General features: G+C 73.1%; 194 protein-coding genes, 7 tRNA genes and 3 pseudogenes (1 of these 204 running past the window's edge). 134 read left to right on the top strand and 70 right to left on the bottom strand.

The window, feature by feature from the left end:
- Positions 1-80: 80 nt before the first annotated feature.
- Together ACIQKA_RS09750 and ACIQKA_RS09745 are read left to right on the top strand one after the other, a co-directional pair.
- On the top strand, positions 81-1,226 hold the full coding sequence (locus ACIQKA_RS09750; protein ID WP_383149748.1) for a PP2C family protein-serine/threonine phosphatase: 1,146 nt from the start codon (positions 81-83) through the stop codon (positions 1,224-1,226).
- A gap of 153 nt (positions 1,227-1,379) precedes the next feature.
- Positions 1,380-1,574 carry a hypothetical protein gene (locus ACIQKA_RS09745; RefSeq protein WP_030210679.1) on the top strand — a complete coding sequence of 65 codons (195 nt, stop codon included), beginning with the start codon at positions 1,380-1,382 and terminating at the stop codon, positions 1,572-1,574.
- 63 nt (positions 1,575-1,637) lie between these two features.
- Here ACIQKA_RS09745 and ACIQKA_RS09740 read toward each other — a convergent pair.
- Positions 1,638-1,711: transfer RNA gene (locus tag ACIQKA_RS09740), tRNA-Gly, on the bottom strand.
- Positions 1,712-1,844: 133 nt separating this feature from the next.
- Here ACIQKA_RS09740 and ACIQKA_RS09735 point away from each other — a divergent pair.
- The 5 genes from ACIQKA_RS09735 to clpX all read left to right on the top strand — a co-directional run bounded on the left by ACIQKA_RS09735 (position 1,845) and on the right by clpX (position 6,525).
- Positions 1,845-1,921, top strand: a tRNA-Pro gene (locus ACIQKA_RS09735).
- A 170-nt stretch (positions 1,922-2,091) separates the two neighbouring features.
- The gene (gene tig / locus ACIQKA_RS09730) at positions 2,092-3,468 is read left to right on the top strand and encodes a trigger factor (RefSeq protein WP_383428782.1); all 1,377 of its coding nucleotides are present in this window, start codon (positions 2,092-2,094) and stop codon (positions 3,466-3,468) included.
- Positions 3,469-3,744: 276 nt separating this feature from the next.
- Positions 3,745-4,362: an ATP-dependent Clp protease proteolytic subunit gene (locus ACIQKA_RS09725; protein ID WP_376244655.1), complete on the top strand. Its 618-nt coding sequence runs from the start codon at positions 3,745-3,747 to the stop codon at positions 4,360-4,362.
- 62 nt (positions 4,363-4,424) lie between these two features.
- Positions 4,425-5,084 carry an ATP-dependent Clp protease proteolytic subunit gene (locus tag ACIQKA_RS09720; protein WP_366374679.1) on the top strand — a complete coding sequence of 220 codons (660 nt, stop codon included), beginning with the start codon at positions 4,425-4,427 and terminating at the stop codon, positions 5,082-5,084.
- A 157-nt stretch (positions 5,085-5,241) separates the two neighbouring features.
- Positions 5,242-6,525, top strand: coding sequence for an ATP-dependent Clp protease ATP-binding subunit ClpX (gene clpX, locus ACIQKA_RS09715; RefSeq protein WP_030210686.1), 1,284 nt, complete (start codon positions 5,242-5,244; stop codon positions 6,523-6,525).
- Positions 6,526-6,596: 71 nt separating this feature from the next.
- Here the strand turns inward: clpX and ACIQKA_RS09710 are convergent, their stop codons facing one another.
- Complete coding sequence (locus tag ACIQKA_RS09710; RefSeq protein WP_383428780.1) at positions 6,597-7,553, bottom strand: hypothetical protein; 957 nt, start codon at positions 7,551-7,553, stop codon at positions 6,597-6,599.
- 138 nt (positions 7,554-7,691) lie between these two features.
- Between ACIQKA_RS09710 and ACIQKA_RS09705 the strand changes: the two genes are divergently transcribed.
- The 20 genes and pseudogenes from ACIQKA_RS09705 to galE all read left to right on the top strand — a co-directional run bounded on the left by ACIQKA_RS09705 (position 7,692) and on the right by galE (position 35,950).
- Complete coding sequence (locus ACIQKA_RS09705) at positions 7,692-10,313, top strand: valine--tRNA ligase (RefSeq protein ID WP_390105620.1); 2,622 nt, start codon at positions 7,692-7,694, stop codon at positions 10,311-10,313.
- Positions 10,314-10,457: 144 nt separating this feature from the next.
- Positions 10,458-11,594, top strand: a complete 1,137-nt coding sequence (locus ACIQKA_RS09700) for a sensor histidine kinase (RefSeq protein ID WP_402540563.1) — start codon at positions 10,458-10,460, stop codon at positions 11,592-11,594.
- Between the two features lie 108 nt (positions 11,595-11,702).
- Positions 11,703-13,232 (top strand): bifunctional folylpolyglutamate synthase/dihydrofolate synthase, encoded by a 1,530-nt coding sequence (locus ACIQKA_RS09695; protein WP_383428776.1) that lies wholly within the window; start codon positions 11,703-11,705, stop codon positions 13,230-13,232.
- Between the two features lie 5 nt (positions 13,233-13,237).
- Entirely contained in the window at positions 13,238-13,600 is a 363-nt protein-coding gene (locus ACIQKA_RS09690; RefSeq protein ID WP_383152459.1) for a DUF4233 domain-containing protein, read from the top strand.
- A gap of 66 nt (positions 13,601-13,666) precedes the next feature.
- Entirely contained in the window at positions 13,667-14,080 is a 414-nt protein-coding gene (ndk, locus tag ACIQKA_RS09685) for a nucleoside-diphosphate kinase (protein ID WP_383152458.1), read from the top strand.
- A gap of 244 nt (positions 14,081-14,324) precedes the next feature.
- Positions 14,325-15,344, top strand: coding sequence for a rod shape-determining protein (locus ACIQKA_RS09680; protein WP_125656626.1), 1,020 nt, complete (start codon positions 14,325-14,327; stop codon positions 15,342-15,344).
- 111 nt (positions 15,345-15,455) lie between these two features.
- Positions 15,456-16,451, top strand: coding sequence for a rod shape-determining protein MreC (gene mreC / locus ACIQKA_RS09675; protein ID WP_383152457.1), 996 nt, complete (start codon positions 15,456-15,458; stop codon positions 16,449-16,451).
- The gene (gene mreD / locus ACIQKA_RS09670) at positions 16,448-17,116 is read left to right on the top strand and encodes a rod shape-determining protein MreD (protein WP_383152456.1); all 669 of its coding nucleotides are present in this window, start codon (positions 16,448-16,450) and stop codon (positions 17,114-17,116) included. Before mreC ends, mreD begins: the two co-directional genes overlap by 4 nt.
- A 19-nt stretch (positions 17,117-17,135) precedes the next feature.
- A complete protein-coding gene (gene mrdA, locus ACIQKA_RS09665; RefSeq protein WP_383152455.1) occupies positions 17,136-19,376 on the top strand; it encodes a penicillin-binding protein 2 in 2,241 nt (746 codons plus the stop codon).
- A 4-nt stretch (positions 19,377-19,380) separates the two neighbouring features.
- Positions 19,381-20,580 carry a rod shape-determining protein RodA gene (rodA, locus tag ACIQKA_RS09660; protein WP_383152454.1) on the top strand — a complete coding sequence of 400 codons (1,200 nt, stop codon included), beginning with the start codon at positions 19,381-19,383 and terminating at the stop codon, positions 20,578-20,580.
- 76 nt (positions 20,581-20,656) lie between these two features.
- Positions 20,657-22,165, top strand: a complete 1,509-nt coding sequence (locus tag ACIQKA_RS09655) for a CHAD domain-containing protein (protein WP_402540562.1) — start codon at positions 20,657-20,659, stop codon at positions 22,163-22,165.
- Positions 22,166-22,251: 86 nt separating this feature from the next.
- Entirely contained in the window at positions 22,252-24,180 is a 1,929-nt protein-coding gene (locus tag ACIQKA_RS09650; RefSeq protein ID WP_383152452.1) for a TIGR03960 family B12-binding radical SAM protein, read from the top strand.
- Between the two features lie 65 nt (positions 24,181-24,245).
- Positions 24,246-25,718 carry a hypothetical protein gene (locus tag ACIQKA_RS09645; RefSeq protein WP_402540561.1) on the top strand — a complete coding sequence of 491 codons (1,473 nt, stop codon included), beginning with the start codon at positions 24,246-24,248 and terminating at the stop codon, positions 25,716-25,718.
- 123 nt (positions 25,719-25,841) lie between these two features.
- Positions 25,842-26,633, top strand: coding sequence for a TIGR03936 family radical SAM-associated protein (locus ACIQKA_RS09640; RefSeq protein ID WP_383152450.1), 792 nt, complete (start codon positions 25,842-25,844; stop codon positions 26,631-26,633).
- Between the two features lie 233 nt (positions 26,634-26,866).
- Positions 26,867-29,746: pseudogene (locus ACIQKA_RS09635) on the top strand (Rne/Rng family ribonuclease); the annotation flags it as partial.
- Positions 29,747-31,036: 1,290 nt separating this feature from the next.
- On the top strand, positions 31,037-31,357 hold the full coding sequence (gene rplU, locus ACIQKA_RS09630) for a 50S ribosomal protein L21 (RefSeq protein WP_018487143.1): 321 nt from the start codon (positions 31,037-31,039) through the stop codon (positions 31,355-31,357).
- 13 nt (positions 31,358-31,370) lie between these two features.
- Positions 31,371-31,625: a 50S ribosomal protein L27 gene (gene rpmA / locus ACIQKA_RS09625; RefSeq protein ID WP_010041940.1), complete on the top strand. Its 255-nt coding sequence runs from the start codon at positions 31,371-31,373 to the stop codon at positions 31,623-31,625.
- 106 nt (positions 31,626-31,731) lie between these two features.
- Positions 31,732-33,171 (top strand): GTPase ObgE, encoded by a 1,440-nt coding sequence (obgE, locus tag ACIQKA_RS09620; protein ID WP_383152449.1) that lies wholly within the window; start codon positions 31,732-31,734, stop codon positions 33,169-33,171.
- Between the two features lie 139 nt (positions 33,172-33,310).
- Complete coding sequence (locus tag ACIQKA_RS09615; RefSeq protein ID WP_383152448.1) at positions 33,311-34,948, top strand: glycosyltransferase family 2 protein; 1,638 nt, start codon at positions 33,311-33,313, stop codon at positions 34,946-34,948.
- A 15-nt stretch (positions 34,949-34,963) separates the two neighbouring features.
- Positions 34,964-35,950 carry a UDP-glucose 4-epimerase GalE gene (galE, locus tag ACIQKA_RS09610; protein WP_383152447.1) on the top strand — a complete coding sequence of 329 codons (987 nt, stop codon included), beginning with the start codon at positions 34,964-34,966 and terminating at the stop codon, positions 35,948-35,950.
- 113 nt (positions 35,951-36,063) lie between these two features.
- Here galE and ACIQKA_RS09605 read toward each other — a convergent pair whose 3' ends face one another.
- From ACIQKA_RS09605 to ACIQKA_RS09595, 3 genes are all read right to left on the bottom strand, one after another.
- Entirely contained in the window at positions 36,064-37,170 is a 1,107-nt protein-coding gene (locus ACIQKA_RS09605) for a glycosyltransferase (protein WP_383152467.1), read from the bottom strand.
- 62 nt (positions 37,171-37,232) lie between these two features.
- On the bottom strand, positions 37,233-40,103 hold the full coding sequence (locus ACIQKA_RS09600) for a CDP-glycerol glycerophosphotransferase family protein (RefSeq protein WP_383152446.1): 2,871 nt from the start codon (positions 40,101-40,103) through the stop codon (positions 37,233-37,235).
- Between the two features lie 332 nt (positions 40,104-40,435).
- On the bottom strand, positions 40,436-41,965 hold the full coding sequence (locus ACIQKA_RS09595; RefSeq protein WP_402540559.1) for a DUF6056 family protein: 1,530 nt from the start codon (positions 41,963-41,965) through the stop codon (positions 40,436-40,438).
- Positions 41,966-42,204: 239 nt separating this feature from the next.
- Between ACIQKA_RS09595 and ACIQKA_RS09590 the strand changes: the two genes are divergently transcribed.
- The 7 genes from ACIQKA_RS09590 (at position 42,205) to ACIQKA_RS09560 (ending at position 49,060) form a co-directional block, all read left to right on the top strand.
- Positions 42,205-43,197 (top strand): glycosyltransferase family 2 protein, encoded by a 993-nt coding sequence (locus ACIQKA_RS09590; protein WP_383152444.1) that lies wholly within the window; start codon positions 42,205-42,207, stop codon positions 43,195-43,197.
- A gap of 122 nt (positions 43,198-43,319) precedes the next feature.
- The gene (locus ACIQKA_RS09585) at positions 43,320-43,751 is read left to right on the top strand and encodes a GtrA family protein (RefSeq protein ID WP_383152466.1); all 432 of its coding nucleotides are present in this window, start codon (positions 43,320-43,322) and stop codon (positions 43,749-43,751) included.
- Positions 43,752-43,860: 109 nt separating this feature from the next.
- A complete protein-coding gene (gene proB / locus ACIQKA_RS09580; RefSeq protein ID WP_383152465.1) occupies positions 43,861-44,964 on the top strand; it encodes a glutamate 5-kinase in 1,104 nt (367 codons plus the stop codon).
- A 227-nt stretch (positions 44,965-45,191) separates the two neighbouring features.
- Entirely contained in the window at positions 45,192-45,713 is a 522-nt protein-coding gene (locus ACIQKA_RS09575; protein WP_383152443.1) for a hypothetical protein, read from the top strand.
- Positions 45,714-45,864: 151 nt separating this feature from the next.
- Positions 45,865-47,148: a glutamate-5-semialdehyde dehydrogenase gene (locus tag ACIQKA_RS09570; RefSeq protein WP_383428765.1), complete on the top strand. Its 1,284-nt coding sequence runs from the start codon at positions 45,865-45,867 to the stop codon at positions 47,146-47,148.
- A gap of 93 nt (positions 47,149-47,241) precedes the next feature.
- Positions 47,242-47,802 carry a hypothetical protein gene (locus ACIQKA_RS09565; protein WP_383152441.1) on the top strand — a complete coding sequence of 187 codons (561 nt, stop codon included), beginning with the start codon at positions 47,242-47,244 and terminating at the stop codon, positions 47,800-47,802.
- A 172-nt stretch (positions 47,803-47,974) separates the two neighbouring features.
- The gene (locus ACIQKA_RS09560) at positions 47,975-49,060 is read left to right on the top strand and encodes a hypothetical protein (RefSeq protein ID WP_383152440.1); all 1,086 of its coding nucleotides are present in this window, start codon (positions 47,975-47,977) and stop codon (positions 49,058-49,060) included.
- Here the strand turns inward: ACIQKA_RS09560 and ACIQKA_RS09555 are convergent.
- Positions 49,045-50,184: a M48 family metallopeptidase gene (locus ACIQKA_RS09555; protein ID WP_402540558.1), complete on the bottom strand. Its 1,140-nt coding sequence runs from the start codon at positions 50,182-50,184 to the stop codon at positions 49,045-49,047. The genes ACIQKA_RS09560 and ACIQKA_RS09555 overlap by 16 nt on opposite strands.
- A 128-nt stretch (positions 50,185-50,312) precedes the next feature.
- On the opposite strand from ACIQKA_RS09555, the gene ACIQKA_RS09550 reads away from it, so the two are divergent.
- The 8 genes from ACIQKA_RS09550 (at position 50,313) to ACIQKA_RS09515 (ending at position 55,217) form a co-directional block, all read left to right on the top strand.
- Entirely contained in the window at positions 50,313-50,666 is a 354-nt protein-coding gene (locus tag ACIQKA_RS09550) for a hypothetical protein (protein ID WP_402540623.1), read from the top strand.
- An 83-nt stretch (positions 50,667-50,749) separates the two neighbouring features.
- Positions 50,750-50,911: a hypothetical protein gene (locus ACIQKA_RS09545; RefSeq protein WP_366374631.1), complete on the top strand. Its 162-nt coding sequence runs from the start codon at positions 50,750-50,752 to the stop codon at positions 50,909-50,911.
- A 51-nt stretch (positions 50,912-50,962) separates the two neighbouring features.
- Positions 50,963-51,583: a nicotinate-nucleotide adenylyltransferase gene (gene nadD / locus ACIQKA_RS09540; RefSeq protein ID WP_383152438.1), complete on the top strand. Its 621-nt coding sequence runs from the start codon at positions 50,963-50,965 to the stop codon at positions 51,581-51,583.
- A gap of 19 nt (positions 51,584-51,602) precedes the next feature.
- The gene (locus ACIQKA_RS09535) at positions 51,603-53,375 is read left to right on the top strand and encodes an LCP family protein (protein WP_402540556.1); all 1,773 of its coding nucleotides are present in this window, start codon (positions 51,603-51,605) and stop codon (positions 53,373-53,375) included.
- A gap of 83 nt (positions 53,376-53,458) precedes the next feature.
- Complete coding sequence (gene rsfS, locus ACIQKA_RS09530) at positions 53,459-53,926, top strand: ribosome silencing factor (protein WP_125666974.1); 468 nt, start codon at positions 53,459-53,461, stop codon at positions 53,924-53,926.
- Positions 53,923-54,576 carry a histidine phosphatase family protein gene (locus ACIQKA_RS09525; protein ID WP_383152464.1) on the top strand — a complete coding sequence of 218 codons (654 nt, stop codon included), beginning with the start codon at positions 53,923-53,925 and terminating at the stop codon, positions 54,574-54,576. Before rsfS ends, ACIQKA_RS09525 begins: the two co-directional genes overlap by 4 nt.
- Positions 54,577-54,680: 104 nt before the next feature.
- Positions 54,681-54,753 (top strand) — tRNA-Ala (locus ACIQKA_RS09520).
- Positions 54,754-54,983: 230 nt separating this feature from the next.
- On the top strand, positions 54,984-55,217 hold the full coding sequence (locus ACIQKA_RS09515; protein ID WP_017239283.1) for a hypothetical protein: 234 nt from the start codon (positions 54,984-54,986) through the stop codon (positions 55,215-55,217).
- Here ACIQKA_RS09515 and ACIQKA_RS09510 read toward each other — a convergent pair.
- Complete coding sequence (locus ACIQKA_RS09510) at positions 55,196-56,539, bottom strand: glycosyltransferase 87 family protein (RefSeq protein ID WP_383440588.1); 1,344 nt, start codon at positions 56,537-56,539, stop codon at positions 55,196-55,198. The genes ACIQKA_RS09515 and ACIQKA_RS09510 overlap by 22 nt on opposite strands.
- Before the next feature lie 121 nt (positions 56,540-56,660).
- Between ACIQKA_RS09510 and ACIQKA_RS09505 the strand changes: the two genes are divergently transcribed.
- The 7 genes and pseudogenes from ACIQKA_RS09505 to ACIQKA_RS09475 all read left to right on the top strand — a co-directional run bounded on the left by ACIQKA_RS09505 (position 56,661) and on the right by ACIQKA_RS09475 (position 67,076).
- Positions 56,661-56,733 (top strand) — tRNA-Ala (locus ACIQKA_RS09505).
- Between the two features lie 288 nt (positions 56,734-57,021).
- Entirely contained in the window at positions 57,022-59,892 is a 2,871-nt protein-coding gene (gene leuS, locus ACIQKA_RS09500) for a leucine--tRNA ligase (RefSeq protein WP_383152435.1), read from the top strand.
- Positions 59,893-60,078: 186 nt separating this feature from the next.
- The gene (locus ACIQKA_RS09495) at positions 60,079-60,819 is read left to right on the top strand and encodes a hypothetical protein (protein ID WP_402540555.1); all 741 of its coding nucleotides are present in this window, start codon (positions 60,079-60,081) and stop codon (positions 60,817-60,819) included.
- A 233-nt stretch (positions 60,820-61,052) separates the two neighbouring features.
- Positions 61,053-61,898 (top strand): DegV family protein, encoded by an 846-nt coding sequence (locus ACIQKA_RS09490; protein ID WP_391092800.1) that lies wholly within the window; start codon positions 61,053-61,055, stop codon positions 61,896-61,898.
- 487 nt (positions 61,899-62,385) lie between these two features.
- Positions 62,386-63,288 (top strand): helix-hairpin-helix domain-containing protein, encoded by a 903-nt coding sequence (locus tag ACIQKA_RS09485; RefSeq protein ID WP_402540554.1) that lies wholly within the window; start codon positions 62,386-62,388, stop codon positions 63,286-63,288.
- A 98-nt stretch (positions 63,289-63,386) separates the two neighbouring features.
- Positions 63,387-65,947, top strand: a pseudogene (locus ACIQKA_RS09480) (ComEC/Rec2 family competence protein).
- A gap of 238 nt (positions 65,948-66,185) precedes the next feature.
- The gene (locus ACIQKA_RS09475) at positions 66,186-67,076 is read left to right on the top strand and encodes a YceI family protein (RefSeq protein ID WP_390105653.1); all 891 of its coding nucleotides are present in this window, start codon (positions 66,186-66,188) and stop codon (positions 67,074-67,076) included.
- A 31-nt stretch (positions 67,077-67,107) separates the two neighbouring features.
- Here the strand turns inward: ACIQKA_RS09475 and ACIQKA_RS09470 are convergent, their stop codons facing one another.
- Positions 67,108-67,368 (bottom strand): hypothetical protein, encoded by a 261-nt coding sequence (locus tag ACIQKA_RS09470; RefSeq protein ID WP_376238569.1) that lies wholly within the window; start codon positions 67,366-67,368, stop codon positions 67,108-67,110.
- Positions 67,369-67,455: 87 nt separating this feature from the next.
- Here ACIQKA_RS09470 and holA point away from each other — a divergent pair, with 87 nt between their 5' ends.
- A complete protein-coding gene (gene holA / locus ACIQKA_RS09465) occupies positions 67,456-68,448 on the top strand; it encodes a DNA polymerase III subunit delta (RefSeq protein ID WP_383152429.1) in 993 nt (330 codons plus the stop codon).
- Positions 68,449-68,856: 408 nt separating this feature from the next.
- On the opposite strand, the gene rpsT is transcribed toward holA, so the two are convergent.
- On the bottom strand, positions 68,857-69,123 hold the full coding sequence (gene rpsT, locus ACIQKA_RS09460) for a 30S ribosomal protein S20 (RefSeq protein ID WP_188270270.1): 267 nt from the start codon (positions 69,121-69,123) through the stop codon (positions 68,857-68,859).
- A 186-nt stretch (positions 69,124-69,309) separates the two neighbouring features.
- Here rpsT and lepA point away from each other — a divergent pair, with 186 nt between their 5' ends.
- The 3 genes from lepA to hemW all read left to right on the top strand — a co-directional run bounded on the left by lepA (position 69,310) and on the right by hemW (position 74,627).
- Entirely contained in the window at positions 69,310-71,178 is a 1,869-nt protein-coding gene (gene lepA, locus ACIQKA_RS09455) for a translation elongation factor 4 (protein ID WP_383152428.1), read from the top strand.
- Between the two features lie 249 nt (positions 71,179-71,427).
- Positions 71,428-73,305, top strand: coding sequence for an AMP-dependent synthetase/ligase (locus ACIQKA_RS09450; protein WP_383152427.1), 1,878 nt, complete (start codon positions 71,428-71,430; stop codon positions 73,303-73,305).
- 89 nt (positions 73,306-73,394) lie between these two features.
- On the top strand, positions 73,395-74,627 hold the full coding sequence (gene hemW / locus ACIQKA_RS09445; protein ID WP_402540553.1) for a radical SAM family heme chaperone HemW: 1,233 nt from the start codon (positions 73,395-73,397) through the stop codon (positions 74,625-74,627).
- Positions 74,628-74,671: 44 nt separating this feature from the next.
- Here the strand turns inward: hemW and ACIQKA_RS09440 are convergent, their stop codons facing one another.
- Complete coding sequence (locus tag ACIQKA_RS09440) at positions 74,672-75,472, bottom strand: DUF3097 domain-containing protein (protein WP_383152425.1); 801 nt, start codon at positions 75,470-75,472, stop codon at positions 74,672-74,674.
- 10 nt (positions 75,473-75,482) lie between these two features.
- Positions 75,483-76,211 carry an MBL fold metallo-hydrolase gene (locus ACIQKA_RS09435; protein ID WP_383152424.1) on the bottom strand — a complete coding sequence of 243 codons (729 nt, stop codon included), beginning with the start codon at positions 76,209-76,211 and terminating at the stop codon, positions 75,483-75,485.
- Between the two features lie 147 nt (positions 76,212-76,358).
- Here ACIQKA_RS09435 and hrcA point away from each other — a divergent pair, with 147 nt between their 5' ends.
- The 4 genes from hrcA (at position 76,359) to ACIQKA_RS09415 (ending at position 80,441) form a co-directional block, all read left to right on the top strand.
- Complete coding sequence (gene hrcA / locus ACIQKA_RS09430) at positions 76,359-77,378, top strand: heat-inducible transcriptional repressor HrcA (protein ID WP_383152423.1); 1,020 nt, start codon at positions 76,359-76,361, stop codon at positions 77,376-77,378.
- Positions 77,379-78,515 (top strand): molecular chaperone DnaJ, encoded by a 1,137-nt coding sequence (dnaJ, locus tag ACIQKA_RS09425; RefSeq protein WP_125664385.1) that lies wholly within the window; start codon positions 77,379-77,381, stop codon positions 78,513-78,515.
- 103 nt (positions 78,516-78,618) lie between these two features.
- Entirely contained in the window at positions 78,619-79,701 is a 1,083-nt protein-coding gene (locus ACIQKA_RS09420; RefSeq protein ID WP_383152422.1) for a nitronate monooxygenase, read from the top strand.
- Positions 79,698-80,441, top strand: coding sequence for a 16S rRNA (uracil(1498)-N(3))-methyltransferase (locus tag ACIQKA_RS09415; protein ID WP_391092809.1), 744 nt, complete (start codon positions 79,698-79,700; stop codon positions 80,439-80,441). Before ACIQKA_RS09420 ends, ACIQKA_RS09415 begins: the two co-directional genes overlap by 4 nt.
- A gap of 142 nt (positions 80,442-80,583) precedes the next feature.
- Here the strand turns inward: ACIQKA_RS09415 and ACIQKA_RS09410 are convergent, their stop codons facing one another.
- Entirely contained in the window at positions 80,584-80,958 is a 375-nt protein-coding gene (locus tag ACIQKA_RS09410; RefSeq protein ID WP_402540552.1) for a hypothetical protein, read from the bottom strand.
- Positions 80,959-81,032: 74 nt separating this feature from the next.
- Between ACIQKA_RS09410 and ACIQKA_RS09405 the strand changes: the two genes are divergently transcribed.
- From ACIQKA_RS09405 to ACIQKA_RS09385, 5 genes are all read left to right on the top strand, one after another.
- Positions 81,033-82,403, top strand: coding sequence for an AAA family ATPase (locus ACIQKA_RS09405; RefSeq protein WP_391092812.1), 1,371 nt, complete (start codon positions 81,033-81,035; stop codon positions 82,401-82,403).
- Complete coding sequence (locus ACIQKA_RS09400) at positions 82,400-83,533, top strand: tetratricopeptide repeat protein (RefSeq protein WP_402540551.1); 1,134 nt, start codon at positions 82,400-82,402, stop codon at positions 83,531-83,533. The genes ACIQKA_RS09405 and ACIQKA_RS09400 overlap by 4 nt, the downstream gene beginning before the upstream one ends.
- 81 nt (positions 83,534-83,614) lie before the next feature.
- Positions 83,615-83,974 carry a histidine triad nucleotide-binding protein gene (locus ACIQKA_RS09395; RefSeq protein ID WP_383152417.1) on the top strand — a complete coding sequence of 120 codons (360 nt, stop codon included), beginning with the start codon at positions 83,615-83,617 and terminating at the stop codon, positions 83,972-83,974.
- A gap of 3 nt (positions 83,975-83,977) precedes the next feature.
- Positions 83,978-84,883, top strand: coding sequence for a ribonuclease Z (locus tag ACIQKA_RS09390; RefSeq protein WP_402540550.1), 906 nt, complete (start codon positions 83,978-83,980; stop codon positions 84,881-84,883).
- A gap of 2 nt (positions 84,884-84,885) precedes the next feature.
- The gene (locus tag ACIQKA_RS09385; protein ID WP_402540549.1) at positions 84,886-85,914 is read left to right on the top strand and encodes an adenosine deaminase; all 1,029 of its coding nucleotides are present in this window, start codon (positions 84,886-84,888) and stop codon (positions 85,912-85,914) included.
- Between the two features lie 243 nt (positions 85,915-86,157).
- Here ACIQKA_RS09385 and ACIQKA_RS09380 read toward each other — a convergent pair whose 3' ends face one another.
- A complete protein-coding gene (locus ACIQKA_RS09380) occupies positions 86,158-87,519 on the bottom strand; it encodes an MFS transporter (protein WP_383440625.1) in 1,362 nt (453 codons plus the stop codon).
- 258 nt (positions 87,520-87,777) lie between these two features.
- Between ACIQKA_RS09380 and ACIQKA_RS09375 the strand changes: the two genes are divergently transcribed.
- The 7 genes from ACIQKA_RS09375 to era all read left to right on the top strand — a co-directional run bounded on the left by ACIQKA_RS09375 (position 87,778) and on the right by era (position 93,690).
- Positions 87,778-88,896 (top strand): carbohydrate kinase family protein, encoded by a 1,119-nt coding sequence (locus ACIQKA_RS09375; protein ID WP_383152413.1) that lies wholly within the window; start codon positions 87,778-87,780, stop codon positions 88,894-88,896.
- A gap of 146 nt (positions 88,897-89,042) precedes the next feature.
- Positions 89,043-90,089 carry a PhoH family protein gene (locus tag ACIQKA_RS09370; RefSeq protein ID WP_383152412.1) on the top strand — a complete coding sequence of 349 codons (1,047 nt, stop codon included), beginning with the start codon at positions 89,043-89,045 and terminating at the stop codon, positions 90,087-90,089.
- Between the two features lie 13 nt (positions 90,090-90,102).
- The gene (gene ybeY / locus ACIQKA_RS09365) at positions 90,103-90,600 is read left to right on the top strand and encodes an rRNA maturation RNase YbeY (RefSeq protein ID WP_030211030.1); all 498 of its coding nucleotides are present in this window, start codon (positions 90,103-90,105) and stop codon (positions 90,598-90,600) included.
- Positions 90,601-90,605: 5 nt separating this feature from the next.
- Positions 90,606-91,910 carry a hemolysin family protein gene (locus ACIQKA_RS09360; protein ID WP_383428727.1) on the top strand — a complete coding sequence of 435 codons (1,305 nt, stop codon included), beginning with the start codon at positions 90,606-90,608 and terminating at the stop codon, positions 91,908-91,910.
- Positions 91,911-91,926: 16 nt separating this feature from the next.
- Positions 91,927-92,280 (top strand): MmcQ/YjbR family DNA-binding protein, encoded by a 354-nt coding sequence (locus ACIQKA_RS09355; protein ID WP_383152410.1) that lies wholly within the window; start codon positions 91,927-91,929, stop codon positions 92,278-92,280.
- 36 nt (positions 92,281-92,316) lie between these two features.
- Positions 92,317-92,679 carry a cytidine deaminase gene (locus ACIQKA_RS09350; protein WP_383152409.1) on the top strand — a complete coding sequence of 121 codons (363 nt, stop codon included), beginning with the start codon at positions 92,317-92,319 and terminating at the stop codon, positions 92,677-92,679.
- A 60-nt stretch (positions 92,680-92,739) separates the two neighbouring features.
- Positions 92,740-93,690: a GTPase Era gene (gene era, locus ACIQKA_RS09345; RefSeq protein ID WP_376232578.1), complete on the top strand. Its 951-nt coding sequence runs from the start codon at positions 92,740-92,742 to the stop codon at positions 93,688-93,690.
- Between the two features lie 91 nt (positions 93,691-93,781).
- Here the strand turns inward: era and ACIQKA_RS09340 are convergent, their stop codons facing one another.
- The 3 genes from ACIQKA_RS09340 to ACIQKA_RS09330 all read right to left on the bottom strand — a co-directional run bounded on the left by ACIQKA_RS09340 (position 93,782) and on the right by ACIQKA_RS09330 (position 96,416).
- Complete coding sequence (locus ACIQKA_RS09340) at positions 93,782-94,954, bottom strand: teichoic acid biosynthesis protein C (RefSeq protein ID WP_402540548.1); 1,173 nt, start codon at positions 94,952-94,954, stop codon at positions 93,782-93,784.
- Between the two features lie 110 nt (positions 94,955-95,064).
- Positions 95,065-95,343: a protealysin inhibitor emfourin gene (locus ACIQKA_RS09335; RefSeq protein ID WP_383151038.1), complete on the bottom strand. Its 279-nt coding sequence runs from the start codon at positions 95,341-95,343 to the stop codon at positions 95,065-95,067.
- Positions 95,344-95,363: 20 nt separating this feature from the next.
- On the bottom strand, positions 95,364-96,416 hold the full coding sequence (locus tag ACIQKA_RS09330) for a M4 family metallopeptidase (protein ID WP_383428723.1): 1,053 nt from the start codon (positions 96,414-96,416) through the stop codon (positions 95,364-95,366).
- Between the two features lie 295 nt (positions 96,417-96,711).
- On the opposite strand from ACIQKA_RS09330, the gene leuA reads away from it, so the two are divergent.
- Entirely contained in the window at positions 96,712-98,484 is a 1,773-nt protein-coding gene (leuA, locus tag ACIQKA_RS09325) for a 2-isopropylmalate synthase (protein ID WP_383151040.1), read from the top strand.
- Positions 98,485-98,728: 244 nt separating this feature from the next.
- A complete protein-coding gene (locus ACIQKA_RS09320) occupies positions 98,729-99,421 on the top strand; it encodes a TerB family tellurite resistance protein (RefSeq protein WP_402540546.1) in 693 nt (230 codons plus the stop codon).
- An 82-nt stretch (positions 99,422-99,503) separates the two neighbouring features.
- Here ACIQKA_RS09320 and ACIQKA_RS09315 read toward each other — a convergent pair whose 3' ends face one another.
- From ACIQKA_RS09315 to ACIQKA_RS09305, 3 genes and pseudogenes are all read right to left on the bottom strand, one after another.
- Positions 99,504-100,874 (bottom strand): FAD-dependent oxidoreductase, encoded by a 1,371-nt coding sequence (locus tag ACIQKA_RS09315; protein WP_402540545.1) that lies wholly within the window; start codon positions 100,872-100,874, stop codon positions 99,504-99,506.
- A 144-nt stretch (positions 100,875-101,018) separates the two neighbouring features.
- Positions 101,019-101,285, bottom strand: a complete 267-nt coding sequence (locus ACIQKA_RS09310; protein WP_402540543.1) for a DUF397 domain-containing protein — start codon at positions 101,283-101,285, stop codon at positions 101,019-101,021.
- Positions 101,270-101,695 (bottom strand): annotated as a pseudogene (locus tag ACIQKA_RS09305) (Scr1 family TA system antitoxin-like transcriptional regulator); the annotation flags it as partial. The pseudogene ACIQKA_RS09305 and the gene ACIQKA_RS09310, both read right to left, overlap by 16 nt.
- Positions 101,696-101,787: 92 nt before the next feature.
- Here ACIQKA_RS09305 and ACIQKA_RS09300 point away from each other — a divergent pair.
- From ACIQKA_RS09300 to ACIQKA_RS09285, 4 genes are all read left to right on the top strand, one after another.
- Complete coding sequence (locus ACIQKA_RS09300; protein WP_402540542.1) at positions 101,788-102,048, top strand: hypothetical protein; 261 nt, start codon at positions 101,788-101,790, stop codon at positions 102,046-102,048.
- Positions 102,045-102,260: a hypothetical protein gene (locus tag ACIQKA_RS09295; RefSeq protein WP_062755819.1), complete on the top strand. Its 216-nt coding sequence runs from the start codon at positions 102,045-102,047 to the stop codon at positions 102,258-102,260. Before ACIQKA_RS09300 ends, ACIQKA_RS09295 begins: the two co-directional genes overlap by 4 nt.
- Before the next feature lie 88 nt (positions 102,261-102,348).
- Positions 102,349-103,098: a DNA repair protein RecO gene (gene recO / locus ACIQKA_RS09290; RefSeq protein ID WP_383151044.1), complete on the top strand. Its 750-nt coding sequence runs from the start codon at positions 102,349-102,351 to the stop codon at positions 103,096-103,098.
- Between the two features lie 23 nt (positions 103,099-103,121).
- Entirely contained in the window at positions 103,122-103,946 is an 825-nt protein-coding gene (locus ACIQKA_RS09285; RefSeq protein ID WP_376232724.1) for an isoprenyl transferase, read from the top strand.
- A 78-nt stretch (positions 103,947-104,024) separates the two neighbouring features.
- Here ACIQKA_RS09285 and ACIQKA_RS09280 read toward each other — a convergent pair whose 3' ends face one another.
- The 4 genes from ACIQKA_RS09280 to ACIQKA_RS09265 all read right to left on the bottom strand — a co-directional run bounded on the left by ACIQKA_RS09280 (position 104,025) and on the right by ACIQKA_RS09265 (position 107,204).
- Positions 104,025-104,435 (bottom strand): Fur family transcriptional regulator, encoded by a 411-nt coding sequence (locus tag ACIQKA_RS09280; RefSeq protein ID WP_383151045.1) that lies wholly within the window; start codon positions 104,433-104,435, stop codon positions 104,025-104,027.
- Between the two features lie 72 nt (positions 104,436-104,507).
- Positions 104,508-105,401 (bottom strand): metal ABC transporter permease, encoded by an 894-nt coding sequence (locus ACIQKA_RS09275; protein ID WP_402540541.1) that lies wholly within the window; start codon positions 105,399-105,401, stop codon positions 104,508-104,510.
- A 1-nt stretch (position 105,402) separates the two neighbouring features.
- Positions 105,403-106,188 carry a metal ABC transporter ATP-binding protein gene (locus ACIQKA_RS09270; protein WP_402540540.1) on the bottom strand — a complete coding sequence of 262 codons (786 nt, stop codon included), beginning with the start codon at positions 106,186-106,188 and terminating at the stop codon, positions 105,403-105,405.
- A 26-nt stretch (positions 106,189-106,214) separates the two neighbouring features.
- Positions 106,215-107,204, bottom strand: a complete 990-nt coding sequence (locus tag ACIQKA_RS09265) for a metal ABC transporter substrate-binding protein (RefSeq protein ID WP_402540539.1) — start codon at positions 107,202-107,204, stop codon at positions 106,215-106,217.
- 234 nt (positions 107,205-107,438) lie between these two features.
- On the opposite strand from ACIQKA_RS09265, the gene ACIQKA_RS09260 reads away from it, so the two are divergent.
- Positions 107,439-108,821, top strand: a complete 1,383-nt coding sequence (locus ACIQKA_RS09260) for a glycine--tRNA ligase (RefSeq protein WP_383151049.1) — start codon at positions 107,439-107,441, stop codon at positions 108,819-108,821.
- Positions 108,822-108,927: 106 nt separating this feature from the next.
- Here the strand turns inward: ACIQKA_RS09260 and ACIQKA_RS09255 are convergent, their stop codons facing one another.
- A complete protein-coding gene (locus ACIQKA_RS09255; RefSeq protein WP_376232604.1) occupies positions 108,928-109,515 on the bottom strand; it encodes a TetR family transcriptional regulator in 588 nt (195 codons plus the stop codon).
- 51 nt (positions 109,516-109,566) lie between these two features.
- Positions 109,567-110,622 carry an aldo/keto reductase gene (locus tag ACIQKA_RS09250; RefSeq protein WP_383440643.1) on the bottom strand — a complete coding sequence of 352 codons (1,056 nt, stop codon included), beginning with the start codon at positions 110,620-110,622 and terminating at the stop codon, positions 109,567-109,569.
- A 202-nt stretch (positions 110,623-110,824) separates the two neighbouring features.
- On the opposite strand from ACIQKA_RS09250, the gene ACIQKA_RS09245 reads away from it, so the two are divergent.
- The 4 genes from ACIQKA_RS09245 to ACIQKA_RS09230 all read left to right on the top strand — a co-directional run bounded on the left by ACIQKA_RS09245 (position 110,825) and on the right by ACIQKA_RS09230 (position 117,112).
- On the top strand, positions 110,825-111,055 hold the full coding sequence (locus ACIQKA_RS09245) for a DUF6243 family protein (protein ID WP_402540536.1): 231 nt from the start codon (positions 110,825-110,827) through the stop codon (positions 111,053-111,055).
- 156 nt (positions 111,056-111,211) lie between these two features.
- A complete protein-coding gene (dusB, locus tag ACIQKA_RS09240) occupies positions 111,212-112,348 on the top strand; it encodes a tRNA dihydrouridine synthase DusB (RefSeq protein WP_383151053.1) in 1,137 nt (378 codons plus the stop codon).
- Positions 112,349-112,704: 356 nt separating this feature from the next.
- Positions 112,705-115,416 carry a pyruvate, phosphate dikinase gene (gene ppdK / locus ACIQKA_RS09235; RefSeq protein WP_383151054.1) on the top strand — a complete coding sequence of 904 codons (2,712 nt, stop codon included), beginning with the start codon at positions 112,705-112,707 and terminating at the stop codon, positions 115,414-115,416.
- 670 nt (positions 115,417-116,086) lie between these two features.
- On the top strand, positions 116,087-117,112 hold the full coding sequence (locus ACIQKA_RS09230; protein WP_383151055.1) for a helix-turn-helix domain-containing protein: 1,026 nt from the start codon (positions 116,087-116,089) through the stop codon (positions 117,110-117,112).
- Here the strand turns inward: ACIQKA_RS09230 and ACIQKA_RS09225 are convergent.
- A complete protein-coding gene (locus ACIQKA_RS09225) occupies positions 117,082-118,236 on the bottom strand; it encodes an alkaline phosphatase PhoX (protein ID WP_383151056.1) in 1,155 nt (384 codons plus the stop codon). The two genes, ACIQKA_RS09230 and ACIQKA_RS09225, sit on opposite strands and share 31 nt — an antisense overlap.
- 249 nt (positions 118,237-118,485) lie before the next feature.
- Between ACIQKA_RS09225 and ACIQKA_RS09220 the strand changes: the two genes are divergently transcribed.
- The 3 genes from ACIQKA_RS09220 (at position 118,486) to ACIQKA_RS09210 (ending at position 120,793) form a co-directional block, all read left to right on the top strand.
- Positions 118,486-119,559 carry a hypothetical protein gene (locus ACIQKA_RS09220; protein ID WP_402540534.1) on the top strand — a complete coding sequence of 358 codons (1,074 nt, stop codon included), beginning with the start codon at positions 118,486-118,488 and terminating at the stop codon, positions 119,557-119,559.
- A gap of 73 nt (positions 119,560-119,632) precedes the next feature.
- Entirely contained in the window at positions 119,633-120,082 is a 450-nt protein-coding gene (locus ACIQKA_RS09215; RefSeq protein ID WP_383151058.1) for a group III truncated hemoglobin, read from the top strand.
- Positions 120,083-120,379: 297 nt separating this feature from the next.
- Entirely contained in the window at positions 120,380-120,793 is a 414-nt protein-coding gene (locus ACIQKA_RS09210; protein WP_383428697.1) for a VOC family protein, read from the top strand.
- Between the two features lie 52 nt (positions 120,794-120,845).
- Here ACIQKA_RS09210 and ACIQKA_RS09205 read toward each other — a convergent pair whose 3' ends face one another.
- From ACIQKA_RS09205 to ACIQKA_RS09185, 5 genes are all read right to left on the bottom strand, one after another.
- On the bottom strand, positions 120,846-121,613 hold the full coding sequence (locus ACIQKA_RS09205; RefSeq protein ID WP_383151060.1) for an SDR family NAD(P)-dependent oxidoreductase: 768 nt from the start codon (positions 121,611-121,613) through the stop codon (positions 120,846-120,848).
- A gap of 86 nt (positions 121,614-121,699) precedes the next feature.
- Positions 121,700-122,284 carry a TetR/AcrR family transcriptional regulator gene (locus ACIQKA_RS09200; RefSeq protein ID WP_383428692.1) on the bottom strand — a complete coding sequence of 195 codons (585 nt, stop codon included), beginning with the start codon at positions 122,282-122,284 and terminating at the stop codon, positions 121,700-121,702.
- A 41-nt stretch (positions 122,285-122,325) separates the two neighbouring features.
- On the bottom strand, positions 122,326-122,676 hold the full coding sequence (gene nirD, locus ACIQKA_RS09195; protein WP_383151062.1) for a nitrite reductase small subunit NirD: 351 nt from the start codon (positions 122,674-122,676) through the stop codon (positions 122,326-122,328).
- The gene (gene nirB, locus ACIQKA_RS09190) at positions 122,673-125,213 is read right to left on the bottom strand and encodes a nitrite reductase large subunit NirB (RefSeq protein WP_391092829.1); all 2,541 of its coding nucleotides are present in this window, start codon (positions 125,211-125,213) and stop codon (positions 122,673-122,675) included. The genes nirD and nirB overlap by 4 nt, the downstream gene beginning before the upstream one ends.
- 1 nt (position 125,214) lies before the next feature.
- The gene (locus ACIQKA_RS09185) at positions 125,215-126,438 is read right to left on the bottom strand and encodes an NAD(P)/FAD-dependent oxidoreductase (RefSeq protein WP_383440661.1); all 1,224 of its coding nucleotides are present in this window, start codon (positions 126,436-126,438) and stop codon (positions 125,215-125,217) included.
- A 300-nt stretch (positions 126,439-126,738) separates the two neighbouring features.
- Between ACIQKA_RS09185 and ACIQKA_RS09180 the strand changes: the two genes are divergently transcribed.
- Genes ACIQKA_RS09180 through ACIQKA_RS09170 form a run of 3 tightly spaced genes read left to right on the top strand, consistent with a single transcriptional unit; the run spans position 126,739 to position 129,473 of the window.
- Positions 126,739-128,193 (top strand): ferric reductase-like transmembrane domain-containing protein, encoded by a 1,455-nt coding sequence (locus tag ACIQKA_RS09180; RefSeq protein ID WP_402540533.1) that lies wholly within the window; start codon positions 126,739-126,741, stop codon positions 128,191-128,193.
- Entirely contained in the window at positions 128,186-128,650 is a 465-nt protein-coding gene (locus ACIQKA_RS09175) for a hypothetical protein (RefSeq protein ID WP_402540532.1), read from the top strand. The genes ACIQKA_RS09180 and ACIQKA_RS09175 overlap by 8 nt, the downstream gene beginning before the upstream one ends.
- A gap of 37 nt (positions 128,651-128,687) precedes the next feature.
- Positions 128,688-129,473 (top strand): sulfite exporter TauE/SafE family protein, encoded by a 786-nt coding sequence (locus ACIQKA_RS09170; RefSeq protein WP_383151066.1) that lies wholly within the window; start codon positions 128,688-128,690, stop codon positions 129,471-129,473.
- Between the two features lie 15 nt (positions 129,474-129,488).
- Here the strand turns inward: ACIQKA_RS09170 and ACIQKA_RS09165 are convergent, their stop codons facing one another.
- Together ACIQKA_RS09165 and ACIQKA_RS09160 are read right to left on the bottom strand one after the other, a co-directional pair.
- Positions 129,489-130,106, bottom strand: coding sequence for a class F sortase (locus ACIQKA_RS09165; RefSeq protein ID WP_383151067.1), 618 nt, complete (start codon positions 130,104-130,106; stop codon positions 129,489-129,491).
- A gap of 122 nt (positions 130,107-130,228) precedes the next feature.
- A complete protein-coding gene (locus ACIQKA_RS09160) occupies positions 130,229-130,759 on the bottom strand; it encodes a hypothetical protein (protein WP_383151068.1) in 531 nt (176 codons plus the stop codon).
- Between the two features lie 383 nt (positions 130,760-131,142).
- Here ACIQKA_RS09160 and ACIQKA_RS09155 point away from each other — a divergent pair, with 383 nt between their 5' ends.
- Genes ACIQKA_RS09155 through cutA form a run of 4 tightly spaced genes read left to right on the top strand, consistent with a single transcriptional unit; the run spans position 131,143 to position 136,147 of the window.
- Complete coding sequence (locus tag ACIQKA_RS09155) at positions 131,143-131,784, top strand: NADPH-dependent FMN reductase (protein WP_383151069.1); 642 nt, start codon at positions 131,143-131,145, stop codon at positions 131,782-131,784.
- 12 nt (positions 131,785-131,796) lie between these two features.
- The gene (locus ACIQKA_RS09150; RefSeq protein ID WP_383151070.1) at positions 131,797-133,530 is read left to right on the top strand and encodes an ABC transporter ATP-binding protein; all 1,734 of its coding nucleotides are present in this window, start codon (positions 131,797-131,799) and stop codon (positions 133,528-133,530) included.
- A complete protein-coding gene (locus ACIQKA_RS09145; RefSeq protein WP_402540531.1) occupies positions 133,527-135,428 on the top strand; it encodes an ABC transporter ATP-binding protein in 1,902 nt (633 codons plus the stop codon). Before ACIQKA_RS09150 ends, ACIQKA_RS09145 begins: the two co-directional genes overlap by 4 nt.
- On the top strand, positions 135,425-136,147 hold the full coding sequence (gene cutA / locus ACIQKA_RS09140) for a divalent cation tolerance protein CutA (protein ID WP_383428674.1): 723 nt from the start codon (positions 135,425-135,427) through the stop codon (positions 136,145-136,147). Before ACIQKA_RS09145 ends, cutA begins: the two co-directional genes overlap by 4 nt.
- Positions 136,148-136,184: 37 nt before the next feature.
- Here cutA and ACIQKA_RS09135 read toward each other — a convergent pair whose 3' ends face one another.
- From ACIQKA_RS09135 to ACIQKA_RS09125, 3 genes are all read right to left on the bottom strand, one after another.
- Positions 136,185-138,266: a molybdopterin oxidoreductase family protein gene (locus tag ACIQKA_RS09135; protein ID WP_383151074.1), complete on the bottom strand. Its 2,082-nt coding sequence runs from the start codon at positions 138,264-138,266 to the stop codon at positions 136,185-136,187.
- A 106-nt stretch (positions 138,267-138,372) separates the two neighbouring features.
- Positions 138,373-139,062: a vancomycin high temperature exclusion protein gene (locus ACIQKA_RS09130; RefSeq protein WP_402540529.1), complete on the bottom strand. Its 690-nt coding sequence runs from the start codon at positions 139,060-139,062 to the stop codon at positions 138,373-138,375.
- Between the two features lie 46 nt (positions 139,063-139,108).
- Positions 139,109-139,831 (bottom strand): aquaporin, encoded by a 723-nt coding sequence (locus ACIQKA_RS09125; protein ID WP_383151076.1) that lies wholly within the window; start codon positions 139,829-139,831, stop codon positions 139,109-139,111.
- Between the two features lie 85 nt (positions 139,832-139,916).
- Between ACIQKA_RS09125 and ACIQKA_RS09120 the strand changes: the two genes are divergently transcribed.
- From ACIQKA_RS09120 to ACIQKA_RS09095, 6 genes are all read left to right on the top strand, one after another.
- Positions 139,917-140,381, top strand: a complete 465-nt coding sequence (locus tag ACIQKA_RS09120) for a GNAT family N-acetyltransferase (protein WP_383151152.1) — start codon at positions 139,917-139,919, stop codon at positions 140,379-140,381.
- 623 nt (positions 140,382-141,004) lie between these two features.
- Positions 141,005-141,796, top strand: a complete 792-nt coding sequence (locus tag ACIQKA_RS09115) for a sirohydrochlorin chelatase (RefSeq protein ID WP_402540527.1) — start codon at positions 141,005-141,007, stop codon at positions 141,794-141,796.
- 34 nt (positions 141,797-141,830) lie between these two features.
- On the top strand, positions 141,831-143,141 hold the full coding sequence (locus tag ACIQKA_RS09110) for a deoxyguanosinetriphosphate triphosphohydrolase (protein WP_383151078.1): 1,311 nt from the start codon (positions 141,831-141,833) through the stop codon (positions 143,139-143,141).
- Between the two features lie 131 nt (positions 143,142-143,272).
- Positions 143,273-144,532 carry an NAD(P)/FAD-dependent oxidoreductase gene (locus ACIQKA_RS09105; protein ID WP_383151079.1) on the top strand — a complete coding sequence of 420 codons (1,260 nt, stop codon included), beginning with the start codon at positions 143,273-143,275 and terminating at the stop codon, positions 144,530-144,532.
- 29 nt (positions 144,533-144,561) lie between these two features.
- Entirely contained in the window at positions 144,562-146,451 is a 1,890-nt protein-coding gene (gene dnaG, locus ACIQKA_RS09100; protein WP_383151080.1) for a DNA primase, read from the top strand.
- 74 nt (positions 146,452-146,525) lie between these two features.
- Positions 146,526-147,626, top strand: coding sequence for an RNA polymerase sigma factor (locus ACIQKA_RS09095; protein WP_402540526.1), 1,101 nt, complete (start codon positions 146,526-146,528; stop codon positions 147,624-147,626).
- 29 nt (positions 147,627-147,655) lie between these two features.
- On the opposite strand, the gene ACIQKA_RS09090 is transcribed toward ACIQKA_RS09095, so the two are convergent.
- A complete protein-coding gene (locus ACIQKA_RS09090) occupies positions 147,656-147,799 on the bottom strand; it encodes a hypothetical protein (protein ID WP_391092841.1) in 144 nt (47 codons plus the stop codon).
- A 242-nt stretch (positions 147,800-148,041) separates the two neighbouring features.
- On the opposite strand from ACIQKA_RS09090, the gene ACIQKA_RS09085 reads away from it, so the two are divergent.
- Positions 148,042-150,381, top strand: coding sequence for a hypothetical protein (locus ACIQKA_RS09085; protein WP_402540524.1), 2,340 nt, complete (start codon positions 148,042-148,044; stop codon positions 150,379-150,381).
- Between the two features lie 107 nt (positions 150,382-150,488).
- Here ACIQKA_RS09085 and ACIQKA_RS09080 read toward each other — a convergent pair whose 3' ends face one another.
- From ACIQKA_RS09080 to ACIQKA_RS09065, 4 genes are all read right to left on the bottom strand, one after another.
- Positions 150,489-152,417 (bottom strand): ABC transporter ATP-binding protein, encoded by a 1,929-nt coding sequence (locus ACIQKA_RS09080; protein ID WP_402540522.1) that lies wholly within the window; start codon positions 152,415-152,417, stop codon positions 150,489-150,491.
- Positions 152,417-154,150, bottom strand: coding sequence for an ABC transporter ATP-binding protein (locus ACIQKA_RS09075; protein ID WP_402540521.1), 1,734 nt, complete (start codon positions 154,148-154,150; stop codon positions 152,417-152,419). Before ACIQKA_RS09075 ends, ACIQKA_RS09080 begins: the two co-directional genes overlap by 1 nt.
- A 232-nt stretch (positions 154,151-154,382) precedes the next feature.
- Complete coding sequence (locus ACIQKA_RS09070; protein ID WP_402540520.1) at positions 154,383-155,822, bottom strand: FGGY family carbohydrate kinase; 1,440 nt, start codon at positions 155,820-155,822, stop codon at positions 154,383-154,385.
- A gap of 27 nt (positions 155,823-155,849) precedes the next feature.
- The gene (locus ACIQKA_RS09065) at positions 155,850-156,161 is read right to left on the bottom strand and encodes a YtxH domain-containing protein (protein ID WP_383151085.1); all 312 of its coding nucleotides are present in this window, start codon (positions 156,159-156,161) and stop codon (positions 155,850-155,852) included.
- Between the two features lie 170 nt (positions 156,162-156,331).
- Between ACIQKA_RS09065 and ACIQKA_RS09060 the strand changes: the two genes are divergently transcribed.
- From ACIQKA_RS09060 to ACIQKA_RS08985, 16 genes are all read left to right on the top strand, one after another.
- Positions 156,332-156,404: transfer RNA gene (locus ACIQKA_RS09060), tRNA-Asn, on the top strand.
- 5 nt (positions 156,405-156,409) lie between these two features.
- A tRNA-Asn gene (locus ACIQKA_RS09055) sits at positions 156,410-156,482 on the top strand.
- A gap of 165 nt (positions 156,483-156,647) precedes the next feature.
- Positions 156,648-156,721, top strand: a tRNA-Ile gene (locus tag ACIQKA_RS09050).
- Between the two features lie 1,449 nt (positions 156,722-158,170).
- Entirely contained in the window at positions 158,171-159,454 is a 1,284-nt protein-coding gene (gene eno / locus ACIQKA_RS09045) for a phosphopyruvate hydratase (RefSeq protein ID WP_383151086.1), read from the top strand.
- A gap of 50 nt (positions 159,455-159,504) precedes the next feature.
- The gene (locus ACIQKA_RS09040; protein ID WP_383151087.1) at positions 159,505-160,767 is read left to right on the top strand and encodes an ATP-grasp domain-containing protein; all 1,263 of its coding nucleotides are present in this window, start codon (positions 159,505-159,507) and stop codon (positions 160,765-160,767) included.
- 43 nt (positions 160,768-160,810) lie between these two features.
- Positions 160,811-161,815: an SGNH/GDSL hydrolase family protein gene (locus ACIQKA_RS09035; protein WP_383151088.1), complete on the top strand. Its 1,005-nt coding sequence runs from the start codon at positions 160,811-160,813 to the stop codon at positions 161,813-161,815.
- Positions 161,816-161,945: 130 nt separating this feature from the next.
- Positions 161,946-164,099, top strand: a complete 2,154-nt coding sequence (locus ACIQKA_RS09030; RefSeq protein WP_402540518.1) for an iron-containing redox enzyme family protein — start codon at positions 161,946-161,948, stop codon at positions 164,097-164,099.
- Positions 164,099-165,937 (top strand): carbamoyltransferase, encoded by a 1,839-nt coding sequence (locus tag ACIQKA_RS09025; protein WP_402540516.1) that lies wholly within the window; start codon positions 164,099-164,101, stop codon positions 165,935-165,937. The genes ACIQKA_RS09030 and ACIQKA_RS09025 overlap by 1 nt, the downstream gene beginning before the upstream one ends.
- 15 nt (positions 165,938-165,952) lie before the next feature.
- The gene (locus tag ACIQKA_RS09020) at positions 165,953-166,099 is read left to right on the top strand and encodes a hypothetical protein (protein ID WP_383151092.1); all 147 of its coding nucleotides are present in this window, start codon (positions 165,953-165,955) and stop codon (positions 166,097-166,099) included.
- A 52-nt stretch (positions 166,100-166,151) separates the two neighbouring features.
- Entirely contained in the window at positions 166,152-166,559 is a 408-nt protein-coding gene (locus ACIQKA_RS09015; RefSeq protein WP_402540515.1) for a DUF6917 domain-containing protein, read from the top strand.
- A complete protein-coding gene (locus tag ACIQKA_RS09010; RefSeq protein WP_383151094.1) occupies positions 166,559-167,767 on the top strand; it encodes a pyridoxal-phosphate dependent enzyme in 1,209 nt (402 codons plus the stop codon). The genes ACIQKA_RS09015 and ACIQKA_RS09010 overlap by 1 nt, the downstream gene beginning before the upstream one ends.
- Positions 167,764-169,398, top strand: coding sequence for a thiamine pyrophosphate-binding protein (locus ACIQKA_RS09005; RefSeq protein WP_402540514.1), 1,635 nt, complete (start codon positions 167,764-167,766; stop codon positions 169,396-169,398). The genes ACIQKA_RS09010 and ACIQKA_RS09005 overlap by 4 nt, the downstream gene beginning before the upstream one ends.
- A 1-nt stretch (position 169,399) precedes the next feature.
- The gene (locus ACIQKA_RS09000) at positions 169,400-170,662 is read left to right on the top strand and encodes an ATP-grasp domain-containing protein (RefSeq protein WP_383151097.1); all 1,263 of its coding nucleotides are present in this window, start codon (positions 169,400-169,402) and stop codon (positions 170,660-170,662) included.
- A gap of 175 nt (positions 170,663-170,837) precedes the next feature.
- Entirely contained in the window at positions 170,838-172,637 is a 1,800-nt protein-coding gene (locus tag ACIQKA_RS08995; RefSeq protein WP_402540513.1) for an HAD-IA family hydrolase, read from the top strand.
- Positions 172,638-173,015: 378 nt separating this feature from the next.
- Entirely contained in the window at positions 173,016-174,275 is a 1,260-nt protein-coding gene (locus ACIQKA_RS08990; RefSeq protein WP_383151099.1) for an ATP-grasp domain-containing protein, read from the top strand.
- Entirely contained in the window at positions 174,272-175,513 is a 1,242-nt protein-coding gene (locus tag ACIQKA_RS08985; protein ID WP_383151100.1) for an MFS transporter, read from the top strand. Before ACIQKA_RS08990 ends, ACIQKA_RS08985 begins: the two co-directional genes overlap by 4 nt.
- Before the next feature lie 128 nt (positions 175,514-175,641).
- Here the strand turns inward: ACIQKA_RS08985 and ACIQKA_RS08980 are convergent, their stop codons facing one another.
- The 3 genes from ACIQKA_RS08980 to ACIQKA_RS08970 all read right to left on the bottom strand — a co-directional run bounded on the left by ACIQKA_RS08980 (position 175,642) and on the right by ACIQKA_RS08970 (position 179,732).
- A complete protein-coding gene (locus tag ACIQKA_RS08980; protein ID WP_383151101.1) occupies positions 175,642-176,973 on the bottom strand; it encodes an aminotransferase class I/II-fold pyridoxal phosphate-dependent enzyme in 1,332 nt (443 codons plus the stop codon).
- Positions 176,974-177,031: 58 nt separating this feature from the next.
- Positions 177,032-179,086, bottom strand: coding sequence for a phosphocholine-specific phospholipase C (locus tag ACIQKA_RS08975; RefSeq protein WP_402540511.1), 2,055 nt, complete (start codon positions 179,084-179,086; stop codon positions 177,032-177,034).
- A 229-nt stretch (positions 179,087-179,315) separates the two neighbouring features.
- Positions 179,316-179,732: an organic hydroperoxide resistance protein gene (locus tag ACIQKA_RS08970; RefSeq protein WP_402540510.1), complete on the bottom strand. Its 417-nt coding sequence runs from the start codon at positions 179,730-179,732 to the stop codon at positions 179,316-179,318.
- A gap of 110 nt (positions 179,733-179,842) precedes the next feature.
- Between ACIQKA_RS08970 and ACIQKA_RS08965 the strand changes: the two genes are divergently transcribed.
- On the top strand, positions 179,843-180,379 hold the full coding sequence (locus ACIQKA_RS08965; protein WP_383151104.1) for a MarR family winged helix-turn-helix transcriptional regulator: 537 nt from the start codon (positions 179,843-179,845) through the stop codon (positions 180,377-180,379).
- Between the two features lie 57 nt (positions 180,380-180,436).
- Here ACIQKA_RS08965 and ACIQKA_RS08960 read toward each other — a convergent pair whose 3' ends face one another.
- The gene (locus tag ACIQKA_RS08960) at positions 180,437-182,059 is read right to left on the bottom strand and encodes a prenyltransferase/squalene oxidase repeat-containing protein (RefSeq protein ID WP_402540508.1); all 1,623 of its coding nucleotides are present in this window, start codon (positions 182,057-182,059) and stop codon (positions 180,437-180,439) included.
- 224 nt (positions 182,060-182,283) lie between these two features.
- Positions 182,284-182,844, bottom strand: coding sequence for an NUDIX domain-containing protein (locus ACIQKA_RS08955; RefSeq protein ID WP_402540507.1), 561 nt, complete (start codon positions 182,842-182,844; stop codon positions 182,284-182,286).
- A gap of 358 nt (positions 182,845-183,202) precedes the next feature.
- On the opposite strand from ACIQKA_RS08955, the gene ACIQKA_RS08950 reads away from it, so the two are divergent.
- Both ACIQKA_RS08950 and ACIQKA_RS08945 read left to right on the top strand, forming a co-directional pair.
- Positions 183,203-183,649, top strand: coding sequence for a GNAT family N-acetyltransferase (locus ACIQKA_RS08950; protein ID WP_383151107.1), 447 nt, complete (start codon positions 183,203-183,205; stop codon positions 183,647-183,649).
- Positions 183,646-184,908 carry an MFS transporter gene (locus tag ACIQKA_RS08945; protein ID WP_402540506.1) on the top strand — a complete coding sequence of 421 codons (1,263 nt, stop codon included), beginning with the start codon at positions 183,646-183,648 and terminating at the stop codon, positions 184,906-184,908. The genes ACIQKA_RS08950 and ACIQKA_RS08945 overlap by 4 nt, the downstream gene beginning before the upstream one ends.
- 288 nt (positions 184,909-185,196) lie before the next feature.
- On the opposite strand, the gene ACIQKA_RS08940 is transcribed toward ACIQKA_RS08945, so the two are convergent.
- The 4 genes from ACIQKA_RS08940 to ACIQKA_RS08925 form a co-directional block, all read right to left on the bottom strand.
- Positions 185,197-186,651, bottom strand: a complete 1,455-nt coding sequence (locus ACIQKA_RS08940) for an acyl-CoA synthetase (RefSeq protein WP_402540504.1) — start codon at positions 186,649-186,651, stop codon at positions 185,197-185,199.
- Between the two features lie 176 nt (positions 186,652-186,827).
- Positions 186,828-188,012, bottom strand: a complete 1,185-nt coding sequence (locus ACIQKA_RS08935) for a nitrate/nitrite transporter (protein WP_402540619.1) — start codon at positions 188,010-188,012, stop codon at positions 186,828-186,830.
- Between the two features lie 243 nt (positions 188,013-188,255).
- Positions 188,256-189,926 carry a GAF domain-containing protein gene (locus ACIQKA_RS08930; RefSeq protein WP_402540502.1) on the bottom strand — a complete coding sequence of 557 codons (1,671 nt, stop codon included), beginning with the start codon at positions 189,924-189,926 and terminating at the stop codon, positions 188,256-188,258.
- Between the two features lie 63 nt (positions 189,927-189,989).
- The gene (locus ACIQKA_RS08925) at positions 189,990-191,066 is read right to left on the bottom strand and encodes a rod shape-determining protein (protein ID WP_383151110.1); all 1,077 of its coding nucleotides are present in this window, start codon (positions 191,064-191,066) and stop codon (positions 189,990-189,992) included.
- A 624-nt stretch (positions 191,067-191,690) separates the two neighbouring features.
- Between ACIQKA_RS08925 and ACIQKA_RS08920 the strand changes: the two genes are divergently transcribed.
- Entirely contained in the window at positions 191,691-192,614 is a 924-nt protein-coding gene (locus tag ACIQKA_RS08920; RefSeq protein WP_402540501.1) for a hypothetical protein, read from the top strand.
- Positions 192,615-192,642: 28 nt separating this feature from the next.
- On the opposite strand, the gene ACIQKA_RS08915 is transcribed toward ACIQKA_RS08920, so the two are convergent.
- The gene (locus ACIQKA_RS08915; protein WP_383151112.1) at positions 192,643-193,077 is read right to left on the bottom strand and encodes a MarR family winged helix-turn-helix transcriptional regulator; all 435 of its coding nucleotides are present in this window, start codon (positions 193,075-193,077) and stop codon (positions 192,643-192,645) included.
- Between the two features lie 105 nt (positions 193,078-193,182).
- Between ACIQKA_RS08915 and ACIQKA_RS08910 the strand changes: the two genes are divergently transcribed.
- From ACIQKA_RS08910 to ACIQKA_RS08895, 4 genes are all read left to right on the top strand, one after another.
- Positions 193,183-194,196, top strand: coding sequence for an NADP-dependent oxidoreductase (locus tag ACIQKA_RS08910; RefSeq protein ID WP_383151114.1), 1,014 nt, complete (start codon positions 193,183-193,185; stop codon positions 194,194-194,196).
- 72 nt (positions 194,197-194,268) lie between these two features.
- Entirely contained in the window at positions 194,269-194,691 is a 423-nt protein-coding gene (locus ACIQKA_RS08905) for an organic hydroperoxide resistance protein (RefSeq protein ID WP_383151116.1), read from the top strand.
- A gap of 177 nt (positions 194,692-194,868) precedes the next feature.
- On the top strand, positions 194,869-195,708 hold the full coding sequence (locus ACIQKA_RS08900; protein ID WP_383428618.1) for an EI24 domain-containing protein: 840 nt from the start codon (positions 194,869-194,871) through the stop codon (positions 195,706-195,708).
- 161 nt (positions 195,709-195,869) lie between these two features.
- Positions 195,870-195,992, top strand: coding sequence for a hypothetical protein (locus ACIQKA_RS08895; RefSeq protein WP_402540500.1), 123 nt, complete (start codon positions 195,870-195,872; stop codon positions 195,990-195,992).
- Positions 195,993-196,094: 102 nt separating this feature from the next.
- Here ACIQKA_RS08895 and ACIQKA_RS08890 read toward each other — a convergent pair whose 3' ends face one another.
- Entirely contained in the window at positions 196,095-197,078 is a 984-nt protein-coding gene (locus tag ACIQKA_RS08890; RefSeq protein WP_383151121.1) for a LysR family transcriptional regulator, read from the bottom strand.
- A 201-nt stretch (positions 197,079-197,279) separates the two neighbouring features.
- Between ACIQKA_RS08890 and ACIQKA_RS08885 the strand changes: the two genes are divergently transcribed.
- Positions 197,280-199,490 carry a M4 family metallopeptidase gene (locus tag ACIQKA_RS08885; RefSeq protein WP_383151122.1) on the top strand — a complete coding sequence of 737 codons (2,211 nt, stop codon included), beginning with the start codon at positions 197,280-197,282 and terminating at the stop codon, positions 199,488-199,490.
- An 80-nt stretch (positions 199,491-199,570) separates the two neighbouring features.
- Here ACIQKA_RS08885 and ACIQKA_RS08880 read toward each other — a convergent pair whose 3' ends face one another.
- Entirely contained in the window at positions 199,571-200,290 is a 720-nt protein-coding gene (locus tag ACIQKA_RS08880) for a carbon-nitrogen hydrolase family protein (protein WP_402540499.1), read from the bottom strand.
- 91 nt (positions 200,291-200,381) lie between these two features.
- Positions 200,382-200,957 carry a TetR/AcrR family transcriptional regulator gene (locus ACIQKA_RS08875; protein ID WP_383440732.1) on the bottom strand — a complete coding sequence of 192 codons (576 nt, stop codon included), beginning with the start codon at positions 200,955-200,957 and terminating at the stop codon, positions 200,382-200,384.
- A 141-nt stretch (positions 200,958-201,098) separates the two neighbouring features.
- Between ACIQKA_RS08875 and ACIQKA_RS08870 the strand changes: the two genes are divergently transcribed.
- Positions 201,099-203,678, top strand: a complete 2,580-nt coding sequence (locus ACIQKA_RS08870) for a glycoside hydrolase family 3 protein (RefSeq protein ID WP_402540498.1) — start codon at positions 201,099-201,101, stop codon at positions 203,676-203,678.
- A gap of 60 nt (positions 203,679-203,738) precedes the next feature.
- Here ACIQKA_RS08870 and ACIQKA_RS08865 read toward each other — a convergent pair whose 3' ends face one another.
- Positions 203,739-204,626 (bottom strand): SGNH/GDSL hydrolase family protein, encoded by an 888-nt coding sequence (locus tag ACIQKA_RS08865; RefSeq protein WP_383428608.1) that lies wholly within the window; start codon positions 204,624-204,626, stop codon positions 203,739-203,741.
- Between the two features lie 259 nt (positions 204,627-204,885).
- Between ACIQKA_RS08865 and ACIQKA_RS08860 the strand changes: the two genes are divergently transcribed.
- The gene (locus ACIQKA_RS08860) at positions 204,886-205,380 is read left to right on the top strand and encodes a DUF3145 domain-containing protein (RefSeq protein ID WP_383151128.1); all 495 of its coding nucleotides are present in this window, start codon (positions 204,886-204,888) and stop codon (positions 205,378-205,380) included.
- Between the two features lie 72 nt (positions 205,381-205,452).
- On the opposite strand, the gene ACIQKA_RS08855 is transcribed toward ACIQKA_RS08860, so the two are convergent.
- From ACIQKA_RS08855 to ACIQKA_RS08835, 5 genes are all read right to left on the bottom strand, one after another.
- Positions 205,453-206,739, bottom strand: a complete 1,287-nt coding sequence (locus tag ACIQKA_RS08855; RefSeq protein WP_383151129.1) for a beta-ketoacyl-[acyl-carrier-protein] synthase family protein — start codon at positions 206,737-206,739, stop codon at positions 205,453-205,455.
- 78 nt (positions 206,740-206,817) lie between these two features.
- Positions 206,818-207,066, bottom strand: coding sequence for an acyl carrier protein (locus ACIQKA_RS08850; RefSeq protein ID WP_366375737.1), 249 nt, complete (start codon positions 207,064-207,066; stop codon positions 206,818-206,820).
- A 55-nt stretch (positions 207,067-207,121) separates the two neighbouring features.
- On the bottom strand, positions 207,122-208,153 hold the full coding sequence (locus ACIQKA_RS08845) for a ketoacyl-ACP synthase III (protein ID WP_383151130.1): 1,032 nt from the start codon (positions 208,151-208,153) through the stop codon (positions 207,122-207,124).
- Between the two features lie 18 nt (positions 208,154-208,171).
- Complete coding sequence (locus ACIQKA_RS08840; RefSeq protein ID WP_383151131.1) at positions 208,172-209,092, bottom strand: ACP S-malonyltransferase; 921 nt, start codon at positions 209,090-209,092, stop codon at positions 208,172-208,174.
- Positions 209,093-209,181: 89 nt separating this feature from the next.
- Positions 209,182-210,363, bottom strand: coding sequence for a helix-turn-helix domain-containing protein (locus tag ACIQKA_RS08835; RefSeq protein ID WP_366375733.1), 1,182 nt, complete (start codon positions 210,361-210,363; stop codon positions 209,182-209,184).
- A 92-nt stretch (positions 210,364-210,455) separates the two neighbouring features.
- Here ACIQKA_RS08835 and ACIQKA_RS08830 point away from each other — a divergent pair, with 92 nt between their 5' ends.
- Positions 210,456-211,112: a pirin family protein gene (locus ACIQKA_RS08830; RefSeq protein ID WP_402540496.1), complete on the top strand. Its 657-nt coding sequence runs from the start codon at positions 210,456-210,458 to the stop codon at positions 211,110-211,112.
- A 197-nt stretch (positions 211,113-211,309) separates the two neighbouring features.
- Entirely contained in the window at positions 211,310-211,720 is a 411-nt protein-coding gene (locus ACIQKA_RS08825; RefSeq protein ID WP_402540494.1) for a hypothetical protein, read from the top strand.
- 66 nt (positions 211,721-211,786) lie between these two features.
- Here ACIQKA_RS08825 and ACIQKA_RS08820 read toward each other — a convergent pair whose 3' ends face one another.
- The gene (locus ACIQKA_RS08820) at positions 211,787-212,947 is read right to left on the bottom strand and encodes an Ig-like domain-containing protein (RefSeq protein ID WP_383151136.1); all 1,161 of its coding nucleotides are present in this window, start codon (positions 212,945-212,947) and stop codon (positions 211,787-211,789) included.
- A 205-nt stretch (positions 212,948-213,152) separates the two neighbouring features.
- Between ACIQKA_RS08820 and ACIQKA_RS08815 the strand changes: the two genes are divergently transcribed.
- Genes ACIQKA_RS08815 through ACIQKA_RS08795 form a run of 5 tightly spaced genes read left to right on the top strand, consistent with a single transcriptional unit; the run spans position 213,153 to position 218,946 of the window.
- Positions 213,153-214,331, top strand: a complete 1,179-nt coding sequence (locus ACIQKA_RS08815) for a lipid II:glycine glycyltransferase FemX (protein WP_383151137.1) — start codon at positions 213,153-213,155, stop codon at positions 214,329-214,331.
- Positions 214,328-216,151: a murein biosynthesis integral membrane protein MurJ gene (murJ, locus tag ACIQKA_RS08810; protein ID WP_402540493.1), complete on the top strand. Its 1,824-nt coding sequence runs from the start codon at positions 214,328-214,330 to the stop codon at positions 216,149-216,151. Before ACIQKA_RS08815 ends, murJ begins: the two co-directional genes overlap by 4 nt.
- A gap of 34 nt (positions 216,152-216,185) precedes the next feature.
- Positions 216,186-216,869 (top strand): response regulator, encoded by a 684-nt coding sequence (locus ACIQKA_RS08805; RefSeq protein ID WP_383151139.1) that lies wholly within the window; start codon positions 216,186-216,188, stop codon positions 216,867-216,869.
- Positions 216,866-218,356, top strand: a complete 1,491-nt coding sequence (locus ACIQKA_RS08800; protein ID WP_383440746.1) for an ATP-binding protein — start codon at positions 216,866-216,868, stop codon at positions 218,354-218,356. Before ACIQKA_RS08805 ends, ACIQKA_RS08800 begins: the two co-directional genes overlap by 4 nt.
- A complete protein-coding gene (locus ACIQKA_RS08795; protein ID WP_383431800.1) occupies positions 218,353-218,946 on the top strand; it encodes a hypothetical protein in 594 nt (197 codons plus the stop codon). Before ACIQKA_RS08800 ends, ACIQKA_RS08795 begins: the two co-directional genes overlap by 4 nt.
- 68 nt (positions 218,947-219,014) lie before the next feature.
- Here ACIQKA_RS08795 and ACIQKA_RS08790 read toward each other — a convergent pair whose 3' ends face one another.
- Positions 219,015-219,287, bottom strand: coding sequence for a hypothetical protein (locus ACIQKA_RS08790; protein ID WP_383151142.1), 273 nt, complete (start codon positions 219,285-219,287; stop codon positions 219,015-219,017).
- A gap of 50 nt (positions 219,288-219,337) precedes the next feature.
- A complete protein-coding gene (locus ACIQKA_RS08785; RefSeq protein ID WP_383151143.1) occupies positions 219,338-220,204 on the bottom strand; it encodes a serine hydrolase domain-containing protein in 867 nt (288 codons plus the stop codon).
- Positions 220,205-220,274: 70 nt separating this feature from the next.
- Between ACIQKA_RS08785 and ACIQKA_RS08780 the strand changes: the two genes are divergently transcribed.
- Positions 220,275-220,724, top strand: coding sequence for a MerR family transcriptional regulator (locus ACIQKA_RS08780; protein WP_402540492.1), 450 nt, complete (start codon positions 220,275-220,277; stop codon positions 220,722-220,724).
- Positions 220,721-221,746: an aldo/keto reductase gene (locus tag ACIQKA_RS08775; protein WP_383151145.1), complete on the top strand. Its 1,026-nt coding sequence runs from the start codon at positions 220,721-220,723 to the stop codon at positions 221,744-221,746. The genes ACIQKA_RS08780 and ACIQKA_RS08775 overlap by 4 nt, the downstream gene beginning before the upstream one ends.
- 17 nt (positions 221,747-221,763) lie before the next feature.
- Here the strand turns inward: ACIQKA_RS08775 and ACIQKA_RS08770 are convergent, their stop codons facing one another.
- The 7 genes from ACIQKA_RS08770 to ACIQKA_RS08740 all read right to left on the bottom strand — a co-directional run bounded on the left by ACIQKA_RS08770 (position 221,764) and on the right by ACIQKA_RS08740 (position 229,673).
- The gene (locus ACIQKA_RS08770) at positions 221,764-222,978 is read right to left on the bottom strand and encodes an acyltransferase (RefSeq protein WP_402540491.1); all 1,215 of its coding nucleotides are present in this window, start codon (positions 222,976-222,978) and stop codon (positions 221,764-221,766) included.
- Positions 222,975-223,955, bottom strand: coding sequence for an alpha/beta hydrolase (locus ACIQKA_RS08765; protein ID WP_383151147.1), 981 nt, complete (start codon positions 223,953-223,955; stop codon positions 222,975-222,977). Before ACIQKA_RS08765 ends, ACIQKA_RS08770 begins: the two co-directional genes overlap by 4 nt.
- A 349-nt stretch (positions 223,956-224,304) precedes the next feature.
- A complete protein-coding gene (locus ACIQKA_RS08760; RefSeq protein ID WP_383151148.1) occupies positions 224,305-224,985 on the bottom strand; it encodes a response regulator in 681 nt (226 codons plus the stop codon).
- Positions 224,982-226,355 carry a sensor histidine kinase gene (locus ACIQKA_RS08755; RefSeq protein ID WP_383151149.1) on the bottom strand — a complete coding sequence of 458 codons (1,374 nt, stop codon included), beginning with the start codon at positions 226,353-226,355 and terminating at the stop codon, positions 224,982-224,984. The genes ACIQKA_RS08760 and ACIQKA_RS08755 overlap by 4 nt, the downstream gene beginning before the upstream one ends.
- A gap of 224 nt (positions 226,356-226,579) precedes the next feature.
- Complete coding sequence (locus ACIQKA_RS08750; RefSeq protein WP_383440758.1) at positions 226,580-227,551, bottom strand: DUF4429 domain-containing protein; 972 nt, start codon at positions 227,549-227,551, stop codon at positions 226,580-226,582.
- 56 nt (positions 227,552-227,607) lie between these two features.
- Positions 227,608-228,828, bottom strand: a complete 1,221-nt coding sequence (locus tag ACIQKA_RS08745; protein WP_402540488.1) for an alpha/beta hydrolase — start codon at positions 228,826-228,828, stop codon at positions 227,608-227,610.
- A 191-nt stretch (positions 228,829-229,019) separates the two neighbouring features.
- Positions 229,020-229,673 carry a TetR/AcrR family transcriptional regulator gene (locus tag ACIQKA_RS08740; RefSeq protein WP_383440763.1) on the bottom strand — a complete coding sequence of 218 codons (654 nt, stop codon included), beginning with the start codon at positions 229,671-229,673 and terminating at the stop codon, positions 229,020-229,022.
- Positions 229,674-229,809: 136 nt separating this feature from the next.
- On the opposite strand from ACIQKA_RS08740, the gene ACIQKA_RS08735 reads away from it, so the two are divergent.
- Positions 229,810-230,686: the 5' portion of an MFS transporter gene (locus ACIQKA_RS08735; protein ID WP_383431808.1), read on the top strand. 746 nt of this gene lie beyond the right edge of the window; the window shows 877 of its 1,623 coding nt (coding positions 1-877); the start codon lies at positions 229,810-229,812; the stop codon falls past the right edge of the window.

Genomic DNA, 230,686 nt, shown 5'->3' with positions numbered 1-230,686 from the left:
CCGGGGCGACCCGATTTCGCGCACATTGTCACAGGGGTACCCCTGCACGGCGCCGGACGGGATGGATAGGGTCCAGGCCCATGGGACACCGCGACGGAGCGAGCGCGTACGTGGCCCGGACACGCAGGCGCGTGCGCCGGGCCCGCGTCGCGCTGCGCAAGTCCGGCGTGGACTACTTCCGCGGGGACGGCGCCGACTGGATCGCGCTCGCCGGACTCCTCCTGATGATCCCGGCCATCACCCTCGGCACCCTCGTCGACCCCGTCTGGTGCGCGCCCACCGCCCTCGCCCTGCCCATCGTGGCCGGCGGCCTGCTGCTGCGCCCCGCCAGCCTGCTCGGCCTGTACGCGGCCGCCGCGGGCGCCCTCATCGTCGAGTCCGTCGTCCTCGGCCCGTACACCCAGGGTCCCGCCCGGGTCACCCCCGGCACCGTCCTCGTCGTCGCCGCCTGCGGCCTCTTCGGACTCCTCATCGCCCAGTTCCGGGCCCGTGTCGGCGTCCCCTGGCGGCGCGGCGGCACCATGCTCTTCGACCTGCGCGAACGCATCCGGGTCCAGAGCGCCCTGCCCCGGCTCCCGCAGGGCTGGCACCGCGAGATGGCGCTGCGCCCGGCCGGCGGCCAGTCCTTCTCCGGGGACTTCGTCGTCGCCGCGCGCACCCACGGCGGGCGCACCCTGGAGGTCGTCCTCACCGACGTCTCCGGCAAGGGCATGGACGCGGCCTCCCGCTCCCTGCTGCTCTCCGGCGCCTTCGGCGGCCTCCTCGGCTCGCTCCCGCCGCACGGCTTCCTGCCCGCCGCCAACGGCTACCTGCTGCGCCAGAACTGGGACGAGGGCTTCGCCACCTCGATCCACCTCGTCCTCGACCTGGAGTCCGGCGACTACGAGCTCCACTCGGCCGGCCACCTGCCCGCCCTCCAGCTCCACGCGGGCAGCGGCCGCTGGGAGGAGAAGGACGCCGAGGGCCCCCTCCTCGGCGTCTACGACGGCGCCGAGTTCCACCCGGCCAAGGGCTCCCTGCGCCCCGGCGACGTCCTGATGCTCTTCACCGACGGCCTGGTCGAGGCCGCCGACCGGGACATCGCCGAGGGCATCGACCGGCTCACCGGCGAGGCCGACCGCTGCGTCACCGAGGGGTTCGACGGCGTCGCCTGGGACCTGATCGAGGCCGTCGCCAAGGACGTCAACGACGACCGGGCCCTGCTCCTGATCAGCCGCCGTCCCTGACGGGCCGTCGGCCCGGACGTGATCTTCTCCACGACGATTCGTCACCGGGCAGCGAGGGCATGGAGGTTGGTGGCACGATGGAGGCAGCGGGGGGCGTCCGGGACACGGGCTCCCTGGTGGGCAAGGCGGGACCGACCGAGGGTGTGATCAGTTGTGGCCATTTCGCTGTCTGTGGTGTTGCTCCTGGCAATCATCATGGTGGTGCTGATCCGCGGGGGGAGCCTCAAGGCGGGCCCGGCCGTCGTGGCGGTCCTCTTCGGTTTCTTCCTCGCGTCCACCGGCATGGCGGACGACATCCAGCGCTTCCTGGACTCGATAACGCAGACCGTGGCGTCCATCAAGTTCTGAGGACGCCCCCGGAGGACGACACGGGGCCCGGACCGCGAGAAGCGGTCCGGGCCCCGGGCCATGTGGAGCGGGTGACGGGAATCGAACCCGCGTAGCTAGTTTGGAAGACTAGTGCTCTACCATTGAGCTACACCCGCACAGCATCGCGCCGCAGGTCACGAGGACCGCGGCACGAAGAGCATGGTACCGGGTCCGCGGCCGTCTTCGCACACCCCCCGGAAGAGGGGGCGCCGCACAGTCCCCGTACATGTACCCTACGTGTCGCACCGACGGGGTGTGGCGCAGCTTGGTAGCGCGTCCGCTTTGGGAGCGGAAGGCCGTGGGTTCAAATCCCGCCACCCCGACCATGACCACCACGCGCCCGCCCCGGGCGTTCTTGATCATGTTGTGGGCGTCCTCCCGCTTGCGGTTACTATGCAAGCTGCGTGCCCGTGTGTCTCTCTGACCGGGCCGATCGGCCGGACCCGCCCCGCGCGGTCCGGCGGAATCCAGGAATCAGCCACAAGGAGACCGAACCGTGAAGAGCGCCGTGGAGACCCTGAACCCGACCCGGGTTCGGCTCACTGTCGAGGTGCCCTTCGAGGAGCTCAAGGACAGCCTCGACGCGGCGTACAAGAAGATCAACCAGCAGGTCACGGTCAAGGGCTTCCGCAAGGGCAAGATCCCGGCTCGCGTGATCGACCAGCGGTTCGGCCGCGGCGCCGTGCTGGAGGAGGCCGTCAACGACGCGCTCCCGAAGTTCTACACCGAGGCCGTCAACGAGGCCGAGGTCAACCCGCTCGGCCAGCCCGAGGTCGACATCACCGAGCTGAAGGACGGCGAGCTGCTGGCCTTCACCGCCGAGGTCGACATCCGCCCGACGATCGAGATCCCGGACTACTCCGGCATCGAGGTCACCGTCGACGCGGTCGAGGTCACCGACGAGGACGTCGAGAAGTCCGTGGAGCAGCTCCGCGAGCGCTTCGCCTCGACCTCCCCGGTCGAGCGCGCCGCCCAGGACGGCGACGTCGTCACCATCGACCTGGAGGCCAAGGTCGACGGCGAGGTGCTGCCCGACGGCGTCGCGAGCGACGTCTCGTACACCATCGGCTCCGGCGAGCTGCTCGACGGCATCGACGAGGCCGTCAAGGGCCTGGAGGCCGGCGGCGAGGCCACCTTCACCTCGCAGCTGAAGGGCGGCTCCGCCGAGGGCAAGGACGCGGAGGTCACCGTCAAGGTCACCGCCGTCGCCGCCCGCGAGCTCCCCGAGCTCGACGACGAGTTCGCCCAGCTCGCCTCGGAGTTCGACACCCTCGACGAGCTCAAGGCCGACAGCCGCAAGCGCCTCGAGAACATGAAGCAGTTCGACCAGGCCACCCAGGCCCAGGAGCGCGTCCTCGACGAGCTCCTCAAGCTGGTCGAGGTCCCGATGCCCGAGAAGCTCCTCGAGGACGAGATCAACACCCGCAAGCACAACCTGGAGCACCACCAGCTCGGCCAGATGGGCCTCGACCTCGGCAAGTACCTGGAGATCCAGGGCAAGACCGAGGAGGAGTTCCTGGCCGAGACCAAGGAGCAGGCCGAGAAGGGCATCAAGACCCAGTTCATCCTCGACGAGCTGGTCAACCGGGAGAAGCTCGACGTCTCCCGCGAGGAGCTCACCGAGCACCTGTTCCGCCGTGCCGCCTCCTCCGGCATGAGCCCCGACCAGTTCGCCCAGGCCGTGGCCCAGGGCGGCCAGGTGCCGATGCTCGTCGGCGAGGTCGCCCGCGGCAAGGCCCTCGCGGTCGTCGTCGAGGCCGCCAAGGTCACCGACTCCAACGGCGAGGTCGTCGACCTCTCCGACGACGAGGACGAGGCCGCCGAGACCGCCGCCGAGGCGGCCGAGGGCGCCGAGGCCTCCGAGGACAAGTAGGTCCGGAAGCGGCGGGAGGCCGGTCCTCCTCGCCGCACCGCTCCGCGGGCCCGTGCGCACAGCCGTGCGCACGGGCCCGCGGACGTACCGGGACCCGTTCACGCGCCCCCAACTACCTTGCGCTCCCAGCGAACAGTTCGGGAACCGGGATGGCGTTGTCCCACCTGCGCGTTAGGGTCCATGAATACGAGGGCAGTGCCTTCTGAACGAGACGCAGTGCCTTCCGAACAAGACGCGGAGACGGCCCGGGGCCGTCGGAGACGAGCAGGTGGATACGTGACGAATCTGAAGCCTTACGCCGCGGGTGAGCCGTCCATCGGTGGCGGCCTCGGCGACCATGTCTACAACCGGCTGCTCGGCGAGCGCATCGTCTTCCTCGGCCAGCAGGTCGACGACGACATCGCCAACAAGATCACCGCCCAGATGCTCCTCCTGGCCGCCGAGCCGGACAAGGACATCTACCTCTACATCAACAGCCCCGGTGGCTCGGTGACGGCCGGCATGGCCGTCTACGACACCATGCAGTACATCCCGAACGACGTCGTCACCATCGGCATGGGCATGGCGGCCTCCATGGGCCAGTTCCTGCTGACCGGCGGCGCCCCCGGCAAGCGCTTCGCGCTGCCGAACACCGACATCCTGATGCACCAGGGCTCCGCCGGCATCGGCGGCACCGCCTCGGACATCAAGATCCAGGCCGAGTACCTCCTGCGCACCAAGAAGCGCATGGCCGAGATCACCGCGCACCACTCCGGGCAGACCGTCGAGGCGATCATCCGCGACGGCGACCGCGACCGCTGGTTCACCGCGGAGGAGGCCAAGGAGTACGGCCTCATCGACGAGATCATCTCCGCCGCCTCGGGCGTTCCGGGCGGTGGCGGCACGGGCGCCTGAGCCCCGCCGGACCGCTCAAGAGCCCCAGCCCACCGAACGCCACCAGGACGGTGAACACCCAGATGCAGAACAACCTCTCCGCGAGCGGCCTCTACACCGGCGCGCCGATGGACAACCGCTACATCGTGCCGCGCTTCGTGGAGCGCACCTCGCAGGGCGTGCGCGAGTACGACCCGTACGCGAAGCTCTTCGAGGAGCGCGTGATCTTCCTCGGCGTGCAGATCGACGACGCCTCCGCCAACGACGTCATGGCGCAGCTCCTGTGCCTGGAGTCGATGGACCCGGACCGCGACATCTCGATCTACATCAACAGCCCCGGCGGCTCCTTCACCGCGCTGACGGCGATCTACGACACGATGCAGTTCGTGAAGCCGGACATCCAGACGGTCTGCATGGGCCAGGCGGCCTCCGCCGCGGCCGTGCTGCTCGCCGCCGGCACCCCCGGCAAGCGGATGGCCCTGCCGAACGCCCGCGTGCTGATCCACCAGCCCTCCGGCGGCACCGGCCGCGAGCAGCTCTCCGACCTGGAGATCGCGGCCAACGAGATCCTGCGGATGCGCGGCCAGCTGGAGGACATGCTGGCCAAGCACTCCTCGACCCCGATCGAGAAGATCCGCGACGACATCGAGCGCGACAAGATCCTGACCGCCGAGGACGCCCTCGCGTACGGTCTGGTCGACCAGATCGTCTCGACCCGCAAGAGCGCGGCCGCCGCGGTCTGACGCCCGACCTTCCCCTGGCACGGTTCGCGTGGCCGAATCACGACCGTGCGAACCGTGCCAAGGGGGGCCCGAACGGGGGGCCCGGCAAGGTACCGTCGAATATGAGGCACCAGGAGCCGCCGAACCACGCGGCTCCCAGGCGAAGGGGAAGCACCTCGTGGCACGCATCGGTGATGGCGGCGACCTGCTCAAGTGCTCGTTCTGCGGAAAGAGCCAGAAGCAGGTGAAGAAGCTCATCGCGGGACCCGGTGTGTACATCTGCGACGAGTGCATCGACCTCTGCAACGAGATCATCGAGGAAGAACTCGCGGAGACGAGCGAGGTGCGCTGGGAGGAACTCCCCAAGCCCCGCGAGATCTACGAGTTCCTCGAGGGGTACGTCGTCGGGCAGGAGCCCGCGAAGAAGGCACTCTCGGTAGCGGTGTACAACCACTACAAGCGCGTCCAGGCCGGCGAGAACGGCGGCGCGCAGGGCCGTGACGACGCCATCGAACTGGCGAAGTCCAACATTCTGCTGCTCGGCCCCACGGGCTCCGGGAAGACGCTGCTCGCGCAGACCCTGGCCCGCATGCTCAACGTCCCGTTCGCCATCGCCGACGCGACGGCGCTCACGGAGGCCGGCTACGTCGGCGAGGACGTCGAGAACATCCTGCTCAAGCTGATCCAGGCGGCCGACTACGACGTCAAGAAGGCCGAGACCGGGATCATCTACATCGACGAGATCGACAAGGTCGCCCGCAAGAGCGAGAACCCGTCGATCACCCGGGACGTCTCCGGCGAGGGCGTGCAGCAGGCCCTCCTGAAGATCCTGGAGGGCACCACCGCCTCCGTACCGCCGCAGGGCGGCCGGAAGCACCCCCACCAGGAGTTCATCCAGATCGACACGACGAACGTGCTCTTCATCGTGGGCGGCGCCTTCGCCGGCCTGGAGAAGATCATCGAGTCGCGGGCGGGCGCCAAGGGCATCGGCTTCGGGGCGACCATCCGCTCCAAGCGCGAGATCGAGGCGAGCGACCAGTTCCAGGAGGTCATGCCGGAGGACCTGGTGAAGTTCGGGATGATCCCCGAGTTCATCGGCCGTCTCCCCGTCCTCACCTCCGTCCACAACCTGGACCGCGAGGCGCTCCTCCAGATCCTGGTCGAGCCGCGCAACGCGCTGGTGAAGCAGTACCAGCGCCTCTTCGAACTCGACGGCGTGGAGCTGGACTTCGACCGCCCGGCCCTGGAGGCCATCGCCGACCAGGCGATCCTCCGCGGCACCGGCGCGCGCGGCCTGCGCGCCATCATGGAGGAGGTCCTCCAGTCGGTGATGTACGAGGTCCCGTCCCGCAAGGACGTGGCCCGGGTCGTCATCACGGCCGACGTGGTCCGCGACAACGTCAACCCGACGCTGGTCCCGCGGATCGTGAAGAACGACGGCAGGCACGAGAAGTCGGCCTGACGCCGGACGGACGACGACGAGGGGGTCCCGCCCGAAGGCGGGACCCCCTCACGTGTGCGCGGGCCGTCCGGTCAGAGCTTGACGCGAACTTCCTTGCGGAGCTTGGCGGTGGTGGCGGCGGCCTCCTCGGCGGAGCCGCCCGCGCCGGTCATCATGGAGGCCATGTCGGCCGGGACCACGAAGCCCACGGTGCTGTGGTCGGCCCAGACGCACATGGTGATGGTGAACGCGGGCGCGCCCTTGGCGGCGTCGGCCTTCGTCTTGGCCTGCTGGCACTTCAGGACCGCGCCGTCGAGCTCCGCCGGCTCGTACTGCTGCGGGCTGCCCTCCAGCTGGGGCGTGCCGGCCTTGCCCGCGTCCTTGGCGGACTCGGCCTTGGCGGCGGCGAAGATGGTGTCGACGACCTTCTCGGGGTCCTCGATCTCGCCGTAGAGGCCGTTGAAGGAGAGGAACTTGCCCGCCAGCGGGTTCGCCTTGTTCTCCACCTTGTACGAGGCGCTGACCTGCTGGGCGTTCTTGACGCCGTTCTGCTGGGCCTCCTTGAGGGAGTCCTCCCCGCTCGACTTGCCGCCGGCGGCGTCCTTCTTGTACTCGGTGAGCACCGTGTCCGGGGTGATCAGCTTGTGCGGGCCGTCGTCCGCGACCGAGGAACCGCCGCCGCCGATCACGAAGTACGCGCCCACGGCGATCGCCGCGACCACGGCCACCGCGCCGACGATCCAGCCCGCCTTCGACTTCCTGGGGGCCGGCGGGGGCGGCGGGAAGCCGCCGGGGCCCTGGGGGCCGCCGTACGGGGGCTGCTGGCCGTAGGGCGGCTGCTGGCCGTACGGGCCGGGCTGCTGCGGGTGGCCGTAGGGAGGCTGCTGCGGCGGAACGCCCTGCGGGGCCTGCTGGGGGTATCCGTAGCCCGGCTGGGCGCCGTACGGCCCCGGCTGCTGCGGCTGCTGGCCGTAGGGGCCCGGCTGGCCGTAGGGCCCGGGCTGCTGGGGCGGCTGGCCGCCGTACGGGCCCGGCTGGTTGTAGCTCATGGACAGGTTCCCCTCACAGGATGTTTATGCCTGCCGGACATCCTGGCGGAACCCTCGGACAGCTGGTGCGGCAGGGGCCACACCGTTACCGAACCAAAGCGTTTCGGGACAGGGGCGCGACACCCCTAAACTGGCCCCGTGACCGAGAACACTCAGCAGCAGACAGCGCCCACCACCGAACTGCCGACCCAGTACGCGCCGGCCGAGGTAGAGGGGCCGCTGTACGAGCGCTGGGTGGAGCGGGGGTACTTCGAGGCGGACGCGAAGAGCGAGAAGCCGCCGTACACCGTCGTCATCCCGCCGCCGAACGTCACCGGATCGCTCCACCTGGGCCACGCCTTCGAGCACACGCTGATCGACGCCCTCACCCGCCGCAAGCGGATGCAGGGCTACGAGACGCTGTGGCAGCCGGGCATGGACCACGCCGGCATCGCCACCCAGAACGTCGTCGAGCGCGAGCTCGCCAAGGAGGGCAAGTCCCGCCACGACCTGGGCCGCGAGGCGTTCGTCGAGCGCGTCTGGCAGTGGAAGGCCGAGTCCGGCGGCCAGATCTCCGGCCAGATGAAGCGCCTGGGCGACGGCGTCGCCTGGTCCCGCGAGCGGTTCACCATGGACGAGGGCCTGTCCCAGGCCGTCCAGACCATCTTCAAGAAGCTCTACGACGACGAGCTGATCTACCGCGCCGAGCGCATCATCAACTGGTGTCCGCGCTGCCTGACGGCCATCTCGGACATCGAGGTCGAGTACCAGGACGACGACGGCGAGCTCGTCTCCATCCGGTACGGCTCCGGTGACGCGGAGATCGTCGTCGCCACCACCCGCGCCGAGACGATGCTCGGCGACACCGCCGTCGCCGTCCACCCGGACGACGAGCGCTACAAGCACCTCGTCGGCACCGAGATCGAGCTGCCGCTGACCGGCCGCCGCATCCCGGTCGTCGCCGACGAGCACGTCGACCCCGAGTTCGGCACCGGCGCCGTCAAGGTGACCCCGGCGCACGACCCGAACGACTTCGAGATCGGCCAGCGCCACGGCCTGCCGAACCTCGCCGTCATGGACGAGCGCGCGGTCATCACCGCCCACGGCCCCTTCCAGGGCCTGGACCGCCTGGAGGCCCGCTCCGCCATCGTCGCCGCGCTGCGCGCCGAGGGCCGGATCGTCGCCGAGAAGCGCCCGTACACCCACTCCGTCGGCCACTGCTCGCGCTGCAAGACCACCATCGAGCCGCGCCTGTCGATGCAGTGGTGGGTCAAGGTCGGCCCGCTCGCGAAGGCCGCCGGCGACGCGGTCCGCGACGGCAGGGTCGCGATCCACCCGCAGGAGATGGAGAAGCGGTACTTCGACTGGGTCGACAACCTGCACGACTGGTGCATCTCGCGCCAGCTCTGGTGGGGCCACCGCATCCCCGTCTGGTACGGCCCGAACGGCGAGGTCGTCTGCGTCGGACCCGACGAGCAGCCGCCGTCCGGCGAGGGCTGGCACCAGGACACCGACGTCCTCGACACCTGGTTCTCCTCCGGCCTGTGGCCGTTCTCCACGCTCGGCTGGCCGGAGCGGACCGAGAGCCTGGAGAAGTTCTATCCGAACTCCGTCCTGGTCACCGGCTACGACATCCTCTTCTTCTGGGTCGCCCGGATGATGATGTTCGGTCTGTACGCGATGGACGGCACCCCGCCGTTCCACACCATCGCCCTGCACGGCATGGTCCGTGACCAGAACGGCAAGAAGATGTCGAAGTCCTTCGGCAACGTGGTCAACCCGCTGGACTGGATGGACGAGTACGGCTCCGACGCCGTCCGCTTCACCCTGGCCAACGGCGCCAACCCGGGCGTCGACGTCCCGATCGGCGAGGACTGGGTCAAGGCGTCCCGGAACTTCGCCAACAAGATCTGGAACGCGACCCGCTTCGCGCTCATGAACGGCGCGACGATCGAGGGCGAACTGCCCCCGGCCGAGCGGCTGTCCGCCACCGACCGCTGGATCCTGTCCCGCCTCAACGCGACGGTCGCGCAGGTCGACGCGTACTACGAGGACTACCAGTTCGCGAAGCTCAGCGACGCGCTCTACCACTTCGCGTGGGACGAGGTCTTCGACTGGTACGTCGAGCTGTCGAAGACGACGTTCTTCGCGGGCGGCGAGCAGGCCGAGGTCTCCGGCCGGGTCCTGGGCGAGGTCCTCGACGTCATGCTGCGGCTGCTGCACCCGATCGTCCCGTTCGTCACCGAGGCCCTGTGGACCACGCTGACCGGGCGCGAGTCCGTCGTGATCGCCGACTGGCCGGAGGACTCGGGCTTCCGGGACCCGGCCGCCGAGGCGGAGATCGAGAACCTCCAGCAGGTCGTCACCGAGGTCCGCCGCTTCCGCGCCGACCAGGGCCTCCAGCCCGGCCAGAAGGTCCCGGCCCGTCTGGAGCTCGGCGGCACCGCGCTCGCCGCGCACGAGGCCGCGATCCGTCAGCTGCTGCGCCTCCAGCCGGAGGGCGAGGGCTTCTCCGCCACCGCCTCCCTGCCGGTCGCCGGGGCGACCGTCGCGCTCGACCTGTCGGGCACGATCGACGTGGAGGCGGAGCGCAAGCGCCTCACGAAGGACCTCGCGGCGGCCGAGAAGGAGAAGGCCCAGGCGAACGGCAAGCTCGGCAACGAGGCGTTCCTGGCGAAGGCGCCGGACAACGTGGTCGAGAAGATCCGCACCCGCCTCGCCAAGGCGGACGAGGACATCGCCCGCATCCAGGCCCAGCTGGCGAACCTGCCGCAGGCCTAGTTCCGCGAGTCGTTCACGGAGGGGCCCGGAACCGAGCAGTCGGTTCCGGGCCCCTCCGCGTCCGCCAGTGGTTCAGACGTTCATTTCGGGCGAAGTGTCCGACTTCACGACGGGCGGGGTCCGGGACCCTGGATGATGGAAGGCATGCTCCGTCTCCCCGCCGTCCCCGCGCCGCGCCGTCGCGCGGACCGGTGGACGGGCTCGCCCCGCGCCCTCGACGCGGTCGCCGCGCTCGGCGCCTTCGGCCTGATGCTCCTGGACGTGCCGGGGCTCGCCCGCGAGGACAACTCCCTCACCGGCGTCACCGCGAGCCTGGCCCTGGCGGCCGGGGCGGCCACCCTGCTCCTCCGGCGCCGGCTGCCGTGGGTCCCGTACCTGGTGGCGCTCGCCCTGATGGGCTGGCTGCACGAGCTCACCATGATCCAGTTCGCGCTGTACTCGCTCGGCCGCTTCCGGGGCCGGCGGGCCGCCGTCGCCGCGACCGCGCTGTACATGGGCGTCGCGTACGCCTTCTTCCAGACGCCCGGCCGGCCCCTGCACGGCTACACCCTGAGCGACTTCCTGAGCGTCGTCGTCCCGATCGGGGTCCTCGCGGCGGGCGTCGGCGTCGCCGCGTACCGCCAGGACCTCGTCCGCGCCCTGGAGACCGAGCGGCGCGAGGCCGCCGCCCGGCAGGCCGTCCAGGAGGAGCGGATCTCCGTCGGCCGGGACGTCCACGACCTGGTCGGCCGCGAGCTCACCGTCCTCGCGGTACGGGCCGAGGTCCTCGCCGCGCGGGCCCGGGGCGGCACCCACCAGCAGGACTTCGAGGAGCTCGCGGACACCGCGCGGCGCGCCCACCTGATGCTCAACGAGACGATCGTGCGGCGCGCCGACCGGGACCCGGCCACCTCCGGCCTCGACGGGCTCGCCGCCCTCGTCCGGGAGAGCGGGCGGATGGGCGGCTCCGTGGAGCTGGCCGTCGCCGAGGAGGCGAAGGCGCTGTCGCCGCTCCGGCAGACGGCCGTCCACCGGGTCGTCCGGGAGTGCCTGACGAACGCGGCCAAGCACGCCCCCTGCCTGCCCGTGACGGTCACGATCGCGCTGGAGGGGACCGATCTGCGGATCGGGGTGCGCAACCCGCTGCCGGACGCGCCGCCGGAACGGGTCCCCGTCTCGACCGGCACCGGCCTGCTCTCCATGGAGGAACGGGTCACCAGCATGGGCGGCACGCTGACGGCGGGACCGGAGGCGGGGGAGTACGTGGTGCGGGCGACGCTTCCGGCGGGGTTGTCGCCCTAGTCGACCTCCGCAGCTCCGTCGGCCTTTCGCGGCGAGCCCCTCCCACCTGCCCGGAGCTCGACGGCAGGTCCGTAAAACGACTTTCGCGGCTCTCCGTAGACTGGCCCCGTGAGTGACCACCGCGACCCGTCCGAAACGCCCGGCGACCCGTCCGGCGCCCCCGACGCCTTCGACGAGATCGTCGACAACGAGACCACCCGCGATCCCGACCTGGCGGTGATCGAGGCCGGCAGCCGCACCCTGCGCGCCCAGGCCGGACCGCCCCAGGGCGACCCCGTGCCGAGCCGCCCCGAGGACCCGGAGCTGGACGCGGCGCTGCGCGAGGTCGAGACCGAGCTGTCCACCCGCTGGGGCGAGACCAAGCTGGAGCCCTCGGTCACCCGGATCGCGGCCCTGATGGACGTCCTGGGCGAGCCGCAGCGCGCGTACCCCACCATCCACATCACCGGCACCAACGGCAAGACGTCGACGGCCCGCATGGTCGAGGCCCTGCTCGGCGCCTTCGACCTGCGCACCGGCCGGTACACCTCGCCGCACGTGCAGACCATCACCGAGCGCATCAGCCTCGACGGCGCCCCGATCTCCGCCGAGCGGTTCGTCGAGACGTACCGGGACGTCGCGCCGTACGTGGAGCTCGTCGACGCCCGCGAGGAGTACCGGCTCTCCTTCTTCGAGGTCCTCACCGGAATGGCGTACGCGGCCTTCGCCGACGCCCCGGTCGACGTGGCCGTGATCGAGGTCGGGATGGGCGGCACCTGGGACGCCACGAACGTCATCGACGCCTCCGTCGCCGTCGTCACCCCCATCGACCTCGACCACACCGACCGGCTGGGGGAGACGCCCGCCGAGATCGCGGCCGAGAAGTCCGGGATCATCAAGCCGGGCGCGACCGTCGTCCTGGCCCAGCAGCCGGTCGACGCGGCCCAGGTCCTCCTGAAGAAGGCCGTCGAGGCGGACGCCACCGTGGCCCGCGAGGGCATGGAGTTCGGCGTCGCCTCCCGCGAGGTCGCGGTCGGCGGCCAGCTCCTCACCCTGCGCGGCCTCGGCGGCGAGTACGACGAGATCTTCCTGCCGCTGCACGGCGCCTACCAGGCGCACAACGCGGCCGTGGCGCTCGCGGCCGTCGAGGCCTTCTTCGGCATCGGCGCGCAGCACGCCCGCACCCTCGACGTGGACACGGTCCGCCGGGCGTTCGCCCGGGTGGCCTCGCCCGGCCGCCTGGAGATCGTCCGCTCCTCCCCGACGGTCGTCCTGGACGCCGCGCACAACCCGCACGGCGCGCGGGCGACCGCCGAGGGCATCAGCGAGGCCTTCGGCTTCTCCCGGCTCGTCGGCGTGGTCGCCACCAGCGCCGACAAGGACGCCAGGGGGGTCCTGGAGGCCTTCGAGCCGATCCTCGCGGAGGTCGTGGTCACCACGAACTCCAACCCCCGCTCCACCGACGTGGACGCGCTCGCCGCGCTCGCGGTCGAGGTCTTCGGCGAGGACCGGGTCGTCGTCGAGCCGCGGCTGCCCGACGCCATCGAGGCGGCGATCACCCTCGCGGAGGAAGAGGCCGAGTACGGCGGCGCGGGCGTCCTCGTGACCGGTTCGATCTTCACGGTCGGCGACGCCCGGCTGCTGCTCCGGAGGGGCTGAATCCCATGCGCACGCTCTGTTCCTCGACGCTCATCGGCGAGTTCTTCGTCATCGGCTTCGCCGGCCTCGTCGCCATGAAGGACGACACGCTGACGACGTCCACCGTCTGGTGGGTCTGCGGGATCGGGATGGTCTTCTCGGTCCTGCTCTGCGGGGTGGTCACCCGGCCCGGCGGCGTACAGCTCGGCTGGGCGCTCCAGCTCGGCCTGATCGCCAGCGGCTTCTTCGTCCCGGTCATGTTCTTCCTCGGGGCTGCCTTCGCCGCCCTGTGGTGGGCCTCGGTGCACTACGGGCGGAAGGTCGACGAGGTCAAGGCCCGCTGGGCCGCCCAGGCCGCCCAGGGCCCGGCAGAGCCTGACGCTGCGTAATCGGGGCACGTGCGGGCCCTGTAGCCTCGGAGGCCCGCACACCGCTTTTCCCGAAGGAGTTCCCCCGTGAGCCAGCGCACGCTCGTCCTGCTCAAGCCCGACGCCGTCCGCCGCGGCCTGGTCGGCGAGATCATCGGCCGCATCGAGCGCAAGGCCGGCTGGACGCTCGCGGCCCTGGAGCTGCGCGAGCTGGACCAGGAGACGCTGGAGCAGCACTACGGCGAGCACAAGGGCAAGCCCTTCTACGAGCCGCTGATGGGCTTCATGGCCTCCGGCCCCGTCGTCGCGCTCGTCGTCGAGGGCGAGCGGGTCGTCGAGGGCGTCCGGCAGCTCGCCGGCCCGACCGACCCGATCGCCGCCGCGCCGGGTTCCGTCCGGGGCGACTTCGGCACCATCGTCCGTGAGAACCTGATCCACGCCTCGGACTCCGAGGAGTCGGCGCTCCGCGAGCTGAAGCTCTTCTTCCCGGGCCTCGCCTGATCCGTACTCCGTCTGCTCCGGGTCCCGCCTGATCCGGTGTCAGCCGAACGCACCAGCGCGGTGGGGCGACCGAAGGAATTTCGGTCGCCCCCAGGCATATGAACGACAATCCCGGGAACGGATCGCCGCATCCTGCCGTCACCTGTACAGAGGTGGACCACCGCGCGGCATCCGGGCGGGCAGCACTACGATGGAAAACTCCACGCCGCACCACTCTCAGCCATGGGAAATCAAGGGGAACTCAATGTCGTTCATCGGCCGTGACATGGCTGTCGACCTCGGGACCGCCAACACGCTGGTGTACGTCAGGGGTCGAGGCATCGTTCTGAACGAGCCGTCCGTCGTCGCCATCAACACCAACACCGGCGGCATCCTCGCGGTCGGCGCCGAGGCGAAGAAGATGATCGGCCGGACCCCCGGCAACATCGTCGCCGTGCGCCCGCTCAAGGACGGCGTGATCGCCGACTTCGAGATCACCGAGCGGATGCTCCGCTACTTCATCCTCAAGATCCACAAGCGCCGCTACCTGGCCCGCCCCCGGGTCGTCGTCTGCGTGCCCTCCGGCATCACCGGAGTGGAGCGCCGCGCCGTCATCGAGGCCTCGACCCAGGCCGGCGCCCGCCAGGTGCACATCATCGAGGAGCCCATGGCGGCGGCCATCGGCTCGGGCCTCCCCGTCCACGAGGCCACCGGCAACATGGTCGTCGACATCGGCGGCGGCACCACCGAGGTCGCCGTCATCTCCCTCGGCGGAATCGTCACGGCACAGTCCATCCGGGTCGCCGGCGACGAGCTGGACAACGCGATCATCCAGCACATCAAGAAGGAGTACTCGCTCCTCCTCGGCGAGCGCACGGCCGAACAGATCAAGATCACCATCGGCTCCGCCTACGACCTGGAGAAGGACGAGCACACCGAGATCCGCGGCCGCGACCTCGTCTCCGGTCTGCCCAAGACCGTGGTCATCTCCGCCGCCGAGGTCCGCAAGGCCATCGAGGAGCCGGTCAACGCGATCGTCGACGCGGTGAAGACCACCCTCGACAAGTGCCCGCCGGAGCTCTCCGGTGACGTCATGGACCGCGGCATCGTTCTCACCGGTGGCGGCGCCCTGCTGCGCGGCCTCGACGAGCGGCTCCGCCGCGAGACCGGCATGCCGATCCACATCGCCGAGGACCCGCTGGACTCGGTGGCGCTCGGCTCCGGCAAGTGCGTGGAGGAGTTCGAGGCCCTCCAGCAGGTCCTCGACGCGCAGCCGCGCCGCTAGCACCGCGGACCGGGCCGGTGCGGTAGAACTACCGCACCGACCCCCCGCACACCCACTCGCACCACGCACAACGGAACAGACGAACCACGAGGAAAGGCACGGCCGCCGCACGTGAGGGACACACGAGAGAGCCGGCTGCTCCTGGTACTGCTGATCGCCATCGCGTTCGCGCTGATCACGGTGGACATCCGCGGCGGCCAGGAGTCACCCGTCGACGGTGCCCGGCGGGCCGCGGCGGCGGTCTTCGGGCCGGTCGAGAACGGTGTGGCCGCCGCCGTCGACCCCGTCGGCAACGCCATAGGGGCGGTACGGGACTCCGGCGAGCGGCACACCCGGATCGCCGCCCTGGAGAAGGAGAACGCCGAGCTCAAGGCGAAGCTCGGCAGCGACGACCGCAACCGCAACCGGCTGAACGAGCTCGACACCCTGCTCAAGACCGCCGGAGCCGGCCAGTACGGCATCAAGGGCGCCCAGGTCATCGCCATAGGAGCGGCCCAGGGCTTCTCCTGGACCGTCACCATCGACGTCGGCGCCCGCGACGGCATCCAGCGGGACATGACGGTGCTCAACGGCTCCGGACTCGTCGGCCGCGTCACCACCGTCGGCCCCTCCACCTCCACCGTCCTCCTCGCCAACGACCCCGACTTCACCGTCGGCACCCGCATGGAGAAGAGCGACGAACTCGGCTTCGCCACCGGCCAGGGCGACAGCCCGCTGCGCGTCCAGCTCCTCAACGGCAAGGCCAAGGTGAAGGCCGGCGACCGGCTCGTCACCTTCGGCTCGCGCGCCGACAAGCCCTTCGTGCCCGGCGTCCCGGTCGGCGAGATCGTCCGCGTCGACCCGGCGGGCGGCGGCCTGACCCGCAACGTCTACGTCCGCCCGTACGTCGGCTTCACCAAGCTCGACATCGTCGGCGTCGTCGTCCAGGCCCCGCGCTCCGACCCGCGCGACGCCGTCCTGCCGCAGAAGCCCAAGCCGGCGCCGACCGTCACCGTCACCGTCACGCCGAAACCGACGGGCAGCGGACAGCCGGAAGAGGCACAGAACCAGGACCAGAACCAGACCGGCCGGGACCAGGGCCGGGACCAGGGGGACGCGACACCGTGAAGATCAACCGCATCCTCCTCTCCGCCGCCCTGATCGTGGTGGCCCTGGTCGTCCAGGTCTCCGTGCTCGCCCGCCTCCAGCTCCCCGGCGCCGTCCCCGACCTCGTGCTCCTCACCGTCGTCGGCCTCGCCCTCGTCTACGGACACGTCAGCGGCGCCCTCATCGGCTTCACCGCCGGCCTCCTCGCCGACCTCGCCCCGCCCGCCGACCACGCCGCCGGCCGCTACGCCCTCGTGCTCTGCCTCGTCGGCTACCTCGTCGGCCTGGCCCGCCCGGAGAACGGCCGGCTCACCTCCGCGACCGGCCCCATGGCCGTCGTGGTCGCCGCGGCCGTCGGCTCCACGCTCCTCTACGCGGGCGTCGGCGCCCTCGTCGGCGACACCGCCGCCCGCCACGTCGGCCTGGTCTCCCTGCTGTTCACCGCGGCCCTGTACGACCTGCTCCTCGCGCCCTTCACGGTGCCGCTCATCATGGCCCTGGCCCGCCGGGCCGAGAACGATCCGCTCGCCGACGCCGGCGGGGGCGCCGGAACCGACGTCGCCTCCGGCTGGCTCTCCTCCGGCACCGGCCTCAGGATCGGCGCCCAGCGCGGCGGACTGCGCGTGAAGGCGGCGAGGAACCGGGCCTCACGGGCCGGACGCATCAAGGGAGTCAAGCGACTGTGACCGAGGGGGCAACGGCAGCATGAGCAACATCCCCGAGACCGGCCGGACCCCCCGGGTCCAGATCCGGCTCGTCGTCATCCAGATCCTCGTCTTCTCCCTGCTCCTCACCCTGGGGGGCCGGCTCTGGTACCTCCAGATCCGCAACGGCAAGGAGTACACGGACGAGGCCAAGAACAACCACGTCCAGCAGGTCGTCCAGCCCGCCGTCCGCGGCTCCCTCCTCGACGCCCGGGGCGTCCCGCTCGCCGACAACGAGACCCGGCTCGTGGTCTCCGCCTCGCGCACCGAGCTGATGAAGATGAAGGACAAGGGCAGGACCGTCCTCACCCGGCTCGCCGGCGTCCTCGACATGAAGCCCGAGGACGTCGTCAACAAGGTCCGGCTCTGCGACTCCAAGACGCCCAAGCCCTGCTGGAACGGCTCGCCCTACCAGCCGATCCCCGTCACCGACGAGGCCACCACCCAGCAGGCCCTCCAGATCCGCGAGCGCGCCGAGGACTTCCCCGGCATCACCGCCGAGCCCACCGCCGTCCGCCGCTACCCGGCCCCCGGCAAGGCCCGCACCTCCCAGGTGCTCGGCTACCTCTCGCCCGTCACCGACGCCGAGATCGAGAAGGCCAAGGACACCGACTCGCCGTTCCTCCGCTCCGACCAGGTCGGCCGCTCCGGCCTGGAGCGCACCTACGACAAGGAGCTGCGCGGCAAGGCCGGCGTCACCCGCTACGAGGTCGACAACCTCGGCCGCGTCATCGGCCAGGCCGAGAACGACCCGCCGATCCCCGGCTCCAACGTCGTCACCTCCATCGACGCCCGCGTCCAGGCGGTCGCCGAGTGGGAGCTGCACAACGCGATGGTCGAGGCCCGCAAGACCTTCGACAAGAACACCAACGAGAACTACAAGGCCGACGCCGGCGCCGTCGTCGTCATGGAGAACAAGACCGGCCGGATCGTCGCCATGGCCTCCCAGCCCGACTACGACCCCAACGCCTGGGTCGGCGGCATCTCCGCCAAGGACTACGCGGCCCTCACCGGCAAGAACTCCAACTTCCCGCTCCTCAACCGGGCCATCCAGGGCCAGGCCGCCCCCGGCTCCATCTTCAAGGTCATCCCGACCACCGCCGCCGTCAACGCCGGATACGACTTCAACGGGCGCTACCCCTGCCCCTCCTCGTACTCCATCGGCAACCAGGTCTTCAAGAACTTCGAGTCCCAGGGCCACGGCTCCATCACCCTCGGCCAGGCCCTCGAAGTCTCCTGCGACACCGTCTACTACGCCCTCTCCCACCAGCAGTGGCAGAAGGACGGCGGCATGAAGCCGAAGAAGAACGCCAACGACTGGTTCTACAAGACCGCCCACCAGTTCGGCCTCGGCGCCGAGACCGGCATCGACCTCCCCAACGAGGTCACCGGCCGCGTCCCCGACCGCAAGTGGAAGCAGGACTTCTGGGCGGCCAACAAGGACTACTGGTGCAAGATCGGCAAGAAGGGCGGCTCCTACGTCCAGCAGCTCTCCTACGAGAACTGCCTCGAAGGCAACCTGATGCGCGCCGGTGACTCCGTCAACTACTCCATCGGCCAGGGCGACACCCTCGTCACCCCCATCCAGATGGTCACCATCTACGCCGCCATCGCCAACGGCGGCACCCTCTGGAACCCCACCGTCGGCAAGGCGATCGTCAGCCCCGACGGCAAGAAGGTCACCGAGATCGAGCCCAAGTCCCACGGCAGGCTCCCCATGGACGCCAAGACGCAGGCCTTGATAGAGGACGCCCTCGCGGGAGTCGCCACCCGCGGCACCGCCGCCTGGAGGTTCGGCGGCTGGCCGCAGGACAGGATCCCGATGCACGCCAAGACGGGCACCGCCGAGGTCTACGGCAAGCAGACGACCTCCTGGTTCGCCACGTACACCAAGGACTACTCGATCGTCATGACGATCGCCCAGGGCGGTACGGGCTCCGGCGCCTCCGGCCCCGCCGTGCGCAACATCTACGACGCGATGTACGGACTCGACGACGCCGGCAACCAGGACCTCAAGCGGGCCCTGCTGCCGCAGCCGCAGAAGGACCTCCCGAAGATCCAGGCCGACGGCTCCATCGACGCGCCGAAGGTCAAGCCGTACGACCCCGAGGTCGGGAAGATCGACCCGAACGCGCCCCCGAAGACCCCGGACGGGACGCAGCCCGATCCGGACCGGGCCGATCCGACGCAGCCGGACCAGCAGGAACTCGCGGGCCCGCCCGCCGCCTGGCGGAGGGACTGACCCGATGAGCACACCCCACGGCTTCTCCGTCTCGCGCTACGCCCCCGAACGCGGCACCCTCGCCCGGCTCACCGCCCGCGACTCCGTGCTGCGCAGGCTCGACTGGCCGATGCTCCTGTCGGCCCTCGCGCTCTCCTTCATCGGGTCGCTGCTCGTGTGGTCCGCCACCCGCAACCGCACCGAGCTCAACCAGGGCGACCCGTACTACTTCCTCTTCCGGCACCTCCTCAACACCGGCATCGGCCTCGCCCTGATGGTCGGCACGGTCTGGCTCGGCCACCGCACCCTGCGCGGCGCGGTCCCGGTCCTCTACGGCATCTCCATCGTGCTGATCCTCGCCGTCCTCACCCCGCTCGGCGCCACCATCAACGGCGCCCACGCGTGGATCGTGATCGGCGGCGGCTTCTCGCTCCAGCCCAGCGAGTTCGTGAAGATCACGATCATCCTGATCATGGCGATGCTGCTGGCCGCCAAGGTCGACGCCGGCGACCAGCTCCACCCCGACCACCGCACGGTCGCCAAGGCCCTGGTCCTGGCCGCGCTCCCGATGGGCATCGTCATGCTGATGCCCGACCTCGGCTCGGTCATGGTGATGGCCGTCATCGTCCTCGGCGTGCTGCTCGCCTCCGGGGCGTCCAACCGCTGGGTCCTCGGCCTGATCGGCACGGGCGTCCTCGGCGCGGTCCTCGTCACCGCCCTCGGCATGCTCGACGAGTACCAGATCAACCGCTTCGCGGCCTTCGCCAACCCCGACCTCGACCCGGCCGGCGTCGGCTACAACACCAACCAGGCCCGCATCGCCATCGGTTCCGGCGGCCTCCTCGGCTCCGGACTCTTCAAGGGCTCCCAGACCACCGGCCAGTTCGTGCCCGAACAGCAGACCGACTTCGTGTTCACGGTGGCGGGGGAGGAGCTGGGCTTCGTCGGCGCCGGCCTCATCCTCGTCCTGCTCGGGATCGTCCTCTGGCGGGCCTGCCGGATCGCCCGCGAGACCACCGAGCTGTACGGCACGGTCGTCGCCGCCGGCATCATCGCCTGGTTCGCCTTCCAGTCCTTCGAGAACATCGGCATGACCCTCGGCATCATGCCGGTCGCGGGCCTGCCGTTGCCGTTCGTCTCGTACGGCGGCTCGTCGATGTTCGCGGTGTGGGTGGCGATCGGACTCCTCCAGTCGATCCGCGTCCAGCGCCCGATGACGGCCTGAGCCCGGACCGGTCCGAAACCGGCCTTTCCGCCCGTCCGGCCGAGTAAGCGGGCCCGCGGGCGGTTAGACGAGGGGTATGGCCGAGACGAAGCGCGAGATCGAGCGGAAGTACGAAGCCACGGCGGGAGCCGACGTCCCGGACCTCACCCGGGTCCGGGACGTCGCCACCGTCGTCGACGAGGGCGTCGTGGAACTCGACGCCGTCTACCACGACACCCCCGACCTCCGCCTGGCCGCCGACTCGATCACCCTGCGCCGCCGCACCGGCGGCCCGGACGCCGGCTGGCACCTGAAGTTCCCCGTCGCCGCCGGCGTCCGCGACGAGATCAGGGCCCCGCTCTCCGACACCCTCCCCGCCGACCTCGCGGCCCTCCTGCGCTCCCGCGTCCGCGGCGGCGAGGTCGTCCCCGTCGTCCGCCTCCGCTCCGCCCGCGACGTCCGCCGCCTCCTCGACGCCGACGACGGCCTCCTCGCCGAACTCTCCGTCGACACCGTCCGCGCCCGGCGCCTGCCCCGGGGCCCCCGGGCCTCCTGGACCGAGATCGAGGTCGAGGCCGCCGACGACGCGGACCCCGCCGTCCTCGACGCCGTCGAGAAGCGCCTGCGGAAGGCCGGCGTCCGACCCTCCCGCGCCCCCTCCAAACTGGCCAGGGCCCTCGCGGAGACCGCCCCGGACGACCATGGCCACGACGACCGCCCCGACGCCCCGCCGCCCGCCGCGCCCGGCACCGCCGGAGCCGCCGTCCTCGCCTACGTACGGAAGCAGGCCGAGGCGATCGTCGCGCTCGACCCGGCCGTCCGCCGCGACCTGCCCGACGCCGTGCACCAGCTCCGCGTCGCCTGCCGCCGCCTGCGCAGCGCCCTCAAGACGTACCGCTCCGTCCTCGACCGGAACGCCACCGACCCCCTCGGCGCCGAACTCAAGTGGCTCGCGGGCGAACTGGGCGCCGCCCGCGACCAGGAGGTGCTCGCCGAACGGCTGCGCGCCCGGCTCGGCGACGTGCCCCGGACCCTGCGCCGCGGCCCGGTGAAGGCCCGGCTGCGGGTCTGGGACACCGCCCGCACCGGCGACGCCCGCCGCAAGGCCGTCGCCGCCCTCGACTCCGACCGGTACCTCGCCCTGCTCGACCGGCTCGACGCCCTGCTCGCCGACCCGCCCCTGCGCGAGGCCGCCTCCCGCGACGCCGCGAAGGTCCTCGCCCGCGCCGTCCGCAAGGACCACGCCCGGCTCGCCGCCCGCGTCGACCACGCGCTCTCCCTCGCCCCCGGCCGTGAACGCGACCTCGCCCTCCACGAGGCCCGCAAGGCCGCCAAACGCGCCCGCTACGCCGCCGACGCGGCCCGCCCCACCCTCGGGAAGCCCGCGAAGAAGTTCTCCCGGCGGGTGAAGAAGGTGCAGTCCCTGCTCGGCGAGCACCAGGACAGCGTGGTCGCCCGCGCCACCCTCCGCGACCTCGCCGCCCGGGCCCACGCGGCCGGCGAGACCGCCTTCACCTGGGGACTCCTGTACGGCAGGGAGGAGGCGGCGGCGGACGCGGCCGAGCGCGGGCTGCCGGAGGCCTGGGCACGGGCCGTCCCCCTCTGAGCCCGGGGATTCCGGGGCGGCTCGGGGCCGCCGGGCACCGGGGTACGCTTGAGAGTCGCCCCCCTGCCCGCTCACGAAGGTTCGAGATGTCTGCTGCCGAGTCTGTCTTCCCGCAGCTCGAAGCCCTGCTCCCGCACGTGCAGAAGCCGATCCAGTACGTCGGCGGAGAGCTGAACTCCACGGTCAAGCCCTGGGACGAGTGCGACGTCCGCTGGGCGCTGATGTACCCGGACGCGTACGAGGTCGGCCTGCCCAACCAGGGCGTCATGATCCTCTACGAGGTGCTCAACGAACGCGAGGGCGTCCTCGCCGAGCGCACCTACAGCGTGTGGCCGGACCTCGAAGAGCTGATGCGCGAGCACGAGGTCCCGCAGTTCACGGTCGACAGCCACCGCCCCGTGGGCGCCTTCGACGTGTTCGGCCTGTCCTTCTCCACGGAGCTGGGCTACACCAACATGCTCACCGCGCTCGACCTCGCCGGCATCCCGCTGGAGGCGAAGGACCGGACCGTCGACCACCCCGTCGTGCTCGCCGGGGGCCACGCCGCCTTCAACCCCGAGCCGATCGCGGAGTTCATCGACGCGGCGGTCATCGGCGACGGCGAGCAGGCCGTCCTCGACATGACCGCGATCATCCGCGCCTGGAAGGCGGAGGGCAGGCCGGGCGGCCGCGAAGAGCTCCTCTTCCGCCTCGCGAGGACCGGCAACATCTACGTCCCGCGCTTCTACGACGTCGAGTACCTCCCGGACGGGCGCATCGGCCGCGTCGTGCCCAACCGGTCCGGCGTGCCGTGGCGGGTCTCCAAGCACACCGTCATGGACCTCGACGAGTGGCCCTACCCCAAGCAGCCCCTCGTCCCGCTCGCGGAGACCGTCCACGAGCGCATGTCCGTCGAGATCTTCCGCGGCTGCACCCGCGGCTGCCGCTTCTGCCAGGCCGGCATGATCACGCGCCCCGTGCGGGAGCGAAGCATCACCGGCATCGGCGAGATGGTCGAGAAGGGCCTCAAGGCGACGGGCTTCGAGGAGGTCGGCCTCCTCTCCCTCTCCTCCGCGGACCACACCGAGATCGGCGAGATCGCCAAGGGCCTCGCGGACCGCTACACCGAGGACAAGGTGGGCCTGTCCCTCCCCTCGACCCGCGTGGACGCCTTCAACGTCGACCTGGCCAACGAGCTGACCAGGAACGGACGCCGCTCCGGCCTCACCTTCGCCCCCGAGGGCGGCTCCGAGCGCATGCGCAAGGTCATCAACAAGATGGTCTCGGAGGAGGACCTGATCCGGACCGTCTCCACCGCGTACGGCAACGGCTGGCGCCAGGTGAAGCTGTACTTCATGTGCGGCCTGCCGACGGAGACCGACGAGGACGTCCTCCAGATCGCCGACATGGCGATGAACGTGATCGCCGAGGGCCGCAGGGTCTCCGGCCAGAACGACATCCGCTGCACGGTCTCCATCGGCGGCTTCGTGCCCAAGCCGCACACCCCCTTCCAGTGGGCTCCGCAGCTCTCGGCCGAGGAGACGGACGAGCGCCTGCGCAAGCTCCGCGACAAGATCCGCGGCGACAAGAAGTACGGGCGCTCGATCGGCTTCCGCTACCACGACGGCAAGCCCGGCATCGTCGAGGGCCTCCTCTCGCGCGGCGACCGCCGCATCGGCGCGGTCATCCGCGCGGTGTACGAGGACGGCGGCCGCTTCGACGGCTGGCGCGAGCACTTCTCGTACGACCGCTGGATGGCGTGCGCCGAGAAGACGCTGCCCGCGTACGGCGTGGACGTCGCCTGGTACACCACCCGCGAGCGCACCTACGAGGAGGTCCTGCCCTGGGACCACCTGGACTCCGGTCTCGACAAGGACTGGCTCTGGGAGGACTGGCAGGACGCCCTCGACGAGACCGAGGTCGAGGACTGCCGCTGGACGCCGTGCTTCGACTGCGGCGTGTGCCCCCAGATGGACACGCACATCCAGATCGGCCCCACCGGCAAGAAGCTGCTGCCGCTGACGGTCGTCAAGTAGGTCACCCGGGCGACGGCCCGGCGCGAGGGGTGAACCCTCCGCCGGGCCGTCGCGTCATGTTCGGCATGAGCACGGAACACCCGACGCCACCCGCGCTGATCCGCGTCCCGGTCCGGATCGTCGTGCTCGTGGCCGTCCTGCCGGTCCGCATGGCCTGGGACGTCCTCACCGCCACGGGCCGCCTCCTCGACCGCGCCCTGCTCCGCCCGGCGGGCCGCGGCCTGGCACGGCTCTTCGAGCACGCGGTGTCCCGCCCGGCGCGGCGGCTGTACCGCTCGTTCCTCGCCCCGGCGGGCCGGGCGCTCGCGACCGGGGCCGGACGGCTGCTCCGGGCGGTGTGCGTGTGGCCGTGGGTCGGGCTGTGGCGGTACGCGGTCGTGCCGGTCGCGCGGTACGGGATCGCCGTCCCGGCCGTGTGGCTGTGCCGCACGCTCCTGCGGCCGACCGGCCGGGGACTGTTCCGGGGCCTCGCGGCGGCGGGGGAGGGGCTCGGGTGGCTGCTGCCCCGGGCCGGCCGGGGTCTGGCGCGGCTGCTCCGGGCGGTGTGCGTGTGGCCGTGGGTCGGGCTGTGGCGGTACGCGGTCGTGCCGGTCGCCCGGTACGGGATCGCCGTTCCCGCCGTCTGGCTCCACCGCCGGGGCCTCGCCCCGCTCGGCACCGGCTGCTTCCTCCTCCTGGAGAAGCTCCTGTTCGTCCCCCTCGCCGCGCTCTTCCGGTACGTCCTGATCCCCTTCCTCCGGTACGGGATCGCCGTTCCCGCCGTCCTGCTGGACCGCCACGTGCTCACTCCCCTGGCCCAGCGCCTGGGGCGGGCGTTCCGGTGGCTCCTTCCCCGGCTCGGCCGGGCGGTGTTCGTGCGGCCGTGGGCCGGGCTCTGGCGGTACGCGGTCGTGCCCGTCGTCCGGTACGGGATCGCCGTCCCCGCCGTCTGGCTCTGGAGCCGGGTCCTCGTGCCCGTCGCCCGGGAGGCGCGGGACGCGCTCGCCCTGTGCTGGCGGGTCGCCGGGTTCGTGTCGCGGGCCGTCGGCCGGGGTCTGAAGCGGCTCGCGTGGAACCTGCTCGGACGCCCCCTGGTTCTGATCTGGCAGGGGCTCAAGTGGTGCGGTCGGAACCTGGTCGCACGGCCCTCGGTCCTGGCTTGGCAGGGGCTCAAGTGGTGCGGCCGGAACCTGGTCGCACGGCCCGCAGCACGGGCCTGGCACGGTCTTCGGCGGTGCGGGCGGAACCTCGTCGCGCGGCCCCTCGCCCACATGTGGGCGTCCCTCGTCCGGCCCGCCGGGCGGTGGGTCCGCGACGGCGTCCGGGCCCCGGCCCGCAGGATCGCCGCCGAGGCGGGACGCGCCGCGAAGGACGCGCTCGCCTCGGCCCGCGCCACCGTCCGGGAGGCCCGCCGGGACGCCTGGCGCGCCCTCGCCGGCGCGGCCCGGCCGGTCGAGCCCCGGGAACCGCAGGCCGCCCGTGCGCGTACTCTGGGTAGTACAACGAACGTCTCCGGCGCGGTGCCCGCCCCCGAGATCTCCCCGCGGAAGCGGGGGTGAACCGGGCGGACCCCCCGAAGCGACCCGCACATCTCGTGGACGGCGCACGCCCGCGCCGCCCCGCAACGAGGAGAAGAACCACTGGGCAAGCGACAGCCCGAAGGCCCGCCGCCCGCACCGGCGGTGCAGCGCATCCGACTGCGCTACACCAAGCGCGGCCGCCTCCGGTTCACCAGCCACCGCGACTTCCAGCGCGCCTTCGAGCGCGCCCTGCGCCGCGCCGAGGTGCCCATGGCGTACTCGGCCGGCTTCACCCCCCACCCCAAGGTGTCGTACGCCAACGCCGCCCCGACCGGTACCGGCTCCGAGGCCGAGTACCTGGAGATCGCCCTCACCGAGACGCGCGACCCGGAGACCCTGCGGGCCCTGCTCGACGAGTCCCTCCCGGCGGGCCTCGACGTCACCGACGCGGTCGAGGCCCGGACCTCGGGCCTCGCCGACCGGCTCACCGCCTCCGTCTGGGAGCTGCGCCTCGACGGCGTCGCCCCCGAGGCGGCGGAGAAGGCCGTCGAGGCGTTTCTCGCGGCCGAGACCGTGGAAGTACAGCGCAAGACCAAGAACGGCGTCCGCACCTTCGACACCCGTTCCGCGGTCACCGAGCTGACGACCGTCCGTCCCCAGGGCGACCCCCGGGAAGATGGGCCGCTGGACAGCGCCTGTGCGATACTGCGGCTGGTTGTTCGGCACGTGACACCTGCCGTACGACCCGACGACGTCCTGTCCGGTCTCCGAGCCGTGGCCGACCTGGCGCCGCCGGTCCCCGCCGCGGTGACCAGGCTGGCGCAGGGGCTCTTCGACGAGGAGTCCGGCACGGTGACCGACCCGCTCGCGCCCGACCGCGAGGCAGTCACGGCCGCTTCACCCACGGCCGCCGCGACCGCCCCGGCGACGGCGCCGGGTACGGACACCGCGTAGGGAGCGGTCGTCGCAGCGCAGCCCTGGTACTCGGGAGCCACCTGGGTCGGGCCGCGCACTGACCAGGAGACTTTCGCCAGGCCGTCCGCACAGGGCGTACGGAACCGGCGAGCCAGACATACAGCTCCCGTGCGGCGCCCGCGCCCCGGACGGCGGCACCGCGCCACAGGCGCGACCGTGCCGCCGGACCGGAACAAGGCGCGGCGCCCGGGAGCGTGACGGGAGAACCCCGCATGCCCGAGTCCAACGAAGACACCAACGCCCCCGGTGACAAGCTGCCGCCGCGCCGCAGGCGCCGCGCCGCTTCCCGCCCCGCCGGCCCGCCGGTGACGGGCGAGGCCGCCGAGACCACCGAGGCCCCGGCAGCCGACACGCCGGAGCCCGTCGCGGCTTCCGCCCCGGCCGAGCCCGAGGCCGCCCCCGCGCCGCGCACCCGCCGCCGCGCCACCCGCAAGACCGCCGCGCCGGTCGTCGAGACGGCCGGGACGCCGGAGTCGGCGCAGGACCCCGAGCCGGTCGCGGAGACCGCGCCCGAGACCGCCGAGGAGGCCCCCGAGGCCGCTCCGGCGCGCCCGGCCCGCCGCCGCGCCACCCGCAAGGCCACCTCGCCGGTGACCTCCCCGGCCCCGGCCGACGGGACCGCCGAGTCCGGGGCCGCCGAGCCGGTGGCCGCCGCGCCCGCCGAGCAGCCGGCCGTCGAGACCGCGCCCGAGACCGCCGAGGAGGCCGTCCCGCCGGCCCGCACCCGCCGCCGCGCCACCCGCAAGGCCACCGCCCCGGCCGGAGCCCCCGCCCCGGAGGCGGCCGAGGCCCCCGCGCCGGTCGCCGAGACCCCCGCGCCGGCCGTCGCCGAAGCCCCGGCCGAGCCCGAGGCCGCCCCCGCGCCGCGCACCCGCCGCCGCGCCACCCGCAGGACCGCCTCCCCCGAGGCCGCGCCCGCGTCCGAGCAGGCCGCCGCCCCGCAGGCCGCCGAGGCGCCCGCCGCCGGAGAGTCGCTGCCCGAGGCCGCCGTCGCGCAGATCGCCGCCGACGAGGCCGAGGTCGCCGCCGCCGAGACCGCGGCCACGCGCGGCCGCGGCCGCCGCCGCGTCACCTCGCCGCAGTTCACCTCCGAGCCCGCCCCGGCCCGCGAGCCGCGCCGCGCCGCGCGCCCGGCCGTCGCCGTCTTCCAGGCCCCGGTGTTCGCCGAGCCGATGTTCCAGACCCCGGAGACGGCCGCCGCCGCTGCCGCCGTCACGCCCGCGGAGCCGGAGGCCGAGGAGGCCGACGAGACCGTCGAGGTCGACGAGACGGTCGAGGCCGCCGCGCCCGAGGAGACCGCCGAGCGGGCCGAGTCCGGCTCCCGCCGCCGTCGCCGCCGCCGTGGCGAGCCCGTCGCCGTCGAGCCCGTCCCGGCCACCGTCGCCGACGAGCCCGAGGTCGAGGCCGCCGCCGACGAGGCCGAGGAGGCGGAGGAGTCCGAGGAGACGGACGAGTACGAGGACCGTCCCTCCCGCCGCCGTCGCCGCGGCGGCCGCCGCCGCCGTCGCGGTGAGCTCGCCGAGGTCGAGGAGACCGAGGAGGGCGAGGAACCGCACGCCGAGGACGAGTCCGACGAGTCCGAGGACGGCGACGAGGAGTCCGAGGACTCCGAGGGCTTCGCCGGAGGCTCCAGCAGCTCCCGCCGTCGCCGTCGCCGCCGCCGTCGCAGCGGGGACGCCGCCGCCGAGGCCGAGGCGGGCGAGGAGGAGGGCGTCCGCACGGTCGTCAAGGTCCGCGAGCCCCGCCCGGCCCGCGAGAAGGCCGAGCCCGGCACCGGCGCCGACGAGGTCCAGTCCATCAAGGGCTCGACCCGTCTGGAGGCCAAGAAGCAGCGCCGCCGCGAAGGCCGCGAGCAGGGCCGCCGCCGCGTCCCGATCATCACCGAGGCCGAGTTCCTCGCCCGCCGCGAGGCCGTCGAGCGCGTCATGGTCGTCCGCCAGAACGGCGAGCGCACCCAGATCGGCGTCCTGGAAGACAACGTGCTCGTCGAGCACTACGTCAACAAGGAGCAGGCCACCTCGTACGTCGGCAACGTCTACCTGGGCAAGGTCCAGAACGTCCTGCCGTCCATGGAGGCCGCCTTCGTCGACATCGGCAAGGGCCGCAACGCCGTCCTGTACGCCGGCGAGGTCAACTTCGAGGCGCTCGGCATGGGTCACGGCCCGCGCCGCATCGAGACCGCCCTCAAGTCCGGCCAGTCGGTCCTCGTGCAGGTCACGAAGGACCCGATCGGCCACAAGGGCGCCCGTCTGACCAGCCAGGTCTCCCTGCCCGGCCGCTACCTCGTGTACGTGCCCGAGGGCTCGATGACCGGCATCAGCCGCAAGCTCCCCGACACCGAGCGCGCGCGCCTGAAGACCATCCTCAAGAAGATCGTCCCCGAGGACGCGGGCGTCATCGTGCGCACCGCCGCCGAGGGCGCGAGCGAGGACGAGCTGCGCCGCGACGTCGAGCGGCTCCAGGCGCAGTGGGAGGACATCCAGAAGAAGGCGAAGAGCGGCAACGCCCCGACGCTGCTCTACGGCGAGCCGGACATGACCGTCCGGGTCGTCCGCGACATCTTCAACGAGGACTTCTCCAAGGTCATCGTCAGCGGCGACGACGCGTGGGAGACCATCCACGGGTACGTCGGCCACGTCGCCCCGGACCTGACCGACCGCCTGTCCAAGTGGACGAGCGAGGTCGACGTCTTCGCGACGTACCGGATCGACGAGCAGCTGATGAAGGCGCTCGACCGCAAGGTCTGGCTGCCGTCCGGCGGCTCGCTGGTGATCGACAAGACCGAGGCGATGATCGTCGTCGACGTCAACACCGGCAAGTTCACCGGCCAGGGCGGCAACCTGGAGGAGACCGTCACCAGGAACAACCTGGAGGCGGCCGAGGAGATCGTGCGGCAGCTGCGCCTGCGCGACCTGGGCGGCATCGTCGTCATCGACTTCATCGACATGGTCCTGGAGTCCAACCGCGACCTGGTGCTGCGCCGCCTCCTGGAGTGCCTGGGCCGGGACCGGACCAAGCACCAGGTGGCCGAGGTCACCTCGCTCGGCCTGGTCCAGATGACCCGCAAGCGGGTCGGCCAGGGCCTCCTGGAGTCCTTCTCCGAGACCTGCGTCCACTGCAACGGGCGCGGCGTCATCGTCCACATGGAGCAGCCGACCACCTCCGGCGGCGGTGGCGGCGGCAAGCGCGCGAAGAAGCGCGGCCGCGGCGGGGACGGGCACGCCCACGAGCACGAGCACGCCGAGGCGGTGGAGACCGGCGCCGAGGAGCAGGAGGCCGAGACCGAGGCCGAGGTCGCGGCGGAGGTGGCCGCCCCGGTGGCCGTGCCGGTGCCGATCGCCCCGGACGAGGAGCTGTACGGCTCCGTCGCCGAGGCGGAGGCGGCCGCCGCGCGCGGCCGGGGCCGCCGTCGGGCGACCCGCCGGGTGACCGCCCCGGTCGCCTCGACGCCCGTCGCTCCGACGCCGGTCGCCCCGGCCCCGGTCGTCGAGACCGTGACGGAGGCCGTCGTGGCCGAGCCCGTCGCCGAGCCGGCCGCCGGTCCCGAGACCGTCGAGCCCGCGCCCGCGGCGGAGACGGCCCCCGTGACCGAGGCCGTGGTCGAGGAGCCCGCCGCCCCGGCCCCGCGCGGCCGTCGCCGTGCCACCCGCCGGGTGACCTCGCCGGTCGTCTCGACCACGGAGCCGGCCGAGCCGGTCACCGTCGTGGAGACCGCGACCGAGGCCGTGGTGGAGCCGGCGCCGGAGCCCGTCGTGGCCGAGGAGCCCGCCCCGGAGCCCGCTGCCGAGGCCGTCGTCGAGGAGGCCCCCGCGGCCGCCCCGCCGCGCGCCCGCCGCCGGGTGGTCCGCAAGGCCACCGCTCCCGCCGGTTCGCCCGCGGGCGCCGAGGAGGCCGCCGTCGTGGTGGTCGCCGCGGCTCCGGCCGACGAGGAGCCCGGGGCCGCCGAGGCCGAGCCCGCCCCCGCCAAGAAGACGGCGGCGCGCAAGACCGCGGCGAAGAAGACCACGGCCAAGAAGGCCGCCACCAAGAAGACGGCGGCGACCAAGAAGACCGCGGCGAAGAAGACGACCGCCAAGAAGGCCCCGGCCAAGAAGGCGGCGGAGAAGACCTCCGCCCCGGCCCAGGACTGACCGGCGGGCACGGGCCGCCCCGCTCCGCGCAGGAGTCGGGGCGGCCCGTGCCGCCCGGGCGAATTTGACCCCCCGTGTCGGCCGCCCGTAACCTAGACCGTCGGCGCGTCTGTCGGCGCGTCGCGCCTCTGAGCACCTCCCTCCCGTTCGCCGGGAGAGGCCGCTCGTCCGATTCCGGAACGCCGCGGGCCCCCGGGCCCGTGTGAGCGGCTGGCTTCAGAGGCTTCGATCCCGAGTGAGAGAGAGATCCGCGTGTACGCCATCGTGCGCAGCGGTGGTCGCCAGCACAAGGTTGCTGTCGGCGACATCGTTGAGGTTGACAAGATTTCCACTGCCAAGGTTGGCGACACGGTCGAGCTCTCGACCCTGCTCGTTGTCGACGGCGACGCCGTGACCAGCGACCCGTGGGTCCTGGACGGCATCAAGGTCACGGCCGAGGTCGTGGACCACCACAAGGGCGCCAAGATCGACATCCTGCGCTACAAGAACAAGACCGGCTACCGCCGTCGCCAGGGTCACCGCCAGCAGTACACGGCGATCAAGGTCACCGGTATCCCCGCGGCTGCGAAGTAAGAGGGACTGAGACATGGCACACAAGAAGGGCGCATCGTCCACCCGGAACGGGCGCGACTCGAATGCCCAGCGGCTCGGCGTGAAGCGCTTCGGCGGTCAGGTCGTCAACGCGGGTGAGATCCTGGTCCGCCAGCGCGGCACCCACTTCCACCCCGGTGCGGGCGTCGGCCGTGGCGGCGACGACACGCTGTTCGCCCTGCAGGCCGGTTCGGTGCAGTTCGGCACCCACCGTGGCCGCAAGGTCGTGAACATCGTTCCGGTCGCCTGATCGGATCTTTCGCGGAGGCGGACCTCACTTCCCGACAGGGGAAGCGGGTCCGCCTTTCGCGTGTTACTAGATAGACATTCCGTACGTAATAAATGGAGGCACCACCATGACCACCTTCGTGGACCGCGTCGAGCTGCACGTCGCCGCGGGTAACGGAGGCCACGGCTGCGCCTCCGTCCATCGCGAGAAGTTCAAGCCGCTCGGCGGGCCCGACGGCGGCAACGGCGGCCGCGGCGGCGACGTGATCCTGGTCGTCGACCAGGCGGTCACCACCCTCCTCGACTACCACCACTCCCCGCACCGCAAGGCCACCAACGGCCAGCCCGGCGCCGGCGACAACCGCTCCGGCAAGGACGGCCAGGACCTGGTCCTGACCGTGCCCGACGGCACCGTCGTCCTCGACAAGCAGGGCAACGTCCTCGCGGACCTGGTCGGCCAGGGCACCACCTTCGTCGCGGGCCAGGGCGGCCGCGGCGGCCTCGGCAACGCGGCGCTGTCCTCCGCGCGCCGCAAGGCCCCCGGCTTCGCGCTCCTCGGCGAGCCCGGCGAGGCCCGGGACGTCGTCCTGGAGCTCAAGACCGTCGCCGACGTGGCCCTCGTCGGCTACCCGAGCGCCGGCAAGTCCTCGCTGATCTCGGTGCTGTCGGCCGCCAAGCCGAAGATCGCGGACTACCCCTTCACCACGCTCGTCCCGAACCTGGGCGTCGTCACGGCCGGTTCGACCGTCTACACCATCGCCGACGTCCCCGGCCTGATCCCGGGCGCGAGCCAGGGCCGCGGCCTGGGCCTGGAGTTCCTCCGCCACGTGGAGCGCTGCTCGGTCCTCGTCCACGTCCTGGACACGGCCACCCTGGAGTCCGACCGCGACCCGGTCTCCGACCTCGACATCATCGAGGAGGAGCTGCGGCAGTACGGCGGCCTGGAGGACCGGCCCCGGATCGTCGTCCTCAACAAGATCGACATCCCGGACGGCCAGGACCTCGCGGACATGATCCGCCCCGACCTGGAGGAGCGCGGCTACCAGGTGTTCGAGGTCTCCGCCGTGGCCCGCACCGGTCTGAAGGAGCTCTCCTTCGCCCTCGCCGGCATCGTGGCCGAGGCGCGCGCGGCCAAGCCGAAGGAGGAGGCGACCCGGATCGTCATCCGCCCGAAGGCCGTGGACGAGACCGGCTTCACCGTCACGTACGACGAGGCCGAGGAGGTGTACCGGGTGCGCGGCGAGAAGCCGGAGCGCTGGGTCCGCCAGACCGACTTCAACAACGACGAGGCCGTGGGCTACCTGGCCGACCGCCTCAACCGCCTCGGCGTCGAGGACGCGCTGATGAAGGCGGGCGCCCGCTCGGGCGACGGCGTCGCGATCGGCCCCGAGGAGAACGCGGTCGTCTTCGACTGGGAGCCCAGCATGATGGCCGGCGCCGAGATGCTCGGCCGCCGTGGCGAGGACCACCGCCTGGAGGCCCCGCGTCCGGCGGCCCAGCGCCGCCGGGACCGGGACGCGGAGCGCGCCGACCCGCAGCGCGAGTTCGACGAGTTCGACCCGTTCTAAAGCGTCTCCGGCCGGGGCGCGTCCGGAAAGCAGCGCCGTCCGCCCGCCGGGCGGGGCGTTCCGGACGCGTCCCGGCGGAGTCCGGAGTCCCTTCGGCCGCCCGGCGGGCGGACACCGGGGCTCCCGTAGGATCCTGACCGTGAGTACTGTTCCCCCGCCAGAGACCGCAGGCAGGCTCAGCGTCGTCGTCATCGCCTACAACGACGAGGAGCTGGTCGGCGAGGCCGTCAGGTCCGCGCTCGAACAAGGACCCGTGGTGGCCGAGGTCGTGGCGGTCGACGACCGCTCCGACGACGGCACGGTGCGGGTGCTCGACGAGCTGGCGGCCCGGCACCCCCGGCTGCGGGTGGTGCGCCGCACGGAGAACAGCGGCGGCTGCGGCACCCCGCGCAACGACGGCATGGCCGCCGCCACCGCCCCGTACGTCATGTTCCTCGACAGCGACGACGTCCTGCCGCCCGGCGCCGCCGACGCCCTGGTCGCCGCCGCGGAACGGCACCGGGCCCCCGTCGCCGTCGGCGTCTGCGTCCGCCGCGAGCTCCCCGAGGGCCGGGACGTGCGCTGGCAGCCCGGCCTCTACCGGGAACCGGCCGTCCTGGAGACGCCCGAGGAGCTGCGCCCCCTCGTCCACGACACCCTCTGCGTCAACAAGGTCTACGACCGGGCCTTCCTCGACGCGCACGGCATCCGCTTCCCCGACGGCCGGTTCGTCTACGAGGACTTCCTCTTCACCGCCCGCGTGTACGCGGCCGTTCCCCGCGTCGCCGTGGTCCCCGACACCGTCTACGTCTGGCACGTCCGCCGGGCCGCCGCCCGGCTGTCGATCTCCCTCGACCGGGAGGACGTCTCCAACTGGCGGTCCCGGACCGCTGCCCACGGCGCGGCCGTCGAGACCTTCGCCGAGGCGGGACGGACGGACCTCGCCGCCGCCTGCCGCACCAAGTTCCTCGAACACGACCTGCGGATGTACGCCAGGGACCTGCGGCTGCGCGACGCCGGCCACCGCGCCGAGTGGTGGGAGGTCACCCGCGAGCACCTGGCCGGCTTCCGGGAGCCGGAGATCGCCGCCGCCGCCGCTCCCGCCCGCTGGGCCGCGCGCTTCCTGCTGGCCGCGAAGGAGCCGTGCGACCTGCTCCGGCTGTCCCGGCTGTGCGCCCGGCCGCCCCGGCTGCTCGCGCCCCACGCCGGCACCCGCGCCGACGCCGTCTGGTCCGAGGAGCTGCCGGAGGCCCGCCTCGACGGCATGGACCGGCTGCCGCTCGACGAACTGCCGCTCGTCGTCGACGCCGTCCTGCGTCCCGGCGATTTGACCCTCACGGCGCGGGACCTGTACGGACGGCTCGCCGAGGCGGTCCCCCGCACCGCCGAGGTCGCCTTCCTGCCGCGCGGCGGGACCGGCCCCGTCCACACCGAACGGGTCGACCTGCGGGCCGGGACCGGCGAGGACGGGACGGAGCCCCACTGGACGGGCCGCGCCCCGGTCCGGCTCAACCGGCTGGTCGGCGCCGGCCGGCGGCTCGGCCGCCGGGGCGTCCAGCTCTGGGACTTCACCGTCACGGTCGCCTGCGCGAACGGCGAGTCGTACACCACGGCGCTCCGCCCGGTGACCGGAACCCAGCGGCGATCGGTGCTTCCGAGCAGCCGGTACGGTGTACTCCTGGTGCAGCAGTACACCACGGCGAACGGTTCGCTGGCGGTACGGATGGTGTCCGGTGCCCGGGACGGCTTCCGGGTGGTCAGGGCCCGGTTCCGCCGGTTCGTCCGCAGTTCTCAGTGAAAGGTTTTGGGCGTTATGACTTATCTGATCACCGGTGGTGCCGGATACATCGGCTCGCACGTGGTCCGCGCCATGACGCAGGCGGGCGAGCGGGTCGTCGTCCTCGACGACCTCTCCACGGGCTACGAGGCGCGGGTGCCGGAGGGCGTCCCGCTGGTGGTCGGTTCGACGCTCGACCGCGAGGTCCTGGACCGCACGATCGCCGAGCACGGCGTGACCGGCGTCGTCCACCTGGCCGCCAAGAAGCAGGTCGGCGAGTCCGTCGAACTGCCGCTGCACTACTACCGCGAGAACGTCATCGGCCTCACGGTCCTCCTGGAGGCCGTCGCCGCCGCCGGGGTGCGCAACTTCCTCTTCTCCTCCTCCGCCTCCGTCTACGGCATGCCGGACGTCGACCTCGTCACCGAGGAGACCCCCTGCCTGCCGCTGAGCCCGTACGGCGAGACGAAGCTGGCGGGCGAGTGGCTGGTCCGCGCGGCGGGCGCCGCCCACGGCATCTCCACGGCCTGCCTGCGCTACTTCAACGTGGCCGGCGCGGCGACCCCCGAGCTGGCGGACACCGGGGTCTTCAACCTGGTCCCGATGGTCTTCGAGCGCCTGGACGCGGGGGAGGCCCCGCGGATCTTCGGCGACGACTACGACACCCCCGACGGCACCTGCGTCCGCGACTACATCCACGTCGAGGACCTGGCCGACGCGCACCTCGTCGCCGCGCGCAAGCTCGCGGAGTGGGCCGACGCGGGCGCACCGCGCGACCTGACCGTCAACATCGGCCGCGGCGAGGGCGTCTCCGTCACCGAGATGGTGGCGCTGATCAACGAGATCACCGGTCACACGACCGAGCCCCTCGTCACCCCGCGCCGTCCCGGCGACCCCGCCCGGGTCGTGGCCTCCGCCGACCGCATCGCCGCCGAGCTGGGCTGGAAGGCCCGCCACGACGTGCGCGACATGATCGAGTCGGCCTGGGCCGGCTGGGTCGCCCGCCGCGCCGCCGCGGTCTGACGCCGTACGGAACGCACGGGAAAGACGCTTTGCGGGGGACGTAAGGAAAAGGGCCGGGGAGTCGCCTCCCCGGCCCTTTCCCGTACGACGGGTCCCGCGTCGCGGTCCGTCCGTCAGCGCTCCAGGAAGGCGAACAGCGCCTCCCAGCGGTCGGTGATCTCGTCGGACGAGTACCGCTTCACGTTCTCGAAGGCCGCGTCGCCCATCCGGTCGCGCAGCTCCTTGTCGGAGATCAGCGCGCTGATGTGCCCGCCCAGCTCCGCCGCGTTGCCGAGCCGCGCGAGCAGCCCGTCCTCGCCGTCCCGGATGATCTCCCGGACGCCCGGCGCGCAGTCGAACGCGGCGCAGGGCACGCCCGCCGCCATCGCCTCCAGGAGGGTGATCGGGAAGCCCTCGGCACGGGACGCCTGCGCGAACACCGAGGCGCCGGCGAGCGCCCCGAGCACGTCGTTGGTACGGCCCATCCACTCCACGGACCCGTCGAGGCCCAGCTCGGTGGTCTGCCGCCGCAGGGCCGGCTCCTCGTCGCCGGCGCCGTAGATCCGCAGCTTCCAGTCGGGGTGGCGGGGGGCGATCTCGGCCCAGGCGTCGAGCAGCATGTCGACGCCCTTCTCGTGCGAGAGGCGGCCGACGGAGACCACGACCTTCTCCTCGCGCGGCACCGGGGCCGGCGGCATGAACGGCAGGGCGTTCGGCATGTGGCCGACGTTGTCCATGCCGGCGCGGATCAACTGGTCCGCGTCGCCCGGGGTGAGGGCGAGGAGCCGGTCGACGTCCCGGTAGTGGCGCTTCACCCGGGCGAGCCGGGAGGACGCGGCGCTCGCCTCGTACGACTCGTGGCTCATGCCGATCACCAGGAGCCCCTTGGTGTCGGCGAGCGCCACCCACTCCATCGCCCACACCTGGGTCACGATCACGACCGCGCCGGGCCGGGCGGCGGCGAAGAGCGCCGACATCCGGTCCGCGCGCTCCCGCATCCCGGCGGCACGGGCGGCGTGCCGCCGCCGCTCCGCCGCGTTGAGCCTGCCCTTGAGGCCGCGCAGCGGCTTCACCTGCGGCGGGTGCGCGTCGTACAGCGTGGTGGTGTCGTACGGCAGCGGGTCCGGGAACTCGTGCTGCCGTCCGGCCGGGGCGGGGGTGATGCCGATGACGTGGAGCCGGTGGCCGCGGGAGGCGAACTCACGGGCCATCTGGTGCGTCCAGGTGGTCACACCGCCCATCTCGTCCACGCTGTTGGAGACGATGAAGATGTCGCGGCCGCCGGACACGGCGGTCTGGTTGGTCACTTACCGCTCCCGGTGAAGAACTTGGCGACGATCCGGCGGGCCGCGTCGCCCCGGTCGTACTCGCTGAACTCTGCGTTGAACCGCTGGCGGGCCGCCGCGTACTTGGTGTCGGCCTCGTCCTTGAAGTTGGCGATCACTCCGAAGAGTTCCTCCGCCGTGGCCACGACCGGACCCGGCGCGCGCTCCTTCAGGTCGAAGTAGGTGCCCCGGTTCTCCTTGGCGTACTCGTCGTAGTCGTAGGTGAAGAAGATCATCGGGCGGTCGAGCAGCCCGTAGTCGAACATCACGGACGAGTAGTCGGTGATCAGCCCGTCCGCGAGGGCGAGCAGCGGGGTGATGTCGTGGTGGGAGGAGACGTCGATGACCCGTCCCCGCACCGACGGCGGCAGCGTCACGCTGTTCAGGTAGTGCGTCCTGATCAGCAGCGTGTGGGTCTCGCCGAAGCGCTCGGCGAACTCCTGGACGTCGAACGGGGCCCGGAAGGCGCGGACCTTGCCGCCCGGGGCGGCCCGGAAGGTCGGCGCGTACAGGAGCACCTTCTTCTCCGGGGCGATGCCCAGCTCCGCGGCGAGCCCGCCGCGCTCCCGGACGCCGCTCTCGGCCTCCTTGCGGCGGGTCTCGGCCAGCTCGTCGTTGCGCGGGTAGCCGACGGGGAGCAGCACCTCGTCGCGGAGCCGGAAGCCCTTCGCGAGGGTCCGCCGGTCGTGCTCGCCGCGGATCAGGAAGTGGTCGAAGCGGTCCAGGGACTGCTGGAAGGAGGCCTGGGCGGCGAGGCCGCGGGCCTTGGTGTTGGGCTCGTCGAAGCCCATCCGCTTCAGGGCGGTGCCGTGCCAGGTCTGGATGTACGTGGTCCCCGGGCGCTTGGCGAGGCGCAGCGGGAACCCCTGGTTGTCGATCCAGAACTCGGCCTGGGCGAGCGCCCGCAGGTACTGCCAGCTCCAGCGCTTCACGAGGGTGGCGTCCTGCGGGAAGCCGGTCGGCTTCGCGCCCTCGTAGGACCACACGGCCTCGAAGGGGACGCCCTGGCGGCGCATCTCCTCGTAGATCGCCTTGGGGCTGTCGCTGTACTGCTTGCCGAGGTGGCTCTCGAAGACCACGAGGCCCTTGCGGATCGGCAGCTTGCTGTAGAACTCGTGGTAGACGCGCAGCTTGGTCTCGCCCGAGTTCAGGTCCTTCTTGGCCTTCAGGAGGCGGCGCAGGCTCGTCTTCGCCAGCCGGGCGGTGCGCCCGTGCATGGCGCCCTCGATCATCGAGGAGGTGCGCACGGCCGCCCTGCCCTCGGCGGAGAGCACGTAGGAGAGGTTGCCCTTCTTCGTGATCTCGGGGACGAGGCGGTCGGAGACCAGCGTCGTCAGTCGCGGACGGACCTTCAGGGAACGGGCGTTGTCGAGGGAGGTGCCGCCGACGGAGACCCGGGTGCGCAGCTCCCGGCCGTCGACCGTGAGGATCAGCCGGACGTCCCAGACCGCGTCGATGACGCCGAGCGGGCGCACGGTGCGGGCGACGTCCGCCGTGCCCTCCCACTCGATCCACTCGCCGGCGTGCCGGACCGAGGTCACCGGGATGCGGGCGGCCTTGCCGCCGACGCTGCGGCGGGCCGAGAACTCGAGGACCGCGCCGAGCTTCGCGTCCGGGGCGATCCGCCCCAGCGGGTTGACCACCCGGCCGGCCAGCTTGACGACGCCGTCGGTGCTCTCGTACGAGGTCAGCCGGTTGCCGAGGGCGAGCGCGGTGAGCGGGCGGGTGTGGAAGCCGCGCGCGGTGACGTCGAGGACCTGGCGGCCCTGCTCGGTGTCCAGGTGCCGGTCGCACCAGTAGACCCGCCCGTCGACCTCGGCGAGCGGGGAGGTGAGGCGGCCCGCGTTGGTGAGCGCCTCGGTGGCCGGGAGCAGGTTGTCCCAGTCCTCCTTGCTCAGCAGGTAGGCGCAGATGGCGTGCAGCGGCTGCACCTCCTCGTACGCCCTCGGGTCGACCTCGGCGAGGTAGCCGTTGGCCAGCTCGGCGAACTCGCGCCGGTAGTCCTCGTCGAGCAGCGCCAGGTCGCGGAAGTGGAGGACCAGGTCGTGCTTGAGGAACTTGATGTCCTTGCGGTACTTGAGCTCGTCGTAGCCCTTGCTCTCCAGCAGGGCGTCCACCCGGCGGTGTATCTCCATGCGGTGCACGAAGTTGGCGATCTCGTGGCGCCGGTTGCTGATCGACTTGGCGGCGGCGCTCTCCTGCACGTTCCAGTAGTAGACCGTGTTGGGGATGAGCGTGATCCGGCTCGCGGCGACGTAGGCCTGGGCGGAGAAGAGCAGGTCCTCGTAGTGGATGCCGACCGGGAACTCCAGGCCGGACTCCAGGAGGAACGCGCGCCGGTAGCACTTGTTCGTCGACAGGGTGTCGAAGGTCAGCAGGTCGGGCAGCTCGGTGATCGACTCGATCGTCCGGGTCGTGGAGTAGATCCACGGGTACCAGGCGGTGGTCTTCTTGTGGCGGCTGTCCAGGTGCACGCGGACGCAGAGGCCGGAGACGATGTCGGAGCCGGTGCTCTCGGCGGCGTCCAGCATGTTGCGGCAGGCGTTGCGTTCGAGCACGTCGTCGCTGTCGAGGAACATGACGTAGTCGCCGGCGCACTGCTGGATGCCGTAGTTGCGGGGAGCGCCGCAGCCGCCGCTGTTCCGCGGCAGCTGGAAGGCCCTCACCCGGTCGGGGTGCGCGGCGGCGAGCGACTGGGCGACCTCGAAGGTGCTGTCCTTGCTGCAGTCGTCGACGATCACCACTTCGACGCCGTGCAGGGTCTGCTCCAGTACCGATCGAACGGCCGTCGGGAGACGCTCTGCGTCGTTGTATGCGATGACGACCACGGAGACGTCAGGCACTTGCACCTCGATCCATTTGTCTTTCCTCCAGACACACCCAAGCTACCTGGTGTTCCCCGTCCGGTTCTTCGTGCCGTGCGGCGGCGCGGGGCCCGCCGCTTTCCGATCGTGACGGAAGGAACGGGCCCGCGGGGACCATCATCCCCGCGTGTCGGAGTCGCCCGTACGGGCGTTTCCCCACCGGCGTCCCGCCGGAGCGGTCGGCACCCGGCCGCACACGAGGGGAGAAGGCACCGAGAACCCTCTCACGACGGGCCGGGCGAAGTGACGGGAAACACACCTCGCCCGGGTTCCCCCGTGGCGGGGACGGGGGAACCCGGGCGAGGCGGCGGTCCCGGTCAGGGGCGGCGGAGCCGGTCCACCTCGTAGTAGCGGGCCGCGCACTGGGCGGCCCAGTCGCGCTTGTACGACGAGGTGAAGAAGGGCTCGGCGAGCCAGCCGATGTGCAGGGGCTTGTACGTCGCCTCGGTGGCGCCCTTCGCCACGTCCGCGCGGATCCGGGCGTTCTGGTTGTCCCAGGCGATGGACCGGTAGACCGTCGTCCGGCTCAGCACGTACACGGGCTGGACCAGGGCGGCCACGCTGCCCAGGGCGAGCGCGCCCACCGCGACCAGCGTGACGGCGCGGGCGGCCGGGCGGCCGGGGGCGAGGAGCAGTCGCCCGAGGCGGTGACCGGCCCACGTGCCGTACGCGCAGAGGACGAGCAGCAGCGGCACGAGGAAGTTGGTCCAGGTCCGGCCGTACGTCCAGCCGCTCGGGCCGTAGCCGCTGCGCAGGCCGTACGTGACGCCCAGGCTCGCGAGGGCGATCAGCGGCACCGGCAGGAGCGCCAGGAGCCACGGCACCCGGCGGCGGCCGGCGGAGCCGTCGCGGTCCCGCACGGGACCGGCGAAGGCGAGGCCGAGGCCCAGGAGGGCGCCGACGGCGAGGGCTCCCAGGTACGCCCACTGGTCGGCGATCGTCTGCCAGATGCGCCACCAGTCGTTGAAGACCTGTCCCAGCTCCTCGGCCGTCAGCGGCTTCGGGGGAGTCTGGGACCGCCGCCACCGCGCGCCGGGGGAGGTGTAGAGGAGGACGAGGCCCGTGCCGAGACCGAGGCAGGCGGCGGTGCACCAGGTGGTGACGTACCAGTCCTTCGCCCGGCCGAAGCGGGGGAGGCAGACGAGTCCGGCGGCGACCGCGAAGATCCCGGCCACCATGGTGAAGGGCTCGCTGAGCATGCCGATCGCCAGACCGGTCAGGGCCGCCATGGCCACGGCGGCCCTCCGGCCCCACCGGCGCCCGGAGCGGGCTCCCGCGACGGCGCCGAGCACCGCGGCGAGGCCCATCAGGCTGGGCAGGGTGTGGGAGATGGTGGCGGGGGCCCAGAGCAGCGCCTGGTACGCGCGCGTGCCCGCGAAGAACAGCAGGGCCTCGAAGAGCGCCACCGCGGCCACGAGGAGCACGGCGGGGGGCCGGGGGAGGCCCAGGGCCCGCACCGCGGCGCGGGCCAGGAAGAAGAGGACCACGCCGAAGCCGACCACCAGGACCGTGGGCAGCACCTTCACGCCCAGCAGGTCGTCGAAGTAGACGACGCCGGTGAGGAAGGCGTTGGTGACGCGGCCGTTCTGGGTGTTGTAGAAGTCCGCGGTGATGCCGAGGACGCCCATGTCACGGGACTTCCAGAGGGCGCACCAGTCGTCCGACGTGGGGCGCACGTAGAGGCCGAGGAAGGCGCCGACGGCGAGCAGGGCCCCGGCTCCGGCGGTGACGGCGAGAGAGACCCCGGTCAGCGCCCGGCGGAAGAGGCCCCCGCCGGCGGCGCCGGCCTCCGACCCGTCCTCCGGCGCCCGTTCCTCACTCTGTTCCGAGATGGTGGTCTTGCTCACCGGTGGTAACTCCTGCCGGCCGGAGGCCGTGTCTCAAGGTGACAAATGAGTGAAATGCCACGTATTTTCAAGGTCTTTCCCGCATGCTTTATTGTATGGACGACATGCCGACCGGGACGGCCGTGCAGGGCACGCCGGACGGTCATCACCACCTCGTACCGCACGGTGCCGCTTCAGGATGAGCCCGGCGGTGGCCCCTCAGAGCGTGCTCTCGTCCATCCTTCTGGAGTGACCGTTCCATGACCAAACTCTCCGTCGTCGTTCCCTGCTTCAACGAGGAAGACGTGGTCGAGCTCTTCGACGCGCGGATGCGCCAGGTGCTCGACACCCTCGCGGTCGACTACGAGATCTGCTACGTGGACGACGGCAGCTCCGACGGGACGCTGGGCAAGCTGCGCGAGATCGCCTCCCTGCACCCGAACCGCACACAGTATGCCTCCTTCAGCCGCAACTTCGGCAAGGAAGCCGGCATGCTCGCGGGCCTGACCAAGGCCGTCGGCGACGCCGTGGTGATCATGGACGCCGACCTCCAGCACCCGCCGGAGCTGCTCGGCCGCATGCTGGAGCTCTACCACCAGGGCCACGACCAGGTGATAGCGCGGCGCACCCGCGAGGGCGACAAGAAGCTCCGCAGCGCCCTCAGCCGCACCTACTACCGGGCCGTGAACCGCTGGGTGGACGTGGAGCTCACCGACGGCGTCGGGGACTTCCGCCTGCTCTCCCGCCCCGCCGTCGACGCGCTGCTCTCGCTCCCCGAGTACAACCGCTTCTCCAAGGGCCTCTTCTCCTGGATCGGCTTCGACACCGTCACCTTCGACTACCAGAACGCCGCGCGCGAGGGCGGCGAGACGAAGTGGAAGTTCAGCTCCCTGGTCAACTACGGCATGGACGGGCTGATCTCCTTCAACAACCGTCCGCTGCGCATGGCCCTCTGGCTCGGCATGATGCTGACCGGCCTCGCCGCCGTGTACGCGGTCTGGGTCGCCGTCAACGCCATCACCCAGGGCGTCGACGCGCCCGGCTACGTCACCCTGGTCGCGATCATCGTGGGCCTCGGCGGCGTGCAGATGATGATGCTGGGACTGATCGGCGAGTACATCGGCCGCATCTACTACGAGACCAAGCGCCGGCCGCACTTCCTCGTCAAGGAGACCCACCACTCCACCGGCCGCACCATCGCCGACAGCGCCGCCGAGCACCTGCGCGTCGCGACCCCCGAGCGGGAGCGCTGATGGGCGCGGGCCGGGACGGACGACCCGGCCCCTCCGGAGACGCCGGTCCCGGCCCCGCCGGGGAGACCGGCCCCGCGGAGGGCGCCGCACAGGCCTCCCCGCGGCGGGCACGGCTCGCCGAGATCTTCCGCTTCGCCCTGGTGGGCGGGGTCAACACCGGCACGTTCTTCGGGTGCTACCTGCTCCTCCACCCGTGGATGCCCTACTTCGCCGCGTACTCCCTCGCCTTCCTGCTCAGCATGATCGGCTCCTTCTTCCTCAACACCTACTTCACCTACCGCACCCGCCCCACCTGGAAGAAGTTCGCCCTCTTCCCCCTCACCAACGTCACCAACTACCTGGTGCAGAGCGTCGGCCTGTACGCGCTCGTCACCTGGGCCGGAATGGACGACAGGATCGCGCCGCTCGTGGCGGCCGTCGTCGCGATCCCCTTCACCTACCTGATCTCCCAGCGGATCCTGGTGCCCCGCGGCACCGGCGCCGCGTCCGGCTCGTCCGGCCGGTCCGGTCCGGAGAGCGAAACGGACGAGCGGCAGCCCTCCCGGCTCGCGTAGATTGCCCTGGCGGCCGGGCGCGGAGCGCCCGGCGCCACGGGACGGCCGAGTGAGGACGACGCAGGTGACGACGCAGGTGACGGGTCAGACGGACAGCGCGAGGCAGTACGTGACGGAGGCCCGCAGGATCGTCGTCAAGGTCGGTTCCTCCTCCCTCACCACCGCCTCCGGAGGCCTCGACGCCGACCGGGTCGACGCCCTCGTCGACGTGCTCGCCAAGGTCCGCAGCGGCGGTGAGAAGGAGATCGTCCTGGTCTCCTCCGGCGCCATCGCCGCGGGCCTCGCCCCGCTCGGCCTCACCCGCCGCCCCAAGGACCTCGCCCGCCAGCAGGCCGCCGCCAGCGTCGGCCAGGGACTGCTGGTGGCCCGCTACACCGCCTCCTTCGCCCGCTACGGCGTCCGCGTCGGCCAGGTCCTCCTCACCACCGACGACACCAGCCGGCGGGCCCACTACCGCAACGCGTACCGGACCCTCGACCAGCTCCTCACCATGGGCGCGCTGCCCGTCGTCAACGAGAACGACACCGTCGCCACGGACGAGATCCGCTTCGGCGACAACGACCGGCTCGCCGCCCTCGTCGCCCACCTCGTCCGCGCCGACCTGCTCGTGCTGCTCTCCGACGTCGACGGGCTCTACGACGGCGACCCGTCCAAGCCCGGCACCTCGCGGATCGCCGAGGTCGCGGGCCCCGACGACATCGCCCACGTCGAGATCGGTTCGGCCGGCAAGGCGGGCGTCGGCACCGGCGGCATGGTCACCAAGGTCGAGGCGGCCCGGATCGCCGCCGCCGCCGGCATCCCCGTCGTCCTCACCTCGGCGAGCCGGGCCGCCGACGCCCTCGCGGGACGGGACACCGGCACGTACTTCCACCGCACCGGCCGCCGCTCCGCCGACCGGCTGCTCTGGCTCGCCCACGCCTCCACCCCGCAGGGCTCCCTCACCCTCGACGACGGGGCCGTCCGCGCCGTCGTGGAGGGCAAGAAGTCGCTGCTCGCGGCCGGTCTCGCGGGCGTCGAGGGCGACTTCGTGGCCGGCGACCCGGTCGAGCTGCGCGACGCCGCCGGCCGGGCCGTCGCCCGCGGCCTCGTCAACTTCGACGCCAAGGAGATCCCCCGGATGCTCGGCCGCTCCACCCCCGAGCTCGCCAGGGAGCTGGGGCCGGAGTACGAGCGCGAGATCGTCCACCGCGACGACCTCGTCGTCATCGGCTGAAGGCGCCGCGGGCCCCGCGCGCCCCGACCGGACGGCCCGCCGGCCGGACGCCGCGCACCGTACGCCATCCGCCGGACGCCCCCCGCCGAAACGGCTGAAACTGCGGCCATCCGGAAGGGACGTTCACCAAAACCGCCCCAAGTGCCGCCTCGGACTGGTCAACTTTGTCTCGGGGGTTAAGAGCAAGGCGGGGTACAGCACCACACGCATCACACAGGAGGCCGCCGGTGAGACGAGCGCGCCCAGGGGCGCCGCCCCGTGGGACTGCCGAACGCGCCCTGACCAGTGTCGAGGCCGGAGCCGACTTCGACGAGGCACGGGGCAGGTCCACGGACAGGAAGACCGAGACCACCACCGACACGGATGGGACACGCGAGACACGTGAGGCACGCGCCGGGGAACGGCCCGTGTCCAAGCTCTGGCACATCACCCTCAGCGTGTCGGGCGTGGAGTCGCCGCTGAAGGAGGTGCGACGGGGGCTCGAACAGCTGGCCCACGACCATCCCTTCCTGCTGACCAGCCGCTACGCCAACGATCACGCCGAGATCCGGTACTGGGAGGAGGCCCGCGACCTGCACGACGCGGCGGCCGTCGCCCTGCGCCTGTGGGGCGAGCACCGGCAGACCGCCAAGCTGCCGCCCTGGGAGATCGTGGGCCTGGAGGTCATCGACCGCGAGACCTACCACCAGCGGATCGCGGAGGGCTACGGCCCGCCGCCCGCCGCCCCCGTCGGAGTCCACCCCTACTGAGGGGCGGGACCTCCGGCGGAGGACGACCGGGACACGCCCCGGGACCCGTCCGGGACGCACCGCGGGGTGCGCCCCGGGGCGCGTCCAGGGGCACGTCTCGGAGTGCGGGATACGTGAGGGATGTCCGCGGGGCTGCCAGTACCCTGCGGGCATGACCTCGCTCACGCCCCTCGACAACCTCTCCCCGGTCACCCTGGCCGCCCACCGGGCCCGCGCCGCCGCCGCCGAAATCGCGCCACTCCCGCGCGCGGCCAAGGACGAGGCCCTCCTCGCCGTCGCGGACGCCCTCGAAGCGCGCACCGCCGAGATCGTCGAGGCCAACGCCGTGGACGTCGCCAGGGCCCGCGAGGCCGGCACCGGCGAGGCCGTCGTCGACCGGCTCACCCTCACCCCGGAGCGCGTCCGGGCCATCGCCGCCGACGTCCGCCACGTGGCCGCGCTGCCCGACCCCGTCGGCGAGGTCGTCCGCGGCTCGACCCTCCCCAACGGCATCGACCTGCGCCAGGTCCGCGTCCCCCTCGGCGTCGTCGGCATCATCTACGAGGCCCGCCCGAACGTCACCGTCGACGCCGCCGCCCTCTGCCTCAAGTCCGGCAACGCCGTCCTGCTCCGCGGCTCCTCCTCCGCCTACGCCTCCAACAACGCCCTGGTCACCGTGGTGCGCGACGCCGTCGGGAGCGCCGGGCTGCCCGCCGACGCCGTCCAGCTCGTCCCCGGCGAGTCCCGCGAGTCCGTCCGCGAGCTGATGCGCGCCCGCGGCCTCGTCGACGTCCTCATCCCGCGCGGCGGCGCCTCCCTCATCAAGACCGTCGTCGAGGAGTCCACCGTCCCGGTCATCGAGACCGGCACCGGCAACTGCCACGTCTACGTCGACGCCGACACCGACCTCGACACGGCCGTGGACGTCCTGATCAACTCCAAGGCCCACCGGGTCAGCGTCTGCAACGCCGCCGAGACCCTCCTCGTCCACCAGGACGTCGCCGAGGCCTTCCTGCCCCGGGCCCTCGACGCCCTCGCCGAGGCCGGCGTCACCGTCCACGCCGACGAGCGGACCCTCGCCCTCGCCGAGGGCTCCAAGGCCACCGTCGTCCCGGCCACCACGGAGGACTGGGAGACCGAGTACCTCTCGTACGACATCGCCGCCGCCGTCGTCGACTCCCTCGACGAGGCCGTGGAGCACATCCGGACGTGGTCCTCCGGCCACACCGAGGCGATCGTCACCACCTCGCAGGCCGCGGCCCGCCGCTTCACCCAGCTGGTCGACTCCACCACGGTCGCCGTGAACGCCTCCACCCGGTTCACGGACGGCGGCCAGTTCGGCTTCGGCGCCGAGATCGGCATCTCCACCCAGAAGCTGCACGCCAGGGGCCCCATGGGCCTTCCCGAGCTGACCTCGACCAAGTACATCGTCACCGGCGACGGCCACGTGCGCTGACACCTCCCTCCGGTCCGTACGGGCTTTCGGTACGGGTGGGGAGGCTTCGCACTCTCCCTGCCCAAAACCCCCTTCCGGGTCTACTCTGAATCCGTGCCGGACGACGTGGGGGGCAGGCCGTTCCAGAACGGCGGAGACCCCGAGGACTCTGTCGACCGCGGAGGCGCTGACGAGGTCCACGCCGCCGTGGTTTTCGACGAGGAGTTCGTGAGGGCCGCGACCGTCCACGAGCCGACGGCGGTCGAGCGGCTCCTCGCCGCCGCCCAGGCCCGTGCCGAGGCCGAGTCGGCCCGCGCCCGCGCGGGCGGCGGACCCGTCGACGACGACCCCTACGGGGACGGCCACGAACCGCTGGGCCTCACCTACGAGCCCGACGACATCGGCGACGACGACAGCCCCTACGGCCCCCACGGCGGCGCCCTGCGCCCCTACCGGGGCAGCGCCCGCTGGCACCGGCCCGTCGCCTGGGTCCTCGCCCTCGTCATGGGGGTCGGCATGGTCGCCCTCGCCTTCAGCGCCGTCTACCGGGGCGCCGCCGCCAACCGCCAGGACCAGGTCCCGCCGCCGGCCACCACCGGCGTCGACGCGCCGACCCCGAACCCGGCCCCGCCCGCGGCCCGCGCCCCCGCCGTGGGCTCCGCGTCCCCCGGATAGCCCCCTGGGGCCTCCCGAACCCGAACCGGGCCCGCGACGCTCCCCGACCTCGACCCCGGCCCGTCCCGCACCGGTCCCGCGCCGGAACCCGCCCGCCCCGATGGCGGAATTCTTCGGAACTTGTCGTGTACCTGGGCGTTTACCGAAGCCCCCGCAGACCTACCCTGAAGGTATGGCAGGGCGTGGCGACCCGCCTGAGGGGACACCCGAGGGGTTCCCCGGCGGTGGTGAGGACGAGTACCGATCCGTCGTCTTCGACGAGGCGTTCGTCCGCGCTGCCCGCCTCCAGGAGTTCTCCGCCCGGGAGCGGATGGGCGAGCACGCCCAGGCCGTCCGCAGCCTCCCCACCGGGACGCCCCGGAGCGGCTCCCGCCAGGCGGTCCTGCTGGTCCTGCTGGTCCTCCTCGCCTTCGGCACCGCCGTCTACCTGGGCGTCCGCAACCCGTACCAGCCCCCCGTCGACCAGCGCGCCGAGCCCCTGCGGACCACCGTCGTCCGCCTCGCGCCCCGGGGCCCCGTCCCCGGCGGCGAGCCCGCGCGGCTCTTCGCCCGCAGCCCGGCCGCCGAGTACCGCGTCGGGGCCGCCGGCATCGACCTTCCGGTCGCCGGACGCACCATGCACTTCGCCGAGAGCCAGGTCCTCGCCGCCCTCGACATCGCCAGGGACTACCTCGTCGCCTCCTCGCTGGACCCCGAGGTCCTGAGCGGGGCCACCACGCGCCCCCCGCGCACCCTGCTCGACCCCGACCAGCTGGCGCAGTTCGACCGGAGCGTCGAGTCGCCCGCCGACGACGGCCGGCACGCCCCCGCCGCCTGGCTCGTCCGCTTCGACCCCCGCGCGGTCTCCCTCGCCGATCCCGGCGTCCGCGTCCGGGGCACCCTCCGCTTCGAGGAGACCGGACCCGACACCCTGGACGTCACGGCGGACCACACGTACACCTACGCCCTCCGCCCGGTCGCCCGCGGCACCGGGCCGGTCGCGGCGGCGTCCCTCTTCACCGTCCACCGCGTGGTGCGCTTCCGCTTCGACCGCGAGGACCTGCGGGCGCACCGCGCCGAACTGCTGAGCAGCACCTCGGAGGCCGGACCACAGGCCTGCGACGCGGACACCGCGGGCTCCCTGAAGCCGCTCCTGGCGGGGGCACGGGCCTCCGAGGCGGGCGGCGGCCCGGCGGTCACCGACCCGTACGCCACGGGCCGATCCGCCGCCCCCTCGCTGTGCGGAGTGCTGGCCCCGGGGGCTCAGCCCTCGTTCTGACCGCCCCCGGAGTCCTTCCCGGGGCCCTTCCCCGCGTCGTCGCCGGCCGGGGCGCCGCCCTCGGCCGCGCCGCCGTCCGCCTTCGCGGAGCCCTGGCCGCCGAACCGGTTGCGCAGCCGTCCGCCCAGGTCGCCCGCCAGGTCACCGGCGCCGCCGGCTATGTCCCCGACCAGCTTGAACAGCGGATCCTTGCTGGTCCGCACGGTCTCGGCGTAGTGCCCGGCCGACTCGCGGAAGGAGTCCGAGACCGAGGTGTCCTTGTCCTCCGAACGCTTCGGGTAGTGCCCGTCCATGATCCGCTGGAAGTCGCGGGTCTCCGACCACTTCTTCAGCTCCGCCGCGCGGACGGCGGTGAAGGGGTGCGAGCGCGGCAGCACGTTGAGGATCTTCAGGACCGAGTCCCGCAGGTCCCCGGCCTTCTCGTACTCGTCGGCCTGGGCGAGGAACGCGTCCACGTTCATCTCGTGCAGGTGGTTGCCGCCGGCGATCTTCATCAGGCCGCGCATCGAGGCCCGCACGTCCTGCCCGACGAGCAGTCCGGCCCGGTCGGCGGAGAGCTCCGACTTGCGGAACCACTCGCGCAGCGCCGTCACGACGGCCGTGATCGCGACCGTCCCCAGCGGGATCCAGGCGATCTTGAGCGCCAGGTTGGTGAGGAACAGCAGCACCGTGCGGTACACGGCGTGCCCGGAGAGCGCGTGCCCCACCTCGTGGCCGACGACCGCCCGCATCTCCTCCTCGTCGAGGAGCTCCACGAGGCCGGTGGTGAGCACGATGATCGGCTCGTCCAGGCCGATGCACATCGCGTTGGGCTTCGGGTCCTGCGTCACGTACATCGGCGGGACCTTCTCCAGGTCCAGGATGTAACAGGCGTCCCGCAGCATGTCGTTGAGGTGGCCGAACTGCGCGTCGCTCACCCGGACGGAGTCCGAGAGGTAGAGGAGTCGCAGACTGCGCTCCGGCAGCAGTCCGCTGAGCGCCTTGAAGGCCGTGTCGAAGCCGCTGAGCTTGCGCAGCGCCACCAGTGCCGAGCGGTCGGCCGGGTGCTCGTAGGCCCGCGAGGAGATGCCGGGGAACCGCTTCCGCTGCCTGCTCGGCGCGCTCCCGTGGTCGTTCTCGGTCATGGATGCCCCCTGTTCGTACGAGTCGGTGCTCGTCCCCCTGACTGCCCCCAGACTAGGTGCTGGCGCTACGGTGTGGCGGGGCCTGTGGATAACTCGGGCACCGAGGACGACCGAAGGGCACGACCGACATGCCGGACACAGCCGCCACCGCCGACGCCGCTGCCGCCCTGCTCGCCGCCGCCGCGGACCAGGGCCCGGGCGACACACTCCGGATCGTGCTGCTCGCCTCGATCGTGGGCGGGGTCCTGCTCGCCTGGTTCCTGCTGCGCGGGTACCGCACGGACGATGCGGGCGGCAGGGACGGCGCCGCAGGTGCGGCCGTCACCGCCAAGCCGGGCACCACCGACGGCGTGAGCAGGGGGGACGCCGCCGCCGGCACGGACACCGCCGCCGGTGACGCCGCCGCCAGCACGGACACCGCCGCCCGTAGGGACGCCACCGCCGGGGCGGGCGGCAACACGGAGCGCGACGCGAACGCCTGAGTCGGCGTGAGCGCGTCCGGACGGCCCGCATACGATGTGCGCGAAGTCTCCGCTCCCATCCCCGATCGATAGGTCTGCCGAAGATGAGCCTCCACAGCACCGCTGCCAACCTGGTCACTCTCGCCGAGGGCGCCGAGCACGGCGGCAACCACGAAAGCCTCAGCCCCTACCTCACCGGTATCGGCGCCTTCGGCGCCCTGATGCTCCTGCTGTGGATCACCACCCGCTTCAACCGCGACCGCTGAACCGACACCGCTGATCCGGCGGACGCTGCCGTGCCAGTAGGCTCTGCACGCATGGGAGAGCAGGAAGTGCCTACTGGCGGGCGCGGCAAGCGCCGACTCGGCGTGATGGGCGGAACCTTCGACCCGATCCACCACGGACACCTGGTGGCGGCCAGCGAGGTCGCCGCCCTGTTCCACCTCGACGAGGTGGTGTTCGTGCCGACCGGGCAGCCGTGGCAGAAGAGCCACAAGGCCGTGTCCGCGCCCGAGGACCGCTATCTGATGACGGTCATCGCGACCGCTTCCAACCCGCAGTTCTCGGTCAGCCGGATCGACATCGACCGCGGCGGCGCGACCTACACCATCGACACCCTGCGGGACCTGGCCTCCCTCAACGCCGACTCGGACCTCTTCTTCATCACCGGGGCCGACGCGCTGTCGCAGATCCTCACCTGGCGCGACGCGGAGGAGCTCTTCTCGCTCGCCCACTTCATCGGCGTCACCCGCCCGGGCCACGACCTCACCGACGACGGCCTGCCCAAGGGCGGGGTCTCGCTCGTGGAGATCCCCGCGCTCGCCATCTCCTCCACCGACTGCCGTGCGAGGGTCGCGCAGGGCGATCCCGTCTGGTATCTGGTGCCGGACGGCGTGGTGCGCTACATCGACAAGCGCCAGTTGTACCGCGGCCAGTGAGCTTCGGGGAAGGGCACCGGTGAACGACCAGCAGCATCCGTACGACCCGTACTATCCGCAGCCGCAGATCATCGGCTACGACGAGTACGGGCAGCCGGTGTACCAGCAGCCGCAGCAGCAGCCCGCGCAGCACTACGACCCGTACGGCGGTCAGCAGCATCAGCAGCAGCCGTCGCAGCCGCAGCAGGCGTACGGCTACGACCCCTACGCCCAGCAGCAGCCGCCGCAGGCGCAGCAGCCGCAGCCTTCGTACGACCCGTACGGGCAGCAGGGCTACGCCTATCCCTCCTACGACACCGGGACCGGGACCGGGCAGCAGTGGGCCGCCCAGCCGCAGCCCCAGGCCCAACCACAGCACCAGCCCCAGGCCCAACCGCAGCACCAGTCCCAGCCGCAGTCCCGGACCGAGCCCGCCCGGCCGGCCCCCGAGGCCCCGGCCGCGTCCGTCGCCGCCCCGCCCGGCGTCCCCGGTCAGCGCCCCGCCTCCGAGCGCCCCGGTCGCCCCGCCCCGTCCCGCACGGACGACGACCGCGAGTACCGCACCGAGCAGTTCTCGTTCATCGAGGAGCCCGACGAGGACTCCGAGGACGTCATCGACTGGCTCAAGTTCACCGAGAGCCGCTCGGAGCGGCGCGAGGAGGCCAGGCGGCGGGGCCGCAACCGGATCGTCGCGCTCGTCGTCGTCCTCGCGCTCGCCGTCGTCGGCGGCGTCGGCTACCTGTGGTCCGCGGGCCTGCTCCCCGGCACCTCCGCACCCGAGGAGAAGGGGGCCGCCGCGACCGGCCCCCAGAAGCGCGACACCATCGTGGTCCACCTCCACGACACCACGAACGGCGGAACGTCCACCGCCCTGCTCGTGGAGAACGCGACCACCCGCCAGGGCACCACCGTCCTGCTCCCCGGCTCCGTCGTCGTCGCCGACTCGGAGGGCTCCGCGACCACCCTCGGCAAGTCGGTCGAGGACGACGGCTCCAGCGGCACACGGGAGTCGATCGGCAACCTCCTCGGCACGAGGATCACCGGCACCTGGCGCCTGGACACCCCGTACCTGGAGAACCTCGTCGAGGTCGTCAGCGGCATCGAGACCGACACCGACACCGACGTGCCCGCCCCCAAGGACGGCGCCGAACCGCTCGTCAGGAAGGGCGAGAAGCAGACGCTGAACGGTCGCGCGGCCGTCGCCTACGCCACCTACCGGGCCCCCGGCGAGGCCGACGCCAAGCAGCTCCAGCGCTTCGGCCAGGTCCTGTACGGGGTGCTGCGGAAGATCTCCGACGACCCCGCGGCCGCCACGGTCACCATCGAGACCCTCCAGCAGATCCTCGACCCCTCGCTCCCGGAGAAGGACCTCGGCGCCTCCCTGGCCAGGCTCGCCGAGCACGCCAAGGTCGGCTCCTACAAGACGGCCCTGCTCCCGGTGGAGGAGGACGGCACGCTGACCGGCGGCGCGAGCGACAGCGTCGTGCGGGACATCCTCGGCGGCAAGGTCACCGCCCCCGAGACCGACGGGGTCACCCGGGTCTCCCTGCGGGACGGCTCCGGCAGGAACGCGACCGAGGCCGCCCGGATCGTGCTGGCCAACGGCGGCTACGCCTTCGTGGGCGGCACCGGGGCGCCGGTCCAGGAGAAGTCCGAGGTCCTCTACCGCGACGACGCCCAGAAGGCGGCGGCCGCCGAGGTGGCCAAGACGCTCGGCCTCCCGGCCGCCTCGGTCGGCAAGGGCGAGACCACGGGATCGGCCGCCGTCACCGTCGTCCTGGGCCGGGACTACAAGCTCCCGGAGGCCCGCTAGCGGCGCTCCGGAAAAGTCAGACGGCGCCGTCGGCGGTCCGTGAGACCCTGGAGGGGTACTGGACCGCCGACGAAAGCCTGCTTGTGACCGCTACGGACCGTTCCATCGAGCTCGTCAAGACCGCCGCCCAGGCGGCCGCCGACCGGCTCGCGCACGACATCATCGCGTACGACGTCAGCGACGTGCTGTCGATCACCGACGCCTTCCTGCTCGCCTCCGCGCCCAACGACCGCCAGGTCAAGTCGATCGTCGACGAGATCGAGGAGCGGCTGCTCAAGGAGCTCGGCGCCAAGCCGGTCCGCCGCGAGGGCGACCGCGACGCGCGCTGGATCCTGCTGGACTACGTCGACATCGTCGTCCACGTCCAGCACAGCGAGGAGCGGGTCTTCTACGCCCTGGAGCGGCTGTGGAAGGACTGCCCCGAGCTGGAGCTGCCCGAGGACGCCGCGAAGACCCGCGGCAAGGCCGCCGAGCACGCCGCCCTGACCGGCGTCGACACCACCGGCCACGCCTCCGGCCTCCCCGACGGACCGGACGGTGAGCTGAGCTGAGCGCCACCAGGGGCGGCACCGGCCGCCGCATCGTCCTCTGGCGCCACGGCCAGACCTCCTGGAACCTGGAGCGCCGCTTCCAGGGCTCGACCGACATCGAGCTGACGGAGACCGGCGTCGCCCAGGCGCGCCGGGCCGCACGGCTGCTCGCCGCGCTCCAGCCGGACGCCGTCGTGGCCTCCGACCTGAAGCGGGCGGCGGCCACCGCCGCCGAACTCGCCGCGCTCACCGGCCACGACGTCGCCCACGACGCCGCACTGCGCGAGACGTACGCGGGGGAGTGGCAGGGGCTGACCCACGACGAGATCGTGGCGCGGTACGGCGAGCAGTACGCCGCCTGGAAGCGCGGCGAGCCCGTGCGCCGGGGCGGCGGCGAGCTGGAGACCGAGGTGGCCGACCGGGCCGCCCCCGTGGTCCTGGAGCACGCCGACAAGCTCCCCGAGAACGGCACGCTCGTCGTGGTCAGCCACGGCGGCACCATCCGCACCACCATCGGCCGGCTCCTGGGCCTGGAGGCCCGGCACTGGGAGAGCCTGGGCGGGCTCTCGAACTGCTGCTGGTCCGTCCTCGGCGAGGGCGCGCGCGGCTGGCGCCTGATGGAGCACAACGCCGGCACGCTGCCCGAGCCGGTCCTCGGCGACGACGACTGAGCCCCGCGGAGCCCGCGACGGGCCTGCCGGACCCGGATTTCACTTTCCGGCAGGTCACAGGCTAGAGTTCTTCTTGTTCGCAGCGCGGAGCGCGAAGAACACGAGGGGCTATAGCTCAGTTGGTAGAGCGCCTGCATGGCATGCAGGAGGTCAGGAGTTCAATTCTCCTTAGCTCCACAGTCACCGAATCCCGTCCCCACCAGGGGGCGGGATTCGTCGTTTCACCACGTTGTCCCGAGTACGCCGGCCCCCTTGCGGGGCCATGGCAGAATCGGACGGCCGGAGGGGGACAGGATCCGGACGGGAGGGTGGCCCACGTGCTCGGCGACAACGGCAGGGTGTCCTGTCGGCGCACGACCAGGCGCACGACGGGAACCGCGACCCGCGGCCACGGCTGGAGCTGACTGATGGGTGCACACAGGCGGAAGTGCGACTGGTGCGGCAGCGGCACGCCCATCGTGCGCGACATGGACCCCGTCAACACCGGGTTCCAGTACTGGTGCGAGGAGTGCGCGCGGGCGCTGATCATAAAAGGCGACCCGATCGAGACCTACCGCGAGCTGGAGGGGGAGCCGATCTACGGCCGGCTCCTCGACGAGCACTGCACCCTCAAGCGGTTCTACTCCTTCGCCACGGCCTGAGGCTCCCGCGCCGCCGGACGCTCCTGCTCCGGTACGGCCTCCGGGAGCGGGTCCGCCGCCGTCGCACCGGTCCCTTCCGTGCCGGCGACGCCCGTTCCCCGGCCCGCCTCCGTCCCGCGCGGCCTCCGCCGCGTCAGCACGTACCCCACGAGCAGCGCCGTCGTCGTCAGCGGATAGACGGCGGAGAGCAGCATCTGGCCCGCGTTCTGGTCCAGTTCGGGGCGACCCGGGTCGTGCGGGACCCACCACAGCGCGAACGACGCGAACACCAGGGCCACCGGTCCCGCCACCCGCCACGCGCGCGTGGCGCGGTCCGCGAGCAGGATCAGCAGCGGCACGCACCAGACCCAGTGGTGGGACCACGAGATCGGGCTGATCATCAGCGCCGTGAACGCGCAGACGACCACCGCCACGGCCTTGTCGCCGCGCAGCGCGGCCCGCACCGCCACCACCATCGCGACGCCGCCCATGAGGGCCGCCGTCACCGCCCACCACGTGCCCGGGTCGTCGGTGTGCATCAGCCGGGCCAGGACGCCGCGGATCGACTGGTTGGCGGTCTCCTCGGCGAAACCGACCCGGCCCGTCTCGAACAGGGTCCCGGTCCAGAACTTCTTCGAGTCCGCGGGCAGCGCGACCACCACGGCCAGCGTCGTCCCGAGGAACACCCCCGTCGCCGTCGCCGCCGTGCGCAGCCACTGGTTCCAGGACCGGTCACGGCGCCACAGCAGCAGACCCGCGACGAGCAGCAGGACCACGAAGAGCCCCGGTGTGAGTTTCACCGCGGTCGCCAGGCCGATGCCGAGGCCCGCCCAGCGGCTGCCCGCGCGGCGCGTGAGGTCCCAGAGCACCGCCACGGCTATGAGCAGGTTGATCTGGCCGTACCGCAGGGTCGTCCACACCGGCTCGCACCAGACCACGACCGCGGCGATCCAGAACGTCACGCGCCACAGGTCCGCGCGGGACAGCGACGGACGGACCAACCGGACCGACAGCTGGACCAGGGCGACCACCAGGAGCAGGTTCCCCCCGGTGCTGAGCGTCCGCATCAGCGGTACGCCCACCAGGGTCAGCGGGACGAACAGCAGGGCCGCGAAGGGCGGGTACGTCATGCCGAGGTTCGCCGAGGTGGCGCGCATCGCGTACAGGTCGCCGCCGGCCCGGACCGTCTCGCCCTCGGCCCGGTAGACCATCACGTCGAGCATGTTCACGTGGGCGAGGCGTTGCGCCACCCAGAAGGCGGCGAACGAGAGCAGGCAGACCGCCGCGGCGGTGACCAGGGGCCACGGCCGGACGCGGGTTTTCGAGAGCACGGAGACGGACACAGTCGGCGACCCTACCCGGCGGTCCGGAAGGGCTCCGGGAATCGATTTGGAGATCTGCCGGGAGGCCGGTTAATGTTCTGTCTGTCGCCGCGAGGGAAACCGCACCGGAGACGGAAAGCAAGGGGCTATAGCTCAGTTGGTAGAGCGCCTGCATGGCATGCAGGAGGTCAGGAGTTCAATTCTCCTTAGCTCCACAGAAAATCCACGGAAGATCGTGGAACGGAGAGCGGGTCACCCGGATCGGGTGGCCCGCTCTCTCGCGTCCCGCCCCGCAGAACGCCGGTGCGGCCCGTACGGCCGCTGCGGTACCCTGGCGCCATGCGTGCCGTACGCCTTCTGCTTACCGAGCCGCGCTGACCAGTCCCGACGGGCGACAGACATTCCGTCGGAGTCGGCGCGGCATCCCCTCCTGTGCGAGGGGATTTTTCATTTCGGGCAGTCAGTGGCCGTGGGCAGAGACGATCGATGGAGCTTCAAGGACCATGACCGAGATCAATACGGCCGCCGAGACGGCGGCCCCGCATCGCTACACGGCGGCCATGGCCGCCGACATCGAGGCACGCTGGCAGGACTTCTGGGACGCCGAGGGCACGTACGAGGCCCCGAACCCCACCGGTGACCTGGCGGGCGACCCCGCGGTCGCCGCACGGCCCAAGAAGTTCATCATGGACATGTTCCCGTACCCCTCGGGCGCGGGACTGCACGTCGGCCACCCCCTGGGTTACATCGCGACGGACGTCTTCGCCCGCCACGCGCGCATGACCGGCCACAACGTGCTGCACACCCTGGGCTTCGACGCCTTCGGCCTGCCGGCCGAGCAGTACGCCGTGCAGACGGGCACGCACCCGCGCGTGTCCACCGAGGCCAACATGGAGAACATGAAGGTCCAGCTGCGCCGGCTGGGCCTGGGCCACGACAAGCGCCGGTCGTTCGCCACGATCGACCCGGAGTACTACAAGTGGACCCAGTGGATCTTCCTGCAGATCTTCGACTCCTGGTACGACGACGAGGCCGGCAGGGCCCGTCCGATCGCCGAGCTGGTCGAGCAGTTCGCGAACGGCACGCGTGAGGTTCCCGGCACCACGCGCGCGTGGAGCGAGCTGAGCGCCGCCGAGCGCTCCGACGTCCTGGGCGAGTACCGCCTGGCGTACGCCTCCGACGCGCCCGTCAACTGGTGCCCCGGCCTGGGCACCGTCCTGGCCAACGAGGAGGTCACCGCCGACGGACGCTCCGAGCGCGGCAACTTCCCCGTCTTCAAGTCCAAGCTGCGCCAGTGGAACATGCGGATCACCGCCTACGCGGACCGCCTGCTGGACGACCTGGACGCGCTGGACTGGCCCGAGGCCATCAAGCTGCAGCAGCGGAACTGGATCGGCCGCTCCGAGGGCGCCCGCGTCGACTTCCAGGTCGGCGACGCCGGTGCCATCACCGTCTTCACCACCCGCCAGGACACCCTGTTCGGCGCCACCTACATGGTCCTGGCCCCCGAGCACGACCTGGTCGAGAAGATCGTTCCGGCCGCCTGGCCCGAGGGCACCCACGACGTGTGGACCGGCGGCCACGCCACCCCCGCCGAGGCCGTCGACGCCTACCGCAAGCAGGCCGCCTCCAAGTCCGACGTCGAGCGCCAGGCCGAGGCCAAGGACAAGACGGGCGTCTTCACCGGCGCGTACGCGACCAACCCGGTCAGCGGCGAGCGGGTCCCGGTCTTCATCGCCGACTACGTCCTGATGGGCTACGGCACCGGCGCCATCATGGCCGTCCCGGCCCACGACAGCCGCGACTTCGCCTTCGCGCGCGCCTTCGAGCTGCCGATGCGCTGCGTCGTCGAGCCCTCGGACGACCGCGGCACCGACCCCTCCACCTGGGACGACGCCTTCTCCTCCTACGAGGCGAAGCTGGTCGGCTCCGCCAACGGCGAGATCTCCCTGGACGGCCTGGGCGTCGTCGACGCCAAGGCCCGGATCACCGCCTGGCTGGCCGACCGGGGCATCGGCGAGGGCACCGTCAACTTCCGGCTGCGCGACTGGCTGTTCAGCCGCCAGCGGTACTGGGGCGAGCCCTTCCCGATCGTCTACGACGAGGACGGCGTCGCCCACGCGCTGCCTGAGTCGATGCTGCCGCTGGAGCTGCCCGAGGTCGAGGACTACTCGCCGCGCACCTTCGACCCGGACGACGCGGACACCCGCCCGGAGACCCCGCTGTCCCGCAACGAGGACTGGGTGAACGTCACCCTGGACCTGGGCGACGGCCCCAAGAAGTACCGCCGCGAGACCAACACCATGCCCAACTGGGCCGGTTCCTGCTGGTACGAGCTGCGCTACCTGGACCCGCACAACTCCGAGAAGCTGGTCGACCCGGCCGTCGAGCAGTACTGGATGGGCCCCCGCGAGGGCATGCCCACCGGTGGCGTCGACCTGTACGTCGGCGGCGCCGAGCACGCCGTGCTGCACCTGCTGTACGCGCGCTTCTGGTCCAAGGTCCTGTTCGACCTGGGCCACGTCTCCTCGGCCGAACCCTTCCACAAGCTGTACAACCAGGGCATGATCCAGGCCTTCGTCTACCGGGACGCGCGCGGGATCGCCGTGCCGGCGGCCGAGGTCGAGGAGCGCGACGGCGGCTTCTGGTACCAGGGCGAGAAGGTCTCCCGCGTCCTGGGCAAGATGGGCAAGTCCCTGAAGAACGCCGTGACGCCGGACGAGATCTGCTCCGAGTACGGCGCCGACACCCTGCGCCTGTACGAGATGGCGATGGGGCCGCTGGACGTGTCGCGTCCCTGGGACACGCGCGCGGTGGTCGGCCAGTACCGGCTGCTGCAGCGGCTGTGGCGCAACATCGTCGACGAGTCGACCGGCGAGGTCACCGTCGTCGACGCCGCGCCCGACGAGGACACGCTGCGCGCCCTGCACAAGGCGATCGACGGCGTCGCGCAGGACATGGCCGCGATGCGCTTCAACACCGCCATCGCCAAGATCACCGAGCTGAACAACCACCTGACCAAGACGGGCGGCGCGGTCTCCCGCACGGTCGCCGAGCAGCTGGTGCTGCTGGTCGCCCCGCTGGCGCCGCACATCGCCGAGGAGCTGTGGCGCAGGCTGGGCCACACCGGGTCGGTCGTCCACCGGGACTTCCCGGTCGCCGACCCGGCGTACGTCGTCGACGAGACCGTGACCTGCGTCGTGCAGATCAAGGGCAAGGTCAAGGCCCGCCTGGAGGTCTCCCCGTCGATCACGGACGCGGACCTGGAGGCGCTCGCCCTGGCCGACCCGCACGTGGTCACGGCGCTGGGCGGTGCCGAGATCCGCAAGGTGATCGTGCGCGCGCCGAAGCTGGTCAACATCGTCGCGGGCTAGTCGGCCGGCTGATCGGTCGGTCTGCTGGCCGTCGGGCCGGTGACGCGCGGTCGTTGAACGGCCGGGCACAGGGGTTTCCCCTACGGGCAGGTTGGGGGTTCCGATGGAACCCTCGGCCTGCCCGTTCCGTTTACCGTGGAGGGACCACAACCGTGTGGTGAGTCGACCGATGCCGGAGGGGCGCCCATGGAAGCCACGATTCTCACGATCCTGGCGCTGCTCTTCTTCGCCTTCGTGGCGCTCGGGGTGTACGCGGCGGTGAAGGTGACGAAGGCCGCCAAGCGCGGTGTCGACCGCACCCTGGACCAGGCCCGGCGCACGGTCGAGGACACCACGCTGCGGGCCAAGAGCTTCGGCCAGGCCGGCGCGGCGGGCGAGCTGGCCCGGCTGCGGCTCTCGCTGCGCACCTCGATGCGGGCCACGCAGGAGGCGCTGCAGGCGGGCGTCGGGCAGGACGCCTCGCTGAAGGAGTCGCTCGACCTGTTCAACCGGCTCAGCGGACACGGCCTCGAACTCGACGCCGACCTCAAGCGCCTGGAGCGGGAGCCCGACCGGGCGTGGGTGGCCGGACAGCTCCCCGAACTCACCGCGCGGACCGAGCGGATCACCAGCTCGGCCGACGCGCTGCGCCGCGCCGCCCGGGACCGGGCCGTGCGGTTCGCCGAGGACGACCTGTCGACGCTCAGCGCCCAGATCGACGTCGAGGCCGGAGCCCTGCGCCACTGGACCGACCCGGAGCCCGCGCCGGGCGCCACCGACCCGGGCACGGAGGAGCGGGGACGTCACACCCCTGGGAACTCCGCCGGGGCCACCGGCCGGACGGCGGACACTGCGGCCCGGAGCGAGCCGTCCGCGATCACGGGGCCCGATCCCCGGCTGGCCGCGTACCCCTGGGAGAAGACGGCCCGTCCGGAGACCACCACCTGACGGCACGGTCGGCCGGACGGCCGTTCGTTCATAAGGCGGTTCGGAAAGCCGTTCGGAAAGAGGCCCGGACGGTCGTTCGGAAAGCCGTTCAGAAGGCTGTGAGGAGTCGGTCGCGGGCCGCTCGGGGGACCGGTCGGAGGGGTGGCCGTGAGCCGGTGTGTTCGTCGGCGTCCCGGGATCCGGCGGGGGGGCCGGGCTGCCGGGCGGGGGTGTCGGCGGGTAACCTCCCGCTCATGTCCCGGCATGTCGCGATCGTCACCGATTCAACGGCCTACCTGCCACGCCAGACGAGGGAGCGGCACGCCGTCACCACGGTCCCGCTGACCGTCGTCATCGGCGACCGCGCCCTGGAGGAGGGCACGGAGATCTCGGCCGAAGCCCTCGCCCAGGCCCTCCAGAAGCGGCGTTCCGTCACCACCTCCCGACCCAGCCCCGAGGTCTTCGCCGAGACCTACCGCCGGGCCGCCGAGGCCGGCGCGCGGGGCATCGTCTCGCTCCACCTCTCCGCCGAGGTCTCCGGGACCTACGACGCGGCCGTGCTGGCCGCGAAGGAAGCTCCCGTGCCCGTACGCGTGGTGGACACCCGCATGATGGGAATGGCGCTGGGCTTCTGCGCCCTGGCGGCGGCGCAGACCGTGGAGGCCGGAGGCTCGCTCGACGAGGCCGTCGCGGCGGCCGAGAAGCGCGCCGCCGGGATCTCCGCCTTCTTCTACGTCGACACCCTGGACTATCTGCGCCGGGGCGGACGCATCGGGACCGCGCAGGCGCTGCTGGGCTCCGCGTTCGCGGTGAAACCCCTCCTCGAACTCGACGGCGGGCGGATCGAGCTGCGGGAGAAGGTGCGGACGGCCTCGAAGGCCATCGCGCGCCTGGAGGAGATCGCGGTGGAGCGGGCCGGCTCCGGGCCGGTCGACATCGCCGTGCACCACCTGTCCGCGCCGGAACGTGCCGCCACGCTCGCGGACCGGCTCAGGGACCGGATCCCGGCGATCGGGGAGTTCCACGTCAGCGAGGTGGGCGCGGTCATCGGGGCCCACACGGGCCCGGGGCTCCTCGCGGTCGTCGTCTCGCCGCGCTGAGAACGGTCGCCCTGCCGCGCCGAGGCTGCCGGTCGCGCGCCGACCGCCCGCGCGGTGCGGCCACCCGTGAGGGTGACGGAGTTTTCCACAGTGGTGCCCTCGTCCACGGACCGTAGGTGAGTCCGGCACGGGGCATCCGCGATCTTCTACCGTCACGGGCATGACGCTTCGCACACATATCGCACCGACCGCTGACACCGCATCGAGCACGGGTACCGCATCGAGCGCTGGTACGGCATCGACCACCGGTACGGCATCGGCCTCCGGTGCCGCGTCGGCTCCTGCCGTCGTCGGCGCCGCGGGCACGGCTGTTCCCGGCGTTCCCTTTGTTCCCGGGGCCGGGAGGGTGGCCTACGGCCCGACGAGTGGGCCGGGGCGGGCGGCCGGTTCGGACGGGCGCAGCCGTCCCGGAGGACGTGGTTCGCCTCCTGGGCGGGGGCGGCGCACCCGGATCGGGCGGCGGCCCGTGGAAGTGCCAGGAGGGGGCGTGCGGCTGCGGGGGGACGCGCTGTTCCCGACTCCGGCGCCGGCGCAGGCGTCGGCTCCCACTCCCACGGAGGCGGAGCCGTACGCCGAGCCCGAGGCACCCGAAGCGGGAGAGGTGCCCGAGGCGCCGGGGCGGGTGGCTCCGCCGGTCTCCCCGCCCCGGGCGCGGGAGCGGTTGGTGGCGGGGATCCGGGACCGGACACCGCTGTGGGTGCAGACGCGGTGCGGGCTGGAGCCGAGGACGCTGGCCGCGCTGACGGTGGTCCTGGTCGTGGCGGCGGGGCTCGCGGGCGGTTACTTCTGGACGGGTCGCCCGGAGCCGGTGCGCGCCCCCGAGCCGGTGCGCGCCGCCCCCGCAGCGGTCGCGCCCGCGGAGCGGAGCGGGCCGGAGGTCCGGGAAGGGGCCGGACCGCTCCCCGCCGCAGCGCCCGCGCCGTCCCCACCGCCGGCTTCCTCCGGTGCGAAGGTCGTCGTCGACGTCGGCGGGAAGGTGCTCAGGCCGGGCGTGCTGACCCTGCCCGCGGGGGCCCGGGTGGCGGACGCCCTGCGGGCGGCGGGCGGGGTGAGGTCCGGCGCGGACCTCACCGGGATCAACCGGGCGCGCGTTCTGTCCGACGGCGAACAGGTCCTGGTCGACGTGCCGGGGGCGCAGGTCGGCGGTGCCGGTCCCGGAGGCGGCCCGGGAGGAACAGGAGGGGGAGGGGCGCCGGGGACGCCGGTGAGCCTCAACGCGGCCACGGTGGAACAGCTCGACACCCTCCCGGGTGTCGGACCGGTCCTCGCCCAGCACATCATCGACCACCGCACGGAACACGGCGGCTTCCGGTCGGTGAGCGAGTTGCGGGAGGTCAGCGGCATCGGCGAGCGACGGTTCGCCGACCTCGAACCGCTGGTCCGGCCGTGAGGCGGGCCCGGGGAGCGGCCGAGGAGACGGAGCCGGCGTCAGAGACGGAGCCGGAGGCGAGGACAGCAGAGACGGGGACGGGGACGGGGACGAAGGAGGTGGGAGCGGGGGCGGAGGCGCGGGAGTCGGGCCGATGGGAAGGGCCGGTAGACCTGCGGCTCGTTCCCCTCGCGGCGGCTGCCTGGGCGGCGGCGGCATGGGCGGTGGGCGTCACCGGATGGTGGGCGGTCACCGGTGTCACGGCCTGTCTGGCGGGGGCGGCGGTCCTGCTGGTGCGGAGCGTGATCCGGTGGCGCGGAGGGCCCGGGGGAGGCCGTGAGGCGGTCCGGCGAGACGATCGTGGTGCGGTCCGGCGAGGGGGGCGTGGTGCGGTCCGGCCGGGAGGTGTCGCCGGGAGGCGGCTGCGGGCCACCGCGTGGGCCGGGGTCCTGCTCTGTGCCGCGGCCGGGGCCGCCTCTGCGGGGCTGCACGCGGCGGATCTGCGGCGCGGGCCCGTGCCGGTGCTGGCCGAGGAGTACGGGCGGGCACGTCTGGAGGTGGCGGTGACCTCCGATCCGCGGCTCACCCGGCCCAAGGTGCGGGGCAACGCCATGGCCCCGGCCTCGGTCGTCCTGGACGGCGAGGTGACCCGGGTCGAGCGGCCGGACGGCGCGGTCCACCGGACCCGGGCGCCGGTCCTGCTGATCGTGCCGCCGGGGGAGGGGCGCGAGGAGTGGCTGCGGCTCCTGCCCTCCACCAGACTGCGGCTCGGCGGCCGGCTCGCACCGCCGTCGCACCCGGGCGAACCGTTCGCCGCGGTGCTCAAGGTCGACGGAGGGGGCCCGCCCCGGATCGTGGGCCGGCCGAACGCGTTGCAGCGGACGGCGGGGGAGCTGCGCGCGGGGCTGCGGAGGGCGACCGAGGGGCTCGACCCCGACGCACGGGCCCTGCTGCCCGGTCTGGTCGTCGGGGACACCTCCAGGATCGGCCCTGACCTGAAGGACGCCTTCGAAGCCACCGATCTCACACACTTGTTGGCGGTTTCCGGAAGCAATTTGACGATTGTGCTGCTTCTGCTGATCGGGCGGCCCGGAAGGGCGCACCGGGCGGAGCGGGGCGGGCTGGCGCCCCGGATCGGGCTGTCGCTGAGGGTGACCGCGCTGGCCGGGGGAGGGCTGACGGTCGCCTTCGTGGTCGTCTGCCGGCCCGACCCGAGCGTGCTGCGGGCCGCCGCCTGCGGATGCGTCGCGCTGCTCGCGATCGGTACGGGGCGCAGGAGGTCGCTGATCCCCGCGCTGGCCGCCGCCGTCCTCGTCCTGGTGCTCTACGACCCGTGGCTCGCGCGGAGTTACGGGTTCCTGCTCTCGGTCCTGGCGACGGGGGCACTGCTGACGATCGCTCCCCGGTGGAGCGATGCGCTGCGGCGGCGCGGCGTGCCCGGCCGGTCGGCGGAGGCGCTGGCCGCGGCCCTCGCGGCGCAGGCGGTGTGCGCTCCGGTCGTGACGGTCTTCGCGGCCCGGGTGAGCCTGGTCGCGATCCCGGCGAACCTCTTCGCCGAACTCGCGGTGGCGCCCGCGACGGTGTGCGGGTTCGCCGCGCTGGCCCTGGCGGCGGTCTGGATGCCGGCGGCGGAGGGGCTGGCGTGGGTGGCGGGGTGGCCGGTCGGTGGATCGCGCGGGTGGCCCGCACCGGCAGCGCGCTGCCGGGGGCGGAGCTGGCCTGGCCCGGCGGGTGGTGGGGAGGGCTGGCCCTCGCGCTGCTCACCGCGACCGTGGTCCTCGGGGCGCGCAGGCTGCCGTACCGGGGTGCGATCGGCGCGCTCGCCGCCGCCCTGCTCCTGCTCGCCGTGGTGCGGCCGGCGCCGCTGTCCCGGTGGGCCACCGGATGGCCGCCGCCGGGCTGGGCGTTCGCGATGTGCCAGGTGGGCCAGGGGGACGCGACCGTGCTCGCGGCGGGCGGGGACTCCGCCGTCGTGGTGGACGCGGGCCCCGACCCGGTGCCGGTGGACCGCTGCCTGCGCGAACTCGGAGTGAGACGGGTGCCGTTGCTGGTGCTCACCCACTTCCACGCGGACCACGTGGCCGGGCTCCCGGGAGTGCTGCGGGGGCGGTCGGTGGGGGCGATCCAGACGACGGGGCTCGAAGAGCCGCCCGCCCAGGCCGCGTTCGTGCGGCGGACGGCGGCCGAGGCGGGGGTGCCGATGGTCCGTGCCGAGCCGGGGGAGCTGCGGAGGACCGGGCCCCTGGAGTGGCGGGTGCTCTGGCCGTGGCCGGCGGCCGGGCGGACCGCAGGAAGGGGCGAGCCGTTCGAGGGGCCCAACGACGCCAGCGTCGCGTTGCTCGTCCGCGCCGCCGGAGGGTTGGTTCTGCTGCTCCTCGGGGACTTGGAACCACCGGCGCAGCGGGCGCTGCTGCGGGTTCATCCGGGCCTGGCGCCGGTGGACGTCCTCAAGGTCGCCCACCACGGGTCAGCCCACCAGGACCCGGCACTGATACGGGCCGTGCGGCCGAGGCTCGCGCTGGTCTCGGCGGGCCGGGACAACCCGTACGGCCACCCTTCGCCCCGGACGCTGGACGCGCTGCGGAGCGGCGGGGCGCGGGTGCTGCGGACCGATCGGGACGGGGCGATCGCGGTGGTGGGGGCGGGGAGGGGGCTCGTGGCCGTACCGAGGGGAGGGTGAACCGCCCGGCCGGGTGGGGGGAGGGGCCGCTCGCCGAGGAGGGAGGCGGTGCTCGGGGAGGAGGGAGGTGGTGCTCGGGGAGGAAGGAGGTTGCGCTCGGGCGGTGCGGGAGGAGGACGTCAATTCGGACTCCGGGTAACACTTGCCGACACTTGCTCCGGTTTGCCTCGAACGCCCCAGCAGTGATCGAATGCGACTTCGTTGCACAATGAACGAGTCGCACGGGGGTGCGTGAAGAATGTTCGATCGTCTCTTCGGGAAGCGCGGAGGGAACGCCGCGCGGGGCGGACCGCTCGCCGGTCTCACCGTTCCGTCCTCGGCGGGGGTGCTGAGCTGCCGGGTGCTCGATCCCGTGCACGAGCCCGTCCGGCGGGCCGAGTTCGTCGTCAGCGACGCGGCGGGGCGCAAGGTGCTGGCCGGGGAGACCGACCCGTACGGCACCGCGCTCGCGACCGTGCCGGCCGGCGAGTACCGGCTCGCGGTCACCGCCGAGGGGTACACGCCGCACCACGGCACCGCCGTCGTCGCCGAGGGCGTCCACACCGGCCTCGGCGACGTCCAGCTCCAGGTCGCCCCGCAGCCCCCGCTCCCGGAGCCGGGCGACTGGGAGATCGACCCGACGCACTCGCAGATCGGGTTCACGGCGCGCCACATCGGACTGGCCCGGATCCACGGCCGGTTCAACGGCTTCGCGGGCGCGGTCCGGATCGCCGACCGCGTGGAGCGCTCCGCGATGCACGTCGTCATCGACGCGGCCTCCATCGACACCGGGGTGCAGATGCGCGACGACCACCTGCGCTCGGGCGACTTCCTCGACGTCGGCGCCTACCCGACGCTGGAGTTCTCCAGCGAGCGCTTCACCCACCGGGGCGGCAGCCGCTGGGCCGTCACCGGGGCGCTCACCCTCCACGGCGTGAGCCGCACGGTGACCCTCGACACCCAGTACCTGGGTCTCGGGAGCGGTCTGGAGGGCGAGACCCGGTGCGCCTGCCGCGCCACCACCGAGCTCCACCGCGAGGACTTCACCCTCACCTGGCAGACGCTGCTCGCGCGCGGCATCGCGGCCGTCGGGTCCAGCATCAGCATCGACCTCGACGTCCAGATCGTGCCCAAGAAGCCGGGGAGCTGAAAGGGCCGGGAGGGTCGGGGAGGGGGAGGGGTCAGGGGGCTTCCAGCCAGCCCTCGTACTCGGCGGCCAGGCCGTCGAGGGCCGCCGGGTCGAGCCGGCCGTCCGGGTCCTCGACGACCACCAGCCACTGCGCGTCCTCGGCGTCGTCCTCCCCGGCCAGGGCGTCCCGCACGAGCTGCGGTTCCTCGGCGACGCCGAAGCGGTCGGGAAGCTCTCCGGCGACCTCCTCGGCGGCGTCGCGGTCGGGGAGCACCAGTACGTGTCGTTCACTCACCCCGCCATTCTCGGGCATGGGCACGGCCGCCGGTGAGGACGGTCGCCGCCGGCCGCGACCGTCGGTGGGCACGGCTGTCGGCGGCCCGTGGGATGCTGGACCGCGATGGCCACCAGGAAGACTTCCCCCGACGACCTCCTCGGTCCCGTGACGCTCGCCGTGGGACAGGAGGACCTGCTCCTCGACCGCGCCGTCCAGGAGGTGGTGGCGGCCGCCCGCGCCGCCGACGCCGACACGGACGTGCGCGACCTCACCCCCGACCAGCTCCAGCCCGGGGCGCTCGCGGAGCTCACCAGCCCCTCGCTCTTCGCCGAGCGCAAGGTCCTGGTCGTGCGGAACGCCCAGGACCTCTCCGCCGACACCGTCAAGGACGTCAAGGCCTACCTCGGCGACCCGATCGAGGACATCTCCCTCGTCCTGCTCCACGCGGGCGGGGCCAAGGGCAAGGGCCTGCTCGACGCCGCGCGCAAGGCGGGGGCGCGGGAGGTGGCCTGTCCGAGGACGACCAAGCCGGCGGAGCGGCTGACGTTCGTGCGGCAGGAGTTCCGGGCGCTCGGACGCTCGGCCACCCCCGAGGCCTGCCAGGCCCTGGTCGACTCGATCGGCAGCGACCTGCGCGAGCTCGCGTCCGCCGTCACGCAGCTCACCTCCGACGTGGACGGGACGATCGACGAGGCCGTCGTCGGGCGGTACTACACGGGCCGCGCCGAGGCCTCCTCCTTCAACGTCGCCGACCGCGCCGTCGAGGGGCGGGCGGCCGAGGCCCTGGAGGCCCTGCGCTGGTCGCTGTCGACCGGGGTCGCGCCCGTGCTCATCACCAGCGCGCTCGCCCAGGGCGTACGGGCCATCGGCAAGCTCTCCTCGGCCCGGGGCGGCCGACCCGCCGACCTCGCGCGGGAGCTGGGCATGCCACCCTGGAAGATCGACCGGGTGCGGCAGCAGATGCGCGGCTGGACCCCGGACGGGGTCTCGCTGGCCCTGCGCGCGGTCGCCGAGGCGGACGCGGGCGTGAAGGGCGGGGGCGACGACCCCGAGTACGCCCTGGAGAAGGCGGTCGTCGCGGTGGCCCGGGCGGCGAGGATGCGCCGGGACGCCTGACCGGGCCCGGGAAGGGCGCTCTGTCGGGTGCTCGCCCCGTACCGCAGGGGCCGGGCCCCGCCTCGTACCGCAGCGCCCCGGCCCCGTCTCGTACCGCAAAAGCCGGGCCCCGTACCGTCCCGCAGCCGGCCAGCCGGCCGTCCCGCAGCCGGCCAGCCGGCCGTCCCGCAGCCGGCCAGCCGGCCGTCCCGCAGCCGGCCGGCCGGCCCAGCCCTGTCACGTACCGCGCGAGCCCCCGCACGTCGAAGGCCCCGTCGCCTCCTGGGGAAGGAGGCGACGGGGCCTTCGACGTTCAAGCGAGTGGGCTCGCACCCGCGTGGCGAACGCGTCCGCGTGCGAGTCCGGGGTGGCCGGGCGGGAGCGGGAGAGAGGGCCCGCTGGGTCCCGTGCGGCCGGTCACATCAGAGCTCAGCCCTGGAGGGAGGCAACCTTGGTGGCCAGCGCCGACTTCTTGTTGGCGGCGGCGTTCTTGTGGATGACACCCTTCGAGACAGCCTTGTCGAGCTGACGCGAGGCGGCACGAGTGGCGACGGTGGCCTTCTCGAGGTCGCCGGCGGCGACAGCCTCACGGGCCTTGCGGATCGCGGTCTTGAGCGACGACTTGACGGCCTTGTTGCGCAGGCGCGCCTTCTCGTTCGTCTTGTTCCGCTTGATCTGGGACTTGATGTTCGCCACGAAAAGAGCCTTTACAGGTTCGGTGTTCCTTCTGGAAGTGCCTCGTGAGCTGAGAGGGCAGACGAGACACAGCTGTCCACGGTATCAGCCGCCCTCGCGCCCGCCCAAACCGGGCGTCGGCCGCCGGGCATGGGACCATGGAGCCTACGTATCCGTTCAGAACATCGCCCGAGACGAGAAGCCTGCGTGCCCGCGACTCCTACCAACGTGCCCGAGCCGAGCCGTACCGACCCGGCTCTGATCCGCAACTTCTGCATCATCGCGCACATCGACCACGGCAAGTCCACGCTCGCCGACCGGATGCTCCAGCTCACCGGTGTGGTCGACCAGCGGCAGATGCGCGCCCAGTACCTCGACCGGATGGACATCGAGCGTGAGCGCGGCATCACGATCAAGTCCCAGGCCGTCCGTCTGCCGTGGGCTCCCACCGAGGGGCCGGAGCAGGGGCGCACGCACATCCTGAACATGATCGACACCCCCGGGCACGTCGACTTCACCTACGAGGTCTCGCGGTCCCTCGCGGCGTGCGAGGGCACGATCCTCCTGGTGGACGCGGCGCAGGGCATCGAGGCGCAGACCCTCGCCAACCTCTACCTGGCGATGGAGAACGACCTCACCATCGTCCCGGTCCTCAACAAGATCGACCTGCCGGCCGCGCAGCCGGAGAAGTTCGCCGAGGAGCTGGCCAACCTCATCGGCTGCCAGCCGGAGGACGTGCTCAAGGTCTCCGCGAAGACCGGCCTGGGCGTCGAGGCGCTGCTCGACCGCGTCGTCCGGGACGTCCCGGCCCCGGTCGGCGTCGCCGACGCCCCCGCCCGCGCGATGATCTTCGACTCGGTGTACGACTCGTACCGGGGCGTCGTGACGTACGTACGGGTCGTCGACGGGCAGCTGAACAAGCGCGAGCGCATCAGGATGATGTCGACCGGCGCCACCCACGAGCTCCTGGAGATCGGCGTCTCCTCCCCGGAGATGACGCCGTCCGACGGTCTCGGCGTCGGCGAGGTGGGCTACCTCATCACCGGTGTGAAGGACGTCCGCCAGTCCAAGGTCGGTGACACGATCACCTCCCTGAACAAGGGCGCCACCGAGGCCCTCGGCGGCTACAAGGACCCGAAGCCGATGGTCTTCTCGGGCCTCTACCCGCTGGACGGCTCGGAGTACCCCGACCTCCGCGAGGCCCTCGACAAGCTCCAGCTCAACGACGCCGCGCTGGTCTACGAGCCGGAGACCTCCGCCGCGCTCGGCTTCGGCTTCCGCGTCGGCTTCCTCGGCCTGCTCCACCTGGACGTGATCCGCGAGCGCCTGGAGCGCGAGTTCGGCCTCGACCTGATCGCCACCGCCCCCAACGTGGTCTACCGCGTGGTCATGGAGGACGGCAGCGAGCACACGGTCACGAACCCGAGCGAGTTCCCCGAGGGCAAGATCGACGAGGTGTACGAGCCCGTCGTCCGGGCCACGATCCTCGCGCCCAGCGAGTTCATCGGCGCGATCATGGAGCTCTGCCAGAACCGGCGCGGCACCCTGATCGGCATGGACTACCTCTCCGAGGACCGGGTCGAGATCCGTTACACCCTGCCCCTCGCCGAGATCGTCTTCGACTTCTTCGACCAGCTGAAGTCCAAGACGCGCGGATACGCCTCCCTCGACTACGAGCCCACCGGCGAGCAGGCCTCCAGCCTGGTCAAGGTCGACATCCTGCTGCACGGCGACAAGGTGGACGCCTTCTCCGCCGTCACCCACAAGGACGCCGCCTACGCCTACGGCGTGCGGCTCGTCGCCAAGCTGCGCGAGCTCATCCCCCGGCAGGCCTTCGAGGTGCCGATCCAGGCCGCGATCGGCTCCCGGGTCATCGCCCGCGAGACCATCCGCGCCATCCGCAAGGACGTCCTCGCCAAGTGCTACGGCGGTGACATCTCCCGGAAGCGGAAGCTCCTCGAGAAGCAGAAGGAGGGCAAGAAGCGCATGAAGATGGTCGGCTCGGTGGAGGTGCCGCAGGAGGCCTTCATCGCCGTCCTGTCGAGCGACGAGTCCTCCGGCAAGGGCAAGAAGTAGCCAACCTCGGACCGTCGGGAGACGGTCGGAGGACGTGACGGCGGGCGGGTCCGCGAGACCCGCCCCCCGTCCCACGCGGTACACGAACGGGTCCACGCGCACCGCGCGCGTGGACCCGTTCGTTATGAAGCGGCGCACGGCAAGGCCTTACGCGCCGGACCTCGGGCCTTTAGTCTGATCCCGGCTCGAAGGTTACTCGCCAGTTAGTTACGAACCACCAGAAGGCACCGCCGCCGCCCGGAGGACGTCGTGAGCGACACACAGACCCAGATCGAGAACCGGCCGCCCTCCGTGGCGACCCTCTTCCTTGAGCGAGTCGAGCGGACTCCCGACGCGGAGGCCTACCGCTACCCGGTCCCCGCCGCGTCCGGCACGGGTCCGGACGACTGGAAGTCGCTCAGCTGGGGGCAGGCCGCCGAACGGGTCTACGCGATCGCCGCCGGCCTCGTCGACCTCGGCGTGCGGCCCGAGGAGCGGGTCGCCCTCGCCTCCTCCACCCGGGTCGAGTGGATCCTCGCGGACCTCGGCGTGATGTGCGCGGGCGCCGCGACCACCACGGTCTACCCGCAGACCAACGCCGAGGAGTCGGCCTTCATCCTTTCGGACTCCGAGTCGAAGGTCCTCATCGCCGAGGACGCGGCCCAGCTCGCGAAGGCCGTCGAGCGCCGCTCCGAGCTGCCGAACCTCCGCCACGTGGTCGTCGTCGACGCCGCCGGCGTCGAGAGCGACGGCGACTGGGTCCTCACCCTCGCGGAGCTGGAGGAGCGCGGCAGGGCGCACCTGGAGACGCACCCCGAGGCGGTCAAGGAGCGGGTCTCCGCGATCACCTCCACGCAGCTCGCCACCCTCATCTACACCTCGGGCACCACCGGCCGCCCCAAGGGCGTCCGCCTCCCGCACGACAACTGGTCGTACATGGCCAAGGCCATCGCCGCGACCGGCCTCGTCACCCAGGAGGACGTGCAGTACCTCTGGCTGCCGCTCGCCCATGTCTTCGGCAAGGTCCTCACCTCCGGCCAGATCGAGGTCGGCCACGTCACCGCCGTCGACGGCCGCGTCGACAAGATCATCGAGAACCTGCCGGTGGTCCAGCCGACCTACATGGCGGCCGTGCCCCGCATCTTCGAGAAGGTCTACAACGGGGTCGCCGCCAAGGCCCGCGCCGCCGGCGGCGCCAAGTACAAGATCTTCCAGTGGGCCGCCGAGGTCGCCCGCGCGTACGCGAAGACCACCCAGGACAACTTCCGCCGCACCGGCACCGCCTCCGCGCCCTTCGGCCTGGGCGTCAAGCACAAGGTCGCCGACGCCCTCGTCTACGGCAAGATCCGCGAGGCCTTCGGCGGCAACCTGCGCGCGTGCATCTCCGGCTCCGCCGCCCTCGCCCCCGAGATCGGCTACTTCTTCGCGGGCGCGGGCATCCACATCCTGGAGGGCTACGGACTCACCGAGACCTCCGCCGCCTCCTTCGTCAACCCGGGCGAGGCCTACCGCACCGGCACCGTCGGCAAGCCGCTCCCCGGCACCGAGGTCCGCATCGCCGACGACGGCGAGATCCTGATGCGCGGCCCCGGCGTCATGGAGGGCTACCACGGCCTGCCCGAGAAGACCGCCGAGGTCCTGGAGTCCGACGGCTGGTTCCACACCGGCGACATCGGCGAGCTGTCCGCCGACGGCTACCTGCGGATCACCGACCGCAAGAAGGACCTGATCAAGACGTCCGGCGGCAAGTACATCGCGCCGGCCGAGGTCGAGGGCCAGTTCAAGGCCGTCTGCCCGTTCGTCTCGAACATCCTGGTCCACGGCGCCGACCGGAACTTCTGCACCGCCCTGATCGCCCTCGACGAGCCCTCCATCCTCGGCTGGGCCGCCGAGCACGACCTCGCGGGCAAGTCGTACGCCGAGGTCGTCGCCGCCCCGCAGACCGAGAAGCTGATCCAGGGCTACGTGGACCGCCTCAACGAGGGCCTCCAGCGCTGGCAGACGATCAAGAAGTTCCGCCTGCTGCCGCGCGACCTCGACATCGAGCACGGCGAGCTGACCCCGTCCCTGAAGCTCAAGCGCCCGGTCGTGGAGCGCGAGTACAAGCACCTCATCGAGGAGATGTACGCGGGCTCGCGCGAGGCCTGACCGGCGCCCCCGCACCGGGGCCGGCCCGCACGGGAGCCGGTTGTCCACAGGCAGCCGGCCCACCCCGGGCAGTACGGGACAATGGGCTCATGCCTTCCGTACTGCCCGATGGTGAGACCGTTCCCGAGGACGGGGCGCTGCCCCCGCACGCCCTGGAAGGGGCCGGGGAGCGCCCGCTCGGGTTCTACCTGCACGTGCCCTACTGCGCGACGCGCTGCGGGTACTGCGACTTCAACACCTACACGGCGAGCGAGCTGCGCGGCACGGGGGGCGTGCTCGCCTCCCGGGACAACTACGCCGAGCAGGTCGTCGAGGAGGTCCGGCTCGCCCGGAAGGTCCTCGGCGACGACCCCAGGCCGGTCCGGACCGTCTTCGTCGGCGGCGGCACGCCCACGCTGCTCGCCGCCGGGGACCTCGTGCGGATGCTGGGGGCGATCCGCGACGAGTTCGGGCTCGCGGACGACGCCGAGGTCACGACCGAGGCGAACCCCGAGTCGGTCGACCCGGCCTACCTGGCGGAGCTGCGCGAGGGCGGGTTCAACCGGATCTCCTTCGGCATGCAGAGCGCCCGCCGGCACGTCCTGAAGGTCCTCGACCGCACCCACACGCCCGGACGCCCCGAGGCGTGCGTCGCCGAGGCGCGGTCCGCCGGGTTCGACCACGTCAACCTCGACCTGATCTACGGCACGCCCGGCGAGTCCGACGACGACTGGCGGGCCTCGCTCGACGCGGCGATCGGCGCCGGACCCGACCACGTCAGCGCCTACGCCCTGATCGTCGAGGAGGGCACGCAGCTCGCCCGCCGCATCCGGCGCGGCGAGGTGCCGATGACCGACGACGACGTGCACGCCGACCGCTACCTGATCGCCGAGCAGGTGCTCTCCGGGGCCGGCTTCGAGTGGTACGAGGTGTCCAACTGGGCCACCTCGGAGGCCGGGCGCTGCCTCCACAACGAGCTGTACTGGCGCGGCGCCGACTGGTGGGGCGCCGGGCCCGGCGCGCACAGCCACGTGGGCGGGGTCCGCTGGTGGAACGTGAAGCACCCCGGCACGTACGCGGCGGCCCTCGCGGCCGGGAGGACGCCGGGCGCGGGCCGCGAACTGCTCTCCGCGGAGGACCGGCGCGTGGAGCGGATCCTGCTGGAGCTACGGCTCCGGGAGGGCTGCCCGCTGGACCTGCTCAGGCCCGCGGGCCTGGCCGCCTCCCGCAAGGCCCTGGAGGACGGCCTCCTGGACCCCGGCCCGTACGGGGCGGGACGGGCGGTCCTGACCCTGCGGGGACGGCTCCTCGCGGACGCGGTGGTGCGGGACCTGGTGGACTAGGGGGTGTCTCGCCGGGCGGGTCCCGGGGCCCGCCCGGCGGCGGCCTACGGCGCCGTCACGAAGTCGATCAGTTCCTCGACCCGGCCCAGCAGCTCCGGCTCCAGGTCCTTGTACGACGTCACCCTCGACAGGATGTGCTGCCAGGCCGCGCCCGTGTTGTCCGGCCAGCCCAGGGCGCGGCAGACGCCCGTCTTCCAGTCCTGGCCGCGCGGGACCGCGGGCCAGGCCGGGATGCCGAGCGAGGACGGCTTCACCGCCTCCCAGACGTCGATGTACGGGTGGCCGACGACCAGGACGTCCGGCGAGGTCACCCGCGCCGCGATCCGGGACTCCTTGGAGCCCGGGACCAGGTGGTCCACCAGGACGCCGAGGCGCGCGTCGGGCGCCGGGCCGAACTCCGCGACGATCGCCGGCAGGTCGTCGACGCCCTCCAGGTACTCCACGACCACGCCCTCGATCCGCAGGTCGTCGCCCCAGACCCGCTCGACCAGCTCCGCGTCGTGGCGGCCCTCGACGTAGATCCGGCCCGCCCGCGCCACGCGCGCGCGTGCGCCCGGCACCGCGACCGATCCCGAGGCCGTACGGGTCGGGCGGGCCGGCCCCGAGGCCGGGCGGACCAGGGTCACGACCTTCCCCTCCAGGAGGAAGCCGCGCGGTTCCAGCGGGAAGACCCGGTGCTTCCCGAAGCGGTCCTCCAGGGTCACCGTGCCCGCCTCACAGCGGATCACCGCCCCGCAGAAGCCCGTCGCCACCTCCTCCACGACGAGGTCGCGGTCGGCCGGGACCTCCGGGACGGGCGCCGAGCGCTTCCAGGGGGGCGTCAGATCCGGGTTGTAGCTGCGCATTCGGGCGACGTTATGCGACGGAGAAGCGCGCCGCCAGTTCCTCGCGCTGGCGCCGTACGAACGCGGCGTCCACCACCGCCCCGTGCCCCGGCACGTACACCGCGTCCCCGCCGCCGAGCGACAGGAGCCGGTCCAGGGCGTCCGGCCAGCGGGACGGGATCGCGTCCGGGCCCGCCTGCGGCTCGCCCGACTCCTCCACCAGGTCCCCGCAGAAGACCACCTCCGGCGGGCCGGGCACCAGGAGCGCCAGGTCGTGGCCCGTGTGCCCGGGGCCGACGTTGGCCAGGAGCACCTGCCGGCCGCCCAGGTCGAGCGTCCACTCGCCGGAGACCACGTGCCGCGGGGCCACCAGGACGTCCGCCGCCTCCGCGGCCGCCGCCGGGTCGAGGCCCTGCTCCACCCCGTCCGTCCGCAGCTCCTCCCGGTCCCGCTCCCGGGCGAGCAGCTCCTCCGTGCCGACCGCGCCGAAGACCTCCGCGCCCGCGAAGGCCGCCGTGCCGAACACGTGGTCGAAGTGCGGATGGCTCAGTGCGATGTGCGTCACCCTGCGGCCGCCCGTGAGTTCCGCCACCTCCGCCCGCAGCTCCGCGCCCTCCGCGAGGGACGACCCCGTGTCGTACAGCAGCACCGCCCGTTCGCCCACGACGAGCCCCACCGTGGCGTCCCAGACGGGCAGCCGGCGCCGGCCCACCCCGTCCGCGAGCCGTTCCCATCCCCGTGCTTCCCAGTCGACGTCCATGCACCGACGCTAACCGGTGGGGCGCCGCCTCCTTGCCAGGAGCGATGTGTGCCGCCGTACACTGGCCCGGGATCGTTGGCACTCGGACAGGGCGAGTGCCAAAAGCGGAGCAACCGGATCGACCGACGACAGCTGGAGGTGCGCACGATGCTCAGCGAACGCAGACTCGAAGTGCTGCGCGCCATCGTCCAGGACTATGTCGGGACGGAGGAGCCCGTCGGCTCCAAGGCGCTCACGGAGCGCCACAAGCTCGGCGTGTCGCCCGCCACCGTGCGCAACGACATGGCCGTGCTCGAGGACGAGGGCTACATCGCCCAGCCCCACACCAGCGCGGGCCGCATCCCGACGGACAAGGGCTACCGCCTGTTCGTCGACCGGCTCGCGGGGGTCAAGCCGCTGTCGACGCCCGAGCGGCGGGCCATCCACAACTTCCTCGACGGCGCGGTCGACCTGGACGACGTCGTCGGCCGCACGGTCCGGCTGCTCGCGCAGCTCACCCGGCAGGTCGCCGTCGTCCAGTACCCCTCGCTGACCCGTTCGACCGTCCGGCACGTGGAACTGCTCTCGCTGGCCCCGGCCCGCCTGATGCTCGTCCTCATCACGGACACCGGCCGGGTCGAGCAGCGGGTCGTCGACTGCCCCGCGCCCTTCGGCGAGACCTCCCTCGCCGACCTGCGGGCCCGGCTCAACAGCCGGGTCGTCGGCCGCCGGTTCGCCGACGTGCCGCAGCTGGTGCAGGACCTCCCCGAGTCCTTCGAGGAGACCGAGGACCGCGCCACGGTCTCGACCGTGCTCGCGACCCTCCTCGAAACCCTCGTGGAGGAGCACGAGGAGCGGCTGATGATCGGCGGCACCGCCAACCTCACCCGCTTCGGACACGACTTCCCCCTGGTGATCAGGCCCGTCCTGGAGGCTCTGGAGGAGCAGGTCGTCCTCCTCAAGCTGCTCGGCGAGGCCAAGGAATCGGGCATGACCGTACGGATCGGGCACGAGAACGCCCACGAGGGGCTGAGCTCCACGTCCGTCGTCTCGGTCGGCTACGGTTCGGGCGGCGAGGCAGTCGCCAAACTCGGCGTGGTCGGACCGACCCGCATGGACTACCCCGGAACGATGGGAGCGGTACGCGCAGTGGCACGTTACGTCGGACAGATCCTGGCGGAGTCGTAAGTGGCCACGGACTACTACGCCGTACTCGGCGTGCGCCGCGACGCGTCCCAGGACGAGATCAAGAAGGCGTTCCGGAGGCTCGCGCGCGAGCTGCACCCGGACGTCAATCCCGATCCGAAGACGCAGGAACGCTTCAAGGAGATCAACGCCGCCTACGAGGTCCTCTCGGACCCGCAGAAGAAGCAGGTCTACGACCTCGGCGGCGACCCGCTCTCGGCCTCCGGCGGAGGCGGCGCGGGCGGCTTCGGAGCGGGCGGCTTCGGCAACTTCTCCGACATCATGGACGCCTTCTTCGGCACGGCCTCGCAGCGCGGCCCGCGCTCGCGCACCCGCCGCGGCCAGGACGCCATGATCCGTCTGGAGATCAGCCTCGACGAGGCGGCCTTCGGCACCACCAAGGACATCCAGGTCGACACGGCGGTCGTCTGCACGACCTGCTCCGGCGAGGGCGCCGCGCCCGGCACCTCCGCGCAGACCTGCGACATGTGCCGCGGCCGGGGCGAGGTCTCCCAGGTCACCCGGTCCTTCCTGGGCCAGGTCATGACCTCCCGGCCCTGCCCGCAGTGCCAGGGCTTCGGCACCGTCGTCCCGACCCCGTGCCCCGAGTGCGCGGGCGACGGACGGGTCCGCTCCCGCCGCACCCTCACGGTCAAGATCCCGGCCGGCGTCGACAACGGCACCCGCATCCAGCTCGCGGGCGAGGGCGAGGTCGGCCCCGGCGGCGGCCCCGCCGGCGACCTGTACGTCGAGATCCACGAGACCCCGCACGAGACGTTCCAGCGGCGCGGCGACGACCTGCACTGCACGGTGACGATCCCGATGACGGCGGGCGCGCTCGGCACCAAGGTGCCGTTGCAGACCCTCGACGGCGTCGAGGAGGTCGACATCCGGCCCGGCACCCAGTCCGGCCAGTCGATCCCGCTCCACGGGCGCGGCGTCACCCACCTGCGCGGCAACGGGCGCGGCGACCTCATCGTGCACGTCGAGGTCCAGACCCCGGGCAAGCTCGACGCCGAGCAGGAGCGCCTCCTGCGCGAACTGGCCAAGCTGCGCGGCGAGGAACGGCCGACCGGCCAGTTCCAGCCGGGGCAGCAGGGGCTGTTCTCGCGGTTGAAGGACGCGTTCAACGGGCGGTAGGCCCGGCCTGCCACGTGCGGCCCCGAACGTGGGGAGGGGCGGTGTCCATTTATGGATACCGCCCCTTTCCATTTCCCTCCCCGCGGCATGACACGATGCCCGTATGTCCACCACCGCACTGAACGATCTCTCCCGGTTCCCGATCGTGCAGGCCCCCATGGCGGGTGGCGCCTCCTGTCCCGAGCTCGCCGGAGCCGTCTGCGAGGCCGGCGCGCTCGGCTTCCTGGCCGGCGGCTACAAGACGGCCGGCGGTCTCTACCAGGAGATCAAGCAGGTGCGCGGGCTCACCGGGCGGCCCTTCGGCGTCAACCTCTTCATGCCGCAGACCGGACGGCCCGCCGACCCCGCCGCCGTCGAGGTCTACCGCCACCAGCTCGCCGGAGAGGCCGACTGGTACCGGACCCCGCTCGGCGAGACCGACGACTCCCGCGACGACGCCTACGACGCCAAGCTGGCCATCCTCCTGGAGGACCCGGTCCCCGTCGTCTCCTTCACCTTCGGCTGCCCCGCGCCCGACGTCCTCGCCTCCTTCGCCCGCGTCGGCACGTACACGATCGTCACCGTCACCTCCGCCGAGGAGGCCCTCGCCGCCGAGCGCGCCGGGGCCGACGCCGTCTGCGTCCAGGGCGTCGAGGCGGGCGGGCACCAGGGGACGCACCGCGACGACCCGGACGAGGACGGCACGCCCGGCACCGGCCTGCTCACCCTGGTCACCCAGGTCCGCGAGAGCACCGGCCTCCCGCTCGTCGCCGCCGGCGGGATCATGCGCGGCGCCCAGATCGCCGCCGTCCTCGCCGCCGGGGCCGGAGCAGCCCAGCTCGGCACCGCCTTCCTCGGCTGCCCCGAGTCCGGCGCGCACCCGCTGCACAAGCGGGCCCTGACCGACCCGCTGTTCACCCGGACCGCCCTCACCCGGGCCTTCTCCGGGCGCCCGGCGCGCGGCCTCGTCAACCGCTTCATGCGCGAGCACGGCCCGTACGCCCCCGCCGCCTACCCCGAGGTCCACCACCTCACCGCCCCGCTGCGCAAGGCCGCCGCCACCGCCGGCGACGCCCAGGGCATGGCCCTCTGGGCCGGCCAGGGCCACCGCCTCGCCCGCGAACTCCCCGCCGGGCGACTGGTCGGGGTCCTCGCCGCCGAACTCGACACCGCCCTCTCGGAACAGGACCCCAGGAGCACTTCGTGACCGCACCCGTCTTCGTCGTCGACGCCGTCCCCGGCGCCGGGAGCTTCCTCCTGGACGGCCCCGAGGGGCGGCACGCCGTCTCCGTGAAGCGGCTGCGGGAGGGCGAGGAGCTGGTCCTCGTCGACGGCCGGGGCCGCTGGGCCGCCTGCGAGGTGCTCGCCGCCGAGGGCAAGGACCGGCTGACCGTGCGGATCGCCGAGGTCCACGAGGACCCCGAGGAGGAGCCCCGGATCACCGTCGTCCAGGCGCTGCCCAAGGGCGACCGGGGCGAGCTGGCCGTCGAGACCATGACGGAGACCGGCGTGGACGCGATCGTGCCGTGGGCCGCCTCCCGCTGCATCACCCAGTGGAAGGGCGACCGGGGCCTCAAGGCGCTCGCCAAGTGGCGCTCCACCGCGCGCGAGGCCGGCAAGCAGTCGCGCCGCACCCGCTTCCCCGAGGTCGCCGACCTCATGGCGACCAAGCAGGTCGCCGCCCTCCTCGCCGGGGCCGACTTCGCGGCCGTCCTGCACGAGGACCGCGACCACCCCAGCGGCGCGCTCGCCACCGCCGACCTCCCCGCGAAGGGCTCCGTCGTCCTGGTCGTCGGGCCCGAGGGCGGGGTCTCCCCGGAGGAGCTGACCGCCTTCGAGGCGGCCGGCGCGAGGCCGTACCGGCTGGGCCGCAGCGTGCTGCGCACCTCCACGGCGGGCACGGCGGCGACGGCCCTGGTCCTGGGACGCACGGGCCGCTGGAGCTAGGGGGTGCCCTTCGGGGCCGTCAGCCCCCTCCACCGTCAGCCCCGTCCACCGTCAGCCCCCCCGTCCACCGTCAGCCCCCCCGTCCACCGTCAGCCCCCCCGTCCACCGTCAGCCCTCCGTCCACCGCCAGCCCCCTCTGTCGTCAGCCCCGTCCGTCGTCAGCCCCGTCCGTCGTCAGCTCGTCGAAGAGCGGCCAGCCGTCCTCCTCCCGCGACCCGTTCGCGCTCGGGACGAGGCCCCGGGCGACCGCCGCGTCGAGGAACCGGCGCACGACCCCGGGCTCGTCGAGGTCGAGCCGGCCGCCGACGACGGCGAGCACCTCGTGCCTGCCCGTCGTGAACCCGGCCACCGCGCGGCCCGGCACCTCCCGGAGGACCAGCCGGAACAGGGCGTGCGGGCGCTCGGCGCGGCGCAGGGCGAGCACGGTCCGGCAACCGGGGTGCCGGTGCCGGACGTTCCAGAGCCAGACCGTCCCGTCGTCCACCGTCAGCCTGCGCAGGGCCCCGTCCCGTCTCATGCGGCGCAGTGCACGGACGGGGGATGCGCGCACCCGGTGGACGACGGCCCCCCGTGGCTCCTTAGGGTGGCCGCATGGCCGACGAGTCCCCCCTGATCCGCAGTCTCCGCGCCGCCGTGGCCGCCGCCCCCGGTGACGTGCCCCTGCGTCTCCACTTCGCCGAGCTCCTCCTCGCGGAGGGCCGCAGCGACGAGGCCGTCGCGGAGGCGGCCGTCGCCCTCCAGCACGCGCCCGGGGACGCGGGCGCCCGCGCCCTGATGGTCCGCGCGATGGGACTGCCCGCCGCGGAGGGCCCGGCGCCGTCCGCCGCGCAGACCCCGGCCCCGGACGGGCCCGCGCAGACCCCGGCGCCGACCGTCGCGGAGAACCCCGGGCCGGCCGGCGCGGAGCCCCCGGCCCCGGACGAGCCCGCGCGGGCCGCTTCCACCCCCGCCTCCACCCCCGCCCCCTCCTTCGACTGGGACGCCGCAGAGCAGCAGGTGCAGGACCTCGTCGGGCCCCGCTTCCTGGAGGACCCGCAGGCCGCGGACGGCGACGGGACCGCCGGGGACGCGGACGCCTGGGACGTCGACGCCCCCGGCTCCGTGCGCCTCGCCGACGTCGGCGGCATGGAGGAGGTCAAGGACCGCTTGGAGGCCGCCTTCCTCGCCCCCATGCGCAACCCCGAACTGCGCAGGCTGTACGGCAAGTCGCTGCGCGGCGGCCTGCTCCTCTACGGCCCGCCCGGCTGCGGCAAGACCTTCATCGCCCGGGCCGTCGCGGGCGAACTCGGCGCGAGCTTCCTCACCGTCTCGCTCTCCGACGTCCTCGACATGTGGATCGGCGCCTCCGAGAAGAACATCCACGACATCTTCGAGACCGCCCGCCGCCAGGCCCCCTGCGTCGTCTTCCTCGACGAGCTGGACGCCCTCGGCGCCAAGCGCTCCCGCACCCACCACAGCGGCCTGCGCAACGTCGTCAACCAGCTCCTCACCGAGCTCGACGGCATCGCGAGCGGCGCCGGGAACGAGGGCGTCTTCGTGCTCGCCGCCACCAACGTCCCCTGGGACGTGGACATCGCGCTGCGCCGCCCCGGCCGCCTCGACCGCACCCTGCTCGTGCTGCCGCCCGACGCCGTCGCCCGCGAGGCGATCCTCCGCTACCACCTGCGCGAGCGCCCCATCGAGGCCGTCGATCTCGGCAAGCTCGTCAAGGCCACCGAGGACTTCTCCGGCGCCGACCTCGCGCACGTCTGCGAGACCGCCGCCGAGGCCGCGCTCCTCGACTCCGCCCGCAGCGGTTCCGTACGCCTGATCACCACCAAGGACCTGCTCGGCGCGGCCAAGCAGATCAAGCCGTCCACGGAGCCGTGGTTCGCCGCCGCCCGGAACGTCGCCATGTTCGCCAACGAGGGCGGCCTCTACGACGACCTGCTCGCCCACCTCAAGCGGAAGCGCAAGCTGTGACCGCGGCCGGCGCCCCGGGCGCGCAGGGCGCCCCCGGCACCGCGCTGCGGCGCGCCGAGGCGCTCTACGAAGCCGGACGGTACGAGCGGGCCGGGGCGCTCGCCGCCCAGCACCTGGCGACCGACCCGGAGGACGCCGAGGCGCTCGTCCTGCTCGCCCGCTGCCACCACCGGGGCGACGACCACCACGCCGCCCTGGCCGCCGTGGACCAGGCGCTGCGGGCCGGGCCCGAACTGCTCGGCGCCTGGCTGATGCGCGTCCAGATCCTCCTCTCCCAGAAGCGCCACCAGGAGGCCGAGGCCGCCGCCCGGCACTCCGTCGCGCTCGCCCCGCACTACTGGGGCACCCACTACGCGCTCGGCACCGCCCTCGCGGAGCACGGCGAGCACGGCGAGCGCTTCTTCGCGCACGCGCGTTCCGTCGAGGCGTACGAGGCCGCCCGGACCGCCGTGAACCTCGCGCCCGAGGAGGACGCGGCCCACTTCCTGGTCGGCCTCACCGCCCAGCGCCGGGGCGACCACGCCACCGCGCAGCGGGCGTACGAGACGGCGCTGCGCCTCAACCCGCAGAGCAGCGAGGCCCACAACAACCTCTCGCTGCTCCGGCTGCGCCGCCGCTGGTTCCGGCGCGGGGCGTGGACACAGGCCGCCGAGGGGTTCGTCGCCTCCGCCGCGCTCGACCTCCAGGACCGCAAGGCCCGCTACAACCTGGAGGCCATGGCCTGGAACACCGTCGCCGGGGCCCGCTGGGTCGCCCTGCTCGGCTTCCTCGCCTCCGCGCTCGGCACCGCCCCCGTCCGCGGCGGCGCGACCGGGGCCGGGGCGGTCGTCCCGTTCCTGGTCGGCGCGGCCGTCCTCCTGGGCGCCTGGGGCGGCTGGGCGCTGTGGATGGCCCACCGGCTGCCGCCCCGGCTGCGCCGCCCGCTGCTGCTCGTGGCCCGCGGCTGCCGGCCGGTGATCGCCATGGCGACGGCCGTGGGGCTCCTCGGGCTCTACTCGGCGGTGACGATGGCCCTCTGGGACCTCGACGCGGGGGCGGTCGGCGGGCTCGGGACGCCGCTGTTCTGGGCCGTGGTCGTCACGTACTGGGTGAGCCGCTCGTTCCTGAACCGGCGCGCGCCCAAGGACTGACCCGGCCGGGAGAACGGGCCCGTCGGCGGCGGCGGATAGCATGCGCGTGTACTGACCGACGGAGGCGAGGAGGCCCGGACCATGGCCGGAGAGCCGCAGAGCGACTGCCTGTTCTGCAAGATCGTGGCGGGGGAGGTGCCCGCGACGATCGTGCGCGAGACGGAGACGACCCTCGCGTTCCGCGACATCAACCCGCAGGCGCCCACGCACGTCCTGGTGATCCCGCGCGTCCACTACCCGGACGCCGCCTCCCTCGCGGCCGGCGCGCCGGACGTCGCCGCCGACCTGCTGCGCGAGGCCGGCGAGGTCGCCGCCCAGGAGAAGACCGACGAGGCCGGCTACCGGATCGTCCTCAACACCGGCGCGGGCGCGGGCCAGACCGTCTTCCACACCCACGCGCACGTGCTCGGCGGCCGCGGCCTCAACTGGCCCCCCGGATAAACCGTGTCCGTACGCGAACTGGTCGTCCTCGGGACCGCCAGCCAGGTCCCGACCCGGCACCGCAACCACAACGGCTACCTGCTGCGCTGGGACGGCGGGGGCATCATGTTCGACCCCGGCGAGGGCACCCAGCGCCAGATGCTGCGGGCCGGGGTCGCCGCGCACGACCTCGACCGGATCTGCGTCACGCACTTCCACGGCGACCACTCGCTCGGCCTGGCCGGGGTGATCCAGCGGATCAACCTCGACCAGGTCCCGCACCCGGTCACCGCCCACTACCCGGCGAGCGGGCAGCGCTTCTTCGAGCGGCTGCGGTACGCCACGGCCTACCGCGAGACCGTGGAGCTGGTCGAGGCGCCCGTCTCCGCCGACGGACCGCTCGCCGTCACCGACGCGTACGCCCTGGAAGCGCACCGGCTCTCCCACCCCGTCGAGTCCTACGGCTACCGGCTGATCGAGCCCGACGGGCGCCGCATCCTGCCCGGGAAGCTCGCCGAGCACGGCATCGCGGGCCCCGACGTGGGCCGCATCCAGCGCGACGGCGTCCTGAACGGCGTCACCCTCGACCAGGTCAGCGAGGTCCGGCGCGGACAGCGCTTCGCCTTCGTCATGGACACCCGACTCTGCGACGGCGTGCACGCCCTCGCCGACGGCGCCGACATGCTCGTCATCGAGTCGACCTTCCTCGACGAGGACGTCCGCCTCGCCACCGACCACGGCCACCTGACGGCCGGACAGGCCGCCGCGGTCGCCCGCGACGCGGGCGTGCGGCACCTCGTCCTCACCCACTTCTCGCAGCGCTACCACGACCCCGCCGAGTTCGAACGGCAGGCGCGGGCGGCCGGGTTCGACGGCGAGCTGAGCATTGCCCAGGACCTCATGAGGGTCCCCGTACCGAAACGAACGTGAACATGCCCGTACCCGTAGGCCTCCCCGCGTCCCTCCCCAAGGCGGAACTGCACCTCCACATCGAGGGCACCCTCGAACCCGAACTGGCCTTCGCGTTCGCCGCGCGCAACGGCGTCACCCTGCCGTACGCGGACACCGGCGCCCTGCGCGAGGCGTACCGCTTCAGCGACCTCCAGTCCTTCCTGGACCTGTACTACGGCCTGATGGCGGTCCTGCGCACCGCCGGGGACTTCACCGAACTCGCCGACGCCTACCTGGAGCGGGCCGCCGCCCAGGGCGTCCGGCACGCGGAGATCTTCTTCGACCCGCAGGCGCACACCGCCCGCGGCGTCCCGATCGGCACCGTGATCGAGGGCCTCACCGCCTCCCTCGACCGCGCCGAGGAGCGGTACGGGATCTCCACCCGGCTCATCATGTGCTTCCTGCGCGACGAGTCCGCCGAGTCGGCCCTCGCCACCCTGGAGGCCGCGAAGCCGTACCTGGACCGGATCACCGGCGTCGGCCTCGACTCCGCGGAGGTCGGCCACCCGCCGGCCAAGTTCCGCGAGGTGTACGAGGAGGCCGCCCGGCTCGGCCTGCGCCGCGTCGCGCACGCGGGCGAGGAGGGGCCCGCGGCGTACGTCCGCGAGGCGCTCGACGTCCTCGGCGCCGAGCGGATCGACCACGGCCTGCGCTGCATGGACGACCCCGACCTCGTCGCCCGGCTCGCCCGCGAGCGGGTCCCGCTCACCCTCTGCCCCCTGTCGAACGTCCGCCTCCGCGTCATCGACACCCTCGCCGACCATCCGCTCCGCGCGATGATGTCGGCGGGCCTCCTCGTCACCGTCAACTCCGACGACCCCGCCTACTTCGGCGGCTACGCGGGCGACAACTACGACGGCGTCCGCGCCGCGCTCGGCCTCACGGAGGAACAGCTCCGGGAGCTGGCCCGGAACTCCTTCCTGGCGTCGTTCCTGGAGGACGACGAGGGGCGGCGCGAGCGGTATCTGGCGGAGGTGGAGGCGTACGAGTTCGGGGGCGGCGGGGCGTAGGCGCCCGTGGGGCGGGGCGGGGTGGGTGCGGGCCGGGGGGCGCCCGCGGCGGGCCTGTTCCCCGCCCCGCCCCCTCCCGTAACCGGGGCTCCGCCCCGGACCCCGCGCCTCGAACGCCGGCGGGGCTGAAGTTCAGCCCGTCCGGCGTTCGAGGACACGCCCGGAGGGCGTACGGGGTCCGGGGGATCGCCTCCGGTTTCGGGAAGGGGCGGGACGGCGGAACAAGCCCCGCGCAGCGGCCCCTCACTCCCGCCCCCTCACCCCCGCCAACCCGAACGTCGACTTCGCCGGACGCCGCCGCGCAGCGGACACCCGGATCGGAGCCACCGGCTGCTCCGGCGCGCCCACCTGGGGCACCAGCGACGGCGTGGCCGAAGCCGTGCCGGCCAGGACGGCCGCGGGGGCGCCGCCGCGGCGGCGGATCGAGCCGGGGACCAGGGGGCGGCCGGAGACGTGCCGGGCCACGGCCGTCATGGGGGCGGCGACCAGGAGGAGCAGGGCGCAGAGGACCGCGCCCATGCCCGGATGGCCCGCGCCCTCCGAGAGGAGGCTGCCGGTCACCGGGCCGCAGGCCACGCCCAGGGAGGACGCCGAGCCGACCAGGACGGCCCAGCGGCCGCGCGGGTCGAGGGAGGCGGCCAGGCCCAGGAGGTAGGACAGGACGACCGGGTAGAAGGCGTTCCACAGGATCTCGCCGGTCGCGAACGCGACCAGGTCCCGGGCGGACGAACTCAGCAGCACGCAGCCCGCGATGAGGACCGTGCCGGCCCCGATCGGCACCGCCCGGCCCAGGCGCGAGCCGAGCGCCCCCGCCGCCGTGACCCCGGCGAGCCCCGCGCCGAGCGCCGCCGCGAAGACCGCGCCGACGGTGACCTCGGAGAGCCCGGCCTGAGCGGTCCCGATGCGGCCGCTCACGCCCCACAGCGCGTTCTGCGCGAGGGACCAGCACAGGATGCCGCCCGCGAGGACGGCTCCCGCCCGGCGGTACGGCAGCGGGCCCGCCACGGACGCCACGGGTCCGGGGGACCCGGCGGACGCCTCCCGGCCCGCACGCGCCCGCGTACCGCCCGGCAGACGGCCCGTCACCGGCCACACGAGCGCCGCCGCGCAGGCGATCGCGAGCAGCGGGGGCGCGTGACCGGGGCCCAGGTGGGGGAGCGTCAGGTAGAGGGCGCCCGCCGTGGCCGAGACGGAGAGCAGGCCCAGGGTGGAGGCCCGGTGCGGGTCCCGCCGCCCGGCGATCCCGGCGGCGGCCACCGCCGTCGCCGTGCCGGAGCCGAGGCCGCCGAGGACGGCGCCCGCGACCACCAGCGGCACGGTGCCGGCCGCGGCGGCGGAGCCGTACCCGACGATCATGGCGAGCAGGCCCGCGCGGGCCGCCCGGCGCGGCCCGGTCCGCTCCCCGCGCGCGGCGAGCGCGAAGCCGGCGGACGAGGAGCCGAGCAGCAGCACGGAGCCGACCAGGCCCGCCTGCGCGGGGGAGAGGCCGAGCCCGGCGGAGAGGCGGCCGACGACGGTCGGCAGCAGGTACGGGGCCAGGTAACCGGCCGTGAAGAGCGCGACGAGGGCGACGAGGGCCCCCGCGCCGCGAGACCGCGACGACATGGGCGTTCCCAGGAGCAAGAAGGGGAGGGGTGGAGCGCCCGGTGGTGCACGAGGGGCACGGGGTCGCGGGACCATGTGTATCAAGCGGGCGAGGGGTGGGAGAAGACGGTTTCCCCCGGTACGGGATGTGATCCGCGACACTTGTGGTTTGGCAGGATGGTTTCCGGGTAAAGAGCCGTCCTCCTCGTGCGTCCCACCCGTCTCCCGACCCCCATCGGGCACACTGGGCGGATCCGCACCGCGACCGGGGAGCCCGCCGTGACCACACCCAGGGGAGAGCAGCCGCAACACGACGCCGAGGTCGACCCGCTGGAGCGCCTGCGCGAGCCCACCGATCCCGCCTGCGACGTCTTCCTGACCGGCACGGTCTTCCTCGACATCATCTTCACCGGCCTCGACAGCGCCCCCGTCCGCGGCACCGAGTCCTGGGCCCGCGGCATGGGCTCCAGCCCCGGCGGCGTCGCCAACATGGCCACCGCCCTCGCCCGCCTCGGCCTGCGCACCTCCCTCGCCGCCGCCTTCGGCGACGACCACTACGGCGAGTACTGCTGGGACGCCCTGGAGCAGGGCGAGGGCATCGACCTCTCCTTCTCCCGCACGGTCCCCGGCTGGCACTCCCCGGTCACCGTCTCCATGGCCTACGAGGGCGAGCGCACGATGGTCTCGCACGGCCACGAGGCCCCGCCGTCCGAGGGCGCCCTGCCCGCCTGCCCGCCGCACGCGCGCGCGGCCGTCGCCTCCCTCGTCCCCGGCCGCCCCGAGGAGTGGGTCGCCCAGGCCGCCCGCGCCGGCGCCAAGGTCTTCGCCGACGTCGGCTGGGACGACACCGGCCGCTGGGACCTGGCGGCCCTCCCGGACCTGGAGCACTGCGAGGCGTTCCTGCCCAACGCCGCCGAGGCGATGCGCTACACCCGCACCGACTGCCCCCGGGCCGCCGCCCGCGCCCTCGCCGACAAGGTCCGCCACGCCGTGGTCACGCTCGGCGCCGAGGGCGCCTACGCCGTCGACGGCGCCACCGGCGAGACCGCCGAGGTCCCCGCCATCGAGGTCTCCGCCCTCGACCCGACCGGCGCCGGGGACGTCTTCGTCGCCGGCTTCGTCACCGGCACCCTCGCGGGCTGGCCCCTCGCCGACCGGCTCGCCTTCGCGGGCCTCACCGCCGCCCTCTCCGTCCAGGAGTTCGGCGGCTCCCTCTCCGCCCCCACCTGGGACGAGATCGCCGCCTGGTGGCAGCGGGCCCAGGGCGACGCCCGGCAGGACCCCGAGGCCCTGCGCGGCCGCTACGCCTTCCTGGAGCGCCTCCTGCCCGCCCCCGCCCGCCCCTGGCCGCTGCGCAGGGCGGTCCCGACGATCGGCTTCCGCGCGGCCGCCTCCTGAGGCCGGCCTCCGAACACGCCACTCGAACGGCCCTCCGTAAACCCCTTAGGCCTTGTCGGTACCAGGTCGTAGGCTTGGTGGTCGAGAGGTTGTCGAGCAGCGAGAACCCTGCGACGGGAGGTATGTGCAGGCCCCAGTGCCGGCCCATGACTCACACACCCACAGCCCACGACGGAGCGCCCCGCGACGGGGCGCACGGACAGGCCCGCGCCCACTTCGCCGTCCCCGCCAAGCACCCGATGGTGACCCTCCTCGGCTCCGGGGACTCCCTGCTCCGCGTGATCGAGCGCTCGTTCCCGGGCGCCGACATCCACGTCCGGGGCAATCAGGTCAGCGCGGTCGGCGACGCGGCGGAAGTCGCCCTGATCCAGCGCCTGTTCGACGAGATGATGCTGGTGCTCCGCACCGGTCAGCCGATGACGGAGGACGCAGTGGAACGCTCGATCGCCATGCTCAGGGCGAGCGGGGACGGAACGGCGGAGGGCGGCGAGGAGACTCCCGCCGAGGTGCTCACGCAGAACATCCTCTCCAGCCGGGGACGCACGATCCGTCCCAAGACGCTCAACCAGAAGCGGTACGTCGACGCCATCGACAAGCACACGATCGTCTTCGGCATCGGCCCCGCGGGCACCGGCAAGACCTATCTCGCCATGGCCAAGGCGGTCCAGGCCCTGCAGTCCAAGCAGGTCAACCGGATCATCCTGACCAGACCCGCCGTCGAGGCGGGCGAGCGGCTCGGCTTCCTGCCGGGCACGCTCTACGAGAAGATCGACCCGTACCTGCGCCCGCTCTACGACGCCCTGCACGACATGCTCGACCCGGACTCGATCCCCAAGCTCATGGCGAGCGGGACGATCGAGGTCGCGCCCCTGGCGTACATGCGGGGCCGCACCCTGAACGACGCGTTCATCATCCTGGACGAGGCGCAGAACACGAACCCCGAGCAGATGAAGATGTTCCTCACCCGCCTCGGCTTCGACTCGAAGATCGTCATCACCGGTGACGTCACCCAGGTCGACCTGCCGAACGGGACGAAGAGCGGTCTGCGGCAGGTCCGCGACATCCTCGACGGGGTCCAGGACGTCCACTTCTCCACGCTCACGTCGCAGGATGTCGTCCGGCACAAGCTCGTCGGCCGTATCGTCGACGCGTACGAGCAGTACGACAGCCGCAACGGCCGCAACGGGAAGTAGTCACAGAACCACCATGTCGATCGACGTCAACAACGAGTCCGGCACCGAGGTAGACGAGCAGTCGATCCTCGACATCGCCCGCTACGCGCTCGCGCGCATGCGCATCCACCCCCTCTCCGAGCTCTCGGTGATCGTCGTGGACGCGGAGGCGATGGAGCAGCTCCACATCCAGTGGATGGACCTGCCCGGCCCCACGGACGTCATGTCCTTCCCGATGGACGAGCTGCGCCCGCCGGCGAAGGACGACGCGGAGCCCCCGCAGGGGCTCCTCGGCGACATCGTGCTCTGCCCCGAGGTCGCCACCCAGCAGGGCAAGGACGCGCCGACGCAGCACTCCATGGACGAGGAGCTCCAGCTCCTCACCGTCCACGGAGTGCTGCACCTCCTCGGCTACGACCACGAGGAGCCCGACGAGAAGGCCGAGATGTTCGGCCTCCAGGCGGCGATCGTCGACGGCTGGCGCGCGGAGAAGGGCCTGACCGGCCCCTCCCCGGCGCCGACCGTGTCCTGACCCCGATGGACGTCTCGCTGATCCTCGGGGCGGTCGCGCTCGTCGTCGTGGCCTGGCTCGCCGCCTGCGCCGAGGCGGGCCTCGCCCGGATCTCCAGCTTCCGCGCCGCCGAGGCCGTACGGTCCGGGCGGCGCGGGGCCGAGAAGCTCGCCCAGGTCGCCTCCGACCCGACCCGCTACCTCAACGTGGCGCTGCTCGTCCGCGTCGCCTGCGAGATGGCGGCCGGCGTCCTCGTCACGTACGCCTGCCTGGAGGCCTTCCCGGAGACCTGGGAGGCGCTCCTCGTCGCCATCGCCGTCATGGTCCTCGTCTCGTACGTGGCCGTCGGCGTCTCGCCGCGCACCATCGGCCGCCAGCACCCGCTGAACACGGCGACCGCCGCCGCGTACGTCCTGGTGCCCCTCGCCCGGATCATGGGCCCGATCCCGCAGCTGCTGATCCTCATCGGCAACGCGCTCACCCCCGGCAAGGGCTTCCGCAAGGGCCCCTTCGCCTCCGAGGCCGAGCTGCGGGCCCTGGTCGACCTCGCCGAGCAGGAGTCGCTGATCGAGGACGACGAGCGCCGCATGGTGCACTCCGTCTTCGAGCTGGGCGACACCCTCGTGCGCGAGGTGATGGTGCCCCGCACCGACCTGATCTGCATCGAGCGGTACAAGACCGTCCGCCAGGCCCTCACCCTGGCGCTGCGCTCCGGCTTCTCCCGGATCCCGGTCACCGGCGAGAACGAGGACGACATCGTCGGCATCGTGTACCTCAAGGACCTGGCCCGCCGGACCCACGTCAACCGGGAGTCGGAGTCCGACCTGGTGTCGACCGCGATGCGGCCGGCCGCCTTCGTGCCCGACACCAAGAACGCCGGCGACCTGCTGCGCGAGATGCAGCAGGAGCGCAACCACGTCGCCGTCGTCGTCGACGAGTACGGCGGCACGGCCGGGATCGTCACCATCGAGGACATCCTGGAGGAGATCGTCGGCGAGATCACCGACGAGTACGACCGGGAGCTGCCGCCCGTCCAGGAGCTCGGCGACGACCGGTACCGGGTCACCGCCCGCCTCGACATCGGGGACCTCGGCGAGCTCTACGGCCTGGGCCCCGACGAGTACGACGACGAGGACGTGGAGACCGTCGGCGGCCTGCTCGCCAAGGCCCTGGGCCGCGTCCCCATCCCGGGCGCGAAGTCCGTGGTGGAGCTGCCCGACGGGCGCTCGCTGCGGCTGACCGCCGAGTCCCCGGCCGGCCGCCGGAACAAGATCGTCACCGTGCTCGTGGAACCGGTGGAGCCGGTCGGGGCGGAGAAGGAGTCCGAGTGACCCCCCAGGAGGCCGGGTGACCCCCGACGAGCTGCGCGCCCTCTGCCTGGAGTTCGCCGACGCGACGGAGGAGTTCCCCTTCGGTCCGGACACCTCCGTCTTCAAGGTCGCCGGGAAGCTCTTCGCGCTCTCGGCGCTCGACTCCGAGCCGCTCCGGGTCAACCTCAAGTGCGACCCGGACGAGGCCGTGCGGCTCCGCGAGGAGCACCCGGCGATCGCCCCCGGCCACCACATGAACAAGCGGCACTGGAACACGGTGACCGTCGGCGAGCTCCCGGCCCCCATGGTCCGGGAGCTGGTCGAGGACTCGTACGACCTCGTCGTCGCGGGCCTGCCGAAGGCGGTACGGCTCCGCCTCGACCGCCCCTGACCCGGAGCCCTCCCGGGCCCGACCTATGCTCGCTCCATGACACTCAGCAGCGAGCACGGCGACCTCGGCGCCGAGGACCTCAAGATCATCACCCTGGCGCGGAGCGCGCGGGCCCGCAACGGCGTGGCCGAGGGCGCGGCCGTGCGCGACGAGACCGGCCGGACGTACGTGGCCGGGACCGTGGCGCTCGAATCGCTCCGGCTGAGCGCCCTCCGGACCGCCGTCGCGATGGCGGTGGCCAGCGGCGCCGAGTCCCTGGAGGCGGCGGCCGTCGTGACGACCGCCGAGGCGGCCTCGGACGAGGACCGCGCGGCCGTGCGGGACCTCGGCGGCCCGGAGACCCCGGTCCTGCTGGCGGGCCCGGACGGACGGCTGCGGCGGGCCGTCACGGCGGGCTGAGGCGCGCCGCCGGACCCTCCGCACCCACTGGGTGCGTGGCGCGGGCGCTCATCGGGGACAATGGCCCCCATGAGCGCTCGCAACCAAGAAACCGAAGCCGTCCACCGGGCCGGCTTCGCCTGCTTCGTCGGCCGCCCCAACGCGGGCAAGTCCACCCTCACGAACGCTCTGGTCGGCCAGAAGGTGGCCATCACCTCGAACCGGCCGCAGACCACCCGGCACACCGTCCGGGGCATCGTGCACCGCCCGGACGCGCAGCTGATCCTGGTCGACACCCCCGGCCTCCACAAGCCGCGCACCCTCCTGGGCGAGCGGCTCAACGACGTCGTGCGCACCACCTGGGCCGAGGTCGACGTGATCGGCTTCTGCCTGCCCGCCGACCAGAAGCTCGGCCCCGGCGACCGCTTCATCGCCAAGGAACTGGCCGGGATCAAGAAGACCCCCAAGGTCGCGATCATCACCAAGACCGACCTGGTCGACTCCAAGACGCTCGCCGAGCAGCTCATCGCCGTCGACCAGCTCGGCAAGGAGCTGGGCTTCGAGTGGCAGGAGATCGTCCCGGTCTCGGCCGTCGGCGACAAGCAGGTCCAGCTCGTCGCGGACCTGCTCGTCCCGCTGCTCCCCGAGTCCCCGCCGCTCTACCCGGAGGGCGACCTCACGGACGAGCCCGAGCAGGTCATGGTCGCGGAGCTGATCCGCGAGGCCGCGCTCGAAGGCGTGCGGGACGAGCTGCCGCACTCCATCGCGGTGGTCGTGGAGGAGATGATCCCCCGCGAGAACCGTCCGGCGGACCGGCCGCTGCTCGACATCCACGCCAACGTGTACATCGAGCGCCCCAGCCAGAAGGGCATCATCATCGGCCCCAAGGGCAGCCGCCTCAAGGAGGTCGGGATGAAGTCCCGCAAGCACATCGAGGCCCTCCTCGGCACCCCGGTCTTCCTCGACCTGCACGTGAAGGTCGCGAAGGACTGGCAGCGGGACCCGAAGCAGCTCAGGAAGCTGGGCTTCTAGGGGGCCGGGCCTCCGGAAGGACCTGCGGCGGGGCCGCGCCCGGGAACCTTCCCGGGCGCGGCCCCTTCTCGTGCCCCGGCGCCGTCGTGCCTCACGGCTGGATCAGCGAGTCCTTGGAGTAGACCGACGCGGTGCGCGCGCCCGGGGTGTCGCCCGAGGCGAAGCCCATGCAGAGGCGGAACACGTCGGGCTCGGACGCCTTCGGGATCTGGACGGCCAGGCCCTCCGGCTCGCGGAACGGCAGGGTGCAGCCGGCCTTCGAGTGGAAGGTCCGGATGATCTGCCCGGTGTTCAGGTCCACCGAGGTCAGGTGGGTGTTGCCCTCGCCCGGCGGGGAGATGACGATCTTGGGCGTCGACGCGTTGCCGTCGTGGTCCTGCGTGTAGCCGTACGAGTTGCCGTGCAGCATGTACAGGTACCGGCCGGCCACCGCGTACCCCTGGAACGAGGGCTTTCCGTAGCGGTTGCGGTCGATCGAGATCGCGGGCTCGGCGATCTCGGCCAGCGGCGCGCCGAAGTCGCCCGCGCGCGCCGCGGCCAGGTCGAAGATCCGGTAGCGCATGCCGTTGAGGCTGTACCGGACGACCAGGCGGTTGTTCAGCGGGTCGACGCCCGCCGTGTTGTTCACGCTGCCGGGGACGGGGGTGAACTTCTGGAGCGAGGTGCTGGTGGCGTCCAGCGGCGTGCTGGAGCTCGCGAACTTGAAGCGGCAGAGGCGGCGGCCCCGGCTCGTCCCCTCCGCGGTGTCCTGGACGGCGTCGACCTCGGTCCACAGGTAGGTGCTGCTGCCCGAGGGCTCGACGCCGATGCCGACGCCGTGGCCGAAGCCCCGCAGGTACATGTGGCCCGTGATCTTCGCGCTTCCGGCGCCCTCCGCCGTGTCGGCGCCGAGGGTCCACTCGGTGATCGCCAGGTCGCCGTGGAGGTCGCGGAGGTTGGCGGAGACCGGCGCGGACTCGCCCTTGAGCTGGAGGCCGCCGCCGATGATCTGGGCGAAGTACAGGCGCCGGTTGACGTTGTCGAAGCCGAGGGACTGGATGACCGTCCCCCGCTGCACGGCCTTCTCGCGGAAGTAGGCGGGGCCGGTGTTGCCCTCGACGCGGATCAGCTTCGACGGCGGCAGCGCCAGGGTCGTGGCCGCCGTCCCGGCGCCCGTGCCCGCGGCGCTCGCGGTCCCGGCCGCCGTGCCGAGTCCGGCGACGGCCAGGGCGGCGACGCCGCTCAGGGAGAGGAAGCCGCGCCGGTTCGGCTGACTTTCGTTCATGTGCGGTTCACTTTCGCGAGGGGGGCGAGGCCGCGCCATCCTTTCAAGTCACGGCGCGAACCTCGAACACCAGGGCGAAGGCGAGGAAAGGGGGGAGTGGAGGCGTCCGGTTACGCGCCCTCCTTCAGGAGCCGGACGATCAGGGCCCGCTGCTCCTTCGTGACCGCCGGATCGCCGCACCGGACCGTGCGCCCGTCGATCGTGATCTCGTACGAGAAGCCGTCCGGGACGCGGGAGCGGTCACCGTCCCCGCCGCCCCCGTCGGCCGCCGCGAGGACCGCCCCCGCCAGGGCGGTCCACTCCCCGGCGTCGGAGCGGCCCGCGGTGTCCACCTCCGCCGACCGCTCGATGCCCGCGAAACCGCCCGTGCGCCGCACTCGAATCCGCATGAGCCCCTCCCTACCCCGGCTCAGTCCACCGGCACGCCCACGGCGGCCCAGGACTTCAGGACGGCCTGGATCTCCGCCCCGTCGCCGTACCGGTCCTTCGCCGCCTTCGCCGTCGCCGCCGCGAACTCGGCGAACCGGGTCTCCGGAGTGAGGGTGCCGCCGGTCATCACGTCGTACCAGATCTGCCCGGCCCGCTCCCACGCGTTGCCGCCCAGTTCGGTCGCCGCCAGGTAGAAGGCGTGGTTGGGGATGCCGGAGTTGATGTGCACCCCGCCGTTGTCGCGGCCCGTGCGGACGTAGTCGTCCATGTGGGCGGGCTGCGGGTCCTTGCCGAGGACGTCGTCGTCGTACGCCGTGCCCGGGGCCTTCATGGAACGCAGGGCCCTGCCCTGCACGTTCGGGTGGAAGAGGCCCTCGCCGATCAGCCAGTCCGCCGCCTCGGCGCCCTGCCCGAGCGCGTACTGCTTCACGAGGGCGCCGAAGACGTCCGAGACGGACTCGTTGAGGGCGCCGGACTGGCTGAAGTACTCCAGGTTCGCCGTGTACTGGGTGAAGCCGTGGGCCAGTTCGTGGCCGATGACGTCCACGGGCAGGGTGAAGTCGAGGAAGATCTCGTCGTCGCCGTCCCCGAACACCATCTGCTCGCCGTTCCAGAAGGCGTTGCCGTAGTCCCGGTCGTAGTGGACGGAGGCGACCAGCGGCAGCCCGGAGCCGTCGATCGAGTCGCGCCCGAAGGCGTTCAGGAAGAGGTCGAAGGTGGCGCCGAGGCCCGCGTACGCGCGGTTGACGGAGGCGTCGCCGGTCGCCTCCCCGCCCTCGGCGCGGACCTTCTCGCCCGGCAGGTCGGTGCCCCGCCGGCAGTCGTGGACGGTGCGGTGCGGGCCGGCGGCGGCGCGGGCGGCGGCCGCGGGGGCGGAGCCGGGCCGCGGCAGCACCCGGAACGTGCGGGCCGAGGCGTCCGCGGCCAGGGTGCGGCGGGCGGTGGCGGCGACGGCCGGATCGGAGGAGTGCGCCAGGTGCTCCAGGAGGTGCGGCGGCACGATCGAACAGAAGACAGGAGTGTGAGCGGTCATTCCAGCAATGTGGCAGTGCGTGACGGCACTGTCACGAGGAGAGACGAGGATTGGCGAAATGGAGTGATCCGTCACTGTTCGAGTTTGATTCCGCAGCCGTCCCGCATACTGGAATGGGACGTCCGCCTCCACGTCCCTGGGCTAAGCTGCGGCACATCATGCGTTTCGGGCTGCTTCTCCTTAGCTGCCGCGGCGAGGGCCTGTAGTCGTAGGCCGACCCCCTCCCCGCGGGACCTGGTGTTGCGTTCGACAGTCGGCCGTCCTTCTCTCCGCTGGACCCGAGGAGCCCTACGCAATGTCGCAGTCCCCGTTCATCGGCCGCCCCACGCCCGTCACCAACGAGGCCCCGCTGCAGAAGCCGTCCGGGATGCCGATCCACAAGTACGGCCGGTACGAGGCCGTCGAGATCCCCGACCGAACCTGGCCCGACCGGCGCATCACCAAGGCCCCCCGCTGGCTGTCCACCGACCTGCGCGACGGCAACCAGGCCCTGATCGACCCGATGTCCCCGGCCCGCAAGCGCGAGATGTTCGACCTGCTCGTACGCATGGGCTACAAGGAGATCGAGGTCGGCTTCCCGTCCTCCGGCGAGACCGACTTCGCGTTCGTGCGCTCCATCATCGAAGAGGGCGCGATCCCGGACGACGTCACCATCTCCGTCCTGACCCAGGCCCGCGAGGACCTGATCGAGCGGACCGTGGAGTCCCTGGTCGGCGCGAAGCGGGCCACCGTCCACCTGTACAACGCCACCGCGCCCACCTTCCGCCGGGTCGTCTTCCGCGGCTCGAAGGAGGACATCAAGCAGATCGCCGTGGACGGCACGCGCCTGGTGATGGAGTACGCGGAGAAGCTGCTGGGCCCGGAGACGACCTTCGGCTACCAGTACAGCCCCGAGATCTTCACCGACACCGAGCTGGACTTCGCCCTGGAGGTCTGCGAGGCCGTCTGCGACGTCTGGCAGCCGGGCCCGGGCCGCGAGATCATCCTCAACCTGCCCGCCACCGTGGAGCGTTCGACGCCGTCCACGCACGCGGACCGGTTCGAGTGGATGTCCCGGAACCTGACCCGCCGGGAGTACGTCTGCATCTCCGCCCACCCGCACAACGACCGCGGCACGGCCGTGGCGGCGGCCGAGCTGGCCGTCATGGCCGGCGCCGACCGCGTCGAGGGCTGCCTGTTCGGCCAGGGCGAGCGCACCGGCAACGTCGACCTGGTGACCCTGGGCATGAACCTGTTCAGCCAGGGCGTCGACCCGCAGATCGACTTCTCGCAGATCGACGAGATCCGCCGCACCAGCGAGTACTGCAACCAGATGGAGGTCCACCCGCGCCACCCCTACGCGGGCGACCTGGTCTACACCGCCTTCTCCGGCTCCCACCAGGACGCCATCAAGAAGGGCTTCGACGCCATGGAGGCCGACGCGGCCGCCCGGGGCAAGACCGTGGACGACATCGAGTGGGCCGTCCCGTACCTGCCGATCGACCCGAAGGACGTCGGCCGCTCCTACGAGGCCGTCATCCGGGTCAACTCGCAGTCCGGCAAGGGCGGCATCGCGTACGTCCTGAAGAACGACCACAAGCTGGACCTGCCCCGCCGGATGCAGATCGAGTTCTCCCGGATCATCCAGCAGAAGACCGACTCCGAGGGCGGCGAGGTCACGCCGGCCGCGATCTGGTCCGTCTTCCAGGACGAGTACCTGCCCAGCCCGGACGGCACCGCGGCCCGCTGGGGCCGCATCCAGCTGCGCTCCGGCCAGACCACCTCCGACACCGACGGCACGGACACGCTGACCGTCGAGGCGGTCGTGGACGGCGTCGACACGGTCCTGACCGGCTCCGGCAACGGCCCCATCTCGGCCTTCTTCGCCGCGCTGCAGGCCGTCGGCGTGGACGCCCGCCTGCTGGACTACCAGGAGCACACGATGAGCGAGGGCGCCTCCGCGCAGGCCGCCTCGTACATCGAGTGCGCCATCGACGGCAAGGTCCTGTGGGGCATCGGCATCGACGCCAACACCACTCGCGCCTCCCTGAAGGCGGTCGTCTCGGCGGTCAACCGCTCCGCCCGCTGACCCGCTCCGGCACCGCTGCCCCGCGCCCTCCCGGAAGGCGCGGGGCAGCGCCGCGTCCGCGTCCCGGCAGGGGCGGGGACGCGGACGCGGGACCACCCGGGAGGGTGATTCCACGGCGGTCGAACGGTGACGTGTCTCGGCCATCTCCACGGTGAACTGACGACGGGGTACTGACGCCACATCACGGATGTGGCTAACATCACGCCCACGCCGGCAGCGCAGCCGGGGCGTCGAGGAGGTGCGTATGCGGTCTGCCCGGAATTCACGTGATGGGAAAGCGGGCATCTGCGGGATCCGCACCTCCTGGAACACCGTGGGGGACGGCGAGTTCTTCTGCGAGGTGTGCGGGGGCGACCGCAACTACCGGCGGCGCACCGGCCGCCGCAGGTTCGCCGTCCTGGGCGTCCCCGTCCTGCCCCGGGGCTGTACGGGCCCCGTCGTCGAGTGCGCGGCCTGTCACACGCACTTCGGCACGGAGGCGCTCGACCACCCGACGACGAGCCGTTTCTCCGCGATGCTGCGGGACGGCGTCCACACCGTCGCCCTGGCCGTCCTCGCGGCCGGCGGCACCGACTCCCGCGCCGTCCTGGACCGGGCCGTCAGCGCGGTCCGCTCCGCCGGCTTCGCGGAGTGCACGGCCGTCCAGCTCGTCGACCTCGTGGAGGCCCTGGAGGCCGACACGGGGCGCTTCATGCCCGAGGTGAACCCCGAGGGCACCCTCCTCGCGATCGAGCTGCACGAGGCGCTGGAGCCGCTCTCCCCGCACCTGGCCCCCTCCGGGCGGGAGTCGATCCTCGTCCAGGCGGCCCGGATCGCCCTGGCCGACGGCCCGTACCGCCCGGCCGAGATGGAGGTCCTCGGCACCGTCGGCAACGCGCTCTCGCTGGCCCCGGACGACACCGTCCGGCTGCTCACCTCCGCGCGGACGGTCTCCTGAGCCCGGGAGAAGCGCCGGGAGACGGCTCCGCGAGGACCCGGATCCCCTCCGAGTCCTCGCGGTCGACGCACCGGAGCGGCGGTTACTCGACGGCGCCGCTCGCGCGCAGCATGTCCTCGCGCTCCACGATCTTCACGCGCTCGCGGCCCTGCGGCTCGCCGAGCGCCTTCTCGGCGGCGTCCAGGGCGTACCAGCCCTCCCACGTGGTGTACGTGACGCCCTTGCCCTCCAGGAAGGACACGACGGCGTCCGTCTCCGGGGCGGCCGGGTCGAGCAGGCGCCCGTTCGCGAAGTCGTCCAGGAGGTTCGCCACGGTCTCGTTGGCGTCGCCCTTGGTGTGGCCGATGAGGCCGACCGGGCCGCGCCGGATCCAGCCGGTGACGTAGGTCGACGCCAGGTGCTCGCCGTTCTCCTGGACGACCCGGCCGCCCTGGTCCGGGACGGTGCCGCTGACGGCGTCCCACGGGAGCTTCGGCAGCTCGTCCGAGAGGTAGCCGACCGCGCGGTAGACGGCCTGGACGTCCCAGTCGGTGGTCCGGCCGGTGCCCCGGACGTTGCCGGTGCCGTCCAGCTCGGTGCGCTCGGTGCGCAGGCCGACGACCTTGCCGTCCTCGCCGAGGACCTCGACCGGGGACTCGAAGAAGTGCAGGAAGAGCTTGTGCGGGCGGTCGCCGATGTCGCGGATCGCCCAGTTCTCCAGGGTCTTCGCGACCATGTCGGTCTGCTTGTTCTTGCGGCGGTCCGCGATCGAGCCCTCGTCGTAGTCGATGTCCTCGGGGTTGACGACGACCTCGATGTTGGGGGAGTGGTCCAGCTCGCGCAGCTCCATGGGGCTGAACTTCGCCTGCGCCGGGCCGCGACGGCCGAAGACGTGGACTTCGAGCGCCTTGTTGGCCTTCAGGCCCTCGTAGACGTTGGCCGGGATCTCGGTCGGCAGCAGCTCGTCCGCCGTCTTCGCCAGGATGCGGGCGATGTCGAGGGCCACGTTGCCGACGCCGAGGACGGCGACCTTCTCGGCGGACAGGTCCCAGGTGCGCGGGACGTCCGGGTGGCCGTCGTACCAGGAGGCGAAGTCGGCGGCGCCGAGGCAGCCGTCCAGCTCCACGCCGGGGATCTTCAGCTCGCGGTCCGCCATGGCGCCGGTCGAGAAGACCACGGCGTCGTAGAAGGAGCGCAGGTCGTCCAGGTGCACGTCGGTGCCGTAGTCGACGTTGCCGAACAGGCGGACCTGCGGCTTGTCGAGCACCTGGTGCAGCGCGGTGATGATGCCCTTGATGCGCGGGTGGTCGGGGGCGACGCCGTAGCGGATCAGGCCGAAGGGCGCCGGCATCCGCTCGAAGATGTCGATCGACACGCCCGGCTCGGCGGCGGCCTCGGACTTCAGCAGCGCATCGGCGGCGTAGATTCCGGCGGGGCCGGCGCCGACGATCGCGACCCGGAGGGGGCGGGGCATGACAGGGTTCCCTTCGCAGCGACATGGCGGCGAAGCCGCCGACACTTAGGTCACCCTAAATAATGCACGACCCGGAGCGGTACCCCGCCCCTGTCTATGAGGTCATAAGGCAGGCTTATGACTTCCCAAGGGCAGGCTTGGGGGTCATCCGGCCAGGTGCCCCGCGAAGGCCGCCCAGGCGTCGGCCCGCACAGCGAGGGCGGGGCCGGGGTTCTTGCCGTCCCGGACGGGGACGGCGCCGGGGACGTCGTCCAGGGCCTCGACGCGGTTCCCGCCGTCGCCGTCGCCGTTGCTGCTCTTGCGCCGGGCGGCGTCCGCGAGGTCGTACGAGCCTACGGCGGGGTCGCCGCCCGACGTGTTGCCGTAGGAGTTCTCGAACCGGTGGGCGCGGGTCGGGTCGTACGCGCGCATCGTCCGAAGTCCTCCGCCGCCGACTCGATCGGGGTCGGGGACGCCTCTGGCGACAAGGCGGTGGCCCTGAGCGGATCGTAGGCGCGCCGTGCATTCTTCACCCCTGCCGGATCGTCGAGGAGCGTCCCCGAAAACTCCGTCTCCGTACGGGCCGTTGGCGGTTGGTCCGCGAAGTCCACGAGCTTGCGCCGTGTTCGTTCGAAAATACCGCCGGTTTGTAGGATCTCGTTGATTCGTTTCGCCACATCGAGCTGTGGTTTTCGAATTCCCTGCTCGAACGGGCCGATGCGACCGCCCGAAACGAACACCCGTCCGCCCAGGTCGCCCCTGGAGGGGCCCGCCGCCTCCCTGCGTTCCTCCGGGAGTTCTCCGAAGAACCCCCGCACGTCCTGCCGCTCGCCTCTGGCCATGGATTAACTCCCCTGCCCCACCGCGCAGTTGTCGGCGTGCGCAGCTGACGATTCTACGGATCAGGGGTCACCCTGGAGAGGCGAAGCCGGAAATGGATTCAGAAAGGCATACGTTGGTGAAGGAAGACATCACGAAGGCGTCCACGGGGACGGTCGGAGCCGCGCAAGAGACGGTGGCGGAATTGCGCGAGGCGCTCGCGAGCGCGGGAATCACCCTTCCCTCGCTCGGCCTCGACGTCGTCACCCTCGCCGCCGATCCCCCGAGGCCGCTCGTGGAATTGGGATGCTGCACGGTGGAAACGGCCCGGCTCCTCGCCGCCGCCGTACTGCCGAGGGAGGAGAGTCGATCGTGACGCTGCCCATCGGGTCGTACGTCGTCGAGATCCGCACCGGACGGGTCGGGAGGCTCATGGGGCACGAGGGGCCCTACGTCCAGATCCGCCCGCTGGGCGGCGGACGGGAGTGGGACGTGGAGCCCGAGGGGGTGCGGGAGGCCACCTCGGCCGAGCGCCTGAGCGCCGCCACCGCGCACGTCAACGCGCGCAGCCGGGGCGAGGTGCCTTGAGCGGCGGCGGGGCCCCGTAGCGCTCCCGTGCGGCACCGGCGCCCGGCCCCGGACCCGGGTGTCGGTGCCGTACGGGAGAATGGGCCGCATGAGTCTGTTCCGCGACGACGGCATCGTGCTGCGCACCCAGAAACTGGGTGAAGCGGACCGCATCATCACCCTCCTCACGCGCGGTCACGGGCGCGTACGCGCCGTGGCGCGGGGCGTGCGGCGCACGAAGTCGAAGTTCGGGGCCCGGCTCGAACCCTTCTCCCACGTGGACGTGCAGTTCTTCGCCCGGGGGAGCGAGCTGGTCGGACGCGGCCTGCCGCTCTGCACGCAGAGCGAGACCATCGCCGCGTACGGCGGCGGGATCGTCACCGACTACGCCCGCTACACGGCCGGCACGGCCATGCTGGAGACGGCCGAGCGGTTCACCGACCACGAGGGCGAGCCGGCCGTCCAGCAGTACCTGCTGCTCGTCGGGGGCCTGCGGACCCTCGCCCGGGGCGAGCACGCCCCCCATCTGATCCTGGACGCCTTCCTGCTGCGCTCCCTCGCCGTGAACGGCTACGCGCCCAGCTTCGGGGACTGCGCCAGATGCGGACTCCCGGGGCCGAACCGGTTCTTCTCGGTCGCGGCGGGCGGAGTCATATGCGGCGACTGCCGGGTGCCCGGAAGCGTCGTACCCTCTGCGGAGGCCATCGGCCTGCTCAGCGCGCTCCTCACCGGCGACTGGGCGACGGCGGACGCGTGCGAGCCGCGTCACGTCAGGGAGGGCAGCGGACTCGTCTCCGCCTACCTGCACTGGCACCTGGAGCGTGGCCTGCGCTCCCTGCGATACGTAGAGAAGACCTAGGTAGGAGATCCATCGCCATGGCCATCGCACGACGCGGAATCCTCGGGCGGCAGCGCCGGGAGTACAAGCTGCCCGAGCCGCACCCGTCCGGCGCCCGCCCGCCGAAGCTCCCGGCCGAGCTGGTGCCGAACCACGTGGCCTGCGTGATGGACGGGAACGGCCGCTGGGCCAAGGAGCGCGGCCTGCCGCGCACCGAGGGCCACAAGGTCGGCGAGGGCGTCGTCCTGGACGTGCTCAAGGGCTGCCTGGAGATGGGCGTCAAGAACCTCTCCCTCTACGCCTTCTCCACCGAGAACTGGAAGCGCTCGCCCGACGAGGTCCGCTTCCTCATGAACTTCAACCGGGACGTCATCCGCCGCCGCCGCGACGAGATGGACGAGCTGGGCATCCGCATCCGCTGGGTCGGCCGCATGCCCAAGATGTGGAAGTCGGTCGTCCAGGAGCTCCAGATCGCCCAGGAGCAGACCGTCGGCAACGACGCCATGACCCTGTACTTCTGCGTCAACTACGGCGGGCGCGCCGAGATCGCGGACGCGGCGCAGGCCATCGCCCGGGACGTGGCGGCCGGGAGGCTGGACCCGTCGAAGGTCAACGAGAAGACCTTCCAGAAGTACCTGTACTACCCGGACATGCCGGACGTCGACCTCTTCCTGCGCCCGAGCGGCGAGCAGCGCACCTCGAACTACCTCATCTGGCAGAGCAGCTACGCCGAGATGATCTTCCAGGACGTGCTGTGGCCGGACTTCGACCGTCGCGACCTGTGGCGCGCCTGCGTCGAGTACGCCTCCCGCGACCGGCGCTTCGGCGGCGTCGACCCGGCCGACCTGGCCGTCCTCGACAAGGGCTGACCGGACCCGCCGCACGCGTGGGGGCCCGCACCGGAGAAAGTCCGGTGCGGGCCCCCACGGGCGTCCATGTACGTCAGGTCACTTCGCGGCGCACTCCGCGCACGTGCCGAAGATCTCCACCGTGTGCGCCACGTTCACGAAGCCGTGCTCGGCGGCGATCGCCTCGGCCCACTGCTCCACCATGGGGCCCTCCACCTCCACGGCCTTGCCGCAGAGGCGGCAGACCAGGTGGTGGTGGTGGTCGCCGGTCGAGCAGCGGCGGTAGACCGTCTCGCCGTCGCTGGTGCGCAGCGCGTCGACCTCGCCCGCGTCCGCCAGGGACTGGAGCGTGCGGTAGACGGTGGTGAGGCCGACCGAGTCGCCGCGGTGCTTGAGCATGTCGTGCAGCTCCTGCGCGCTGCGGAACTCGTCCACCTCGTTCAGTGCCGCCGACACGGCGGCCCGCTGCTTGGTCGAGCGGCCGCGTACGGGGGGTCCTGCCGTCACCACGGGGGCCTCCTTGGATGCTTGTCTGCCCCCGCCATTCTGCCAGCCCCCCGTGTCCCACGGACCGGTCGTGGCTCACACCCTCACGTCGTCGCCCGGCCGCCGCCCGGCCGGGACCCGTGCGTCGCAGGCCGCCGCGTCCGCCCCGGCCGCCCGGGCCCGCCGTTTGGCGAGCGGCGTGGCGAGCGCCGTGAGCAGGACGAAGACCCCGATCGCGTACAGCACGATCGTCGCGCCGGGCGGGGCCTCCACGTAGTACGTGGTGATCGTTCCCGACAGGGAGACGACGACCCCGATGAGGACCGCGCCGAGGAAAGTGGCGCGGAAGGAGCGGGTGAGCTGCTGGGCCGCCGCGACCGGGATCACCATGAGCGCGCTGACCAGGAGCAGGCCCACGACCCGCATGGCGACGGTGACGGTCACCGCGGCCGTGACCGCGATCAGCAGGTTCAGGGCGCGCACCGGCAGTCCGGTGACCCGGGCGAACTCCTCGTCCTGGCTGACCGCGAAGAGCCGGCGGCGCAGGCCGACGGTGACCAGGACCACGAAGGCGGCCAGGACCGTGATCGCGGTGACGTCCTCCGGCGAGACGGTGGTCAGCGAGCCGAAGAGGTACGAGGTGAGGTTGGCGTTGGAGCCGGTCGGCGAGAGGTTGATCAGCAGCACGCCGCCCGCCATGCCGCCGTAGAAGAGCAGCGCGAGCGCCAGGTCGCCGCGGGTCTTGCCGTACGCCCTGATCAGCTCCATCGCGACCGAGCCGGCGACGGCGACGAGGGTCGCCATCCAGACCGGGCTGGAGTTCAGCAGGAAGCCCAGGCCGACACCGGTCATGGCGACGTGGCCGATGCCGTCGCCCATCAGCGCCTGGCGGCGCTGGACGAGGTAGACGCCGACGGCGGGGGCGGTGATCCCGACCAGGAGGGCGGCGATCAGCGCCCGCTGCATGAAGGCGGGTTCGAGGAATTCCATGTCAGGTCAGCAGTCCCGTGCGGAGCGGCTCGCCGGCCGCGTGCGGATGTACGTGGTCGTGGCCGGGCAGCGCGTGCTGTCCGACGGCCTCGGGCGGCGGGCCGTCGTGGACGACGCAGCCGTCGCGCAGGACCACGGCCCGGTCGATCAGCGGCTCCAGGGGGCCCAGCTCGTGCAGGACGAGGAGGACGGTGGCGCCGCCCGCGACCTGCTCGCGCAGGGTCGCGGCCAGGATCTCCTGGCTGGCCAGGTCCACGCCCGCCATCGGCTCGTCCATGATCAGGAGTTCGGGCTCGGAGGCGAGCGCGCGGGCGATCAGGACCCGCTGGTGCTGGCCGCCGGAGAGGGCGTCGACGGAGTCCCCGGCGCGGTCGGCGAGGCCGACGAGGGCGATGGCCCGCTCGACGGCGGCCCGGTCCTGCTGGGCGAGCCGGCCGAAGCGGCGGCGGGAGAGGCGGCCCGAGGTGACGACCTCGCGGATGGTGGCGGGGACGCCGCTCGCGGCGGTGGTGCGCTGCGGCACGTACCCGACGCGGGCCCAGTCGCGGAACCGCTTCCGGTCGGTCCCGAACAGCTCGATCGTGCCGCTGGTCAGCGGCACCTGGCCGATGACGGAGCGGACGGCGGTGGACTTGCCGGAGCCGTTGGCGCCGAGCAGGGCGACGACCTCACCGCGGTGGACGGTGAGGTCGACGCCCCGGAGGACGGGGCGGCCGCCGAGGGCCGCGGTGGCCCCCCGGACGGAGACGACGGCTTCGGGGGCCTCGGTGGCGGTTTCCTGTGCCATGGGCCGTACCTCCTGCTGTGCGGTGGTCACTTGGCGCCGAGGGCCTTCTTCAGCGCGGTGAGGTTGGAGCGCATGACCTCGATGTAGTCGCTGCCCCGGGACTTGTCCGTGATGCCCTCCAGCGGGTCGAGCACGTCGGTCTTCAGACCGGTGTCGCCGGCGAGGGTCTTCGCGGTCCTGTCGCTCGCCAGGGTCTCGAAGAAGACCGTGGAGACCTTGTCCTTGGCCGCGATCTCCTGGAGCTCCTTCATGCGGGCGGGGCTCGGCTCGGACTCGGGGTCGACGCCGGAGATGCCCTCCTGCTCCAGGTGGTAGCGCTCGGCGAGGTAGCCGAAGGCGGAGTGGGTGGTGATGAAGGTGCGGGTCGCGGTGTTCTTCAGGCCCGTCTCGAACTCGGTGTTCAGCTCGCCGAGCTTCTTCACCAGGGCGTCGGTGTTCTTCCGGTAGTCGGCGGCGTGGTCCGGGTCGGCCTTCTCGAAGGCGCTGCCGACGCCCTTGGCGACCTCGGCGTACTTCACGGGGTCGAGCCAGACGTGGGGGTCGGTGCCGGCCTCGGAGCCGTGGTCGTGGCCCTCGTCCTCGGCGTGCTCGTGGCCCTCTTCGCCGTGACCGTGGTCGTGACCGGCTCCGGTGCCGTGCGCCTCCAGCTTCGTGAGCGTGGTGGCGTCGACCGTGTGCTTCGCGCCGGCCTGGGCGATCGCCTCGTCGACGGCGGGCTGGACGCCCTTGAGGTAGAGGATGACGTCGGCCTCGCCGAGCGAGCCGATCTGCTTCGGCTTGAGCTCCAGGTCGTGCGGCTCGACGCCGGGCTTGGTGAGCGTCTCGACGGCGACGTGGCCGCCGCCTATCTGCTCGGCCAGGTACTGCATCGGATAGAACGAGGTCACCACGTCCAGCTTGCCGCCCTTGCCCCCGTCGGCGGCGTCGGAGGTCCCGGCGCAGGCGGAGAGGGAGACGAGGCCGAGCGCGACGGCTCCGGCGAGGGCGGTGGTGGGTATCAGGCGACGTACGTTCATGACACTCATTTTCAACAAAATTGGAAACGGTTGTCAATTGCCTTCCGTGTGGTCCGGCCCACGCGACGCTCCGCCCTCCCTCCCGTCCCCCTTACCCGGAACCGATTTGATGCGGAGGGTACGGGCGCCGGTAACCTGTGGCATTCGCCCACCCGTCTCCCGACCACCACCCCCCACAGAGGCGCTTCGCGCCGCAGTTCCCACCCTTTCCGTCGTCGTAATGAAGAGAGCACCGTGGCCGCCGACAAGATCGACACCATCGTCAGCCTGAGCAAGCGCCGTGGCTTCGTTTTCCCCTGTAGCGAGATCTACGGCGGCCAGCGCGCCGCCTGGGACTACGGGCACCTGGGCGTCGAGCTCAAGGAGAACATCAAGCGCCAGTGGTGGCGTTACATGGTCACCTCGCGCGAGGACGTCGTCGGCATCGACTCGTCGGTCATCCTGGCGACCGAGGTCTGGGAGGCGTCCGGTCACGTCGCCACCTTCACCGACCCGCTGACCGAGTGCACCTCCTGCCACAAGCGCTTCCGCGCCGACCACCTGGAGGAGGCGTACGAGGAGAAGCACGGCCGTCTCCCGGAGAACGGCCTCGCCGACCTCAACTGCCCCCACTGCGGCAACAAGGGCACCTTCACCGAGCCCAAGAACTTCTCGGGCCTGCTCTCCACCCACCTCGGCCCGACCCAGGACTCCGGCTCCGTCGCCTACCTGCGTCCCGAGACCGCCCAGGGCATCTTCACCAACTTCAGCCAGGTGCAGACCACCGCGCGCAAGAAGCCCCCGTTCGGCATCGCGCAGATGGGCAAGTCCTTCCGGAACGAGATCACTCCGGGCAACTTCATCTTCCGGACCCGCGAGTTCGAACAGATGGAGATGGAGTTCTTCGTCAAGCCGGGCGAGGACGAGGAGTGGCAGGAGTACTGGATGCAGCAGCGCTGGAACTGGTACACCGGCCTCGGCCTGCGCGAGGAGAACATGCGCTGGTTCGAGCACCCGCAGGAGAAGCTCTCCCACTACTCCAAGCGCACCGCCGACATCGAGTACCGCTTCTCCTTCGGCGGCAGCGAGTGGGGCGAGCTGGAGGGCGTCGCCAACCGCACGGACTACGACCTGAGCGCCCACTCCAAGGCCTCCGGCGCCAGCCTGACCTACCTGGACCAGGAGTCCAACGAGCGCTACACGCCGTACGTCATCGAGCCGGCGGCCGGTGTCGGCCGCACGATGCTGGCCTTCCTGCTCGACGCGTACACCGAGGACGAGGCCCCCAACGCCAAGGGCGTCATGGAGAAGCGCGTCGTGCTGCGCCTCGACCACCGCCTGGCCCCGGTCAAGGCCGCGGTCCTGCCGCTCTCCCGCAACCCGCAGCTCTCCCCGAAGGCCAAGGGCCTGGCGGCGGACCTGCGCCAGAACTGGAACATCGAGTTCGACGACGCCGGCGCCATCGGCCGCCGCTACCGCCGCCAGGACGAGATCGGCACCCCGTTCTGCATCACCGTCGACTTCGACACCCTCGAGGACAACGCGGTGACCGTGCGCGAGCGCGACACCATGAAGCAGGAGCGCGTCTCCCTCGACCAGATCCAGGGCTACCTGGGCAGCCGCCTCCTCGGCTGCTGAGTCGCGGCGCCTTCCTGGAGGACGGCGGTACGGCAGCACGTCAGTACGGGGAAGCCCCCGGTTCCGGACCACGGAACCGGGGGCTTCCCCGTCGTACGGGCCCTTCTCAGGCGCGCAGGCCGCGCAGCAGCAGTTCCACCACGGCCTCGAACTCGGTCTCGATCGTCGGGCGCCGCCACTCCGGCGCGTAGGCCGGGTCGTGGAAGCGGGAGGTCGCGTCGAAGAGCGCGCGGGCCGTCGCGTCCGGGTCGGGGGCGGTGAACTCCGCCTCCCCGGCGCCCTCCGCCACGATCGACCGGACCTGGTCGATCAGGACGCCGATGTGCTGCTCCACCACGCCGCTGTTCTCGTCGATCAGCACGTTGTACGTGGCGAACAGCTCGGGGTCGTCGCCCGCCTTGTGCCGCTTGGCCTCGAAGAGGTGGGCGAACCAGGCGCGCAGCTTCTCCGGCGCCGGCCGGTCCGGGGCCGCGGTCAGCTCGGCGAGGGCGGTCTCGGTGCGCGAGAGCCACCGCTCGGTCACCGCCTCGCGCAACGCCGCCTTGGTGCGGAAGTGGCGGTAGACGCTGCCGTGACTGACGCCGAGGACCCGGGCCACGTCCACGACGGTCGCCTTCGCCGGGCCGTAGCGCCGCAGCACCTCCTCGGTTGCTTCGAGGATGCGCTCTGCGGTCAGGGTCTCGGTGGCGGCCATGGAAGGACAGTACCCGGCGGGTCCGGAGCGCCGGCCTCTGCCGGACACCCGTCAGTGCTCGCTGTCCAGGTGCGCCATCTGCGCCGCCGGGTACCGCTCGCCGGCCGCCGCGCCCGCCGGGACGGCCTCCTCGATCGCCGCCAGGTCGGCTGCGTCGAGCGTGACGTCCAGGGCGCCGAGCGCCTCCGCGAGCCGGTCCCGGCGCCGGGCGCCGATCAGCGGCACGACGTCCGCGCCCCGCCGCTCGCCCTGCGCCAGGACCCAGGCGACGGCGATCTGCGCAACGGAGGCGCCCTTGGCCTCCGCGAGCGCCCGCAGCCGGTCCACCAGGTCCAGGTTCCGCTGGAGGTTCTCGCCCTGGAAGCGCGGGCTCATGCCCCGGAAGTCGCCGGGCGCCAGCTCCCGGTCCCGGGTGAAGTGGCCGCTGATCAGGCCGCGCGAGAGCACGCCGTAGGCCGTGATCCCGATGCCGAGCTCGCGGGCGGTGGGCAGGATCTTCTCCTCGATGGAGCGGGAGATCAGCGAGTACTCGATCTGGAGGTCCGCGATCGGGGTCACGGCCGCCGCCCGGCGCAGGGTGTCCGCGCCGACCTCGGAGAGCCCGACGTGCCGCACGTGCCCCGCCTCGACCAGCTCGGCGATGGCGCCGACGGTCTCCTCGATCGGCACGTCCGGGTCGACGCGGGCGATCCGGTAGACGTCGATGTGGTCGGTGCCCAGGCGCTGGAGCGAGTACGCCGCGAAGTTCTTCACGGCGGCCGGCCGCCCGTCGTAGCCGGTGAAGCCGCCCTCGACCGTGCGGAGCGCGCCGAACTTCACGCTGGTGAGGGCCTGCTCGCGGGCGGCGGCGGGCGCGGTCCGCAGCGCCTCGGCTATCAGCAGTTCGTTGTGCCCCATCCCGTAGAAGTCGCCGGTGTCGAGGAGGGTCACCCCGGCGTCCAGGGCGGCGTGGATCGTCGCGATCGACTCGGCGCGGTCGCTCTCGCCGTACAGCGCGGACATGCCCATGCAGCCGAGGCCCAGGGCGGAGACCCGGGGGCCGGTGGCGCCGAGCGGACGGGTGGGGACGCGGTCGGGGGAGGACGTGGTGCTCCGGGTCGTGGTCATGATTCAACCATGGCATGTGCGATGACAGATTTCAATATCTGTCATTCCTTCGGGTGGTGCGGGGAAAATCGGGTGCCGCCGGGACGGGGCCGGGGTAGCGTCCCCGGCATGTACGCGTTCTTCCAGATCTACGAGTGAGCACTCCGTGCCGGGGCTGACCCGGCCCGACCACCGACCACCTCACCACTGACGGGAGAACCCCATGGCGAAGGGCCGCAACAACCTCCTCGGCGTCGGCGGACAGCGCAAGAAGCTGTCCCGCGCCGACCAGCAGGCCACCACCCGGGACCGCGCCGCCGACCGGCGCACGGCCGAGGACCAGAAGCAGGAGCTCCTGAAGAAGATGCGCGAACGCGCGCAGGGAGCCGAGGGCGGCACGGAGGGCGCCGGGGGCGCTCGGGACGCCGCTCCCGCGGGCACCGACCGGGAGTAGGCGCGACGTGACGGAGGGGCCGGGGCGCGCACGCGCGCGCCGGCCCCTCCGCCGTACCCCCGTGTCCGGACCGGCCGGGGCCGCCCGGACGTGAGGTCGGGCATGTGCGGACAGTACGGCTGACTCATGACCGCCGCCGTACGCGACAATGGGCCCATGACCGCGTTCACCCCCCTCGCCATCGGGCCGCACATCGTGCAGCCGCCGGTGGTGCTCGCCCCGATGGCCGGCATCACCAACGCCCCCTTCCGCACCCTCTGCCGCGAGTACTCCGGCGGCAAGGGGCTGTTCGTGAGCGAGATGATCACGACGCGCGCCCTGGTCGAGCGCAACGAGAAGACGATGCAGCTCATCCGGTTCGACGAGACGGAGAAGCCGCGTTCGATCCAGCTCTACGGGGTGGACCCGGTGACGGTCGGCAAGGCCGTGCGGATGATCGTCGACGAGGACCTGGCCGACCACATCGACCTGAACTTCGGCTGCCCGGTCCCCAAGGTGACCCGGAAGGGCGGCGGCTCGGCCCTGCCCTACAAGCGGCCGCTGCTGCGGGCGATCCTGCACGAGGCCGTGACCAACGCGGGCGACCTGCCGGTCACGATGAAGATGCGCAAGGGCATCGACGACGACCACATCACCTTCCTGGACGCGGGCCGGATCGCGGTCGAGGAGGGCGTCACGGCGATCGCCCTGCACGGGCGGACGGCGGCCCAGCACTACGGCGGCACGGCCGACTGGGACGCCATCGCGCGCCTCAAGGAGCACGTGCCGGAGATCCCGGTCCTCGGCAACGGCGACATCTGGTCGGCCGACGACGCCCTGCGGATGATGCGCGAGACCGGCTGCGACGGCGTGGTCGTCGGACGCGGCTGCCTGGGCCGCCCGTGGCTCTTCGGGGACCTTGTGGCGGGCTTCGAGGGCACGGGCGCCTATGCCCGGCCGCACCTGCGGGAGGTCGCGGACGCGATGGTGCGGCACGCGCGGCTGCTCGGCGAGTGGCTCGGGGACGAGGCACGCGGTGTCATCGACTTCCGCAAGCACGTCGCCTGGTACCTGAAGGGCTTCGCGGTCGGTTCGGAGATGCGCAAGAAGCTGGCGATCACCTCCTCCCTGGACGAGCTGCGCGCTCAGTTGAGCGAGCTCGACCTGGACCAGGCCTGGCCCGTCGGCGCGGACGGCCCCCGCGGCCGTACGTCCGGAAACAACCGGGTTGTCCTGCCGGACGGCTGGTTGAAGGACCCGTACGACTGCTCCGGCGTGAGCGAGGACGCGGAGCTGGACACGTCCGGCGGCTGAGATTCAAGCCTTTCTCGGGGAGTGATCCTCGCCACCCTTGAGGGGGTGGGTGCTCACATGAGCAGGTTACGGCCATCTGCACCGCCTGAAGGGTGGCACCCGGTGCCACCCTTTTTGCGTTCAAAGGTTGAACGCAAGCGTCGCCATAGGCGCTCACGTGAGCACTGTCCCTCTGTTTTGGGTCATGGAGCCTTCGGGCTCTGAAAGCGAAAGCTACTGCTTGGTTACTTTCGAAGCGCTGGCGGACGGGTGGTTAAGACCAGCTGACCGCTAGGCGTACCTCCCTAGAAGCCTTCGATCTGGGTATGTTCCTCGCCGTCAGGGCAGCCAACCGAGTCGTCGAGGAGTCGTGGCCCGTGTCGGAAAACAATGATCAGAAGTTCGTCTACGACTTCACCGAGGGCAACAGGGACCTGAAGGACCTGCTCGGTGGCAAGGGCGCGAACCTGGCCGAGATGACCAACCTCGGTCTGCCGGTTCCCCCCGGCTTCACGATCACCACCGAGGCGTGCAAGGTCTACCTCGAGAGCGGCTCGGAGCCGGCCGCGCTCCGCGACGAGGTCAGCGCGCACCTCGACGCCCTGGAGCGGAAGATGGGCAAGAAGCTCGGCCAGGCCGACGACCCGCTGCTCGTCTCCGTCCGCTCCGGCGCGAAGTTCTCCATGCCGGGCATGATGGACACCGTCCTCAACATCGGCCTCTCCGACGAGTCCGTCGCCGGCCTCGCGCGCCAGGCCGACAACGAGCGCTTCGCCTGGGACTCGTACCGCCGCCTCATCCAGATGTTCGGCAAGACCGTCCTGGACGTCGACGGCGAGCTCTTCGAGGACGCGCTCGACGAGGTCAAGGCCGCCAAGAAGGCCGCCAGCGACACCGACCTGGACGCCGCCGACCTCAAGAAGGTCGTCAAGCAGTTCAAGAAGATCGTGAAGGCCGAGACCGGCCGCGACTTCCCGCAGGACCCGCGCGAGCAGATGGACCTCGCCATCGAGGCCGTCTTCAACTCCTGGAACACGGACCGCGCCAAGCTCTACCGCCGCCAGGAGCGCATCCCGGGCGACCTCGGCACCGCCGTCAACGTCTGCTCGATGGTCTTCGGCAACCTGGGCCCGGACTCCGGCACCGGCGTCGCCTTCACCCGCGACCCCGCCTCCGGCCACCAGGGCGTCTACGGCGACTACCTCCAGAACGCGCAGGGCGAGGACGTCGTCGCCGGCATCCGCAACACGGTGCCGCTGGCCGACCTGGAGTCGATCGACAAGACGTCGTACGACCAGCTCATGCACATCATGGAGACCCTTGAGACCCACTACAAGGACCTCTGCGACATCGAGTTCACCATCGAGCGCGGCCAGCTCTGGATGCTCCAGACCCGCGTCGGCAAGCGCACCGCCGGTGCCGCCTTCCGCATCGCCACCCAGCTCGTGGACCAGGGCCTGATCGACGAGGCCGAGGCGCTCCAGCGCGTCAACGGCGCCCAGCTCGCCCAGCTCATGTTCCCCAAGTTCGACGAGGGCGCGAAGGTCGAGCAGATCGGGCGCGGCATCGCCGCCTCCCCGGGCGCCGCCGTCGGCAAGGCCGTCTTCGACTCGTACACGGCCGTCAAGTGGTCCCGCTCCGGCGAGAAGGTCATCCTGATCCGCCGCGAGACCAACCCCGACGACCTGGACGGCATGATCGCCGCCGAGGGCATCCTCACCTCCCGCGGCGGCAAGACCTCGCACGCCGCCGTCGTCGCCCGCGGCATGGGCAAGACCTGTGTCTGCGGCGCCGAGGAGCTGGAGGTCGACACCAAGCGCCGCCGGATGACCACCTCCGACGGCCAGGTGGTCGAGGAGGGCGACGTCGTCTCCATCGACGGTTCCACCGGCAAGGTGTACCTCGGCGAGGTACCCGTCGTACCGTCCCCGGTCGTCGAGTACTTCGAGGGCCGGATGCACGCCGGCGCCGACGACGCCGACGAGCTGGTCCAGGCCGTCCACCGGATCATGGCCTACGCCGACCGCGTCCGCCGCCTGCGGGTCCGCGCCAACGCCGACAACGCCGAGGACGCCTCGCGCGCCCGCCGCTTCGGCGCCCAGGGCATCGGCCTGTGCCGCACCGAGCACATGTTCCTCGGCGAGCGCCGCCAGTACGTCGAGCGCCTGATCCTCGCGGACACGGACGCCGAGCGCGAGGACGCCCTCAAGGCCCTCCTGCCGCTCCAGAAGCAGGACTTCGTGGAGCTCTTCGAGGCCATGGACGGGCTGCCCGTCACGGTCCGGCTGCTCGACCCGCCGCTGCACGAGTTCCTGCCCGACATCACCGAGCTGTCGGTCCGCGTCGCCCTCGCCGAGTCCCGCAAGGAGCCCCACGAGAACGACCTGCGCCTGCTCCAGGCCGTGCACCGGCTGCACGAGCAGAACCCGATGCTGGGTCTGCGCGGCGTCCGCCTCGGCCTGGTCATCCCCGGCCTGTTCACCATGCAGGTCCGCGCCATCGCGGAGGCCGCGGCCCAGCGGATCGACGCCAAGGGCGACCCGCGCGCCGAGATCATGATCCCGCTCGTCGGCACCGTCCAGGAGCTGGAGATCGTCCGCGAGGAGGCCGAACAGGTCATCGAGGAGGTCCGCGCGCGGACCGGCGTCGACCTGAGGCTCGCGCTCGGCACCATGATCGAGCTGCCGCGCGCCGCCGTCACCGCCGGCCAGATCGCCGAGGCCGCCGAGTTCTTCTCCTTCGGCACCAACGACCTGACGCAGACGGTGTGGGGCTTCTCCCGCGACGACGTGGAGGCGAGCTTCTTCACGGCGTACCTGGAGAAGGGCATCTTCGGCGTCAGCCCCTTCGAGACCATCGACAAGGACGGCGTGGGCGCCCTGGTCCGCAGCGCCGTCGAGGCCGGCCGCGCCACCCGCCCCGACATCAAGCTCGGCGTCTGCGGCGAGCACGGCGGCGACCCGGAGTCGGTGCACTTCTTCCACGAGGTCGGCCTCGACTACGTCTCCTGCTCGCCCTTCCGGATTCCGGTGGCGCGTCTGGAGGCGGGCCGCGCGGCGGCCGAGTCGAAGGGCAGCGACAGCCGCTGAGGCGGTGCGGCCCGCTCCCGGGCCCCGGTTCGGGAGCCTGCCGGGCCCCTTCCCGGACCGCCGGTCCGGGGGAGGGCCCGATCCGCTCCTGAACCCCCGTTCAGCGCGGGCCCGGATCCCTGTTGAACCCCCGTTCAGCAGCGGATTCACCGAACCCCCGGGGCCGCCGCCGGTCCACCTCACCACCCTCACCGGCGGGCGGCGGCTCCGGATTCACAGGGACGGGACGGACACCTTTGTGCGGAGGTGTCCGTCCCGTCGTTTTTCTCCCCGGGGCCCGGCCGCTCATTTCGCCGGGCCGTCGATCGGATGTGGATTCGTGTTCAATTACGGCCGATTGAATTATTGGCCATTGAACTTTTCTGTTTCCGCGCCGCAAAGAACAGGACGGGCGCGACCCCCGGATCCCCACCCGGAGGCCGCGCCCTTTACCGATGCCGGGCAGGTGAGCCGCAACCCTCGCCGACCGCCGCCGGACGGGCAAAGCCCCCCACGGTCTTCACCACGTCACCTCGGTCCAGAAGGTTTCCTGCCCGACCCGTACAGCTTTTCGGTTCCGCCCCGTTCGCCGCGATGCTTTTCAACTGTGGCTGAAACACCCTGGTAACGTGCAGTGATGCTGTGCATACTCGACGTCGGGGGTGGTTGCGAGTGCACAGGTGGGGACCTCATGCTGCGGATTCATTTCACCGGAAACGACTTGGCGGGGGTGCGGACGGCGGCCCGGCCGGATGTTCTGTGGGAAACGATTCTGAGCTTTCACCGGTTAAGGGACCGGCGCGGCCCCGTCGTCTACGGAGAATGGCGGGCGGAGGCGCGGGCGCGGCTCGGCGGTGAGACCCGCCTCCTCGCCGCCCTCGTCCCCGGCAGGGGGTATTTCCCCGACTTCCTGACGCCCGCCGAGGGCGTCAACGGCCTCGACGAAGGCCTCCAGGCGATCCGCGCGACCGACCCGGGACGGCTGCGCGGAGAGCTTTCGCTCCTCGCCGCCGACCGCTCCGGCGGACGGACCGTGCCCCACTCGCTGCGCGCCCTGGCCGACGGGGGAGCGGAGCCCTTCGACCGGCTCGTGGGGGCGCTGCGCGGCTACCACCGGGCCGTCGTCGAGCCCTACTGGCCGCACATCCTGGCCCGCGTCGAGGCCGACCGGGCCCGCCGCGGCCGGGCCCTCCTGGACGGCGGCGCCGAGGAACTCCTCGCCTCGCTGCCGCCGATGCTGCGCTGGCGCGCGCCCGTCCTGGAGGCCGACTACCCGGTGGACCGGGACGTGTACCTCGACGGGCGCGGACTGCTGCTCCAGCCCTCGTACTTCTGCCGGGGGACGCCCGTCGTGCTGCGCGACCCCGCGCTGCCGCCGGTCCTCGTCTACCCCGTCACCCACGGCGAGGCGCCGACCGTCCGCGCGCCGGGCGGCTCCTCGCTCGCCAAGCTCGTCGGCCAGACCCGCTCGGCGGTGCTGCACGCCATCGGCGACGGCGGCACGACCAGCGAACTCGCGCGCCGCGCCGGGGTGTCGCTCGCCTCGGCCAGCCAGCACGCCGGCGTCCTGCGCGAGGCCGGGCTCATCGCGACGCTGCGCCACGGCAACGCGGTCCTGCACACCCTGACGCCGCTGGGCGCCGCCCTCCTCGGCGGCGCCCAGCAGAAGAAGGTGGAACTGCGCTGCTACGCGCGGAACGGACCCGTCACCTCGTAGGTGATGCCGCCCGAGGAGCTGCCGCTCGTGCCCCGCTGGCTGGAGAAGTACAGCCGCCTGCCGTCGGGCGAGAAGGCCGGTCCGGTGATCTCCGAGCCGGACTGGCCGCCGATCCGCAGGAACGGCGCGACGACGTCGTCCGGGGTGATGACGCAGATCTCCATGTTCCCGCCGTCCTCGGCGACGTACAGGTCGCCGGAGGAGGTGCCCGTGACGTTGTCGACGCCGGTGAGCGGGGCGCCGCCGGAGACCAGCGAGTCGTCGTAGGCCAGTTCGTACGTGCCGGCGGCCAGGTTGACCTGCCAGACCCGGTTGTCGCCCTTGGTGGTGAACCAGACGGTGTCGTTCGCGTAGTAGCAGCCCTCGCCGCCGTTGAAGCGCTTGGCGCCGGAGACCTGGTTGCGGGTGACGGTCGGGGAGCCGTCCGGATCCGGCACGTTCTGCCAGGTGAAGGTGCCGGACGTGGCCGTGGACGCCTTGAAGACCTGGAGGGTGCCGGAGGAGAGGTTGCCCCAGGTGGTGGGCAGGAAGCGGTAGAAGCAGCCGTCCGTCTCGTCCTCGGTCAGGTAGATCGCCCTGCGGACCGGGTCGGCCGCCGCCGCCTCGTGCTTGAAGCGGCCCATCGCGTCCCGGCGGTGGGCCGTGCCGCCCCACGGGTTCGACTCGTAGACGTAGCCGAGGGACACCTCCTCGCAGGACAGCCAGGTGTTCCACGGGGTGGCGCCGCCCGCGCAGTTCTGCCGGGTGCCGGAGAGGATGCGGTACGCGCCGGTGATCGCGCCCGACGCGTCGAACCGCACCGCGCTCGCGCCGCCGCTCGGGTTGACCTCCGAGTTCGAGACGTAGATCCAGCCGGTGCCGTCGACGAAGCAGGCGCCGCCGTCGGGAGCGTTGTGCCAGGTGTACGAGGTGCCGGTGACCGTCTGGCCGGACCGGGCGATCACCCGGCTGGTGAACCCGGCCGGAAGCAGGATGCCGTTCGCGTCCGCCGGGCCGAGCGCCCCGTAGGGGCCCGCGCCGGGCTGTGCCGGGGCGGCGAAGGCCGCGCCGTGCCACAGGCTGCCGCCGAAGGCGGCGGCCGAGGTACCGATGACCGCTCCGCGCAGGAAACCGCGTCGCTCCACGTCTCACTCCCGAGAAGGATGGTGAACCGCCCCGCCGCACCGGTCGGCGACGGGGTCGCGCGTCTCCGGAACCTAGGAGCGGGGAGTTGACGGGGCGACAACGAGCGGTGAAGGGGAGACGGCGGGTGTGGGGCGGGGGTATGGGGGCGGGCGGCGGCTGTCGGGTGGGGGACGACCGTGAGGGTGGGGTGCGGCCGCGATTGCGGGGGCGGGGGCCGGGGCGCCGGAGGCGGCCGTTACCTTCGGGGGATGTCCATCTCCCCGCCGCCGGTTCCCGCGCGCCCGCTCGGTTCGGTGCCCCTGCCCGACGCCCTGTCCCTGGTGGCCGACGGCGCCTTCGAGTCCCGCGCCGGCGGTGCGCGCCGCGCCCTGCTGTTCCGGGGCGCCGACCTGGAGGCGTACCACCCGGACGAGCTGTTCGCCGGGGGGCGGGGGCCGCGGGCCGTCTTCCCCGTGCCGTGGCCCGGGTGGACCCGGGGCCGGGTCTCGCTGAGCCCCGACGGGTCCTTCGCGGTCTTCGCCGGACAGCGGGCGGTACGGGCCGTGGGCGCGGACGGCACGACGCTGTGGGAGTACCGGCACGCCTGCTGGGGTCCCCGGGCCGGCCATCCGCACACCGGCGACGAGCAGGAGGTCTGCGCCGGCTTCGAGCACGGTTCGTGCCGGGTCTCCGACGACGGCCGGTCCGTCTGGGCGCACGTGGCGGTCGCGGGCGAGGAGTACGACGAGGCCTGGGCCGTCCTGGACGCCCGCGACGGGCGCGAGCTCGCCCTGCTGCCCCTCGGCGACGGCGCGGCCGCCGGCTCGCACCACCTCTCCCACCCGGACGGCGTCCACATGGGGCTCTGCGTCGGCATGGGCCAGGACGGAATCCTGCTGTACTGGGGGCGCTTGGACGGCGGGAAGGTCACCGCGTGGGACCTGAACGACACGGCGGACCGCATCCTCCTCGACGCCCATCCGGCCCACGGGGGCTTCCTCACCGTCGAGCACCACGGCGCGGACCTGCGGCTGCACGCCCTCGACGGCACGGTCCTGGCCGAACGGGAGGAGCGCGGGGAAGAGGTGCCGTGGGACTGCGCGGGCGGGTTCGTCGACGCCGGCACCGTCCTGGCCTGCACCGGCTACGAGTGCGACGAGGACGACGAGGGCGTCCGCCACTGGCTCCTCGACGCCACCACCCTGGAGGTGCGCGGCCGCGTCGCGTACCCCTCGGACCCCGGCGACGGTCCGGCCCGCCCGCTCGGCGACGGCACCTGGCTCACGTACGACGAGGAGAGCGGGACGTTGCACCGCTGGAGCGCGGCGGGCGCGGACGGCTGAGGCGCGGGGCCCGGGCGAGGGCCCGGGACCTTCGGCACTGGGGAGGCCGGCCGGGCCGGGGGAGACTGGGGGCATGCGTGCCACCCGGGACATCAGCGACCGCGCCGACCTCGACGCGCTGCTGCGCCGCTTCTACACCGAGGCCTTCGCCGACCCGCTCATCGGGCCCTTCTTCACGGAGGTCGCCGGCACCGATCTGGAGGCGCACCTGCCGGGGATCACCGACTTCTGGGAGCGGGCCCTGTTCCGCACCGCCTCCTACGGGCGGGACGCCTTCGCCCCGCACGCCGCCCTCCACTCCGCCCGGCCGCTCACCGCCGCCCACTTCGGGCGCTGGGTGCAGCTCTGGCGCGCCTCCGTCGACGGGCTCCACGAGGGGCCGCTGGCCGAGCGGGCCAAGGCGCAGGGCGAGCGGATCGCCCTGGCCATGCTGCGGCGGCTCGCCGGGCCCGACGCGTCCACCGGGGGCGGGAGCGGGGGGTTCGTGCCCCTCGCGGCCCTCCGGCTGCGCACCGCGGCCTGACCCCGGCGGGTCGGGGAGGGCCGGGCGGGCCTCGGCGGACCGGGCGGGGCCGGGCGGGCCTCGGCGGGTCGGAGAGGGCCGGACGGACCTCGGCGGACCGGGTGGGCCGGACGGATCGGGCGGGCCGGGCCGGCCAGGTGGGGCCGGGCGGACCTCGGTGGACCCGGCGGACCCGGCGGACCCGGCGGAGAAACTTTTTCCGGAGGGGCGATGAGTTTCGGGCGGCGCCCCCGTCCTACCTCTCGAAAGCGCCGGAACGCACCGAGCGGGCCGGACGACCGAGGAAGAGGGAACGCCATGGCTCCGCAGATGATCTTCGTGAACCTGCCCGTGAAGGACCTCGACGCCAGCAGGGCCTTCTTCGAGAAGCTCGGCTACTCCTTCAACCCGCAGTTCAGCGACGACACCGCCGCCTGTCTCGTCATCAGCGACACGATCTTCGCGATGCTGCTCACCGAGCAGAAGTTCAAGGAGTTCACGGCCCCGGGCAAGGAGATCTCCGACGCCACGAAGGCCACCGAGGTGCTCGTCACGCTGAGCGCCGAGAGCCGCGAGAAGGCGGACGAGCTGGCCGACGCGGCCCTCGCCGCCGGTGGCACGCCGGCGAAGGAGCCCATGGACATGGGCTTCATGTACGGGCGCTCCTTCACCGACCTGGACGGCCACCACTGGGAGGTCTTCTGGATGGACCCGGCCGCCTCCCAGGGCTGAGCCCGGAGGGACGGACCCCGCCGGGCCCGGGGCCGATCCGGCGGACGGGGGCTCAGGCCGCGACCCCGCCGTCGATCACCAGGTCGGTGCCGACGACGGAGCCGGCCGCGTCCGAGGCGAGGTAGAGGACCGCCGCCGCCACCTCCGCGGCGGACGAGATCCGGCCGAGCGGCGACTCCTCCTTCATCCGGACCTCCCGCTCGGCCTCGGTCTCGCCGGGCCGCAGCGACATCGTGGACTCCGACGCCCCCGGACTGACCGCGTTGATCCGGATCCCGTCGCCGACGTGGTCCAGGGCCGCGGCCCGGGTGAGCGCCGACACGGCCGCCTTGGAGACCTGGTAGCCGAAGACGCCGGGGACCCGGACGTGCGCGCCCAGGTTGGACGAGACGTTCACGATCGCCCCGCCGCCGTGCGCCCGCATGTGCGCCACCTCGGCCCGGAGCGCGTGCAGGACCCCCGTGACGTTGACGTCGAGCAGGGCCTGCCAGTCCTCCAGCGGGAGGTCGGCGGCGCTGTGGCCGCCGCCCCGGAACACCCCCGCGTTGTTCACGGCGACGTCCAGGCCGCCGAAGAGCTCGACCGCGCGCCGGACCAGTTCCCGGGTGGAGGCGGCGTCGGTCACGTCGGCGGTGACCGCCGCGGCGGTGCCCCCGGCGGCCCCGATCAGGGCCGCCGTCTCCTCCAGGGTCTCCGCCGTGCGCCCGGCGGCGACGACCTTCGCGCCCTCGGCGGCGAAGGCGAGCGCGACGGCCCGGCCGAGACCGGAACCGGCCCCGGTGACGAGGACGACGCGGTCGGTGAAGCGTGCGGCGGTCATGGAATGTCTCCCTTTGTTCTTGACCGTACGTTCCAATATCGGGGCCGAAGAAAGGGCACCCGCGAGGGTGCCCGTCCCCGGATCGTTCAGTCCAGCAGGGTCAGCGCCTGCTCCGCCGCGTCCCGCACCCTGGCCGGGTCGCTCGACGCCTTGCCGACCACCCGGACGCCCTGGAGCAGGACCAGGAGCATCCGGGCCAGCGCGCGCGGATCGCGGCCGGCCGGGAGCTCGCCCCCGGCGCGGGCCCGGACGAGCGCCGCGTGGAGCAGCGTCTCCAGCTGCTCCCAGCTCAGCTCGACCCGGCGGGCCACCGCCGTGTCGTGCGGCCCCAGCTCCGCCGCCGAGTTGGTGACGAAACAGCCGGTCAGGCGCTCTCCGTCGGTCGCCGCCTCGGCGGCGAAGCGGCGGACGAGGGCCCGGACGGCCGGCAGGGCGGGGCCCGGCGCGGACAGCTCCTCGACGAGCCGCGGATCGTTGGCCTCCGTGTACCGGTCCAGCGCCTTCAGGTACAGCTCGTGCTTGTTCCCGAAGGTCGCGTAGAGGCTGGCGCGGCCCACCCCGAGGTGCTCCACGAGGTCCGCCATCGTCGTCGCCTCGTAGCCGCGCGCCCAGAACAGTTCGAGGGCTGCCCGGAGCGCGGCGTCCGGATCGAATTCCTTGGTCCTGGCCACGACGGGAGCCTAGAGTTTTCTGGAACGATCGGTCAAGTGGCTCAGGAGAACGCCGGATCGAGCTGGACCGCCCGCACCGGATACACCGCCACCGCGATCTCCTCGTCGTCCAGGCAGCGCCCCGTCTCCAGGTCGAACCGCTGCTTCAGGAGCGGCGAGGCCACGAACGGGCGCCCGTCCGCCGAGCCGAGGAGGCCCCGGGAGAGCACCTGCGCCCCCGTGAACGGGTCGCGGTTGTCGATCGCGTACGTCCGGCCCCGCCGGTCCCGGAAGACCGCAGCCTGCCGGCCGTCCGGCAGCAGCGCGGCCACGCCGCGGCCCGGGGTCAGCCGGGACTCCTCGCAGACGGCCATCCAGGACTCGGGGGAGAGGGACAGTTCGAGCGTCGTCATCGGGAGGCAACCCCTTCCAGGGTGAGGAACGTGAGGTCCGGCTTGATCTGGTCGCGCTCCGGCACGAACCGGACCGAGGGGTCCGGCGCGTCCGGGGCGTTCACGAAGGAGACGAAGCGCCGCAGCCGCTCCGGGTCGTCGAGGGTCTGCGCCCACTCGTCCCGGTAGGAGTCCACGTGCGCCGCCATCAGCGCCTCCAGCTCGTCGCAGAGCCCGAGCGAGTCGTGCACCACCACGTCCTTGAGGTGGCCGAGCCCGCCCTCCAGGCGCTCCAGCCAGGTCGACGTCCGCTCCAGGCGGTCCGCCGTCCGGATGTAGAACATCAGGAACCGGTCGATGAGCCGGACCAGTTCGGCGTCCGACAGGTCCTGGGCGAGCAGGTCCGCGTGGCGCGGAGTCGCGCCGCCGTTCCCGCCGACGTACAGGTTCCAGCCGTTGGCCGTCGCGATGATCCCGAAGTCCTTCGACTGCGCCTCGGCGCACTCGCGGGCGCAGCCCGAGACCGCCGACTTCAGCTTGTGCGGCGAGCGCAGGCCCCGGTAGCGCAGCTCCAGCCGGATCGCCATCCTCACCGAGTCCTGCACGCCGTACCGGCACCAGGTCTGCCCGACGCAGGACTTCACGGTCCGCAGCGACTTGCCGTACGCGTGCCCCGACTCGAAGCCCGCGTCGACCAGCCGGGTCCAGATCGCCGGGAGCTGGTCCACCCGCGCGCCGAAGAGGTCGATCCGCTGGCCGCCCGTGATCTTCGTGTAGAGGCCGTAGTCGCGGGCCACCTCGCCGATCACGATCAGCTTGTCCGGGGTGATCTCGCCGCCGGGGATGCGCGGCACGACCGAGTAGGAGCCGTTGCGCTGCATGTTGGCGAGGAAGTGGTCGTTGGTGTCCTGGAGGGAGGCCTGCTCGCCGTCCAGGATGTACCCGTTGTTCAGCGAGGCCAGGATCGAGCCCACGGTCGGCTTGCAGACCTCGCAGCCCTCGCCGCCCCGCGCCTCCGGCCGCCCGTGCGAGTCGAGCAGCGCGGCGAACGAGGTCACGCGCAGGGTGCGGGCGATCTCGTACAGCTCGCTCCTGCCGTACGGGAAGCAGCCGCAGAGCCCCTTGTCGACGGCGGCCGGCAGCAGCTTCTCGATCACCTTCACGCAACTGCCGCAGCCCGTGCCCGCCTTGGTGCACTTCTTCACCTCGGCGAGCGAGGAGCACTGGCCGATCGCGTGCTTCGTGACGTTGTGGCAGGAGCAGATCACCGCGTCGTCCGGCAGCGCCGACGGGCCGAGCGCCACCGGCGCGCCCGCGCCCGCCGGAAGCACCAGCTGCTCGGGCGAGACGGGCGGGACCGTGCCGGTCAGCGGCCTCAGCAGCCCGTACGAGTCGGCGTCGCCGACCAGGACGCCGCCGAGCAGCACGCCCTCGCCGTCCACCACCAGCTTCTTGTAGACGCCCGAGCGGGAGTCGGAGTACACGACGTCGAGGCATCCCTCCGCCGCGCCGTGCGCGTCGCCGAACGACGCCACGTCCACGCCGAGCAGCTTCAGCTTGGTCGACATGTCGGCACCCGTGAAGCCGCCGCCGGCCGCCTCGGTTCCCTCCGCGAGGACCGCCGCCACCGTCTGCGCCATCTCGTAGCCCGGCGCCACCAGGCCGTAGACCCGCCCGTCGACCGCGAGCGCGCACTCCCCGATCGCGAAGACCGCCGGGTCCGAGGTCCGGCACAGCTCGTCGACGGCGATGCCGCCGCGCTCGCCCACGGCGAGCCCGCAGTCCCGGGCGAGCTGGTCCCGGGGCCGCACGCCCGCCGAGAACACGACCATGTCCACGGCCAGTTCGGAGCCGTCCGACAGCCTCATGCCCGTCACGGCGCCGTCCGCCGTCACGACCTCCTGCGTGCCCGTCCCCGTGTGGACGCCCAGGCCCATCCGCTCGATCGTGCGCAGCAGGGCCGCGCCGCCGCCCTCGTCCACCTGCACCGGCATCAGGCGCGGCGCGAACTCCACCACGTGCGTCTCCAGGCCGAGGCCCTTGAGCGCGCCCGCCGCCTCCAGGCCGAGCAGCCCGCCGCCGACCACCGCACCGGTCGTCGCCGTCCTCGCGTACTCCTCGATCGCGAGCAGGTCCTCGATCGTGCGGTAGACGAAGCAGCCCCGGGCGTCCTTGCCGGGCACCGGCGGGACGAAGGGGTACGAGCCGGTGGCCAGGACGAGCGTGTCGTACGCGAAGACCCGCCCCGAACGGGCGGTGACCGTCCGGGCCTCCCGGTCCACCGACGCGGCCGCGTCGCCCACGTACAGCTCGATGCCGTGCTCCGCCATGAACCCCGCCCCGACCATCGACAGGTCGTCGGGGGTCTTCCCGGAGAAGTACGAGGTGAGCTGGACGCGGTCGTAGGCCGGGCGCGGCTCCTCGCAGAGGACCACGATCCGGGCCCGCCCGGTGAGGCCCCGGTCGGCGAGCGCCTCCAGGAACCGCTGGCCGACCATTCCGTGGCCGACCAGGACGATCGTCGGGGCGTGCGCGGTGGTGTCAGCGTCAGCGCTCATGTCAGGAGCCTCCGTCGTGGGTGAGCAGGTGGAGCAGGGGGGCCTCCGGGAGGGCCTCGTCGCCCTCCCAGGCCCGGGCGAGCGCGCCGACCGCGGCCAGGTCGCCGAGGAGGACGCCCCCGACGAGCCGGTCGCCCCGGACGACGACCTTGCGGTACGCGCCGCGGGTGGGGTCGGTGAGCTGGACGGTGTCGTCGCCCGGCCGCGCGGTGACCTCGCCGAAGGCGGCCAGGTCGAGCGGGCGCGGGCCGGTGAGGGTGAGCCGGGTGAGGGCGCGGGTGCCGGTGTAGGCGGCCGGGGCCGTGGGCGCGGGCGCCTCGGAGGCCCCGGTCCCGGTCTCCCGCGCCAGCACCTCCACCAGCGCGTCCGCCTGTTCGAGCGCCGGGCCCGCGAGCCCGTACACCCGGCCCGCGTGCTCCGCGCAGTCGCCCACCGCGTGGACGGCCGGGTCGGAGGTCCGCAGCTCGTCGTCGACCACGATCCCGGTGGCGACGTCGAGCCCCGCCTCCCGGGCCAGGGCCACCCGGGGCCGCACCCCGCAGGCCAGGACCACGACCCCGGCGTCCAGCACGAAGCCGTCGGCGAGTTCGACCGCCGTGACCGCCCCGTCCCGCTGCCGCAGGCCGCCCACCCGGCACTCGGTGTGCACCTCGACCCCGAGGGACTCGACGTGCTCCCGGAGCAGCGCCGAGGCGTGGGCGTCGAGCTGGCGCTCCATCAGGCGCTCGCCCTGCTGGGCGAGGACCACGTCCGCGCCGAGCGCCGCGAGCGCCCGTGCCGCCGACACCCCGAGGAGCCCGCCGCCGACGACCACGGCCCGCACGCCCGGCCGTACCGCCGCGCGCAGCGCCAGGCAGTCGTCGAGGGTGCGGAAGGGGTGGACGCCCGCCGGAAGGGCCGCTCCGCGCAGTCCGCGCAGCGGCGGCAGCACCGGGTTGGAGCCCGTCGCCAGGACCAGCCGGTCGTAGCCGACGAGCGAGCCGTCCGCGCACTCCACCGTCCGCGCCGCCCGGTCGATCCGCACCGCCCGCGTCCCGAGCCGGGCCGGCCCGCGGGTGCCGGGCAGCGCGATCACCTCGGGGGCGTACCGCCCGGCGAGGACGTCGGCGAGCAGCACCCTGTTGTACGGTGCGTGCGGCTCCTCCCCGAGGAGGGTGACGGGCAGGCGCCGGGCGAGCCGGGCGCCCGCCGTTCCGCCCCCGACCACCACGATCCGTGTACTCATGACCGGAAGCGTGCGCGGGCGGTGTTACCCGGCGGCATCCCGTCTGTTTCCCGTACGGAACGCTGATCTCCGCTCCCGGCGCCGTCCGCTGTGAGGGGCCGCGGGACCGCGCGCTGTGCGGGGCCGGGGGACCGCTTGCCGGGCGGGGCCGCGACTCCGGTCGCCGCGAGGTCCCGGCCGCTGCGAGGGCCTGCCCGACCGGCCCCGGGGTTAACCCGTGGTCAGCCTCGCCTCAAGCCCGCCTTAAGGATCGGACGGACACGGCTGAGCTGCGGATTTCCGGATACGGGCGGACCTAGGGTGCCGGACGTGACCACCGAGGCCAGCCACCCTCTCTACGTACCCCTCACCGTGCCGCAGACCGCCGGGCCCCGCCGCCGGCGTCCTCCCGCCCCGCCCGTCCCCGCCCTCCGGCTCGCGCCCGAGCGGCTGAGGGCCGGGATCGTCGCCGGTGCCGGGGCCGTCGGCCTCCTCTGGGGCCTCCAGGCCCGGCCCTCCGCCCGGCCCGACGTCCTCTTCGCGTCCGGCGCCCACCTCACCGGCCTCCTCGCCGGATACGGCGTCCTCGTCCTGCTGCTGCTCATGGCCCGGGTCCCGGCCGTCGAGCACGGCGTCGGCGCCGACCGGCTCGCCCGCTGGCACGCCCTCGGCGGCCGGTACGTCCTCGGCCTGATCGCCGCCCACGCCGTCCTCGCCCTCTGCGGCCACGCCGTCCACACCCACGCCGACCTGGTCACCGCCGCCGGGGACCTCCTCTCCTACGGGGCGATCGCCGCCGCCGCCGCGGGCACCGCCCTGCTCGTCGCCGTCGGCACCACCTCCGCCCGCTCCGTACGGCGCAGGCTCCGGCACGAGACCTGGCGGGCCGTCCACCTCGGCGCGCTGCTCGCCGCCGCGCTCGGCTTCGTCCACCAGCTCGCGGGCCCCGACATCGCCGGCGGCCTCCTCACCCGGTGGCTCTGGTCCATGGCCCACGCCACCGTCGCCGTCCTCCTCGTCTGGTACCGGCTCGTCGTCCCCGCCCGCGCCGCCCTCCGCCACGACCTGCGGGTCGCCGAGGTCCGCGACGAGGGCCCCGGGGTCGTCTCGGTCCTGATCCGGGGCAGGGGAGTGGACCGGCTGTGCGCCGAGCCCGGACAGTTCTTCCGCTGGCGCTTCCTGCGGCGCGGCCTCTGGGCCACCGCCCTGCCCTTCTCGCTCTCCGCGCCCGTCCGCGACGACACCCTGCGGATCACCGTCAAGGCGCTCGGCGACCACACCCGCCGCGTCCGGCGGCTCCGCCCCGGCACCCGGGTCCTCGCCTCCGGACCCTTCGGCGCGCTCACCGCCCACCGCCGCACCCGCCGCAAGGTGCTGCTGCTGGCGGGCGGGGTCGGCATCACCCCGCTGCGGGCCCTCTTCGAGACCCTGCCCGGCGGGCCCGGCGACGTGACCCTCCTCTACCGCGCCTCGGACGCCTCCGACGTCGTCCTGCGCGAGGAGCTGGAGGCCATCGCCCGCGAACGGCGGGCCGCCCTCCACTTCCTCCTCGGCCCCTCCGACGGCTCCTTCGACCCTCCCCCGGCCTGCGGCCGGGGGTGCCCCCATCTCGCTCCGCTCGCCCCGCAGGCCCTGCGCAACCTCGTGCCCGGCCTCGCCGCCCACGACGTGTACCTGTGCGGTCCGCCCGCGATGGCCCGCGCCGCGACCGCCTCCCTGCTCCGGGCCGGAGTCCCGGCCTCCCGCATCCACAGCGAGGACTTCGACCGTGCCTAGACCCGGCTCCGACCCCGACCCCGGCTTCTACCCCGACCCCGGCTTCGACCCTGACTTCGGCTCCGGCCCCGGCAACGGCCTCGGCCTTCACCCCGGACCCGGTCCCGACCTCAGTCCCGGACCGGGCTTCAACCCCGGGCCCGCTCCCGACCTCAGCCCCGGACCGGGCTTCAACCCCGGGCCCGCTCCCGACCTCAGCCCCGGACCGGACTTCAACCCCGGACCCGGCCCTGTATCCGGACCCGGGCCCCGGCACGGCCCCCGGCACGCCCCCCGGCACGGAGCCCGGCGTCTCCCGGCCGAGTGGGCCCGGCGGCGCCTCGCCGCCGGTCTCCTCGGTGCCGGGGCGCTCGCCGCGACCCTGCTCACCGCCGCCGTCACCCCGGCCGCACCGCCCCCGCCCGACCGCGGGCCGGGCGCGGCAAGCTCAGACGTAGCTCAACTCTCCCGCGACTGATGGACGGGCCAACGATCCCGTCCCTAGGCTCACGTCCATGCCCGAGATATCGCTGACCACGCTCGTCCTGCTGTGTCTCGCCGCGCTCGTGGCGGGCTGGATCGACGCCGTGGTGGGCGGCGGCGGGCTGCTCCTGCTGCCCGCCCTGCTCCTCGGCCTCCCGCACGCCCCGGCCGCGCAGATCCTCGGCACGAACAAGGCCGTCGCGATCGTCGGCACCACCGGCGCCGCCGTCACCTACGTCCGCAAGGCGCCCGTCCGGGTCGGGACGGCGGTGCGGATCGGACTCGCGGCCCTCGCCGGCTCCATGACCGGCGCCTTCTTCGCCGCCGGGATCAGCAGCGACGTGCTGCGCCCGGTGATCATGGTGGTGCTGCTCGGCGTGGCGGCCTTCGTGATGCTCCGGCCCTCCTTCGGCGCGCGGGCCGAGGGGGAGGAGCGGGCGCCGCTGACCCGGGCCAGGGTCGTGACCGCGATCGTGGTCGTCGGCGGCGGGATCGGCTTCTACGACGGCCTGTTCGGGCCGGGCACCGGCACCTTCCTGGTCCTCGCCCTGACCGCCGTCCTCCACCTCGACCTGGTGACCGCCTCCGCCACCGCCAAGATCGTCAACGTCTGCACCAACGCGGGCGCCCTCGCGATGTTCGCGTACCAGGGCACGGTGTACTGGCAGCTCGCCGCCGTCATGGCGGTCTTCAACCTGGTCGGCGGGACGGTCGGCGCCCGGATGGCGCTGAGCAGGGGCGCCGAGTTCGTCCGGGGCGTGCTGCTCGTGGTGGTCTTCTCCCTGGTCGCGAAGCTCGCCTTCGACCAGTGGGGGTGAGCCGCCGGGGCCGGGCTACCTGACCCCGATGAGGTGCCCGAAGGCGACCACGTTCCCCTGGTAGCCGTTCTTCTCCGAGAAGCCGCCGCCGCAGGTGATGACCCGGATCTCGGCCCGGTCCGCCTCGTCGTAGACCTTGCCGCTCGGGAAGGCGTCGTTCTCGTACACCTCGACCGCGTCGACCGTGAACACGGCGGTGCGCCCGTCCTCCCGGTCCACCTCGATCCGGTGGCCCTTCTTCAGCGCGCCGAGGGTGTAGAAGACGGCGGGCCCGTCCGCGTTGTCGACGTGGCCCGCGACGACCGCGGTCCCCTTCGCGCCGGGCGCGGTCCCGCCCTCGTACCAGCCGGCCAGGTTCCGGTCGCCGGCCGGCGGCACTTCGAGGGTGCCGTCCGCCGCCAGGCCCAGCCCCGTCATCGGGGTGTCCACGTCGGTCTCGGGGATGCGCAGCCGTACGGGCGCCGAGGGCGGCAGCGGGTCGGCGGCGGCGTCGGTGTGGACGCTCGGCCCGGCGGCGAAGGCCTGGGCGGCGGACGGCACGGGCGGGGTGACGTTCTCCGAGCCGTTCTGGACGAGCCAGAGACCCGCGCAGGCGGCCACCGCGATGCCCCAGCCCTTGCTCCTGTTGCTCACCTGGATCCCTTCCGTCTTCTCGGCGCGCCGCTCTTCGGCGCGCCGCCGGAACGCGCCGGGATGTGCTCCTGCCCCCGCCGGGCCCGTACGGGCGTGCGGCGGGGGCAGGAAGGGGCGGTGCCTCAGTGCCCCCGCGCGCCGCTCGCCCGGCGGCGCAGGAGCCAGGCACCGCCGACGGCGGCCGCGGTCAGCACCGCCGCGCCCGCCGCGACCTGGGCGGTGTCGGGGCCGACGCTGCCCCCGACACCGGTCTGGACGTGGCCGCTGGGACGCCGGTGCGTGACGGTCAGGTCGCCCCGGGCCGTCTTGCCGTTGTCGCAGGCCACGCTGATGCCGTACGTACCGGCCTTGGCGTGGTGGGGCACGGTGAACTGCCCCACCACGATCTCCTTGTGGGTGCTCGGCTTCAGGCGGAAGTCGCCCGCGCCGAGCGAGTTCGCGTCGCCGACGCCGCGTCCGTTCTTGCCGCAGGCGAGGGTGTTCACGGTGACCGTGGTCCCGGGGGACGCGGACGACGGGTAGACCTCAAGGGTCTCGTGCCGCCCCTCGGGCTCGTTCCACTCCTCGCCGGCGTGCGCCGCCGGGGCGGCGAACGCCCCGAGCGCGGCGACCGTCAGCGCGGTACCGGTGAACAGGCGGGCAGTGGTGCGCATGATGGGGTCCTCCGGAGCGCGCGTGCGGTCATGCCGGGACGGTCCTCCCGGGAGGGACTTCCCGGAACCGGACCTTCTGTGACCGAGATAAAGGCCGCCGCGCGCCCGCCGCCTGCTGATGGGGCATCAGGATGGGTCCGTTCGATACGGCGCGCCGCCTGGATGCCGGACGTTTCCGCAGGTCGGGGCCGGTTTCGACACGCCCGACCGCGAGCCGCGCCGAACGGGTGACCGAGGCGCCCGCGTCCCTCCCGCCGAGTGGTCGGCCGGCGTGCCCCGGTCCCTCCCGCCGGGCGGCCGGCCGGTGCGCCCGCGCCCGCGTCGGCGCCCGTCCCGGACCGCCGCTTGACCTCAACCAAACTTGAGGTACCACGATCACCGACATGGACCTCACCGACTCCGCGCGGCCCGCCGTCTCCCCCGCCCCCGCCGCCGTTCCCGCTCCTCCCGCCCCCCTCTCCCTCGCCCTCGTCGTCGCCAGCGACCGCGAGGGCCGGTTCGCCCCCGTCGTCACCGACTGGTTCCTCTCCCGCCTCGCCGAGCGCGAGGACTTCGCCGTCGCGGTCGTCGACCTCGCCGAGGTCGACCTCCCCACCTCCCTCTCGTACGACCCCTCCCCGGCCGTCCGCGCCGAACTCGCCAAGGTCACCCCGGTCCTCGACGCCGCCGACGCCTTCGTCGTCCTCACCCCCGAGTACAACCACTCCTTCCCCGCCGCCCTCAAGAACCTGATCGACCGCCACTACGCCGAATGGCAGGCCAAGCCCGTCGGCTTCGTCTCCTACGGCGGGATCTCCGGCGGCCTGCGGGCCGTCGAACAGCTCCGCCAGGTCTTCGCCGAGATGCACGCCGTCACCGTCCGGGACACCGTCTCCTTCCCGCACGCCCACGCGCAGTTCGACGAGGACGGGCGGCACCGGGACCCGGCCGGGCCCGAGGGCGCGGCCAAGGCCCTCCTCGACCAGCTCGCCTGGTGGGGCCACGCCCTCAGGGACGCCAAGTCCGTCCGCCCGTACGGCGCGTGAGGAGGCGGCACCGTGCTCTTCCGGCTCCTCCTCCCCCGCCTCCGGCCGTACCGGAACCTCCTCGTCCTCCTCGTCGCCCTCCAGCTCGTCCAGACCCTGTCCTCCCTCGCGCTGCCCGCCCTCAACGCCGGCGTCATCGACCACGGCGTCCTGCGCGGCGACACCGGACGGGTCCTCTCCGGGGGCGCCCGGATGGCCGCCGTCACCCTCCTCCAGGTGGCGGCGGCCGCCGCCGCCACCTACACCGGCGCCCGCATCGCCATGGGCGTCGCCCGCGACCTGCGCTCCGAGGTCTTCCGCCGCGTCCAGGACTTCTCCGCCCGGGAGCGGGGCCGCTTCGGCGCCGCCTCCCTCATCACCCGCACCACCAACGACGTCCAGCAGATCCAGACCTTCACCGTCCTCGTCCTGACCATGCTGGTCGCCGCCCCGCTCCTGTGCGCCGGGGGCATCGTCATGGCCCTGCGCCAGGACGTGCCGACCGCCCTCGTCCTGGTCCTCTTCGTGCCCGTGATGACCGGGGCCGTCGGCAGCGTCGTGCTCCGCATGCGGCCCCTCTTCCGGGGCATGCAGCGCCGCGTCGACCTGACCAACCGGATCCTGCGCGAGCAGATCACCGGCGTCCGGGTCGTCCGCGCCTTCGTCCGCGACCGGCACGAGCGGGAACGGTTCGCCACCGCCAACGACGAGCTGTTCTCCGTCGGCCTGCGGGCCGGCCGGTTACAGGCCCTCATGTTCCCCGTCGTCCTGGTGATCTGGGAGCTCACCACGGTCGCCCTGGTGTACGTCGGCGCCCACCGCATCGACTCCGGCGCCCTCCAGCCGGGCGGGCTCGTCGCCTTCCTCGGCTATCTGCTCCAGACCGCCATGTCCGTGATGATGGCCCTCTTCCTCCTGATGCACATGCCGCGCGCCGAGGCCGGCGCCGAACGCGTCCGCGAGGTCCTCGACACCCGCTCCTCCGTCGTCCCGCCCGCGCACCCGGTCCGCGAGCTCCACGGCCCCGGCCGGCTCGAACTCGACGGCGTCGGCTTCCGCTACCCCGGCGCGGAGGAACCCGTCCTGCACGACGTCGGGCTCGTCGCCCGGCCCGGCGAGACCACCGCGATCGTCGGCTCCACCGGCAGCGGCAAGTCGACCCTCCTCGGGCTCGTGCCCCGCCTCTTCGACGCCACCGAGGGCCGGGTCCTCGTGGACGGCGCCGACGTCCGCACCCTCGACCCCGCCCTCATGGCCAGGACCGTCGGGATCGTCCCCCAGAAGCCGTACCTCTTCTCGGGCACGATCGCCTCCAACCTCCGCTACGGGAGGCCCGACGCCACCGACGAGGAGCTGTGGCACGCCCTGGAGACCGCCCAGGCCGCCGACTTCGTCCGGGAGCTCGACGAGGGGCTCGACGCGCCCGTCTCCCAGGGCGGCGCCAACTTCTCCGGCGGCCAGCGCCAGCGGCTCGCCATCGCCCGCGTCCTCGCCGCCCGCCCCCGGCTCTACCTCTTCGACGACTCCTTCTCCGCCCTCGACCCCGGCACCGACGCCCGGCTGCGGGCCGCGCTCGCCGAGGAGACGGCCGGCTCCACCGTGGTGGTCGTCGCCCAGCGCGTCTCCACCGTCCGCCACGCCGACCGGATCGTCGTCCTCGACCGGGGCCGGGTCGTCGGCACCGGCACCCACGCGTCCCTCCTGCGGGACGACCCCACCTACCGGGAGATCGTCCTCTCCCAGCTCACCGAGGAGGAGGCCGCGTGACCACGACCACGGAGCCCCGCGACAAGGCCCCCGGCCACGACGGGGTCCGGGGCCGGACCCCCGCCGCCCCCGCCCGCACCGGGCCCCCGCCCCAGCGCGGCCCCGGCCTCGCCGCCCCCTCCCTCGAACGCTCCCTCTCCTTCCGCGCCTCCGGCCTCCGCCTCCTGCGCACCCTCGCCCCCGACCGGGCCCGCCTGCTCGTCCTGCTCGCCGCCGGCACCGGCGGCGTCGCCCTCTCCGTCCTCGCGCCCCTCCTCCTCGGCCGCGCCACCGACCTCGTCGTCACCGGCGTCACCCGCCCCGCCGGGGTCGACTTCGCCGCCGTCGGCCGGGTCCTCGCCCTCTCCGCCGCCGTCGTCCTCGGCTCCTCCGTCCTCGTCTGGATCCAGCAGCGGATCGCCACCGACGTCGTCCAGCGGGCCGGGCACCGGCTGCGCGAGCGGGCCCAGCACAAGCTGGCCCGGCTGCCCCTCTCCCACCTCGACCGGCAGCCGCGCGGCGAGGTCCTCTCCCGCACCACCAACGACATCGACAACATCACCCAGACCCTCCAGCAGGCCCTCAGCCAGATGGTGCGCGCCCTGCTCACCCTGGTCGGCGTCCTCGCGATGATGTTCTGGATCTCCCCGTCGCTCGCCCTCGTCGCCCTCGCCACCGTCCCGGTCTCCCTCGCCGTCGCCGCCCTCGTCGGACGGCGCGCCCAGCCGCAGTTCGTCAAGCAGTGGGCGGTCACGGGCCGGCTCGGCGGCCACGTCGAGGAGATGGTCACCGGCCACACCGAGGTCGTCGCCTTCGGACGGCGCGAGGAGGCCGTGCGCCGCTTCGACGAGCTGGGCGAGGAGCTGTACCGGGCGAGCTTCCGCGCCCAGTTCGTCTCCGGCTTCATCCAGCCCGCCCTGACCTTCGTCGGCAACCTGAACTACGTGGCCGTCGCCGTGGTCGGCGGACTGCGGGTCGCGAGCGGCACGCTCACCGTCGGCGACGTGCAGGCCTTCGTCCAGTACTCGTACGAGTTCAACGGCCCCGTCACCCAGGTCGCCGCCATGGCCAACCTGCTCCAGTCCGGAGTGGCCTCCGCCGAGCGGGTCTTCGACCTCCTCGACGCCGAGGAGGAGACGCCCGACCCGGCCGAGCCCCGGCGGCCCGACCCGGTGCGCGGCCGGGTCTCCTTCGAGAAGGTCTCCTTCCGACACGACCCCGGCCGGCCGCTGATCGAGGACCTCTCCCTCACCGTCGAGCCCGGCCGGACCGTCGCCGTCGTCGGCCCCACCGGGGCCGGCAAGACCACCCTGGTCGACCTGCTGATGCGCTTCCACGAGCCGACCGGCGGCCGGATCGCCCTCGACGGCGTCGACACGGCGGCGATGACCCGGGAGGAACTGCGCTCCCACACCGGCACGGTCCTCCAGGACACCTGGCTCTTCGGCGGCACCATCGCCGAGAACATCGCCTACGGGGTCCCCGGCGAGGTCTCCCGCGAGCGGATCGTGGAAGCGGCGCGGGCCGCCCACGCCGACCGGTTCGTCCGCACCCTGCCCGACGGCTACGACACCGTCCTCGACGAGGACGGCGGCGGCCTCAGCGCCGGCGAGAAGCAGCTCGTCACCCTCGCCCGCGCCTTCCTCTCCGATCCGGTGGTCCTCGTCCTCGACGAGGCCACCAGCTCCGTCGACACCCGCACCGAACTCCTCGTCAAGCAGGCCATGTCCTCGCTGCGCGCGGGCCGCACCAGCTTCGTCGTCGCCCACCGGCTCTCCACGATCCGCGACGCCGACACCATCCTGGTGATGGAGCGCGGCGCGATCGCCGAGCAGGGCACCCACGAGGAGCTGCTCGCCGCCGGAGGGGCCTACGCCCGGCTGCACGCGGCCCAGTTCGCCCGTACGGTGGGGCCGTGATCGTCACCGTCCGCACCACCACCGACGCGCGCGCCAAGGCCGAGGCCCTGGCGCGCGGCGCCGTCGAGGCCCGGCTCGCCGCCTGCGCGCAGATCGCCGGGCCCGTCACCTCCGTCTACCACTGGCGGGGCGCGATCGAGACCACCGAGGAGTGGGAGGTGGTGTTCAAGAGCACCGAGGCCCGCTACCCGGCCCTGGAGGCCCACCTCGTCGCCGCCCACGACTACGAGACGCCCGAGGTCCTCGCCACCCGGGTCGCCCGGGTGAGCGAGGGGTACGCCCGCTGGGTCGAGCGGGAGACCTCGCCCGACCCGGCGGTCGAGGGCCCGGTGGCCGACGACGAGCTGCCGTTCTTCGTGTACGGGACGCTCCGCCCGGGCGCGTACAACCACGACCGGTTCCTCGCCGGCCGGATCGGCGCCGAGGCGGACGCCGTGCTCGACGGCGCGGTCCTGCACGACGGGCCCGGCTACCCGTACGCCGTCCCGGCGGCGAAGGGCCGGGTGGCCGGCACCCTGCTCACGCCCGCGCCCGGCGCCTACGGCGAGCTGTTCGGCCTGCTCGACCGCCTCGAACTGCCCGTCGGCTACGAGCGGGTGGCGAAGGACGTCGTCCGGGTGCGGGACGGGGCGCGGGTCTCCGCCTGGGTCTTCCTGGCGGCCCCGGACGCGCCCCTCGGCCCGGTCATCGAGAGCGGGGACTGGTTCGACCGGTCGTAGCCGCGCGCCGGGCGCGCCGTACACGTCCGGACCGGCCTCAGGCCCGCTCCAGGCGCACCGCGCACACCTTGAACTCCGGCATCCGGGAGACCGGGTCGAGCGCCGGGTTCACCAGGGTGTTGGCCCGGCCCTCGCCCGCCCAGTGGAAGGGCATGAAGACGGTGTCCGGCCGGATCGACGCGGTGATCCGGGCCGGCGCGACGGCCCGGCCGCGCCGCGACACCACCGTGATCCGCTCGCCCTCGGCCACCCCGATCCGCCGGGCGAGCCTCGGGTGCAGCTCCACGAAGGGGCCGGGCGCCGCCGCGTTCAGCTCGTCGACCCGCCGGGTCTGCGCCCCCGACTGGTACTGGGACACCACCCGGCCCGTGGTCAGCACGACCGGGTACTCGGCGTCGGTCTCCTCGGCCGCCGCGCGGTACGTCACCGGCACGAACCGGGCCCGCCCGTCGGCCGTCGCGAACCGGTCCAGGAACAGCCGGGGCGTCCCCGGGTGATCCGGACCCGGGCACGGCCAGAACACGCCCCGCTCCTCCTCGACGCGCCGGTAGTCGATGCCCGAGTAGTCGGCGGGCCCGCCGGCCGAGGCGCGGCGCAGCTCCTCGAAGACCTCCTCGGGGTCGACGGGGAAGCCCTTCTCGTGTCCGAGGAGCCCCGCGAGCCCGTGCAGCACCTCCAGGTCGCTCCGCACCCCGGCGGGCGGGTCGAGGGCCCGGCGGCGGAGCAGCACGCGCCCCTCCAGGTTGGTCATGGTGCCGGTCTCCTCCGCCCACTGGGTGACGGGCAGGACGACGTCGGCGAGCGCGGCGGTCTCGGAGAGCACCACGTCCGCGACGGCGAGGAAGTCCAGCGACCGCAGCCGCCCCTCGACGTGCGCGGCGCGCGGCGCGGAGACCACCGGGTTGGAGCCCATGAGCAGCAGGGCCCTCACGTCCCCGCCGAGCGCGTCCAGGAGTTCGTACGCGCTCCGCCCCGGCCCCGGCAGCGACTCCGGGTCGACGCCCCACACCCCGGCCACGTGCGCGCGTGCGGCCGGGTCGTCGAGCTTGCGGTAGCCGGGGAGCTGGTCGGCCTTCTGGCCGTGCTCCCGGCCGCCCTGGCCGTTGCCCTGGCCGGTGAGGCAGCCGTAGCCGCTCAGCGGCCGTCCGGCCCGGCCGGTGGCCAGGCACAGGTTGATCCAGGCGCCGACGGTGTCGGTGCCCTTGGACTGCTGCTCGGGGCCGCGCGCGGTGAGGACCATGCCGGTGGGCGCGTCGCAGAACATCGCGACGGCCTCGCGCAGCAGCGGCACGGACACGCCGGTGATCCGCTCGACCTGCTCGGGCCAGTGGGACATGGCCCCGGCGCGGGCCTCCTCCCAGCCGCCGGTCCGCTCCCGCACGAACTCCTCGTCCACCCGGCCCTCGGCCACCACCAGGTGCAGCATGCCGAGGGCGAGCGCGAGGTCGGTGCCGGGGCGGGGCGCCAGGTGCAGGTCGGCCTGCTCGGCGGTGCGGGTGCGGCGCGGGTCCACGACGATCAGTTTTCCGCCGTTCTCCCTCAGCTCGGTGAGGTAGCGCAGGGCGGGCGGCATGGTCTCGGCGAGGTTGGAGCCGACGAGGATCACGCACCCGGTCCTCGGGACGTCCTCCAGGGGGAAGGGGAGGCCCCGGTCGAGGCCGAAGGCCCGCTGGTGCGCGGCGGCCGCCGACGACATGCAGAAGCGCCCGTTGTAGTCGATCTGCGAGGTGCCGAGGACGACCCGGGCGAACTTGCCCAGGGAGTACGCCTTCTCGTTGGTGAGGCCGCCGCCGCCGAAGACCCCCACGGCATCGGGGCCGTGGTCGGCGCGGGTCCGGCGCAGCCCGTCGGCGACGGCGGCGAGCGCCTCCTCCCAGGACGCGGGCGCCAGGGCCCCCGTGTCGGGGCTTCGGACCAGGGGCCCGGTGAGCCGGACCCGCGAGGAGAGTACGGAGGGGGCGGTGCGGCCCTTGCCGCACAGGGCGCCCCGGTTGACGGGGAAGTCGGTCCGCTCGACCACCTCAGCGGGCAGCTCCGGAGCGCCGGTGGGACGCAGCGACATCCCGCACTGGAGGGCGCAGTAGGGGCAGTGGGTGGGGACGGCGGTGGCGTCGGACATGCCGCCAGGGTGGGACGGGAGTGTTACGCGGGACGGCGCGGCGTATTACGGGCGCGGTGCCATGCCCTCCGCCGGGCGGGCGGCTGAGGGTGAGGGAGGTCCCGCCTCAGCGGGCCGGCCCGGGGGAGGCCAGCGCCTCGGCGACGCCCTTCTCCTCCGGGCCGAGGAAGCGGGGATCGGGCCGCAGGCCGGCGTCGAGGGCGGCCTTGCCCGCCGCGAGGACCTCGCGGGCGGTGCCGTAGTACCAGGTGAGGTCGTGGGGTTCGGCGGCCCCGACCCCGTACGCGTCGACGCCCGCGCGCCCGCACAGCGCGACGGCCCGCTTGACGTGGAAGTCCTGGGTGACGAGGACGGCCCGGTCGACGCCGAAGACCCTCCTGGCCCGCACGCAGGAGTCCCAGGTGTCGAAGCCCGCGTGGTCGCTGACGATCCGTCCGTCCGGCACCCCGCGCCCGATGAGGTACGCGCGCATGGCGCTGGGCTCGTCGTACGAGGTCCGGCTGTTGTCGCCGGTGACGAGGAGGACCCGCACCTTGCCCGTGCGGTACAGCTCGGCGGCGGTGTCGAGCCGGTGCGCGAGGTACGGGGTGGGGCGGCCCTTCCACAGCCCGGCGCCGAAGACGACGGCGACGTCCCGGGCGGGCACGTCGGCGGTGGTGCGGAGCCTCCCGGCGGCGGCCGTGTGCATCCAGGCGGCGGGCAGGAGCGCGAGGACGGCGCCCGCCATAATGGCCTGGACCGCGCGGCGGCGGGCCCGGACGCTGCGGGGGAGCCACCGGGTGAACCGTGCCGGCATGCGGGAACCTCCGTGGAAGCGGACGTGGACGGGAACGGGTGTGCCGTCACCCCGTCCGACGCGCCCCGGCCGCGTCCGGTTCGCCCGGAGCCCGGTCCGTGCCGTAGAGCACACCCGCCAGGACCAGGCCGCACAGCATCCCGAGCAGCTGCGCGGCGGCGAAGGCAGGCACCGAGGCGGGGGCGATCCCGGTGAAGGAGTCGGAGAGGGAACGGCCCACGGTGGCCGCCGGATTGGCGAAGGACCCCGAGGAGGTGAACCAGATCGCCGCGCCGATGTAGCCGGCCACGGCGACCGGGGCGAGGGCGGGCCGGCCGATGTGGCGCAGGCCTTGCACGACCAGGACGAGTCCGGCGGTGGCGACGGCCTCGCCGAGCAGCAGGTGGAGGGCCGAGCGCGGCTCGGTGGCCCAGGCGCCGGGCGTCCGGCCGAACATCGCCTCGGCGAGCAGGGCGCCCGAGACCGCCCCCGCGAGCTGGGCGCCGATGTAGGCGAGGGCCTCGCGCCCCCCGCGCTCGGGGCGCCGGGACCACCACTCGGAGAGCGTCACGACGGGGTTGAAGTGGGCCCCGGAGAGCGGGCCGATCAGGGCGATGAGCAGCCCGAGGCCGAGCGCGGAGGCGGAGGCGTTGGCGAGCAGCCGGACGCCGGTGTCCTGGCTGAGGGAGTCGGCGCGGATGCCGGAGCCGACGACGACGGCGACGAGGGCGGCGGTGCCGATGAACTCGGCGGCGGCGCGCCGGGGGAGCGACGCGGGGGACATTCTCATGGTGGAAAAGATATTCCGTGATTCGGAAGGAAAAAAGAGGGGAGGGGAGGGGCACGGGGCCCGTACGATCCGGACCGTGAACACGATGAAGACCGACGGGCTCGTCGTCCGCCGCGCGGTCGGCTCCGACGCCGCCGCGGCGGCCGAGGTCTGGCTGCGCTCCTACGCGGCGGCGCTCCCGGGCGTGCGCCGGGCGCACACCGACGACGAGGTCAGGCACTGGTTCCGGGAGGTGCTCGTCCCCCACCGGGAGACCTGGGTGGCGACGGCCGGGGACGCGCCCGTCGCCGTGATGGTCCTCGACGGCGAGGACCTGGACCAGCTCTACGTCGACCCGCCGTGGCGCGGCCGGGGCGTCGGCGACCGGCTCGTGGACCTGGCCAAGCGGCGCCGCCCGGCCGGCCTGGAGCTCTGGACGTTCCTGGTCAACGCCCCGGCGCGGCGCTTCTACGAGCGGCACGGCTTCGTCGCCGCCGAGCACACCGACGGCTCGCGCAACGAGGAGCGCGAGCCGGACGTCCGGTACGCGTGGCGCCCGGAACCGTCCTGACAGGACGCGCGCGGCGGCCGTGAGGTCGCGGAAAACAGCCGTGACCCCCGCGCAACGGGCAGGCAACGCGGGACCCGCAGGATCGGTCCGTGACGGAGCCGGACAGCACGTTCGACACCACCGCCGAGCTGCCCGGCGGGATCACCGGGCGACTCGGCGACCGGCTCGGCGAGGTCCGTCCGTACGGCCCCCGCCACCCGGGGACACGACATCCGGGGCCTGCGCCCCGGAACCCCGGACCCCGGAACCCCGGTGACCCGGTCGCCGGAGACCTGGACGCCGGAGTCCCGGCCACCGGGGGCACGGGCGCCGGAGGCCCGAGCACCGGAGGTACGGACCCCTCCGCCCGGCGCCCGTCCGCCGGAGCCCCGGGCGCTCCCGCCCGGCACCTGCCCGCCGACCGCACCGGACCCGGCCCAGCCGACCGCACCGGACCCGGCCCCGCCGACGACGCCGGGCACGGCCCAGCCGACCGCACCGGGCGACCCGCCGACGCCGCCGGGCGACGTACCCACCACGCCCGGCGGAGCCGCCCCGTCCCGCGGCCGCCCGCCGGAGGAATCCGGTCGGGTGCGTCCGTACGGCCGCCCGCAGGGGAAGCCCCACGAGGAGGTACACCCGCCATGCACCACCGCACCGCCCCCGCGCACCACCGCGCCGCACCCCCCGCCGCCCCCCGTCCGGCGGCCCTCGTCGCCGTCGGCCACGGCAGCCGCGACCCGCGCGCCCGCGCCGCCCTGCTCCGGCTCCTCGACCGCGTCCGCGAGCTCCGCCCCGGACTCGACGTCCGCCTCGCCCACATCGAGCTGAACGCCCCCCTCCTCGACGAGACCCTCGCCGGCCTCGCCGCCGAGGGCCGGGAGGCGGTCCTCGTCCCCCTCCTCTTCGCCCCCGGGCACCACGTCACCCACGACCTGCCCGCCGCCGTCGCCGCCGCACCCGGCCTCCGGGCCCGCGTCGCCGCACCCCTCGGCGCCCACCCCCTCCTCGCCGAGGCCCTCGCCGGCCGCCTCGCCGAAGCGGGCTGGACCCCGGAGGAGCGCGACCGGCGCACCACCGGCGTCGTCCTCGCCGCCGCCGGCTCCCGCGACCCCCGGTCCGGCGCCGAGACCCGCCGCATCGCCGCCCTCCTCGGCGAGCGCCTCGGCGTCCCCGTCGTCCCCGCCTACGCCTCCGCCGCCGCGCCCACCGTCCCCGAGGCCGTCGCCGCCCTCGCCGCCCGGGGCCGCCACCGGGTCGCGGTCGCCTCCTGCTTCACCGCCCCCGGCCTCTTCGCCGCCCGCGCCGCCGCCCACGCCTCCTGGATCGCCGCCGCGCCGCTCGGCGCCCACCCGGCCCTCGCCCGCCTGGTCCTCCACCGCCACGACCGCGCGCTCGCCGCGGCCGTCCCGGCGCGGGAACTCACCGCCGTCTGAGCGCTTCTCAGGTCCTTCCGGTTACCTTCGGGGCATGGAAGGCATCAAGGACACCAAGGACAGCACCGGCACCCCCGGATACGACCCCGCGGCGACCGAGCGCTGGGACCCCGAACCCGACAAGCAGCCGGGCCGCACCGCCTTCCAGCGCGACCGCGCCCGCGTGCTGCACTCCGCCGCGCTCCGCCGCCTCGCCGGCAAGACCCAGGTCGTCACCCCCGGCACCAGGAGCCACGCCTGGGACGCCAGCCCCCGCACCCGGCTCACCCACTCCCTGGAGTGCGCCCAGGTCGGCCGCGAGCTCGGCGCCGCCCTCGGCTGCGACCCCGACCTCGTCGAAGCCGCCTGCCTCTCCCACGACATGGGCCACCCGCCCTTCGGGCACAACGGCGAACAGGCCCTCAACGACGTCGCCAAGGACTGCGGCGGCTTCGAGGGCAACGCCCAGTCCCTCCGCCTCCTCACCCGCATCGAGCCCAAGCGCTTCGTCAAGGACGCCGACGGCGAACTCGTCAGCGTCGGCCTCAACCTCACCCGCGCCGCGCTCGACGCCGCCACCAAGTACCCCTGGGAACGCGGCGGCGACCCCCGGGACCCCGGCTCGCCCAAGTTCGGCGTGTACGAGGACGACCTGCCCGTCTTCGAGTGGATCCGGCGGGGCGCCCCCGCCCACCGCAAGTGCTTCGAGGCCCAGGTCATGGACTGGTCCGACGACGTGGCCTACTCGGTCCACGACTTCGAGGACGGCCTGCACGCCGGGCACATCGACCCCAACCTCCTCCTCGCCGAGCCCGAGCGCGCCGACATCTGGCAGGTCGCCATCGGCCGCTACGTCCCCGAGGACACCGACCCGCAGGAGCTGGCCGAGGCCCTGGACCGGCTCGTCGACCAGGAGTGGTGGCCGCACGGCTACGACGGCTCGGCCGTCGCCCAGGCCCGCCTCAAGGACGCCACCAGCCAGCTCATCGGCCGCTTCTGCCTCGCCGCCGAGGGCGCCACGAGGCAGGCGTACGGATCGGGCCGCCTCACCCGCTACGGCGCCGAGCTCGTCGTCCCCCGCGAGACCCGCAACGAGTGCGCCGTCCTCAAGGCCGTCGCTGTCCGCTACGTGATGCAGCGCGCCGAGCAGGAGGCCCTCCGCGCCGACCAGCGGATCGTCGTCGCCGAACTCGCCGAGGCCCTCGTCGCCCGCGCCCCCGACGGACTCGAACCGCAGTTCCGCGCCGCCCACGACGCGGCGCCCGACGACCGGGCCCGCAAGCGCGTGGTCGTCGACCAGATCGCCTCCCTCACCGACGCCTCCGCCCGCGCCCTCCACGCCCGCTTCCACCACCCGCGGGTTTAGGCCCCCCGCCCCCGGGCCCCCTTCCGCCGCCCCCCTCCGTGCGGGACGCTCGCATGCGGCCCCGGGGCGGTACGGCCGGACGAACGTCCGGGGGCGTAGGTTGGAACCGGTCGCAACGAGGAGGAAACGACGTGGTCGACGCAGATCAGACCTTTGTCATCGTCGGCGGGGGCCTGGCAGGGGCCAAGGCGGCGGAGACCCTGCGCGCCGAGGGGTTCAACGGCCGGGTGATCCTCATCGGGGACGAACGCGACCACCCCTACGAGCGCCCACCCCTCTCCAAGGGCTACCTCACCGGGGACAAGGAACGCGACAGCACCCTCGTCCACGAGCCCGCCTGGTACGCGGCGAACGACGTCGAGCTGCACCTCGGACAGCCCGTCACCGCGATCGACCGCGAGGCCCGCACGGTCCGCCTCGGCGACGGCACCGTCATCCGCTACGACAAGCTGCTCCTGGCCACCGGCTCCGAGCCGCGCCGCCTCGACGTCCCCGGCACCGACCTCACCGGCGTCCACCACCTGCGCCGGCTCGCCCACGCCGACCGGCTCCGCCAGGTCCTCGCCGGCCTCGGCCGGGACAACGGACACCTGGTGATCGCCGGCGGCGGCTGGATCGGCCTGGAGGTCGCCGCCGCCGCCCGCGGCTACGGCGCCGAGGTCACCGTCGTCGAGGCCGACCCCACCCCGCTCCACCGGGTCCTCGGCCCCGAGCTCGGCCAGCTCTTCGCCGACCTCCACAGCGACCACGGCGTCCGCTTCCACTTCGGCGCCCGGCTCACCGAGATCGTCGGCCAGGACGGCCTGGTCCTCGCCGTCCGCACCGACGACGGCGAGGAGCACCCGGCGCACGCCGTCCTCGCCGCGATCGGCGCCGCCCCCCGCACCGCCCTCGCCGAGAACTCCGGGCTCGCCCTCGTCGACCGGGCCGACGGCGGCGGCATCGCCGTCGACGAGTCCCTGCGCACCTCCGACCCGGACGTCTTCGCCGCCGGGGACGTGGCCGCCGCCCACCACCCGCTCCTCCGCACCCGGCTCCGCGTCGAGCACTGGGCCAACGCCCTCAACGGCGGCCCCGCCGCCGCCCGCGCCATGCTCGGCAAGCACGTCTCGTACGACCGGGTGCCGTACTTCTTCTCCGACCAGTACGACCTGGGCATGGAGTACTCGGGCTGGGCGCCCCCCGGCTCGTACGACCAGGTCGTGGTCCGCGGCGACACCGGCAAGCGCGAGTTCATCGCCTTCTGGCTCAAGGGCGGGCGCGTCCTCGCCGGGATGAACGTGAACGTGTGGGACGTCACAGAGCCGATCCAGAACCTCATCCGCGCCCGGACGCCGGTGGACCCGGACGCCCTCGCCGACCCCTCCGTCCCCCTGGACGGCCTGGTCTGATCACCGCCGCTCCCACGTAGACTTCACGCGTGGCAGGCAGGATCAACGACGACGACGTGAAGGCGGTGCGGGACGCCGTCCCGATCGACGCCGTCGTGTCCGAATACCTCCAGCTGCGCAACGCGGGCGGCGGGAACCTCAAGGGGCTCTGCCCCTTCCACGACGAGAAGTCGCCCTCCTTCCAGGTCAGCCCGAGCAAGGGGCTCTTCCACTGCTTCGGCTGCCAGGAGGGCGGCGACACCATCGCCTTCGTGATGAAGATCGACCACCTCTCCTTCTCGGAGACGGTCGAGCGCCTCGCCGCCAAGGCGGGCATCACGCTGCGGTACGAGGAGGGCGGCTACAACCCCGGCCACCAGCGCGGGGAGCGCATCCGGCTGATCGAGGCCCACCAGGCCGCCGCCCGCTTCTACGCCGACCGGCTCGGCTCCGCCGAGGCCGAGATCGGCCGCACGTTCCTCGCCGAGCGCGGCTTCGACCAGGCCGCCGCCGAGCACTTCGGCGTCGGCTACTCCCCGGCCGGCTGGGACCACCTCACCCGCTTCCTGCGCGGCAAGGGCTTCTCCGACAAGGAGCTGATCCTCTCCGGGCTCTCCCAGGACGGCCGCCGGGGCCCCATCGACCGCTTCCGCGGCCGGCTCATGTGGCCGATCAAGGACGTCGGCGGCGAGATCGTCGGCTTCGGCGCGCGCAGGCTCCGCGACGACGACAACGGACCCAAGTACCTCAACACCCCCGAGACCCCGGTCTACAAGAAGTCGCAGGTCCTCTACGGCATCGACCTGGCCAAGAAGGAGATCGCCAAGAGCAGCCGGGCCGTCGTCGTCGAGGGCTACACCGACGTCATGGCCTGCCACCTCGCCGGGGTCACCACCGCCATCGCCACCTGCGGCACCGCCTTCGGCGGCGACCACGTCAAGATCCTCCGCCGCCTCCTCATGGACAACGGCTCGGCCCGCGTCATCTTCACCTTCGACGGCGACGCCGCCGGCCAGAAGGCCGCCCTGCGCGCCTTCGAGGACGACCAGAAGTTCGCCGCCGAGACGTACATCGCCGTCGCCCCCGAGGGCATGGACCCCTGCGACCTGCGGCTCGCCAAGGGCGACGAGGCCGTCGCGGACCTGGTCGAACCCCGCACCCCGCTCTTCGAGTTCGCCCTCCGCCAGATCGTGAGGCGGTACGACCTGGAGACCCCGGCGGGCCGGGCCGCCGCCCTGGACGAGGCCGCCCCGATCGTCGCCAAGCTCAAGAACCTGGCCGTGCGGCACGGCGTCGCCGTCCAGCTCGCCGGCATGCTCGGGATCATGGACGAGCGGTTCGTCGTGCAGCGGGTCAGCCGGGTCGCCCAGTGGCAGCGGGACCGCGGCGGCCGGGGCCGCACGGACGACCGGCCGCGCCGCGAGACGCCGCGGATCCAGGCCCCCACGGCACCGCCGGGACCCGCGCTCAACCTGCGCAGCCCCGCCCACCGCACCGAGCGCGAACTCCTCAAACTCGCCCTCCAGCGGCCCGAACTGGTCTCCCCGGCCTTCGACGCCTACGGGATCGACGAGTTCACCGCCCCGCCCTACGCGGCGGTCCGCCAGTGCGTCCAGGACGCGGGCGGCGCCACCGGCGCGCCCGCCGACTACCTCGACGCGGTCCGCGCGGCCGCCCCCGACGACACCGTCCGCGCCCTCGTCACCGAACTCGCGGTCGAGACGATCTTCGCCAAGACCGTCGACGAGGCCTACGCGGGCGACCAGCTCGTCACCGTCCGGCTCCGCGCCGTCGACCGCCGCATCCGCGACGTCCAGGGCACCCTGGCCCGCCTCGGCCCGAACGGCGACCCGGAGAAGGTCGCCGCCGTGCAGAACGAACTGTGGGTGCTCACCCAGTACGGGCAGTCCCTGCGGAACAACGGCGCCGCCGCGCTCTGACGCACGGTCACCCGGCGGACTCAAAAAGTCACCGCACGCCCCTCGTGGCGGCGATGTGTCGTACCCCACACTGGATGACGGTGCCGTTCCGCTCCTCCTGGAGGTCGCCCGCCGTGCAGACCCAGACCGTGCCGCAGGACCAGCAGGACCAGCAGGACCAGCAGGACCAGCAGGACCGGGCAGAGTCCGGCGAGGTGGGGGAGGAGGTGGCGGAGGAGCCCGCCGTCCCCGCCCCGCGCGGCCGCCCGGACCCCGGCGGCGGCGGACCCTCCTCCGACCTCTTCCGGCAGTACCTGCGCGAGATCGGCCGCATCCCGCTCCTCAGCGCCGAGGAGGAGGTCGAACTGGCCCGCCGCGTCGAGGCCGGCCTCTTCGCCGAGGAGAAGCTCGCCGGCACCCCGGACCTGGACACCCGCCTGGCGGGCGAGCTGGACCAGCTCGTCGTCCTCGGCCGGATCGCGAAGCGCAGGCTCATCGAGGCCAACCTCCGCCTCGTCGTCTCCGTCGCCAAGCGGTACGTGGGCCGGGGCCTGACCATGCTCGACCTCGTGCAGGAGGGCAACCTCGGCCTCATCCGGGCCGTCGAGAAGTTCGACTACGCGCGCGGCTTCAAGTTCTCCACCTACGCCACCTGGTGGATCCGCCAGGCCATGTCCCGGGCCCTCGCCGACCAGGCCCGCACCATCCGCGTCCCCGTCCACGTCGTGGAACTCATCAACCGGGTCGTCCGCGTCCAGCGCCGCATGCTCCAGGAACGCGGCTACGAGCCCACCGCCGAAGAGGTCGCCGCCCAGCTGGACCTGCCCCCCGAGCGCATCGGAGAGGTGCTCCGCCTCGCCCAGGAACCGGTCTCCCTGCACACCCCCGTCGGCGAGGAGGAGGATGTCGCCCTCGGCGACCTCATCGAGGACGGCGACGCCGCCTCCCCGGTCGAGTCCGCCGCCTTCCTGCTCCTCCGCCGCCACCTGGAGGACGTCCTCTCCACCCTCAACGAACGCGAACGCAAGGTCGTCCAGCTCCGCTACGGCCTCGACGACGGCCGCCCCCGCACCCTGGAGGAGATCGGCCGGCTCTTCGGCGTCACCCGCGAACGCATCCGCCAGATCGAGTCCAAGACCCTCAACAAACTCCGCGACCACGCCTACGCGGACCAGCTGCGCGGCTATCTCGACTGAAGGTTGGGCGCGGAGCGGAAGGAGGCCGTCTACCGGTGCTGCAGCCAGTGGACGATCGCCGTCACGAGGGCGGAGCCGGCGGTACCAGCCGCGCCGACGCCGGCCCGGAGGAGGAGCCGGCGCCACACGGGCCGCCGGGTCTGTGTCCGCTGGGAGCGGGTGGTGTCGGGCATGACTGGCCTTCCTGATCAGCCGGATGCGACACCCGGTCGCCGGCTTCCTCGTTCGTCCCCTCATGGTCATCCGGCCGCACGGCTCGGAGCAGGAGTGCGGCGTTGCCGATCAGGGATGGCACCACGCTGCTCGACCGTGGACGGCGCATGGCAACGGGGCTGGACGGTCAAGGGTGTTGCCGGTTCGAACGGCAACGCCCAGGAGGTGTCCGGTGCATGGGGAAGAGTCGATACTGGCGTACATGCTCGACAGCACCTCTGAGACCACGGACACGGCCGCCGACGGGCGCAGGAAGCCATCGCAGCTGGCCGAGTTGAAGGCCGGTCTGCTCCCGGAGAAAAGGGCGTTGGCCGAGGACCTCCGCTCCCTGTTCGGCGCTCTGGGCCTCAGCGTGCGGGGGTACGCGCTGCGCCGTCACCTCGACGCGAGTTCGGTGACGCGCTACCTCAACGGGGAGCGGGTGCCGCAGTGGAAATTCGTGGCCGAGCTGATCGGCGATGTCCGGGAGGCCGCCGCGCCCCTGACGCCCGAGGCCGAGAAGGCGCTGCGGGACACGCACCGGGCGGCGCTCAGGACGAACCGGCGCGGCAGTGAGATCCAGAACCTCCAGGACCGGCTGGCGAGCGTGGACGAGGAGACCCGCAGGATCAAGGCACGGGAACGGGCCCTGGAAGAGGCCCTGTTCGACCGTGAGAAGACCTTGTCGGAGTCCATCACCCGTTGTCACCGCCTGGAGACGAGACTCGACAGCCAGCGGTCGGCGCACACAGCGGACCTGGCCCTCTGGAAAGGAGAGTGGGAACAGCTCCAGGACGAGTGCGGCCACCTCCACCAGGAGGTCCTGTTCCTGCAGGAGGCGCTTGCCGTCACACGGGCCGAGCTGATCGCCGCGGAGGGGGAATGCCACCGGCTGGAGACCGAACTCGAAACGATGGCGGGGCTGGAGACCCGTGCCGGAGGGGTCTCGTCGCTGATGGCGGCCCTGGAGGCGGCGGACCGCACGGCCACCGTATCGGAGCTGCTCACGGTGATCGGTGACCTGGAGGCCCGCACGCAGAAGGCGATGGCGCGCGAACTCGTCTCGTCGGTCAGCCGGTCCCGCAGGGTGGAAGACGTGGCGGCGTTGCTGACGGGGCTGCAACGGGCCGGCCTCCACGCGCACGCGGAGGCCGCCCTGCCGGCCCTGGTGATGACCCGTCCCGTCGCGGAGACGGCGGCGATGGCGGCCGAACTCCACCGCGCCGGGTTAGAGGACTATGTGGCGACCTTGCTCCGCTCGTCCATCGAGCTGCACACCCCGTGCGACGTCATCGGCCTCGCTCTCCTCCTGCGGCGCGGTCGGCTCGAAGAGGTGACCCAGACCCTCCTCTCCGCGGCGTTCGTCGTGCGGACGGTGACCGACGTGGTCGCGATGACCGTATGGGCCGCCGGCACGGACGCCGAACCCTCGACCCTCGCCGCTCTGGGCCCCGCCGCCGCGCACCGCAGCTCACAGGAGGTCGTGGAGCTGAGCATCGCCCTTCGCAACGCGGGCCGCGACAAGCACGTCGAGTCCCTTCGGGCTGCGGCCGCGGAACGGCGGAGCGCCAAGGACGTCGTCAACGTCATCGAGTGCTTCATGGCCAAGGATATGGACACGGAGGCGGACCACGTCTTCGCGCTGTCGCAGAACAGGGACGTCCCCCATGTGCTGGCGCTGGCACGGGCCATGGTCCAGGCCGGGCACAGTGACCGAGTGGCCTCGATAGTGGGCCACGCCGTGCGGCACCGGCCCGTCGACGACGTCGCCGCCATGATCATCGATCTCTACAACACCGAGCACTTCCCCCAGGCCGCGCAGGTGCTGATGAGTGCCGTGCGCAGATCAGCGGCCACGGCCCCCTGCCTGTTCAGCGCCCTGGACAAGTGGTACCCCGGTGCCGAGGCCGTCGTGCACATGGTCGCGGCCTCGGGCAGCCCGGAGAACGCGGCCTTCCTCATGGCCTGTCTGGAGAGCGCCGGACTGCATCCGCTGGCCGAGGCCGTGTTCCGTACGACGCTGATGCAACGGCCCACCGGTCACGCCGGGGTGTTCCTGCAGTGGCTGGCCTCTTCGGGAACCGCGGCCGGCCGGGAAGAAGCCCTGCGCGAGCGTGCCCGAGCCGCCCACGGACCTGATACGGCGTCTCTGCTCCTGGCCCTGGTTGCCGCCCGACTGTCCCCTGCGGTGGACGCCGTCGTCCAGGGGGCGGTCACCGATGCCGCGGCCGCCGACGTGGTGATGCTGATCAAGCAGCTGCGAGCCGTCGACCACCCCACCGATCCCAGGGCCGAGGAGGTCATCGGACGGATCGCCGCCACCGTGGTGGACGCGTGGACGACGCACAAGCAGGTGTCGCTGGTGATAACCCTCTCCGAGATCGGCCTGGCCCACGACGCCGAATTCTTCACCCGGAGGGCTTCCGAACGGCCGAACTTCAAGAAGAACCTGAAGAGCGAGCAGACCAAGCATGCGCAGCGGGTCTTCTCCCCGAAGTTCTGGAGGAAGCGGCCGGAGGACGTGGAACACGAAGGGGGACCCGTAAGGGCGATGCGGTCGTAGGGCGGCGTGGCGACACGGGCCGAAGCGCGGCCGGAGCAGGTCTTCGGCCCCACCCGCCGACGCTCCGTGCCGCATCCGGTGCGGCACGGAGCGTTCTCCGCCCGCCGTCAGTCGACCTCCGCGACCGCCTGCGCGAACTGCGCCGCGTACAGGCGGGAGTAGGCGCCGCCCGAGGACAGCAGCTCCCCGTGCGTGCCCTGCTCCACGATCGAGCCGTTCTCCATCACCAGGATCACGTCCGCGTCCCGGATGGTGGAGAGGCGGTGGGCGATCACGAACGAGGTGCGGCCGTGGGCGAGGCGGGCCATCGCCTTCTGGATCAGGACCTCGGTGCGGGTGTCCACCGAACTGGTGGCCTCGTCCAGGACGAGGACCACCGGGTCGGAGAGGAACGCGCGCGCGATGGTGATCAGCTGCTTCTCGCCCGCGCTCACCCCCGAGCCCTCGTCGTCGAGGACCGTGTCGTACCCGTCGGGCAGGGTCCGGACGAACCGGTCGGCGTGCGCGGCCCGCGCCGCCTCCTCGATCTCCTCCCGGCTCACCGGGCGCGTCGCGCCGTACGCGATGTTGTCCGCGATCGTCCCGCCGAAGAGCCAGGTGTCCTGGAGGACCATCCCGATCCCGCTCCGCAGCCGCTCGCGCGACATCTTCGCGACGTCCACCCCGTCCAGGGCGATCCGGCCGCCCGTCACCTCGTAGAACCGCATCAGCAGGTTCACCAGGGTCGTCTTGCCCGCGCCCGTCGGACCGACGATCGCGACCGTCTGCCCCGGCTCCACCGTCAGCGACAGGTCCTCGATGAGCGGCTTGTCCTCCTCGTAGCGGAAGGAGACGTGCTCCAGGGAGACCCGGCCGCGGGCCTCCAGAGGCTCCTCGCCCGTCGGGGCGTCCGGCTCCTGCTCCTCCGCGTCGAGCAGCTCGAAGATCCGCTCCGCCGAGGCCACGCCCGACTGCACCAGGTTCGCCATCGACGCGACCTGCGTCAGCGGCATCGAGAACTGGCGCGAGTACTGGATGAAGGCCTGCACGTCACCGATGGAGAGCGTGCCGCTCGCCACCCGCAGACCGCCGACCACGGCCACCAGGACGTAGTTGATGTTCGAGATGAAGAACATCACCGGCTGCATCACGCCGGAGTTGAACTGCGCCTTGAACCCGGCCTCGTACAGCGCCTCGTTCTGCTCGCGGAAGTCCCGCGCGGACTCCTCCTGCCGCCCGAAGACCTTCACCAGGGCGTGCCCGGTGTACATCTCCTCGATGTGCGCGTTGAGCGTGCCCGTGGACTTCCACTGCTGCACGAAGTGCGGCTGCGAGCGCTTGCCGATCCGCGCCGCCACGAACACCGACACCGGCACCGTCACGAGGGCCACCAGGGCGAGCAGCGGCGAGATCCAGAACATCATCGCGAGCACGCCGACGATCGTCAGGAGCGAGTTGACGAGCTGGCCCATCGACTGCTGGAGCGTCTGCGAGACGTTGTCGATGTCGTTGGTCGCCCGGGACAGCACCTCGCCGCGCTTGGCCTTGTCGAAGTACGACAGCGGCAGCCGCGCCAGCTTCGTCTGGACGTCCTCCCGCATCCGGTAGACCGTCCGGTTGATCACCTTGATCGAGAGCCGGGTGGAGACCAGCATCAGCAGGCCCGCCGCCACGTACACCGCGAGGACCAGGAGCAGCACCTCGCCCACGGCCGGGAAGTCGATCCCCCGCCCGGGGACGAAGTCGACGCCGGACAGCATGTCCGCCATGCCGTCCTGCCCGCCGGCGCGCAGCCGCTCCAGGGTCTCCGCCTTGGTGGCGCCCGCGTCCGTCTGCCGTCCGACCACACCGGCGAAGATCAGGTCCGTCGCCCGGCCCAGGATCTTCGGCCCGACCACGGAGGCCGCCACCGAGAGCACGCCGGCGACCAGCATCACCCAGAGCGCGCCGCGCTCCGGCGCGAGCTGCTTCAGCAGCCGCCTGCCCGAGCCCTTGAAGTCCATCGACCGCTGGTCGGGGCCGCCACCGGCCATCATGCGTCCGCCAGGACCGGCCATCAGGCTGCCTCCGCCTCGGTCAGCTGGGAGAGCACGATCTCCCGGTACGTCTCGTTGTCCGCCATCAGCTCGTGGTGGCGCCCGGTGCCCACCACCCGGCCCTCGTCCAGGACCACGATCCGGTCGGCGTCCCGGATGGTCGACACCCGCTGGGCGACGATCACCACGGTCGAGTCCGCCGTCTCCTCGGCGAGCGCGGCCCGCAGCAGCGCGTCCGTCTCGTAGTCGAGCGCGGAGAACGAGTCGTCGAACAGGTAGATCTCCGGCCGCTGCACGAGCGTCCGCGCGATGGCGAGCCGCTGCCGCTGCCCGCCGGAGACGTTGGTGCCGCCCTGCGCGATCGGCGCGTTCAGACCGTTCTCCAGGTTCCGCACGAAGTCGGCGGCCTGGGCGACCTCCAGGGCGTGCCACAGCTCCTCGTCGGTCGCGTCGGGCTTCCCGTACCGCAGGTTCGTCGCCACCGTCCCCGAGAAGAGGTACGGCTTCTGGGGCACGAGCCCGACGGCCCGCGCCATGAGGGCCGGGTCCAGGACGCGGACGTCCACGCCGTCCACGAGGACCTCGCCGCCGGTCGTGTCGAAGAGCCGGGGCACGAGTCCGAGCAGGGTCGACTTGCCGCTGCCCGTCGAGCCGATGATCGCGGTGGTCTCGCCGGGCCGGGCGACGAGCCCGACGTCCCTGAGGACCGGCTCCTCCGCGCCCGGGTAGCGGAACTCCGCGCCCCTGACCTCCAGGTGCCCGCGCCGGTCGAGCGCCGTGACCGGCTCGGCCGGCGGCACCACGCTGGACCCGGTCGCCAGGACCTCCTCGATGCGCTCGGCGCAGACCTCGGCGCGCGGCACCATCATGAACATGAAGGTGGCCATCATGACGGCCATCACGATCTGCATCAGATAGGCGAGGAAGGCGGTCAGCGCGCCGATCTCCATTCCGCCGCCGTCGATGCGGTGCGCGCCGAACCAGACCACGGCCACGCTGGACACGTTCACGACGGTCATCACCGTCGGGAACATCAGCGCCATCAGCCGGCCCGTCGCCATCGACACGTCGGTCAGCTCGGCGTTGGCCCCCCGGAAGCGCTCCTCCTCGTACCCGTCCTTCACGAAGGCGCGGATGACGCGGTTGCCGGTGATCTGCTCGCGCAGCACCCGGTTCACCGTGTCGAGGCGCGTCTGCATGGTCCGGAAGAGCGGCCGCATCCGCCGCACGATCAGCGACACGGCGACGCCGAGCACCGGCACCACGGCGAGCAGCACGCCCGACAGCGGCACGTCCTGGCCGAGCGCCATCACGATGCCGCCGACGCACATGATGGGCGCCGAGACCATCAGCGTGAACGCCATCAGGACCAGCATCTGGACCTGCTGCACGTCGTTGGTCGTCCGGGTGATCAGCGAGGGCGCGCCGAAGTGTCCGAGCTCCCGGGCGGAGAAGGACTGCACCCGGTCGAAGACGGCCCCGCGCACGTCCCGGCCGAGGGCGGACGCGGTCCGCGCGCCGTAGTACACGGCCCCGACGTTGCAGACGATCTGGACGACGGAGACGCCGACCATGAGGGCGCCGAACCGGAGGATGTAGCCGGTGTCCCCGTGCACGACACCGTTGTCGATGATGTCGGCGTTCAGGGTCGGCAGGTAGAGGCTCGCGCAGGTCTGCAGGAACTGGAGCAGCACGAGCAGCGCGATGGGTTTTCGATAAGGGTGTAGGTGGGTCCGGAGAAGTCTTATGAGCACGGGACTTACTATCGCCCGCCGCCCCGGGCCGTTACGACCGGTTTCCGGGGCGGTGGAAAGCCTGGTGAAGTCTTTACGAAGGAGCCTCCGCGGGACCTTCCCCGAGCGGGCCCCGGGCCCGCCCCGGAACGACGGCGGTCACCCGCCCCGGGCCGGGCGGCCGTCCGGCCCGGGCCCGGGAGCCGAACCGCCCCCGGGCCGGTGTCACCCCGCGAATGCCCCCGGGCCGGTGTCACCCCGCGAACGCGCCCGGGTGGATCTGCTCCCGCGTCGCCGTGTACTGCTGCCGCACGGCCCGTCCCGCCGCCAGCTCGTCCCCGGGCTCCAGGACCTGCGTGGCGGCGCCCTGCCAGGGCGGGGGAGCGGTGGGCGACAGGGTGCCCCGCGCGACCCCGAGGGCCCAGGCGGCCTGCCGGGCCGCGCCGAGCGCCGCGTAGTCGGCCGGCTGGGGGACGACGACCTGCGCCCCGAAGACCGCCGGTGACAGCGCCTGCACCGCGTGCAGCGCGGCGGCGGCGCCGAGCAGGAAGACCCGCCGCACCTCCACGCCCCGCCCGCGCAGCACGTCCAGGGCGTCGGCGAGCGCGCAGAGCATCCCCTCGAACGCCGCCCGCGCCAGGTGCTCGGGCTTCATCGACTCGCGACGCAGCCCGCTGAGCGTGCCCGCCGCGTGCGGCAGGTTCGGGGTCCGCTCGCCCTCCAGGTAGGGCAGCAGGACGAGCCCGGAGGCGCCCGGCGTCGACTTCAGGGCGAGCGCGGAGAGCTCGTCGAGGGAGTCGAGGCCCAGCATCTCGGCGGTGCCGCGCAGCGCCCGCACCGCGTTGGAGGTGGAGACGACCGGCAGGTGCATGCCGGTGGCGTCGGCGAAGGAGGTGATCGTGCCGCCGGGGTCGGAGAGGGCCTCGTGGTGCACGGCCATCACGGAGCCGGAGGCGCCGAGCGAGACCACCACGTCGCCGCGGCCGAGCCCGAGGCCGAGCGCGGCGGCCATCGTCTCGCCGGTGCCGGCGGAGATCAGCAGCCCCTCGGGGGTGGTGCCGGCGGCGTCGGAGGGCCCGAGGACCTCGGGCAGCGCGGCCCGGTGCCCGAGCGCGAGCTCGACCAGGTCGGGGCGGTACGCGCCGGTGCGGGCCGACCAGTAGCCGGTGGCGGAGGCGGCGCCCCGGTCGGTGGTGCGGCGCGCGGGGCGGCCGAGGAGCTGCCAGACCAGCCAGTCGTGCGGCTGGAGGACCAGCGCGGTGCGCCGGGCGTGCTCGGGCTCGGTGCGGGCCAGCCAGCGCAGCTTGGCGACCGGCTGCCCGGCGGCGGGCACGCTGCCGACGGCCTCGGCCCAGGCCTGCCGGCCGCCGAGGGAGTCGAGCAGGTCGGCGGCGGCGACCTGCGCCCGTTTGTCGTTGCGCACGAGCGCGGGCCGCACGAGGCCGCCCTGCGCGTCGAGCGGCACGAGCCCGTGCTGCTGCGCGGAGACCCCGATGGCCTCCACGCCCTCCAGGAGGCCGCCGGTGGCGGCCTCCCCGAGCGAGAGCAGCCAGGTCTGCGGATCGACGTCCACCGCCTTCGGTTCCCCGGGATGCGGGGCGTACCCCTGGCGCAGTACGGCACCCGTGTCGGTGTCGCAGACGACGATGCGTGTGAACTCGGCAGAGCTGTCCAGTCCGGCGACTATCCCCATGACAGAGATTCTGCCGCACGCGGGGCCTCAGGTGTTGCTGGTGCCCCACTCCTCGTTCTCGACCTTTCCGTTGCTCCCGCTCCGCTCGCGCAGCGCGTGGACCTTGTCGGCCACGGCGGGCGGCAGGTGGTCGCCCACCTTGTCGCCCACCACGTGGGCGGCCTTGCCGGCGACCTGCCGCCCGGTCTGGGCGGCGGACTCGGCGGCGTTGCGCACGGCCGGGTTCTCGGTGAGGTCCTTGGCGGACTTCTTCAACTGTTCGTAGCGCTCGCGTCCGGCCCGCGTTCCGATCACGTAGCCGAGGGCGAGTCCGATGACGAAGGTCAGCTTGTATCGCATGGCCATCACCTTCCCTGGAGAGCTTCCCTGATGCATCGCTGGTGCCCACGGCGGTGCCACGGCGATACCGATTGGCGGAGCACCCCCCTGCTTGCGCTAATGTATGTGTCGCAGCGAACGAGCGCCGCCCGGGAAGGTCCGAGGTGGATCCGTTCGGTGCAACGCAGCAATCCCCTGTAGCTCAATTGGCAGAGCAGCCGGCTGTTAACCGGCAGGTTACTGGTTCGAGTCCAGTCGGGGGAGCGCGATCCCCTGTAGCTCAATTGGCAGAGCATTCGGCTGTTAACCGGAGGGTTGCTGGTTCGAGTCCAGCCGGGGGAGCGGAACGGAAGAGGACCCTTCGGGGTCCTTTTTCGCGTCCGGGGAACCGCGCGGGGCGCGGCGGGGTCTTCAGGGACGAGCAGAGCCGATCTTCCGGAGCAGGAGATCGTATGAGCGGCTATGCTGCGGCAGACGGCGCGCACACATGTACGCGCCTCACCGTACGGGGCGGTAGCTCAGCCGGTTAGAGCAGCGGACTCATAATCCGTCGGCCGTGGGTTCGAGTCCCACCCGCCCCACAAAGAAAAACGTTCTGACCTGCGAAATCGCCCATGCGGGGTGTCCTCCGCGCGAGGCGGGTCGAGCGCATCCGGTCCGTCTCGACGGGCCGGGGCCGTCCCGGCCCGAGGTCTTCGGCGGGGCGCGGGGCGAATCCAGGACGATGATGCCACGGCGATCCCGTGCCTCCCGCGTGTGACACGCCGCACATCGTGCCGAATATCCGCTTTCTCGGCGACACCTCACCGTTCGGACGTTCGGGCCGTCGGCGATCCGGTGGCCCGCCCCGGTCGTCGTGATCACCGGCGGGCCGCCCGGCTTGCGGCACGGCCGCCCGGCGGCGACGGCCACCGTGCCGGTGAAGGGGCCGGCGTTCTCGTCCCCCACCCGTCCCAGGAGGTCGCCGGCGCCGGGGGCGAGACCGCCGACCCGACCGCCGGGGGCCCGGCCGGCGTCGTCGCGCTCGCCGCCCTTCGCCCTCCGGAGGCGTCCCGAAGGGGCGAGGGGGGGCGACAAGGCGGCGGGGTGGCGGGACGACGGGACGACGGGGACGGCGGCCAGCGGACCTGACGTACTTTCACGCCGTCGAACGAATGCCCCGAAACGAGGGAGAGCGGGCGACGGCCGCCGAAAGCGCAGAGCGGTGCTTTCTCGTGGTCGATCGGTCCAGACGTCCTGAAGGCGGCGATAAAAGGCGGGGGTGGCCATAAACGGGCGTATCCAGCGCCGGTCCCACCCCGTGCGGCGGGCGGGCCTGCCGTCGTCCCGCGCGTCTCGCGCGCGTGGATCCGGGGTGACGCGCCCATGGGTGACGGGTCGTCAACTGCCGTTCCTCACAGCTGATATCAGCCACGCAGGCGAGATCCGAGTCCCGGATGGACGGGAGGGCGGAAGGCCTTGTCGTGGCCGGTTCCAGACGGTCGACGGGCGGGCGGACGGGTGTTCTGATCTATGGCTCGCACATGTCTTGACAGCCGTATAACCGTGGGTATAGCTCCCGGATTACTTCCGCAGGCAGAACGGGACATGCCGTTACATCGCGAATAACACGCGTGAACCGGACCGATCGACTTTGAGCCCTGCCCTGTCGGGGGAGCGTGTGGTTAGATTGCGACTGCGCGGCCACTTGGAGCCGTCGCACGGGGGATTGGAAGCAAGGCCCTTCAGTGTGGAAGGTCGCATTCGCTTCCCATTCAATTTTCTGAGTTCCGCCGCGGGTGCGTGTGAAGGTTCCGGAAGCCGTCCGGACCCGATCCCGTTCGTCATTCGCCGAAACCCTTCACGAATCGATCGGGGCAGAGCTCTGCCATCCGCCGCACAGGTGGAATGGTCGACGGAAACCACTTGACGGATTCCGTGTGCAACAGGCAGGTTCACCTCGGTGTCGAGGGCCTCCCGATGCACTGCGGCAGCAATGCTGTGCGGCTGGCGATCTGGCATGAAAATGTGGGAAACAGCGTAGGAGTGGAATGTCTGAGATTACTGGCGTGTTCGCACGTGAAATCGTCGACAGCCGTGGCAATCCCACTGTCGAGGTAGACGTCCGCCTGGCCGACGGCTCCCTGGGCAGGGCCGCCGTTCCCTCCGGCGCCTCCACCGGCACCCGGGAAGCGGTCGAACTCCGTGACTCCGACCCCGCCCGGTTCCGTGGCAAGGGCGTCACGCGTGCGGTTGCCGCAGTGAACGGGGAAATCGCGCGGGCGGTGCAGGGAATTCCGGCCGAAGCGCAGTCCACCGTCGACCGGCTGATGGTCGAGATCGACGGGACGGACAACAAGGGCCGGCTCGGCGCCAACGCGACGCTGGGCGTGTCGCTCGCGGTCGCCAAGGCCGCGGCCGCGTCGCACGACATTCCGCTGTACCGCTATGTCGGCGGAACTTTCGCGCACGTTCTCCCGACCCCGATGATCAACATCATCAACGGTGGTGCCCACGCGGACAACGCACTCGATTTCCAGGAATTCATGATTGCGCCGGTGGGTGCGAATTCCATGGCCGAGGCCGTACGCATGGGTTCCGAGGTCTTCCATACCCTGCGGGACCTTCTCCGCGCTGCCGGACACAACACCAACGTCGGTGACGAGGGTGGTTTCGCGCCCGATCTGGCCACGGCGGACGAGGCGCTCGCATTCATCGTCGAGGCCATCGACAAGAGCGGTTTCCGGCCCGGCCAGGACGTGGCGCTGCTGCTGGACCCCGCCTCCTCCGAGTTCTACCGCGACGGGGCCTACCACTACGCGGGCGAGAACCGCGTCCGGTCGGTCACCGAGCACGCCGACTACCTCGCCGACCTGGCGTCCCGATTCCCGATCGTGTCGATCGAGGACGGCATGGCCCAGGACGACTTCGAGGGCTGGAAGTACCTCACCGACGCCATCGGCTCCACCTGCCAGCTGGTCGGCGACGACGTCTTCTGCACCAACGTCCGCCTGCTCAGGGACGGCATCGACCGGGGCATCGCGAACTCGGTCCTGGTCAAGGTGAACCAGATCGGCACCCTGACCGAGATGCTGGACACCGCGAACACGGCCTTCCGCGCCGGCTACTCCGTGGTGATGTCGCACCGCTCGGGCGAGACCGAGGACACGACCATCGCCGATCTCGCGGTCGCCCTCAACTGCGGCCAGATCAAGACGGGTTCGCTGTCGCGCTCCGACCGGACGGCCAAGTACAACCAGCTGATCCGGATCGAGGAGGAGCTGGGATCCGAGTCGGTCTACGGCGGAACGAAGTTCTTCAACGGCATCGGCTGAGCAAGGGCAACCACGACCGCGGCCGCCGTGCACGGAAAGAAACGTAGCGAATGGGCATCCTCGTACTCCACAAGTCCAACGCCAGCCGACGCGGACACCTGGAGAGGGCGGCAGAGTACGCGAAGAGCAGGGGGGAGCGGTTCCTCCTCGCGGTGAAGGACCCGACCTGGGAGAAGGAACTCGCCGACGCCGTGGTGCCGGTGGACACCTCGGACGTCGGGGCGACGGTCGCCGCGGTGCGCGCGCTCGCGGCGGCCGAGCCGGAACCCGTCCGGGCCGTCGCGGCGTTCGTCGGGCACAGCGTGCCCGCCGCCGCCGCGGTCGCCGCCGACCTGGGACTCCCCTTCGTCGGCGAACGGACGGCGCGCACGGTGCGCGACAAGTACGCCATGCGCGAGGCCTTCGCCGCGGGGAACGTGCCGCAGCCGGCCTACGGGCTGGCCCGGACGCTCGACGAGGCCGTGGAGCAGGCCGCCCGCATCGGCTTCCCGCTGGTGCTGAAGCCGCTCGTCGACAACGACAGCGGCTACTTCCGCCGGGTGGACGACGTCGCGGAACTCACCGAGCACTTCACGGCGGTGCAGCGCGGCGCCTGGTCCGGGATCGCGCACGACCCGCTCTACGCCTGGGCGGTGGAGACGTACGACTCGGCCGTCCTGCTGGAGGAGTACCTGCCGGGCGCGGAGGTCAGCGTCGAGTCGATCGTCGTCGACGGCCACCCCCACGTGGTCGCCGTGCACGACAAGCCCGTCCCCATGGAGGGGCCCTACTTCGTCGACGTCCACTACGCGACCCCCAGCCGGCTCCCGGCGGAGGTGCGGGAGCGGATCGCCGAGCTCACCGCCGCCTCGCACCGGGCCGTCGGCATCGAGACGGGCGCCGTTCACACGGAGTTCCGGATCCGGAGCGACGGCACGCCGAGGATCCTGGAGACGGCGGCGCGCCTCGGCGGCGGGCCGGTCTACCAGTCGGTCCTGCTGAGCACCGGGATCGACATGGTCGCGGCGGTGCTCGACGTGGCGTCCGGCCGGACCCCGGACCTCACCCCCGGGCACGGGCCCAGGCCCGCCGGCTTCTACCTGTTCTTCGCCGAGAAGGCCGGGCGGATCAGCGGGATCGGCGGGGTGGAGGAGGCCCTCCGCAATCCCCGTGTGCACGAGATATCGCTCTACCGGAAGGTGGGGGACGCCGTCGACGTTCCGCCGCGCGTCTGGCAGTCGCACGGCCACGTGATCTTCACCGCCGACAGCGAAGCCGAATTCACCGCGACGTTCGACGAGCTTGTGAAGTCCATCAGGATCGAGACCGAATGATGTTCTCGACGAGGGTCCGGGCGCACCGCCCGAGGAGCTATCAGTGAAAATCAGGAACGAACTGGCGCCGTACCTCGCGGGCTACGAGGAGAAGTTCACGAGCAAGGGCGAGATCCGCTGGCTCCCGCACCTTCTCTTCTTCCACCCGCAATCCCACCGCTCGGACGTGGTGAACACCGACTCGATCGGTTTCCGGTACGCCACCGACGGCGACCGCAGCCGTTCGGTGGCCGACCAGGGGGACGCCGGGCCGGTGCGGCTCCTGGCCGGCAGCTCCACCGTCTTCGGCATCGGCGCCAGCTCCGACGCCTGGACGCTCCCCTCGCGGCTCAACGCCCACGACGACCGGCCCGGCACCTGGCTCAACTTCGGCGGCCGCAGCTTCAACTCGACGCAGGAGCTCCTCCTGCTCACGCTCTACCGCCACCTGCTGCCGAAGGTGGACGAGATCGTGCTGTTCTCCGGGTTCAACAACCTGAGCCTGGCCCGCATGCCGCAGATGCGGGAGGAGGACCACGGCACCTTCTTCCAGTACACGATGTACCAGGACATCTTCGCGCAGTACGCGAAGGCGAAGGCGCCGAGGCGCGGTCTGCTGCGCCGGGAGAAGGAGGCGCCCGCGCCGCCCGTGCCGGCCGCGCCGGGCATCGACGAGCAGATCGCCTACGCCGCCGACCTCACGCTGCGGCACCTGAGCGGCTGGAAGGCCCTGGCCTCCACCTGGGACGCCAAGATCACCTACATCCTCCAGCCGCTGTCGGGCTGGGTGCGCGACAAGGGCAGCCGGGAGGAGGAGCTCATCTTCGACGAGCTCGAACAGCACGGCGGTTTCGCCGCGATGTACGGCGACATCCTGAGCCGCGAGGTGAACGTCGAATACGCGGCCGTGCTGGAAAGGGGCGCGAAGGAGCTGGGAATCGACTTCGTCAACTTCAGCCCCGTCCTGGCCGAGTCCGCCCGGCAGGACCAGTGGCTCTTCATCGACCGCATCCATCTCACCGACCACGGTCATGATTTCGTCGCCGGCAAGATCCTGGAAAACATCTGATCTGGAGTTTCGCATGTCGTTCATCAAGTCCCTGATCAACCGGATTTTCCGCCGGAAGAAGGCGAAGAAGCCGGACGCGTCCATCTACCCGATGTTCTAGGGCCGATCGAGCACAGCAAGAGAGCATTCAATGTGGCGTGAGACGTACCGCCGGTGTGCCGACCCGGAGATATTCCTGGACACCACCGCGATCCAGGCACTCATGGCCGAGGTCGCGTCCGTCGATCCCGAGGCCGATCCTCCGCACCTGTCCGTCACGCTCGACGAGGCCTCCTCGTGGCGGGACGAACAGGGCGGTGCCTACCGAGAACTGACGGCTTCCGCCGATCGGGCCGGGGCTTCGGAGACCCTGGCGCACGCACTGCTCCGCCAGTCCGTGCCCCTCGCCTCGACGCTCGGGACCTGGTTGCAGGGCATGAGCGCGCCCGGGGTCTTCGAGGACGAGGTCCACCTCAGGATCCTGGCCCTGTTCGCCGACGACATCGGCGTCGGAGGGCCCCGCTCGTCGCGCCACGACGCCTTCAAGGTCCTCGCGGCGCGGTACGGCCGTCCCGAACTGGCCGTGGAGCCCGGGGAACTGGCCGCCGAGCGGCCGGTCCGGGACCACATGTTCGCGCTGCCCGCGGCCCTGTTCGCGCTCAGCCGGCGCGGCGACGCGTTCGCGCCGCTGATCGCCGGCGTCGACGTGGTGCTGCGCTCCGTCGGCCTGCTCCCCTGCTGGGAGGCGCTCCGCGCGGCCGAGGGCGCGCCGGCCGAGTGGGCGCGCCTGGACCTGGCGCGGTCCACCGGGGCCACCGACGTCGCGGCGCCCCTGGAGGTCTCGCGCGACGTGGCCGAGAGGTTCCGCGCGACCGGCGGGGCCGCGAGCCGCCGGGTCGCGTTCGGCGCGGCCTGGGCGCTCGACGCCCTGAGGTCGTGGGACGAGCTGCTGCTCGACGAGGCCCGCGCCGCGCTGCACCCGCAGCGCGCGATGGAACAGCTCATCCGGGAGCGGGCCCGGGAGGGCGCCGTCTACCACCAGAACTTCCGGATGGGCGGCGGAGACACCCTCTCCGAGCTGCTGGAGCGGGCGAAGACCGACCCGGGGCCGCTGCTGAAGGAGCTGGCCGCGACCCGCATGGTCAAGCCGGGCAACGCCGGACGCAGTTCGCTGGTCAACGGCCTGATCGGTCCGAAGGGCCCGATGTTCCGGGTCTTCTCGGCCGACGACGTCGAGGTGATCTCGAAGTGGATCGACTCGCTGGCCGACTCCGAGCCGGAGCCCGTGCCGCCGCCGGCCGCGCGGATCCCGGCCGCGCCGGATCCCGGCCTCCTCGACCGGACGGACGGGGACGGCGCGGTGCCGGCCGACATCCGCGAGGCGTACTTCGTGCTGCAGGGGCGCGTGCTGGCCCCGGGCACCCGCGACTTCGCCCTCCGGTACGTGCACCGCTGGCTGGCCCGGGCGAAGCGGTCGCTGGGCCGCACGGACCGTTCGCTGCCCGAGCGGTGGACGTCCGCCGGACTGCGCCCGTGGCTGCTGGACATGCACGACAAGCACGGCGTCGAGTTCGAGACCGGCAGGTCCGGCGGCATGCCGACCCGCGAGCAGGTCGTCGACGAGACGCTGCAACTGGCGCCGCTGACGCTGATCGACGGGGCGTGGCTCCAGGGCTTCACCGACGCGGGGCTCGCCACGACCCGGTACGGCTTCCCGCTGTTCGAGACGTACTGGGACGAGCTGGGCAACGGCGACATCGAGCTCAACCACCCCAAGATCTACCGCGACGTGCTGCGGGAGATGGGCATCGAGCTCGCGCCCACCGGCAGCCGGGAGTTCGCCCAGGACACCCGCTTCCGCGAGGAGTCGCTGGAGCGGCCGGTCTACTGGCTGTGCCTGGGCAAGCTGCCGCGCACCTTCCTGCCGGAGATCCTCGGCATGAACCTGGCGATGGAACTCTCCGGCGTCGGCGGCAGCTACCGCACCGCCCGGCGCTTCCTGAAGCACTACGGCTTCTCCACGCACTTCGTCGATCTGCACAACACGATCGACAACGTGTCCACCGGCCACTCCGCCTGGGCCGCCGACGCCATCGACACCCACATGCGCTCGGTGTCGAGGCTGTCGACCCCGGCGGAGTCCGCCGCCGAATGGGAGCGGGTCCGCATCGGCTACGAGTCGCTGGCCCCGCTGCCGCCGTCCACCATCGCCGACCGGATCGGCGACCGATTCCTGACAACTCCGTGGAAACCTCGATCGCAAGGCGGGTCGCTGTTCCACCACACACCGGTGGGGGTCTCCTGATGTCCATGTATACGCTGGGAATTTCGGCCTACTATCACGACAGCGCGGCCGCGCTGGTCCGCGACGGAGTCGTCGTGGCCGCCGCACAGCAGGAGCGTTTCAGCAGGGTCCGGCACGACTCCGCGTTCCCGGCGGACGCGATCGCGTACTGCCTGGACCACGCGGGGATATCCCTGGCGGACCTCGACGCCGTCGTCTACTACGAGGACCCGGCCCTGAAGTACGGGCGGGTGCTGTCCTCGTTCGCCAGCGCCGGCCCGCGCGGCCTCCGGCCGTTCTCGACCGTCCTGCCGGAATGGCTGCGCTGGAAGCGCGACGTCCTGAAGCGCATCGACGCCGAACTCGCGGCGATGGGACGCGGCACGGCGCCGGGAGCGGTCGCCTCGCAGCACCACCGCTCGCACGCCGCGTCGGCCTTCTTCCCCTCGCCGTTCGAGAACGCGGCGGTGCTCACGATCGACGGCGTCGGCGAATGGCAGACCACCACGATCTGGCACGGCCGCGGCGACTCCCTGGAACTGGTCAACTCGGTCTCGTACCCGCACTCGGTGGGAATGCTCTACTCGGCGTTCACCTACTACTGCGGCTTCAAGGTCGACTCCGGCGAGTACAAGCTGATGGGCCTGGCGCCCTACGGCGAGCCGCGGTACGCGGACCTCATCCGCCGGGAGCTGGTGAACGTCCGGCCCGACGGCTCGTTCACGCTGAACATGAAGTACTTCGAGTTCCACCAGGGCAGCCGCATGGTGGGACGCGCCTTCGAGGAGCTGTTCGGCGCGCCGGTCCGGGACGCGGAGAGCGAACTGGAGCAGCGCCACTGCGACCTGGCGGCCTCCGTGCAGGTGGTCACCGAGGAGATCGTGCTGGGCCTGGCGCGGGCGGCGGTCGAGCAGACCGGCGAGCGCGCGCTCGTCATGGCCGGCGGCGTCGCCCTGAACTGCGTCGCCAACGGCGTGCTCAGCCGCTCCGGCATCGTCGACGACCTGTGGATCCAGCCGGCGGCCGGCGACGCGGGCTGCGCGCTGGGCGCCGCGCTCGACCACTCGGTCCCGGCGCACGGCCGGCCGCACCTGGCCGACGGCGGCGACGGCATGTCGGGCGCCCTGCTCGGACCGGGCTTCTCCGACGGCGAGATCGAGGAGTTCCTGCGGGAGAACGGCTACGCCTTCACCACGTTCCCGCAGGAGAAGCTGTACGACGAGGTGGCCGGCCACCTGGCCGACGGCTCCGTGGTGGGCTGGTTCCAGGGGCGCATGGAGTTCGGCCCCCGCGCCCTGGGCGCCCGGTCGATCATCGGCGACCCGCGCGACCGGTCCATGCAGAAGCGCATGAACCTCAAGATCAAGTTCCGTGAGTCGTTCCGGCCGTTCGCGCCGGCCGTCCTCGCGGAGGACGCCGAGGACTACTTCGGCCTGGTCGGCGACAGCCCGTACATGCTGGTGGTCGCCGAGGTCGCGGACCGGATCAAGACCGAGGCCTCGCGGAAGCCCGGCGGGCCGAGCCGCGGCCTGGGCAGCATCAACGAGGCCCGCTCGGAGCTGCCCGCCATCACGCACGTGGACCTCTCGGCCCGGGTGCAGACCGTCACCGAGCGCGACAACGCCCCGTACGCCCGGCTCCTGAGCGCCTTCAAGGCGGCGACCGGCTGCCCCGTCCTGGTGAACACGTCGTTCAACGTGCGCGGCGAGCCCATCGTGCACACCCCCGAGGACGCCTACCGCTGCTTCATGCGCACCGGGATGGACGTGCTCGTCCTCGGCAGCCACGTGCTGCACAAGGACGACCAGCCGCCGTTCGCCGAATCCGTCGACTGGCGCGACGAGATCCCGCTCGACTGACAAGGAATGGTCTCCATGCGTTTTGCAGCGTCCGCGGTGTTCGTCGCGGTGTTCGTTCCGATCTCGCTGTACCGGCGGCTGCGGGGATCGAGCCGTTTCGGTCCGCGCTTCCACCGGGGTCCCTCGGCCTGGGACCTGCCGCGCGCGGTGCGCCCGCGCTGACGGCGCCCACTCACGGAATCTTCCGGCTGAACCTTCCGAGAAGCAGGGAATGATGTTTACCAGCAGAGAACCGTTCCGGCTGCGTTGGGCCGCGGTCATGGACCACACGCGGCGCGACCGCGCCATCGAGCCGTCGGCCTGGCGGACGCGGTGCGTCCGCGCGGGCGAGGTGCACGAGTTCATCAACGTGGGCCCCGGTCCCCGATATCCCGTCGACCACGTCGAGTACTACGGATTCGCCACCTTCGAGACGTCCGGCGTCCTCGCGGTCGGCGACGCCCTGGTCAGCGGGGGACGCACGCTCGGCACCATCAGCGGCTTCGACGAAACCCACATGCCGAACCACTACAACATTCTCGTCGAGGGCGCGGAGCTCCGAAACGGCCACGCGCTCGGACTGAAGGCCGGAGAGGCCGTCACCACGCGCCCGAGAGAAGACAAGGATTCCGGGGGATCCTGATGTTTGACTACCAGAAGCTCTACGCGAACCACACACCGGCCGACCGTCCCGTCTTCCTCTGCCTCGACTGCGAGAAGGAGACGGACGACAGGACGCACCGGTGTCCCGACTGCAAGGGCGCGATCGACGTCCTGTATCCCCTCGACCGGGTGGGGCTCGGGGCGTTCGACTCGGACCCCAACCCGCTGCGGCGCTACAAGGACGTCCTGCCCGTCGCCGACGAGGACCACATCACCTGGCTGGGCGAGGGCAACACCCCCTGCACCGACGTGCCCGCGCTGGCCCGCCTCCTCGGCGTCCGCTCGGTGTACATCAAGGACGAGACGCGCAACCCCACGCGCTCGACCAAGGACCGCATCGCGTCGGCCTCCCTGAGCCGCTTCAAGGGCCTCGGCGTCCGCGAGTTCGTCATGGCCTCCACGGGCAACAGCTCCATGGCCTACGCGAACTCGATGAGCCTCGTCCGCGGCTTCAAGCTCCACATCTTCGTGGGAGAGCAGTTCGCGTACCGCCTGAACTACGCGGACCACCCCCAGATCGACACGCACGCCGTCGCCGGCTCCTTCGTCGGCGCGGGCGCGATCGCCCAGAAGTTCGCCGAGGACAACGGGTACTTCTGGGAGGGCGGCTTCTTCAACTACGCCCGCCGCGAGGGCCTCAAGATGTCCTACGTCGAGGCCTACCAGCAGATGCCGTCGGCCCCGACCCACGTCTTCCAGGCCATCAGCAGCGGCATGGGCCTGCTCGGCGGCTACAAGGGCGCCGTGGAGATGAACCGCCTCGGCCTCCTGGACAGCCTGCCGGCCTTCGTCGGCGTGCAGGAGGACAGCTGCGCCCCCATGGTCAGCGCGTGGAACGCGGGCCGCGCCGAGATCGCGGAGGAGGACATCGTCGAGAACCCCGAGGGACTGGCCCACGCCATCCAGCGGGGCGACCCGACGAACACCTACCCCTACCTGCGCTCGATGGCCCTCAACACGGGCGGCGCCCTGGTGGCCGCCCGGACGCACGACATGCACATGGCCAAGGGGCTGCTGAAGTCGCTCGGCTTCGACGCCTGCTACGCCGCCGCCGCGTGCCTCGCGGGCGCGATGCGGATGGCGCAGGAGGGCTCCCTCGCGGAGGACAGCGACCTGCTCGTCATCCTCACCGGCGCGGAGCGGCCCATGCTGCCCACGCCGACGAACATCCTGGCCGTGGCCTCATGACCACGGTCGCGGACGAGATCGCCCGCAGGCTGGCGGAGCGCGGCGTCTCCCAGGTCTTCGGATACCCGGGAGAGACCTCGCTCTCGCTGTACGCCGCCTTCCAGCGGAGCGACGAACTCACCCACGTCGTCGGCCGGTGCCCCAGGGGAGCGGCCTACGCGGCCGAGGCCTACGCCCGGATCAGCGGGCGCGTCGCGGTCTGCGACGCCCCGGGAGGAATCGGGTCCCCCTACGCCACCCCGGCCCTCCTGGAGGCCTACAACAGCGGCACGCCGCTGGTGCTGATCACCTCGGGGCCCAGCAAGAGCACCCCGCGGCCGTGGGCGACGGGACAGGTCGAGCACACGCGGCTCTTCGAGGGCGTCGCGAAGCACGTCTACGTGGTCCGCGAGCAGCGGGGCGCGCTGGGCGTCCTCGACGCCGCGCTCGCCCTCGCGGAGCGGCCCCGCCGCGGCCCGGTCGTCGTGGAGATCGCCCCCGACGTCCTGGAGGCCGAGGCGGACCCGGCGCTGCTGACCGCGCCGCCCGCCGCGGCGGGAGCCACGGAGCCCGCCGCCACGGCCGTCACGGCCGACGGCGCGGTCGCGCGGGCCGCCGAAGCGGTCAGGCGGGGAGCGGGCGTCGCCCTGATCGCCGGCGGCGGCTCCCACGCGGCGGGCGCCGCCGAGGCCCTCCGGGAGTTCGTCGACCGGTTCGGCGTCCCGGTGTTCACCACCCTCAACGGCAAGGGCGTCCTCTCCGAGGTCGGCACCGACCTCCCCCGGGTCGTCGGCTCGAAGGGCGACACGCCCGCGAACGAGTACATCGGCGGCTGCGAGGTCGTGCTCTACGCGGGCTCCAAGATGGGCGACAAGTCGACCAACCAGTACGCGTGGCCGTCGCCCGGCCAGTTCCTCGTCCGGATCGACCACGACCCGGAGATCGAGGACGCCGACCCGGAGCACGGCTGCCTGCTGCGCGAGGACGTCGCCGACGGCCTCAAGCTGCTCTCCGACGCGCTGGGGGAGTGGTCCTACGCCGGGCCCCGCCCGTCGGCCGGCACCGCCGGCGACTGGTCGAAGACCGGCACCGCCTCCCTGGTGGCGACGGTCAACGCGGAGCTGTCGGACCGGGACGTCTGCGTCGGCGAGGCCAGCGTCGCGAGCGGCTGGTTCGGCGCGCTGCTGCGCCTGGCGCCGCCGCAGCGCCTCATCACCCCGCGCGGGACCGGAAGCCTCGGCTACGCGATCCCCGCCTCCGTCGGCGCGGCCGTCGCACGCCCCGACGCGACGGTGTGGACCCTGGTCGGCGACGGCGGACTCACCATGTCCGTCGGCGAGCTGGAGACCATCGCGCGCCTCGGCCTCGACGTGAAGATCACCGTCCTCGACAACGGGCGGCTCAACCTGATCGACCAGCACGCCATCCACCGCCACGGAGCCGCCGCCGTCAGCCGGGACTTCCACCGGATCGACTGGCCCGCCCTCTGCGCGTCGATCGGCCTGCCGGTGATGGCCTGCGACGACCCGGACCGCGACGCGCCGGAGATCGCGTCCTTCTTCTCCCGGCGGGGACCGGCCGTCCTCGTGCTCGACACGTCGGTCGACGAAGTCTCGCCGGACATGGCAATAGCAATTCGAAAGGTGCACTGAAATGACCCTGATGATCCTGCACACCCGCAACGCGAGCCGTCGCAAGCACCTCGCCAAGGCCGCGGAGACCGCCCACGCGCTGGGCCACCGGGCGATCGTCGTCGTGGAGGAGCCCAGCTGGGAGCACGAGTACGTCGACGCGGTCTACTCCGCGCCCACCGGTGACCTGGAGGCCACCGTCGCCCGGTGCCTGGAGATCGCGAAGGAGGAGTCCGAGCCCATAGCCGGCGTGATCGCGTTCGTCGAGCACAGCGTGCCGGCCGCCGCCGCCGTCGCCGACGCGCTCGGCCTCCCGTACATCTCCCCCGAGACGGCCACGAAGAGCCGCGACAAGCTGAGCATGCGCGAGGCGTTCGAGACGGTGGGCGTCTCGCAGCCGCGCTTCGCGCTCGCGTCCTCGGTCGAGGAGGCCCTGGAGGCCGCGGAGACGGTCAAGTACCCGCTGGTCATGAAGCCGATCATCGGCGGCGGCAGCATGTTCGTCCGCCGGGTCGACAACCCGGAGGAGCTCGCCGAGCACTTCGGGGAGATCCAGAAGGGCGCGTGGGCCGGCTTCGACTACGACCCGCTGTTCTTCCTCAAGTCCCGCTACGCGGAGGGGATCCTCCTGGAGGAGTTCCTCGTCGGCAACGAGATCAGCGTCGAGAGCTACGTGCAGGACGGCGAGACGACGGTCGTCGCCGTGCACGACAAGCCGACCCCGATGGACGGCCCCTTCTTCGAGGAGACCTTCTACGCGACCCCGACCGTGCTGACGGGCGAGACGCTGGAGAAGGTCAAGAAGTTCACGGCGCTGGCGCACCAGGGCCTCGGCATCACCCAGGGCGCCACCCACACCGAGTTCCGGGTCTCCCCGGACGGCGAGCCCTACATCCTGGAGACCGGCGCGCGGCTCGGCGGCGGCCCGGTCTACCAGAGCGTCCTGCTCTCGACCGGCATCGACATGGTCGAGGTCCTCACCAAGGTGTCGCTCGGCCAGGCCGTCGACGTTCTCGTGAACAGCGAGAACGCCCGGCACGTCGGCTTCTCGCTGCACTTCGGCGAGCAGCCCGGCGAGCTCGCCGCCGTGGAGGGCATCGAGACCCTCGAAGCCGACGAGACCGTCTCCGAGGTCATGATCTACAGCCGGATCGGCGACCTGATCGACGTCCCGCCGCGGGTCTGGCAGGCCCACGGGCACGTGATCTTCACCGCCGCCTCCCGCGCCGACATCATCGAGAAGCAGCGGCAGGTCAACGAGACGCTTCGCTTCCAGGTCCGCTGAACACCGCTTCCGCCCCCCCGCCGGCCGGCGGGGAGCGCGAGCGGCGCACGGTGACGTGAAGAACACCGGGGATGCGGCCGCGGCCCCCTGACGGGGCCCCGGCCGCACGCCCCCGAACACCGGCACGACGTCTGCCGGACGAAAGGTTCCCTGGCTGTGGTGGATGTGGTGACGCATGCGCTGTGACGCGTTCTCCCTCGACCTGGACGAGACCCTCATCGACTATTCCGTGAGTTCGGTGCGGGCGCTCGAAGCGATCGGCGGGCACGGGTCGGACCTGCCGCGGTGGCACGAGGTGTCCGCCCGCGCGGACCGCGACGTGAACCGGGGCCTCCTCCCCGCCGAGGAGTACGAACGCGACCGGATCCGCCGGTTCCACGAGGCCCGTCACGGCCGGATCCTGCCCGCGCCGGAGCTGGACGACCTCGTCGCGGCGCGCCGCGACGCCGTGCTCGCGTCCGTGCGCCTGTTCCCCGACGCCGTCCGGTTCCTCGCCTCCGCGGAAGAGCTCGGCGTCCCGTGCGTCGCCGTCTCCAACTCGTTCGCGGTGCTGCGCGAGGACATCGTCCGACGGCTCGACCTGGCCAGGCACTTCGCGCACATCAAGTACTGCGGGGACGACGTGCACCGCAAGCCCGCGAAACAGGCGTTCTCCGACGGGCTCGCGGCCCTCGGCGGAGCGGAAGCCGTCGTGCACATCGGCGACGAGTACGAGGCCGACGTCGTCGGCGCCGGGAACGCGGGCCTGCGGGGCGTGCACGTCAACCGGTCCGGCACCGGCTGCGCCCACGCCGGAGCCTGCGTCACCTCGCTCGACGTCTCCCTGGAGCGCCACGCGCACGGCCACTTCGTACGGTTCGACTCGGGGCTGCGCCTGACGGTCGACCGGCGGCACCCGCCGCACGGGCCGAAGCCCCCGAACGGGCCGCGCCGCCGCCCGCCTTCCGACCCGGCCCCCACACCACCGCAAGGAGTTCCCGCCATGACTTCCGCACCCGCCGACGCCGTCTACCGCGGCGGCGTCCCCGTCGCCGAGCTGATCCGCTCCGGTTTCACCGAGAGCTTCCACCGGGGCTCCGTCGCGGTGACCGACTCCACCGGCAGCCCGATCGCCGGGGTCGGCGACGCGGTCGCGCCCGTCTTCCCGCGCTCGGCCATCAAGCCAGTGCTCGCCGTCGCGATGCTGCACGCCGGCTGGAAGCCCGCCGGCACCGCCGAACTGGCCGTCGCGGCGGCCAGCCACCGGGGCGAACCGGCGCACGTGGAGCGGGTCGAGGCGATCCTCGCGGCCGCGGGCCTGGACGGCGACGCCCTGCGCTGCCCGCCGGACCTCCCCACCGACCCGGCCGCCTCCCGCGCGGTCGTCGCCGCCGGCGGCGACGCCCGGCGCACCTACATGACCTGCTCGGGCAAGCACGCGGCGATGCTCGCGACGTGCGTCGCCAACGGCTGGGACACCGGGACCTACCTGGAACTCGACCACCCGCTGCAGAAGTCGGCCGCGTCGGTGATCGAGGAACTGACCGGCGAGAAGGTCGCGGCGACCGGCGTCGACGGGTGCGGGGTGCCGATCTTCGCGGTGGGCCTGACCGGCCTGGCCCGCGCGATGGCGCGCCTCGTGGAGGCCCCCGGGGGCACCGAGGAGCGTGCGGTGGCCGACGCCATGCGCGCCCACCCGCACCTCGTCGAGGGCACCGACCAGACGGACGTGCGGGCGATGGAGGCGGTCCCCGGCCTGCTGGCCAAGTTCGGGGCCGAGGGCCTCCACCTGCTGGCCGCACCGGGAGCCGGGGCCGTGGCGGTGAAGATCGACGACGGCGCGAGCCGCGCGTCCATGGCGGTGGCCCTGGACGCGTTCACCACGCTCGGCCGCCTGACGGTGCCGGAGTCCGCCAAGGAGGCCGTGGAGAAGCTGATCCGCCCCGAGATCCGGGGCGGCGGCCGGCCGGTCGGCCACCTCCGCACGCTGCTGTAACGGGGCACCCGCGCGCACCAACGGCCCATCGGGTTAAATGGCGAGGCTGTCACCGACGTCGTCGACCGTGGTGCCGCCCCGCGCGCGGGGACCGGCCGGTCCGGCGTTCCACCGGGCCGGCCGCGACCCGACGCGGACACGGGTACGCCGCGGCGCGGCGCGTTTCGACGCGGGCCCACCCCTCCCGCCGTCAGGTGACGCGAGCGCGTGAAGGACCGAACGGGGACACCCCTCGAAAAGCCTCATCCCACTTGAGAGAAACGAACCTGTGAGAATTCTGCTCCCGCACACGAGGCATCCCAGCCGACCGCAGCAGCCGACCCGGGGACGGGACAACACCGGGACCCGGTCCCGCCTGGGCACGGCCGGGGAGGTCCGATGAGGTACCTGGTCCTCAACCGGACCCCGCTCGCCGCGGGCCTCCGCTTCCCCGACTGGATCGGCGCCGACGACGAGGCGGTCCTGCTGACCGACACCGCGGCCGTCTCGACCGACCCGCGGGAGCGCGCCGCCCAGCTCGCCGGGTACGTCCACGTGGAGTTCTTCGACGACTTCCACTTCAACCCCCTGGTGGAGAGCCGGGCCGTCGCGATGCACCGGAAGTGGGAGTTCGACCGCGTCCTCGCGCTCTCGGAGTTCGACATCCTGCGCGCCGCGCGCCTGCGCGAGATCTTCTCCGTGCCGGGGCAGGACGTCGCCGGCGCGACCGCCTTCCGCGACAAGCTGGAGATGAAGCGCATACTCTCCGAGGCCGGCGTCCCGCTCGCGCGCTACGCGCCCGTCTCGAACCTCGCCGACCTGCTCGGCTTCGTCGAGCGGAACGGGTACCCGGTCGTCGTCAAGCCGCGGCGCGGCGGCGGCTCCATGGACGTGCACGTCCTGCGCGGCGAGGAGGACATCGACCCCCTGCTCGTCGCGCACCGCGACCTCGGCACCGACGACGGCGCCCAGCTCATCGCCGAGCAGTACGTCGAGCACGAACTGCTGCACGTCGACGGCATCGTCCTCGGCGGGGAGATCAGGCTCATCTGGGCCTCGACCCAGGGCGACAGCACCTGCCTGGACATCAAGCAGGGGAACGCCCTGCACAGCTGTCTCATGGACCCGGACGACCCGCTGCTCGCGCCCGCGCAGGAACTCACGCGCCGGGCCCTGACCGCGCTGCCGACGCCGGACACCTCCATGTTCCACGCCGAGGTCTTCCTCACCGGGGACGGGCGCATGGTGTTCAACGAGGTCGCCAGCCGCATGGGCGGAGGGATGATCGAGGACGTGCTCAAGCTGGGCTTCGGCGTCTTCCTGCCCGAGGTCTACGTCCGCTTCCTCAGCGGACACGAACCGCTCGACGTCCCGGCCGCCCCGCTGCGGATCGCCGGCCTCTCGCTGTTCCCGCCGCGCCCCGGCACCCTCGTGGAGATCCCCGAGGAGTGCCCGGTGCCCGGGATCACCGAGTACCGCAGGTACGCCGAGCCGGGGGCCGAGCTCGAACTCGCCAAGCTGAGCGTGGAGAAGATCGGTTCCGTGCTCGCCACCGGCGACACGCGCGAGGAGGTCGAGACCGCCCTGTCCGACGCCCTGGCGTGGTTCGGGCGGTCCACCGTCATCCGGGCCTCCGGCGAAGCGGACCCGGCATCGTGATCGAGACGCTGCGCCTCGCCAGGCGCACGCCCGGCTGCCTGCTGCTGCTGATCGGCAACTTCGCCGTCGCGTTCGGCAGCAACATCGTCATCCCGTTCCTCGCCGTCTACCTCACGCGGGAGCAGCACCTCAGCCCCGTCGTGGTCGCCATGGCCATCACGGTCAAGTTCTGGTCCCAGCAGGGGCTTTCCATGCTGGGCGGCTGGATCGCCGACCGGGTGGGCCCGGTCCCCGCCATGTGCGGCGGACTCCTGGTCAGGGCGCTGTCGTACCTGCTGCTCCTGGTGGCCTCCGGACCCGTCCAGGTCGTGACCGCGTGCGCGCTCCTGGGACTGGGCGGCGCGATCTACGTGCCGGCGTCGAAGGCGGCGCTGGTGCGGCTGCTGGGGACGGGGGACCGGCTCAGGACGGTCTTCGCGCTGCGCAGCACCGCGAACAACGTGGGCTGCGCCGTCGGTCCGCTGGCCGGCAGCCTCCTGCTGCTGGTCGCCGACCCCCGGATCGGCTTCGTCGTCACCAGCTGCATCTACGTGGTGCTCGCGGTCTTCCTGCTGCGGCTGCGTTCCCTCACGAGCGCCGAGGAACCGGCCGACCCGAACGCGAAGGCCGCCGTCGACGGCGCGACCGCCTCCGTGGACCGCCGGAAGCTCGGCTGGGTGCTCGCCTGCGCCTTCGCCTTCGGGTTCTGCTACATCCAGCTCGAATACGCGCTGCCCGTCTTCACCGGCAGCGTGCAGAGCTCGTCCCTCGTCGGCGTCCTGTTCACCGTCAACGCGATCGCCGTGGTGCTGCTCCAGGTCCCGCTGAACCAGTACACCAGCAGGATCAGCAGCTCCGCGCTGGTCATCTGCGGCGCCCTGCTGCTCATGACGACCAGCTTCGCCGCCGCCTCGATGGGATCGGTGGGGAGCCTGGTGGCGTCCGTCCTGCTGTTCTCCGCGGCGGAGGTGCTGATCGACCCCCGCATCGACAGCGAGATGGCCAACACGGTGCCCGCGCACCGGCGCGGCATGGCCTTCGGCTTCATCGGCACCGCCATGGCCCTCGGCGGAGCCTGCGCCAACGGCCTGGCCGCCTGGCTGTCCACGGACGAGGGCGCCCCGGAGCGGCAGTTCTGGCTGCTGCTCGTCGTGGTGAGCGCGGCCTTCGCCGCGGTCCTCTACGTCGCCTCGTGGGCCACCCGCACCCGGAGCACGGCGAAGGCGGACCGCGACATGAGCCCCGTCTCGTCGGCCTAGGGGGTGTCTCGCCGATCCGGCCCGATCGGCGAGACGCCCCTGGGAGCGGAACCGTCCCGAGGACCGGGGGACGGCGAGGGGCGGGCCCGTCACGGGCCCGCCCCTTCCGCGTGCGACGGGCCGGACGGTCAGGCGTAACGCGCCCCGGAGCCCGGCCGGACCGCGTCCGCCACCGCGTCGGCGAGCCGCTCCACGTCCCCGGCCTCCAGCTGGGAGACGGTCAGGCGCACCGCGGGCGACGAGTCCACCCGGAAGCGGGCCCCGGGCGCCACCCCCCACCCCGCCGCCTGGAGCCGCGCCACGACCCCGGTCTCGTCGGCCACCGGCACCCACACGTTGAGCCCGCTGCGCCCCCGCGCCGCGATCCCGCGCCGGTCCAGGGCCGCGATCAGGGCCTCCCGGCGCGCGCCGTACGAGCGCGCCACGGCGGCGCCGTCGAGCACCCCGCGCTCCCACAGGTCCACGACCGCGTACTGGAGGATCCTGCTCACCCACCCCGGGCCGAGCCGGTACCGCCCCTGCACCCGGTCCGCGGTCATCCGGTCGGCGGTGAACATCGCCAGCCGCAGATCGGGTCCGTACGCCTTCGCGGTGGACCGCACGAACGCCCAGGCGCGGGTGGTGCCCGCCAGCGCGTGCAGCGGCTGGTGCACGATGGCGTGCCCGTGGTCGTCGTCGATCACCAGCACGTCCGGGTGGCGGGCGAGCAGTTCCCGCAGCGCGGCGGCGCGCTCCGCGCCCATGGCCGCGCCGGTGGGGTTCTGGGCCCGGTCGGTCACGATCAGCGCGCGGGCTCCCTTGGCGAGGGCCGCGGCCACGTCCTCGGGGCGCGGCCCGTCGTCGTCGAGGGCCACCGGAAGCACCTTCAGGCCCATCGCGGGCACCAGGTCGAGCAGGCTCCCCCAGCCCGGGTCCTCGACGGCCACCGCGTCGCCGTGCCGGAGGTGCGCGGACAGGATCCGCTCGATGGCGTCGAGCGCGCCCGAGGCCAGCACGACGGGACCGTCCGGCACGCCGTCCGCGTCGAAGGCGGCGCGGACGGCCCTTTCGAGCTCCGGGGCCACGACGGCGTCGCCGTACAGCCCCGGCCGGCGCGCGTACCGGCGGGCGGCGGCCGCGAGGGACTCGGTCAGCGGCGGCAGCAGCGCGGGATCCGGGTTCCCGGCGGCGATGTCCCGCACGCCGGGCGGGAGTTCGGTGCGGATGGCCTCGCGGGCGAGGGTGGCGGGCTCGGCCCGCACCCGGCTGCCGCGGCGGCCGTCGGTCTCGATCAGCCCGCGCTCGCGCAGGATCCGGTACGCGGCCGCCACCGTGTTGGGGTTCACGCCCAGTCCGGCCGCCAGCTCCCGCATGGGCGGCAGGGCGGCGCCGGGGAGCAGGGCGCCGGACGAGACGCCCCGCTCGACGCTGGCCGCGATGTCGGCCGCGCGGCCGCCCGTGATCACATACTGTCCTAGCACGAAAAGAATCATATGCTAGTGCAAAATCGGGGCCCGTCGCCGACGGGCCCCGACCGGCTCAGTACGTCAGGATCCCCGGGTCCGAGACGTCCGGCGCGCCCGTCTCCACGTGGCCCGCGAGGCGACGGAGGTAGTCCGGGGCCGACGCCGCCGTGACCGTCACGTCGTACCAGCGGTGGCCGGCGGTCAGGGGCACGGTGTGGGCGACCGTGGCCCCCTTGGCGACCGTCAGGGTCTTCGGGGCGGCCCCGTAGGAGTCGGCGACCGTCACCGTCGTGGTCGCGCCCGGGTTGGTGAAGGTCAGGTCCAGGTTGCCCGTGCCGGCGTCGTGGCGGGCGGCGACCTCCGGGACGGGCGTCTTCCCGGGGGAGCGGAAGCGGCGCAGGAAGCCGTTGGGGCCGTGGACCGTGAGGTCGGTGAGGCCGCTGGAGTACCTGGTGTTCCAGGTGTCCGCGATCGACTTGCCCGCCTCCGCCGTGTACGTCCAGGGCGCGTCCGTGCGGTTCGCCGAGGTGACGTGGAAGTGGGCGCCCGCGCCGGGGCCCGCGCCGAAGGTCAGGCGGAAGGTGCCGGCCGCCGTGTCGGCGGCGCCGTCCACGTACGGCGCGTACTTCAGCGGGCGGGTCGGCTTCGCGCCCCGCTCCTGGCGGGGCATCGTGCCCGACGCGGGCGCGGTGGCCGGGAAGTCGGGGTGGCGGCTGCGGTCCGGCGGGTAGTAGCCGGCGGTCGGCGGCAGCGCGGCCGGCCGGGCGTCCGCGCGCGTGAAGTCGAAGGCCGAGGTCAGATCGCCGCAGACGGCCCGCCGCCAGGGGGAGATCTGCGGCTCCCGGACGCCGAAGCGCGCCTCCATGAAGCGGATGACGGAGGTGTGGTCGAAGGTCTCGGAGCAGGTGTAGCCGCCCTTCGACCAGGGCGAGACGACGATCATCGGGACGCGCGGGCCGAGCCCGTAGGGTCCGGCGACGTAGCCCGTCTTGCCGGGGAAGTGGTCCAGGGCGGTCGCGACCGTGGAGAGGCCCTGCGCCGCCGACGCCGGGACGTACGGCGGGACCACGTGGTCGAAGAAGCCGTCGTTCTCGTCGTACGTGATGAACAGGGCCGTACGGGCCCACACGTCCGGGTTCGAGGTCAGCGCGTCCAGGACCTGCGCGATGTACCAGGCGCCGTAGTTGGCGGGCCAGTTGGAGTGCTCCGAGAAGGCCTCGGGGGCCGCGATCCAGGAGACCTTCGGCAGCCGCCCGCCCTGGACGTCGGCGCGCAGCCGGTCGAAGAGGCCCTCGCCGTTCTTGGCGTTCGTGCCCGTGCGGGCCTTGTCGTACAGCGGGTTCCCCGGCTGGGCGTTGCGGTAGCTGTTGAAGTAGAGGAGGGAGTTGTCGCCGTAGTTGCCCCGGTACGCGTCGTTGATCCAGCCCCAGTGGCCCGCCGCGTCCAGGCCGTCGCCGACGTCCTGGTAGATCCGCCAGGAGACCCCGGCCGCCTCCAGCCGCTCCGGGTACGTCTTCCAGCCGTACCCCGCCTCCGCGTTGTTGAGGACCGGGCCGCCGCCCGTGCCGTCGTTGCCGGTGTGGCCGCTCCACAGGTAGTAGCGGTTCGGGTCGGTGGAGCCGATGACCGAGCAGTGGTACGCGTCGCAGACCGTGAACGCGTCGGCGAGCGCGTAGTGGAACGGGATGTCCTCACGGGTGAGGTACGCCATCGTGGCCTTGGTCTTGGCCGGGATCCACTGGTCGTACCGGCCCTGCGCGAAGGCCTTCTGGCCGCCCGCCCAGTCGTGGTTGAGGCCCTGGAGGAACTCCATGCCGAGGCGGGCGCTCTCCGGCCGGAACGGCAGGGTCACCTTGGAGCCGTCGGACTGGTTCCAGACGGACTTGCCGCTGGGCAGGGTCACCGGCCGGGGGTCGCCGAAGCCGCGCACCCCCTTCAGCGAGCCGAAGTAGTGGTCGAAGGAACGGTTCTCCTGCATCAGGACCACGATGTGCTCGACGTCCTGGAGGGTGCCGGTGGCGCCCTGCGCCGGTATCGCGGCGGCGCGGGCGATGCTCTCCGAGAGCAGCGTGAACGCGGCGGCGCCGCCGGTCAGCCGAAGGAACCGGCGGCGGTCGAGGTCGGTCATGGGGAGTTCTCCTCCGGGGTGGGGGCCGACACGGGCGGAGCGTGCGGCGGCCGGGCTCCTGCCCGGCGGGCGCCCCAAGGACAGCGCCCGCGGGCCACCGCCCGGCGGCCGTCCCATGGCTGCCCGCCGTACGGCGGACGAACCCCCCGTGCCGTTCGTGCGAAGGTCCCGGTGCGCGCGGGCGGCACCGGGACCTTCGTACGTCTCCCGCGCGGAGGCGGGGGCACGGCTACTCGACGACGAGCTCGACCTCGATGTTGCCGCGGGTGGCCTTGGAGTAGGGGCAGAAGGCGTGGGTCTTCTCCAGGAGCGCCAGGCCCGCCTCGCCCTGGAGGTGCTCCGGGAACTCGGCGCGTATGACGACCGCGAGGCCGAAGCCGCCGTCGGCGGGGTCCTTGCCGAGGGAGACCTCGGCGGTGACGGAGGCGTCCGTGATGTCGATCTTCTCCTGGCGGGCGACCACGCCCATGGCGCTGGCGAAGCAGGCCGCGTACCCGGCGGCGAAGAGCTGCTCGGGGTTGGTGCCCCGTCCGTCGCCGCCGAGGGCCTGCGGGTGGGCGAGGGGGAGGTCGATGTGGCCGTCGGAGCTGACGGCGCGGCCCTCGCGGCCGTTGGCGGTGGCGACGGCGGTGTAGATCGCGTCCATGGGTTCCTCTTCCGTCCTGTCCTGGGATGCGGTGGCCCTTTATTTGTAGCGCGCTATTTAGTTGTGCGCAACTCAATCGCGCGTATGCCCTGCTCGCGTATCCTGGGGGCATGGAGACGCCCGACACCCTCCCCGACGGCCCCGCCGTCCCTGCCGCTCCCGCCGCGGTCCTTCCCGACGGTCTCCCCGACGCGGACCTCCTCCGTCTCGACCGGCAGATCTGCTTCTCGCTGCACGCGGCGACCCGCGCCTTCAACGGCGTCTACCGCGAGGCCCTCAGGGAACTCGGGCTCACCTACCCCCAGTACCTCGTGATGCTCGTGCTCTGGGAGCACCGCGAGCTGTCCGTGAAGGGGATCGGGGAGCGGGTGCGGCTCGACTCCGGGACCCTGTCGCCGCTCCTCAAGCGGCTCGAAGCGGCCGGATACGTCGAGCGGCGGCGCAGCCCCGAGGACGAGCGGTCCGTCACCGTGCGCCTCACGGGAGCCGGGACGGCGCTGCGGGAGAAGGCCCTCGGCGTGCCGCGCCGGATCGCCGCCGCCACCGGCCTGGACCTCGCGGAACTCGGCGACCTGCGCGAACGGCTCCACGCACTGGCCGTCCGGCTCGACGCCGTCGACCCCGGAGACCTCTCCGGCTGCGCCTGATCCCTTCAGGGACCCGCCGGCCCCGCGCGGTTCGGGCCGCCGCGCGGGTCCCGGCCGTCACCCCGACCGGGCCAGCCCCGCGCGCGCGTGGTTCAGGCCGAGCAGCACGCAGACGTCCGTCAGGAGCGGGACGTGGTAGGCGAGCGGCCGGGGACCCGCCTGGTCCGGGCGCGAGACGAAGCCGCCGTCCGGCCGCTGCCGCTCCAGGAGGTGGCGCACCGCCCGCGCGGCCGCGGTCCGCGCGCCCGGCGCGCGCGCCACGCCGATCAGCGCGTACGCCGTGCTGATCGGGTCGCTCGGGTCCGACGGCACGTGCCCCCAGCCGCCGTCCGGGTTCTGGGTGGAGAGCAGCCGGGCCACCGCCCGCGTCCGGCCGCGCACGGCTCCGGCCGCGGCCGGGTGGCCGGGTGCCACCGCCAGGAAGGAGCTGTGGGCGAGGACGGTGCGGAAGAGGGCGTTGCTCTCGTTGAGGCTCCAGCTCCGCTCGAACGGACCGGCCGCCTCCTGCCGGGCCGTGACGAACCGGACGCCGGCCGCGACCGCCGCACGGTGCGCGGGCTCGGGGGCCAGCGCGTTCACCGCCGCAGCCGTTATCGCCACCTCGGAGGCCGTCCCGCGCTCGAACGTGGGGAAACCGCCGTCCGCGCCCTGCCGGGCGAGCAGGTACCGCTCTCCGGCCGCCACCCCGGCCCGGCACCGCTCCGGGGCCGTCGTCCGCAGGAACTCCACGCAGTACGCCGTGTCGTCCACGTCGCTCTGCCCGACGCCCCGCTCGAAACCCCAGCCACCGTCGGGATTCTGATGAACGGTCAGGGAGTCCGCGAGCGCCCGCAGCGCGGGGGCGGGCGCGCCCGCGCCGGCCAGGGCGAGACCGCCGGTCGCCGTCGCGAAGACGTCCATGCCCGTGAGGAACGGCAGACCGCCGTCCCCGCGCAGCACGTCCCGCAGCTCGCGCGCCCGCGCCCGGACGGCCGCCGCGTACCGGGGCCGCAGCCGCAGCGCGAGCAGGGCGAGGATCCGGGCGAGGTGGTTGCCGTACGGGGGAGGGCCGGGGAGCGCGCAGGGCTCCAGAGTCCGCCAGTCGTCCTCGGTGACGCGTCCGGGCGAACGCGTGCCGAAGGCGTGCAGGACCTTCAGGGCGGCCATCTCCGTGATCAGCCAGCGCTGCTGGCCGCGCGCCTCGAAGGCGGAGGCGGGGTCGGGGAGTTCGGGGAACGCGTCGGCGCCCAGCTCCGCCAGGACCGTCCGGAACATCAGGTGCTTGCGCCCGGCGGTGAAGTGGTCGAAGCCGCCGAGCAGCCGGGCCAGCGCGCCCCGCCCGTCCGCGTACTCGCCGAGGGCGGCGCGGGCCGCCGCCTCCTGCACGGGATCGGGAGCGCCCCCGTCCAAACCGGTCTTCAGCCTCCGTACCAGCCGTTCCTGCGCGTCCGGGTCCACGTCCGTCACCGTCAGCAGCCGCAGGGCCAGGGCGGACTCCAGCATCCGGCTGTCGCAGGGCGCCCGCAGCAGGCCGTCCGGCCCGGCGGCGGCCAGGAGCCGGGCGGCGAGCCGGGCCCGGGCCCGGTCGAGCCGGCCCGCACCGGAGGCCGGGCGGACGGGCGGGGGGCCGGGCGGCGGGCCGGGCGGCGGGCCGGGGACGGCGGTGGAGGCGCCGGATAAGGGCAGCGCGCAGTGCGTCATGGTGGGGGACGTCCTTGGTGAGGGCCGGGGGAGGCCGTGGGGGAGGGGGGTGAGGGGGAGGGGGTGAGGGGGGCCGGGGAGGTTCGTCGGAGGGGGAGGAGGAGGGGTGGGGCGGGCCGAGGGCTCGTCGGAGGGGGAGAGGGGCGGAGCGGGGCGGGCCGGGAGCCGTTGGAGGGGGAGGGGCAGGGCGGGAGCCGTTGGAGGGGGAGGAGGGGGCGGGGTCGTCAGAGGGGGAAGAGGCGCCGCACGGCCTCCGCGCCGACCGGGACCAGCGGGGTGTAGCCGCCCGTCACGACCGTCAGCGGGGCGACGAAGCCGCACCAGGCGATCTCGCGCGGATCGGGCCGGGGCGGCCGGTCCGCCGTCCAGCGGTGGACCGCCAGGAAGGACGCGCCGTGCGGATCGTCCACGCGCACCCGGTACGCCTCGGTGAGACCGGGCGCCTCCGTCCAGCCCAGTTCCTCGCGGAGCTCCCGGAGCGCCGCCGCCCGGTACCCCTCGCCGGTCCGGACCGCGCCGCCGATCAGCACGTCGTAGTGGTCCGGGTAGACCCTCGCCGAGGGGAGGCGCCGGTAGAGGAGGACCCGTCCGGCGCGATCGGCGCAGACGGTCGCCGCGTACCGCTTCAGCAGCCCGTCCGGCGCCCCGCCGGTCCGCCCGCCCTGTGCCACCACCCGGTCCCGGGGATCGACGTAGTCGACCCGTTCGAAGGGGCGGGCGGGGGAGGGGCGTGCGCGAGGGGAGCGCGCGCCAGGGGCGTGCGGCTCCGGGAGCGGCGCGCTCACGTCCGCCCGTGGGGACGCGTGACCTCCGGCCCCGCGGCCCGCGTTCCGGCGCCGGACGGGGGTGTCGCCCGGAGGGAACGCGGAAGGGAGTCGGAAAGGGGTGCTCCGGAAGCCCGCGCGGCGACCCCGCGAGGGAGGGCCGGGGGCACGCCGGGGGTGACGTGTCGTGCTCGCATGATGACGCATCGTAAACCCGGGAGCGATCTTCACCCTCCTCGCGCGCCCCTTCCGGACCACCTCCCGAACTCCCTGCCGAACCGGCCGTTCGAACCCCGGGAGCCCGGACCCCCGTCCCCTCCGTCTCCCCGTTCATCAAACTGTAAGGAGCCCATTCGGTATCCGCCCCTATACTCGCCCCATGTCCGACATCACCATCCGGCGTGCCACCGCCGACGACTCCCGGCGGCTCACCCGGCTCGTACGGAGCTCCCGGGCCTACCGGGGGGACTACGCGGCCATGGTCGAGGGGTACCAGGTCGGTGGTCCGTACATCGAGCACCACCCCGTCTTCGTCGCCGCCGACGGCGACGGCGCGGTCCTCGGGTTCTACGCGCTGCTCGTCGAGGAGGCCGAACTCGACCTCGCGTTCGTCGCCGACGCCGCCCAGGGGCTCGGCATCGGACGGCTGCTCATGGAGCACATGACCGGACAGGCCAGGGCCGCCGGACTCGGCTCCGTGAAGGTGGTCGCGCACCCGCCCGCCGAGGAGTTCTACCTGCGCACCGGCGCCGTCCGCACCGGCGCCGTCCCGCCCTCCGGCCGCATCCACTGGGAGCGCCCCGAGCTGCGGTACGACGTCGCGTGACCGCCACCGACGCGCGCGAGCAGGGCCGGGAGCGCCGGCGTCTCCTCGCCGACCTCACCCCGCTGCGCACCTCCGCGGACTACCGCCGCCTCTGGTTCGGCAACACCGTCTCCTGGGTCGGGCAGGGCATGACCGCCCTCGCCGTCTCCCTCCAGGTGTACGACATCACCGGCTCGCCCTTCTCCGTCGGGCTCGTCGGCCTCTTCTCCCTCGTCCCGCTCGTCGTCTTCGGCCTGTACGGCGGCGCGATCGCCGACACCGTCGACCGCCGCAAGCTCGGCCTCGCCAGCGCCGCCGGCTCCGCCGTGCTCTCCATAGCCCTGGCCGGCGCCGCGTTCGCCGGCTTCCACCGCGTCTGGTTCCTGTACGCGATCGTCGCCCTCCAGGCCGTGTGCGCCGCGCTCAACTCGCCCGCCCGCAGCGCGATGATCCCCCGGCTCCTGCCGCCCGAGCAGCTGCGCGCCGCCAACGCGCTCAACTCGATGGTCATGACCTTCGGGACCCTCGTCGGACCCAGCCTCGGCGGTCTGATCGTCGGGCTCGCCGGCTACCAGGCCGCCTACCTCGTCGACGCCGTCGCCTTCACCGCGAGCCTGTACGCGATGTGGCGGCTGCCGTCGATGCTCCCCGACCGCAAGGGGACCGAGCGGGCCTCCGTCCTCGACGGGCTGCGCTTCCTCGCCACCCGCCCCAACCTGCGCATGACGTTCTTCTCCGACTTCTGCGCGATGATCCTCGCCCACCCCCGCGCCCTCTTCCCGGCCGTCGCCGTGCTCTGGTACGGCGGGGACGCGAAGACCGCCGGACTCCTCGTCGCCGCGCCCGCGTTCGGGGCGCTCCTCGGCGGCATCCTGTCCGGCTGGCAGGGCCGGATCCGCCACCACGGGCAGGCGATCCTGATCGCCGTCGCCTGCTGGGGCACCGCCATCGCCGTCTTCGGGCTGACCCGTGACCTCTGGCTCGGGCTGCTGTTCCTCGCCCTCGCCGGCTACTCCGACACCGTCTCGATGATCTTCCGGAACACGATGATGCAGGTCGCCGCCCCGGACGAGATGCGCGGCCGGCTCCAGGGCGTCTTCATCGTGGTCGTCGCGGGCGGACCCCGGCTCGGCGACTTCCTCGCGGGCTCCGCCGCCGGCCTGACCTCCCCGGCCGTCGCGATCACCGGCGGCGGGATCGCCTGCGTCGTCGCCGTCGGACTGCTCGCCCTGTACGGGCGCGGATTCCGCCGCTATGACGCCCTCGACCCGACTCCCTGAGCTTCACGAGCTCCACGGCCATCACGGGTTCCACGGCCTCCACGAGCTCCGTGACCTCCACGGCCTCCACGAGCTCCGTGACCTCCACGGCCCTCACGAGCTCCGTGGGCGATCTCCCCGAACGGCCCCGCCTGTCCTGGCGGTCGGTCGCCACGGCGCATGACCGCCAGGGCGCGCAGGGGTCCACACCCCTCGCCGGAGGGAAGGCCGGGCCGCTCGCCGCGGGCCTCTCCCCCGTGACGCCCTCGGCCGGGCAGACCGCCGCCGGGACCACCGCCCCCGCCCGGCTCAACCCGCCGTCGGCAGCGCCTTCTTCAGGACCTTGCCCATGTCGTTGCGGGGGAGCGCATCCAGGTAGCGCACCGTCCGGGGACGCTTGTGCGGGGCCAGGAGCCCGGCCACGTGGTCCGCGAGCTCCGTCTCCGCCGGCGGCACCGAGGCGTCCGTCGGCACCACCCAGGCCACGATCCGCTCGCCCAGGTCGGGGTCGGGCTCGCCGGTGACGGCCGCCTCCCGCACGCCCGGGTGGTCGAGGAGCGCGTTCTCGATCTCGCCCGCCCCGATCTTGTAGCCGCCGCTCTTGATCAGGTCGGTCGCCCGGCGGCCCACCAGCCGCACCGTCCCGTCCGCCTCCCGCACCGCCATGTCGCCGGTGCGGAACCAGTCCCCGTCGAAGGCCTCCGCCGTCGCCTCCGGACGGTTCAGATAGCCGGAGAAGAGGTTCGGGCCGCGCACCTGCACCTCCCCGACCGTCTCCCCGTCGTACGCGCCGAGCACCGAGCCGTCCTCGTCCACGAGCCGCAGGTCCACGCCCGGCAGCGGGGTGCCGACCGTCCCCGGCCGGGGCTCCCCGCCCGGACGCACGCTGGTGTTCATCAGGGTCTCGCTCATCCCGTACCGCTCCACGACCGTCCGGCCCGTCGCCGCCGCGATCCGCTCGTGGTCGTGGACCGGCAGCGCCGCGGAGCCCGAGACGAGCAGCCGCGCCCCGGACAGCGCCCGGACCAGCTCCTCGTCGTGGGAGAGGGCGTCGGCGAGCCGGTGGTACATGGTCGGCACCCCGAACAGCACCGTGCCGCCCCCGGCGCCCAGTTCACGCGCCACGCCCTCCACCGAGAACGCGCCCAGGTGCCGGACCTCGCCGCCGCGCCGCAGCGGTCCCAGGATCCCGAGGACGAGCCCGTGGACGTGGAACAGCGGCAGCGCGTGCACGAGGACGTCGTCGGAGGTCCAGGCCCAGGCCTCGGCGAGCGCGTCGAGCGACGCGGCGACCGCCCGGCGGGAGAGCAGGACGCCCTTCGGCGGGCCGGTGGTGCCGGAGGTGTAGACGATCAGGGCGGGGGCCTCGGGGTCGACGTCCTTCTCCCCGTCCCCGGGAGCGGGGCCCGTCGCGTCGAGCTCCACGTCGATCCGGGGGAGCTCCGCGAGCCCGGCCGGCAGGGCGTCCCCGGGGCCCGCGAGCACCGCGCCGGGCGCGCTGTCCCCGAGGATGTGCGCCAGCTCCCGTCCGCCCGTGCGCGGGTTGAGCGGTACGGCGGGGACGCCCGCGAGGAGGGCGGCGACCACCGCGACCGCCGTGCGCGCGGTCGGCGTCGCCCAGACGGCCACCCGCTCCACGCCGTCGAGCCGGGCGGCCAGGGCGCCGGCGGTCCGCGCCAGCTCCCCGTACGTCAGCGAGTCCGCGCCGCAGCGCAGCGCGGGCCGGTCGGAACGGGCAGCGACGGCGGGAAAGAGAGCGCTCACCGGTCGTCCTCCTCGGATCGGGGGCGAGGCGGTCTCGCCGGGTCACCGGAAGGCATTCTGCCGCCCGTCGGGGCCCCCGCCGGGGCCGCCCCAGGGTTTCCCCAGGGTTCCCCGAGGCCCTTCCGAGGTTTCCCGGGTTCTCTCCGAGGCCTCTCCGGGGTCCTGCCGGTCCCTCCTCAGGGGCGGCCCGCCGCCGCCCTCGCCGGCTCGGGCTCCGGCTCCTCGCCGCCCTGACGGAGCCCGCGCATCCGCCCGTACGCGTACACGCAGCCCGCGAGCGCCAGGTCGGAGAGGAGCATGAAGCCGATCGAGTACGAGTCCTTGGCGCTGTAGATCGCGCCCATCACCAGCGGCGGCAGGAAGCCTCCCAGGCCGCCCATCGCGCCGACGATGCCGGTCACGCTGCCGACCTTGGCCTGCGGGGTGACCTGGGAGACCAGGGCGAAGACCGAGCCGCTCGACGTGCCGAGCCCGGCCGCCATCACCAGGAGGGCGACGGTGCCGCCCGGGTTCAGCGGCGGGTCGAAGGCCTGGACGATCGCGAACAGGGCGGCGGTGCCGAGCGCGGCGGCCGTGACGAGCGCCGGGTGGAACCGGTCGGAGAGCCAGCCGCCGATCGGCCGGAAGACGACGGTGACCAGGGCGAAGCCGGCGGCCTTGGTGCCCGCGTCCGTCGGGTCCAGCTCGTACCAGGTCTTCAGGTACGTCGGCAGGTAGACGCCGAACGCCACGATGCCGCCGAAGCCGATCGCGTACAGCGCCGACAGCTCCCACGTCACCCGCAGCCGCGCCGCCGAGCCCAGCCGGGTCGCGAGCGAAGCGGTGGGCACGGGCCGGTCGGGCCGGTCGGTGATGAGGAGGTAGGCGAGCACCGCGTACACGGCGAGCGCGATCGCCACCACGAGGAACGGCAGGTTCTCGCCGTGCTTCGCGATCCGGGGCGTGAAGTAGCCGGAGAGCGCCACGCCGCCCATGCCCATGCCGAACACGCCGAGCGCCAGACCGCGCTTGGCGGGCGGGAACCAGGAGTTGACCAGCGGGATGCCGATCGCGAACGTGGTGCCGCCCAGGCCCAGGAGGAAGCCGACGACCAGCATCAGGCCGTAGCTGTCCTTGACCACGGTCAGGAGGAGCACGGGGACGATCGTCAGCGCCGCGAACAGCGGGAACATCGTCTTCGCCCCGTACCGGTCCGTCAGCGCGCCGGCCGGGACGCGGCCGATCGAGCCGACCAGGACGGGCACCGCGACGAGCAGCGACTGCTGGAAGGAGCTGAGGCCGAGCCGGTCGCCGTACCAGCTCGCGAGCGGTGCGATCAGGTTCCACGCCCAGAAGGTGAGCGTGAAGCCGATGGTGGCCATCACCAGGTTGCGGTAGGCCGCCGCGGTCGGGGGCTTGGTGTCGGTGTCCACCCCACCAGTCAAGATCCGCCCCGGGGACACGGCGCGCGGTGCTGCTCCGTACGGGGCCGTAGGGGGCCGTACGGGTCCGTAGGAGGTCGCGGGGGGCGTGCGGGCCCGTACGAGACCTGTGCGAGCCCGTACGGGTCCGTACGAGATCCGTGCGAGCCCGTACGGGTCCGTACGGAGAAGTCCCCGGCCGCCTCAGGGCCAGGTCACCACGGTCGGCGGGGTCCCGTCGTCCTCGATCCGCAGCCGGACGCCCCCGTCCCCGTCCCCGGCCGTCACCCCGACGGTGATCGCGCCGATCCCGGGCCGCCGGTGCGCCGCCGCGAGGGCCCCGCGCAGCACGCCGAGGAGCGCGCGCTCCGCCTCCTCGCCGACGAGGGCGTCGACCGCGCCGGAGAAGTGCACGGACGGCTGGAAGCCGAGCAGGGCCGCCGCCCCGCCGGTCTCGCGCAGCACCCGGCCCCGGAAGGTCGTCGGCGCGTCCGCGGGCGGCTGCTGGAGGGCGAAGATGGCCGTGCGGACCTCCTGGATCGTGGAGTCCAGCTCGTCCACCGCCCGGCCGAGCAGCGCGTTCTCCTCGGAGGGGTCCGCCGCCCGCCGCCGGGTCGACTCCAGCATCATCTCCGTGGCGAACAGGCGCTGGACGACCAGGTCGTGCAGGTCCCGGGCGATCCGGTCCCGGTCCTCGTACACCGCGAGCCGTTCCCGGTCGTGGCGCGCGTCCGCGAGGACGAGCGCGAGCGCCGCCTGCGAGGCGAACTGCGAGGCGAGCAGCCGGTCCACCGCCGAGTACGGCGGGTCGCCGCGCCGCCGGGGGAGGGCGAGGGTGCCGATGAGCTTCCCGCCGCTCCGCAGCGGCAGCATCATCGACGGACCGAAGCGGGACCGGACGTGGGTGGTCATGCGCGGGTCGGTCGCCGAGTCCTCGACGAAGACGGGCTCCCCGCCGAGGAGCTGGACGAGCACCGGCGAGCCGGGCGCGATCGTCGTGCCGATCAGGTCGCCCGGGTCGTCCGGGGTCGAGGCGGCGACGATCTCCATCCCGCCCTCCGGGGTGGGCTGGAGGACGACCCCGGCCGAGGCGGCGGCCAGGACCCGGGCCCGCTCGGCGACGGTCGTCAGGGCGTTCTCGGCGGACGCGCCGGTGAGCAGGGCCGTGGTCACCGCGGCGGCGCCCTCGATCCAGCGCTCCCGCTGCCGGGCCGTCTCGTACAGGCGGGCGTTGCCGATGGCGATCCCGGCCTGCGAGGCGAGCACCCGGAGGAGGGCGAGGTCCTCCTCGGTGAAGCGGCCCGCGCGCTTGTCGGTGAGGTAGAGGCTGCCGAAGACCTCGGTGTGGACCCTGATGGGGACGCCCAGGAAGGCGCGCATCTCCGGGTGCCCCTCGGGCACGCCGGCGGAGCGCGGGTCGGCCGTCAGGTCGTCGAGCCGCAGCGGCTCTCCCTCCCGGACCAGGGCGCCGGTGAGACCGGTGCGGCCGTCGGGGAGGCGGCCGCACCGCCGCCGCTCCTCCGCCGTCATGCCGGCGGTGAAGAGCTCGGTGAGCCGGTGCCGCTCGGGGTCGACGACCCCGAGCGCGCCGTAGCGGGCGCCGATCAGCTCGGTGGCGGAGTCCACGACGTGCTGGAGCGTGGCGCGCAGTTCGAGGTCCGTACCGACGGAGAGGACCGCTTCGAGCAGCAGGGGGAGGCGGGACGGGGGGTCGTCCGGTCGCCCGGAGGGGCCCTCGACGCGCTGCCCGGAAGGGTCCGCGGCCCGCTGCGCTGAAGGGTCTTCGCCCCGCTGCCGGGAAGGGTCTTCTCCCCGTTTCCCGGAGTGGTCCGCGGCCCGCTTCCCGGAGGCCCCTCCGTCCCTGTCCTCGTCCATGAGCGTCACGGTCTCATCGCCCTACGAAGGGGACGTCCGGGGCGTTTCGCGTGCGGCCGGGCCTCACACCTCTTCCTTCTCCTCGTCGTCGGCGAAGGGGTCCCGCACCGACAGCGGGTTCAGGATCATCGGCTCGACCTTGCCCTCCAGCATCGCGCCGAGGCCCAGGACCGCGCACACGTCCGGCCGTTCGGCGATGTGCACCGGCATTCCGGTCGCCTCGCGCAGCATCTGGTCGAGGCCCGGCAGCAGCGCGGAGCCGCCGACCATCATGATCCCCCGGTCCGCGAGGTCGGCCACCAGATCCGGCGGGCAGTCCCGCAGCACCTTGCCGATGCCGTCGAGGACGGCCGTCAGCGGGGTGTGGATGGCCTCCCGCACGGCGGCGGTGTCGACGGTCACCGAACGGGCCAGGCCCGTGGCGACGTCCCGGCCGTGGATCTCGGTCCAGGCCGGTCCCTGGGGCGTCAGGCCGTTGCCCCTGAGGGCCAGTTGCAGCGGACGCACCGACTGGCTCGGCAGCATCAGCTCGTGGTGGTGGCGCAGGTGCTGGATGATCGCGTGGTCGATGGCGTCGCCGCCGATCGGCATCCGCTCCGCCGTGACGATCGCGCCGAGCGAGAGCACCGCGACCTGAGTGGTCGCCGCCCCGCAGACCATGATCATGGTCGCGGTCGGCTGCTCGACGGGCAGCCCGCAGCCCACGGCCGCCGCGATCAGGGTGTCGACCAGCTCGACCCGACGCGCCCCGAGGCCCACGAGCGTCTCCACGGTGGCGCGCTGCGCCAGCGGGTCGCTGTCGTGCGGGGTGCACGCGGCGGCGCGCAGCCGGGGCTTGCGGCGGAGCTGCCGGCGCAGCTTCTCGCCCAGGAGGTGACGGAGCATCCGCTGCGCCATCTCGATGTCGACGACCGTGCCGCCCGAGACCGGGCGCACGACCCGGATGTAGTCGGGGGTGCGACCGGTCATCTTCTCGGCCAGCTCGCCCACGGCGATCAGCGCGCCGGTGCGGACGTTGACGGCGGCGACGCTCGGCTCGTCGACGACGAGTCCGGCGCCCTTGACGAAGACCCGGGTGCGGGAGGCACCCAGGTCGACGGCGACATGGCAGCGGCGCAGCTGCTCAAGGCTGACGGTCATGACGGATCCTCCGGGGTGCGGTGCCGGCACGTGCGAGGTGGTGCGCGGTCCTCTTCGCATCGTCCGGCCGTCCGGCCCCGTGCGCGCGCTGGGCTGCGCCGGCCGGGGCCGTGAGGGGGCCTCGCGGGTGTCCGGGGTGGCTCAGGAGGGCGGACGCGCGGGTGTTCGGGGTGGCTCGGGAGGGCGGACGCGCGGGCCTCCGGGGCGGCTGCGGGGACGAACGCGTGGGTGGCGGGGGGGGGGGCTTCGGGGCGGACCGGCGGGTGACGGGGGCGGTTTCGGGACGGGATCGTGGGTGGCGGGGCGGGATCGCGGGCGGCCCGGGCGGTCCGGGCGGTTTCGGGAGTGGACCCGTGAGGGGCCGGAGCCGCCCCGGAAGCGGTTCCTCCGACGCCTCCTCCGGCTCCGGCCGAACGCTTCCTCCGGCTCCGGCCGAACGCCTCCTCCGACGCCGGTCGAACCCTCCGGAGCCGACCGGCTCCGGAGGGTTCGGAGGGGGCCGGAGGCGATCCTTCCCGAAGCGGGAGAATCGCGACGCACCACCGTCGACCTGCGGTTTCCTCACAGGATCCTCACGTCCGCGCCTATCTGACGGTGTGCGGGGCCGCATAGCCTGCGGGCCCCATGGACTACTGCCACGCGTGCCGGCGGCACCTCAACGGGGCCCTCGCCTGCGCCGGGTGCGGGACCCCCGCGGAGGAGCTGCGGCACGAGCCCCCCCGCGCCAGTGCCCCCGGGCGGGGACCGGTCACGGCCCCTGCTCCGGTCCCCGCCCCGGCCGCGGCTCCCGAGCACGTCTACGAACTGGACGTCGTCGAGCCGCCCCGTCCGCCCGTCGGCGGCCGCCGTGCCGCCCGCACCGCCGCGCGGGGCCGTTCCGCGCGCCGCGGCAGGCGGTCGCGGACGCGCCGGGGCCGCACCGTCCTGCTGGGAACGGTCGGACTGGTGCTCGCGGCCGGCACGCTGAGCATGGTGAAGCTGGCCCTGGAGGAGCCGCCGCGGGGCGGTGCCGCCACGGCCGTCCAGGAGCTGGAGGTCACCGGGGTCCCGCTGCCGCCCGACCCCGTCGAGAGCACCGGGGCGCCGGACGGCTCCGGCCCGGACCCGGTGACGCACGCGCCGGAATCCGCCTCCACCCGCCCCCACCGGGTCGCCGCCGGCTCCACGACCGGAGCGGGCGGGGGACCCGGCACGGGCGTCGGTACGGGGCCGGGAGCCGGCGGGAGGCCGGGCGACGGCTCCGGCGCGGCGCCCGGCGAAGGACCCGGCGGCTCGGACACCGGCGGCTCCGGTCCCGGCCCGGCCGCGGGCCAGGGCGGCGACGGAGGCCCGGGGCGGTCGCCGGACGTCACGTCCTCCGCCTCTCCCTCCGGCCCGCCCGGCGCGACCCCGTCCGCGGGCGACCCGACGCCCTCCGGCCCCGGCGGGACCGGGAACCCGGGGAAGCCCGGCCGGCCCACGCCCCCGGCCACCGGCCCCGCGCCGACCACGACCCCGGCGCCGGAGCCGACGCCGACCTGCACCCGCTTCCTGTGGTGGTGCGTGTAGCGATCCGGAGGCCGACCGGGGGTGCGCCTTACGCCGGGACCTCGCCCAGCATCCGCTTCAGCAGGTCCCGCAGCAGGGCCCGCTCGACCTCGGTCAGCTCGCCGAGCGGCTCGCGCGCGAAGTCGAGCGACTCGCGCAGCCGGCGGGTGACGGTCCGGCCCTCGTCCGTGGGGACGGCCAGCTTGACCCGCCGGTCGTCCGGGGCGGGCCGGCGCTCCACGAGGCCGCGCGCCTCCAGGCGGTCGACTATCCCGGTGATGTTGGACGGCTCGCACTTCAGCTTCTGGGCGATGCGGCGCATCGGCAGCGGTTCGAGCGAGAGCAGACCGAGGACCCGCGCCTGGGCGCCGGTCAGCGCGTGCTGGGCGGCCGCCTGCTCGTACTCCTCGTAGTAACGCGCCACGACAGTGCCGATCAGCTCGACGACTTCGAGGGTGAGGGGGTCCGTGCGTGAGGTGGCCATGGGCCCCATCCTACCCGGATACTTGACAACGTGAAATATCAAGGCGCATGGTTGTTTCAGGCAGTGAACCTTTGTTGATCTGAAGCTTTTCTGGAGGCCGTGCCCATGTCCGCTCTTCCCGCGTCCAGCCGTGAGTGGCACCTCGTCGCCCGTCCGCACGGCTGGCCCGTCCCCGCGGACTTCGCCCTGCGCGAGACCCCGGTCGCCGAGCCCGCCGAAGGCCGGATCCTGGTGCGCAACAAGCACTTCTCCGTCGACCCGTACATGCGCGGCCGGATGAACGACGTGAAGTCGTACGTCCCGCCGTTCAAGCTCGACCACCCCATGGACGGCGGCGCGGTCGGCGAGGTCGTCGCGTCGAACGCCGAGGGCTTCGCCGTCGGCGACCACGTGCTGCACGGCCTCGGCTGGCGCGAGTACGCCCACGTGCCCGCCCAGCACGCGACCAAGGTCGACCCGGACCTCGCGCCCCTCTCCGCCTACCTCGGCGTGCTCGGCATGACCGGCCTCACGGCCTACGCCGGCCTCTTCGAGGTCGCCTCCTTCAAGGAGGGCGACGCCGTCTTCGTCTCCGGCGCGGCCGGCGCCGTCGGCAGCCAGGTCGGCCAGATGGCCCGGATCAAGGGCGCCTCCCGGGTCGTCGGCTCGGCAGGGTCCGACGAGAAGGTCAAGTGGCTGGTCGAGGAGCTCGGCTTCGACGCCGCGTTCAACTACAAGAACGGCCCGGTGCGGGACCAGCTCCGCGAGGCCGCCCCGGACGGCATCGACGTCTACTTCGACAACGTCGGCGGGGACCACCTCGAAGCCGCGATCTCCTCGCTCAAGGTGCACGGCCGCGCCACCATCTGCGGCATGATCGCCCAGTACAACGACACCGAGCCGACCCCCGGCCCGCGCAACATGGCGCAGATCATCGGCAAGCGGCTCCGCCTCCAGGGCGTCCTCGTCGGCGACCACTACGACCTCCAGGAGCAGTTCGTCCGCGAGGTCGGCGGCTGGCTCGCCGCGGGCGAGCTCAAGCACCGCGAGACCTTCGCCGAGGGCATCGAGAACGGCGTGGACGCCTTCCTCGGCATGCTGCGCGGCGACAACACCGGGAAGATGATCGTCACGGTGTGACCCGCTAGGCTTCCCCCAGCCGTCGCGATCGTGGGCGCGAGTCGCGGCGAACCGCAGAAGGAAGTACCCAGCATGTCCATCCAGCACTCCGACGTCCTCTACACCGCGGTCGCCACCGCCGAGAACGGGCGCGACGGACGCGTCGCCACCGACGACGGCAAGCTCGACGTCGTCGTCAACCCGCCCAAGGCCATGGGCGGCTCCGGCGAGGGCACCAACCCCGAGCAGCTCTTCGCGGCCGGTTACAGCGCCTGCTTCCAGGGCGCCCTCGGGGTCGTCGCCCGCAACGAGAACGCCGACGTCTCCGGCTCGACGGTCACCGCCGAGGTCGGCATCGGCAAGAACGACGACGGCTTCGGCATCATCGTCAAGATCTCGGCGACCATCCCGAACGTGGACGCCGAGACCGCCAGGAGCCTCATCGAGAAGGCCCACCAGGTCTGCCCGTACTCCAAGGCGACCCGCGGCAACATCACGGTGGAGCTCGCGGTCTGACCCCGCACGCGCACCGTCGTACGAGGACCGCACCCCGGCAGGCCCGGGGTGCGGTCCTCGCCGCATGCGGAGGCCCGACCGGCGGCAGGATCCCGTCGGCCACGGGTCCCGCCCGGCCACGGGCCACGGGTCCCGACCGGAAACGGGCCCCCGCACGCCCCCGATAGGGTGACCCCCATGCGTGATCTCGGGGTGGGTTTCGGTTACCTGGTCAAGGGCCAGAAGTGGGTCGCCAGGCACGGACGCTGGTTCGGATTCGGGCTGCTGCCCGGACTCGTGACCCTCGTCCTCTACGCGGGCGCCCTCGTCGGACTCGGCTACGGCGCCGACGACCTGGCGGCCTGGGCGACCCCGTTCGCCGACGACTGGACCTCGCCCTGGCTCGACGTCCTGCGCGGCACCCTCACGGCCCTCGTCTTCGTCTTCGGCCTCTTCCTCGCCGTCATCACCTTCACCGCCGTCACCCTCCTCGTCGGCCAGCCCTTCTACGAGTCGCTCTCCGAGGCGGTCGACCGCAGCGAGGGCGGCGAGGTGCCCGAGTCCGGGCTCCCGCTCTGGCGCGAGCTGTGGATCTCGGCCCGCGACAGCCTGCGGATCCTGCTGCGGGTCGCGTTCTACGGCGTCCTGCTCTTCGCCTGCGGCTTCATCCCGGTGGTCGGCCAGACCGTCGTCCCCGCCGTCGGCTTCTGCGTCTCCGGCTTCTTCCTCACCGAGGAGCTGACCTCCGTCGCCCTCCAGCGCCGGGGCGTCGAGTTCAAGGAGCGGCTGCGGCTGCTGCGCGGACGCCGGTCCGCCGTCCTCGGCTTCGGAGTCCCGCTGACCCTCGCCTTCCTCGTGCCCCTCGTCGCCGTCTTCCTCATGCCGGGCGCGGTCGCCGGCGCCACCCTGATGGCCCGCGACCTGCGCGGCGAGGACGGCGACGCGGACCGGGACGACGACTCCCCGGAGCACGTGCGGCACGACGGCGACCTTCCTCCGTCCGGCGGCGACCAGGGGGCGCACCACCTCCCCCACTGACGAGGGAGCACGACGACCCCCACCAGCGGAAGACCGGCCGCCGCCGCGCCCTCATCGGCGGACCGAGCGCCCTCGGCGTCACCGGCGCCGCCGTCGTCACGAGCACCCTGCTCGCCCCGGTCGGCGCGGCGACGGCCTCCCGGCCCCGGGCCGGGGACAGCGTGCCGGTCGCCGGCACCGTCGAGGTCTCGGGCACGTACGACGGCGGGCTCAAGCGCTTCCACGGCACCGGCCCGGACGGCACCACCTGCCGCCACCGGCCCGGGGACCTCTCCTACGGGTGACCCCGAGGGCCGCCGCGCACGCCCCCGAGCCCGACCGCGTACGCCCCCGGCCCCGTCACGGGCGACCCCGAAGGCCGTCACGCGCGGCCCCGAGGGCCGCCCCTACGCGCGGCCCTCCCCGGGAAGGTCCTCCAGGGCCGGGTGCAGCTCCGGCCGGGCCTCCCACCACTTCCGGTGGAAGGCGTTCGTGCCCACGTTCGCCACGTAGGCCCCGGCCGCCGCCCGGTACAGCAGCTCCGCGTGCCGGGCGGGCACCGCCGCCCTGTTCCACGCCAGCCGGATCCGTCCGGTCACCGGATCGCCCTCCAGCGGGCGCAGCACCGTCCCCGCGGCCGGCGGCGCCGTCGGCTGGCTCAGCGAGATCGCCCGGCCCGCCGCGATCAGGTCGTAGTGCATCTTGCGGTCGGCCACCCGGTGCCGGAGCAGGGGAGCGAACCCGGCCCGCGCACAGGCCGCGGCCAGCGCCTCCGGGCCCCCGTCGTCGTCCTCCACCAGCGTCATCCAGGACTCGCCCGCCAGCTCCGCCAGCGCGATCCGCTCCTTCGCGGCCAGCGGGTGCCCCGCCGAAAGGCGCACGCAGAACGGCTCCTTGGGGACCAGCGTCCGGGCCGTCACGCCCTCCGGCAGCGGCACCTCGTGGTCGTTGACCTCCCCGTACAGCACGGCGTCGTACCGGCCCGCGCCCAGCTGCCGGGTCAGCGTGGTCACCGAGTGCTCCACGGTCACCGCGATCTCCCGCCCCGCCAGGACCTCTTCGAGCCGCTCCATCAGCCGGTCCACCAGGACGAGCAGGATGCAGCCGAGCCGCAGCGGGGCGTCCGGCGCGACGGCCCGAGCACCGGCCGCCAGCGCGTCCATCTCGCCCAGCACCAGACGCGCCTTGGCGAGGACGAACTCGCCGAGCGGCGTGGGCTCCACACCGCTGCGGCCGCGCAGGAACAGCTCCCCGCCCGCGACCCGCTCGATCCGCCGCAACTGCGCCGAAAGGGCCGGCTGCGAGACCCCGAGACGCACCGCCGCGCGCCCCAGACTGCCCGCTTCCGCTATCCGGCAGACGGCCTCCAGATGCCTCAACTCCAGTTGCATTTCAGCAGCGTACGCAGCACCGCGCGACCGCACCATAACTCGCGTCTTATGCCGCATGGGATGTCCCGGACCGGCCATGTCCACGCCCATACTCGGCGCGACGATCCGACTTCCCCACTCCGGATCCCCACCCCGATCCCACACCCCGGATCACCGGCCCGGAATCCCCACCCCGGATCCCCCACCTCGAACGGAGCACCCGTGCACCCCTTCAGACTCACGGCGGCCGTGGCCGCCCTGGCGCTCTCGGCGAGCCTCGCGACCGCCCTCGCCGGCCCCGCCACCGCCGCCCCGCAGGCTCCGGCCGGCCCGCAGTCCCAGCCCGTCCCGCCCGGGCACGGCCGCTCCCTCGCCCTGGCCGCCGCCGACACCGCCGCCGAGAACGGCCTCGACGAACTGCGGCACGGCGCAGACGAGGAGCTCGTCCGCACCTCCGTCACCCCCTGGGCGAACGGCCTGTACTACGCCGCCTACGAGCGCGCCTACAAGGGCCTCCCGGTCGTCGGCGGCGGCGACGCGGTCGTCCTCACCGACTCCACGGGCGCGGTCCGCGACGTCACCGGTGCCAAGGCCCCCGCGATCCGGCTCGCCACCACCACCGCCAAGGTCCCCGCCGGCACGGCGCTCGCCACCGCCCGCAAGCAGCTCGCCTCCGTCGAGTCCGCGAGCACCCCCGAACTGACCGTGCTCCTCAAGGACGGCAAGCCCGTCCTGACCTGGCGCACCCTGGTCGTCGGCCGGACCGCGAAGGGCGCCCCCAGCTCCCTCGACACCCACGTCGACGCGCGCACCGGGGCCGTCGCGCGGTCCACCGAGAAGATCCTGCACGCCGACGGCCGCGGCTACCACAACGGCAACGTCGCCATCGACACCGCCGCGAACTCGATGACCGACACCACCCGCGGCTCCTTCAAGTGCGGCGGCCAGAACGGCAGCGCCTACACCGGCACCCCGCCCTGGGGCAACAACGGCGCCAACGACCTGGTGACCGCCTGCGTCGACATCATGTACGCGGCGCAGAAGGAACACTCCATGCTCAAGGAGTGGTTCGGCTACAACGGCCAGAACGGACAGGGCGGCATGGTTCCGGCCCGCGCCGGGCTGAGCGAGGTCAACGCCTACTACGACGGGACGAAGACCACCTACGGCCGCAACCGGAACGGCACCAACCAGCTCACCGGCATCGACGTCGTGGCCCACGAGTACGGCCACGAGATCTTCGACCGGACCCCGGGCAGCGCCGGCTCCTCCAACGAGAACGGCGGCCTCAACGAGTCCACCGGCGACATCTTCGGCGCGCTCACCGAGCACTACGCCAACAACCCCAACGACACCCCGGACTACACGGTCGGCGAGAAGCTGAACTTCACCGGCAACAACCAGCCGATCCGCAACATGTACAACCCGTCGCTGATCAACAACGACCCCAACTGCTACACCCAGCTGACCTCGGGCACCGAGGTGCACGCGGCGGCCGGCCCGCAGAACCACTGGTTCTACCTGCTCGCCGAGGGCTCCAACCCGGGCGGAGGCAAGCCCAACAGCCCCATATGTTCCGGCGGCCCCTCCTCCGTGACCGGCATCGGCATCCAGAAGGCCGGCAAGGTCTTCATGGGCGCCCTGCTCATGAAGACCTCCTCCTGGAACCACCTGGCCGCCCGCAGGGCGACCCTGACCAGCGCCAAGAACACCTACGGCAGCGCCGAGTGCAACGCGGTGAAGGCGGCCTGGAACGCGGTCGGCGTCCCCGCCCAGTCCGGTGAGACCGACTGCGGCGGCTCCACCAACCCGGACTTCTCGCTCGCCCTGAACCCGTCCTCGGGCTCGGTCCAGGCCGGCGCCTCCGTCACCTCCACGGTGAACACCAGCACCGTCGGCGGCAACGCGCAGACCGTCCAGCTCTCCGCGAGCGGCGCCCCGAGCGGCGTCACCGTCTCCTTCAGCCCCTCCTCGGTGACCTCCGGCAACTCCTCCACGATGACGGTCCAGGTCGCGGCGGGCACCGCCAACGGCACGTACCCGATCACCGTCACCGGCACGGGCTCCGCCACCCACACCGTCACCTACCAGCTGTCGGTCGGCTCGACGACCCCGCCCACCGGCTGCGCCAACGCCCAGCACACCTACCAGGGCAGCCTGACGTCCGGCCAGACCGCGGTCCAGCCCGACGGCTCGTACTACTACGCGGCGACGTCCGGCACCCACACGGGCTGCCTGCGCGGCCCGGCCGGCCAGGACTACGACCTGTACCTGCAGAAGTGGAACGGGTACGGCTGGACCGACGTGGCCGTGGGCGGCACGGCGACGGCCGACGAGAACACCAGCTACAACGGCACCGCCGGCTACTACCGGTACGTGGTCCACGCGTACAGCGGCTCCGGTGCCTACACGCTGGGTCTGAGCGCCCCGTAGCGGGCCGGGGGTCCCGTCGCGGGGTCCCGCGCCGGGCGGCCGACCCGACGGCCGCCCGGCGTCCGCGCGCCCGAAACCCCTCAGACCTCCCCGACCTCGGCGAGGACGAAGCCCGGCCGGTCCGGGCCCGCGTCCGCCAGCCGCTCCCCGTCCGGGCCCCAGGCTCCGGCGCCGCCCTGCCCCACCCCGTCCTCGTTGTCCCCGAGGACGTTGCCGAGCACCACGTACAGGCCGAAGTCCCGGGCCCGCACCGGATACACCCCGGTGAACGAGTCGTTGCCCGCGGTCAGCACCGAACTCGCCAGGTACACCGCGCAGCCGTCGGCCGCCGCCCGCCCGGCGAGCTCCGGGAAGCGGTTGTCGTAGCAGGTGGCCGTCGCGAACCGGACCCCGTCGAGCGCGAACCGCCCGTCCGCCCTCCCCGGCGCGAACACCTCCCGTTCGACGCCGTACAGGTGCCGCTTGTCGTAGCGGGTGAGGAGCCCGCCGTCCGGGCCGATCACCAGCGAGGTGATGCCGGGCCGCCCGCCGGCCGTCCGCACCGGCCCGTTGACCACGGCCGCCGCCGACACCGCGCGGCACGCCTCCCGCACGGGGTCGAGCCGGGGGTCGTCCTCGGCGAGGACCAGGCCGGGGGAGTCCCGTATCAGCGAGGGCTCGTACCCGCTCAGACAGAGCTCGGCGAAGACGACCAGACGGGCCCCCGCCTCCCCGGCCTCCCGGACCAGGCCGGCGACGGTCCGCGCGTTGGCGTCGATGTCCCCGGTGACCGGGGCGAACTGGGTGGCTGCGACGATCACGACCCCATCATCCCGCCCGCCGGACCGCGCCGGCCGGGGAGGGCCGCACCGGCCGACAAGGGCCGCACCGGCCGACAAGGGCCGCACCGGGCTACGAGGGGCTCTCGCCGCCGTACAGCAGCCGTACGAAGTCCCGGAAGGCGCCCGGCATGTCGACCGCCGACGGGTCCAGGAGCCACTGGTACTGGAGGCCGTCCATCACCGCCGTGAGCAGCGGCGCCGCGCGCTCCGGGGTGAGGCCGCCGGGCAGCCGCTCGCCGAACTCCAGGCGCAGCACCTCCGCCATGTGCGCCCGCACCTGCGCGTACCGCTCGGTGAAGAACTCCCGCGCCGGATGCCCGTCCGTGACGCTCTCGCCGAGCAGCGCGGAGAAGGTCTGCACGATCCCGGGGCGCATCGCGTTGTACTCCACGAGGGAGTCGACCAGGTCGAGGCGCCAGCCCCCGCGGCCCCCGCCGCCGCTCGTGTCCCAGTGGTCCCGCTCCTCCAGGACCGCGACGAGCAGGGCCTCCTTGGTCGGGAAGTAGTGCAGCAGCCCCTGCTGGGTCAGCCCGACGCGCTCGGCGACGGCGGCGAGCGTGGCGCCCCGGTAGCCGCGCTCGGCGATCACTTCGAGGGCGGCGCGCACGATGACCGCGCGCCGCTCCTCGCTCCTGGCCCGCACCATCCCCGGGGCTCCCTTCCGAAAGTCCGTCCGGACAGGACCGTACCCCGTCATACAAGTAACAGAATCATCACATCACCTACCTGGCTACAGGGACATCGGTGCACGATGGGGCCATCGGCACGTCGACGAGGAGGTACGGCCATGGCGGAGAGCGGCACGGACGCGGGCACGGCGGGGGAGGCCGCCCGGGAGGCGGTCGTCGAGGCGGCGCTCGGCGGGCTCGACCTGGACGCCAAGGCCCGGCTGCTCGGCGGCAGGGACATGTGGAGCCTGCACCCCCTGCCCGAGATCGGCCTCGCGTCCCTGGTCATGTCCGACGGACCCGTCGGCGTCCGGGGCGTCCGCTGGACCGCCGACGACCCCTCCGTCGCCCTGCCCTCCCCGACCGCGCTCGCCGCCGCCTGGGACCCCGCCCTCGCCCGCCGGGCCGGCCGGCTCCTCGCCCAGGAGGCCCGCCGCAAGGGCGTCCACGTCCTCCTCGCCCCCACCGTCAACCTGCACCGCAGCCCCCTCGGCGGACGCCACTTCGAGGCCTACTCCGAGGACCCCCTCCTCACCGGCGCGATCGGCACCGGCTACGTCCTGGGCGTCCAGGACGGCGGGGTCGGCACCACCGTCAAGCACTTCGTCGCCAACGACGCCGAGACCGACCGCTTCACCGTCGACAACCGCGTCGCGCCCCGCCCGCTCCGCGAGCTCTACCTCGCCCCCTTCGAGGCCGTCGTCGAGAACGCCCGCCCCTGGGGCATCATGACCGCGTACAACCAGGTCAACGGCGTGACCATGACCGAACACCACGAGCTGGTGAACGAGGTCCTGCGCGGCGAGTGGGGCTTCGACGGCGTCGACGTCTCCGACTGGATGGCCGCCCGCTCCACGGCCGGCGCCCTCCGGGGCGGCCTCGACGTCGCGATGCCCGGCCCGGCCACCGTCTACGGCGAGCCCCTCGCCGCCGCCGTCCGCGCCGGGGAGGTGGAGGAGTCCGCCGTCGACACCGCCGTCCGCCGCGTCCTGCGGCTCGCCGCCCGCGTCGGCGCCCTCGAAGGCGCCCCGCCGGCCGTCACCGAACCCCCGGCCCCGATCGACGGCGACGCCCTGGCCCGCGAGATCGCCCACCGCGGCTTCGTCCTCGTACGCAACGAGGCCGCGACACGGGACGGGGCCGCGGTACGGGGGAACGGGGCCGCCGTGCAGGGGGGCGAGGCCGCCGTACGGGACGGGGACCCCGCGCGCGACGAGACCGCCGTACGGGACGCACCCCCCGTCCTCCCCCTCGCCCCCGGCACCACCGTCGCCCTCTCCGGCGCCGCCGCCCGTGACGCCCGCGTCCTCGGCGGCGGCTCCGCCCAGGTCTTCCCCGACCACGTCGTCTCCCCGCTCGACGGCCTCGCCGCCGCCCTGCCCGAAGGCGCCCTGACGTACGCGGTCGGCGCCGACCCCAGCGACGAACCCGCCCCCGCCGACAAGGGGTTCACCCTCCGCGCCCGCTGCCGCGACGCCGCCGGGAACCTGCTCGGCGAGGGCTCCCTGCCCACCGGCCAGGTCCAGTGGATCGGCGGCGACCTGCCCGACGGCGTCACCCACGAGGCCCTCGCCTCCGTCGAGGTCGTCGGCACCTTCACCCCGCGCGAGACCGGCGCGCACTCCTTCGGCACCCGCGGCCTCGGCGCCTTCGTCCTCGCCGTCGACGGCGAGACCGTCTTCGACGGCGTCCAGGCCGCGGGCTCCGAGACCGACCCCTTCGAGGCCTTCTTCGGCTCCCCGGTCGAGCGCGCCGAGGTCCCGCTCACCGCGGGCGAGACCGTCGAGGTCTCCCTGCTCCACACCCTCGACGAGGAGTTCGCGGCCCCGCTGCCGGCCGTCGCCTTCTCCCTCGTCCACCTCGGTCCGCGCCGTGACCCCGACGAACTGATCGCCGAAGCCGTCGGGGCGGCCCGCGCCGCCGACACCGCCGTCGTGGTCGTCGCCACCACCGAACGCGTCGAGTCCGAGGGCTTCGACCGCGCGGACCTCCGGCTCCCCGGCCGCCAGGACGACCTCGTACGGGCCGTCGCCGCCGCCAACCCGAACACCGTGGTCGTGGTCAACGCCGGCTCCCCGGTCGAGATGCCCTGGCGCGAGGACGTGGCCGCGGTCCTGCTCACCTGGTTCCCCGGCCAGGAGGGCGGTGCCGCCCTCGCCGACGTCCTCACCGGCGCCGAGGAGCCCGGCGGCCGCCTCCCCACCACCTGGCCCGCCGTCCTCGCCGACGCCCCCGTCACCGACGTCGTCCCCGTCGACGGGCGACTCGACTACGCCGAGGGCCCCTTCATCGGCCACCGCGCCTGGGACCGGAGCGGGCGGACCCCCGCGTACGCCTTCGGCCACGGCCTCGGCTACACGACCTGGTCGTACGACTCCCTGGTCGCGGGCCCGGACCGGGCCACCGTCCGGCTCACCAACACCGGCGACCGGCCGGGCCGCGAGACCGTCCAGATCTATCTGGCGCCCGCGCCCTCCTCCGGAGCACCCGAGCGCCCGGCCCGCCTCCTGGCCGGCTTCGCGAGCGTCGAGGCGGGTCCGGGGGAGACCGTGGAGACCGGGATCGCGCTGTCCCGGCGGGCCTTCGAGGTCTGGGACGAGGAGAAGGGCGACTGGACCTTCGTTCCCGGGGCATACGAGGTCAGGGCCGCACACTCCCTCGACGACGTGCGCCTGACGGCCGCGCTGGAGGTCGACTGACCCCCGGCGCGGGCCCCGGGACGGCTCCGGGGCGGGACCTGACACCCGCCCCGGGGCCCCTCACCCCGCCGTGATCCGCCGGTACGCCAGCTCCGCCAGCCGCGCCTGGCCGTCCCGGCTGGGATGGAACCAGTCCCAGGGGCTCAACTGGGCTTCGTCGAAGCGGAACCCGTGGACCGCCCCGCCGTCGTAACGGCAGCGCTCGTCCCGCGCGCAGACCTCCGCCAGCACCCGGTTGTACGCGTCCACCCGCTCCGACACCGTCGTGCGGCGCCGCTCCGCCTCGGGCCCCAGGTTCGCCGCGTCCGCCAGCATCGAGCCGCAGATCCCCAGGTCCCAGATCCCCGCCGCGCCGCCGAGCCGGCCCGTCGACCACAGGTGCTTCAGGTCCGGCACGCTCGCCACGTACACCTGCGCCTTCGGCGCCGCCGCCCGCAGCCGGGCGAGCGCCGCCTCGAAGGAGGCACGGAACTCCCCGACCGGGGTCATCAGGCCCGGGGTCGGCCGGCAGGCGTCGTTCGCGCCCATCATCACCGTCACCAACTCCGGCTTCCGGGCCGCCGCGGCGGTCATCTGCTCCGGCAGCTCCGCCATCCGCGCCCCCGTCCGCGCCAGGTTCCAGCTCCGGCCGGCCGCCTTCTCCGGGCCCAGGAGCCGTAGCGCCAGGCTGTTGACGGCCGCGTCCGTCCCGGTCGCCCAGGACGCCTCGGGGCAGTCCGCCAGGAGCGAGCAGGCGTCGAACGCGCGGGTGACGGAGTCGCCGACGGCGGCGAGGGAGGAGGGGGAGGCGTTCCAGGAGGAGGTGGGCGTCGGGCTCGGGGCCGGCGTGCTCCTGGCGGGGGCGGGCGGCTCGGAGGCCCCGGAGGAGCATCCGGCCAGCGCCCCGGCGCACAGCAGCGCCGCCGTCGCGGCGGCGACGGCGGTGCGGAATCGGCGTCGGCCGCGCATCCCCGGCCCCTCCTTCGGCGTCCTCGCGGGTGAAAGCTTCGTGTGCACGGTCATCGGTCCGACCGTACGTCACCCCGACGACGGCGCGGCACGGTAGCTTTTCCCCCGTCGAACCAGAGGCGCCCACGCCGACCGGCTCCGGTAAATTACATCACGTCACAACCTGTCCCCTTTTTGAGGGTTTGTGAAGATCCCCTCCCGATGATGTTTACTGAGGCCGCTGGGAAAAGGCGAACCTCGTCCCACACTGGAGGTCCCGGTGACGACACGTGGAGTCCTGTACGTACACTCCGCACCGCGCGCGCTCTGCCCGCACGTCGAATGGGCGGTGGCGAGCGTCCTCGGTGCGAGGGTCCAGCTCGACTGGGTCCGCCAGCCGGCGTCCCCCGGCACCTGGAGAGCGGAACTCTCCTGGCGGGGCGAGACCGGCACCGCCTCCCGGATCGCCTCCGCCCTGCGCGGCTGGCAGATGCTCCGCTTCGAGGTCACGGCGGAGCCCTGCCCCACCGCCGAGGGCGAGCGCTACAGCGCCACCCCCGACCTGGGCATCTTCCACGCCGTCACCGGCATGCACGGCGACATCCTGGTGCCCGAGGACCGCCTCCGGGCCGCCCTGGCGCGCTCCGCGCAGGGCGAGACGCCGCTGGAGGCCGAGATCGCCAAGCTCCTCGGCAAGCCCTGGGACGACGAGCTGGAGCCCTTCCGCTACGCCGGCGAGGGCGCCCCGGTCCGCTGGCTCCACCAGGTCGTCTGACGCGCCCGGAACACGACGGAGGCCCACCCCCGGCCGGGGGCGGGCCTCCGTCGCGTTCGGCGGGATTCCGGATCAGACCGTGCGGAACGCCAGGACCACGTTGTGGCCGCCGAAGCCGAACGAGTTGTTGATCGCGGCGACCGTGCCCTCCGGGAGCGGACGGGCCTCGCCGCGGACGATGTCCGCGTCGATCTCCGGGTCCAGCTCGTCGACGTTGATCGTCGGCGGGGCGAGGCGGTGGTGCAGCGCCAGGACCGTCGCGACGGTCTCGATGCCGCCCGCGCCGCCGAGGAGGTGACCCGTCATCGACTTCGTCGCGGAGATCGCGACGTGGTCCAGGTCGTCGCCCAGGACGCTCCGCAGCGCCTTGATCTCGGCGGCGTCGCCCTGCGGCGTCGACGTGGCGTGCGCGTTCAGGTGGACGACCTCGGACGGCTTCAGGTCCGTCGAGTCCAGCAGGTTCCGCATCGCGGCCGCGATGCCGCGGCCGGACGGCTCGGGCTGCGCGATGTGGTGGCTGTCGGCCGACAGTCCCTGGCCCAGGACCTCGCAGTAGACGCGCGCGCCGCGCGCCTTCGCGTGCTCCTCGGACTCCAGGACCACGACGCCCGCGCCCTCGCCGAGCACGAAGCCGTCACGGCCGGTGTCGTACGGGCGCGAGGCCTTCTCGGGCTCGTCGTTGCTCTTGGACATCGCCATCATGTTGGCGAAGGCGGCGATCGGCAGCGGGTGGATCGCGGCCTCGGTGCCGCCGGCGACGACCACGTCCGCACGGCCGGTGCGGATCATCTCGACGGCGTAGCCGATCGCCTCGGCGCCCGACGCGCACGCGGAGACCGGGGTGTGGACGCCCGCCCGGGCGTTCACCTCCAGACCCACGTTCGCCGAGGGGCTGTTGGGCATGAGCATGGGGACGGTGTGCGGGGAGACGCGGCGGACGCCCTTCTCCTTCAGCACGTCGTACTGGTCGAGCAGCGTGGTGACGCCGCCGATGCCGGAGGCGATGACGGAACCGAGCCGCTCGGGCGCGATCTTCGCGCCCGACGCGTCAGCGTCTGATGTCACAGCACCGGCCGGGGCGGTGTAGCCCGCGTCGGCCCACGCCTCGCGGGCCGCGATCACGGCGAACTGCGCCGAGCGGTCCAGCTTGCGGGCGAGCGGGCGGGGAAGGACCTCGCCGGGGTCGACGGCGGCCGTCGCGGCGATCTTCACGGGCAGTTCGGCGAAACGTTCGCCCTCAAGAAGACGGACGCCGGAACGCCCCGCGATCAGACCTTCCCAGGTCGATGCGGAGTCGCCACCCAGCGGTGTGGTTGCGCCGATACCGGTGACGACCACGGTGCGATTGGTCGGGCTCACAGGAATTCTTTCTCCCTAGGGTGATGGTCGAAATGCGGCGCCACCGCCGGGTGGCTGACCGGAACAGCGAGGGCCGGATCAGCCCTGGTGCTTCAGGATGTAGTCGACGGCGTCGCCCACGGTCTTGAGGTTCTTGACGTCCTCGTCGGGGATCTTGACGTCGAAACGCTCTTCGGCGGCGACGACGACCTCGACCATGGACAGCGAGTCGACGTCCAGGTCGTCGGTGAAGGACTTGTCCAGCTGGACGTCCTCGGCCGGGATGCCCGCGATCTCGTTGACGATCTCGGCGAGACCTTCGACGATCTGCTCCTGGGTGAAGGCCATGGTGGCGCTCCTTCTGTGATTGCTTCGGTAAGGGACTTCCGGGAGATCCGGGTGCCTAGGGGAGGGTAACGACCGTCGCGGCGTAGACGAGACCCGCCCCGAAGCCGATGACGAGCGCGGTGTCGCCGCTCTTCGCCTTCCCGGTCGCCAGGAGCCGCTCCATCGCGAGCGGGATCGAGGCGGCCGAGGTGTTGCCGGTGGTCTCCACGTCACGGGCGACCGTGACGTGCTCCGGCAGCTTCAAGGTCTTCACCATCGAGTCGATGATCCGCATGTTCGCCTGGTGCGGGATGAAGACGTCCAGGTCGTCCGCCGAGATGCCGGCGGCGTCCAGGGCCTGCTGGGCGACCTTCGCCATCTCGAAGACGGCCCAGCGGAAGACCGCCTGGCCCTCCTGCGTGATGGCGGGGAACTTGATCTCGCCCCGCTCGTTGAGCGGGAGCTGCGAGACGTCGCCGACGCGGAAGTCGTTCCACGGGACCGTCTGCTTGATCGTCTCGGACTTGTCGCCCTCGGAACCCCAGACCGTGGGGCCGATGTGCGGCTCGTCCGACGGGCCGACGATCACGGCGCCGGCGCCGTCGCCGAACAGGAAGGCCGTCGCGCGGTCCTCCAGGTCCGTCAGGTCGCTCAGCCGCTCGACGCCGATGACGAGCACGTACTCCGCCGAACCCTCGACGATCATGCCCTTGGCGAGGGTCAGGCCGTAGCCGAAGCCCGCGCAGCCGGCCGAGATGTCGAACGCGGCGGGCTTGCCCGCGCCGATCCGGTCCGCGATCTCCGTCGCGATGGCCGGGGTCTGGTGGAAGTGCGACACCGTGGAGACGACCACGGCGCCGATCTGCTCCGGGCTGATCCCGGCGTCCGCGATGGCCTTCCCGGAGGCCTCCACCGACATCGCGGCGACGGTCTCCTCCGGAGAGGCCCAGTGCCGGGTGGCGATGCCGGAGCGCGAGCGGATCCACTCGTCGGACGAGTCGATCGTCTCGAGGATCACCTCGTTGGGCACGACCCGCGTGGGACGGTAACCGCCCACGCCGAGGATCCGCGCGTACGGGGCGCCCTTGCTGGGCTTGATCTTCGACATGCTTCTCGACACTCCTCGTCAGACGGCCGCGTGCTCGGCGATGAGCGTACGGGCCGCGTCCAGGTCGTCGGGAGTCTTCAGGGCGACCGTGGCCACGCCCGGCAGGGCCCGCTTGGCGATGCCGGTCAGGGTGCCGCCGGGGCACACCTCGATCAGCGCCGTCGCGCCCAGGTCGTGGAAGGTCTCCATGCACAGGTCCCAGCGGACCGGGTTGGCGACCTGGCCGACCAGGCGGGCCACGATCTCGGCACCGTCCGAGACGACCTTCCCGTCCTTGTTGGAGACGTAGCGGGTGGTCGGGGCGGCCGGCGACAGCAGCGCCGCGGCCTCCTCCAGCTTCGCCACGGCCGGGGCCATGTGGCGGGTGTGGAAGGCGCCGGCGACCTTGAGCGCCACGACCCGGCGGACGCCCTCGGGCTTGTCCGCCTCCAGGGCGGCCAGCTCCTCCAGGGTGCCGGCGGCCACGATCTGGCCCGCGCCGTTCACGTTGGCGGCCGTCAGGCCGAGCTTCTCCAGGTGCGGGACGGTGACCTCGGGGTCGCCGCCGAGCAGCGCCGACATGCCGGTCGCCGTGATCGCGGCGGCCTCCGCCATCGCGAGTCCGCGGGTCCGGACGAGCCGCAGCGCCGCCGTGTCGTCGAGGACGCCCGCGAACGCGGCCGCGGTGAACTCGCCGACGCTGTGACCGGCGACGACGCCGGGCGCGAGGTCGTCACCGAGCGCGGCCGCGGAGAGCAGGCCGGCGGCGACGAGCAGGGGCTGTGCCACGGCGGTGTCGCGGATCTCGTCCGCGTCCGCCTTCGTGCCGTAGTGGGCGAGGTCGAGCCCGATGGCGTCGGACCAGGCCGCCACGCGGTCGGCGGCGCCGGGGAGTTCGAGCCAGGGGGTCAGGAAGCCGGGCGTCTGAGCGCCTTGGCCGGGAGCGACGAGTACGAGCACCCTCACACTCTCTCTTGGGGACGGCTCCGAGCGCCCGTGGGGACAAGGACGAAGAACCGTCGGGGGAATTGTTGGTGTTCGACAAAAGTCTAGGACTGCGTCTCGCCGTCGGCCAAGCGTCCCAGGATGAGCGCGATCCGCAGGGTGAAGGCGGAGCGGACGTCGGAGGGTGACCAGCCGGTGACGTCGGTCACACGTCGAAGCCGGTAGCGCACGGTATTCGGGTGGACGAAGAGCATCCGCGCCGCGCCTTCCAGGCTGCTCGCCTGCTCCAGGTAGACACTGAGAGTTTCCAGAAGCGCCGACCCGGCTTCCTCCAGCGGTCTGTAGATCTCCTCCACCAACTGCTCGCGCGCCGAAGGGTCGGAGGCGATGGCGCGCTCCGGCAGGAGGTCGTCCGCGAGGACCGGACGCGGGGCGTCCTGCCAGGCCGAGCAGGCCTTCAGACCGGCCGCGGCGGCCTGCGCGGAACGCGTCGCCGCGAGCAGGTCGGGGACCACCGGACCGGCCACCACCGGGCCCGGCGCGTACGGCCCGATCAGGGCCTTCGCCACCGCGAGGGGGTTGTCGTCGCCGCCCGCGATCACGACGAGCCGGTTCCCGAGGACCCCGGTGAGCACCTGGAGCTTGGCGTGCCGGGCCGCCCGGCGGATCGCCTCCACCGTCAGCTCGCTGTCCCCGTCCGGGGCCGTGCCGAGCAGCACGCACACGTGGTCCGGGGAGTTCCAGCCGAGGGCGGCGGCCCGCGACACCGCGCCCTCGTCCGCCTCGCCGGACAGCACGGCGTTCACCACGAGGGACTCCAGGCGCGCGTCCCACGCGCCCCGGGCCTCGGCGGCCTGCGCGTACACCTGGGCCGTCGCGAAGGCGATCTCCCGGGCGTAGACGAGGAGCGCCTCGCGGAGCACCGACTCGTCGCCCGGGGCGGCGACCTCCTCGATCGCCGACTCCATCACCTCGATGGTGGTCCGGACCATCTCCACGGTCTGGCGCAGGGTGATCGCCCGGGTCAGCTCGCGGGGCGCGGTGCCGAAGACGTCCGTCGAGATCGCCTGCGGCGTCTCCGGGTGCCGGAACCACTCGGTGAACGCGGCGATGCCGGCCTGGGCGACGAGCCCGATCCACGACCGGTTCTCGGGCGGCATCGCGCGGTACCACGGCAGCGTCTCGTCCATGCGGGCGATGGCGCCGGCGGCCAGCCGCCCGGAGGACTGCTCCAGGCGCTTCAGGGTCGCGGCGTGCGGATGGGAGGCGTTCACGGGTTCAGGCACGGGGACAAGACTGCCTTATCCGGACGCCGACGTGCGGGGTCGGGGCGGGTTCGCCTCCGGCGGGGGGCGGCCGGGTGGCTACGGTGGAACCCGTGATACGCATCCAGCGCGCGGACGAGCGGTACCCCGGCGGCGACCCGGCGACCGGCGTCGACACCCGGCACGCCTTTTCCTTCGGCCCGCACTACGACCCCGACAACCTCCGCTTCGGTTCGCTGATCGCCTGCAACGAGGAACGGCTCGCCCCGGGGGCCGGATTCGACGAGCACCCGCACAGCCACACCGAGATCGTCACCTGGGTCGTGGAGGGCGAGCTCACCCACCGCGACTCGACGGGCCGCGCGACGGTCGTCCGCGCGGGCGACCTCCAGCACCTGAGCGCGGCGGCCGGCGTCCGCCACGTCGAACGCAACGACGCCGGCGCCCCCCTGGTCTTCGTGCAGATGTGGCTCGCCCCGCCGTCGTTCGGCGGGGAGCCGGCGTACGAGGTGGTGCGCGGCACGGGAGGGGACCTCGTGCACGAGGTGCCGGGCGCGACCCTCCGCGTCCACCGCCTGGCGAAGGGCGAACGCGCCCCGCTCCCGGACGCCGGCTCCCTCTACGTCCACGTGACGCGCGGCACGGTGCGCGTCGGCACCGGGGAACTCGCCCCGGGCGACGCGGCCCGCGCCACCGCCGAGAAGGACCTCGTCCTGCTCGCGACCGACGACGCGGAGGTGCTGGTGTGGGAGATGGGGCACGCGGGCTGAGGCCGGCCGGCACGCGGATCGAAGGCCCGGGCGTCCACGCGAAACGAAGATCCGGACGTAGAGGAGCAGGCTAAGCTCCCGACGGCGGATCCCGGACGGACGTTCGACGAGGCTTTCGCCGTTGCCGTCTCCGCCGTCTCCCGTCCGTCGGCGACGGAGACCTCCACCGCCGCACGCACCGATACGGAGAACGGCAGATGCGCCACGCCCGTCGACTCACGCTGGTGGCCGCGCTGCTCGTCCTGCTGGCGCAGGCGCTGCTCAGCGCCGCCTATCTCTTCTGGTTCTTCCCGGTCTTCGCCGACGGGATCGGCCCGGACGGCCCCGGGGCGGGCACGAGCGGTGCCGGCCTGACGGTCCCCGTCTCCCTCGCGGCGGGAGCCGTCGTCACCGTGCTCGGCCTCTGGGTCCTGTACCGGTTGGCGCGGGCCCTGGCGGGCGGGCCGACGGCGACCCGCCCGTTCCTCGTCGCGGCAGCGGTGCAGTTCCTCACCCTCGTGGGTTCGGCGGCGATCCGCCTGACGCCCCTGGCCGCGACGGCGGCGCTTTCCCTGCTGTTCGTGCTCGCCGGACTCCTGATGGAAAGCCGGTACGGGAGGACGGCCTGAGGAACGCGGGCCGGAGGCGCGCACCGTCCGAACCGCCCCCGGGAACCGCCCGCCGGGGAGCGGGACTCAGCTCAGCGCGCTCTTCGCCTTCCAGTCCGCCCAGCTCACGTTCCACGCGCCGTACCCGTTGCCCTCGGCGACCGTGCCCTTCGTGTCGGCGCCCTTGATCTCGAACGGGTCGCCCGGCTTCACCAGGGCGTAGAGCGCGGCCGCGTTCTCGTCGCTCATGCCGATGCAGCCCGAACTGTGGTTGGCGTTGCCGAAGTAGCGGGCGTTCCACGGGGCCGCGTGGGCGTACATGCCCGACCAGGTCAGGCGCATCGAGTAGTCGACCATCTTGTCGTAGGCGTCGCCCAGGCCGACGGTCTCCGAGTTCATGTTGATGGTGCCCTCCTTCGCCATCAGGACGGCCGTGCCCCGCCAGGAGCGCTTGTCGCCGCCCGGGGTGCCGCCGGAGACCGGGATCGTGCGGACGGCGCCGCCGTTCTTCAGGACCGTGAGCCGGTGGCTGTCCAGGTCCACCTTCACCACCTGCGCGTCGCCCACCGTGAAGCCAGTCGCGTAGTCCCGCACGAACCAGCCGCCGCCCGAGTCCGTGCCGTTCAGGGCCGCTTCGAGGGTGACCTTCGTGCCCGGCTTCCAGTACTCCTTCGGCCGCCAGTCCGCCCTGTCCCGGCCCGACCAGTCCTTCACCCAGCCCCAGGAGCCCTCGGTGCCGTTCGAGGTCGTCACCTTGAGCTGCCTCTCGACGTCCGCCTTCTTCGTCACCGGGTGGTCGAAGACGATCGAGAGGGGGTGGGCGATGCCCACGGTGGTGTTCTTGCCCGGGGCCAGCGTCAGCTTGTTGACCTTCTCGGGGTCCGGCGTCGAGAAGGACGAACGGGTCGTCGTCTCCTTGCCGTCGGCGCCGCCGGCCGTGACCTCCACCGTGTACGAGGTGCCCGGGGCCGCCCTGCGGTCCGACGTCCAGCGCGTGCCGCTCGCGTCCACGCGGCCGGGGAGGGCGCCGCCCTTCGCGTCGGTGACCTTCACCGCGGCCAGCTTGCCGCCCGTGGCCGTCACCGTCACCGGCTTGCCCGCCGCCCTGTCCACGACCGTCACCTTCGCCGGTGGCGCCGGGGACCGCTCCGCCGGGGACCTGTCCGCCGCCTGGGCCGAGCAGGCCGTGAGGGAGACCGCCAGGGCGACGGCGGCGAGGGTGGGACGGGATGTGCGTATCGGCAGCACGGAAGGCCTCCGCGGGTGGGGAGAGAGTGGGATGTTCCGGACTCTAGGACGGCCGGAACGGCTCGGAGGTTTCCGAACGCCCGTGTGACGTGTGCTGCGACGGAACGGTCATCGTCCGGTCACACACGCCGCGCGGCTCCGTCGCATTCGGCTGTGAGCCTGCTGTGCGCCCCACCACCGAGGGGCGGAACCAGGAGGCCCCGTTGTGTCAGCGTCGCTCGTGACGGCCGCGCCCGTCGACCGGCCCGCTCCGCTCCGGCTCGGTCCCGTGACGCCCGAGGCCTACCGGGCGTTCCTCGCGACCCGGACCGGCGCGGACGGGCCCAGCTTCCTCCAAGTGCCCGCGTGGGCCCGGGTGAAGGAGGGGTGGTGCCACCAACTGGTGGGCTGGGGGCCCGCAGGAGGCGCGCCGACGGGCGTCGCACTGGTGCTCCTGCGGCCCTTCCCCGGCACCCGCAAGTACTTCGCCTACCTCCCCGAAGGGCCCGTCGCCGACTGGGCCGACCCCGACCTGGACGGGTGGCTCGGGCCGCTCCTCGGGCACCTGAGGGCCTCCGGCGCCTTCGCCGTGCGCATCGGTCCCGGCCCCGCCCACCGCCGCTGGAACGCCTCCACCGTCAAGGCCGCCGCCGGGACCGGCCGCAGGATCTCCGACGTCCTCGCCGACGAGGTCGACCCGCTCGGCACCGCCGTCGCCGAACGCCTCCGGGCCCGGGGCTGGCGGCGCTGCGGCGGCGACTCCGAGGACGGCGCCGACGCCCAGCCCCGGCACGTCTTCCAGGTCCCGCTGACCGGCCGCAGCGCCGACGACCTGTGGTCCGGGCTCAACCAGGAGTGGCGCAGGAACGTGCGGAAGGCCCGCAAGGCCGGCGTCGAGGTCACGGTCGGCTCCGCCGCCGACCTGCCCGAGTTCTACCGGCTGCTGCGGATCACCGAGGAGCGGGACGGGTTCCGGCTCGGGCGGTCCCTCGCGTACTACGAGCGCCAGTACGCCGCCCTCAACGCCGAGGAGCCGGGACGGATGAAGCTCTACCTGGCCCGCCACGAGGGCGAGGTCCTCGCCGCGCACACCATGGTCACCGTGGGCGGACGCGTCTGGTACCAGACCGGCGCCTCCGCCGACCACCGGCGCGAGGTCCGCCCCTCCAACGCCCTCCAGTGGCGCATGCTGCTCGACGCCCACGCCCTCGGCGCCGCCGTCTACGACCTGCGCGGGGTACCCTCCACCCTCGACCCGGACGACCGTGCCCACGGCCTCCTCCGCTGGAAGCTCGGCACGGGCGGCCGGGTCGTCGAGACGCTGGGGGAGTGGGAGACACCGATGCGGGGCACGACCAACCAGGCGCTCTACCGCGCCTTCCAGACCTACATGGCCCGCCGATGACGGCACCCGTGTCCGTGGCGGGCACCCCGGACGTTCCGGACGCTCCGGGTTCCCCGGCCACTCCAGCCACTTCGGCCACCTCTGCCACCCCGACCGCCTCTGCCTCCCCGGGCACCCCGGCCGCCCCGAGCGCGTCGGACCCCACGCGCGCTCCGGACACTCCGGGCATCCCGGATGCCGCGAAAGACCCGGGCGCGAAAGCCCCCTCCGCCCTCCGCAGCGGCGCCCTCATGGCCGCCGGGTCGCTCGTCTCCCGCGCGACCGGCTTCGTCCGCGCCTCCGTCGTCGCCGCCGCGCTCGGCGCGGCCGTCGTCGCCGACGGCTACGCGGTCGGGAACTCCGTCCCCACGATCATCTACACCCTGCTCCTGGGCGGCGCCCTCAACGCCGTCTTCGTCCCCGAGCTGGTCAAGGCCGCCAAGGAGCACGAGGACGGCGGCGTCGCCTACACCGACCGGCTGCTCACGCTGTGCGCGCTCGCCCTCGTCGTGCTCACCGCCGCAGCCGTGCTCGCCGCGCCGCTCGTCGTCGACGCGTACACCGACTACACGGGCGCGCAGCGGGAGATGACCGTCGCCTTCGCCCGCGCCTGCCTCCCGCAGATCCTCTTCCTCGGGCTCTTCACGCTCCTCGGACAGGTCCTCAACGCCCGGGGCCGGTTCGGCGCCATGATGTGGACGCCCGTCCTCAACAACGTGGTCGTGGTGGCGGTCTTCGGCCTCTTCCTGGCCGTGAGCGACGGGGGCGCGCTCAGCGCGGGGGAGACCGCGCTCCTCGGATGGGGCACCACCGCCGGGATCGCGCTCCAGGCCCTGGCCCTCGTCCCCCCTCTGCGCGCCGCCGGGTTCCGCTGGCGGCCCCGCTTCGACTGGCGCGGCAGCGGCCTCGCCGCCCCGCTGCGGTCGGCCGGCTGGCTGGTGCTGCTCGTCCTCACCAACCAGGGCGCGTACTGGGTGACCACCTGGATCGCCACCTCGGCGGGCGGCTCGGCGACCGGCGGCGGTTCGGGCCTCGCCGGGTACAACAACGCCTATCTGCTGTGGGCCGTGCCGCACGGGATCGTCACCGTCTCCCTGGTGACCGCGCTGCTGCCCCGGATGAGCGGGGCCGCGGCCGACGGCGACCTCGCCGGGGTCCGGCGGGACGTCTCGTACGCGCTGCGGACCAGCTCCGCCGCCGTCGTGCCCGCCGCCTGCGCGCTCCTCGCGCTCGCCGTGCCCCTGATGACGGTGGTCTTCCGGTACGGGGCGACGGACGACGGCGACATCCGCGCGATGTCCTGGATCCTGATGGCCCTCGCGCCCGGCCTCGTGGCCCTCTCCGGCCAGTACGTCTGCACCCGCGCCTTCTACGCCCTGCGCGACACCCGCACCCCCTTCCTGCTCAACCTGGTGATCGCCGGGCTGAACGCGGGCCTCTCCTTCTCCGCGTACCTCCTGCTGCCCGCCCACTGGGCCGTCGCCGGGATGGCGGGGGCGTACTCGCTGGCGCTGTGGGCGGGCTGGGGCGTGACGGCGTACGTGCTGCGGCGGCGGCTCGGGGGAGCCGGGGGGACCGGGGCCGCCGGGAGCGCGGACGGCGCCGGGGGCTCCGTCGCCGGGCTCGCGCGGCTCCTCGTCGCCGCCGTGCCCGCCGCCGGGTACGGACTCCTCGTCACCGACCTGGTCGGCCCGGCCGGGGCCGTGCCCGCCGGGACCGCCGGGGCGCTCACGATCCTCGCCGTCTTCGCCGTCCTGGCCCGGCCCCTGCGCCTCACCGGGGTGCGGGACCTGCTCGACAGGCTCACGGGACGCCTCCGCCGCCCCGTGCCCCGCGCGTGACCCCCGCCCCGACGACCTTGGGATACTCCACGACATGCCCCGCGTGCTCCTGATAGAAGACGACCCCTCCGTGCGCGAGGGGGTCGAACTCGGGCTGCGGCGGCGCGGGCACGAGGTGCGGACCGCGCCCACCGGGGAGGCGGGGCTCGCCGCGCTCGGCGAGTTCCGGCCGGACCTGCTCCTGCTCGACCTGATGCTGCCCGGCATGAACGGCGTCCAGGTCTGCCGCCGGGTCCGGGAGGACAGCCAGCTCCCGATCATCATGCTGACCGCCCGGGGCGACGACTTCGACGTCGTCGTCGGCCTGGAGGCCGGAGCCGACGACTACATCGTCAAGCCCGCCCGCACCGAGGTCATCGAGGCGCGCATCCGGGCCGTGCTCCGCCGGATCGAGGAGCCCGGCTCCGGGCGGTCCGCCGTCGAGGTCCACGGGGAGCTGGCCGTCGACCGGGCCGGGCTCACCGTCGCCAAGGCGGGCGAACCGATCGCCCTCGCCCCCTCCGAGATGAAGCTGCTGCTCCACCTCTCCGCCGCCCCCGAGCAGGTCTTCAGCCGGCAGCAGCTCCTCGAACACGTCTGGGAGCACAGCTACCACGGGGACGCCCGGCTGGTCGACGCCTGCGTCCGCCGGCTCCGGAACAAGATCGAGGACGTCCCCGGCGAACCCCGCTACATCCAGACCCTGCGCGGCTTCGGCTACCGCTTCGGACCGCTGTGAGGCTCCGCACGCGGAGGGGCGGGGCCCCCGGGTCCCGCCGGGCCCGCGCCCCGCGTCTGCGCCCGCACCCCTTCGGGCTGCGCACCCGGCTCGTCCTCGCCTTCCTGCTCGTCGCCGCCGTCGGCTGCGGCACCACCGCCGCCCTCACCTACCGGGCCGCCCGCAACGCCGTCCTGGAGCAGACCCAGAACACCGCCGTCTCCGCCTTCCGCGAGCAGGTCGACGAGCTGTACGTCAGCCTGCCCGTCGACGCCGGCTCGCTGCGGGACGCGGCCCTCCGGATCGCCCGCCAGGGCAAGCCCCGCCCCTGGCGCGTCTACGCCGAGTACGGCACCGTCCGCGTCTCCTCCACCGACCGGCCCGCCTCCTCCGTCATCACCCCCGAACTGCGGGCCCGCGCCCAGGCCCGGGACGCCTCCCCGCACGCCGGATTCCAGCGGGTCGTGAAGAACGGCACCCCCTACCTGACCATCGCCGTCCCCGCCGTCTTCCTGACCCACCCCGAGGGAACCGCCCGGCCCACCGGCCTCGTCCTCTACGCCGTCATGGAGCTGAACGAGGAGGAGGCCAACGTCGAGGCCATGGTCACCGCCGCCCGCGACGGCGCCCTGCCCGCCCTCGCCGTCGCCCTGATCCCCGCGCTCCTCGCCGCCCGGGGCGTCCTGCGGCCCGTGCGGGAGCTGCGGCACGCCGCCCACAACATGGGACAGGGCCGCCTCGACACCCGCATCCACGCCAAGGGCAGCGACGAACTCTCCGATCTGGCCCGCACGTTCAACGAGTCGGCCGCCCGGCTCGAACGCTCCGTCACCGAACTCCGCGAGGCCGAGGCCCGCGCCCGCCGCTTCGCCTCCGACGTCTCGCACGAGCTGCGCACCCCGCTCGCCGGGATGCTCGCCGTCACCGAGGTCCTGGACGAGGACGCCGGGAGCCTCGACAGCGACACCGCCCGCGCGGTCCGCCTGATCAGCGCCGAGACCGGGAAGCTCGCCGTCCTCGTCGAGGACCTGATGGAGATCTCCCGCTTCGACGCGCGCGCCGCCGAGCTGCACACGGACGAGGTCGACGCCGCCGACTGCGTCCGCAAGACCCTCCAGCACCGCCACTGGGACGACCCGGCGCGGGTCGTCCCGCAGCTGGCCGAGGGGATCAGGGCCCGGCTCGACCCGCGCCGCTTCGACGTCGTCGTCGCCAACCTCGTCGGCAACGCCCTGCGGCACGGCGGGGCGCCCGTCACGGTCCGGCTGTACGCGGAGGGGGACGTGCTGGTGACGGAGGTGTCCGACCGGGGGCCGGGCATCGACCCGGAGGTCCTGCCGCACGTCTTCGACCGCTTCTACAAGGCGGACCGGGCCAGGACCCGCTCGGCGGGCAGCGGCCTCGGCCTCGCGATCACCCTGGAGAACGTGCGGCTCCACGGCGGCACCGTCACGGCGGCCAACCGGCCGGAGGGCGGGGCCGTGTTCACCGTGCGGACGCCGCGGTGAGGCGCCGGACGGTCGCCGCCCTGCTCCTGCCGCTCGTCCTGGCCGGCTGCGGCATACGGGAGACCGACGTCGTCGAGGCGGGCGGGGCCGCGACCGTCCTCGTCCAGCCGGTCCCCGAGGACCGGATGACGCTCTACTTCGTCGGCCCGGACGGCCGGATGATGCCGATGGTCCGCGACACGGGGCGCCCCTGGCCGTCCACCACCTCCCCGGCCGGCGAGACGGTCCCGTACGACGGCTTCGGACCGGAGTACGAGATCTCCGCCGGGGCCCTGCGACGCGAGCGGGTCACCACCGAGAAGGTCCTCGCCGCGCTGATGGCCGGGCCGGTGGACCGGGAGGCGGCGGCGGGCGCCACCACCGCCCTGCCGCAGGGCGGCAAGGGGGCTCCGCGCGTGGAGGCCGGGCCCGGCGGACCGTCCGCCCGGACGCGCCGGCTCCGGGTCTCCTTCCCCGTGCGGGGGCTCCCGGAGGCGGCCGTCCGCCAGCTCGTGTGCACGACCGCCTTCGCGGAGGACCCGACGGGCCGGACCGAGGTGACGGTCACCGGCCCCGACGGCTCCCTGCCCGCCGCGGGCTGCGAGGGGTAGGGCCCGTCCGGTCCCGATCCGCCGGACGGGTTCCGGCGCCCGCCCGGCCGCGATCCGCCGGACGGGATTCAGGCGCGGGCGAACGCCCGGCCCGCGACGACGTTCGCGATCACCACGTAGACGACCGCGGGGATGCCGTAGTCGAGCAGCACCTGGAGGGTGTGCGCGGAGACGTCGAAGAGCCCGATCGACCAGCCGGCGAGCCAGTCGGCGGCGGAGTGGAACCAGCCGACGACGGTGTTGCCCCGGTTGGCGTCGAGCAGGTCCATGAGGATCCAGACGACCAGGATGCCCGCGAGGACGTGGGCCACGGTTCTTATGACGGAGTCGATGCCTCTCATGGACTCCGTTTTGCCCGCCCCGGCCGCGACAAACGGCCCCTGCGGGCCCGTTACACCGCCCGCAGGTCCGCCAGGACCGCGTCCGTGAACGCCGGCCAGGCCTCGACCGCCCACGGCCCGAAGGGCCGGTCGGTGAGCGCCACGCACGCGGCCCGCGCGTCCGGGTCGATCCACAGGAAGGTGCCGGACTGCCCGAAGTGCCCGAAGGTGCGCGGCGAGGAGCCGGCGCCCGTCCAGTGCGGGGACTTCCCGTCGCGGATCTCGAAGCCGAGCCCCCAGTCGTTCGGCCGCTGGTGCCCGTAGCCGGGCAGGACGCCGGTCAGACCGGGGTGCGTCACGGTCATCGCGTCCAGGACGGTCCGGGCGTCGAGCAGCCGGGGCGCCTGCACCTCGGCGGCGAACCGCACCAGGTCGTCCACGGTCGACACGCCGTCCTTGGCCGGCGAGCCCTCCAGGGCCGTCGACGCCATGCCGAGCGGCTCCAGGACCGCCTGGCGCAGGTAGTCGGCGAAGGGGATGTCGGTGGCCTTGGCGACGTGGTCGCCGAGGGCCTCGAAGCCGGTGTTGGAGTAGATCCGGCGGGTGCCCGGGGCGGCCTGCACCCGGTTCTCGTCGAAGGCGAGGCCCGAGGTGTGGGCGAGGAGGTGGCGGACGGTCGAGCCCTCGGGCCCGGCCGGCTCGTCCAGGTCGATCGCCCCCTCCTCGTACGCGACGAGCACCGCGTAGGCGGCCAGCGGCTTGGTCACCGAGGCGAGCGGGAAGCGCCGCCCGGTGGGGCCGTGGGCCCCGGCGAGGGTGCCGTCCGCGCGGACCGCGGCGGCGGCCGCGGTGGGGACCGGCCAGTCCTCGATCGACGCCAGGCTCGGCAGACCCTTCTCCACGCTGTCCTCCACGGAACCCTCCACAGGCCTCTCCATGGGACCGAGCCTACTTGCCCTCCGGGAACGGGCTTGCTTCGAGTGCACTCCAACCCCCTAGCGTGGAGGCATGAGCGCGATCGCGAGCACGAGCGGTACGGCCGTGGGCGGCACGACGGGCGGCCCGACCACCGGTGACGGCCGGACGCCGCACCACACCATCGGCGAGGTCGCCGCCCTGACCGGTCTCTCGGCGCACACCCTGCGCTGGTACGAGCGGATCGGCCTCATGCCGCACGTCGACCGCTCGCACACGGGGCAGCGCCGCTTCACCTCGCGCGACCTGGACTGGCTGGCCTTCGTCGGCAAGCTGCGGCTGACCGGGATGCCGGTCGCCGACATGGTCCGGTACGCCGAGCTGGTGCGCGCGGGGGACCACACCCGTGAGGAGCGGCGCGCGCTCCTGGAGGCCACCCGGCGGGACGTCCTCGCCCGGGTCGCCGAGCTCCGGGACACGCTCGCCGTGCTCGACGTCAAGATCGCCCACTACGGGACCGCATGCGGAGGAACACCTTCATGACCAGCGTGAACAGGATCGACACCGTGCGCCTCGGGGGCCAGGACGGACCGGAGGTCGGCGTCCAGGGATTCGGTGCCATGGGCATCAGCGAGTTCTACGGCGCCACCGACGAGACCGCCGCCCGCGACACCCTCGACGCGGCCCTGGAGGCCGGCGTCACCCTGATCGACACCGCCGACATCTACGGCAACGGCGCCAACGAGGAGTTCCTCGCGCCCTTCCTCGCCGCCCACCGCGACGAGGTCGTCCTCGCCACCAAGTTCGCCATCGAGCGGCGCGCCGACGACCCCTCCCACCGGGGCGTCCGCAACGACCCGGCGTACATCAGGAACGCGGTCGAGAACAGCCTGCGCCGCCTCGGCGTCGAGACCATCGACCTCTACTACATGCACCGCCGCGACCCCGGGGTCCCGTTCGCCGAGTCCGTCGGCGCGATGGCCGAACTCGTCCGGGAGGGCAAGGTCCGCCACCTGGGCCTGAGCGAGGTCACCGGGCCCGAGCTGCGCGAGGCCCACGCCGTGCACCCGATCGCCGCCCTCCAGTCGGAGTGGTCGCTCTTCTCCCGGGACGTGGAGCGCAGCGCCGTCGGCGCCGCCGCCGACCTCGGCGTGACCGTCGTGCCGTACTCGCCGCTCGGCCGGGGCTTCCTGACCGGGGCGTTCGCGGACGCCGCCAAGGACCTCAAGGGCGGCGACTTCCGGGCCCAGCAGCCCCGGTTCACCGGCGAGAACGCGCAGCGGAACACCGCCCTCCTCGACCCGGTCCGCAAGATCGCCGCCGCCCACGGGGCGACCCCGGCGCAGATCGCCCTCGCCTGGGTCCACCGGCGGGCCTCCGTGCACGGCCTCACGGTCGTCCCGATCCCCGGCACCCGCAAGCGCTCCCGCCTCCTGGAGAACGCGGCCGCCACCCGCGTCGCCCTCACCGACGCCGAACTGGCCGAGCTGGAGCCGATCGCCGGCCTGGTGGCGGGCGACCGCTACCCGGACATGAGCTTCACGGCGGTGGGCCGGGAGGTCTGAGCACCCCGCGGAACGGTTCACCCGAGCCCCAGCGCGAACACCCCGAAGCCCGCCGCGAGCAGCCCCGCCAAGGCGCGGCGGGCGGGCCCGGCCCCCGTCCACGGGGACTCGAAGCCCCGCGCGTACCGCCCGATCAGGACGAGGAGCCCGGCGAAGACCGGCAGCCAGGCCGACCGGGCCAGGAGCCAGCCCGCCGAGTCGGGCGCGCCGACCAGGCCCGGGACCTCCCCGGCGTACGCGGCGGGGACCGCGGCGGCGAGCATCGCCGTCTGGTGCCAGCACAGGACCGTCATCGCCGAGAGGTTCACGACCACGACCGGCGCCCAGAGCGCGGGCCGCCGCAGGAGCGTGCCGAGCCGGTCGCGGAGCAGGACCGCGGCGCCGCTCTGCGCGGCGGCCAGCGCGAGGACGAGCAGCGACGGCGGGTGCGAGTTGGTGCGGGCCTCGCCGGGGACGCCGACCATCGACGCCGGATAGCCGAAGGCGAGCAGCAGCACGGCGAAGAGGGCGGCCCCGCCGGCCAGCAGGGCCCACGCGTGGCGCCGGGTCACCCGGCCCTCGCCCCACGAGACGCCGAGCTGATAGGCGAAGAGCCAGCCGGGCAGGATGTTCAGGAGGCTCAGCCAGGACGGCACGGCGTCGGCGTGCGGCCCGTACCGCAGCAGGTCGACGACGGCGACCGAACCGAGCAGCGGGGCCGCCGCCCACACCCCGAGGCGGCGGGCGGCCCGCACGCAGTACGGGGTGAGCGCGGTGACCACCGTGTAGACCCCGACGAACCAGAGCGGCTGGACCACCAGCGTCGACGCCGTCCGCAGGGTGTCCACGGGCACCCCGAGCCCGAAGTGGAGCAGGGGCAGGAGCAGTGCCCACACGGCGGTGACCCCGAGCACGGGCCGCCCGAGCCGGGCGAGCCGGGCCCTGAGCCAGTCGCCCGTGGAGCCCTTCCGGCGCCGGTACGAGAGGACGGACGCGTACCCGCCGACCAGGAAGAAGATCCCCAGCATCTGGAGGATCCAGCTGACCGGCGCGAGCCCGGGGAAGGCGGCGAGCGGGCTGGCGTTGTGGAGCGCGCCGTCGGCGGAGGGCGTGAAGCCGCCGAGCAGCCAGTGGCCGGTGGGCACGGCGAGCAGGGCGAGGGCCCGCAGCCCGTCGACCGCCCGGTCGCGGTGGGCGGGGGTGGCGGCCTCGATCCGCAGGGCCGCGCGCCTCACGAGGGCGGGGGCGCTCATCGGACGTCCCCCTCGGCGATCGCGGCGAACGCGCGCAGGGAGGAGGTCCCGGCCGCGAAGTAGCCGTCGTGGCCGGTGGCGTCCCCGGCCGGGATCCGGCGCGCGCCGAAGGACGGATCGGTGGGGTCGGTCCCGTGCCCGAGGCCCGCGAACGAGACGTTCGGGACGCGGTCGATCCAGTCGGTCGGATCCTTCGCCGCCCACACCCGCGCGGAGGTGCCGAGGTCCGCGACGTTCTCGGCGCGCATGCCGGGCGAACCGAACACCACCAGGTCCTTCGCCTTCAGCTCGTGCGCGGCGAGCCCGCAGACCACCGAGCCGTAGCTGTGGCAGAACACCGAGGGCTCGGCCGCCCCGACGGCCGCCAGTCCGTCCGCGAACCGGGCGAGCCGCCCGGCCCCGGCCTCGGCGAGCCGCCCGGTGGCCGCGTCCGGGCCGAGGCCGACGGGCGTGGTGTACCCGGCCCAGGCGACGACCGCCGTCCGGCCGCCGGTCGCCCGGTGCAGCGCGGACGCCATGTCCGCGAGCGGCCGGACGCGCCCGGCGTCGACGTCGGAGCCGGGCACGACCACCGCCACGTGGGCGGCCCGCGCCAGGTCCCCGTACACCAGGGCCACCTGCCCCCGGCCGCGCGGGTCGAAGGCGAGCACCCGGGCGTCGCCGAACGCCCCCTTCGTGGCGAGGGCGTTGGCCTCGTACCGCAGCTCCGGCGGGGCCCCGTCGAGGTTCCCGACGACGGTCGGGTGGTCCCGCACCAGCTCCTTCCTCCGTACGGGATCGAGTCCCGCGAAGAACCGCGCGGTCCCGGCCGGCCCCATCCCCTCCGGGTCCGGCAGCCCCGCACCCCGCCACGCCCCGATCCCGACCGGCGCTCCGGTCACGGCCTCCTGGGCGTCCCCGGACGCCCATCCGGCCGTCCCCGCGACGGCGGCGGCCGCCAGGGCCAGGGTGATCAGGGTCCTCGAAACGCGGCGCATGGGCCCGCCCTCCCTCTCCGGTTCCTCGTTCGCCCGCCGGTCGTCCGGCGACGGGAGGAAGGTAGGAAGGGGGTGGGTGACGGCACGTCACACCGGGGGGCCAATCACCGCCTGATACCGGGGTAGGGGGTGGAGGAACGGCGGACCCCCGGGAGGAGGTGGGGGTTTCCCCCGGGGGCGTACGGGCGGGCCGGGCCGAGCCGGTCCGCCCCCCCCGAGCCGGGCCGCACCCCCGAGTCGGTCCGCACCCCCGAGTCGTGGCCGCGTCGGTCCGCACCCCCGAGCCGGGCCGCGTCGGGCCGTACCCCCAGCCATGGCCGTGCCAGGTCGTACCGCGTGCCGGAGCGCGTCAGGCCGTGCCCGGCGTCACGAGCCCCGACTCGTACGCGAAGACCACCGCCTGGGCCCGGTCGCGCAGGTCCAGCTTGGCCAGGACCCGGCCGATGTGGGTCTTCACCGTCTGCTCGGCGAGGACCAGGCCGCTCGCGATCTCCTGGTTGGACAGGCCCCGGGCGATCAGCTCCAGGACCTCCGTCTCGCGCGGGGTGAGGCCGTTCAGGCGCAGCGCCGCGGTGTTCCGGCGCGGGGCCGGGCGGGAGGCGGCGAAGTCGGCGATCAGGCGCCGGGTCACGGACGGGGCGAGCAGCGCCTCGCCCGCCGCCACCACCCGCACCGCCGCGATCAGGTCGGCCGGCGGCGCGTCCTTGAGGAGGAAGCCGGACGCGCCCGCGCGCAGCGCCTCGTACACGTAGTCGTCCACGTCGAAGGTGGTCAGCATCAGCACCTTCGGCCGGTGCGTGACCCCGGCCGGCGGGGACAGGATCTCGCGGGCCGCCGCGAGCCCGTCCAGCTCCGGCATCCGCACGTCCATGAGGACCACGTCGGGGTGCGCCGACCGCGCGACCTCCACGCCCCGCCGCCCGTCCGGGGCCTCGCCGACGACGTCGATGTCGGGCTGTGCGGCGAGCAGCGCGGCGAACCCGGCCCGCACCATGGCCTGGTCGTCGACGATGATCACGCGGATGGTCACTCGGGGTCCTCCGTGCGCAGGGGAAGCCGGGCCGCGACCCGGAAGCCGCCGTCGGGCAGCGGCCCGGTGTCCAGCGAGCCGCCGGTCAACCGTACGCGCTCCCGCATCCCGACGAGTCCGTGCCCGGTGCCGGACGCGTCCCGCTCGACGGACGAACCGCCCTCCAGGGAAGGCCCGTTGACGACGAGGACCGTCAGCCACCCCCCGTCCGCCCGGACCGAGACCCGGGTCGCGGCGCCGGGCGCGTGCCGGACGACGTTCGCGAGGGCCTCCTGCACGATCCGGTACGCGGACAGGTCCACCGCCTGCGGGACGTCCCCGAGGTCGGCGGCGAGCCGCAGCTCGGCCGGCACCCCGGCCCGCACGGTCGCCTCCACCAGCTGCTGGAGCCGGTCGAGCCCGGGCTGCGGGGCCAGTTCGCCGCCGCCCTCGCCGCCGTCGCTGCGCAGGACCGAGAGCAGCCGGCGCATCTCGGCCAGTGACTCGCGCGCGCTCGCCGCGATGGAGCCGAACTCCTCGCGGGCCGCGTCCGGGAGCCCGGGGAGGCGGTACGGCGCCGAGTCCGCCTGCACGGTGATCACGGACATGTGGTGGGCCACGACGTCGTGCAGCTCGCGCGCGATCCTGGCCCGTTCCTCCAGGAGCGTGCGCCGGGACCGCTCGGCCTCGCTGATGGTCTCCTGCTCCACGAGCCGCCGTTGGGCGTCGCCCCGCGCGCGCACCGCCGAGGTGAGCAGCAGCAGCACCCCGCTCAGGACCAGCAGCAGGGTGTGGACGCTGGTGTGCCCGGCGGGCCGGAACGCCTCCAGGACGTATCCGGCGGCGCCCGTGGCCAGCCAGACCCCGAACAGCGCCCGGCGGGACTCGCGCAGGCCGAGCGCGACCGTCAGCGCGCAGTAGCCGACGACGAGCGGCGGCGTCCACGGCCACAGGTGGGCGCGCGGGCCGTCGGCGGCGAGCAGCACGAGCGCGCCCAGCACGTCGGCGGCGAAGACGACCCACCAGGCCTGGAGGGGGCGGGTGACGGCGAGCAGCAGCGGCGCGGTCTGCGCGGTGCCGATCGCCCCGGCGAGGGCGCCGGGGACGCCGTAGTCCCCGGCGAGCAGGTGGACGGTGGTGGGGAGCAGCGAGGCGACGAGGGCGACGGCGACGGCGTACGGGAGCAGCCGCACCCAGCGGGAGGCGGCGTCGGCGAGCAGGGGCGCGCCGGGGGTGGTGGGGGTGGTGAGCGCGGCCCCGAACCCCTGGAAGGCCTCCCGCACCCCGGCGACCGCCCGCCGGGCACGGGCTCCGGAGGGTCCGGGCGGGGGAGCGGGGGACGGCTCGGGCCGGGGCGGGGTGGGCGGCTCGGGCCGCGGTGCGCTGGTCATGGCCCGCCCAGCGTAGGCAGCGGCCCCGGCCCCCGGCGTCATACCGGGGACCGGGGTGCGGCCGGGTGCGCCTGATACCGGGGTACGACCCGGGGCCCCCGGAGCGCAGGGCTCGGGGCTCGCGGTTCGGGGCTCAGGACTCGGGGTTCAGGGCTCAGGGTTCAGGGCTCAGGATTCAGGGTTCAGAGCTCAGGATTCAGGGCTCAGAGCGCAGGGTTCAGAACTCAGAGCTCCGCGAGCAGCTCCGCCTTCTTCGTGGAGAACTCCTCGTCCGTCACGAGCCCCGCCCGGTGCAGCTCGCCCAGGTGCCGAATCCTTTCAGCCACCGCCCCGGGGGTCCGGGACCCGACCGGCACGGGGGCGCGGTCCGAGGCCCGGATCGCCGCGAGGACCGCCGCCGCGAAGGGGAGGGACTCGTGGACCAGCCCGTAGCCGAGGCCGAAGACGACGGACGCCGGGTCGTGGTCGGGCTGGCTGGGCCGGGGCCCGCCGTCCCGGCTCAGCAGCCGCAGGTGCCCGTCGAAGACGTCGGGCGAGCGCCACTCGATCCCGCAGAGGTCCCGTACCGAGAAGGTCTGGTCGCCGGCCTTCCACTTCTCCGAGGACGCCCCCGTCCAGAACCAGCGGAACGCGACCTCCGCACTGCCGTCGAAGGACGCCTTCCCGTCGTACGCCTTGAAGGAGAGCGGTCCCGACGGCGGCGCCACGAGGAACCGCTCGGCGGGCGCCACGCCCCCGTACGGGTCCCCGGGCACGTCGAGCACGCCGTCCCGGTCGGGCCCGTCGAGCGCGTCGAGTCCGTCGTACGGGGCGCTCCCGCCGTGCCCGGCGGCCCCCGCGGCCCCCGGCTCCGGCGGCAGGAGCGCCCGCAGCTCGTCCCGGTAGTACTCGGCGAGCGTCTCGCGGTCCGCCGGCAGCACGAGCCGGTACGGATCGCAGCTCTCCTTGAGCTGCCCCGCGGCCGCCTCCATCAGCGGATCGGCGCCCGGTCTCGGCACGGCGTGCAGCACGACGGTGTTCCGTTTCCCCGGCGTGAGCGTCACGGACGCCAGCGCTTCGTACGGCACGCGGCGTTCGCGCAGCACCTGGTACAGCTTCGGCGTGCGGATCCCCCGTTCGAAGCGGATGACGAGGGCGTCGCTCTCGAACTCCCAGGCGGCATGAATTCCGGCCAGCACATCACCCATACGCCTCATCGTAAGCGGCGCCCGCTTCGGCGTCGCCCCTGTGAAAGGTCCCGAAATTGCGGGATCTACGCGCGTCGGGACCCTTCCGCACCGGATATTCCGTCGTGGCAAGAGCTGTCGGCACGTGCGCAGACCAGCCGCGGGTAGGCGCCGACTCCTATCGCGGCGAAGTTCCCGAGGCTCACCGTCCCCGGCGCGAAATAGCCGCTGTGGCCGACGGCCCCGCCCGCCGAGAGCAGCCGCGCGCCGAACTCGGGCGCCACCGGGTCCGCCCCGTGCCCGATCCCGCCCACCTCCAGGTGGGGCACGTCGGCGATCCAGTCGTCCGCGTCCCGCATGGCCCAGATCCGGGCCGTGGTGGCGAGGTCGGCGGCCCGCTCCACCCGCATGCCGGGGCTTCCGGAGACGGCCACGTCCGTCACCCGGGCGGGCAGCCGGCGCGCGGCGACCCCGCAGAGCACGGAGCCGTAGCTGTGGCAGAAGAGCGCCACCCGGGCGTCCCCGGGAAGGGCCTCGGCCAGTCCGACGAGCCGTGCGGCGCCCGACTCGGCGAGCCGGCCGGTCAGCGCGTCGACGCCGATCCCGGCGGGCGCGGTGTAGTCGGCCCAGGCGATCACCGCGACCCCGGTCCCGGGCGCGGCCCGCCGCTCGGCGTCGTAGAGGGCCTGCGCCATGCCGACGGGGGCCCCGTAGCGACCGTGGGTCCGCTGGAAGGTGAGGAGGTTGGTGTCGACGCCGGGCACGACCACCGAGACGCGCCGGGCCCGCTCCAGGTCTCCGAGGACCTCGGCGGCCCGGCCCGTCCCCGTCGGGTCGAAGGCCAGGATCTGGCGGCCCGGCCGCAGCAGCGAGGCGAAGCGGTCGATCCGGCGCCGCGCCTCGTGCCGGCCCTCGGGGGAGAGCCGGGGGTCGTCGGCCCTGCCGCGCTCGGCGCCGTACGCGCGGGCGAGCGTGATCCGGTTGGCGCGGTAGCGGAGGGCGACCGGGGCGCCGTTGAGGTTGCCGACGACGAACGGGTGCCGCGCGGCGAGCCGGGCGCCGCCCGCCGGGCCGAGCCCGGCGAAGAACGCCGCGACGGCCCGGGGCGGGGCCGCCGGGTCGGGCAGCGGGCGGTGGCCGGCCCGGTCGCGCGCCCAGGCGGCGAGCGCGGCCTCGCGGGAGGGCCCCGGCGGGGTCTGGTGCCGGACCGTGGTCCACCCGGTGGTCGCGAGGAGCACGAGCACGACGACGAGCGCGAGCAGGGCGCGCGCGGCGAAGGGGGCGGGAGCGGTGTCGGCAGGTGTCACGGGCCGCCACCCTACGGGGCGGTGGGGACGGTTCCGTACCAGGTGGGACGGAGGTCACGCTTCCGCGAAACGGGGAACCGGGAGGGGCCGGGAAGCGTCCGGCGCGGGGCCGGGGGAGCGTTCCCCCAGAGGCTTCGGAGGCTTCCCGTACGGGCCCCGGAGCGTTCCCGTACGGGCCCCGGCGTCTTCCCCTAGGGCGCCTGGGGGGCGTTCCGCCGGTTCCGCCAGTGCGGGGCCAGGGCCGGGCCGAGGTGGTCGAGGTACTGCTCGGTGAGCGCGCGGATGGCCTCCAGGCTCTGGTCCGCGCCCCGGCCCCACATCTGCCCGGTCACCCGCATCACCCCGCTGAACGCGGCCACCGCGATCCGGGGCCGCGGGTCCGCGTCCACGTCGACGCCCTCGCGCTCGGCGATGATCCGGGCGATCGTCTCCTCCATCTCGGTGGAGCGGCGCAGGTGGACGGCGAGCAGCGCGGGCGTCGACTCGATCAGCCGGAAGGTGCGCAGGTACAGCTCGACCGGGACGACCGCGACGATGGCCTCGCCGATGGTGTCCCAGGAGGAGAGGACGGCGTTGCGCATCGCGTCGAGGGGGCCCTCGGCCGGGGGCCGCTGCTCCAGGGAGCGGACGAACCGCTCCTCCACCATCTGCTGGACGGCGAAGGCGACCTCCTCCTTGGAGGAGAAGTAGCGGAAGAAGGTGCGCTGGGAGACCTCGACGGCCTCGACGATCTCGTCGACCGTGGTCCGCTCGTAGCCGTGGGCGGTGAAGAGTTCGAGGGCCACCCGGATCAGCGCGTCACGCGTCCGCTGTTTCTTCCGCTCGCGCAGACCGGGCAGGGTCACCTCGGGTTCCTCTTCTCCGGCGCCACAGGCGCTTTGCGGGGGTTTCTTCCGGCTCAGGGTACCTGTGAGCTACGTGACAGTTACCGACGCGTGAATCGCTTTGTCAATTGTCAGCGACTGTCACTAGCCTCGCTGTATGACTAGTCAGACCACCGTGGAAAAGGCCCCGCAGGGCCAGGGGGGCACCCCGGGACCCGTGCCGGGTCCGGCGAAGGGACTGCGCGGCCATCCCTGGCTGACCCTGTTCGCCGTCGCCGTGGGCGTGATGATGGTCGCGCTCGACGGCACGATCGTCGCGATCGCCAACCCCGCCATCAAGGCCGATCTCAACGCCTCGCTCGCCCAGGTCCAGTGGATCACCAACGGCTACCTGCTCGCGCTCGCCGTCGCCCTGATCACCGCCGGCAAGCTCGGTGACCGCTTCGGCCACCGCCAGACCTTCCTCATCGGCATCGCCGGCTTCGCCGCCGCCTCCGGCGCGATCGGCCTCTCCGACTCGATCGCGGCCGTGATCGCCTTCCGTGTCCTCCAGGGCCTCTTCGGCGCCCTGCTGATGCCGGCCGCCCTCGGCCTGCTGCGCGCCACCTTCCCCGCCGAGAAGCTGAACATGGCGATCGGCATCTGGGGCATGGTCATCGGCGCCTCGACGGCCGGCGGCCCGATCGTCGGCGGCCTGCTCGTCGAGCACGTCAGCTGGCAGTCCGTCTTCTTCATCAACGTGCCGGTCGGCGTCGTCGCGCTCGTCTTCGGCCTGGTGATCCTGAAGGACCACCGCGCGGAGAACGCGCCGCGCTCCTTCGACATCCCCGGCATCCTGCTGCTCTCCGGCGCCATGGGCACCCTGGTCTGGGGCCTCATCAAGGCCGGCGAGTCCTGGGGCTGGGGCGGCGCCAAGACGTGGGGCTGCCTGCTCGGCGCGGTGCTCCTCTTCGCGCTCTTCGCCCTCTGGGAGACCAAGGTCGAGGAGCCGCTCATCCCGCTGGCCATGTTCCGCTCCGTGCCGCTCTCGGCCG

The organism is Streptomyces sp. NPDC092045, assembly GCF_044756005.1.
Classification (GTDB): domain Bacteria; phylum Actinomycetota; class Actinomycetes; order Streptomycetales; family Streptomycetaceae; genus Streptomyces.
Note: the sequence above shows the minus strand (reverse complement) of the source record. Positions and strands in the feature narration are given on the sequence as shown.

Excerpts from the sequence above, each read along its gene's own strand:
- ACIQKA_RS09750 (WP_383149748.1), top strand. The coding sequence starts at position 81 with ATGGGACACCGCGACGGAGCGAGCGCGTACGTGGCCCGGACACGCAGG.
- ACIQKA_RS09720 (WP_366374679.1), top strand. The coding sequence starts at position 4,425 with ATGCAGAACAACCTCTCCGCGAGCGGCCTCTACACCGGCGCGCCGATG.
- ACIQKA_RS09710 (WP_383428780.1), bottom strand. The coding sequence starts at position 7,553 with ATGAGCTACAACCAGCCGGGCCCGTACGGCGGCCAGCCGCCCCAGCAG.
- ACIQKA_RS09700 (WP_402540563.1), top strand. The coding sequence starts at position 10,458 with ATGCTCCGTCTCCCCGCCGTCCCCGCGCCGCGCCGTCGCGCGGACCGG.
- ACIQKA_RS09690 (WP_383152459.1), top strand. The coding sequence starts at position 13,238 with ATGCGCACGCTCTGTTCCTCGACGCTCATCGGCGAGTTCTTCGTCATC.
- ACIQKA_RS09680 (WP_125656626.1), top strand. The coding sequence starts at position 14,325 with ATGTCGTTCATCGGCCGTGACATGGCTGTCGACCTCGGGACCGCCAAC.
- mrdA (WP_383152455.1), top strand. The coding sequence starts at position 17,136 with ATGAGCAACATCCCCGAGACCGGCCGGACCCCCCGGGTCCAGATCCGG.
- rodA (WP_383152454.1), top strand. The coding sequence starts at position 19,381 with ATGAGCACACCCCACGGCTTCTCCGTCTCGCGCTACGCCCCCGAACGC.
- ACIQKA_RS09655 (WP_402540562.1), top strand. The coding sequence starts at position 20,657 with ATGGCCGAGACGAAGCGCGAGATCGAGCGGAAGTACGAAGCCACGGCG.
- ACIQKA_RS09650 (WP_383152452.1), top strand. The coding sequence starts at position 22,252 with ATGTCTGCTGCCGAGTCTGTCTTCCCGCAGCTCGAAGCCCTGCTCCCG.
- ACIQKA_RS09645 (WP_402540561.1), top strand. The coding sequence starts at position 24,246 with ATGAGCACGGAACACCCGACGCCACCCGCGCTGATCCGCGTCCCGGTC.
- rpmA (WP_010041940.1), top strand. The coding sequence starts at position 31,371 with ATGGCACACAAGAAGGGCGCATCGTCCACCCGGAACGGGCGCGACTCG.
- obgE (WP_383152449.1), top strand. The coding sequence starts at position 31,732 with ATGACCACCTTCGTGGACCGCGTCGAGCTGCACGTCGCCGCGGGTAAC.
- galE (WP_383152447.1), top strand. The coding sequence starts at position 34,964 with ATGACTTATCTGATCACCGGTGGTGCCGGATACATCGGCTCGCACGTG.
- ACIQKA_RS09605 (WP_383152467.1), bottom strand. The coding sequence starts at position 37,170 with ATGGGCGGTGTGACCACCTGGACGCACCAGATGGCCCGTGAGTTCGCC.
- ACIQKA_RS09590 (WP_383152444.1), top strand. The coding sequence starts at position 42,205 with ATGACCAAACTCTCCGTCGTCGTTCCCTGCTTCAACGAGGAAGACGTG.
- ACIQKA_RS09570 (WP_383428765.1), top strand. The coding sequence starts at position 45,865 with ATGACCTCGCTCACGCCCCTCGACAACCTCTCCCCGGTCACCCTGGCC.
- ACIQKA_RS09560 (WP_383152440.1), top strand. The coding sequence starts at position 47,975 with ATGGCAGGGCGTGGCGACCCGCCTGAGGGGACACCCGAGGGGTTCCCC.
- ACIQKA_RS09555 (WP_402540558.1), bottom strand. The coding sequence starts at position 50,184 with ATGACCGAGAACGACCACGGGAGCGCGCCGAGCAGGCAGCGGAAGCGG.
- ACIQKA_RS09550 (WP_402540623.1), top strand. The coding sequence starts at position 50,313 with ATGCCGGACACAGCCGCCACCGCCGACGCCGCTGCCGCCCTGCTCGCC.
- ACIQKA_RS09545 (WP_366374631.1), top strand. The coding sequence starts at position 50,750 with ATGAGCCTCCACAGCACCGCTGCCAACCTGGTCACTCTCGCCGAGGGC.
- nadD (WP_383152438.1), top strand. The coding sequence starts at position 50,963 with ATGGGAGAGCAGGAAGTGCCTACTGGCGGGCGCGGCAAGCGCCGACTC.
- ACIQKA_RS09515 (WP_017239283.1), top strand. The coding sequence starts at position 54,984 with ATGGGTGCACACAGGCGGAAGTGCGACTGGTGCGGCAGCGGCACGCCC.
- leuS (WP_383152435.1), top strand. The coding sequence starts at position 57,022 with ATGACCGAGATCAATACGGCCGCCGAGACGGCGGCCCCGCATCGCTAC.
- ACIQKA_RS09495 (WP_402540555.1), top strand. The coding sequence starts at position 60,079 with ATGGAAGCCACGATTCTCACGATCCTGGCGCTGCTCTTCTTCGCCTTC.
- ACIQKA_RS09490 (WP_391092800.1), top strand. The coding sequence starts at position 61,053 with ATGTCCCGGCATGTCGCGATCGTCACCGATTCAACGGCCTACCTGCCA.
- ACIQKA_RS09475 (WP_390105653.1), top strand. The coding sequence starts at position 66,186 with ATGTTCGATCGTCTCTTCGGGAAGCGCGGAGGGAACGCCGCGCGGGGC.
- ACIQKA_RS09470 (WP_376238569.1), bottom strand. The coding sequence starts at position 67,368 with ATGCCCGAGAATGGCGGGGTGAGTGAACGACACGTACTGGTGCTCCCC.
- holA (WP_383152429.1), top strand. The coding sequence starts at position 67,456 with ATGGCCACCAGGAAGACTTCCCCCGACGACCTCCTCGGTCCCGTGACG.
- hemW (WP_402540553.1), top strand. The coding sequence starts at position 73,395 with ATGCCTTCCGTACTGCCCGATGGTGAGACCGTTCCCGAGGACGGGGCG.
- ACIQKA_RS09440 (WP_383152425.1), bottom strand. The coding sequence starts at position 75,472 with ATGCGCAGCTACAACCCGGATCTGACGCCCCCCTGGAAGCGCTCGGCG.
- ACIQKA_RS09435 (WP_383152424.1), bottom strand. The coding sequence starts at position 76,211 with ATGGACGTCGACTGGGAAGCACGGGGATGGGAACGGCTCGCGGACGGG.
- hrcA (WP_383152423.1), top strand. The coding sequence starts at position 76,359 with ATGCTCAGCGAACGCAGACTCGAAGTGCTGCGCGCCATCGTCCAGGAC.
- ACIQKA_RS09420 (WP_383152422.1), top strand. The coding sequence starts at position 78,619 with ATGTCCACCACCGCACTGAACGATCTCTCCCGGTTCCCGATCGTGCAG.
- ACIQKA_RS09410 (WP_402540552.1), bottom strand. The coding sequence starts at position 80,958 with ATGAGACGGGACGGGGCCCTGCGCAGGCTGACGGTGGACGACGGGACG.
- ACIQKA_RS09405 (WP_391092812.1), top strand. The coding sequence starts at position 81,033 with ATGGCCGACGAGTCCCCCCTGATCCGCAGTCTCCGCGCCGCCGTGGCC.
- ACIQKA_RS09395 (WP_383152417.1), top strand. The coding sequence starts at position 83,615 with ATGGCCGGAGAGCCGCAGAGCGACTGCCTGTTCTGCAAGATCGTGGCG.
- ACIQKA_RS09385 (WP_402540549.1), top strand. The coding sequence starts at position 84,886 with ATGCCCGTACCCGTAGGCCTCCCCGCGTCCCTCCCCAAGGCGGAACTG.
- ACIQKA_RS09380 (WP_383440625.1), bottom strand. The coding sequence starts at position 87,519 with ATGTCGTCGCGGTCTCGCGGCGCGGGGGCCCTCGTCGCCCTCGTCGCG.
- ACIQKA_RS09370 (WP_383152412.1), top strand. The coding sequence starts at position 89,043 with ATGACTCACACACCCACAGCCCACGACGGAGCGCCCCGCGACGGGGCG.
- ybeY (WP_030211030.1), top strand. The coding sequence starts at position 90,103 with ATGTCGATCGACGTCAACAACGAGTCCGGCACCGAGGTAGACGAGCAG.
- ACIQKA_RS09360 (WP_383428727.1), top strand. The coding sequence starts at position 90,606 with ATGGACGTCTCGCTGATCCTCGGGGCGGTCGCGCTCGTCGTCGTGGCC.
- ACIQKA_RS09350 (WP_383152409.1), top strand. The coding sequence starts at position 92,317 with ATGACACTCAGCAGCGAGCACGGCGACCTCGGCGCCGAGGACCTCAAG.
- era (WP_376232578.1), top strand. The coding sequence starts at position 92,740 with ATGGCCCCCATGAGCGCTCGCAACCAAGAAACCGAAGCCGTCCACCGG.
- ACIQKA_RS09340 (WP_402540548.1), bottom strand. The coding sequence starts at position 94,954 with ATGAACGAAAGTCAGCCGAACCGGCGCGGCTTCCTCTCCCTGAGCGGC.
- ACIQKA_RS09335 (WP_383151038.1), bottom strand. The coding sequence starts at position 95,343 with ATGCGGATTCGAGTGCGGCGCACGGGCGGTTTCGCGGGCATCGAGCGG.
- ACIQKA_RS09330 (WP_383428723.1), bottom strand. The coding sequence starts at position 96,416 with ATGACCGCTCACACTCCTGTCTTCTGTTCGATCGTGCCGCCGCACCTC.
- leuA (WP_383151040.1), top strand. The coding sequence starts at position 96,712 with ATGTCGCAGTCCCCGTTCATCGGCCGCCCCACGCCCGTCACCAACGAG.
- ACIQKA_RS09320 (WP_402540546.1), top strand. The coding sequence starts at position 98,729 with ATGCGGTCTGCCCGGAATTCACGTGATGGGAAAGCGGGCATCTGCGGG.
- ACIQKA_RS09315 (WP_402540545.1), bottom strand. The coding sequence starts at position 100,874 with ATGCCCCGCCCCCTCCGGGTCGCGATCGTCGGCGCCGGCCCCGCCGGA.
- ACIQKA_RS09310 (WP_402540543.1), bottom strand. The coding sequence starts at position 101,285 with ATGCGCGCGTACGACCCGACCCGCGCCCACCGGTTCGAGAACTCCTAC.
- ACIQKA_RS09300 (WP_402540542.1), top strand. The coding sequence starts at position 101,788 with ATGGATTCAGAAAGGCATACGTTGGTGAAGGAAGACATCACGAAGGCG.
- recO (WP_383151044.1), top strand. The coding sequence starts at position 102,349 with ATGAGTCTGTTCCGCGACGACGGCATCGTGCTGCGCACCCAGAAACTG.
- ACIQKA_RS09275 (WP_402540541.1), bottom strand. The coding sequence starts at position 105,401 with ATGGAATTCCTCGAACCCGCCTTCATGCAGCGGGCGCTGATCGCCGCC.
- ACIQKA_RS09270 (WP_402540540.1), bottom strand. The coding sequence starts at position 106,188 with ATGGCACAGGAAACCGCCACCGAGGCCCCCGAAGCCGTCGTCTCCGTC.
- ACIQKA_RS09265 (WP_402540539.1), bottom strand. The coding sequence starts at position 107,204 with ATGAACGTACGTCGCCTGATACCCACCACCGCCCTCGCCGGAGCCGTC.
- ACIQKA_RS09255 (WP_376232604.1), bottom strand. The coding sequence starts at position 109,515 with ATGGCCGCCACCGAGACCCTGACCGCAGAGCGCATCCTCGAAGCAACC.
- ACIQKA_RS09250 (WP_383440643.1), bottom strand. The coding sequence starts at position 110,622 with ATGACCACGACCCGGAGCACCACGTCCTCCCCCGACCGCGTCCCCACC.
- ACIQKA_RS09245 (WP_402540536.1), top strand. The coding sequence starts at position 110,825 with ATGGCGAAGGGCCGCAACAACCTCCTCGGCGTCGGCGGACAGCGCAAG.
- dusB (WP_383151053.1), top strand. The coding sequence starts at position 111,212 with ATGACCGCGTTCACCCCCCTCGCCATCGGGCCGCACATCGTGCAGCCG.
- ACIQKA_RS09230 (WP_383151055.1), top strand. The coding sequence starts at position 116,087 with ATGCTGCGGATTCATTTCACCGGAAACGACTTGGCGGGGGTGCGGACG.
- ACIQKA_RS09220 (WP_402540534.1), top strand. The coding sequence starts at position 118,486 with ATGTCCATCTCCCCGCCGCCGGTTCCCGCGCGCCCGCTCGGTTCGGTG.
- ACIQKA_RS09215 (WP_383151058.1), top strand. The coding sequence starts at position 119,633 with ATGCGTGCCACCCGGGACATCAGCGACCGCGCCGACCTCGACGCGCTG.
- ACIQKA_RS09210 (WP_383428697.1), top strand. The coding sequence starts at position 120,380 with ATGGCTCCGCAGATGATCTTCGTGAACCTGCCCGTGAAGGACCTCGAC.
- ACIQKA_RS09205 (WP_383151060.1), bottom strand. The coding sequence starts at position 121,613 with ATGACCGCCGCACGCTTCACCGACCGCGTCGTCCTCGTCACCGGGGCC.
- nirD (WP_383151062.1), bottom strand. The coding sequence starts at position 122,676 with ATGACGACGCTCGAACTGTCCCTCTCCCCCGAGTCCTGGATGGCCGTC.
- nirB (WP_391092829.1), bottom strand. The coding sequence starts at position 125,213 with ATGAGCGCTGACGCTGACACCACCGCGCACGCCCCGACGATCGTCCTG.
- ACIQKA_RS09185 (WP_383440661.1), bottom strand. The coding sequence starts at position 126,438 with ATGAGTACACGGATCGTGGTGGTCGGGGGCGGAACGGCGGGCGCCCGG.
- ACIQKA_RS09170 (WP_383151066.1), top strand. The coding sequence starts at position 128,688 with ATGCCCGAGATATCGCTGACCACGCTCGTCCTGCTGTGTCTCGCCGCG.
- ACIQKA_RS09160 (WP_383151068.1), bottom strand. The coding sequence starts at position 130,759 with ATGCGCACCACTGCCCGCCTGTTCACCGGTACCGCGCTGACGGTCGCC.
- ACIQKA_RS09155 (WP_383151069.1), top strand. The coding sequence starts at position 131,143 with ATGGACCTCACCGACTCCGCGCGGCCCGCCGTCTCCCCCGCCCCCGCC.
- ACIQKA_RS09135 (WP_383151074.1), bottom strand. The coding sequence starts at position 138,266 with ATGTCCGACGCCACCGCCGTCCCCACCCACTGCCCCTACTGCGCCCTC.
- ACIQKA_RS09130 (WP_402540529.1), bottom strand. The coding sequence starts at position 139,062 with ATGCCGGCACGGTTCACCCGGTGGCTCCCCCGCAGCGTCCGGGCCCGC.
- ACIQKA_RS09125 (WP_383151076.1), bottom strand. The coding sequence starts at position 139,831 with ATGAGAATGTCCCCCGCGTCGCTCCCCCGGCGCGCCGCCGCCGAGTTC.
- ACIQKA_RS09120 (WP_383151152.1), top strand. The coding sequence starts at position 139,917 with ATGAAGACCGACGGGCTCGTCGTCCGCCGCGCGGTCGGCTCCGACGCC.
- ACIQKA_RS09115 (WP_402540527.1), top strand. The coding sequence starts at position 141,005 with ATGCACCACCGCACCGCCCCCGCGCACCACCGCGCCGCACCCCCCGCC.
- ACIQKA_RS09110 (WP_383151078.1), top strand. The coding sequence starts at position 141,831 with ATGGAAGGCATCAAGGACACCAAGGACAGCACCGGCACCCCCGGATAC.
- ACIQKA_RS09095 (WP_402540526.1), top strand. The coding sequence starts at position 146,526 with ATGACGGTGCCGTTCCGCTCCTCCTGGAGGTCGCCCGCCGTGCAGACC.
- ACIQKA_RS09090 (WP_391092841.1), bottom strand. The coding sequence starts at position 147,799 with ATGCCCGACACCACCCGCTCCCAGCGGACACAGACCCGGCGGCCCGTG.
- ACIQKA_RS09085 (WP_402540524.1), top strand. The coding sequence starts at position 148,042 with ATGCTCGACAGCACCTCTGAGACCACGGACACGGCCGCCGACGGGCGC.
- ACIQKA_RS09080 (WP_402540522.1), bottom strand. The coding sequence starts at position 152,417 with ATGGCCGGTCCTGGCGGACGCATGATGGCCGGTGGCGGCCCCGACCAG.
- ACIQKA_RS09070 (WP_402540520.1), bottom strand. The coding sequence starts at position 155,822 with ATGGGGATAGTCGCCGGACTGGACAGCTCTGCCGAGTTCACACGCATC.
- ACIQKA_RS09065 (WP_383151085.1), bottom strand. The coding sequence starts at position 156,161 with ATGCGATACAAGCTGACCTTCGTCATCGGACTCGCCCTCGGCTACGTG.
- eno (WP_383151086.1), top strand. The coding sequence starts at position 158,171 with ATGTCTGAGATTACTGGCGTGTTCGCACGTGAAATCGTCGACAGCCGT.
- ACIQKA_RS09040 (WP_383151087.1), top strand. The coding sequence starts at position 159,505 with ATGGGCATCCTCGTACTCCACAAGTCCAACGCCAGCCGACGCGGACAC.
- ACIQKA_RS09030 (WP_402540518.1), top strand. The coding sequence starts at position 161,946 with ATGTGGCGTGAGACGTACCGCCGGTGTGCCGACCCGGAGATATTCCTG.
- ACIQKA_RS09025 (WP_402540516.1), top strand. The coding sequence starts at position 164,099 with ATGTCCATGTATACGCTGGGAATTTCGGCCTACTATCACGACAGCGCG.
- ACIQKA_RS09020 (WP_383151092.1), top strand. The coding sequence starts at position 165,953 with ATGCGTTTTGCAGCGTCCGCGGTGTTCGTCGCGGTGTTCGTTCCGATC.
- ACIQKA_RS09015 (WP_402540515.1), top strand. The coding sequence starts at position 166,152 with ATGTTTACCAGCAGAGAACCGTTCCGGCTGCGTTGGGCCGCGGTCATG.
- ACIQKA_RS09010 (WP_383151094.1), top strand. The coding sequence starts at position 166,559 with ATGTTTGACTACCAGAAGCTCTACGCGAACCACACACCGGCCGACCGT.
- ACIQKA_RS09005 (WP_402540514.1), top strand. The coding sequence starts at position 167,764 with ATGACCACGGTCGCGGACGAGATCGCCCGCAGGCTGGCGGAGCGCGGC.
- ACIQKA_RS09000 (WP_383151097.1), top strand. The coding sequence starts at position 169,400 with ATGACCCTGATGATCCTGCACACCCGCAACGCGAGCCGTCGCAAGCAC.
- ACIQKA_RS08995 (WP_402540513.1), top strand. The coding sequence starts at position 170,838 with ATGCGCTGTGACGCGTTCTCCCTCGACCTGGACGAGACCCTCATCGAC.
- ACIQKA_RS08990 (WP_383151099.1), top strand. The coding sequence starts at position 173,016 with ATGAGGTACCTGGTCCTCAACCGGACCCCGCTCGCCGCGGGCCTCCGC.
- ACIQKA_RS08975 (WP_402540511.1), bottom strand. The coding sequence starts at position 179,086 with ATGACCGACCTCGACCGCCGCCGGTTCCTTCGGCTGACCGGCGGCGCC.
- ACIQKA_RS08970 (WP_402540510.1), bottom strand. The coding sequence starts at position 179,732 with ATGGACGCGATCTACACCGCCGTCGCCACCGCCAACGGCCGCGAGGGC.
- ACIQKA_RS08965 (WP_383151104.1), top strand. The coding sequence starts at position 179,843 with ATGGAGACGCCCGACACCCTCCCCGACGGCCCCGCCGTCCCTGCCGCT.
- ACIQKA_RS08960 (WP_402540508.1), bottom strand. The coding sequence starts at position 182,059 with ATGACGCACTGCGCGCTGCCCTTATCCGGCGCCTCCACCGCCGTCCCC.
- ACIQKA_RS08950 (WP_383151107.1), top strand. The coding sequence starts at position 183,203 with ATGTCCGACATCACCATCCGGCGTGCCACCGCCGACGACTCCCGGCGG.
- ACIQKA_RS08935 (WP_402540619.1), bottom strand. The coding sequence starts at position 188,012 with ATGGCCACCATCGGCTTCACGCTCACCTTCTGGGCGTGGAACCTGATC.
- ACIQKA_RS08930 (WP_402540502.1), bottom strand. The coding sequence starts at position 189,926 with ATGGACGAGGACAGGGACGGAGGGGCCTCCGGGAAGCGGGCCGCGGAC.
- ACIQKA_RS08925 (WP_383151110.1), bottom strand. The coding sequence starts at position 191,066 with ATGACCGTCAGCCTTGAGCAGCTGCGCCGCTGCCATGTCGCCGTCGAC.
- ACIQKA_RS08920 (WP_402540501.1), top strand. The coding sequence starts at position 191,691 with ATGGACTACTGCCACGCGTGCCGGCGGCACCTCAACGGGGCCCTCGCC.
- ACIQKA_RS08915 (WP_383151112.1), bottom strand. The coding sequence starts at position 193,077 with ATGGCCACCTCACGCACGGACCCCCTCACCCTCGAAGTCGTCGAGCTG.
- ACIQKA_RS08910 (WP_383151114.1), top strand. The coding sequence starts at position 193,183 with ATGTCCGCTCTTCCCGCGTCCAGCCGTGAGTGGCACCTCGTCGCCCGT.
- ACIQKA_RS08905 (WP_383151116.1), top strand. The coding sequence starts at position 194,269 with ATGTCCATCCAGCACTCCGACGTCCTCTACACCGCGGTCGCCACCGCC.
- ACIQKA_RS08900 (WP_383428618.1), top strand. The coding sequence starts at position 194,869 with ATGCGTGATCTCGGGGTGGGTTTCGGTTACCTGGTCAAGGGCCAGAAG.
- ACIQKA_RS08890 (WP_383151121.1), bottom strand. The coding sequence starts at position 197,078 with ATGCAACTGGAGTTGAGGCATCTGGAGGCCGTCTGCCGGATAGCGGAA.
- ACIQKA_RS08875 (WP_383440732.1), bottom strand. The coding sequence starts at position 200,957 with ATGGTGCGGGCCAGGAGCGAGGAGCGGCGCGCGGTCATCGTGCGCGCC.
- ACIQKA_RS08870 (WP_402540498.1), top strand. The coding sequence starts at position 201,099 with ATGGCGGAGAGCGGCACGGACGCGGGCACGGCGGGGGAGGCCGCCCGG.
- ACIQKA_RS08865 (WP_383428608.1), bottom strand. The coding sequence starts at position 204,626 with ATGCGCGGCCGACGCCGATTCCGCACCGCCGTCGCCGCCGCGACGGCG.
- ACIQKA_RS08850 (WP_366375737.1), bottom strand. The coding sequence starts at position 207,066 with ATGGCCTTCACCCAGGAGCAGATCGTCGAAGGTCTCGCCGAGATCGTC.
- ACIQKA_RS08845 (WP_383151130.1), bottom strand. The coding sequence starts at position 208,153 with ATGTCGAAGATCAAGCCCAGCAAGGGCGCCCCGTACGCGCGGATCCTC.
- ACIQKA_RS08825 (WP_402540494.1), top strand. The coding sequence starts at position 211,310 with ATGCGCCACGCCCGTCGACTCACGCTGGTGGCCGCGCTGCTCGTCCTG.
- murJ (WP_402540493.1), top strand. The coding sequence starts at position 214,328 with ATGACGGCACCCGTGTCCGTGGCGGGCACCCCGGACGTTCCGGACGCT.
- ACIQKA_RS08805 (WP_383151139.1), top strand. The coding sequence starts at position 216,186 with ATGCCCCGCGTGCTCCTGATAGAAGACGACCCCTCCGTGCGCGAGGGG.
- ACIQKA_RS08790 (WP_383151142.1), bottom strand. The coding sequence starts at position 219,287 with ATGAGAGGCATCGACTCCGTCATAAGAACCGTGGCCCACGTCCTCGCG.
- ACIQKA_RS08785 (WP_383151143.1), bottom strand. The coding sequence starts at position 220,204 with ATGGAGAGGCCTGTGGAGGGTTCCGTGGAGGACAGCGTGGAGAAGGGT.
- ACIQKA_RS08780 (WP_402540492.1), top strand. The coding sequence starts at position 220,275 with ATGAGCGCGATCGCGAGCACGAGCGGTACGGCCGTGGGCGGCACGACG.
- ACIQKA_RS08775 (WP_383151145.1), top strand. The coding sequence starts at position 220,721 with ATGACCAGCGTGAACAGGATCGACACCGTGCGCCTCGGGGGCCAGGAC.
- ACIQKA_RS08770 (WP_402540491.1), bottom strand. The coding sequence starts at position 222,978 with ATGAGCGCCCCCGCCCTCGTGAGGCGCGCGGCCCTGCGGATCGAGGCC.
- ACIQKA_RS08765 (WP_383151147.1), bottom strand. The coding sequence starts at position 223,955 with ATGCGCCGCGTTTCGAGGACCCTGATCACCCTGGCCCTGGCGGCCGCC.
- ACIQKA_RS08755 (WP_383151149.1), bottom strand. The coding sequence starts at position 226,355 with ATGACCAGCGCACCGCGGCCCGAGCCGCCCACCCCGCCCCGGCCCGAG.
- ACIQKA_RS08750 (WP_383440758.1), bottom strand. The coding sequence starts at position 227,551 with ATGAGGCGTATGGGTGATGTGCTGGCCGGAATTCATGCCGCCTGGGAG.